Annotated in this window: 174 protein-coding genes and 4 pseudogenes (1 of these 178 only partly in view); 59 read left to right on the forward strand and 119 right to left on the reverse strand. The window is 68.7% G+C overall.

All coding sequences use genetic code 11. The annotated features are described in order from the left end of the window. From KLK06_RS38230 to KLK06_RS38245, 4 genes and pseudogenes are all read right to left on the reverse strand, one after another. Positions 1–232, reverse strand: partial view of an NADH-quinone oxidoreductase subunit M gene (locus tag KLK06_RS38230; protein ID WP_308168636.1) — the 5' end (the start) only. The gene continues 1,376 nt to the left of window position 1, outside the view; the window shows 232 of its 1,608 coding nt (coding positions 1–232); it begins with the start codon at positions 230–232; its stop codon lies off the left edge, out of view. Beyond that, positions 229–2,139 (reverse strand): NADH-quinone oxidoreductase subunit L, encoded by a 1,911-nt coding sequence (locus KLK06_RS38235; protein WP_214640531.1) that lies wholly within the window; start codon positions 2,137–2,139, stop codon positions 229–231. Before KLK06_RS38235 ends, KLK06_RS38230 begins: the two co-directional genes overlap by 4 nt. A gap of 209 nt (positions 2,140–2,348) precedes the next feature. Beyond that, positions 2,349–2,633: pseudogene (gene nuoK, locus KLK06_RS63225) on the reverse strand (NADH-quinone oxidoreductase subunit NuoK); the annotation flags it as partial. Next, a complete protein-coding gene (locus KLK06_RS38245) occupies positions 2,633–3,196 on the reverse strand; it encodes an NADH-quinone oxidoreductase subunit J (RefSeq protein WP_214640532.1) in 564 nt (187 codons plus the stop codon). The pseudogene nuoK (KLK06_RS63225) and the gene KLK06_RS38245, both read right to left, overlap by 1 nt. Before the next feature lie 151 nt (positions 3,197–3,347). On the opposite strand from KLK06_RS38245, the gene KLK06_RS38250 reads away from it, so the two are divergent. Further along, entirely contained in the window at positions 3,348–3,503 is a 156-nt protein-coding gene (locus KLK06_RS38250; RefSeq protein WP_214640712.1) for a hypothetical protein, read from the forward strand. A gap of 655 nt (positions 3,504–4,158) precedes the next feature. Here KLK06_RS38250 and KLK06_RS62630 read toward each other — a convergent pair. Further along, positions 4,159–4,473, reverse strand: a pseudogene (locus KLK06_RS62630) (4Fe-4S ferredoxin); the annotation flags it as partial. A 151-nt stretch (positions 4,474–4,624) separates the two neighbouring features. Here KLK06_RS62630 and KLK06_RS38260 point away from each other — a divergent pair. Beyond that, complete coding sequence (locus KLK06_RS38260; RefSeq protein ID WP_214640533.1) at positions 4,625–5,824, forward strand: serine/threonine-protein kinase; 1,200 nt, start codon at positions 4,625–4,627, stop codon at positions 5,822–5,824. 185 nt (positions 5,825–6,009) lie between these two features. Here the strand turns inward: KLK06_RS38260 and KLK06_RS38265 are convergent, their stop codons facing one another. The 5 genes from KLK06_RS38265 to KLK06_RS38285 form a co-directional block, all read right to left on the reverse strand. Then, positions 6,010–6,978 (reverse strand): hypothetical protein, encoded by a 969-nt coding sequence (locus KLK06_RS38265; RefSeq protein WP_214640534.1) that lies wholly within the window; start codon positions 6,976–6,978, stop codon positions 6,010–6,012. Between the two features lie 75 nt (positions 6,979–7,053). After that, positions 7,054–7,995, reverse strand: a complete 942-nt coding sequence (locus KLK06_RS38270) for a complex I subunit 1 family protein (protein WP_214640535.1) — start codon at positions 7,993–7,995, stop codon at positions 7,054–7,056. Then, positions 7,988–8,521: an NADH-quinone oxidoreductase subunit C gene (locus KLK06_RS38275; RefSeq protein WP_214640536.1), complete on the reverse strand. Its 534-nt coding sequence runs from the start codon at positions 8,519–8,521 to the stop codon at positions 7,988–7,990. The genes KLK06_RS38270 and KLK06_RS38275 overlap by 8 nt, the downstream gene beginning before the upstream one ends. Next, a complete protein-coding gene (locus KLK06_RS38280) occupies positions 8,518–9,027 on the reverse strand; it encodes an NADH-quinone oxidoreductase subunit B (protein ID WP_214640702.1) in 510 nt (169 codons plus the stop codon). The genes KLK06_RS38275 and KLK06_RS38280 overlap by 4 nt, the downstream gene beginning before the upstream one ends. A gap of 89 nt (positions 9,028–9,116) precedes the next feature. Next, a complete protein-coding gene (locus KLK06_RS38285) occupies positions 9,117–9,488 on the reverse strand; it encodes an NADH-quinone oxidoreductase subunit A (RefSeq protein WP_214640537.1) in 372 nt (123 codons plus the stop codon). A gap of 85 nt (positions 9,489–9,573) precedes the next feature. Here KLK06_RS38285 and KLK06_RS38290 point away from each other — a divergent pair, with 85 nt between their 5' ends. The 4 genes from KLK06_RS38290 to KLK06_RS38305 all read left to right on the forward strand — a co-directional run bounded on the left by KLK06_RS38290 (position 9,574) and on the right by KLK06_RS38305 (position 15,335). Continuing rightward, entirely contained in the window at positions 9,574–11,046 is a 1,473-nt protein-coding gene (locus KLK06_RS38290) for a polysaccharide deacetylase family protein (RefSeq protein ID WP_214640538.1), read from the forward strand. 252 nt (positions 11,047–11,298) lie between these two features. Further along, a complete protein-coding gene (locus KLK06_RS38295; RefSeq protein WP_214640539.1) occupies positions 11,299–13,143 on the forward strand; it encodes a 2-oxoacid:acceptor oxidoreductase subunit alpha in 1,845 nt (614 codons plus the stop codon). Further along, entirely contained in the window at positions 13,136–14,182 is a 1,047-nt protein-coding gene (locus KLK06_RS38300; RefSeq protein ID WP_214640540.1) for a 2-oxoacid:ferredoxin oxidoreductase subunit beta, read from the forward strand. Before KLK06_RS38295 ends, KLK06_RS38300 begins: the two co-directional genes overlap by 8 nt. Before the next feature lie 73 nt (positions 14,183–14,255). Further along, positions 14,256–15,335 carry an acyltransferase gene (locus KLK06_RS38305; RefSeq protein WP_214640541.1) on the forward strand — a complete coding sequence of 360 codons (1,080 nt, stop codon included), beginning with the start codon at positions 14,256–14,258 and terminating at the stop codon, positions 15,333–15,335. Here the strand turns inward: KLK06_RS38305 and KLK06_RS38310 are convergent. Genes KLK06_RS38310 through KLK06_RS38330 form a run of 5 tightly spaced genes read right to left on the reverse strand, consistent with a single transcriptional unit; the run spans position 15,332 to position 21,731 of the window. Then, entirely contained in the window at positions 15,332–16,207 is an 876-nt protein-coding gene (locus KLK06_RS38310; protein ID WP_214640542.1) for a Gfo/Idh/MocA family protein, read from the reverse strand. The two genes, KLK06_RS38305 and KLK06_RS38310, sit on opposite strands and share 4 nt — an antisense overlap. Continuing rightward, entirely contained in the window at positions 16,204–17,499 is a 1,296-nt protein-coding gene (locus tag KLK06_RS38315; protein ID WP_214640543.1) for a hypothetical protein, read from the reverse strand. The genes KLK06_RS38310 and KLK06_RS38315 overlap by 4 nt, the downstream gene beginning before the upstream one ends. 11 nt (positions 17,500–17,510) lie before the next feature. Then, positions 17,511–18,815, reverse strand: a complete 1,305-nt coding sequence (locus tag KLK06_RS38320; protein WP_214640544.1) for a hypothetical protein — start codon at positions 18,813–18,815, stop codon at positions 17,511–17,513. Further along, complete coding sequence (locus KLK06_RS38325; RefSeq protein WP_214640545.1) at positions 18,812–20,908, reverse strand: glycosyltransferase; 2,097 nt, start codon at positions 20,906–20,908, stop codon at positions 18,812–18,814. Before KLK06_RS38325 ends, KLK06_RS38320 begins: the two co-directional genes overlap by 4 nt. Positions 20,909–20,930: 22 nt before the next feature. Beyond that, positions 20,931–21,731 (reverse strand): WecB/TagA/CpsF family glycosyltransferase, encoded by an 801-nt coding sequence (locus tag KLK06_RS38330; RefSeq protein WP_214640546.1) that lies wholly within the window; start codon positions 21,729–21,731, stop codon positions 20,931–20,933. A gap of 107 nt (positions 21,732–21,838) precedes the next feature. Here KLK06_RS38330 and KLK06_RS38335 point away from each other — a divergent pair, with 107 nt between their 5' ends. Further along, positions 21,839–22,384 carry a dTDP-4-dehydrorhamnose 3,5-epimerase family protein gene (locus KLK06_RS38335; RefSeq protein WP_214640547.1) on the forward strand — a complete coding sequence of 182 codons (546 nt, stop codon included), beginning with the start codon at positions 21,839–21,841 and terminating at the stop codon, positions 22,382–22,384. Here KLK06_RS38335 and KLK06_RS38340 read toward each other — a convergent pair. Both KLK06_RS38340 and KLK06_RS38345 read right to left on the reverse strand, forming a co-directional pair. Continuing rightward, positions 22,323–23,678 (reverse strand): O-antigen ligase family protein, encoded by a 1,356-nt coding sequence (locus KLK06_RS38340; protein ID WP_308168638.1) that lies wholly within the window; start codon positions 23,676–23,678, stop codon positions 22,323–22,325. The genes KLK06_RS38335 and KLK06_RS38340 overlap by 62 nt on opposite strands. A gap of 2 nt (positions 23,679–23,680) precedes the next feature. Further along, positions 23,681–24,403, reverse strand: a complete 723-nt coding sequence (locus tag KLK06_RS38345) for a hypothetical protein (RefSeq protein ID WP_214640548.1) — start codon at positions 24,401–24,403, stop codon at positions 23,681–23,683. A gap of 109 nt (positions 24,404–24,512) precedes the next feature. Between KLK06_RS38345 and KLK06_RS38350 the strand changes: the two genes are divergently transcribed. Beyond that, positions 24,513–25,409: a DUF6492 family protein gene (locus KLK06_RS38350; protein ID WP_214640549.1), complete on the forward strand. Its 897-nt coding sequence runs from the start codon at positions 24,513–24,515 to the stop codon at positions 25,407–25,409. On the opposite strand, the gene KLK06_RS38355 is transcribed toward KLK06_RS38350, so the two are convergent. Continuing rightward, complete coding sequence (locus tag KLK06_RS38355; RefSeq protein WP_214640550.1) at positions 25,406–26,191, reverse strand: hypothetical protein; 786 nt, start codon at positions 26,189–26,191, stop codon at positions 25,406–25,408. The genes KLK06_RS38350 and KLK06_RS38355 overlap by 4 nt on opposite strands. Before the next feature lie 348 nt (positions 26,192–26,539). Between KLK06_RS38355 and KLK06_RS38360 the strand changes: the two genes are divergently transcribed. After that, positions 26,540–27,508: a glycosyltransferase gene (locus tag KLK06_RS38360; protein WP_214640551.1), complete on the forward strand. Its 969-nt coding sequence runs from the start codon at positions 26,540–26,542 to the stop codon at positions 27,506–27,508. Here the strand turns inward: KLK06_RS38360 and KLK06_RS38365 are convergent. The 8 genes from KLK06_RS38365 to KLK06_RS38400 all read right to left on the reverse strand — a co-directional run bounded on the left by KLK06_RS38365 (position 27,477) and on the right by KLK06_RS38400 (position 35,843). Beyond that, positions 27,477–28,940, reverse strand: a complete 1,464-nt coding sequence (locus KLK06_RS38365; RefSeq protein WP_214640552.1) for an oligosaccharide flippase family protein — start codon at positions 28,938–28,940, stop codon at positions 27,477–27,479. The two genes, KLK06_RS38360 and KLK06_RS38365, sit on opposite strands and share 32 nt — an antisense overlap. Next, positions 28,933–29,904, reverse strand: a complete 972-nt coding sequence (locus KLK06_RS38370; RefSeq protein ID WP_214640553.1) for a hypothetical protein — start codon at positions 29,902–29,904, stop codon at positions 28,933–28,935. Before KLK06_RS38370 ends, KLK06_RS38365 begins: the two co-directional genes overlap by 8 nt. Next, entirely contained in the window at positions 29,901–31,163 is a 1,263-nt protein-coding gene (locus tag KLK06_RS38375) for a DUF4910 domain-containing protein (protein WP_214640554.1), read from the reverse strand. The genes KLK06_RS38370 and KLK06_RS38375 overlap by 4 nt, the downstream gene beginning before the upstream one ends. Before the next feature lie 17 nt (positions 31,164–31,180). Next, a complete protein-coding gene (locus KLK06_RS38380; RefSeq protein ID WP_214640555.1) occupies positions 31,181–32,203 on the reverse strand; it encodes an NAD(P)-dependent oxidoreductase in 1,023 nt (340 codons plus the stop codon). A gap of 6 nt (positions 32,204–32,209) precedes the next feature. Beyond that, positions 32,210–32,860 (reverse strand): PIG-L deacetylase family protein, encoded by a 651-nt coding sequence (locus KLK06_RS38385; RefSeq protein WP_214640556.1) that lies wholly within the window; start codon positions 32,858–32,860, stop codon positions 32,210–32,212. Further along, entirely contained in the window at positions 32,857–33,630 is a 774-nt protein-coding gene (locus KLK06_RS38390; RefSeq protein ID WP_214640557.1) for a glucose-1-phosphate cytidylyltransferase, read from the reverse strand. The genes KLK06_RS38385 and KLK06_RS38390 overlap by 4 nt, the downstream gene beginning before the upstream one ends. Next, entirely contained in the window at positions 33,627–34,844 is a 1,218-nt protein-coding gene (locus KLK06_RS38395; protein WP_214640558.1) for a class I SAM-dependent methyltransferase, read from the reverse strand. The genes KLK06_RS38390 and KLK06_RS38395 overlap by 4 nt, the downstream gene beginning before the upstream one ends. A gap of 69 nt (positions 34,845–34,913) precedes the next feature. Continuing rightward, on the reverse strand, positions 34,914–35,843 hold the full coding sequence (locus KLK06_RS38400) for a hypothetical protein (RefSeq protein ID WP_214640559.1): 930 nt from the start codon (positions 35,841–35,843) through the stop codon (positions 34,914–34,916). 237 nt (positions 35,844–36,080) lie between these two features. Here KLK06_RS38400 and KLK06_RS38405 point away from each other — a divergent pair, with 237 nt between their 5' ends. Next, a complete protein-coding gene (locus KLK06_RS38405; protein ID WP_214640560.1) occupies positions 36,081–36,689 on the forward strand; it encodes a dTDP-4-dehydrorhamnose 3,5-epimerase family protein in 609 nt (202 codons plus the stop codon). On the opposite strand, the gene rfbD is transcribed toward KLK06_RS38405, so the two are convergent. From rfbD to KLK06_RS38465, 12 genes are all read right to left on the reverse strand, one after another. Continuing rightward, positions 36,609–37,505: a dTDP-4-dehydrorhamnose reductase gene (gene rfbD, locus KLK06_RS38410; RefSeq protein WP_214640561.1), complete on the reverse strand. Its 897-nt coding sequence runs from the start codon at positions 37,503–37,505 to the stop codon at positions 36,609–36,611. The genes KLK06_RS38405 and rfbD overlap by 81 nt on opposite strands. Then, positions 37,502–38,431 (reverse strand): endonuclease/exonuclease/phosphatase family protein, encoded by a 930-nt coding sequence (locus KLK06_RS38415; protein ID WP_214640562.1) that lies wholly within the window; start codon positions 38,429–38,431, stop codon positions 37,502–37,504. Before KLK06_RS38415 ends, rfbD begins: the two co-directional genes overlap by 4 nt. Before the next feature lie 18 nt (positions 38,432–38,449). Continuing rightward, entirely contained in the window at positions 38,450–39,382 is a 933-nt protein-coding gene (rfbB, locus tag KLK06_RS38420) for a dTDP-glucose 4,6-dehydratase (protein WP_214640563.1), read from the reverse strand. Then, positions 39,379–40,446, reverse strand: a complete 1,068-nt coding sequence (locus KLK06_RS38425; protein WP_214640564.1) for a glucose-1-phosphate thymidylyltransferase — start codon at positions 40,444–40,446, stop codon at positions 39,379–39,381. Before KLK06_RS38425 ends, rfbB begins: the two co-directional genes overlap by 4 nt. 2 nt (positions 40,447–40,448) lie before the next feature. Further along, positions 40,449–41,795, reverse strand: coding sequence for a sugar transferase (locus tag KLK06_RS38430; protein ID WP_250906660.1), 1,347 nt, complete (start codon positions 41,793–41,795; stop codon positions 40,449–40,451). 378 nt (positions 41,796–42,173) lie between these two features. After that, positions 42,174–42,524: a hypothetical protein gene (locus KLK06_RS38435; protein WP_214640566.1), complete on the reverse strand. Its 351-nt coding sequence runs from the start codon at positions 42,522–42,524 to the stop codon at positions 42,174–42,176. 244 nt (positions 42,525–42,768) lie between these two features. Beyond that, entirely contained in the window at positions 42,769–43,413 is a 645-nt protein-coding gene (locus KLK06_RS38440) for a GntR family transcriptional regulator (RefSeq protein ID WP_214640567.1), read from the reverse strand. A 45-nt stretch (positions 43,414–43,458) separates the two neighbouring features. Next, positions 43,459–44,457, reverse strand: a complete 999-nt coding sequence (locus KLK06_RS38445; RefSeq protein ID WP_214640568.1) for a DMT family transporter — start codon at positions 44,455–44,457, stop codon at positions 43,459–43,461. Positions 44,458–44,476: 19 nt separating this feature from the next. Further along, positions 44,477–44,854, reverse strand: a complete 378-nt coding sequence (locus tag KLK06_RS38450; RefSeq protein WP_214640569.1) for a hypothetical protein — start codon at positions 44,852–44,854, stop codon at positions 44,477–44,479. 145 nt (positions 44,855–44,999) lie between these two features. Beyond that, entirely contained in the window at positions 45,000–45,491 is a 492-nt protein-coding gene (locus KLK06_RS38455) for a GNAT family protein (RefSeq protein WP_308168643.1), read from the reverse strand. A gap of 39 nt (positions 45,492–45,530) precedes the next feature. Then, positions 45,531–45,890, reverse strand: a complete 360-nt coding sequence (locus KLK06_RS38460) for an MmcQ/YjbR family DNA-binding protein (RefSeq protein ID WP_214640570.1) — start codon at positions 45,888–45,890, stop codon at positions 45,531–45,533. Positions 45,891–45,946: 56 nt separating this feature from the next. After that, the gene (locus KLK06_RS38465) at positions 45,947–46,366 is read right to left on the reverse strand and encodes a VOC family protein (protein WP_214640571.1); all 420 of its coding nucleotides are present in this window, start codon (positions 46,364–46,366) and stop codon (positions 45,947–45,949) included. A 139-nt stretch (positions 46,367–46,505) separates the two neighbouring features. On the opposite strand from KLK06_RS38465, the gene KLK06_RS38470 reads away from it, so the two are divergent. Continuing rightward, complete coding sequence (locus KLK06_RS38470; protein ID WP_214640572.1) at positions 46,506–46,742, forward strand: YciI family protein; 237 nt, start codon at positions 46,506–46,508, stop codon at positions 46,740–46,742. Between the two features lie 99 nt (positions 46,743–46,841). Further along, positions 46,842–47,423 carry a TetR/AcrR family transcriptional regulator gene (locus KLK06_RS38475; protein ID WP_214640573.1) on the forward strand — a complete coding sequence of 194 codons (582 nt, stop codon included), beginning with the start codon at positions 46,842–46,844 and terminating at the stop codon, positions 47,421–47,423. On the opposite strand, the gene KLK06_RS38480 is transcribed toward KLK06_RS38475, so the two are convergent. Both KLK06_RS38480 and KLK06_RS38485 read right to left on the reverse strand, forming a co-directional pair. Beyond that, positions 47,420–47,728, reverse strand: coding sequence for a hypothetical protein (locus tag KLK06_RS38480; protein ID WP_214640574.1), 309 nt, complete (start codon positions 47,726–47,728; stop codon positions 47,420–47,422). The genes KLK06_RS38475 and KLK06_RS38480 overlap by 4 nt on opposite strands. Positions 47,729–47,965: 237 nt before the next feature. Next, positions 47,966–48,964, reverse strand: a complete 999-nt coding sequence (locus tag KLK06_RS38485) for a zinc-dependent alcohol dehydrogenase family protein (RefSeq protein ID WP_214640575.1) — start codon at positions 48,962–48,964, stop codon at positions 47,966–47,968. Between the two features lie 92 nt (positions 48,965–49,056). On the opposite strand from KLK06_RS38485, the gene KLK06_RS38490 reads away from it, so the two are divergent. Then, entirely contained in the window at positions 49,057–49,368 is a 312-nt protein-coding gene (locus KLK06_RS38490; RefSeq protein WP_214640576.1) for a helix-turn-helix transcriptional regulator, read from the forward strand. Here the strand turns inward: KLK06_RS38490 and KLK06_RS38495 are convergent. Next, positions 49,346–49,744 (reverse strand): alcohol dehydrogenase catalytic domain-containing protein, encoded by a 399-nt coding sequence (locus KLK06_RS38495; RefSeq protein ID WP_214640577.1) that lies wholly within the window; start codon positions 49,742–49,744, stop codon positions 49,346–49,348. The two genes, KLK06_RS38490 and KLK06_RS38495, sit on opposite strands and share 23 nt — an antisense overlap. Positions 49,745–49,895: 151 nt before the next feature. Here KLK06_RS38495 and KLK06_RS38500 point away from each other — a divergent pair, with 151 nt between their 5' ends. After that, positions 49,896–50,414 (forward strand): TetR/AcrR family transcriptional regulator, encoded by a 519-nt coding sequence (locus tag KLK06_RS38500; RefSeq protein WP_214640578.1) that lies wholly within the window; start codon positions 49,896–49,898, stop codon positions 50,412–50,414. Positions 50,415–50,417: 3 nt separating this feature from the next. Here the strand turns inward: KLK06_RS38500 and KLK06_RS38505 are convergent, their stop codons facing one another. Beyond that, complete coding sequence (locus tag KLK06_RS38505) at positions 50,418–50,999, reverse strand: TetR/AcrR family transcriptional regulator (protein ID WP_214640579.1); 582 nt, start codon at positions 50,997–50,999, stop codon at positions 50,418–50,420. Between the two features lie 142 nt (positions 51,000–51,141). Here KLK06_RS38505 and KLK06_RS38510 point away from each other — a divergent pair, with 142 nt between their 5' ends. The 3 genes from KLK06_RS38510 (at position 51,142) to KLK06_RS38520 (ending at position 55,819) form a co-directional block, all read left to right on the forward strand. Then, on the forward strand, positions 51,142–52,086 hold the full coding sequence (locus KLK06_RS38510; protein WP_214640580.1) for an SDR family NAD(P)-dependent oxidoreductase: 945 nt from the start codon (positions 51,142–51,144) through the stop codon (positions 52,084–52,086). 225 nt (positions 52,087–52,311) lie between these two features. Continuing rightward, positions 52,312–54,378: a prolyl oligopeptidase family serine peptidase gene (locus tag KLK06_RS38515; RefSeq protein WP_214640581.1), complete on the forward strand. Its 2,067-nt coding sequence runs from the start codon at positions 52,312–52,314 to the stop codon at positions 54,376–54,378. A 121-nt stretch (positions 54,379–54,499) separates the two neighbouring features. Continuing rightward, complete coding sequence (locus KLK06_RS38520; RefSeq protein WP_214640582.1) at positions 54,500–55,819, forward strand: glycoside hydrolase family 44 protein; 1,320 nt, start codon at positions 54,500–54,502, stop codon at positions 55,817–55,819. Here KLK06_RS38520 and KLK06_RS61875 read toward each other — a convergent pair. Beyond that, positions 55,795–57,072 carry a S9 family peptidase gene (locus tag KLK06_RS61875; RefSeq protein ID WP_214640583.1) on the reverse strand — a complete coding sequence of 426 codons (1,278 nt, stop codon included), beginning with the start codon at positions 57,070–57,072 and terminating at the stop codon, positions 55,795–55,797. The genes KLK06_RS38520 and KLK06_RS61875 overlap by 25 nt on opposite strands. A 240-nt stretch (positions 57,073–57,312) precedes the next feature. Here KLK06_RS61875 and KLK06_RS38530 point away from each other — a divergent pair, with 240 nt between their 5' ends. Beyond that, the gene (locus tag KLK06_RS38530) at positions 57,313–57,882 is read left to right on the forward strand and encodes a helix-turn-helix transcriptional regulator (RefSeq protein ID WP_214640584.1); all 570 of its coding nucleotides are present in this window, start codon (positions 57,313–57,315) and stop codon (positions 57,880–57,882) included. Between the two features lie 15 nt (positions 57,883–57,897). Here KLK06_RS38530 and KLK06_RS38535 read toward each other — a convergent pair whose 3' ends face one another. The 3 genes from KLK06_RS38535 to KLK06_RS38545 are packed head-to-tail and all read right to left on the reverse strand — an operon-like array spanning position 57,898 to position 60,555. Further along, positions 57,898–58,806 (reverse strand): CDP-alcohol phosphatidyltransferase family protein, encoded by a 909-nt coding sequence (locus KLK06_RS38535; protein WP_214640585.1) that lies wholly within the window; start codon positions 58,804–58,806, stop codon positions 57,898–57,900. After that, on the reverse strand, positions 58,803–59,990 hold the full coding sequence (locus KLK06_RS38540) for a CU044_5270 family protein (protein WP_214640586.1): 1,188 nt from the start codon (positions 59,988–59,990) through the stop codon (positions 58,803–58,805). Before KLK06_RS38540 ends, KLK06_RS38535 begins: the two co-directional genes overlap by 4 nt. Further along, a complete protein-coding gene (locus tag KLK06_RS38545; protein WP_308168645.1) occupies positions 59,983–60,555 on the reverse strand; it encodes an RNA polymerase sigma factor in 573 nt (190 codons plus the stop codon). Before KLK06_RS38545 ends, KLK06_RS38540 begins: the two co-directional genes overlap by 8 nt. Positions 60,556–60,805: 250 nt before the next feature. On the opposite strand from KLK06_RS38545, the gene KLK06_RS38550 reads away from it, so the two are divergent. Further along, a complete protein-coding gene (locus KLK06_RS38550) occupies positions 60,806–61,447 on the forward strand; it encodes a TetR/AcrR family transcriptional regulator (RefSeq protein WP_214640588.1) in 642 nt (213 codons plus the stop codon). 126 nt (positions 61,448–61,573) lie between these two features. Here the strand turns inward: KLK06_RS38550 and KLK06_RS38555 are convergent, their stop codons facing one another. Then, the gene (locus KLK06_RS38555; protein WP_214640589.1) at positions 61,574–62,245 is read right to left on the reverse strand and encodes an NAD(P)-dependent oxidoreductase; all 672 of its coding nucleotides are present in this window, start codon (positions 62,243–62,245) and stop codon (positions 61,574–61,576) included. A 93-nt stretch (positions 62,246–62,338) separates the two neighbouring features. On the opposite strand from KLK06_RS38555, the gene KLK06_RS38560 reads away from it, so the two are divergent. The 5 genes from KLK06_RS38560 (at position 62,339) to KLK06_RS38575 (ending at position 67,844) form a co-directional block, all read left to right on the forward strand. After that, entirely contained in the window at positions 62,339–62,719 is a 381-nt protein-coding gene (locus KLK06_RS38560; protein ID WP_214640590.1) for a helix-turn-helix domain-containing protein, read from the forward strand. Between the two features lie 405 nt (positions 62,720–63,124). After that, positions 63,125–63,517 carry a hypothetical protein gene (locus KLK06_RS38565; RefSeq protein ID WP_214640591.1) on the forward strand — a complete coding sequence of 131 codons (393 nt, stop codon included), beginning with the start codon at positions 63,125–63,127 and terminating at the stop codon, positions 63,515–63,517. A 1-nt stretch (position 63,518) separates the two neighbouring features. Further along, on the forward strand, positions 63,519–65,972 hold the full coding sequence (locus KLK06_RS60445; RefSeq protein WP_250906661.1) for a DUF4132 domain-containing protein: 2,454 nt from the start codon (positions 63,519–63,521) through the stop codon (positions 65,970–65,972). Positions 65,973–66,051: 79 nt separating this feature from the next. Further along, the gene (locus tag KLK06_RS60450) at positions 66,052–67,191 is read left to right on the forward strand and encodes a histidine kinase (protein ID WP_308168647.1); all 1,140 of its coding nucleotides are present in this window, start codon (positions 66,052–66,054) and stop codon (positions 67,189–67,191) included. Continuing rightward, positions 67,188–67,844: a response regulator transcription factor gene (locus KLK06_RS38575; protein WP_214640593.1), complete on the forward strand. Its 657-nt coding sequence runs from the start codon at positions 67,188–67,190 to the stop codon at positions 67,842–67,844. The genes KLK06_RS60450 and KLK06_RS38575 overlap by 4 nt, the downstream gene beginning before the upstream one ends. Here KLK06_RS38575 and KLK06_RS38580 read toward each other — a convergent pair. Then, the gene (locus tag KLK06_RS38580; RefSeq protein WP_308168649.1) at positions 67,834–68,442 is read right to left on the reverse strand and encodes a DUF2306 domain-containing protein; all 609 of its coding nucleotides are present in this window, start codon (positions 68,440–68,442) and stop codon (positions 67,834–67,836) included. The two genes, KLK06_RS38575 and KLK06_RS38580, sit on opposite strands and share 11 nt — an antisense overlap. Before the next feature lie 837 nt (positions 68,443–69,279). On the opposite strand from KLK06_RS38580, the gene KLK06_RS38585 reads away from it, so the two are divergent. Further along, on the forward strand, positions 69,280–69,882 hold the full coding sequence (locus KLK06_RS38585) for a winged helix-turn-helix domain-containing protein (RefSeq protein ID WP_214640595.1): 603 nt from the start codon (positions 69,280–69,282) through the stop codon (positions 69,880–69,882). A 530-nt stretch (positions 69,883–70,412) separates the two neighbouring features. Continuing rightward, a complete protein-coding gene (locus KLK06_RS38590) occupies positions 70,413–71,468 on the forward strand; it encodes a hypothetical protein (protein ID WP_214640596.1) in 1,056 nt (351 codons plus the stop codon). Here KLK06_RS38590 and KLK06_RS61880 read toward each other — a convergent pair. Next, a complete protein-coding gene (locus KLK06_RS61880) occupies positions 71,465–71,599 on the reverse strand; it encodes a hypothetical protein (protein ID WP_284735246.1) in 135 nt (44 codons plus the stop codon). The genes KLK06_RS38590 and KLK06_RS61880 overlap by 4 nt on opposite strands. Positions 71,600–71,790: 191 nt before the next feature. Then, positions 71,791–72,423: a TetR/AcrR family transcriptional regulator C-terminal domain-containing protein gene (locus tag KLK06_RS38595; protein ID WP_214640597.1), complete on the reverse strand. Its 633-nt coding sequence runs from the start codon at positions 72,421–72,423 to the stop codon at positions 71,791–71,793. 81 nt (positions 72,424–72,504) lie between these two features. Here KLK06_RS38595 and KLK06_RS38600 point away from each other — a divergent pair, with 81 nt between their 5' ends. Both KLK06_RS38600 and KLK06_RS38605 read left to right on the forward strand, forming a co-directional pair. Beyond that, positions 72,505–72,753, forward strand: a complete 249-nt coding sequence (locus KLK06_RS38600; RefSeq protein ID WP_214640598.1) for a hypothetical protein — start codon at positions 72,505–72,507, stop codon at positions 72,751–72,753. Then, a complete protein-coding gene (locus tag KLK06_RS38605) occupies positions 72,750–73,709 on the forward strand; it encodes a zinc-binding alcohol dehydrogenase family protein (protein ID WP_214640599.1) in 960 nt (319 codons plus the stop codon). Before KLK06_RS38600 ends, KLK06_RS38605 begins: the two co-directional genes overlap by 4 nt. Positions 73,710–73,853: 144 nt before the next feature. Here the strand turns inward: KLK06_RS38605 and KLK06_RS61885 are convergent, their stop codons facing one another. From KLK06_RS61885 to KLK06_RS38620, 3 genes are all read right to left on the reverse strand, one after another. Further along, a complete protein-coding gene (locus KLK06_RS61885; protein WP_308168650.1) occupies positions 73,854–74,057 on the reverse strand; it encodes a DUF4158 domain-containing protein in 204 nt (67 codons plus the stop codon). Between the two features lie 238 nt (positions 74,058–74,295). Further along, positions 74,296–75,294, reverse strand: a complete 999-nt coding sequence (gene hemC / locus KLK06_RS38615; protein ID WP_214640601.1) for a hydroxymethylbilane synthase — start codon at positions 75,292–75,294, stop codon at positions 74,296–74,298. Positions 75,295–75,585: 291 nt separating this feature from the next. Further along, the gene (locus KLK06_RS38620; protein ID WP_214640602.1) at positions 75,586–76,167 is read right to left on the reverse strand and encodes a hypothetical protein; all 582 of its coding nucleotides are present in this window, start codon (positions 76,165–76,167) and stop codon (positions 75,586–75,588) included. 887 nt (positions 76,168–77,054) lie between these two features. On the opposite strand from KLK06_RS38620, the gene KLK06_RS38625 reads away from it, so the two are divergent. Both KLK06_RS38625 and KLK06_RS38630 read left to right on the forward strand, forming a co-directional pair. After that, the gene (locus KLK06_RS38625; RefSeq protein WP_214640603.1) at positions 77,055–77,876 is read left to right on the forward strand and encodes an SGNH/GDSL hydrolase family protein; all 822 of its coding nucleotides are present in this window, start codon (positions 77,055–77,057) and stop codon (positions 77,874–77,876) included. A gap of 549 nt (positions 77,877–78,425) precedes the next feature. Beyond that, positions 78,426–79,439, forward strand: a complete 1,014-nt coding sequence (locus tag KLK06_RS38630) for a PD40 domain-containing protein (protein WP_214640604.1) — start codon at positions 78,426–78,428, stop codon at positions 79,437–79,439. Between the two features lie 157 nt (positions 79,440–79,596). On the opposite strand, the gene KLK06_RS38635 is transcribed toward KLK06_RS38630, so the two are convergent. Both KLK06_RS38635 and KLK06_RS38640 read right to left on the reverse strand, forming a co-directional pair. Beyond that, on the reverse strand, positions 79,597–79,740 hold the full coding sequence (locus KLK06_RS38635; RefSeq protein WP_214640605.1) for a hypothetical protein: 144 nt from the start codon (positions 79,738–79,740) through the stop codon (positions 79,597–79,599). A 29-nt stretch (positions 79,741–79,769) separates the two neighbouring features. Continuing rightward, a complete protein-coding gene (locus KLK06_RS38640) occupies positions 79,770–81,260 on the reverse strand; it encodes a glycosyltransferase family 39 protein (protein WP_214640606.1) in 1,491 nt (496 codons plus the stop codon). 421 nt (positions 81,261–81,681) lie between these two features. On the opposite strand from KLK06_RS38640, the gene KLK06_RS38645 reads away from it, so the two are divergent. The 5 genes from KLK06_RS38645 to KLK06_RS38665 all read left to right on the forward strand — a co-directional run bounded on the left by KLK06_RS38645 (position 81,682) and on the right by KLK06_RS38665 (position 84,683). Further along, positions 81,682–82,083: a hypothetical protein gene (locus KLK06_RS38645; protein WP_214640607.1), complete on the forward strand. Its 402-nt coding sequence runs from the start codon at positions 81,682–81,684 to the stop codon at positions 82,081–82,083. A 188-nt stretch (positions 82,084–82,271) separates the two neighbouring features. Then, positions 82,272–82,805: a hypothetical protein gene (locus KLK06_RS38650; protein WP_214640608.1), complete on the forward strand. Its 534-nt coding sequence runs from the start codon at positions 82,272–82,274 to the stop codon at positions 82,803–82,805. Continuing rightward, the gene (locus KLK06_RS38655; RefSeq protein ID WP_214640609.1) at positions 82,783–83,640 is read left to right on the forward strand and encodes an ATP-binding cassette domain-containing protein; all 858 of its coding nucleotides are present in this window, start codon (positions 82,783–82,785) and stop codon (positions 83,638–83,640) included. The genes KLK06_RS38650 and KLK06_RS38655 overlap by 23 nt, the downstream gene beginning before the upstream one ends. Continuing rightward, entirely contained in the window at positions 83,640–84,362 is a 723-nt protein-coding gene (locus KLK06_RS38660; RefSeq protein ID WP_214640610.1) for a hypothetical protein, read from the forward strand. The genes KLK06_RS38655 and KLK06_RS38660 overlap by 1 nt, the downstream gene beginning before the upstream one ends. A gap of 162 nt (positions 84,363–84,524) precedes the next feature. Further along, positions 84,525–84,683 (forward strand): hypothetical protein, encoded by a 159-nt coding sequence (locus KLK06_RS38665; protein WP_214640611.1) that lies wholly within the window; start codon positions 84,525–84,527, stop codon positions 84,681–84,683. Here KLK06_RS38665 and KLK06_RS38670 read toward each other — a convergent pair. Then, a complete protein-coding gene (locus KLK06_RS38670; protein WP_214640612.1) occupies positions 84,680–85,705 on the reverse strand; it encodes a lipopolysaccharide assembly protein LapB in 1,026 nt (341 codons plus the stop codon). The genes KLK06_RS38665 and KLK06_RS38670 overlap by 4 nt on opposite strands. Then, entirely contained in the window at positions 85,666–86,295 is a 630-nt protein-coding gene (locus tag KLK06_RS38675; protein ID WP_214640613.1) for an AfsR/SARP family transcriptional regulator, read from the reverse strand. Before KLK06_RS38675 ends, KLK06_RS38670 begins: the two co-directional genes overlap by 40 nt. 890 nt (positions 86,296–87,185) lie before the next feature. Between KLK06_RS38675 and KLK06_RS38680 the strand changes: the two genes are divergently transcribed. From KLK06_RS38680 to KLK06_RS38695, 4 genes are all read left to right on the forward strand, one after another. Then, on the forward strand, positions 87,186–88,577 hold the full coding sequence (locus tag KLK06_RS38680; RefSeq protein ID WP_214640614.1) for a cytochrome b N-terminal domain-containing protein: 1,392 nt from the start codon (positions 87,186–87,188) through the stop codon (positions 88,575–88,577). A 315-nt stretch (positions 88,578–88,892) separates the two neighbouring features. Next, positions 88,893–91,616 (forward strand): DUF5703 domain-containing protein, encoded by a 2,724-nt coding sequence (locus KLK06_RS38685; protein WP_214640615.1) that lies wholly within the window; start codon positions 88,893–88,895, stop codon positions 91,614–91,616. Positions 91,617–91,681: 65 nt separating this feature from the next. Continuing rightward, positions 91,682–93,316, forward strand: a complete 1,635-nt coding sequence (locus tag KLK06_RS38690) for a hypothetical protein (protein WP_214640616.1) — start codon at positions 91,682–91,684, stop codon at positions 93,314–93,316. Between the two features lie 450 nt (positions 93,317–93,766). Further along, the gene (locus tag KLK06_RS38695) at positions 93,767–95,122 is read left to right on the forward strand and encodes a family 43 glycosylhydrolase (protein ID WP_214640617.1); all 1,356 of its coding nucleotides are present in this window, start codon (positions 93,767–93,769) and stop codon (positions 95,120–95,122) included. A 140-nt stretch (positions 95,123–95,262) separates the two neighbouring features. On the opposite strand, the gene KLK06_RS38700 is transcribed toward KLK06_RS38695, so the two are convergent. From KLK06_RS38700 to KLK06_RS38735, 10 genes and pseudogenes are all read right to left on the reverse strand, one after another. Continuing rightward, the gene (locus tag KLK06_RS38700) at positions 95,263–96,195 is read right to left on the reverse strand and encodes a GNAT family N-acetyltransferase (protein WP_214640618.1); all 933 of its coding nucleotides are present in this window, start codon (positions 96,193–96,195) and stop codon (positions 95,263–95,265) included. Positions 96,196–96,451: 256 nt separating this feature from the next. Continuing rightward, positions 96,452–96,895, reverse strand: a complete 444-nt coding sequence (locus tag KLK06_RS61890; protein WP_214640619.1) for an HIT family protein — start codon at positions 96,893–96,895, stop codon at positions 96,452–96,454. 443 nt (positions 96,896–97,338) lie between these two features. Beyond that, a pseudogene (locus KLK06_RS60455) lies at positions 97,339–97,518 on the reverse strand (hypothetical protein); the annotation flags it as partial. A gap of 21 nt (positions 97,519–97,539) precedes the next feature. Beyond that, positions 97,540–98,058, reverse strand: a complete 519-nt coding sequence (locus tag KLK06_RS38710; RefSeq protein ID WP_214640620.1) for a type II toxin-antitoxin system RelE/ParE family toxin — start codon at positions 98,056–98,058, stop codon at positions 97,540–97,542. Positions 98,059–98,061: 3 nt separating this feature from the next. Beyond that, positions 98,062–98,370 (reverse strand): type II toxin-antitoxin system prevent-host-death family antitoxin, encoded by a 309-nt coding sequence (locus KLK06_RS38715; protein WP_214640621.1) that lies wholly within the window; start codon positions 98,368–98,370, stop codon positions 98,062–98,064. Positions 98,371–98,425: 55 nt separating this feature from the next. Next, positions 98,426–98,524, reverse strand: a pseudogene (locus KLK06_RS60460) (peptide-methionine (S)-S-oxide reductase); the annotation flags it as partial. Positions 98,525–98,552: 28 nt separating this feature from the next. Beyond that, positions 98,553–98,906 (reverse strand): hypothetical protein, encoded by a 354-nt coding sequence (locus KLK06_RS38720; RefSeq protein WP_214640622.1) that lies wholly within the window; start codon positions 98,904–98,906, stop codon positions 98,553–98,555. Next, positions 98,903–99,349: a hypothetical protein gene (locus KLK06_RS38725; RefSeq protein WP_308168652.1), complete on the reverse strand. Its 447-nt coding sequence runs from the start codon at positions 99,347–99,349 to the stop codon at positions 98,903–98,905. The genes KLK06_RS38720 and KLK06_RS38725 overlap by 4 nt, the downstream gene beginning before the upstream one ends. Before the next feature lie 538 nt (positions 99,350–99,887). After that, positions 99,888–100,355 carry an NUDIX hydrolase gene (locus tag KLK06_RS38730; protein ID WP_214640624.1) on the reverse strand — a complete coding sequence of 156 codons (468 nt, stop codon included), beginning with the start codon at positions 100,353–100,355 and terminating at the stop codon, positions 99,888–99,890. Between the two features lie 10 nt (positions 100,356–100,365). Further along, positions 100,366–101,034 carry an XRE family transcriptional regulator gene (locus KLK06_RS38735; protein WP_214640625.1) on the reverse strand — a complete coding sequence of 223 codons (669 nt, stop codon included), beginning with the start codon at positions 101,032–101,034 and terminating at the stop codon, positions 100,366–100,368. Between the two features lie 250 nt (positions 101,035–101,284). Between KLK06_RS38735 and KLK06_RS38740 the strand changes: the two genes are divergently transcribed. Together KLK06_RS38740 and KLK06_RS38745 are read left to right on the forward strand one after the other, a co-directional pair. Further along, positions 101,285–101,626, forward strand: a complete 342-nt coding sequence (locus tag KLK06_RS38740; RefSeq protein ID WP_214640626.1) for a hypothetical protein — start codon at positions 101,285–101,287, stop codon at positions 101,624–101,626. Beyond that, positions 101,617–101,829 (forward strand): hypothetical protein, encoded by a 213-nt coding sequence (locus KLK06_RS38745; protein ID WP_214640627.1) that lies wholly within the window; start codon positions 101,617–101,619, stop codon positions 101,827–101,829. Before KLK06_RS38740 ends, KLK06_RS38745 begins: the two co-directional genes overlap by 10 nt. 604 nt (positions 101,830–102,433) lie before the next feature. Here the strand turns inward: KLK06_RS38745 and KLK06_RS38750 are convergent. From KLK06_RS38750 to msrA, 3 genes are all read right to left on the reverse strand, one after another. After that, positions 102,434–102,850, reverse strand: a complete 417-nt coding sequence (locus tag KLK06_RS38750) for a type II toxin-antitoxin system VapC family toxin (RefSeq protein ID WP_214640628.1) — start codon at positions 102,848–102,850, stop codon at positions 102,434–102,436. Further along, positions 102,826–103,137: a hypothetical protein gene (locus tag KLK06_RS38755; RefSeq protein ID WP_214640629.1), complete on the reverse strand. Its 312-nt coding sequence runs from the start codon at positions 103,135–103,137 to the stop codon at positions 102,826–102,828. Before KLK06_RS38755 ends, KLK06_RS38750 begins: the two co-directional genes overlap by 25 nt. Positions 103,138–103,209: 72 nt before the next feature. Then, positions 103,210–103,872 (reverse strand): peptide-methionine (S)-S-oxide reductase MsrA, encoded by a 663-nt coding sequence (gene msrA, locus KLK06_RS38760; RefSeq protein WP_214640630.1) that lies wholly within the window; start codon positions 103,870–103,872, stop codon positions 103,210–103,212. A gap of 115 nt (positions 103,873–103,987) precedes the next feature. Between msrA and rarD the strand changes: the two genes are divergently transcribed. After that, the gene (gene rarD, locus KLK06_RS38765) at positions 103,988–104,908 is read left to right on the forward strand and encodes an EamA family transporter RarD (protein ID WP_214640631.1); all 921 of its coding nucleotides are present in this window, start codon (positions 103,988–103,990) and stop codon (positions 104,906–104,908) included. On the opposite strand, the gene KLK06_RS38770 is transcribed toward rarD, so the two are convergent. From KLK06_RS38770 to KLK06_RS38850, 17 genes are all read right to left on the reverse strand, one after another. Further along, the gene (locus KLK06_RS38770; protein ID WP_214640632.1) at positions 104,876–105,865 is read right to left on the reverse strand and encodes a polyprenyl synthetase family protein; all 990 of its coding nucleotides are present in this window, start codon (positions 105,863–105,865) and stop codon (positions 104,876–104,878) included. The two genes, rarD and KLK06_RS38770, sit on opposite strands and share 33 nt — an antisense overlap. Positions 105,866–105,874: 9 nt before the next feature. Further along, positions 105,875–107,410, reverse strand: a complete 1,536-nt coding sequence (gene nuoN / locus KLK06_RS38775; protein ID WP_250906700.1) for an NADH-quinone oxidoreductase subunit NuoN — start codon at positions 107,408–107,410, stop codon at positions 105,875–105,877. A 47-nt stretch (positions 107,411–107,457) separates the two neighbouring features. Further along, positions 107,458–109,017 (reverse strand): NADH-quinone oxidoreductase subunit M, encoded by a 1,560-nt coding sequence (locus KLK06_RS38780; protein WP_214640634.1) that lies wholly within the window; start codon positions 109,015–109,017, stop codon positions 107,458–107,460. Next, on the reverse strand, positions 109,017–110,894 hold the full coding sequence (gene nuoL, locus KLK06_RS38785) for an NADH-quinone oxidoreductase subunit L (RefSeq protein WP_214640705.1): 1,878 nt from the start codon (positions 110,892–110,894) through the stop codon (positions 109,017–109,019). The genes KLK06_RS38780 and nuoL overlap by 1 nt, the downstream gene beginning before the upstream one ends. A gap of 52 nt (positions 110,895–110,946) precedes the next feature. Next, on the reverse strand, positions 110,947–111,243 hold the full coding sequence (nuoK, locus tag KLK06_RS38790) for an NADH-quinone oxidoreductase subunit NuoK (protein ID WP_214640635.1): 297 nt from the start codon (positions 111,241–111,243) through the stop codon (positions 110,947–110,949). Next, complete coding sequence (locus tag KLK06_RS38795) at positions 111,240–112,031, reverse strand: NADH-quinone oxidoreductase subunit J (protein ID WP_214640636.1); 792 nt, start codon at positions 112,029–112,031, stop codon at positions 111,240–111,242. Before KLK06_RS38795 ends, nuoK (KLK06_RS38790) begins: the two co-directional genes overlap by 4 nt. Next, positions 112,024–112,539, reverse strand: coding sequence for an NADH-quinone oxidoreductase subunit NuoI (gene nuoI, locus KLK06_RS38800; RefSeq protein ID WP_214640637.1), 516 nt, complete (start codon positions 112,537–112,539; stop codon positions 112,024–112,026). The genes KLK06_RS38795 and nuoI overlap by 8 nt, the downstream gene beginning before the upstream one ends. Beyond that, complete coding sequence (gene nuoH / locus KLK06_RS38805; protein WP_214640638.1) at positions 112,526–113,881, reverse strand: NADH-quinone oxidoreductase subunit NuoH; 1,356 nt, start codon at positions 113,879–113,881, stop codon at positions 112,526–112,528. The genes nuoI and nuoH overlap by 14 nt, the downstream gene beginning before the upstream one ends. Further along, positions 113,878–116,265 (reverse strand): NADH-quinone oxidoreductase subunit G, encoded by a 2,388-nt coding sequence (locus KLK06_RS38810; RefSeq protein ID WP_214640639.1) that lies wholly within the window; start codon positions 116,263–116,265, stop codon positions 113,878–113,880. Before KLK06_RS38810 ends, nuoH begins: the two co-directional genes overlap by 4 nt. Then, positions 116,262–117,551: an NADH-quinone oxidoreductase subunit NuoF gene (nuoF, locus tag KLK06_RS38815; protein WP_214640640.1), complete on the reverse strand. Its 1,290-nt coding sequence runs from the start codon at positions 117,549–117,551 to the stop codon at positions 116,262–116,264. The genes KLK06_RS38810 and nuoF overlap by 4 nt, the downstream gene beginning before the upstream one ends. Continuing rightward, positions 117,548–118,204: an NADH-quinone oxidoreductase subunit NuoE gene (gene nuoE, locus KLK06_RS38820; RefSeq protein ID WP_214640641.1), complete on the reverse strand. Its 657-nt coding sequence runs from the start codon at positions 118,202–118,204 to the stop codon at positions 117,548–117,550. Before nuoE ends, nuoF begins: the two co-directional genes overlap by 4 nt. Next, entirely contained in the window at positions 118,201–119,526 is a 1,326-nt protein-coding gene (locus tag KLK06_RS38825) for an NADH-quinone oxidoreductase subunit D (protein ID WP_214640642.1), read from the reverse strand. Before KLK06_RS38825 ends, nuoE begins: the two co-directional genes overlap by 4 nt. Before the next feature lie 40 nt (positions 119,527–119,566). Further along, complete coding sequence (locus KLK06_RS38830) at positions 119,567–120,265, reverse strand: NADH-quinone oxidoreductase subunit C (RefSeq protein WP_214640643.1); 699 nt, start codon at positions 120,263–120,265, stop codon at positions 119,567–119,569. After that, entirely contained in the window at positions 120,262–120,813 is a 552-nt protein-coding gene (locus KLK06_RS38835; protein ID WP_214640644.1) for an NADH-quinone oxidoreductase subunit B family protein, read from the reverse strand. The genes KLK06_RS38830 and KLK06_RS38835 overlap by 4 nt, the downstream gene beginning before the upstream one ends. Positions 120,814–120,815: 2 nt before the next feature. Beyond that, on the reverse strand, positions 120,816–121,211 hold the full coding sequence (locus tag KLK06_RS38840) for an NADH-quinone oxidoreductase subunit A (RefSeq protein WP_214640645.1): 396 nt from the start codon (positions 121,209–121,211) through the stop codon (positions 120,816–120,818). 76 nt (positions 121,212–121,287) lie between these two features. Next, complete coding sequence (locus KLK06_RS38845) at positions 121,288–122,523, reverse strand: geranylgeranyl reductase family protein (RefSeq protein WP_214640706.1); 1,236 nt, start codon at positions 122,521–122,523, stop codon at positions 121,288–121,290. 495 nt (positions 122,524–123,018) lie between these two features. After that, on the reverse strand, positions 123,019–123,735 hold the full coding sequence (locus KLK06_RS38850) for a demethylmenaquinone methyltransferase (protein ID WP_214640646.1): 717 nt from the start codon (positions 123,733–123,735) through the stop codon (positions 123,019–123,021). Positions 123,736–123,812: 77 nt separating this feature from the next. On the opposite strand from KLK06_RS38850, the gene KLK06_RS38855 reads away from it, so the two are divergent. Further along, complete coding sequence (locus tag KLK06_RS38855) at positions 123,813–125,024, forward strand: hypothetical protein (RefSeq protein WP_214640647.1); 1,212 nt, start codon at positions 123,813–123,815, stop codon at positions 125,022–125,024. On the opposite strand, the gene KLK06_RS38860 is transcribed toward KLK06_RS38855, so the two are convergent. After that, positions 125,021–125,239, reverse strand: a complete 219-nt coding sequence (locus KLK06_RS38860) for a DUF4229 domain-containing protein (protein WP_214640648.1) — start codon at positions 125,237–125,239, stop codon at positions 125,021–125,023. The two genes, KLK06_RS38855 and KLK06_RS38860, sit on opposite strands and share 4 nt — an antisense overlap. Positions 125,240–125,495: 256 nt before the next feature. Between KLK06_RS38860 and KLK06_RS38865 the strand changes: the two genes are divergently transcribed. Next, positions 125,496–125,714 carry a BldC family transcriptional regulator gene (locus KLK06_RS38865; RefSeq protein ID WP_214640649.1) on the forward strand — a complete coding sequence of 73 codons (219 nt, stop codon included), beginning with the start codon at positions 125,496–125,498 and terminating at the stop codon, positions 125,712–125,714. Between the two features lie 89 nt (positions 125,715–125,803). On the opposite strand, the gene KLK06_RS38870 is transcribed toward KLK06_RS38865, so the two are convergent. Continuing rightward, on the reverse strand, positions 125,804–126,046 hold the full coding sequence (locus KLK06_RS38870; protein ID WP_214640650.1) for a hypothetical protein: 243 nt from the start codon (positions 126,044–126,046) through the stop codon (positions 125,804–125,806). Between the two features lie 10 nt (positions 126,047–126,056). Continuing rightward, positions 126,057–127,262, reverse strand: a complete 1,206-nt coding sequence (locus KLK06_RS38875; protein ID WP_250906663.1) for a hypothetical protein — start codon at positions 127,260–127,262, stop codon at positions 126,057–126,059. A gap of 178 nt (positions 127,263–127,440) precedes the next feature. On the opposite strand from KLK06_RS38875, the gene KLK06_RS38880 reads away from it, so the two are divergent. Continuing rightward, complete coding sequence (locus KLK06_RS38880; protein ID WP_214640651.1) at positions 127,441–127,746, forward strand: PLDc N-terminal domain-containing protein; 306 nt, start codon at positions 127,441–127,443, stop codon at positions 127,744–127,746. 1 nt (position 127,747) lies between these two features. Here the strand turns inward: KLK06_RS38880 and ccsB are convergent, their stop codons facing one another. The 13 genes from ccsB to KLK06_RS38945 form a co-directional block, all read right to left on the reverse strand. Beyond that, entirely contained in the window at positions 127,748–128,698 is a 951-nt protein-coding gene (gene ccsB / locus KLK06_RS38885; RefSeq protein ID WP_214640652.1) for a c-type cytochrome biogenesis protein CcsB, read from the reverse strand. Next, positions 128,688–130,229 carry a cytochrome c biogenesis protein ResB gene (locus KLK06_RS38890; RefSeq protein ID WP_214640653.1) on the reverse strand — a complete coding sequence of 514 codons (1,542 nt, stop codon included), beginning with the start codon at positions 130,227–130,229 and terminating at the stop codon, positions 128,688–128,690. The genes ccsB and KLK06_RS38890 overlap by 11 nt, the downstream gene beginning before the upstream one ends. Next, positions 130,229–130,951 carry a cytochrome c biogenesis CcdA family protein gene (locus KLK06_RS38895; protein WP_214640654.1) on the reverse strand — a complete coding sequence of 241 codons (723 nt, stop codon included), beginning with the start codon at positions 130,949–130,951 and terminating at the stop codon, positions 130,229–130,231. Before KLK06_RS38895 ends, KLK06_RS38890 begins: the two co-directional genes overlap by 1 nt. Continuing rightward, positions 130,944–131,510, reverse strand: coding sequence for a TlpA disulfide reductase family protein (locus KLK06_RS38900; RefSeq protein WP_214640655.1), 567 nt, complete (start codon positions 131,508–131,510; stop codon positions 130,944–130,946). The genes KLK06_RS38895 and KLK06_RS38900 overlap by 8 nt, the downstream gene beginning before the upstream one ends. Positions 131,511–131,565: 55 nt before the next feature. Continuing rightward, a complete protein-coding gene (locus KLK06_RS38905) occupies positions 131,566–132,204 on the reverse strand; it encodes a histidine phosphatase family protein (protein ID WP_214640656.1) in 639 nt (212 codons plus the stop codon). A 108-nt stretch (positions 132,205–132,312) separates the two neighbouring features. Further along, entirely contained in the window at positions 132,313–133,236 is a 924-nt protein-coding gene (locus KLK06_RS38910; protein ID WP_214640657.1) for a LysR family transcriptional regulator, read from the reverse strand. A 191-nt stretch (positions 133,237–133,427) separates the two neighbouring features. Next, positions 133,428–134,729, reverse strand: a complete 1,302-nt coding sequence (gene hemL / locus KLK06_RS38915; protein WP_308168653.1) for a glutamate-1-semialdehyde 2,1-aminomutase — start codon at positions 134,727–134,729, stop codon at positions 133,428–133,430. A 31-nt stretch (positions 134,730–134,760) separates the two neighbouring features. Beyond that, positions 134,761–135,390, reverse strand: a complete 630-nt coding sequence (locus tag KLK06_RS38920) for a bifunctional DNA primase/polymerase (RefSeq protein WP_214640659.1) — start codon at positions 135,388–135,390, stop codon at positions 134,761–134,763. Between the two features lie 129 nt (positions 135,391–135,519). Beyond that, the gene (gene hemB / locus KLK06_RS38925; protein ID WP_214640660.1) at positions 135,520–136,503 is read right to left on the reverse strand and encodes a porphobilinogen synthase; all 984 of its coding nucleotides are present in this window, start codon (positions 136,501–136,503) and stop codon (positions 135,520–135,522) included. Continuing rightward, positions 136,500–138,056 (reverse strand): bifunctional uroporphyrinogen-III C-methyltransferase/uroporphyrinogen-III synthase, encoded by a 1,557-nt coding sequence (locus tag KLK06_RS38930; protein ID WP_250906664.1) that lies wholly within the window; start codon positions 138,054–138,056, stop codon positions 136,500–136,502. The genes hemB and KLK06_RS38930 overlap by 4 nt, the downstream gene beginning before the upstream one ends. After that, the gene (hemC, locus tag KLK06_RS38935) at positions 138,053–138,958 is read right to left on the reverse strand and encodes a hydroxymethylbilane synthase (RefSeq protein ID WP_308168654.1); all 906 of its coding nucleotides are present in this window, start codon (positions 138,956–138,958) and stop codon (positions 138,053–138,055) included. The genes KLK06_RS38930 and hemC (KLK06_RS38935) overlap by 4 nt, the downstream gene beginning before the upstream one ends. After that, entirely contained in the window at positions 138,955–140,211 is a 1,257-nt protein-coding gene (locus tag KLK06_RS38940; RefSeq protein ID WP_214640661.1) for a glutamyl-tRNA reductase, read from the reverse strand. Before KLK06_RS38940 ends, hemC (KLK06_RS38935) begins: the two co-directional genes overlap by 4 nt. After that, positions 140,208–140,885 (reverse strand): redox-sensing transcriptional repressor Rex, encoded by a 678-nt coding sequence (locus tag KLK06_RS38945; RefSeq protein ID WP_214640662.1) that lies wholly within the window; start codon positions 140,883–140,885, stop codon positions 140,208–140,210. The genes KLK06_RS38940 and KLK06_RS38945 overlap by 4 nt, the downstream gene beginning before the upstream one ends. Before the next feature lie 116 nt (positions 140,886–141,001). Here KLK06_RS38945 and KLK06_RS38950 point away from each other — a divergent pair, with 116 nt between their 5' ends. Next, complete coding sequence (locus KLK06_RS38950) at positions 141,002–141,238, forward strand: glutaredoxin family protein (protein WP_214640663.1); 237 nt, start codon at positions 141,002–141,004, stop codon at positions 141,236–141,238. On the opposite strand, the gene KLK06_RS38955 is transcribed toward KLK06_RS38950, so the two are convergent. After that, on the reverse strand, positions 141,235–142,731 hold the full coding sequence (locus tag KLK06_RS38955; RefSeq protein WP_214640664.1) for a putative quinol monooxygenase: 1,497 nt from the start codon (positions 142,729–142,731) through the stop codon (positions 141,235–141,237). The two genes, KLK06_RS38950 and KLK06_RS38955, sit on opposite strands and share 4 nt — an antisense overlap. 178 nt (positions 142,732–142,909) lie before the next feature. On the opposite strand from KLK06_RS38955, the gene KLK06_RS38960 reads away from it, so the two are divergent. From KLK06_RS38960 to KLK06_RS38970, 3 genes are all read left to right on the forward strand, one after another. Next, positions 142,910–143,548: a sigma-70 family RNA polymerase sigma factor gene (locus KLK06_RS38960; RefSeq protein ID WP_214640665.1), complete on the forward strand. Its 639-nt coding sequence runs from the start codon at positions 142,910–142,912 to the stop codon at positions 143,546–143,548. 71 nt (positions 143,549–143,619) lie between these two features. Next, the gene (locus KLK06_RS38965) at positions 143,620–144,267 is read left to right on the forward strand and encodes a DUF5667 domain-containing protein (protein WP_214640667.1); all 648 of its coding nucleotides are present in this window, start codon (positions 143,620–143,622) and stop codon (positions 144,265–144,267) included. Between the two features lie 14 nt (positions 144,268–144,281). After that, the gene (locus tag KLK06_RS38970) at positions 144,282–145,157 is read left to right on the forward strand and encodes an HAD family phosphatase (RefSeq protein WP_214640669.1); all 876 of its coding nucleotides are present in this window, start codon (positions 144,282–144,284) and stop codon (positions 145,155–145,157) included. On the opposite strand, the gene KLK06_RS38975 is transcribed toward KLK06_RS38970, so the two are convergent. From KLK06_RS38975 to KLK06_RS39020, 10 genes are all read right to left on the reverse strand, one after another. Continuing rightward, positions 145,158–146,144, reverse strand: coding sequence for an LCP family protein (locus tag KLK06_RS38975; RefSeq protein WP_214640670.1), 987 nt, complete (start codon positions 146,142–146,144; stop codon positions 145,158–145,160). It lies immediately after the preceding gene. A gap of 2 nt (positions 146,145–146,146) precedes the next feature. Continuing rightward, a complete protein-coding gene (locus KLK06_RS38980) occupies positions 146,147–146,728 on the reverse strand; it encodes an RNA polymerase sigma factor (RefSeq protein ID WP_214640672.1) in 582 nt (193 codons plus the stop codon). Between the two features lie 70 nt (positions 146,729–146,798). Continuing rightward, the gene (locus tag KLK06_RS38985) at positions 146,799–147,593 is read right to left on the reverse strand and encodes an SDR family NAD(P)-dependent oxidoreductase (RefSeq protein WP_214640673.1); all 795 of its coding nucleotides are present in this window, start codon (positions 147,591–147,593) and stop codon (positions 146,799–146,801) included. Positions 147,594–147,644: 51 nt separating this feature from the next. Beyond that, positions 147,645–148,643: a ThiF family adenylyltransferase gene (locus KLK06_RS38990; RefSeq protein ID WP_214640675.1), complete on the reverse strand. Its 999-nt coding sequence runs from the start codon at positions 148,641–148,643 to the stop codon at positions 147,645–147,647. A 162-nt stretch (positions 148,644–148,805) separates the two neighbouring features. Then, a complete protein-coding gene (locus KLK06_RS38995; protein WP_250906665.1) occupies positions 148,806–149,702 on the reverse strand; it encodes a lysophospholipid acyltransferase family protein in 897 nt (298 codons plus the stop codon). Next, complete coding sequence (locus KLK06_RS39000; RefSeq protein ID WP_214640677.1) at positions 149,699–150,694, reverse strand: NAD-dependent epimerase/dehydratase family protein; 996 nt, start codon at positions 150,692–150,694, stop codon at positions 149,699–149,701. The genes KLK06_RS38995 and KLK06_RS39000 overlap by 4 nt, the downstream gene beginning before the upstream one ends. A 22-nt stretch (positions 150,695–150,716) precedes the next feature. Beyond that, positions 150,717–150,815, reverse strand: a complete 99-nt coding sequence (locus tag KLK06_RS39005; RefSeq protein WP_018654693.1) for a 30S ribosomal protein bS22 — start codon at positions 150,813–150,815, stop codon at positions 150,717–150,719. A gap of 175 nt (positions 150,816–150,990) precedes the next feature. Then, positions 150,991–151,194 (reverse strand): helix-turn-helix domain-containing protein, encoded by a 204-nt coding sequence (locus tag KLK06_RS39010; protein WP_026214222.1) that lies wholly within the window; start codon positions 151,192–151,194, stop codon positions 150,991–150,993. Between the two features lie 312 nt (positions 151,195–151,506). Further along, complete coding sequence (locus tag KLK06_RS39015) at positions 151,507–152,289, reverse strand: phosphatase (protein ID WP_214640679.1); 783 nt, start codon at positions 152,287–152,289, stop codon at positions 151,507–151,509. An 8-nt stretch (positions 152,290–152,297) separates the two neighbouring features. After that, entirely contained in the window at positions 152,298–153,461 is a 1,164-nt protein-coding gene (locus KLK06_RS39020) for an acetoin utilization protein AcuC (protein WP_214640681.1), read from the reverse strand. A gap of 128 nt (positions 153,462–153,589) precedes the next feature. Here KLK06_RS39020 and KLK06_RS60465 point away from each other — a divergent pair, with 128 nt between their 5' ends. From KLK06_RS60465 to KLK06_RS39030, 3 genes are read left to right on the forward strand one after another with little or no spacing between them, the layout of a single operon-like run. Further along, a complete protein-coding gene (locus KLK06_RS60465) occupies positions 153,590–154,129 on the forward strand; it encodes a hypothetical protein (protein WP_250906666.1) in 540 nt (179 codons plus the stop codon). After that, positions 154,093–154,305, forward strand: coding sequence for a hypothetical protein (locus KLK06_RS60470; protein ID WP_250906667.1), 213 nt, complete (start codon positions 154,093–154,095; stop codon positions 154,303–154,305). Before KLK06_RS60465 ends, KLK06_RS60470 begins: the two co-directional genes overlap by 37 nt. Next, entirely contained in the window at positions 154,302–155,042 is a 741-nt protein-coding gene (locus tag KLK06_RS39030; RefSeq protein ID WP_214640683.1) for an ABC transporter permease subunit, read from the forward strand. Before KLK06_RS60470 ends, KLK06_RS39030 begins: the two co-directional genes overlap by 4 nt. Here the strand turns inward: KLK06_RS39030 and KLK06_RS39035 are convergent, their stop codons facing one another. From KLK06_RS39035 to KLK06_RS39055, 5 genes are all read right to left on the reverse strand, one after another. Then, on the reverse strand, positions 155,043–156,227 hold the full coding sequence (locus KLK06_RS39035) for an ABC transporter permease (protein WP_214640685.1): 1,185 nt from the start codon (positions 156,225–156,227) through the stop codon (positions 155,043–155,045). Further along, the gene (locus KLK06_RS39040; protein ID WP_214640686.1) at positions 156,224–156,922 is read right to left on the reverse strand and encodes an ABC transporter ATP-binding protein; all 699 of its coding nucleotides are present in this window, start codon (positions 156,920–156,922) and stop codon (positions 156,224–156,226) included. The genes KLK06_RS39035 and KLK06_RS39040 overlap by 4 nt, the downstream gene beginning before the upstream one ends. Then, positions 156,919–158,286 (reverse strand): efflux RND transporter periplasmic adaptor subunit, encoded by a 1,368-nt coding sequence (locus tag KLK06_RS39045; protein ID WP_214640687.1) that lies wholly within the window; start codon positions 158,284–158,286, stop codon positions 156,919–156,921. Before KLK06_RS39045 ends, KLK06_RS39040 begins: the two co-directional genes overlap by 4 nt. A 76-nt stretch (positions 158,287–158,362) precedes the next feature. Continuing rightward, positions 158,363–159,157, reverse strand: coding sequence for a pyrroline-5-carboxylate reductase (gene proC / locus KLK06_RS39050; RefSeq protein ID WP_214640688.1), 795 nt, complete (start codon positions 159,155–159,157; stop codon positions 158,363–158,365). 17 nt (positions 159,158–159,174) lie between these two features. Further along, entirely contained in the window at positions 159,175–160,056 is an 882-nt protein-coding gene (locus tag KLK06_RS39055; RefSeq protein WP_214640689.1) for a proline dehydrogenase family protein, read from the reverse strand. 92 nt (positions 160,057–160,148) lie between these two features. On the opposite strand from KLK06_RS39055, the gene KLK06_RS39060 reads away from it, so the two are divergent. The 7 genes from KLK06_RS39060 (at position 160,149) to KLK06_RS39090 (ending at position 168,522) form a co-directional block, all read left to right on the forward strand. Further along, complete coding sequence (locus KLK06_RS39060) at positions 160,149–160,607, forward strand: hypothetical protein (RefSeq protein ID WP_250906669.1); 459 nt, start codon at positions 160,149–160,151, stop codon at positions 160,605–160,607. 177 nt (positions 160,608–160,784) lie between these two features. Then, entirely contained in the window at positions 160,785–162,656 is a 1,872-nt protein-coding gene (gene dnaK / locus KLK06_RS39065; protein WP_214640690.1) for a molecular chaperone DnaK, read from the forward strand. Further along, positions 162,656–163,252, forward strand: coding sequence for a nucleotide exchange factor GrpE (gene grpE / locus KLK06_RS39070; protein WP_214640691.1), 597 nt, complete (start codon positions 162,656–162,658; stop codon positions 163,250–163,252). Before dnaK ends, grpE begins: the two co-directional genes overlap by 1 nt. 23 nt (positions 163,253–163,275) lie before the next feature. Further along, positions 163,276–164,460, forward strand: a complete 1,185-nt coding sequence (dnaJ, locus tag KLK06_RS39075) for a molecular chaperone DnaJ (protein WP_214640692.1) — start codon at positions 163,276–163,278, stop codon at positions 164,458–164,460. Between the two features lie 3 nt (positions 164,461–164,463). After that, positions 164,464–164,814 (forward strand): heat shock protein transcriptional repressor HspR, encoded by a 351-nt coding sequence (locus KLK06_RS39080; protein ID WP_113703558.1) that lies wholly within the window; start codon positions 164,464–164,466, stop codon positions 164,812–164,814. A 5-nt stretch (positions 164,815–164,819) separates the two neighbouring features. Beyond that, positions 164,820–167,390 (forward strand): ATP-dependent chaperone ClpB, encoded by a 2,571-nt coding sequence (clpB, locus tag KLK06_RS39085; protein WP_214640693.1) that lies wholly within the window; start codon positions 164,820–164,822, stop codon positions 167,388–167,390. A gap of 190 nt (positions 167,391–167,580) precedes the next feature. Continuing rightward, positions 167,581–168,522, forward strand: a complete 942-nt coding sequence (locus KLK06_RS39090) for a hypothetical protein (protein ID WP_214640694.1) — start codon at positions 167,581–167,583, stop codon at positions 168,520–168,522. The last annotated feature ends 13 nt before the right edge of the window (positions 168,523–168,535 follow it).

A 168,535-nucleotide genomic window follows, 5' to 3' on the forward strand; every position in this document is an offset into this window, starting at 1 on the left:
GGAAGTGGAGCCCCAGCCCAGAGATCCACTCCCGGTCGACGGCGAACTGCGGCCGCGCCGCCTGGCCGTAGTCGAATGTCGCCACCATCACCACGGCGAGCACCAGCGCGACACCCGACACGACCAGCCCGTAGACCCGCAGCCACGGGCGCAACGCGGTCGGCGCCACCAGGAGCAGCAGCGCCCCGAGCAGGGGCACGGCCAGCAACGCGACAGGAAGCAAGCTCGTCACGTGAACACCACCGCCCCCACCACGATCAAGAGGACCCCGGCGAGCACGCCGCTCACGTAGAGCTGGACGTTGCCGTTCTGGGCGAGCCGCAGCAGCCCGGACAACCCTCGCGCGGACCGTCCCGAGCCGCGTACCGCCCCGTCCACGACCACGTCGTCCGTCCTGACCACAAGCCTGGCCAGCGCCAGTACCGGCCGGACGAACAGGGCGGAGTAGACGCCGTCCACGTAGAACGCCTGCTCACAGGGCACACGCAGAGGGCCGAGCAGGCGGGCCGGGTCGGCGAGGGGGTCACTGCGCCAGAACGCGTACACCACCCCGGCGCCGAGCAGCGCGAGCACGACGCCGATGGCCGCCACCCCCAGGTCCACGTGGAGCCCGCCGGCGAGTCCGAGCAGCAGGGCGGGAACCGTGAGGAGCACGATGGGCACGAGCATCGTCCGCGGCGCCTCGCGGACGTCGATCACGTGGGCCGTGCCGGGCTCAGGCTCGGGGAGCGCGACGACTCTCGCCGCACCGAAGAAGGTACGGAGCCAGGCCCTTGTCGCGTACGCCCCGGTGACGGCGACGGTCGCGAGCGCGCAGCCGTACAGCAGCAGGGCGGCGGCGTCCGTCAGACCGCCACCCGACAGTGCGTGGTCCATGGCCAGCAGGAGTTCGTCCTTGCTGAAGAAGCCGCTCGCCGGAGGCAGCCCCGCGAGGGCGGCGAATCCAACCGTCATCGTGACGAACGTGACCGGCAGCTCCCGTCGCAGGCCGCCCATCTGGGTCATCAGGTTCGAGCCGACGTGGTGGATGACCGCGCCCGCGCACAGGAAGAGCAGCGCCTTGAACGCGCCGTGCGTGAGGAGGTGGAAGATCGCCGCGCTGTCGGAGCCCGCCGCCAGCCCGCCGGCCATGTAGGAGAGCTGGCTGATCGTCGAGTACGCGAGCACGCGTTTCAGGTCGTCCTGGGCGAGCGCGGCCAGGGCGGCGCCCAGCATGCCGAGGGCGGCCAGGACGGCCAGCACGTCGAGTGTGGGGCGAGCGCCTTGGAACGCGGGGAAGAGCCGCGCCACGATGAAGATCCCGGCGGCCACCATGGTGGCGGCGTGGATCAGCGCGCTGATGGGCGTCGGGCCCGCCATCGCGTCGGGCAGCCAGGTGTGCAGCGGCACCTGCGCGCTCTTGCCCGCCACCCCGGCGAGCAGCAGCATCGTGGCGGCCACCAGCGTGCCTGTGGACATCTCGGGCACCTTCGCCAGCACATCCGCTATCCGGAAGCTGCCCGCGGCGGCGCCGAGCACGAAGATGCCGAACAGGAAGCCGACGTCGCCGAGCCGGGTGACCAGGAACGCCTTGATGGCGGCTCGCGAGTTGCCCTTGTCCTCCCACCAGTGGCCGATGAGCAGGTATGAGCACAGGCCCATGATCTCCCAGCCCACATAGAGGACGAGGAGGTCGCCCGCGTAGACCACCAGCAGCATCGCGCTGGTGAACAGGCTGATGAAAGCGCTGTAGGAGGGATAGCGAGGGTCGTCGTGGAGGTATCCGACCGAGTAGACCTGTACGGCCAGCGCCACAAGGGTCACCAGGACGCCGAGGATGGCGGACAGGTCGTCGGCCTGGAGGGTCAGTGAGATCGGGATGGCGCCGGTGCCGATGGTGCCGTAGGTGCGGCCGACCGCCGGGCCCGGTCTGGCACCTTCGAGAAAGGCGAAACCGGGCTCCCAGGCCAGCCAGAGCGCCAGGACCGCGGCAGCCGCCGTCGGCACCACCGCGATCCACGCCGCCCGCGCATTGGCCCCCGAGCCCGTTACCGGTCCCGCTGTGCTCGCCGGGCGTCGGTGCGGCCAGCGCGACAACAGCAGACCGGCGAAGGCCGCGACGAAGGGCAGAGCTATGGCCAGGAGCGGGAAGATCGTCACAGTGCTCCCCCTCGTCTGACGGGCTGGGCTGTCGCAGCCGAGTCGCCCGCCACCGCAGGCTCGCCCAGCCGACGTGCCGGCGGGCTTGCCGGGTCATCCGACGTGCTGGGATCTGCCGGGTCGCCCGATGTGCCGAGATCTGCCGGGCCACCCGACGCCGCGGGCTCTGCCGGGTCGCCCGACGTATCGGATTCGGCCAGGTCGCGGAGTTGGTCGATGTCGACCGTACGGCGGTTGCGGTAGAGGGCCAGGACGATCGCGAGCCCCAGCCCGACCTCGGCGGCGGCGATCACGATGATGAACAGCGTGAGCACCTGGCCGCTGTGCAGCCGATCCCCCAGCCACACGTCGAACGCGACCAGGTTGAGGTTGACGGCGTTGAGCATCAGCTCGACCGACATCAGCACGAGAATCGTGTTGCGCCGGGCGAGCACCCCGTAGATGCCGACGGAGAAGAGGAGCGCGGAGACGACCGCCGGGTAGACGATGTGCACTAAGAACCCCCGGTCTGCTCGGGTGGCGAACCCCCGGGAATGTCCGTGCGGGACAGCACGATGGCGCCGATCAACGCGGCCAGCAGCAGAACGGAGAGCGCCTCGAAAGGCAGCACCCAGGTGCTGAACACGCTGGCGCCGAGCTCCTTGGCGGCGCCGGAGCCGGGTCTCAACGGTGTGTACGCCGTGCGGAAGCCGTCGATCACCATCGTGACCAGGACGGCCGCCGTCGCCGCCGCCACCACGGCCGCCACCCACCGGTTGCCGCTGTCAAGATCGGCGGAACGGCCGATCGGGGCACGGGTCAGCATGATGCCGAACAGCAGCAGGACCACCACCGCGCCCACGTAGATGAGCACCTGCACCCAGGCCACGAACTCGGCGGTCAGCACCAGGTAGCCGCCGGCCAGCGCGCCGAAGGAGACGACCAGCCAGAGGGCGGCGTGGACCAGTTGCCTGGTCGTGACGACGAGCAGCGCGGATCCGACCGCCACCGCGCCCAGCAGCAAGAAGACGATCTCTTGCCCGGTGGGTGACAGGTAGGAGGGCACCGCCTCGGTCACGACTCCTCCTCGGACTCCCTTGTCTCACCAGGGTCGAGCCGCCCGGGCGGGCGGATGGATCGGGGATCGGCCATCCTGCGCCCGCGCCGGCTCGCGCCAGAATTCTGCTCCCCCGCGCCGGGTGGCGACGACGGTTCGCCCGAGCCTGTGGATGACGCTTCGGCAGACGGCCGGCCTGTGGATGACGGGCCACCTGAAGCAGACGCCGACGGGCCGGAAGCGGGTGCCGACGAGCCAGAAGCAGGTGCCGACGGGGCGGAAGCAGGTGCTGGCCGACCGGATGTCGGTGTCGGCGGACCGGATGTAGGCGCGGGCGGAACGGATGTCGGTGTCGGCGAGCCAGAAGCAGGCGCCGACCGACCGGATGTAGGCGCGGGCGGCCCGGAAGCAGGTGCCGATGGCCCGGACGCGGGACCTGGCCTGCCGGGGCGGTCAACGGTACCGGTCCGGTCGGCGGCCGAGCCGGTGGCGCCGGAAGGGTCAGCGGCGGAGTCTGCGGCACCGCGACGGTCGGCAGCCGAACCTGCGACGCCAGAACGGTCAGCGGAACCGGTCCGGTCGGCGACCGAGCCTGCGGCGCCGGAACGGTCAGCGGACGGACCTGCGGCGTCGCGACGGTCAGCGGTCGAGCTTGCGGCACCGCGACGGTCAGCCGCCGGACCTGCGACGCCAGAACGGTCGGCAGCCGGGCCTGCGGTGTCGGGGCGGTTGGCGCCGGTGCGGTCGGAGGTTGGGCGGGCGGTGGCCGGGGCTGTGGTGCCAGGGCGGTCGGTGGCTGGGCGGCGGGGGGCGGCTGTGAGTTCTTTCGGGGGCGCGGCGCCGGGGTCGTGGGCGGGGGGCGGGGGGACCGTGGGGGTCCAGGCTGCGAGCCGGTCCTTTTCATGCAGGAGGTTGCGGATGTCGCCCTCGGCATACTCGAACTCGGGCGACCAGAACAACGCGTCGAACGGGCACACCTCGATGCAGATCCCGCAGTACATGCACAGGGCGAAGTCGATGGCGAACCGGTCGAGAACGTTCCGCTGGCGGGCACGCCCACCCTCAGGGGCCGGAAGGGTCTCCTTGTGCGAGTCGATATAGATGCACCAGTCGGGGCACTCGCGCGCGCAGAGCATGCAGGAGGTGCAGTTCTCCTCGACCAGGGCGATGACGCCGCGGCTGCGGGGCGGGAGGGCGGGCTTGACCTCGGGATACTGCTGCGTTACGGATTTGCGCAGCATGTGACGAAGAGTCACCGATAGACCCTTCGCGAGGCCGACTCCCGGTATCCGCGCCATATCAACATCATGTCGCACTTGACCGTGCAGGTGAATGATCCAGGCCCGTTGTCCCCAAGTTTTCCACAGTCATCCACAGGCTGACCGAAGGTTATCCACAAGATGTGTCCACAGCCGATATGTGAAAGTCCTGCGCGATAGTCTTCCCGCCATGTCGTACAGCCAGCCTGCCCGTCCCACTAGCGGCGCGTGGGCGGCGGCCATCGTGTGGGCGGCGCTGCCCCTGATGACGTGTGGGCTGGCGACACCGTTCACGATCGGGTTCGCGGCCTACTGGCTGCGGAGCACGTTGCACGTTGTGGCGGCGGGCATCTACGCCATCAGCATCGGCTCTTTCGTGATGGCGGCCTTGGCCTACGACCAGTTCGAGGACATCCCGACCCCGCTGTCGGGGGTGGTCTCGCTCGGACTGGTCATCAGCTGGCTGGGTGGGGTCATCCACTCGGGCATCCTGGTCCCCACGATGGTCAGGGCGCGCCGCAACAGACCCGTCTATCAGCCTCCCCACCAGCACCGGAGCGCTCCGCCGCCTTTCGATCTGCACCAGCGCACCACCGCCCCGAGTCCCCAGCGCCGGCCGCACGAGCCCGAGTGGATCGGGCACTACCGGGTGCTCCAGCCGCTCGGGCGGGGCGGGCAGGGCGCGGTCTATCTCGCGATGGCGCCCAACGGCGTACGCGTCGCCGTCAAGGTTCTGCACGACCTCGTGGACGACGTGGCGCGGGCCAGGTTCGCCAGGGAGGTCGACGCGGCTCGGCGGGTGGCGACGTTCTCCACGGCCCGGGTGCTCGACGTCAGCATCACGGGTCAGCACGCCTACATCGTCAGCGAATACGTCGAAGGTCCGTCACTCGAACATCTCGTACGAAAGTACGGCCCGCGCGACGAGGACAGCCTGACGCGGCTGGCGTTATCCACAGCCGGAGCGCTCGCCGCCATCCACAAGGCGGGGATCGTCCACCGCGACTTCAAGCCGAGCAACGTGCTCATCGGGCCGGACGGGCCGCGCGTGATCGACTTCGGGATCGCGCGGGCGCTCGACCAGATGACGGTGACCTCGGGCAAGATGGTCGGCACCCCGCCTTACATGTCGCCCGAGCAACTGACCGGGGCGCCGGTGGGGCCGGCGTCCGACGTGTTCAGCTGGGCTGTGACGATGATGTTCGCGGCGACGGGGCGGCCGGCGTTCGGGGAGGATACGGTGCCGGCGGTGTTCAATCGGGTGCTCACCTTCCACCCGGACCTGTCGCCGCTACCGCCTGCCCTCCGCGGCACTGTGGGCTCCTGCCTGCACAAGAGCCCCGACGACCGCCCGTCCGCGTCTGACGTGATGCTGGCCATCGTCCAATGATCCGGCCATAGTCCACCGATCCGAGAAGAAACGGCGTCAGACCGTCCCGTCCCGGGAGCTCCGGGTGAGACCGTCGCGTCCCGAGAACTGCGGGTCAGTGACAGATACTCGTCCCAGGAATCGCGGGTCAGACCGTCCCGTCCCGGGAATCGCGGAACGGACCGGCCCGTCCAGAGAAGTGCGGGTCAGACCGTCGCGTCCCGAGAGCCGCGGGTCAGTGACAGATACTCGTCCCGGGAGATCGAGTGCACCGCCAGCCCCAGCCCGTGGCGGTCCGCGAAACGGTGGGCGGCGTCCGGGGTCCATCCGCCGGGCAGGTGGTGCAGGGGGCCGCCGTTCCCGTCGAGGATGAACAGCCCGGCCAGATCGTCATAGCGGTAGAGCAACAGGGACACGGCCATCCCCCGGCCCACGCCGATCTTGATGTACGGTGACTGTTCCTTGCCCCGGTTCACGTGCAACTTCTCGCCAGAGAGCACCGAGAGATACGGCCCCCCGGCGGAGCCGAGGATCTGGCCGCGGTCCGCGCGCCAGCGGTGGACGCGGGCGGACACCGGGCGCAGCACAAGGAGCACGGGGCTGAAGCCGATGGCCAGCCACTTGACCTCCAGGAGGTCCAGGAGCGACCTGCCCACCATGGAGATCCCGCGCCAGGCCGCCCACATACCGGTCGACGCCAGGTAGACCATCACCGCCAGCCCGGCGACACCGACCCCGATGCTCACCGGCCCGCGATACCTGGCCAGGAACGGTGGCGGCAGGCCCCGGAAGCGGCGCCAGCCTGGGGCGCGGCCGGCGAGCACCGCCCGCACCCGGTTCGAGGCGTGTCCGCGGGCGTCGACGATCGGCAGGCCCGTGTACCCCCCGAACGCGGCCACATGCGGGACGTACCACTCGCCCGGCAGGTCGAGCAGCACCAGGCCGTCGCCGTCGAGCGCGGCCAGGCCCTGGACCGAGAGGGTCTTGGCCTTCCTCCTCGACACAAGGACCCGCTGGTCGTAGCGGTAGTGGTAGAGCGTCGCGGGCGTCAGCCGCACGGATTGGCCGGACGCGTCGTCGGAGACGGCCAACGCCGAGCCGTCCCATAACACGTCCGTCCGGGGACAGGGAGTCCCCGCCACCGCCCCCGCGACCGGCCGAAGCCGAATGTCCATGAAGATCACCCTCCATAGCCCCCTATCCACATAAGACGGATAAGCCGGAGGTAAAGTGCCGACAAACCAGCAGAACTACGTAAGCACCTTCACGACGCCCGTGAGCGCCAACTGGACCAGCGCCAACGGCACCAGCCCCACCCACGCCAGCTTCTGCAACTGGTCCTCACGCATCCGGGGAAAGCTCACCCGCAGCCAGATCACCACAAAAGCCAGCGCGAACACCTTGACCAGCGTCCACACCCATCCGGCCAGCAACGGCCCATGCCACCCGCCCAGAAACAGCACGGTGGTCAGGAACGACAGCACGACGATCCCGACGTACTCCGAGAGCATGAACAGGGCGAACCGCATCCCGGTGTATTCGGTCATCGGCCCCATGATGATCTCGGACTCGGCGATCGGCATGTCGAACGGCGGCCGGCGCAGCTCGGCCAGCCCGGCCAGGAAGAACACCACGCCGCCGATGGCCTGCCACGGCAGCCACCACCACTGCCACGCCGAGACGATCGCCGGGATGGACAGCGTGCCCGCCGCCATCGCGACGGAGGAGGCGGCCAGCACCAGCGGCAGCTCGTACGACATGAGCTGGGCGGCCGACCGCATGCCGCCGAGCACCGAGTATTTGTTGGCCGACGCCCACCCCGCCATGATCGAGCCGAGCACGCCGATGCCCATCACCGCGAGCACGAAGAACAGCCCGAGGTCGAGGTCCACGCCGACCAGCCCCTGGTCGACGGGGATGGCGATCAGCACGAGCAGGTAGGGCACCAGCGCGACGCCCGGTGCGATCATGAAGACGCGCCGGTCGGCGGCGGCCGGGATGACGTCCTCCTTCTGCGCGAACTTCACCCCGTCGGCGATGAGCTGCGCCCAGCCGTGGAAGCCGCCCGCGTACATCGGCCCGAGGCGCGACTGCATGTGCGCCATGACCTTGTGCTCGGTCTGCCCGACGATCAACGGCAGCACGAGGAACACGATGAGGATGGCGACGAAGCGCAGCACCACGTCAAGCATCGGGTGTCCCCCAGTCGGCGGGTACGCCGGGCGGCAGCGTCCTGCGGCGGCTCGGCGAGCCGTGCCCGGATTCGCCCGGCTCCTTGGCTCCCGGCCAGGGCTTGGCCACCCGGGCGGCGAGGATGAAGTCCTTGCGCAGCGGATGCCCCTCGAACCCGTCGGGCAGCAGCAGCGGCACCAGGTAGGGGTGGCCGTCGAAGAGCACCCCGAACATCTCGTACGTCTCGCGCTCGTGCCAGTTGGCGCCCCGGTAGACGCCCACGGCGGTGGGCAGCCGCGGATCGGCGCGCGGCACCCGGGTGCGGACGAGCACCCGCTCGCACGAGTCGGGGTCGTAGACGTGGGCGACCACGAAGAACCCGTCGGGCGGATCGTCGACCCCGGTCAGCCAGTCGAAGAAGGTGTGGCCGGAGTCCCTGAGGAAGGTCAGGACCTCGATCCAGTCGGCCGGGCCGACGTCGACGGTGGACTCGCCGAAGGAGGTGGAGACGGAGACCCGCTCACCGAAGCGCTCCTCGAGCGTCACGACACATCCCCGTGCGAGCGGGACCAGACGTAGCGGTCGCTGAGCTTCTCGGCGGCGATCTTCTCCTGGAGCTTCATGATCCCGTGGAGCAGCGCCTCAGGTCTGGGCGGGCAGCCGGGCACATAGACATCGACCGGAATGATCTGGTCGACGCCGTTGGTGACGCAGTAGGAGTCCCAGTAGGGGCCGCCGGTGTTGGAGCAGGCGCCGAACGAGATCACGTACTTCGGATCGGGCATCTGCTCGTAGAGGCGCTTGACGGCGGGGGCCATCTTGTCGGTGACGGTGCCCGAGACGATCATCAGGTCGGCCTGGCGCGGCCCGTTGGCGAACGGGATCACCCCGAACCGGATGAAATCGTGGCGGCTCATGGAGGTCGCGATGAACTCGATCGCGCAGCAGGCGAGCCCGAAGTTGAACACCCACAGCGAATAACGCCGCCCCCAGTTGAGCACGAAGCGCATCGGCTTGGGTGCCAAGCGCGAGATCGGCCCCACTGTGGGCATCGGGAGATCCGTGGCTGCCATACCGCCCATTGTCCCGCGTGATCTCCCTAAGGAGTAGAGGGACGGCGGTTGATCGACCGAAAAACAACCTAAGTCCAGCCGAGTACGCGCTTTCGCCAGGCGTAGAGGATGCCGAGCGCGATGAACCCCAGGAAGACGAACATCTCCACGAGCGTCGTCAGCCCGAATCCCGGCGCGTCGAAGACCGTGGCCCACGGGAAGAGGAACACGGCGTCCACGGCGAAGACCACGTACAGGTACGTGAAGACGTAGTAGCGCACCTGCGACTGGGCCCAGCCGTCGCCGACAGGGTCGACGCCGCACTCGTAGGTGGTCAGCTTCTCGGCCGTCGGCCTGGTCGGGCGCAGGAGACGGTTGACCAGGAGGGCCCCGGCCACGATGGCCACGCCGATGGCAAGCAGCGCGGCGACCAGCACATAGGACCCGAAGTAGCCGTCCATGTCCTGATCGTAACTCAGTCAAGCCTCGTCCCCCATAGTCCCAAAACGGGGCAAACCGCAAGATCAGCCCCTTAACCTGACCTTCATGCACAAAAAGGGACTCATTGGAGGAATCGCCCTGCTGGCCCTTTCCGCCGTGGGTGGTGGGCTGGCCACCGCGTCCCCTGAGCGGGACGTCCTGGTCCCCGCGGAGCCGACCATGATCGACTTTGTCGACCCCGCGACCGTGGGCGGTCTGGTCGCCAGAACCCTGAGCGACGACGTCCGCGGGCACGCGAGTCGCCTTGTGCATATCACCTACCCCGAACTGCCGGACGCGCCCCGCCTCAACAAGGCCCTGCGTGACGAGACCGAGCGGACGCTGCGCCGCTTCCGCTCGCTCACCAGGTTCGACACCCCACGGCCCCGCCCCGAGCTGAACGTGGACTGGCAGCTCACCGCCGCCTCCGGCGACATCGTCGGCGTACGACTGCGCACCGGCGAGTCCCTCGGCACCGGCTGGGGCAACTCCACCCGAACCCTCTGGTACGACCGGCGGACCGGCAAGGCGACCGGCTCGGCCGGCCTGCTCTCCGGCCAGGCCGCGCTGCGCGATCTCACGCGACTGGTCAGAGACCAGCTCGTGAAGCGCGGATCCCCGACCGACCCCAGCAGGCTGACGGGCGACCGGCTCGACTCGATGGCCTTCAACCAGGGCGGGGACCTGGTGGTGGAGTTCGACGACTGCCAGGTCGGGCCGTGCGCCCTCGGCCGCCTGGCCGTGGCCGTACCCGCCCGGCAGGCCGATCCCCTGCTGTCGCCGACGGGACGGCGCGCGCAGGAGGTCGTCCGGGAGGCCGCCAGGCAGGCGGCGCCGACCGTGCCGAGGACGGCCCCGTCATCCAGCCCCGAGGCCGTCAGCAACCGGGCGGGATCGGTCGACTGCACCAAGGCCAAGTGCGTCGCGCTGACCTTCGACGACGGGCCGGGACCGGACACGCCCAGGCTGCTCGACATGCTGCACCAGGCCGGGGCGCGGGCCACCTTCTTCACCGTCGGCACCAGTGCCGCGGCCCGGCCGGATCTGCTGTTCAGGATGAGCGTCGAGGGGCATCTGGTGGCCAACCACTCCTGGGCGCACCTGGACCTGTCGAAGTTGACGACCAGCAAGATCGCCGATTCGCTCCGCCGTACCCAGGACACCATCACAGCGGCCATCGGCGAGCGGCCCACGCTGATGCGCGCGCCATACGGAGCGGTGAACAAGAACGTGACGGACGTGGCGGAGGACATGGGCCTCGCCATCGTCGGCCGGAACGTCGACGCAGGTGACAAGGACACGAACGACCCCAAGGCGATCGCCGACCGGGTGACGAAGCAGGCGCGCGTCGGGGCCATCGTGCTCATGCACGGCGTCAACCCGGCGACCGTTGACGCGGTTCCGGACATCCTCAAAAAGCTGCAGGGGAAGGGTTACACGCTCGTCACTGTTCCAGAGTTGTATGGAACGGCTGGTATGCAGGCCGGACACCTTTACCGATCGGGGTCGGAGATCGCGCGTCATCGCCCCCTGACGTAAGCCACGCCTGGGGGGGACGTATAGTTGGCGCTCGTGACCCGAACAGTCCTCTTCGCACGCCTGCACGTCGACCTGTGCAGAATCGCCGCCGGCCTGTGTCACCCCTAGTGGTTCTCCGGTATCCCCTGATTGCCCCCGCGTTTACCCGCATTCTGTAGCGAGGAAACGTGTTGAACCTCGCGAGGATCTAGCATGGAAACTGAGAACGCGCCACAAACGACCGCGCCTCGGCGCGTCGGGGAGGACTGAGCTGTGACGAAGCAGGTCCAGCAACTTGACCGCGTGATCATTAGATTCGCCGGAGACTCCGGCGACGGCATGCAGCTCACCGGCGACCGCTTCACCGCGGGCACCGCGGAGTTCGGCAACGACTTGTCGACGCTGCCCAACTTCCCCGCCGAGATCCGTGCCCCCGCAGGCACGCTCCCCGGCGTCTCCAGCTTTCAGCTGCACTTCGCCGACCATGACATCCTGACGCCGGGTGACGCTCCCAACGTGCTCGTCGCGATGAACCCGGCGGCCCTCAAGGCCAACCTGGGCGACCTGCCCCGCGGCGCCGACATCATCGCCAACATCGACGAGTTCACCAAGCGCAACCTGCAGAAGGTCGGCTACGCGGCCAACCCGCTGGAGGACGACTCGCTCAGCGAGTGGCGCGTCCACGCGGTGGCGCTGACCTCGCTGACGGTCAAGGCGCTCGAAGGCTTCGACCTGTCCAAGAAGGACGCCGAGCGTTCGAAGAACATGTTCGCGCTGGGCCTGCTCTCCTGGCTGTACCACCGGCCGACCGAGCACACGATCAAGTTCTTGGAGCAGAAATTCGCCAAGAAGCCGGAGATCGCCAAGGCCAACATCGCGGCCTTCCAGGCGGGCTGGAACTACGGCGAGACCACTGAGGCGTTCTCGGTCTCCTACGAGGTGAAGCCCGCCCAACTGGCGCCCGGCGTCTACCGCAACATCTCCGGCAACCAGGCCCTGGCCTACGGCCTGATCGCGGCCTCGGTGCAGTCGAAGCTGCCGCTGTTCCTCGGGTCTTACCCGATCACGCCGGCCAGCGACATCCTGCACGAGCTGTCCAAGCACAAGCGGTTCGGCGTCCGCACCTTCCAGGCGGAGGACGAGATCGCCGGCGTCGGCGCGGCGCTGGGCGCGGCGTTCGGCGGCGCGCTGGGCGTGACCACGACGTCGGGGCCCGGTGTGGCGCTGAAGGCCGAGACCGTCGGCCTGGCGGTCACCACCGAGCTGCCGCTGCTCATCGTGGACGTGCAGCGGGCGGGGCCGAGCACCGGCATGCCGACCAAGACCGAGCAGACCGACCTGCTGATGGCCATGTTCGGCCGCAACGGCGAGTCTCCGGTGCCGATCGTGGCGCCGATGTCGCCGAGCGACTGCTTCGCCGCGGCCATCGAGGCGGCGCGGATCGCGGTCAAGTACCGCACCCCGGTCATGCTGCTGTCGGACGGCTACCTGGCCAACGGCTCCGAGCCGTGGCGCCTGCCGGAAGTTGCTGATCTGCCGGACATCTCCCAGGAGTTCACCACGGAGCCCAACGGCGCCGACGGAGAGTTCCTGCCGTTCAAGCGGGACACCGACACGCTCGCCCGCCCGTGGGCCGTCCCCGGCACACCGGGCCTGGAGCACCGCATCGGCGGCATCGAGAAGGCCGACGGCACGGGCAACATCAGCTACGACCCGGACAACCACGACCTTATGGTCAGGACCCGGGCGGCCAAGATCGCCGGGATCGACGTACCCGACCTCGAGGTCGACGACGCCGACGGTGACGCCAGGGTGCTGGTGCTCGGCTGGGGTTCGACCTACGGCCCGATCGCGGCGGCCGTGCGCCGCATCAGGAGGGCCGGTGGCAAGGTCGCGCAGGCGCACCTACGTCACCTCAACCCCCTGCCCGCCAACACCGGCGAGATCCTCAAGAGCTACGACAAGGTGCTGCTGCCCGAGATCAACCTGGGCCAGCTCGCCCTGCTGCTGCGGGCGCGCTACCTCGTCGACATCATCAGCTACAACCGTGTGCGCGGGCTTCCGTTCAAAGCCGAGGAGCTGGCCGGAGTCATCCAGGACGTGATCGACAGTGACTGAGCTGGTAAATGGGCGGGGCCTCTCGCTCGTCCCCAAGACAGACGCCAAGCAGACCCTGAAGGACTTCAAGTCCGACCAGGAGGTCCGCTGGTGCCCCGGTTGCGGTGACTACGCGATCCTGGCCGCCGTGCAGAGCTTCCTGCCGGAGCTGGGGCTGAAGCGCGAGAACATCGTGTTCGTCTCCGGCATCGGCTGCTCGTCCCGCTTCCCGTACTACCTCAACACCTACGGCTTCCACTCGATCCACGGCCGCGCGCCGGCGATCGCGACCGGGCTCGCCGCGAGCAGGCCCGACCTGTCGGTGTGGGTGATCACGGGTGACGGTGACGCGCTGTCGATCGGCGGCAACCACCTGATCCACGCGCTGCGCCGCAACGTCAACCTGAACATCCTGCTGTTCAACAACAGGATCTACGGTCTGACCAAGGGCCAGTACTCACCCACCTCCGAGGTCGGCAAGATCACCAAGTCGACGCCGATGGGCTCGCTGGACAAGCCGTTCAACCCGATCTCGCTGGCCATCGGCGCCGAGGCGTCGTTCGTGGCCAGGACGATCGACTCCGACCGCAAGCACCTGCAGTCGGTGCTGCGTGAGGCCACCGCCCACCGCGGCACCTCGCTGGTGGAGATCTACCAGAACTGCAACATCTTCAACGACAACGCCTTCGAGCAGCTCAAGGATCCGGAGATCCGCGACGACATCACGCTGCGGCTGGAGCACGGCCAGCCGATCGTGTCGACGTCGAAGGCGGTCGTCAGGGCCGCCAACGGCGGCATCGAGGTGGCCGACCGGGCCACGGTGAGCGCGGACCAGATCTTGGTGCACGACGCGCACAACCCGGACCCGTCGCTGGCCTTCGCGCTGTCGCGGCTCGACGAGCCCGCGTTCGAGCACGTGCCGATCGGCGTGTTCCGCTCGGTCGACCGGCCGGCGTACGACGTGCTGATGGCCGAGCAGATGGAGGAGGCCGTGGCCCAGAAGGGACCCGGCGACCTCAGCGACCTGCTTCTGGGTGGCGACACCTGGCGTATCAGCTAAAACCACTGGGTAACGCAGCTTCTTCGCGAACCGATACACATCAAATGCATCGGACTCGCGGGGGAGCTGCGCAGTGGCCGAAGCGCCAAAAGGGGCTGAACCCAGCCGATCCCGGCTGAACGCCTTCAACCTGCTGCGCCTCCTGGGAGCGCTCGCGGTCATCGTCGAGCACAGCTGGGTGCTGACCGGGCACGGCTCACCACTGACACCGGCCAGCGGGATCGGCGTCGGCGGCATAGGCGTCGGCGTCTTCTTCCTCATCAGCGGCTACCTGATCAGCACGAGCTGGCTGTCGGACCCGTCCGCACGCCGCTACACGGTACGCAGGGCGCTGCGCATCTATCCCGCGTACGCGCTGGTCGTCATCGTCACGGCCCTGCTGCTCGGCCCCTTGGTGAGCACGCTGCCCGCCGCCTCCTACTTCTCCGGCACCGGCGCCTGGAGCTACATCGCCAGAGGGCTGCTCATCCAGCCGGTGAGCTACTCGCTGCCCGGCGTCTTCCAGGGACTCCCCTATCCGGACGCGGTCAACGGGTCGCTCTGGACGATCTGGGTGGAGGTGCTCTGCTACATCGGCGTGGCCGTCATGGGCCTGCTGGGCCTGCTACGGCGCCGGGCGGTCCTGGTGGGGCTGGTGCTGCTCGCGCTGGCCGCCGCCTCGGCCGTGCATCTCACCGGTTACTCCGGTCCGCTCATCCCGCTGGTCGTGTCGGCCTACGCCGCGCAGCCCGTGGCGTTCTTCGCGCTCGGCATGCTGATCCGCGAGGTCCGCTGGGTCCCGCCGCTCTGGCTGACGGTCCTCGTGGTCATCGCGTGGCGGCTGCTGTGGGGCACGCCGGTGGCCAATCTGGCGGCGATCGCGGCGGTCACCTGCCTGACGTTCCTCATCGCCTTCCGCGCGCCGACGTGGCTGCACCGTCCCACCGGGTCCTACGACCTGTCGTACGGCACCTACCTGCTGGCCTTCCCCACCCAGCAGGTCCTGGTCCAGTCCGGGCTCCGGGCGCCCGTGCTCGTGCTGCTGGCCACGGTCGCCATCGTGCTGCCGCTGGCCGCCCTGAGCTGGCGGCTGCTCGAACAGCCCGCGCTGCGCCTGAGGTATCGCAAACCCGCCCCGGTCCCGGCTGCCGCGCCGGTCCCGGAGACCCCTTAACGCGGCTCGGCCTGCGCCAGGAGACGCTGCAGGTGCAGGCCCCGGTGCACGTCGATCTCGTGTGAGCGCCCTGTCCGTACGGCGGTGGCGAACTCCGAGCGCAGGGTCGCCCTGGTCTCTATCGAGTCCTCCGGCAGCAGCTCGGAGTCCAGCACCAGCGTGCCCTCCGGGCCGTACAGCTCATAGCGGGTCTTGCGGCGCGGCGGGACCCGGCCGCTGATCGTGAGCTGGCTGATCACGTCGTTCTCGTGCAGGCAGGTCAGCGCCAGGAAGCCGGCCCGGTTGCCGACCGGCCTGATCTCCGTGATGCGGCCCAGCGCCGCGTCGAGCAAATCCAGGCCGTGCGGGGCGGTGTTGTAGAGCACCCCCGCGCGGGAGCGCCACGGGCTGTCGGCGAAGGTGTCGTCGAGGAACTCGCCGGTGAGCTGGCAAGCGCGGCCGCCGATGGCCGGGAAGTCGCGGGCCTGCTTCAGGAACTCACGGACCACGGGACGGTAGCGATTGGTGAGCACGAGTTGCGTGGCCACGCCCGTGGCGTCCACCGCGTCGGCGAGCGCCTTCGCGTCGCGTACGGTCAGCGCGATCGGCTTCTCCAGCAGCAGCGCCCGGCCCTTCCACGCCGCCTGGACGGCCATGACCGCCTGGACGTCGGGCGGGACTGCGAAGACCACGGCCTCGCTGCGCTCCAGCAGCCGCTCGTACGAGGTGAAGGCGGGCACGCCGAAACGCTCGGCCAGCGCCTGCGCGGCCGGGGCCCGCCTGCTCCAGACGCCCGCCAGCCGGGTCTCGGGCCCGGCGGCGAACATGGGCGCGTGGAAGTCCCGCGCCCAGGGACCCGCGCCGACCAGGCCCACTTCCACCGGCCCGCTCATGGCGTGACCTTGTAGACGTGGTAGGTGTTCTCCCGCTCGAAGGAGTCGGTGAAGCCGCCGTCCTTCACCGGAAGGGTCCGGTTCTCGAACAGCACCTCCACGCTGGAGGCCGAGGCCAGGGCTTCGGGCAGCCGCAGCGTCTGCTGCCCCGGCTGGACGCCCGCCCTGGGCATGGCGAACACGTAAGAGGAGCCGTCGAGGTCCTTGAGCATGGTCTCGAGTCCCGGCGCGAAGGTGTGGACGTAGGACTGGGTGTTCAGTACGGGCGCGAGCGTGCGGATCCGCCGGTTCAGCTCCGTCGCGACCGTCCTGATCCCCTGGGCGCACGGCTCACGCAGCACGTGCTGGGTCGGGCAGGGGCCGGCGAAGCTGTGGTTGAAGTAGATGATGCCGCGCGCCTCGTGGATGAGGGAGTTCATCACCGCGCCGGCCAGCTCGTCGCCGGTGATCGAGCGCAGGCCGTTGGTGCCCGGCCAGCCGAGCTCCACGAACGCGTAGATCGGTTGTCGCTTGCCGTCGAGGGCGTCGAGCTGCCTGCCCCGGTCGACGACCTGGCCGTAGTTGGCGGCCCGTGGGCACCGCTCGCGCGGCAGCTTGAGGAAGTTCTCGGCCTCCTCGCAGATGCCGGTGTCGGTGTACCAGTAGACGTCGGTGGACATGATGTCGGTGTAGCCGTTGACGAACTTCGTCGCCTCGCCGTCGTTCTCCCACATGGCGATGCCCTTGCCGTAGTTGGCGTAGTGCAGGCGGCCGTCGTTCTTGGGCAGTTTGTCCTTGAGTGTGCGCATCGCGGTGTAACCGCAGGGCGGCTTGTCGGGCAGGCACACCTGCCCTTCCCCGCCGTACTTGCCGCTCCAGACGCCGTCGCCGGGCCCGGCGAACATGTCGGCCTCATCGGCGATCATCCAGCCGACCGTCTCGCTGCCCGACCCCGCCAGGGGCTTGCTGGTGATCGCCGACATCCCGTTACCGCGGATCAGGCCCATGTCGCTGTTGGCCGTCAGCTCCACGTAGGTGTTGAGCCCGGCCTCCTTGTCCATCCGCACGTCGCGTTCCTCGACCACGGACTCGAACCACACCCCGATGGGGAAGAACGACGGATCTGTCCAACCCGCGGCGGCCGGCGCGCCGAACCGGGCGTAATAGGCCGGGCCGCCATCCCAGGGGACGCGCGGCAGACCCAGATCGTCGCGGGTCGACTTCGCCTGCGCGATGACCCAGCCCACGGCGACCACCAGCACGACGGTGATCGCGATCAGCAGGATCCGTCTGTTCGTCGTTCGAGAAGTCATAGCCCTCCCAGCTACGGGACGATCCGGTAGACGTGATAGCTGTGCTCCGCGTCGAAGGTCTCGGTGAAGTGTCCCGCCTTGTCGGCCTGGATGGACCGCTTCTCGAAGACCTCCTCGACGCGGCCTGACGCCGACAGATCGCCGGGTACGGTCAGCACGCGCTGCCCCGGAGCCTGGCCGCGGCCGAGCATCGCGAACAGGTAGAAGGCTCCGTCGTGGCGCTTCAGCATGGTGTCCAGCTCGGGTGCGAAGTCGTAGGCGTACGACTGGGTGTTGAGCACCGGCGCGAGCCGCTCGATCCGGCGGTCGAGTTCGGCGACCCCGTGTCTGACCGCCTTCCCGCAGGCGCGCCGGAGCACGTTGTCCACCTTGCAGCGCGGGTCCGTGCCGTGCGCGTCGTAGACGATTCCCCTGGCGCCGTGGATCAGGGCGCTCATCGCCGCGCCGCCCACCTGCTCGGGGGTGAGGCCGGAGAGCGAGATGATCGCGTAGACCGGCTGCCTGCGGCCGTCGGCGGCGTCCAGGGCGCGCAGCCGCTCGACGGTGGCGCCGTAGTTGGCGGCCAGGCGGCACTGGGCCGCCGGGAGCTGCAGCCACCGGGTGGCCTCCGCGCAGACGTTGGCGTCGCCGTACCAGGAGACGTCGGCCGCGACCACGTCGGTGTAGCCGTTGACGAACTTGGCGGCCTGCGCCTCGTCCTCCCAGTAGGCCACGCCCTTGCCGAAGGAGGCGTAACGCAGCCGGTCGCCCTTGGGCAGGCGCTCGGCGAGCGTACGCATCGCGGTGTAGCCGCACGCGGTGAGCACGGGGGTGCAGACGGGCCGGGTGAAGCCCCGGGCGCCCGTCCAGTGCCCGTTACCGGGCCCCGCCCACACGTCCGCCTTGTCGGCGATCAGCCAGCCCACGGTCTCCGCGCCCGCGCCGGGCAGCGGGCGGCTGGTCAGCGCGGTCATGCCGGACGCCCTGAGCAGCGCGGGGCGGCTGCCGTCGGTCAGCTCGACGTAGGTGTTGATCCCGGCCGCCCGGTCCAGCGCGACCTCCCTGGCGGTACGCGCCGAGGCGAACCACAGCCCCACGGGGAAGAAACCGGGACGGGTCCAGCCCGCCTTCACGGCCGCCGCCGAACCCGCGTAGGCGGCCGGGCCGCCTTCCCACGGCACCGCTCTCAAGGCCATCGTCAGCGCGGGCAGCGTGCTCGCGACGGGCTTCGGCGGGACGGACCGCAGCCACAGCCAGCCTCCGACGGCCACCGCCGCGGCCGTCAGGAGCGCCGCCCACTGCGCGATCGTCGTCAGCCGCACGCCGGCCCTCTTCATCGCCGCACGTCGGACGACTGCTCGGCCAGCGCCATGAGGTCGGCCGCCCGCGCCGACCAGGAGGCGTCGCCCAGCGAGCCGCGCAGCGTCTCCGGCGGCTGCGGGCCGCCTTCGGCCAGGCAGACGCGGATGGCCTCGATGAACTGCTCCGGGGTGGTCGCGGTCCTGACCCGGCCGGTGTAGTGGGCCAGCTCGTCGAACTCGGTGCTGACCACCGGCAGGCCGAGCGCCAGGAACTCCTTCAGCTTGATCGGGTTCGCGTGCTTGATCCACTCGTTGTCCAGCCACGGCATGATCGCCACGTCGAAGCCCGAGCCGTAGGCGGGGATCACCGAATAGGGGCGTAACCCCAGCCAGTGCACGTTGGGATGCTTCGTGAGCCGCTCGATCTGCCCGTTCGCGTCGCCGACGAGCACGAGCGACGCCTCGGGCAGGCCGATCGCGACCCGTTCCAGCAGGTCGAAGTCCACCACGAAGTCGTCCAAAGCGCCGAAGAAGCCGATCCGCGGTCCAGGGACGGCCCGCAGGTCGGCGGGCTGCCGGTCGGCCGGGACGCGGCTGAAGTGCTCCAAATCGACGCCGTGGTCGAGGAAGCGCGCCCGCGCGCCGGCGAGCGGGCGTTCCTCGGCCATGAGCCCGCGGCTGGCGTAGACCACGTGGTCGGCACGTTCCAGCAGGTCGCGTTCGAGCGTCTCGATCGTGTCCGTGTCGGACTCGGGGAAGGCGGAGTGGCGGTCCGAGCGGTTGAAGATCAGCGCGCGGCGGCGCATCGGGCGTACCACGTCCCAGGCGGTGGGGATGGTCACCACGATCACCGGCACCTTCAGGCCCAGTGCCCGGCAGACCGCGCGTACCTGCGTCCTGACCAGCCAGGCGTTCAGCCCGCGGCCCAGGCGCGAGCCGTACAAGGGGAGCGGGAGCGGCGACATCACCCACAGATCGGGCTCCACCCGCCTGACGAACTTGGCCACGCTGCGCAGCTTCCTGGCGATGCGCCGGAGCACGAAGGTGGAGCGGCCGGGCAGCGGCATCCGCATGCCGATGCTGTTGACGATCAGCACCTTGCGCGATCCCGCGAGGTGCCGCATGAGCTGGAAGTCGGAGTGCGCCCTGTTGTGGTACCACCAGTCCTGGGCGGCGAAGCAGACGTAGGCCGGCGGGGATAAGGGGCCGCCCGGCGGCGTCGGCCACTCGGCCATCGTCGCGAGCTCGCGCAAGGCCGCCCGGTGCCGCTCCCCCGCCCGCCGGCCGCGGGTGACGGCGCGGAGCGCCTCGTTCAGGGCGACCGCCAGGCGCATGAGCACCGCGCGGGGCCTGCCGTACCGCTGCCGGTGCAGTCGCACCCGGTTGGCGGCGGCGAGCGTCCACAGCGGGCTGGAGTTGGCCTGCTCGCCGCCGAGGTGGACGGCCACGGCCTCGGGCTCGTAGCGGACCGTGAAGCCGAGGTCGCGGATCCGCAGCATGTACTCGGTCTCCTCCGAGTACAGGAAGTAGCGTTCGTCGAGCGGTCCGGCCGCGTCCAGGCAGGCGCGCGAGATCAGCCAGGCGGCGCCCGTCGCCCAGTCGGGCGTGCCCGGCCGCTCGTACTCCCGCGGGTCGACGACCAGCTCGCCCAGCGGCGCGTGGCGACCCGCCCTGAGCCCGCCGAGCAGGGCCTCCCCCACTGCCCGCAGTACGGTGGGCCGCCTGCGCTGGGAGAGCTGGAGCTCGCCGTCGGCGCCCAGCAGCCGGGGCACCGCGATGCCCGTGCCGGGCACGGCCAGCGCCTCGCGCAGCCGGCGCACCGAGCCGGGTCTGAGCCGGATGTCGGCGTTGAGCACGAGGACGTCGCAGCCGGAGGCGGCGGCGATGCCCGCGTTGACGCCGGCGGAGAACCCGCCGTTGCGGCCCGTCCTGATCAGCTCGACGTGCGGCCCCGCCGCGAGCACCCGCTCCACCGTGTCGTCGGGGGAGTCGTTGTCCACGACGATGATCCGGGCCGGCTCCCCCTCACGCAGCACGGTGTCCAGAGAACGCAGGCATTCCTCGATGACCTGACCGCTCTGGTAGGTGACGATCACGATGGCAAGCGGCGGCCGCTCGGGAACAGTCATCAGGCAGACCCATCTGTCGGAATCAGGAGCGCCGGCCCGCGGCCAGCCGGTGCCACGCGGCCCCGGCCAGCAGCCTGAGCGCGAAGGGCAGATCGTCACGGAGGTAGCGGCGTACCAGGCGGCGGGGTTCGAGGGCGAGCCTGAACAGCCATTCGCCGCCCACCCGCTGCATCCCGTCCGGGGCGCGCCGGAACCGCCCGGCGGCCATCGGGATGGCGGCGCCGCAGCCGAGGTACCAGGCACGCGGGAGTTCGGGGCGGAGCGTGGTGATGACGTGTTCCTGCTTGGGAAAGCCCAAGCCCACGAAGACGAGGTCGGGCGCGGCCGCGCGGACCTTCTCCACGATCTCCCCCATCCCCCCGGCGAGCTTCTCGAAGCCGAAGGGCGGCGCGTACACGCCGGCCACCCGCAGCCCCGGGTAACGCTGTGCCAGCACGTCGCCGGCGGTCTCGGCCACCCCCGGCTCGCCGCCGAGCAGGAACACCGAGCGTCCCTCGCGGGCGGCGACCTCGCTGAGGGTGAACACCAGGGAGGCCCCGGTGACGCGGTCGGGCACGCGCAGCCCGCTGAGCCGGGCCGCCCACACCACCGGCATGCCGTCGGCGACCACGAGCTCGGCGCCCGCCACGAGCTCGGCGAGCTCAGGGGCACGGGTGGCGGCGCGGACGATGTCCACGTTGGCGGTCACGATCATGCCGCCCCGGCCGTCGCGCCAGGCCCGAGCGAGATGCTCGGCGACCTCCGGCTCGGTGATCGCGTCGATCCCGAGGGCGCCTACCCGGGCGCGGTTCTTTGGACCGTTCTCATATGAAGAGTGGCCCATCGGAATGCCGCACCCCCCGTCTGACGACTCACCCTTTTGACATCGGTATTGGGCTATATCCGTTACACGCTGGCGGCCGACAAAGGACCGGGCCAGGATGTGTGTCCATGAGAGTGGAGCAAGGGGCACTCGCGGGCACGCTGCTGTTCATCCCGAGCCCGCACAGCGACGAGCGCGGCCTGTTCACCAGGACGTTCGACGCCGGGATCGCGGCCGAGCACGGCCTGGACGGCGCGGCGTTCGTCCAGGACAGCCAGTCCCGTACGGTCAAGGGCGCGATCAGGGCCATGCACGGCCGCTCGGGCCGGGGCGAGGCCAAGCTCGTCAGGTGCGCCCGCGGCGCGGTGTTCGACGTGCTCGTGGACGCCAGGCCCGGCTCGGCCACCTTCGGTGAGCGGATGTCGGTGGTCCTCGACGACGAGACTTTCACCCACCTGTACGTCCCGCCGGGTCTGCTCCACGGTTACCAGGCGCTGAGCGACGCCGACGTCTGCTACCGGATCGACCGGCCGCACGACCCGGCCGAGGACATCTCCGTGCGCTACGACGACCCCGACCTGGCGATCGACTGGCCGCTCCCGGTCTCGGCGATCAGCGCGCGGGATCTGGCGGCCGGCTCGTGGAAACAGGCACGGCGGCGCCTGGAAGGCTGACCTCGCGGCGCGCGGCCCGCATCAGCGCCCCGGCCATGCCGATGAGCAGGAACGACAGCGCGGTGGCCGTGCTGAAGGAGTTGAGGTCGAACGTGGCCGACCCCACCATCGGCACGATCAGGCAGGCGGCCAGCGTCAGCCCGAGGTCGCGGGTCTGGTCGTCCGCACTCAGCCGCCTGGCGCGCAGGGCCGACCACATCCCGACGACGAAGAGGCCGACGAACGCCAGCACACCGATCGCCCCGCCCTGCACGGCCGTCAGCAGGTACTGGTTGTCGAAGACGGGGTGGTGCGGCGGGAACCAGGTGCCGTTGCCCCTGCCCAGCAGGGGATGCTGCGAGAACTCCGCGATCGCCGTGGTGTAGTCGTTGGTCCGCCAGCGCAGGCTCTCGTCGTTGTCGAGGTTGGTGAACAGCCCGGCGATCGCGCCGATCAAGCCGGGGACGAGCAGCTTCATGACGACCAGGAACCCGGCCAGCGCGGCGGCCGCCCTGACGCGCCGGGCGTTGGGCCAGCCGAGGAACAGCACCGCCCCGGAGGCGGCCAGGCCCAGGACCGTCGAGCGCGAGGCGGAGAAGGCCATCCCGCAGGCGATCAGCGTCACCAGGAGCCACCAGCGGCGCTGCGGCTCACCGCGTTCGCGCGCGCCGAAGGCGTAGTGGAGGGCGACCGGCAGCACCATCGCGGACACGACACCGAACTCGATGGGGTGCCCCGCGGTCGAGGCCACCCGGTTGAGCCCGTTGCGCTCCAGGATCGTCACTTCCACCGCCCGTACGCGGCTGCCGGGAATCTGCATGTACTGGGTCAGGTCGAACGACAGCACGAACTGGACCGCGCCGATCACCCCCATGATGGCCCCGGCCACCACCAGCGTCTTCAGCACCAGGTCGATCCGCTCGCGGCTCGGCACCCCGTCCACGCCGATCAGCGAGATGCCCACCATCGCGACCGCGATGACGAGCACGTGGTCGGACAGGTCCAGCTCGTACGAGGGCAGGAACCCGGCCGTCGCGTAGGCGTAGGTCGCCAGGAAGGCGAGCGCGTAGAAGTAGATCGCGTACCGCACCGCCGCCGGTCCCTTGGCCGCGCCGAGCGTACTGGTGAGGTGCGCGCAGAACCACCACACGGCGGCGAACAGCCCGATGGCCTCCGCGTAGGTGAGGTCGAACGGCAGGCCGCCGATCACCTGGCGGGCGGGCACCAGCATGAGGACCACGGTGAAGATCGCGCACAGGGTGGCGGCGTCGGCCCGGTTGGGCACCGGCCGGGCGATGGATCGCTCTATTGCCACGTTCAACGCTGCAACACCGCTTCCTCGGTGCGGACACCGGTCTCGGGCGCCGATTCCGGCTCGCCCTCCTCCCGCCTGCGTCGCAGCCCGGCCATGACGCTCTCGGTGCAGAAGGAGGCGCCCAACGCGGCGGCCACGCCCAGTGCGAACACGGCCGCGGCGCTGCGGATCTTCCCGCCGCGCTGCGGCTGCGGCTCGGTCGGGGCGACCATCTCGTTCAGGTTGATGTACGTCTCCGGCGGGGCTTTCAGCATCTCCTGGCGCCGTTTCAGCTCGACCTTGGCCCGCTCGGCGACCCTGACCACGATCGCCCGCGCGTCCTGGGGCGCCCGGCTCGTGCCCTCGATGACCACGAAGGGCGCGCTGATGAGCAGCTCGGGGTTGGGGTGCCCGTTGTTGACCTTGTACGTGGTGTCGCCGTCCGCCCGGACGCCCATCTGGTCGGCCACCTCCTTGGTGTTGAGGATCTGCACCAGGATGGAGGCCGACATGTTCAGCCCGCCGTCGAAGTTCAGCAGCGGGTTGATCAGCGGGTTGGGATTCTTGGGGTTCGGCGGCCGGTACGAGCCGTTCGGCGGCACCGTGAGCACCATGAGCGTCGTCGAGGTGTACTGGACGGGGATCTGCGTGTAGACACCGTAGGCGGCGGTGAGCGTCAGCAGGAACGCGGGAGCCGCGACATACCAGCGACGCAGGAGGACGGTGATCGCTCTCCAGAAGTCCAACACAGCCCCCCAGGCTTCTAACACCCGTACGACAAGCCATCGCCGAGGCTGCGACCAGCGTTACTTATCGCATGTAACGTGCCAAAGCCTCCTCCCGATAGAGGGTGACGTGACCAAGCCCCTGAACTCGCTGGCCGTCGTCACTCCCAGCTATGGGCCCGACGCGGATCAGTTCGCCGATCTGCACCGCTCCGTGCTGGAGTACACGCCGGAGGACACCGTCCACCACGTCTTCGTGCCGCGTGCCGACCGGCCGCTGTTCGCCGCGCACGAAGGGCCCCGTTGCCGGGTGAGGACCGTGGGCGAGCTGCTGCCGAAGCGCTACGTCAAGGTGCCCCGGCTGGGGATGTGGGTCAACGTCCTGCGGCCCTGGCCGCCCGTACGCGGCTGGGTGATGCAGCAGATCGTCAAGCTGGCGGCCACGGCGGCGATGGACGCGGACGTGGTCCTGGTGGCCGACTCCGACGTGGTGCTCGTCCGGCCGACGACGGCCCAGCGCGCCCTGGTCAACGGCAGGCCGCTGCTGCACCGGCTGGAGGACGGGGTGCACCCGCTCATGACGCGGCACGTGCTGTGGCACCGTGTCGCCCGCGAGCTGCTCCGGCTGCCGCCCCCGCCCGAGCCCCCGCTGCCCGACTACATGAGCCCGCTCACCTTCTGGGACCCCGCCATCGTGCGGGGGCTCCAGCGACGGCTCACCGAGAACATGGGGCGGCAGTGGGCCGACGTCTTCGGATCCAGGCTGCACGTGTCGGAGTTCATGCTCTACGGCCTCTTCGTGGACGAGGTGCTCAGCGCGCCGGGCGGGCGCCCGCCGTCGGACACCTCCCTGTGCCACAAGACCCCGGACGAGTCGCCGATGGACCTGCCGACCGCCCTGGCCTTCGCCGACCGCCTCGAACCCGGGGCGATCGGCATGATGGTCTCCGCCAAGTCGGGGACCCCGCGAGAGGTACGGCAGGCGGCCATCAGGCGCTGTGCCGAGGTCGCCAACCGGGTCTCCTAGCCCGCGTGGCCGTCCCGGTCGGACTTGCGCGGGTCGGTGACGGCGCCCAGCAGCTCGCTCGTGATCCGGGCGAACTCCTCCGTCGGCGGGTCGTCGTTCTCCCGGTCCGCGGCCGAGCCGTCACCGGATGCTCCGGACGGGCCGTCGTCCGATCCGCCGGGTGCGGGCGTGGCAGTACCGCTCGCCGACGCGGCGGAGGGTGATCGGCCGTTGAGCGCGGGCCCGTTCACCACGTCCGGTACGGCGACAGGGACGGCCGCGGCGACGTCCGCCTCGCTCTCGGCCGTTCCCGCCGGAGCGGGCCGGCCGCGAAGGCGGCGGACCGACATCAGGTAGGCGCCGCCGAAGCCGAGCAGCAGGGCCACGACCAGCACTTCCACGGCCAACTGGATCTTGCCCGTGCCATCGTACTCGACCGGGATCAGCGCCACGTTGTTGACCGCGATGAACGTGCTCTTCGGCGCGCCGAGCGAGCCCTGGTAGCTGGTCAGCTCCTCACGCAGGCGCCGCTCCGCCCGCTCCAGGATGGCCTTGGCGGTCGCCGCCGTCGGGTCCTCGACCGCGATGTGGATGAACGGCCCCTGCGTCACGACGCCGAGCAGGTCGGCGTTCGACCGGCCGTCGTCGATGACGATCTCGGTGCTGCCGTTCTCCGCGATCCCGAGCTTGCGCAGCTCGTCCTTGCTGTTGAGGGCCAGGATGAGGATGCCCGCGACCGTCCGCAGCCCGTCGTTGTACTGCAACAGCGGATTGGTCAGGCCGACCGGCTTGGCCGGGTCCATCGACAGGGTGCCACCGGACGGCGGCGCGGTGAGGATAAGTGACGACTCCGTCTTATAACGCGGCGAACCCAGGAAAAACGCCGCTGTCGCGAAGATCAGGGCGAGGGCGATGATGGGAGGTCCAACGCGCTTGTTTCGGATAAGGCCGAACAGATCGTTCCAAAAAGCCATATTTACCCGCCCAAGCCCCCGCAGTATGAGCCATGCCTGGCCAAAAAAAATGGTACAGATTGCTTATCGTGACCGCTCGGTGCGATGTTACGAATCGCTGCTCTTGGTTGCCGTTCGCCCTACTTCGCGAGACCATCGCCCCGACCGTACCTCAGCCTCCGCAGAAAGGCTGGCCGGATGACGTCCAGATCACCGCACGTACGCTCTTCCGCCCCACTCGTCGGTCGCGCCGCGCCGCCCATCGGGGTCGGCATGCCGGTCTACAACGGCGAGCCGTACCTGGAGGGCGCCCTGCGATCGGTGCTCTCCCAGAAGGGCGTCGACTTCGAGCTGGTGATCGCCGACAACTGCTCGACGGACGGCACCGAGGAGCTCTGCCGCGAGCTGGCCAGGACCGACCCACGCGTCCGCTACCTGCGGCGCGAGCGCAACGTCGGCATCACGGCCAACCACAACAAGGTCGTCCACGAGACCCGCGGCGAGTTCTTCTCCTACGCCACGTCCGACGACGAGTACCGCGAGGACCGCCTGGCGCTGCTCTCGGCGGCGCTGCGTCGGCATCCGACGGCCGCCGCCGCCGTCTCGGGCGTCGAGGAGATCGACGAGGCGGGGCGGACGATCGGCACCTGGCGCGACACCGCCCCCACCGACCAGCCCGATCCGGTGGCGCGCCTACGCCACCGGCTGGACAACTACGACGAGACCATGCACTTCTACGGCCTCATGCGCCGGGAGACGCTGCTGCGCGCCCGGCCCCTGGAGCCCATCCTGCCCGCCGACCGGGTGATGATCTCGGGCCTGGCGCTGCTCGGGCCGCTGGTCGTGGTGGACGAGCTGCTGCTGCGGCACCGCAACCACTCGGGCAGCAACAGCCAGGTCAACCACGCGCGGGCCTTCCGCGCCCGCGAGCTGCCCGGAGACCAGCGCTTCTTCCTGCCCAACGTGGAGGAGGGCCGCGCGCTGCTCCGGGTCATCAGGAACGCTCCACTCAGCCCCGGCCAGCGGCTGCGCGCCTACGCGGCGCTGCGCCCCTGGCTGCGGCGCAACGCCGTGCCCATGGCCCGCAACGTCGCCCACTCCGGCATCGACGTGGCCCGCGGCTGGCGGGGCCGGCTCAGCTCATCACCACCTCGCGAATCTTCCTGATCCGCTCCCGCGAGAGCCCCGTCATCACGTACACGATCACTCCGGCTCCGCCCGCGGCGCAGAGCCGGACGAAGTCGATGGCCCCCTCGGTCCACCTGGACACCAGCCAGGCGGCGAGGCCGGCCAGCAGGCCGCCGAGCAGCAGCCGGAGTATCCCGGGAAGGACCGGCCCGAGCACGACCCCCGAGCGGCGCAGTTGCAGCGCCGTCACGGGAAGGGCGATCAGGAGCGCGACGGCCGCGTGCGCGATCGCCACACCCCGGATGCCGTCCAGACGCGCGCCCGCGTAGAGCGCGGGCAGCAGCGCCACGGCCCAGCTCAGGTTCATCCACACGACGAGCCTGGTCGCGCCGAGCGAGGTCAGGATGTCGAAGGCCAGCGCGGTGAGCATCCGCACCACCATCAGCGCCATGAGGAAGGACAGCGCCTGGGCGGCGGGCAGCCACCTCTCGCCGTACAGGAAGGGCACGACCAGGGGCGCCAGCACGCCGAAGAGGACAGCGACAGGCAGCACCAGTGTGATCAGCATCGGCACGATCTGCTGGACGCGCGCGGAGAACGCCTCGGGGCGCTCCTCGGCGACCCGCGAGAAGCCGGGCAGCGTGACATGGCGCAGGGCCTCGCCGACCAGGCCGGGCACCCAGCTCGACACGTTCAGCGCGATCATGTAGAAGCCGAGCGTGGTGGCGCCCAGCAGCCGGCCGATGATGATCGCGTCGGCGTTGAGCACCAGCGCCTCGATGGCCAGGCTGACCGCCAGGGGCACGCCGAAGCCGAGCAGCTTGCGGGCGATGGCGCGGTCGAAGCCCAGCCGGAGGGGCATCCTGGCCCAGTAGAACACCAGGATGCCGCTCACCAGGGAGTTGGCCACCGCGCCGATGACGAAGCTGTAGACGCCCGCGCCCGTGGCCGCCAGCGTGATCGCCACCGGCACCTGGACGGCGATGCCCGCCATGTTCGCCTTGGCTATCTTGTCCTGCTGGAAGCCACGCAGCATGACCGCGCTGCGTACGTTGACGAACCCGTCGATCACGATGATCACGGTGAGCAGCCGCACCACGGGCGTGGCGGAGACGTTGCCCGCCAGGCCGGTGAACCAGGGCGCCGCCACCCAGAACACGGCGTAGATGGCCACGCTGAGGGTGATGACCACGGTGGTCGCGGTGACCACCATGTCCTCCAGCTTGCCGCGCCACTGCACGACGGCCGCGACGATGCCGGCGTCGTTGACGTAGAAGAGGAACTGGTTGGCGGCCAGCGCGACCGCGTACAACCCGAAGTCGGCCGGGGCGAGCAGGCGGGCGAGCACGAGGCTCAGGGTGAAGGTGGCCAGCTTCGACCCGCCCCTGGCCAGCAGCCCCCACCGCAGTCCCCTGCTCGCCGACCCGGCCCGGTGATCGCTGACGGGTTCGTTGGCTACCGGCTCACTCACCGTCCGCGACCCGTTCCAGCCAGATCTCACGCCAGAAGGGGAAGAACTCCCGCGGGCAGTTCAGCGAGTGGACGCCCTCGCACACCACGCCCTCCAGCACGATGCAGGGCGTCTTCATCTCCAGCATCCGCCCGCTGGGCTCGTCGATGCAGCGGTCCACCCGGGCGCGCACCCGCGCGGTGCGGCCGCAGTGGCGGGCCAGTTCGGCGTCGAAGTTCATGCCGCGGTTGGAGAGGTCCTCGTTGACGGTGTCCAGGATCTCCTGCTTGGACCGCACGCGGACCAGCTCGCCCGGCTGGAGGTCCAGCGTCTGGACCGGCGTACGGCCCCTGACGTTGCCCTTCATCTGGCCCCACGGCCGGCCGCCCTTGATCCGTAACGCGCGGGGGAGCTTCCTTCTGGTCAGGTGCTGGAACCGGTTGTACAGCCCGATCCCGGTGGCCTGCAGGGTTCTGAGCACACCGACGTTGCGCGTCCGCACATCCGCCACGAACTGCCCCAGATCGGCCATCGGCAGCGGCACCGGAGCCGCTCTGAGCAGCTCGGTAGCCTGGCAGGAGTAGCGTTCCGCGCCGTCCTCGGCCGGCGGCTTGCGGCTGTTGATCTCCAGCAGCGGCAGCAGCCGGGAGTCGGGCACGGCGTGCGAGGGCAGCTCGTCGGCCGCGACCCGCTTGATCCACGCCTGTTTCCAGTACATGGAGCAGGCCGTCTGGCAGCCGCCGTGCGCCGAGCCGTCACACCGCGCGCCGAGCAGGTGCACGGCGCTGTCCATCCGCCGCAGGCCCGTCTTCGTCAGCGTGTCGCACAGCTTGTGCGCCACCTTGTGCACGGTCAGGCGCTGGCCGCAGAACTTCAGCATCTCCGGCATGAACGGCAGGCCGTCCAGCTCGCCACGCTCGTCCAGCGTGGCCAGGATCTCGGCCTCGCTGCGGATCTCCACCAGGTCTCCGACCCGCAAGCTCATGGTTTCCATTCCCTCACCAATCCCGCGTCTTCCAGGCTCTGCGCGGCCTCGGCCACCGCCCCGAACGGGAGGCCGGCCCGTTCGGCGACGTCAAGCAGCGTGTGCGTGCCGTCCGAGAGGTTCAGCACCCAGAGCATGGCCATCTGGGCCTGCTTGGTGTCGCTCCTGCCGCCCAGCGCCCCGTACAGGCCGCGCCGGCCGAGCTGCGGCTCGCCGTAGGGGCTGAGGTTGACCAGGCGCCGGTCGTCCTCCAGCACCCGCGTCACCTCCCAGCAGGTCTCCAGGGTGTCCTCCAGCGACTCGGGCAGCACGAACGCCGGGTTGTCCCCCGATGTGTGGTACTCCGGGTAGCCGGCGTACGTCGACCTGGTCAGGCAGCCGACGGGCAGGTCGAACCCGGGCGAGCAGTACTGCCGCTCGTCGTAGCCGTACGGGGAGAAGTCGAGCGTGCGGTGCGGACGCCCGGAGGTGCGCAGCACGTGTCCCACCGCCCGGTCGATCTCCGTGTCGCCGCGCCTGCTCCGTTTGTACGTGAGCGCGCCGCCGTCTCCGGCGCACGCGAGCACCAGCCCGTGCCTGACCCGCTCGACCGCGTCCCTGTTGCGGGCGAGCCAGGTGATCGACCCGATCGTGCCGGGCGCGAACAGGAAGCGGTAGGTGTAGCGCGGCGACGTGGCCGCCAGCCGCCGGGCGAGCTGGGTGGCCACCGCGATGCCCGCCAGGTTGTCGTTGGCCAGCGACGGGTGGCAGGTGTGGCAGGAGATCAGCACCTCCTCACTCGTCCGGCCGGGCACGACGTGCTCGGCGTAGGTCAGGTGGCCGTCCGCCAGCGTGGAGTCCACCACGACCTCGTAGTCGCCGTCCCGGAGGCTCTCCAGCGTCTCGTGGCGCAGGCAGAACCCCCAGTCCTCGGCGTAATAGCTGGTCCGGTACGGGATGAGCCCCGGCTGGTCGGGCAGCGTGTGCAGGTGGCCGCGGAGCTCCTCCAGCGGCATCCGGGCCGACACCGGCACGCTGTAGCCGACCACGTGCAGGTTGGACTCGGCGAAGTCGACGACCTTGGCGCCCGTGGGGTCCTTGACGTAGGCGTCGCGGATGTTCCACTCCTGGGGCACGTTCCAGTCGAGCACCTGCGTGCCGGTGGGCACCTCGTGCACGTCCAGCGGGACGAGCTCGCCGATGATCTCCAAGGTGCGGCGGACGCCGTCTCCCGTGATGCTCCGGCACAGCGGGTAGAGCCGCTCGACGAGCTCGTGCATCTCCTTTCCGAGGCCGGTCACGACGGCATCAGCCGATCGTCGACGGTGCCCGCGGCCTGCCGGTCCGACAGCCGGGCCAGGCGGGTGAAACGGCGCTCGAAGCCCTCCCTGGTCAGCCCGTGGCGCCGGTAGGCGTCGATGAGTTCGAGCGCGCCCTCCTTCACCGAGCGGCGCGCCTCGTAGCCGGGCAGCGCGGCGCGGATCTTCGAGAAGTCGACCCGGTACGAGCGCGGATCGGCCCCCGTCTCCCCCGTGATGGCCAGCGTGGCGCCGGGCACCGCCTCCACCACGGTCGCGGCGATCCCGGCCACGGTGACGTTGTTCTGCTCGGTGCCCACGTTGAACGCCTCGCCGTGCACGGCCTCGCGCGGCGCGGTCAGAACGGCGGCGAACGCCTCCGCGATGTCCAGCGCGTGCACCAGGGGCCGCCACGGCGTGCCGTCGGACAGCACGCGTACCTCGCCGGACAGGTGCGCGTGCCCCACCAGGTTGTTGAGCACGATGTCCGCGCGCAGCCGGGGCGAGAAGCCGAAGGCCGTGGCGTTGCGCAGGAAGACCGGCGAGAAGGCGGCGTCGGCCAGCTTCAGCACCTCGTCCTCCACCCGCACCTTGGATTCGGCGTAGGGGGTCACGGGACGCAGGGGCGCCTCCTCGGTGACCAGGTCGTCCCCGCCCGCGGCTCCGTAGACCGAGCAGGTGGAGGCGTACAGGAAGCGCCGCACGCCCGCGTCGCGGGCCAGCCGGGCCAGCCGTACGGACGCGTGGTAGTTGATGTCGTAGGTCAGCTCGGGCGCCAGCGAGCCGAGCGGGTCGTTGGAGAGGGCGGCCAGGTGTACGACCGCGTCGAACCCCGCCAGCGCCTCGGCCGGGACCTCGCGCAGGTCCACGGCGAGCCCCTCCGGGTCGTCCGGCGGGGGCCCCAGGACGCAGTCGGCGAACAGCCCCGAGTCGAGGCCGATCACCTCGTGCCCCGCCCCGGCGAGTACGGGGGACATGACAGTGCCCAGGTAGCCCTGGTGTCCGGTCAGCAGTACACGCATATCCGGCTAGCCTCCTGCGAGGTCGAGAGTCAGTTTGCGGGTGTGGAAGGCTTCGGCGTACCTGTCGCCGCACTCGATGCCGCGGATGCGGGCGAGGCCGAGAAAGGCCTCGTCGTCGAACCAGGAGCGCCGGCGTTGCGAGGGGTAGTGCTGCCGCAGCAGGGCGACCTTCTCCGCCGCCACCTCCGGCCGCAGCGGCTGGTAGGCGGAGGGGCGGCCGAGGTCGCCGTCCCACTTGACGATCTCGTAGCCGAGCGTCAGGTGGTCGCGGAAGGCCGTGGGTACGAGCTCGGCCAGGCCCCGGTGGTCCTGGTGGGCGTCTCCCGGGTGCGGGCCGAGGATCAGGTCGGGGTCGGTCCTGGCCCGGAGCAGTTCCAGCGCCTCCTTGGCCTGCTCCCAGTGCGCGGGCAGCCGGCCGTCGGGCAGCTTGAGCACGGTCAGCCGCAGGTCGGCGCCGGGGCAGAAGGCGGTGAGCGCCGCGTGCTCCTCGTCCTCCCGCTCGGTCCCCCCGCCGGACAGGACCAGCGCGTCGATCTGTAGTCCGGGACGGCCCGCGCAGAGGGTGAGCAGCGTGCCGCCCGCCCCGATGGCGATGTCGTCGCAGTGCGCGCCCAGCGCGACGATCCGGTCCATCCGCGGAGCCGTCAGCCGGATCATGCCTCCCACAGCGCCCAGGGCCTGTCGCCGCGCGAGTACGCCTCGTCCAGCTCGATCCGCTGGTTGACGGTGTCGGTCGGCCGCCAGTATCCGCGGTGCCGGTACGTCAGAAGCCGGCCGCGCTTGGTCAGCTCCATGCAGCCATCCCCCACCAGATCCCCGTTTTCAGGGATGTGATCGAAAATTTCCTGACGGAGCACGAAATATCCGCCGTTGACCCACATGGGGAGCTGGGTGACCGGCGCGATGTCCCTCGCCAGCCCGTCGTCGTCGACGTCGACGCAGTGGAAGGTGCCGGGCGGCGGCACGACCATCATGGACGCGCCCACGTCGGCGGCGGTGAAGCGATCGATGATCTCCGGCAGCGGCGCGTCGGTGAGCACGTCGGCGTAGTTGGCCAGGAACACCTCATCGCCATCCAGATGATCGCGGACCCGGCGTAACCGCTCGCCGATCGGCGACTGGATGCCGGTCTGCACGAAGGAGATCGACCAGTCGGAGATGTCCTGCGACAGCAGCTCCACCCGGCTGCCGTGCAGCCGGAAGTCGTTGGAGACGGTCTCCCTGTAGTCGAGGAAGAACTCCGTGATGTGCTGCGCGCCGTACCCCAGGCACAGGATGAACTCGGTGTGCCCGAAGTGCGCGTAATAGCGCATCACATGCCAGATGAGCGGCCGGGGACCGACGAGCTGCATGGGCTTGGGGACCTCGCCCGGAGCGCCGGTACGCATCCGCGTGCCGTACCCGCCGCAGAAGAGCACGACCTTCATGGCACGATCTCCAGACTCGGGATGGGAAAGACCAGTTGCCCGCCCCACTCGCGGACGTAGGAGAGCTGTTCGGTGAGCTCCTCTCGCAGGTTCCACGGGAGCACCAGCACGTAGTCCGGCCGGTCCTCGGCGAGCCGCTCGGGCGGCAGGATGGGGATGCGGGTGCCCGGGGTGAACCTGCCGTGCTTGTACGGGTTGCGGTCCACCGTGTACGCCAGCAGGTCCTCGCGGATGCCGCAGTGGTTGAGCAGCGTGTTGCCCTTCCCCGGAGCGCCGTAGCCGGCCACGGTCTTGCCCGCCTCGGCCGCGTCGATGAGGAAGCGGAGCAGGTCACGCCGGACCTTGGCCACCCGCGCGGCGAACTCCGCGTACCCGGCCAGCTCGTCGAGCCCGGCCCCCTTCTCCCTGGCCAGCACGTCGGCCACCCGCTCGGTGGGCTCACCGCCCGCCTCCTCGGGCCGGGCCCAGAGCCGGATCGAGCCGCCGTGCGTCGGCAGCAGCTCCACGTCGACCAGCGCCAGGCCGCCCGTGGCCAGCGCCCGCCGCGCGGCGGCGACCGTGTAGTACTGGAAGTGCTCGTGGTAGATCGTGTCGTACTGGTTCAGCTCCACGAGCGTGAGCAGGTGCTGCACCTCGATGGAGACCCACCCGTCGTCGGCGACGAGCGCGCGCAGCCCCTGGGTGAAGCCGACGACGTCGGGGATGTGCGCGTACACGTTGTTGGCCACGACCAGATCGGCCGGACCGTGCTCGGCGCGGACCGCCGCGCCGGTCTCCGGGTCGAGGAACGCGGTACGGGTGGGAATGCCCTTGTCCCTGGCCGCCTGGCCCACGTTGGCCGACGGCTCGATGCCCAGGCAGCGCACTCCCCGGCCGGCCACGTGCTGCAGCAGGTACCCGTCGTTGCTGGCGACCTCGACCACGAAGCCGGGCGCGAACCGGTCCACGGCCGCCTCCACGAACTCCCGGGCGTGCTCCACCCAGGAGGTGGAGAAGGAGGAGAAGTACGCGTACTCCGTGAACGTCTCCTCCGGCTGGATCAGCGGCGGGAGCTGGGCGAGCCAGCAGCTCGTGCAGACCCGCAGGTGCAGGGGGTAGGTGAGTTCGGGCTCGTCGAGCCGCTCCCGGGTGAGGAACAGCTCGCAGGGCGGCGTGGCGCCGAGGTCGACCACGCTCGCCAGTTCGGCCGAGCCGCAGAGCCGGCAACGGGTCACCGGCTTCGACCTCTTCCGCGCTCATTCCGACGAGACATGATCCCCTCCCGATTAGTGAAACGACCCTGATCAGTGCGAAATATCAGCTTTTGCGCCGTTGGCTCGCTCCAAGTGAGCCTTGGCCTCCCTCTCGTACTCCGCCGACAGCTCCTCCGGGATGCGGGCCAGGTCCTTGGCCCGCATGAAGTCGCGCAGGGTGGTGCCCAGGCACGTCGCGTCCACGTTGGGCGCGCCCTTGCGTGAGGTGACGTCGTCGATGTGGACGGTGCGGAAGTCGATGCTGAAGCGCGTCACGCCCGACGTGTTGCGCACGGTCGAGTGCAGTTGGGCGCCCGAGAAGAGGAGCACCCCGCCCGGCTCCGTGACGATTCTGAGCTCGCCGGACAGGTCGAGGTCCTCTTCCGGCTTCGGCTGCTCGCGCGTGTCGCTGTAGATGTGCTGGGCCGCCGACGGGCGCTCCGTCCTGACCCACGACGCGTAGTCGTAGCGGCCGCTGCCGTTGCGCACGGCCCGGTCGAAGTACTCCGGGTGCAGGGCGAACACGTTCTCCGGCACCACGTCGTAGACGGGGATCCACCAGTTCACCTGGTTGAACGGCGCCGCGTACCAGCAGTCGCGATGCGCGTGGTAGGCGTAGGAGATGCCCGAGTCGAGGTAGCCGTCGGAGGTCGAGGTCCGCAGGCGCGGCACGTCGAAGTAGGTCTCGCCCGGCGCGAACCCCAGCTCGTCCAGCAGGACGGCGATGATCTCCTTGCACCTCGGATGGTGGATGAAGCGCGGCTTGACATCGGCCAGCAGCGCGGCGAAGCGTTCGACCGGCAGGCTGTGCTGGGCGGTGGTGGGGTTCATGCCGCCGAACGTCTCGGCGACCAGTTCGCGGGCGAAGGACACGAGCTCGCGGGACGCGGGCGAGGCCGCGTAGACGAAGACGTCGCCCTGGAAGATCCTCTCGCGTCGTGCCTCGTCGTTCATCGTGCTGCCGGTGAATACCGTGGTCATCTGGTCTTGCCCCCTACACGTGCATGGTGCGAGTCGAACCGATCTCCCCTCGTAGGTCTTGCGAGGACGTGCGTGGGGCGGGATGGGTTGCTGGCTCCCGGAAACGTACTGATGGGGACGATGTCGACCCTGACCCCGCTCAGGATCACATGCCTCAATCAACTGGCATTTCGCGACTGCCATCTCACGCGTTACACACTCTGGTAGGAACGTTCCCGCTATGTCAGGATCCGCTCCATGGATCCCCTCGGTTTCGACGGCGCCTGGCTGTTCAGCCCACGTATCCATACGGATCGGCGTGGGGCGTTCCTCGAATGGTTCAGGAACGACGAGCTCGACCGCCCGCTGGAGCTCGCCCAGGCCAACTGCTCGGTCTCGACCAGAGGCGTGCTGCGCGGCGTGCACTACGCGGACGTGCCTCCCGGCCAGGCCAAGTACGTCACGTGCGTCTCCGGAAGCGTGCTCGACGTCGCGGTGGACCTCAGAACCGGCTCGCCCACCTTCGGCCGCTGGGCGGCGGCACGGCTGGACGACGTCTCGCGGCAGGCGGTCTACCTGGCCGAAGGGCTCGGCCACGCGTTCTTCACGCTCAGCGAATCGGCCACCGTGGTCTATCTCTGCTCCACCTCGTACGCCCCCCAGCGCGAACACGGCATCCACCCGCTGGACCCGGCACTCGGCATCGTCTGGCCGGAGGGCATCGAGCCGATCCTCGCGGACAAGGACGCCGCGGCGCCCACGCTGGCGGAAGCCGTCGAACACGGTCTACTCCCCTCCTACGCCGACTGCCTGGCTCACTACGCGAGCGCTCCAGGAGGTCAGCAGAGCCGGCCAGGCCTCGTGTAAGGCGGTGGACCAGTCGCGCATCGGCGGCAGCCCGGCGGCCCGCCAGTTCCCGTGCCCCAGCAGGCTGTTGGCGGGGCGGGGGGCGGGCCGGCACAGGGCTGTGCTCGGCATGGGCTCGACCCTGCCGGGATCGGCCCCGAGCAGGGTGAAGATCTCTCGCGCGTAGTCGTACCAGGTCGTCCGTCCCGCGCTCGTCCCGTGATAGACGCCGGGCGGGGCGTCCGCCCGGCCGAGCCGGACGATCCGCTCGGCCAGGTCGCCGGTCCAGGTGGGCTGGCCGAACTGGTCGTCGACCACGGAAACGGTCTGCCGGGCGCTTTCGAGGCCGACCATCGTGCGGGCGAAGCTGCGGCCGTGGGCGCCGTAGAGCCAGGCCGTACGCACCACGTGATGGCCGTGTTCCAGAGCCGCGCGCTCGCCCGCGAGCTTGGTCCGCCCGTAGGCGTTGATGGGGCCCGTCAGCGCGGTCTCCCGGTACGGGTCGTGCCCGGAGCCGTCGAAGACGTAGTCGGTGGAGAGCTGGATCAGCCGGGCGCCCAGCTCGGCGGCGACCCGGGCGAGGACGGACACGGCCGTCCCGTTGATCGCCAGCGCCTCCTGCTCGCGCGTCTCGGCCTGGTCGACGTCCGTCCACGCGCCGCAGTTGACCACCACGTCGGGCCTGGCCGCGCGTACCGCCCAGGCCACCGCGTCGGCATCGCGCAGATCCAGCTCGGACCGGGCGAACGGGACGACCCACATCCCGGGCGTCACCCGGAGCAACTCCGTCAGGTCGGTGCCGAGCATGCCGCCCGCACCGGTGATCATCCACCTCATGCGCCCCGCCTCAGCACCAGGTCCGTGACCGTCGCGCGATGGTCGGTACGCGGGAGGGCGAGCGTCTCGAACGCGCGCACCGCCACCCCCTCGGACGCAAGCACGTGGTCGATGGCCACTTTGGGGATGAGGACGGACCGCCCGTTGTACGGCCAGGTCATGGCGAGCCCCTTTCCGGTGACGGACGCGGCGTCCTGATAGCCGGTGGCGATCAGCTCCCGCAGCACCGCGTGGTCGAGCGTGGAGTTGAAATCACCGGCCAGGACACGCGGCCGCTTCGCCGGCCTCGCGGGTGGCAGGACCTGGATGCTCTGCGCCCAGCACCCCGCCAGCCAGCCGGCGGAGGGCGCGCAGGCGTGCACGCCGACGATGTCCACCTCCGAACCGTCCGGCAGGGTGAGCACGCCGCCGACGTGCTGCCACTGGTCCGCGTCGAAGCCGATTCCCGGACGCAGCGGCAGGCGCGAGTAGATGGCCGTGCCGAGCTGTTCCAGGTGATAGGGCAGCAGGGTGCCGAGACCGGCCTCCTCCAGCCGCGCCGCCAGGTACGGGGTGAACTCCTGCAGGGTGAGCACGTCGGGACGGTTCCGTTCGACCGCGCCGATCAGGGCCTCGGCGGGCACCGAGCCCCGGAGCACGTTCGCGGTCATCACGCGGAGCGGCTGCCCGTCCGTCTCGGGGACGCCCTGCGGCACCGCGCGGGGCAGCACGACCGAGGCCAGCATCCCGCCCACCACCAGCGCGGCCAACGTGGCGGGCCGGTTGCGCACCGCCAGGGCGAACGCCAGCGGCACCAGCGAGCCCGCGGCGGCGTACGGGGTGAACGACACGAGCTGGGACCACCTGAACTTGGGCTCCCAGCCGGTCACGCGGAGCACCGCCCAGCCGGCGAACGGCGACAGCAACGCCCAGAGTGCGGGGGTCACCCAGGTGTTCTGCTTCAACTACCGGCTCGCCCCCCACCACGCCGTGTTGTTCGTGTACCAGCTGACCGTGTCCTTCAGCCCCTGCTCGAACGCGATCTCCGGGCGGTAGCCCAGCCCGCGCAGCTTGCTGTCGTCGAGCGAGTAGCGGCGGTCGTGGCCCTTGCGGTCCGCGACGGGCTCGACCATGCTCCAGTCCCGGCCGCACGCCTCCAGCAGCCGGGCGGTCAGCTCCTTGTTGGTCAGCTCGGCTGTGCCCGCGATGTGGTAGACCTCGCCCGGCTCGCCCTTCTCGGCCACCAGGCGGATGCCCGCGCAGTGGTCGCGGACGTGGATCCAGTCGCGGACGTTCCCGCCGTCGCCGTAGAGCGGCACCCGCTCGCCGCGCAGCAGGTTCGTGATGAACAGCGGGATGACCTTCTCCGGGTACTGCCTGGGCCCGTAGTTGTTGCCGCACCGGGTGATCGACACGTCGAGGCCGTACGTGATCGCGTACGCGCGGGCGACCAGGTCACCGCCCGCTTTGGCCGCGGCGTACGGCGAGCGCGGCTGGACCGGCGCGGACTCGTCCCACGAGCCGCGGTCGATGGACCCGTAGACCTCGTCGGTCGACACGTGCACCACCTTCGGGACACCGGCGTCCAGGCACGCCTGCATGAGCGTCTGGGTGCCGAGCACGTTGGTGCGCACGAACTCCGCCGGGCCCTCGATCGACCGGTCGACGTGCGACTCCGCGGCGAAGTTGACCACCAGGTCGTGGCCGGGCACCACCTCGCCGAGCAGCCCGGCGTCGCAGATGTCGCCGTGGACGAACGTGTGCGGCGCCCCTTCGAGGTTGGCCCGGTTGCCCGCGTACGTGAGCTTGTCGAGCACGGTCACATCCGCGTCGGCCAACCCGTGGACGAAGTGCGAGCCGATGAAGCCCGCCCCGCCTGTCACCAGGATCCTTCTCATGAACTGATCTGCACCTTGCTGTGATCGCCCAGCACTAGACGGTGGGCTTTGGGGGTGTCTGGGGCAGGGGTGACCTCGACGTCGTGGCCGATCAGCGACGACTCGATCCGGCCGACCCCCTGGATGGAGGCCCTGGGCAGCACGATCGAGTACTCGATCTCGCTGCGGACGATCGCGCAGTCGGCTCCGATCGAGGTGAACGGGCCCACGTAGCTGTCCTGGATGCGCGCGCCGGGGCCGATGATCACCGGGCCGACGACGCGCGAGCGCTCGACCACGGCCCCCGGCTCCACCACGACCCGCCCGATCAGCTCGCTGGCCTGGTCCACCAGGCCGCTCACCCGGCGGTCTAGCGACTCCAGCACGAGCCGGTTCACCTCGAGCATGTCGGTGACGTTGCCGGTGTCCTTCCAGTAACCGGAGATCACCGACGACTCGACGCGTAGGTTCGCCTCGATCAGCCACTGGATCGCGTCGGTGATCTCCAGCTCGCCCCGCCACGACGGCTTGAGCTCGGCCACGGCGGCGTGAATGGCCTGGCTGAAGAGGTAGACGCCGACCAGCGCGAGGTCGCTCTTGGGCCGGACGGGCTTCTCCTCCAGGCCGACCACCCGGCCGGCCGCGTCGAGCTCGGCGACCCCGAACTGGCGCGGATCGCCGACCTTGGTGAGCATGATCTGGGCGGTGGGCCGCTCCCTGACGAACCTGTCCACAAGGCCGCTGATGCCGCCCACGATGAAGTTGTCGCCCAGGTACATGACGAAGTCGTCGTCACCGAGGAAGTCACGGGCGATCAGCACGCCGTGGGCCAGGCCCAGCGGCGCCTCCTGGCGCAGGTAGGTCACCTGCAGGCCGAACGCGGAACCGTCGCCGACGGCCGCCTCGATCTCGGCGTGCGTGTCGCCGACGACCAGGCCGAGCTCCCTGATCCCCGCCTCGGCGATCGCCTCCAGGCCGTAGAACAGCACCGGTTTGTTGGCGACGGGGACGAGCTGCTTGGCCGAGGTGTGGGTGATGGGCCGTAGCCGAGTGCCCGACCCTCCGGCGAGCACGAGTGCTTTCACCGCTAGTAAGCCCCTTCTCCACGGGTGACGACGGACCAGGTCTTCCACAGGATCTGCAGGTCGAGGATGAGGGACCAGTTCTCCACGTAGCGCAGGTCGAGGCGTACGGACTCCTCCCAGGTCAGGTTCGAGCGGCCGCTGACCTGCCAGAGTCCGGTCATGCCCGGTTTGACGACCAGGCGGCGGCGTACGTCGCTGCCGTACTTGGCGACCTCCTCCGGCAGCGGCGGCCGGGGACCGACCAGCGACATGTCACCGCGCATCACGTTGAACAACTGAGGGAGCTCGTCCAGCGAGTATTTACGGAGGAAAGCGCCTACCGGGGTGATTCTTGGATCGTTCCTAATCTTGAAGAGCACCCCGTCGAGTTCGTTGGCATCGAGGAGGGTGTCTTTGAGCTTCTCGGCGTCCTTCACCATGGTCCGAAATTTCAGGACACGGAATTCTCTGCCGCGTTTGCCGACCCTGGTCTGGGTGAACAGCGCGGGGCCATGGCTGGTCAGGCGGATCAGCAGCACGATCGCCAGCAGCGGCACGGACATGAGCAGCAACGCGGCCCCCGCTACGAGCCGGTCGAAGACGGTCTTGACGAGCTGCTTGGTGCCGTCGAACTCGGGATGCCCCACGTGCAGCAGCGGCATCCCCGCCACCGGCCTGATGCTGATCCGCGGGCCCGCGACCTCCATGAGCGCCGGCGCGACGAACAAGTCGGTGCGCGCGGTCTCCAGGCTCCAGGCCAGCCGCCGCAGCGCCGACCCGTCGAACTCCGGGCAGGCGGTGACGGCGACCGCGTCGGCTCGCGTCCGCTCCACCACCTCGGCGACGTCGCCGAACGAGCCCAGCACGGGGACGCCGTCGAGATCGGCGTCCATTCGGTCCGGCGGCAGGCAGGCGCCGACGACCATCATCCCGTGGTACGGCTGACGGCGGAACTGCATGATCAGGTCAAGGATGGATTCGCGATGGCCGACGGCGATGACCTGGCGCATGTACTCGCCGACGACTCTCCGGCTGTGCAGCCGTTTTCGCATCTTGTAGCGAAAGTACAACGTGGACAGGAGCGCCAGCGGCAGCATCGCCATCACGAAGCTGCGCGCGACGACGGTCTGCGTGGCGTAGGCGCCGATCGCGACGGCGGCCATCAACCCGACGCCACCGTTGAAGACGGCCCTGAACTCCTCAGTGCCCTCGCCGTGCGCGCGCTGACGGTATGCGCCTCCCATCGTCAGCGCCAGGGGCCAGCCGATGATCAGGCAGACCCCCAGAAGGAACTCGGCCAGCGGAACGTACGCGCCGGACGAGAGACGGATACTCAGCACGCAGACGCACGCGATCAGCGCGCACGCCATGTCGCCTCCCCAAAGAAGCCGTAAATACGCCCGCGTCCAGATGCTCGACGCATGGCGTGATACGGCTTCGAGGAGCACAACGTCGGACTCCCCGGTCCCCACCCTCATAGCACCACCCTGAAGACTCTGTGCACCGCAGTAACATGACGTTCCTTGAACCTCATGGGTTGACAAGTCCCCCATGCACCTTCAAGGGCGGCGGCCCCCACTAAAGAGTAAAGATCCACTCCAGCCTGGGAAATACCGTCAAATGTCCACAACCGGACGGATCTAGGGATGGCCGAGGGGTTGACGGAACGATCCAAAAGTGCCAACCGGCGAGTCGGCAAACGTGAAGTTTATGGCCGGATTTCAGCGGGTTTCTGGAATATGAAGTGGCTAGTCATATTCCAGATCCGGCAAAGCGGACGGCGGGTCGGGGCTCCGCCAGACGACCACGACCCCGTCATGCGCCGACTCGGCGGCGAGGTTCAGGCGGTCAAGATCGAAGTCGGGTAGGTAGCGGAGGCGGGCGAGAAACGTGGCGTCGGTGGCCGACCTGGGCACTACGCAGCCCTCGCCGTCGCGGTCGAGCAGGATGTAGAGGACGTCCTCTCCCGACTCGGTCACCACACGGACCTCGACCACGTCCTCCCACGCAAGGGCTTCGACGCTCCCGTCCGCATAGTGACGGGTTACGCCCTCTTCCGTGACATACACGTAGGAGTCCGGCATCGCGTTGCCGTGCATGGCCGCGATTCTTGCGAGTTCTGGGGTTCCCCCGCAAGGGTTCGCGATTATGGGTGCGGATCTCCCTCGCGAAAGTCGCTCAGCAGGAGGTCAGGACAGGCCCGGACGCGACCTCGCGAGAGACTCGGGAACGGCCTTCAAGGGGGGCTCGGGCAGCGCCCGGGAAGGGGTCAGGAGCGGCCTTCTGGGGGTTGGGCAGCGCCAGGAGCGGCCTTCTGGGGGTTGGGCCGCGCCCGGGGAGGGCTCAGGAGCGGCCGTCAAGAGAGGTGCCGTCGCCCCATGAGTGGCTCAGGTGGGCGGCTACCGCGGCCTGTGCCGTATCGGCGGGACCGGTGGCGATCGCGTCGAGCAGGGCCCGGTGTTCGTGCACGAGCACGTCCCTGTCCGCGTAGACCTCGCGCAGGCGGACCAGGCCGAGCCGGGTCTCGGCGGCGAGCGCGCCGTAGAGCCGTTCGAGCCGCGGGCTACCCACGGCCTCGATCAGCGCCTGGTGCAGCGCCATGTGCTCGGCCACCGACTCCGACCACGGCGCGTCGGCGGGCAACGCGCCCATGCGGGCGAGCGCCGCCTCCGCCTCCGGCACCCGCCGTCCCGCCACCGCCGTGGCCATGAGGCCCTCCAGCGGTCTGCGTACGTACATGAGATCGTCGAGGTCCGCGATCGTCACCTCGGGGACATAAGCACTGCGATTACGTTCACGCCTGAGCAGCCCTTCGTGCACCAGCACGGCCAGCGCCTCGCGGACCGTCGGCCTGGCCACACCGTAGGCGGCGGCAAGCTCCTGCTCGGGCAGCGCCGTGCCCGGCCCGATCTCGCCGGAGAGCACCCTGCGGCGCAGCGCGTCGGCGAGCGCGCCGACCGTGGAGACGGGTCTGAGCGGCAACGTCACGGCTGCGACTCTAACGCCTCGTCGCGGACACACCCTTTTCGCCCACTACCGCCCCGGCCCCGCCCCCTCCGACCCCGGCCCCTCCGGCAGCGGCACTTCTGCCAACGGCCTTTCAGCCAGCGGCCTCGCAGACAACGGCGTCTCTGCGAGCAACCCCTCGGACACCGCCCTCTCGGACGCCGGTCGTTCCCGACGTGCCTTTTCCGGTACGGCCACCGCGACCAGGCTGATCGCCAGCAGGACGAGACCGGCGATCGACACCGGAGTCAGGCGCTCACCGAGGACCAGCAGCCCGAGCAGCGCGGCGACGGCCGGCTCGGTCAGGGCGAGCGTGGCGGCCGTGGCCACTGGAGTGGTGCGCAGGCCCCGGCCGTACAGGAAATAGGACAGAGCAGTGGCCCCGACACCGAGATACAGGGCGGCGAGCAGCCCGCGCGGCTCGGCCAGCCACTCGGTGCCCCGCCAGAGCAGGACCGGCAGCATGATGACGGCGGCGCCACCGAACAGCACCCCCATGACCGCGTTCGAGGGCACGCCCGCGCTGATCGCCCGAGCGGCGGTGACGGCGTAGAACGCGTACAGCAACCCACCGAGCAGCGCGAACGCCACCCCGGACACCATCTGCCCACCCGCCTGCGCCCCACCGCCGACGATCAGCGCGGCGCACCCGCCGACCGCGGCGGCGGTCGCCATGGCCCACCGCCTGCTAGGCCGCTGTCCGTGCAGCAGCCAGGAGAGCAGCCCCGTGAAGACGGGCCCGCTGCCGATCGCGACAACCGTACCGATGGCCACCCCGGTACGGGCGACCGCGGCGAAGAAGCACAGTTGGTACGCGGCCACGGCGACGGCGGCCAGCAGCAACCCGGGAGTGATCAGCGGCCCGCGCCTGACTCCCGTCCAGGCGAACAGGGCGAGCGCCGCACCGCCGATGACCAGCCGGGCGGCGGCCAAGGCAATGGAGTCGGCCGAGACGAGCAGTCCCGCCGTGCCGGCCGTCCCCCAGAGCACGGAGGCACCGACGACGGCGAAAGGTCCGTTCTTCATGCCCATCATTGTCTGACAATTAGACAATTTCGTCCAATTGCTGGTCGATGAACCGCCCGGCCGGGGCGGCCAGCTCGCCCGCGTAGTCGTCGAGCATCGCGAGCCCGTCGTGGATGCTGGACGTGGTCTTGCGAGGCAGCGCCAGCAACACGTCGCCCTCGACGGAGACCACCCCATCGACGTGGAACGCGCCGTCGACGGCCGCGATGGAGACGGTGAAGCTGAGCTCACGGCCGTCGGGGAGGGTGAACATGGTCCCGGTCCGGACACCAGCGGGCGGGAAGAAATAGGAGAAGGGCTCGTTCCTGACGAACGGGTGGTGTAACTCGGCGAGGATCTCCGCCGCCCGGCTCAACGCCGCCAGCAGGCCGGCCGCGGCCAGACTCTCGCTGTCCACCCCCCGAGGGTAGATCAGCCCGCCCACCCATGACCAGGCGCAAGGCACTTGGGGGCGGACACCCCACCCCACAGCCCCGGCCGTCGCGCGGCCGGGCCGGTCGGTCGCGGGCCGGTTGGTGGTGGGGCAACCGGTTGGTGGCGGGTCAGTCGGTGGCGAGGCGGGCGTGGCGTTCGACGTCGTAGCGGCGGCCGTCGTAGCGGAGTTTCTGGCGTTCGATGCCCTCCGGGCGGAAGCCTGCCTTCGTCGCCACTCGGCATGAGGCCGGGTTGTTCGTACGGTGTCCCAGCTCCAGCCGATACAGGCCACGTTCGCGGAAGGCCCAGCGGGTCAGCTCGACCATGGCCGCCACCGCGACACCCCGGCCCCTGGCCTCGGGCACCGTCCAGTAGGAGACCCAGCCGTTGCCGTGGCCGTCGATGCCCGTCACCGCGACGTTGCCCACGACCTGCCCGGAGAGCGTGACGGCGAACGCGTGCCCGGCGCCGGCCCAGCCCGCGATCCACCCCGCCGCGTCCTTGAGCGACACGATCGGCCAAGACGCCTGGCTGACCATGTCGGGCGCCTGGAACGCGCGCAGCACCGCAGGAGCGTCGTCCGCACACCACTCGCGCAGCTCGATGTCCAAACCTGTCACGCTGCCCGAGACTAACGCCTCCCCTGCCACCTTTACGCCCTATTGCCCGATTTTGTGAGCAGCCTCGAAGGGCTCGACCAGCTCCTTGGGCGCCGTCAAGCACCACGCCTCGGCGACCAGCTCGAACAGCTCGTCGGCATCAATCCGCTTGAGATGCACCACGACCCACCCGAACCGGCCGGCGGTGAACTGGATCTCGAACACCTCGGGCCGCTCGGCGACCAGCGCCATCTGCTCCTCGATCGTCGCCTTGAGCCCGACGGTCTCGGTCTCTTCCCACAGATAACCGAAGCCCTTGTCGCGCACCTTGAGGCTGACCCAGGTGCCACCGTGATCGCCCAGGCGCGCCTCGGGCAACTCGTCCAGCAGCTTGAGGAACTCGTCGACGCTCACACCCATGGTGTCTTGTGTAGCAAACCGCCCCGACACTTTCCCCCGGCCGCGGCAACTGGGCCTCACTCGTAGTAGCGGGCCTCGATCACGTTCCCGTCGAGGTCGGAGAAGTAGATCACGTCCGGCGCGATGCCTCTGGCGCCGAACGAGTTCGAGCCGGTGCCGGTGACCTCGACGCCGTGCCGGGCGAGCCTGGCTTCGAGCGCGTCGAAGTCCGCGCGGCCGAGCGCCAGGCAGAAGTGGTTCACCGGGTGACCGGCGCTGCCGCTGACGCCGGTGCCCTCGTCGATGCGGTTCGCCGCGCTCTCGGGCATCAGATCGATGATCGTGTCACTGGAGACCCGCACGCTGGGGAATGGCGCCTTGCCATCCTTGAACTCCTCTGCACGTACCCCGGGCAGGCCGATGACCTGCTCGTAGAAGTCGAGCGCGCGAAGCTGGTCCGAGACCCAGCAGACGAGATGATCCAGACGCACGTCCATACAGACCTCCGGCATGAGGGTGTCGACCTCGTCCAATATGTGATGCCCGACTTATCCCTGTCCACCTGTCGGATTGTGAGAGGGCCGTCTGTCGTAGGGGTAAGCGAAGAGAAAGAGGAAGTACCTCCCACTGATCTGTGTGGACCCCTCCGTCGAGGTGAGCGCGGACGAGAGCTGCGCCGAAGAGTGGGTCGAGGAGATGCACCGGCGCCGGGTCCACCTGGAGGGGCACGCGCTGCGGCCCGCTTCGGAGGCGCGGGCCGTACGCGTGCGCGATGGGCGGGTGCTGGTCGGCGATGGGCCGTTCGTGGAGACGAAGGAGCAGGTCGGCGACACACGTTCGTCCATGCTTTCGGAGACACCGGATTGCGGCTGACCTGCGGGCGAACATGACCAAGATCATCAGGGCGATGACCAAAACTGAGGCCATTTAGCGTCCAGAAAGCCTTCAGCCTGTCCCTATACTCTCGACGGCATGGGACGACCGCCTCGCCACGACGTTGACCGATTGCTTGACGCGGCCGCCGAACTGGTGGCCGCGAGCGGCCCGAGCACCGTCACCGTGGCGGCGGTCGCCCGCGCGGCCCGCGCGCCGAGCGGCTCGATCTACCACCGCTTCCCCAGCCGCTCCTCAATGCTCGCCACCCTGTGGCTGCGTACCGTCGACCGCTTCCAGGACGGCTTCCTGTCCGCACTCAACACCGAGCCCGCCGCCCGGGCCGCCCCCGCCGCCGCGCGCCACGTCGTCACCTGGAGCAGGGCACACCCGCACGAAGCCCACATCCTGCTGTACGGCCCGGCGGACTTCGACGAACCCAACTGGCCGCAGGATGCCCGCGACCGCCTGGAACGCAGCGACCGCCGGGTCCGCAACGCCGTACGCGCTCTGGCCGAACGGCTGGACAGACGCGAGCCACGGGAGGTCGAGCAGCTTTTCCTGGCCACGGTCGACCTGCCGTACGCCACGGTGCGCCGCCACCAGAGCTTGGGCCGCCCGATCCCCGCCTATGCGGAGGACCTCGTCACCAGTTGCGCCGCCACGCTCATGGGGTCCTAGTTCTGGCGAGCTGAGCTGCTGGAGATGGGGTCATCCGGGCTGATGATGAAGACGGTGTGATCCCGTCCTGACGGGAAACACTTCGGTGGGCGAGTGCCGGCGGGCCAGACAGGTATCGTACTGGGGCCGCTATGGAAGTTCAGTTTCAGGCATTTACTCTGTGAATCGTAGGCCAAGGTGGCATCCAGCCGCATTTGCATACCGTATGAGAAATCATGCACGATGATTACCGGATCAGGGCCCATGATTTGAACGGCGCTGTCGGCTACGCAGGCCGCGACGGCGACGACCAGCCCTGTCAGCACCAGGAGGACTCTGATCCGGGGAAGACTTCGTCATACATTTGCCTCCCTCCGCTTGCGATCACCGGTGATATGTCCACGCCAAGGGCGGCGGAAACAAGATACGCGGGGCAAAGCAGCGGTTCTGCCCTGGAGGCAGTTGGCCTATAAAACTCTCTGGCTGAATTCGCGATTATGGGGAATGCCGGTTGATAGGTCAGTAATAAGCTTGAAGGATATCGGCGCCGTCCCGCGCGGTTGTCAGTGGGTCACGGTGACCACGATCTTGCCGAATTGGGTGTTGGACTCCATGTGCTGGTGAGCCCGCACGATCTCCTCCAGCGGAAACAGGCGATCCACCACCGGCCGGAAGGCTCCGGCGCGAAGGCCCGAGGCGACGAACGCCTCGGCGCGACGTAGCCGCCGTGGGTCCTTCGTGGTCTCCAACACCGTGTACGTCCGCACGTTCAGCGCGGGCATGCCCAGGTCGAACCCCGGATAAGGGGTCGGCTGCCCGCTCAGCGCCCCGTACAGGAAGAGCGTGCCGCCGGGGGCCACCGCCCGCGCCAGGTCGGTCACGCCCGGCCCGGCGACGGCGTCGAAGACGTACTCGACTCCCTTGCCGCCGGTCAGGGCCAGCAGCCTGGCCGGCACGTCCTCCTCGTCGGAGACGATCACGTCGGCCGCGCCCTCGTCGAGCAGCCGTTTCTTCTTCTCGCGGGTGCGGGTGACGGCGATCGGCGTGGCCCCCACCCGGTTCGCCGTGTGGATCGCGGCCAGGCCGACGCTGCTGGAGGCGGCGGTCAGCGCCACCACGTCGCCCGCTCGCATTCCTCCCACTTCCACCAACGCGCCATATGCGGTGAGGTAGGGCATCCACACCGCGGCACCGGACACCGCGTCCACCCCGTCGGGCCGGTGCAGGAGCGCGGCCGCGGGGACGATCGCCTGCGCGGCGTAGACGCCGTAGTCGTTCTGCGAGAAGGCCGGCACGGTGCTGACCGTCTGCCCCTCCTCGAACCCCGTCACGTCCGGGCCGACGGCCTCGACCACTCCGGCCGCCTCGGAGCCGAGCCTGCCCGGCAACTGCTTCACCGGCTCGATGTACCAATCGCGCCGGAACAGCGCCTCGGCCCTGTTGATCCCGATCGCGTCCACCCGGATCCGCACCTCGCCCGACCCCGGCTCGCCCGCCTCCAGGTCCTCCAGCCGCATCACCTCGGGCCCGCCGATCTCGTGGAACCGCACCGTCTTCGCCATGCCACCGTCCTTCGCTCGCCGTGAACGCGATCTACTGTGGTGCAGAAGTACGATGACTGTCAAACTTTGATAGGTGTCGTACTATGGGGCCCATGGGACGTACGCCGCCGCACCCAGAGGTGTCGCAGTTCGACCTCCAGCAGGTGCTGGAGGCCCTCGTCGATCCGGTGCGCCGGAGCATCGTCACGCAGCTCGGCGCCGCCGACGAGGACCTCAAGTGCGGCGCTTTCGACATCTCGGTCACCAAGTCCACCGCCACCCACCACTTCAAGGTGCTGCGCGAGGCGGGCCTGATCCGCCAGTACTACGTCGGGACCTCACGGATGAACGCCCTCCGCCGGGCCGAGCTGGACGAGGCGTTCCCCGGCCTGCTCGACGCCCTCACCACGCGCCGTAAGCAGTGAGGGTGATCTTCCCCTGCCTGGGTCCTCGCGCGGCGGACGCGTGCGCTTCGGCCGCCTCGGTCATGGCGAATTCAGCGCTCGCGCCGCCCAGCCGTGAGACGTCGACCGTACCGAAGACCTCGTCCCCGACCGCGAACCCAGTGACGTCCGTACCGACTTCATCAATCACCCCGGCCGCGTCGACACCCGGAACGTGGGGCAAGGGGATCCGTTCGCCCGACGGCGACAGGCCGGCCCGCAGCGCGACATCGACCGGTGAGACCCCAGCCGTTTTGACGATGATGCGAACCTCGTCGGGACCCGCGTGCGGCTCGGGGTAGAGACCAACAGTGAGGACATCAGGAGGACCGAATCGGTCGAACTGCACCGCGAACATGATCGCCTTCCCGGCTTGGCGGACAAACACCGCGCACTACGGTAGGTGGAGAAACGGAGCGGGTGTTTCGGATCTCGGGGAAGTGAGAGGCGCGGCGACGACATTGACTCGGAAACCTCGGATGGACGCCGAACACAATCGGCAGCACATCGTGACGGTCGCACGTGCCGCGTTCGCCGCGGACGGGCTGGAACTGCCCATGCGGGAGATCGCCCGGCGCGCCGGTCTGGGCGTCGCGACGGTCTATCGGCATTTCCCGTCGCGGTCGGATCTCATCGGCGCCGTGCTCGTCGACCAGGTGGCCGCCTGCGACGCGGAGATGCGGGCCGCCCTGGACGACCCCGATCCCTGGCATGCGTTGTGCGGCACTATTCGCCGATACTCGGAACGCCAGATCCTGGACCGGGGATTGAACGAAGCCCTGCTCGGCTCCCACGCGGCGGGACTCGCGTTCGCCGAACAGCGCCGCGCTCACGCCAGAGGGCTTGAGCAGCTCGTCGAGCGCGCTCGGAGCACGGGTGTCGTCCGTCGGGATGTGTCGGTCGAGGACGTGCGGATCGGCCTGATGGCCATCGCGTCATTCCGGGCCCTTCCCCCCGAGAGAGCGGACACAGCGGTTCGCCGCCTGGCGAACCTGCTGCTCGCCGGCCTGTCGCAACGGGGCCAGTGAGCGTCAGGGCTGGGCGTCGCCGCGGTAGCGCAGGCCGTCCATCAGCAGGTTGAGCATGCGGCCCGTCCTGTCCCGCTGCCCGTGCTCGGCGGCGACCAGCGCCACGCCGCCCAGGCTCGACAGCACGTCCTCCGGCTCGACGTCCGCCCGCGTGGCCCCCGTGGCGGCCCCGGCCGCCAGCAGCGACCCGATGGCGCCGACCAGCCGGTCGCGGCTCTCCGCGAACGGATTGCCGCCGGAGGCGATGACCGCGCGCAGCGCGTCGGCCATGCCGCGCTTGGTCGTCATGTAGTCGACGAAGCGGTCCATCCAGGCGCGTGTGGCCTGGTCGGGCGGCATGGTGCGCAGGAGGTTGGCCGCGGCCTCGCACAACCTGGTGAGCTCGTTGCGGTACGCGGCCTCGACGAGCGCCTCGCGGGTGGGGAAATGCCGGTAAAGCGTACCGATGCCGACGCCCGCGTCCTTGGCGATCGCGTCGAGCGTCACCTCGGGGCCGTCTTGGGAGAAGGCGCGTACGGCGGCGTCGAGCAGCCGATCGCGGTTGCGGCGCGCGTCGGCGCGCAGCGGTCGGGACCCGGCCTGCACGGCGTCTCCTGTCGAGTTCGGGGGGCGAGACTTGCTAAACGGAGGAAGCTCCGAATAAAGTGAAGCTTAGTGGAGGCTCCTCCGCTTCACATCGTACCGTCCGGAGCTCTCCCACCGCATCCCTGACAAGAACTGGGACATCATGACTGAGAACACCCGCATCACCACCCCGTTCACCGCCCGATCCACCGCGGCCGAGGTGCTGGCCGGCGTCGATCTCACCGGCCGGCGGGCCATCGTCACCGGCGGGGCGTCCGGCATCGGCGTCGAGACCGCCCGCGCGCTCGCCGGGGCGGGCGCGGAGGTGACCCTCGCCGTCCGCAACCTCGACGCGGGCACGGCGACCGCCGAGGACATCATCGCGACCACCGGCAACAAGCAGATCCACGTCGCCCCGCTGGACCTGGCCGACCGGAGTACGGTCACGTCGTTCGTGGCCGCCTGGGAAGGCCCCCTGCACATCCTGGTCAACAACGCCGGCGTGATGGCCTGCCCCGAGGCGCACACGCCCGACGGCTGGGAGCTCCAGTTCGCCACGAACCATCTCGGCCACTTCGCCCTGGCCACCGGCCTGCACGCCGCCCTCGCGGCGGCCGGCGGCGCCCGCGTGGTCTCGGTCAGCTCCACCGCGCACCTCCGTTCGCCGGTCGTCTTCGAGGACATCAACTTCCGGGACCGCGCCTATGAGCCGTGGTCGGCGTACGGGCAGTCCAAGACGGCGAACGTGCTGTTCGCGGTGGAGGCGGCGCGGCGCTGGGCGGACGACGGGATCACGGTCAACGCGCTGATGCCGGGCGGCATCCGCACCAACCTGCAGCGTCACGTCAGCCAGGAGGAACTCGACCGGCTGCGCGCCGCCGCCGCCTCCTCCGGCGAGGACTTCACGTGGAAGACGACCGAGCAGGGGGCGGCCACGTCGGTGCTCGCCGCCGCGTCGCCGCTGCTCGACGGCGTCACCGGCCGCTACTTCGAAGACTGCAACGAGGCCCTCCCGAGCGACAAGCCCATGAGCCGCCACGGCGTCGCCGCCTACGCGCTCGACCCGGCGTCAGCCGCGCGTCTGTGGGAGCTGTCCGTCAAAGTCTGAAATTACGGCCGGCATGGGGCACCCCCACCCGCCGTCCATGGCCAGGGACTGTCCAGGGGAACGGTCCTCCGGTGGGCGGGGTCGGGCGCCGTTACGTGCGCCTGCTTGGCCGGTTCCCGCCTGTTAAGATATCTATTGGATCAGTCGATCCCAGCCGCCGGTGAGTCTCCCCGCGTGCTTCACTCTTCCCCATCGTTTCTGGTAATCCGCTGCAGAGTTCCCTTTATGGACACCAAAGGATTTCCAGGTCAATTCGCCCGTACCCAGCGGTTCTCGCTCGGGGTGCCCCGCGCCTTCACCCTGTCGCCCGATGGGCGTCGGGTGGTCTTTCTCCGGACTCGTGGGGGTGCGGAGCGGGAGAGCTGTTTGTGGGTCGCCGATGAGATGGGCGAGCGGCTGGTCGTAGCGCCGGAGTCGACCGGGTCCGTGCCGGAGGCGGAGCGGGTTCGGCGGGAGCGGGCTCGGGAGCGGGCGACCGGTGTGGTGGCCTATGCGGCCGATGCCGCGGTACATACCGTCGCCTTCGCCGTCGACGGGCGGCTGTGGGCGGTGCGCATCGACGGCGGTGAAGCACGGCCCGTCCCCACCGCCGGGCCGGTGGTCGATCCCCGGCCCGACCCCACCGGGAGCCGGGTCGCCTACGTGAGCGGCGGCGCGCTGCAGGTCGTCGAGCTGGCCGACGGGCATGACCGGCGGCTTGCCGTACCCGATGACCCGGAGATCGTCTGGGGGCTGGCCGAGCATGTGGCGGCGGAGTCCATGAACCGGACGCGCGGCCACTGGTGGTCGCCCGACGGCACCCGGCTGCTGGCCGCCAGGGTCGACAACCGGCTCGTGGAGCGCTGGTGGATCGCCGATCCCGCCAACCCGTCCCGGCCGCCGCGCGAGATCGCCTACCCGGCGGCCGGGACGGCCAACGCCGAGGTCACGCTGCATGTCTTCGACCTCGACGGCGGCTCCGTGGAGCTGCGGTGGGACCGGGCCGCGTACGAGTACGTGACCGCCGTCAGCTGGGACGCGCACGGTCCGCTGATCAGCGTGCAGAGCCGGGACCAGCGCACGCTGCGCGTGCTGGCCGCCGATCCGGACACCGGTGGGACGGAGCTCCTGCACGAGCAGCGCGATCCCGCCTGGGTACAGCTCGTCGCGGGCACGCCCGCGCGAACCGCGTCCGGCGCGCTGGTGCACACCGGCGACCTGAACGGCACCCGGCGGCTGCTCGTGGACGGCCGTCCGGTCACCCCCGAAGGGCTGCAGATCCGCTCGATCACGGACGTCTCCGGCGAATCCCTGCTCTTCACCGCGAGTGACGAGCCCACCGAGCAGCACCTGTGGACATACGACCCCGAACGCGGTCCCGTACGGCTGAGCGACGGGCCCGGACTGCACACCGGCCTGCGGGCGGGCGGCACGCTGCTGATCGCCTCGCACACCGAGGCCGGGCACTCGTTCCGCGTGGTCCGCGACGGACGGCCCGACACGGAGATCGCCTCGCTCCAGGCGGAGCCGCTGCTCGTCCCGCGTGTCACGTGGCTGCGCGCGGGCGAGCGGGAGATCCGTACCGCGTTGCTGCTGCCGTCCTGGCACCGGCCGGGCTCCGGTCCGCTGCCGGTACTGATGGCCCCGTACGCGGGACCGGCGATGCAGCTCGTGACCCGGGCTCGGCACTGGTGGCTGGCCGAGGCGCAGTGGTTCGCCGAGCACGGGTTCGCGGTGGTGACGGCGGACGGCCGCGGCACCCCGGGACGCGGCCCCGCCTGGGAGAAGACGGTCCTTGGAGACACGCTCACCGCGCCGCTGGAAGACCAGGTCGTGGCGCTGCGGGCAGCCGCCGGCCACTGCCCCGACCTCGACCTGGGCCGGGTGGGCATCCGCGGCTGGAGCTACGGCGGCACGCTCGCGGCGGCCGCGGTGCTGCGCATGCCGGAGGTGTTCCATGCCGCGATCTCCGGGGCGGCGCCGAGCGACCAGCGGCTGTACGACACCCACTGGCGGGAGCGGTTCCTTGGCCACCCGGACGAGCAGCCGGAGAACTACGAGCGCTCCTCACCCATCGGCGACGCGGCCCGGCTGCGCCGCCCGTTGCTGCTGGTGCACGGCCTGGCGGACGACAACGTGGTGGCCGCCCACACCCTGCGGATGTCAGCCGCGCTGCTGGCGGCGGGCCGGCCGCACCAGGTGCTGCCGCTGTCGGGGAGCACGCACATGCCGACCGCCGAGGCGGCTGTGGAGGGGCTGCTGCGACACCAGTTGGAGTTCCTGCGTACGGCGTTGAACGTCGCTTCCGGCTGACCCCGCGCGGGTGCGGGGATCGGCCTTGGCCGGTCCAACAGCGGCCTGACAGCGCGATAGCAGCGGACTGCCAGCGTGCGGCGCCATCGTGGGCGGACAAACTCCTCCGAAGGGACAGCTCATGACCTCGAAAGACGGCATCCGGTTGGGCGTGGTCCGCGGCATCCAGTACGGTCTGGTCGCCAAGCCCGACACGTTCGCCCCCCAGGCCCGCGACCTGGGCGCCGGGCTGCTGCGGATGTTCTTCTACTGGTCTCAGCTCGAACCCGAGCCGGGCCAATACGACTGGACGTCGGTGGACGCGGTCCTGGACCAGGTCGACGACGGCACCGAGCTGTGGTTCACCCTCAGCGCGGCCTCGATGTGGGGCTCGACCAGGCCGACCGACCTGCTCCCCGGATCACCGCCTGCCGACCCGGCGGCGTACGAGGCGATGCTGCGGGCCCTGGTCACGCACTGCGCGGGCCGCGTGCGCTACTGGCAGTGCGAGAACGAACCGTGCATCCCCCTGTTCTGGGGCGGCACCGCCACCGAGTACCTCGACCTGCTGACCCTCTTCCATCGGGCGATCAAGGCCGCCGACCCGCGGGCCGGCGTCGTGCTCGGCGGCTGCCCGCCCGGCGTCTTCCCCGCCCCCGAGAACCCCGACGGCGAGCGGGGCTTCTTCCTGCGGCTCATGGCCGAGGGCGCCTATGACGTGTTCGACATCCACCTGTACGGCGACCCGTACCGGATTCCGGCCACCATCGACGACATCCGCGCCGTGATGCGCTCGCACGGGCACGAGAAGCCCATCCTGGCGGGCGAGTACAACGGCCCGCTCCTCCTCGACTACCCGGAGGCGCTGGAACAGCTGGCCGACGTCATGAGCTCCGGCGCCATGACCCCGTGGCACACGCTCACGATCGAGGACTTCAGGAAGGGCAGGCTGTCCGCCGCACCCGCCCGGGAGGCCATACTGCGGCTGTACGCGCGGATGAGCGAGCTGCCGCCGACCCTGCAGATGTTCATGACGGGCTGCCCGCCGGAGCTGGAGGACGAGCGGCACCGGATCAACGCGCGCGACCTCGTGGTGCGCAACCTCCTGGCGCTGTCCTGCGGCCTCCGGCGTACGGTCTGCTGGCAGCTCGGCCCGGACACCCCGGAGCCCGTCGACCATCTCGAGCTGCTGCAGTTGATGTTCTCGAAGTTCGCGCTGCTGGCCTACGACGGCGAGAGGCTCGGCGTCCGTCACCCGTGCGCGGACGCCTTCGCCGAGCTGGCCGCGCGCCTCGACGGCGCCGAGAGCGTCCACCGGGTCGAACTGCCCGACCGCCCGGACACCTACCTGTTCGAGGTGATCCGCCCGGGTCATCCGCCGCGCCACGCGACCTGGGTACGCGGTGCCGAACAGGCCATCGAGTGGACGTTCGCTCCTCAAGGAAGCAGCAGCCCCCAGTAAAGGGCCCATGGGACGAACACCGCCCCACCGGCGAGCAGGAGACCGATCCGTACCCGCTCCCCTCCCGGCACGGACGCGCGGAGCCGGCGCCAGGCCAGCGCCGTGCGGATGGTGGCGACCACGCAGGCCACCGCGAGGAGCTGCAACGCCACCCAGATCACCGGGTGACCCGCCACCATGGGCCCGGGAGCGGACAGCTTGCCACCGGTCATGACCACGTAGAACAGGTATCCGAACGCCCCGAGCACCACCCCGAACCCACCCGCGCTCACCAGCCGGGCGGCCCTGGACACCGGCGCCAGGGAAGCGCGGCGAAGTCGCCGTACCAGCGCGACCACCGGATACGCCCCGAACGCGACCAGGAGCACCAGCAACGCCACCACCTGCATCCCCGCCGCCTCCCACCAGGCCGGAGGATCCATCGGCACGGTGAGCGACGCCTGCACGGGGGCCGGTCCGTTCGTCTGAGCCGTAGGCAGCTTGCCGTCCGTCACGTCCTTCACCCAGGACCCGACCAGATCGGCGTAGCCGGGGGCGAGCGTCTTCAGCCGGGTGACGCCACCGTCAGGGGTCTGGTGGGCGGCGTGGTCGGCGCCCGGGAAGAACTGGAAGGTGTAGTGCCGATTCCCGCCCGCTTCGAGCGCCTTGGCGAACACCGGAGGGCTCTCCTTGGGCGGGGTCAGCAGGTCGTTCCCGCCCCAGATGCCGAGAACGGGCTGGCGTACCGCGGCGATGGTCGGCGCGGGATCGTAGTAGGGCTCGGGGAACATCCCGCCGTCGGCGATCGCCGTGTACAGCTTGGGCTCGGCCCGTTCGACGAGCGACCCCGACACCCCCGCCTTACGCAGTCCGGCGGCCACGGCCCAGGTCTGCTGCCGCAACGGCGCCAGCCCGTTGGCCCCCACGAGCACGATGAACGCGACCTCCTTCGAGCGGGCCGCCGCGATCGGCACCACCCAGCCGCCCTCGCTGAGCCCCCAGAGGCCGACCTTCGCCGGATCTATCCCGGGCTGCGTCCGCAGCGTGCCCACGGCACCGAGGGCGTCATCGGCCAGTTGCGAGTAGGACCGGTTGAAGAGCGAGTACCCCTCGGATCGTTTGTCGTAGATCAGCACGGACAGCCCCCTGCGGGCGAACTCCACCGCCTCACCGAGTAACTGCGTGCGAGGCGTTCCGGTGCCCGCGCCGTGCACCAGAACGATCCCCGGCCGTCCGGGCTTCGCCCCGGGCTGAGCGAGGACCGTGCCATGCATGGCCAGCCCCCCACTACCCCGAAAGCTCACCTCGGTCGCCCTCAGATCAGCCGGCACGACGAGTGGTTCAGGGGCTGCGGCGGCCGCGGCTGCGGCGACCGGTGTCACGAGCAGGCACAGGGCAAGAGCCACTGCCGCTCGGGCAAGAATCTGTCTCATATGCCGAACCTACTCTGCAGAGATGTCTCGGCAAAGACTTGTCTGCAGATATCGTTCTGCAGGAGGACTAGGCTGCTCCTCATGAAGGATGACGAGGCGTTCCTGCTCGACGACCCGGAGAGGCTCAAGGCCCTCGCCCACCCCATGCGACGGCTCATGCTGCGCCACCTCAACGTGCACGGCCCCGCCACCTCGACAACCCTCGGCGAGCTGCTGGGCGCCAAGACCGGCACGACCAGCTACCACCTGCGCCAGCTCGAGAAGTACGGCTTCATCGAGGAGATCCCCGAACGCTCGACCGGCCGGGAACGCTGGTGGCGCCGCGCCGACGTCCCCAGAGACATGCGCCTCCCCACCCCGGACCAGCTCGCCCCCGAGGACCGCCCCGTACTCGCCGAATTCCACCGCATCGGCATGGACGAGGACCGCGAACTGTTCGAACGCTTCCCCGCCGCCTACAGCCGCGACCCCGACTGGGCCAAGGGATCACGCGGCATGGGCCGCATGACCAAGGAGGAGTTCGCCCAGTTCTATGAGGAGTACATCGCCCTGCTGCTGAGATACAGCCACCGCGCCGAGGACGCGCCCCCAGGCGCCCGCCCCCTGTACATCCGTCTGTTCGCCCTCCCCGCCGACGAGGATTTCGCTTGAGGCCCCGCGCAGCCGCTAACCCTGTGGCTGAGCCACCGGAGGCCGCTTGGGGGTCGAGCGAATCTTCGCCAGCGCCCGGGTGAGGTCCCGGGAGGACAGATAGAGCTTGAACATGATCGCGGCCTCGAAGACCAGCAGGAGGGCCGCCGTACCGACGGTCACCGGCACGATCCACCCGGTGAGCGGGCCGACGATGAACACCGCCATCTGGAACTCGATGCCGCTGATCAGATGAGCTCGGACGCGGTGGTCGCGCAGCCAGTCGCGAATGCGGATGTACCAGGCGAAGTGCGCACGGAAGTTCTGCTGCAAGTCCACCGAGTCGGCGGAGCGGATCTCGCCTGATTCGAGACCCGCGTCTTCCAGGGCCGGCCTTTCCAACGAGACGGCCGGGACGCCGGTGACCTCCTCGATCGCCTCGTCCAGTTTGCGGCGCATCTGGCGGCGTACCTTCGCGACCTGGAGCGCGTCAACGTAGCGGAGCATGTCGAGGAAGACGACGAGAATGGCGAGGACGAGGTAGAACTCCTCACCGGTGCTCTCGAAGCGCCCCCACATGAGCGCGAGGGCGCAGGTGAGCACCCGAATGCGGTCGAAGACGTAGTCGAGCCAGCCGCCCAGCACGGTGCCGGTGCCCTTGAGCCGGGCGATCTTGCCGTCCACGCAGTCCAGCACGAAGCTCAGGTGATAAAGGACGGCGCCGGCGACCAGCCACGCCCAACCGTCGGCCATCAGGAAGCAGCCCGCCGAGCCGAACCCGAGTAAGAAGGCGCCCCAGGTGATCTGGTTCGGCGTGATGGAGGTACGGTTCGCCAGACCGACCACCAGCCGACCGGCGAGCGGATCGACCAGGAACACCGTCCACCAGGCGTCCCGCGCCTTGTAGGTCAGCGTGCGCACGTCGTCCAAGGTGAATGTTGTCACTGTGCAGGCCCTTCGTCCGTCCATCCGATTCGCTGATATGCGATGAAAGAGCCAATTTCGACGTCCCGCCCGTCAGCCACCCGGCTGACGGTCCTCGTCTCCGTGGCCAGCGGCAGCCCGCTCTCCGCGTCGATGACGAGCCGCTCGTCGCTGAGCCGGTCGTCCCTCATCACCTGGTAGCTCAGGGCCTGGCCGGCCCGGCCGAGCGGGTCGGTGACCGCGCCCTCCGGCTTCATGCCGGGCATCGAGGCCAGGATCTGGTACGCCGAGGAGCGCACCTCGGGCGAGACCGGCAGCCCGGTGATGATCTCCAGGCAGCTCTCGCGCAGCTCGGCCTCCATCTTGCGCCCGACATATGCGCCGTTCTCCCGGGCGATGTGGGTCACGAGGAAGGCGCGTAGCGCCGTGGGGTCGCTCGGGATCGTACTCAGGGCCTGCCAGCTGACCAGCTGCTTGGTCAGGATGCCGTCCGCGTTCCGCCATCCGACGCGATGCGGTCCACCCTGCGGCGGACCGGGCGCCGACTCCACCAGCGCCTCCGGGGAGACGCGCCCCAAACCGGTCACGTCCGCCGGGTACTGCCAGTGACCCGGCGACCCGGCGGTTCGCCACGCGGCCTCGTCCTGGGGTGTCGCCGGTCGCGCGCCGAGGTACCGGCCGGTCCAACGATCTCGCTGACCGTCCTTCCTGGTGAGCCACGTCTCACGAGCGGACTGGCGCTTGATGACGTACTGGCGGTCGGGAGAGAGGATCAGCTGCCCGGTCACGACGCGGGTGCGCCAGTAGGCGCCGTCGGACGGCGCCGTGGCCATCGCGACCGCCGCGGCGAGCAGGATCTGCCTGGCGGTCGGCGGGGCGGAGGCGGACACGGCGGGATCAGGCGAGAGGTCGATCAGCGAGTTCGAGGGCACGGCCACGGCGAGCGCCAGCGCGGCCGCCGACGCCGCCCCGATCAACCCGTTGCGGACCGGCGCCCACCACGGCGACCGCCCCCTTCGCGAAGCGGCTCGAACCGGTACGCGTTGAGGGGCTTCCGGTGCGCGTTGAGGGGCTTGAGGTGGCGCGGCCAGCGCCGCCAGCAGCCTGGCCCGGCCGGAGTCGACGACCTCGGATGAAGGACCGGGCATCGAGAGGAGATCGCGTACGGCGGCCAGCTCCTCCGGGCGATCGTTCAGCTCATCCATCGAACCCTCCGATCATCGGATTGACGCCGCCCAGGGCTCTGCGAAGCTTCTTACGCACCCGGTTGAGCCGGGAGCCGACAGTCCCGAACGGAATGTCGAGCGTCTGCGCGACCTCCTCATAGGTGAGGTCGGCGAGCGCGACGAGGAGGAGCACGTCGCGATCGCCGGTGGAGAGACGTCCAAGCGCTGTCGCGAGCCGCCCCTGTGCGTTCGCGGCGGCCACTCTCGCCGTCACCCTGTCCTCGTGCCCGTCATCCGCCACTTCGCCGGCAGGTGCCCGCTGAAAAGCCTCCAGCCTGCGCGTTTCGCTCCTTCGATGCTGAGCGAGCAGGTTGGTGGCGATCCCGTACAGCCAAGGCCGTACGGCCCCGCGGGCGGAGTCGAACGTCTGCCGTTTCCTGAACGCCACCAGGAACGTCTCGGCGGCCAGATCATCCGCGATCTGCATGCCGAGCCGTCCGGAGACGTACCGATGTATCTCGTCGAAGTAGCGGTCGTAGAGCACGCCGAACGCTTCCGGGTGGTGCCATGACCGCTCGATGAGCGCGGCGTCATCGTCTGTCACTGGCACGTCCGGGGGAGCGGCCATTCGCATGGTGTCCCTTCTGTGGGGTACACCTCTATTCCGCCGAAGCCCCGACTCCTCTTCACACTTCTTTCAAAATCAGCACGAAGTTTCCCGAAATATCCCCGATTGTCCCCTTAAATGCCCGCATGGCGGGCGCCCGCTTCGCAGCTCGGACAGAAGCTACTTTTACCCGCGCTTGCCGATCGAGGAGTAGGCCGGGCGACATCGCGGTCCTATGGTCGCGTCCATGGCCTCTCCAGAAGACAACGAGCGGGAGTTGATCCTGCAGGTGGCGACCAGGCTGTTCGCCGCGCTCGGCCACGACGGAGTCTCCATCGGTCAAATCGGTGAGGCCGCCGGGCTGAACACGGCCACCATCACCCCGCATTTCCCCACCAAACGCCACCTCTACCTGGCGGTCATGGAACGCGCCCAAGAGGCTCTCACATCCGTCATCGACAACAGAGCCGGCGACCTGAAAGCCGCCTCACCCGAGGAGAGGCCGGCCGCACTCCACCGGTTCATCGACGGTTACATCGACCTGTGCGTCGAGCATCCCGAGGTTCCCGCGCTATGGATGCACCGATGGCTCTCCGATGCCAGCGACATCGAAGAGCTGGAGTCACTCAGCGCTCAGCCGCTGGCCCAGTACTCCATCGACACCATCGCCGCCCTGGCGGAGCCCGCACACGCCGACGCGCTGTTCACCACATACACGATGGTCTGGTGCATCCAGGGGTTCTCAGTGAGCGGGGTCCTCGACACGACAGGACAGCGCCGCCGCCCCAGCGACCCCGACGCACTGCGGCGATTCCGCGCTCACATGCACCAACTCCTCGAGCGCCTTCTCAACCTCACCCCCTCCGCCGAACCCCCGTCCGACAACTGATCGGGCCGAGCAGGCGCCTGCGCGGATGCGGCCCCTCCTTGACCCACGCGCGAACGGTCTTCTCATCAACGCCGAGAATCTTCGATGCGATCGTCGCTCGCACTGGCTCGGCGAGCGGTAGCAGGCTCAGTTGAAGATGGAGACGCGGGTGCGGTGGTGCCGTGGCGTGTCGATTTCGTCGATCACCGCCACCGCAAGGTCCGCATAGGACAGATGCGCCGATGTCGACTGCGGCACGGTCTCCCCTCCGATCCGGTAGCGGCCGGTCCTGGGACCTCCCTGTTCCAGCAGCGCAGGCGGGGTCAGCATGAGCCAGTCGATCGCCGCGTCCTCCGCCGCCCGCAGCCTGTCCAGCCCAGCCGTGTGCGCAACGGCGAACGGCCGGATCTCGGCCGGGAAGGCCGCCGGATCGTCCATCACCAGAAGCCCGCGAGCGTCCTTGAGATTCGCGAACAGGCCGACCAGAACGAGCCTGGGCACGCGCACTTCCGCCAGACCATGAAGCAGAGCATCGGCCGCCTTGACGTAGAACTCAGGGTCGAGATCGGCGAACCCCTGCTCCGGGCCGGAGAACGGGCTCACCGCGTGAACCACGGCATCATGACCGGACACGATCGACGCGATCGCCTGTACGTCGGTGACATCGCCCCGCACCAGGCGGACGCCATCCTCCTCGATGTCCCGGTATTTGCGTGGATCCCGAACCACGGCCGTGACCTCGTGTCCGCGCTCCCGCGCCTCAGCCGTAACCGCTCGCCCTGCCCGGCCGCCCGCCCCAAATATGACAATGCTCCTCATGTGGCTCCAATCTGGCCCCGTACGTCATCACCAGAAAGGACGGTATCCACGAGATACCGATTACCGCAAAGGTACTGGGATAGCCTCTTGCGCATGACCGAGCCCTTGGACCCGCAGATGTTCGATCCGGTGTGCCCCTCCAGCGCCATGCCGATCCAGATCGGCGACAAGTGGACCGCCATGGTCGTGCTCTGTCTCGAAGGCGGCCGACGGCGGTTCAACGAGCTCCGGGAGCCACTGCGCGGCATCACACCGAAAGTGCTGACCCAGACCCTGCGGGCGATGCAGCGCGACGGTTTGGTCACACGCACTGCGTACGACGAGAACCCGCCCCGGGTCGAGTACGAACTGACTCCCTTGGGGCGCAGCCTGCTGACGCTGATCGCGGCCGCACGCGCCTGGAGCAAGGACCATCTCCCCGCGCTACTCGAAGCCCGCAACGCACACGAGTCTTCATCGAGCTCATCGCGCTGAGATACCCGGCACCCTTGGCCAGGTCGGCCCGTACATCGTCAGCACTGAAGCTTGGCGAGCCAAGACGCGGATACTCCGCTTCGTTCCGCCGTCGGCGCATCCGGTCAAAAGGGCGCAGGCTCTGACCCAGCGGAGGATCGAGCTACTGGCGATCTCTAACCTCTCGCCAGCTCTCCTGCTCGCTCATAACATCCGAGATCCGGCTCAATGTCATCCAGCATGTGCAGGATGAGCTGTGCCCCGCATACTCAATCCTTCACACCAAAGGAGCACGAGGAACAGCTTCTCTGACATCACCGAACGCCGCGTGACAAGCACCCTCGCCCTCCAAAGCAATGCGTTTCTGTCGCACCTCGCTGCTATAGCTGTCACCATCACCGACATTCCACAGCAACGGGACATCTAATGGCTTCAGTCATTTTTCGCGACGAGACCGCAACGGGTAAAGCGCTCGAGGAGTTCACGCTGCCCGATCTGCCCGAGCGGATCTCCGCTCGTGAGCTGATACGGCTACGCGTGCGAGAGGAGGTGGCCAAGTACAACGCGGCCCCGTCGCACCACTTCCGCGGTCTGGTCAGACCCGACGACGCCGAGATCGAACTGAACGGCTACCGGATGCGCACCGCCCGCCGCATCGATTGGGAGAGGCAGGCCGACATCGCCGAGAAGTCGTTCGCCCGCAACGGTTTCATCCTGCTGGCCGGCGACCGGCAGATCGACGACCTCGGTGAGGAGATCGACCTGACCGCCGACCCGGTGGTGTCCTTCATCAAGCTCATCCCCCTGGTCGGAGGCTGACATGGGCATCGTCGACGAGCTCCCCGCCGAGCACCGCGCCTGGCTGGACGGCCTGGATCAAGCCGCCTTCGATGTCTTCGCGCAACTGGACGCGGTTTACGAGTACCGCTACGTAAGTCCGCAGCCCACGCTGGCCGAAACTCCCATGGGGAAACTGGCCCAGGAATGGGGCGACGCCGAATGGCGGGCCATGGGAATGTGGGCACAACTACGCATGCACATCCTCTGGCAGAGCCAGAACGGACCCGGATACTGCTGGATCCTGATGACCGTCCCGCCGGGGGTCGCCCGCCGCAGACTCAACTGGACTCCGGCGGAGATCGACCTGCTGTGGCGGACGGCCGTCACTCCTCCAGGCAACGGGCAGCAGCGCGAGGAACTGTTCAAGGTCCCGGTCGCCGCCCTAAAGCGGCTGTCCCCCGCCGAGCGTGAGCCATTTCTGGAGCACCTCCGCCAGGCACATGCCTATCTGAGCAAGCACGAATGGATGGCGAAATGGTCCGCCAAGCGCTTCCTCGACAATGTGCTGATCGAGCATTCGGCCGACGACTCCGTCACTGCGGCGAAGAGCCTGCTCACCACGTACGACGAATTCGCCGTGCTGCTGCGTGAGGAGTACGCCGAACGACTCGGCGCCGCGGACGTGCTCCCCCTGCTGCGGCACTGGACCACCGCCACCTCTGCCAGGCCGAGCGCCACCTGGCTCAAGCGGGCCGCCGCCCTGCTGACGCCGGCGGCCACCACCCTGGTCAGGGAGATACTCGGCCGTATCCGGGCCCACCGCGAGCGCGTCATCCGACACCGACGCGACGATTACGCGTGGACCGAGGTCGTCTACCTGCACGAACGCACCGCCGTACCACTAAGAGGCATGGTGTGGACCTGCGAACTGATCGATGAGCCGTGGGTGACGGCGCTGCTGGGCGACACCGCGGTGGCGACCGGAACCGGCATCGGCGGTTCCGGTGCCAACGCCCGCAGCGAGCTGCTCGCCAACGCCGCCGTCGGCGTACTGTCGCGGCGCGGCGGCCTGGAGGTGGTCGCCCAGCTCGCCCGAGTGCAGGCCAAGGTACGCAAGAAGAGCATCCTCGCGGGCGTGACACGCACCCTTGAGACGGTGGCCGTACAGACCGGGCTCTCCCCTGAGCAGTTGCTGGAGCGGACCGTGCCCACGTTCGGCATGGGTCCGGACGGCACCCGCACCCAGCACGGTCTCCGGCTGGCGGTGGACGGCACGCTCGGCTTCGTCGACGCCTCCGGCAAGATCCGCAAGACGATCCCCAAGGCGGTCCGCGACGAGCACCGCGAGCTACTGGCCGAGCTCAAGGCCACGGCCAAGGAACTGAAGAAGGCGCTGCCGGCCGAGCGGTTCAGGATCGAGCGGGCCCTGGGCACCGAGCGGATCTGGCGCTGGCGCGACGTCTGCGAGTTCTACCTCGACCACCCGATCACCGGCCAGTACGGCAGAGCCCTGATATGGGAGATCCTCCAGGGCCCCGCCGGGCTCCCGGTCAGGACCACCGGCGGCTGGGAACTGCGTGACCTCACCGAGCGGCGCATCCAGCCCACCCCGGACACCCCGGTCAAGCTCTGGCACCCCATCCTCGCCACCGCTGAAGGGGTACGCGCCTGGCGCGACCACATCATGGAGGCCGGTCTGCGTCAGCCGTTCAAGCAGGCCTTCCGTGAGGTCTACCTGCTTACTCCCGCCGAGGAGGAGACCCGCGACTATTCGCGGCGCTTCGCCGGGCACGTGCTGCGGTACGGCCAAGCCAAGGCGCTGCTCACCGAGCGCGGATGGACCGGCATGTCGCTCGGGCACTGGGACTGGGAGTGCGGCTCGAACCAAGCCGAAGCGACCAAGGACTTCCCAGGCCTTACCGCCTCCTGGGGTTTCCACCTGGACTGGGAGGCGGCGCAGCGAGACCACTACGGCACCGCGTCGTTCTGCGTCAGCGACGACATCCGTTTCACCGACGGCCAAGGCGGGGCGGTGTCCCTCGCCGACGTACCACCGCTGATCCTGTCGGAGGCGCTGCGCGACGCCGATCTCGCCGCCGCCGTCACCTCCACCGGCCTCGATCCGGAAGGACATGGCGAATACTGGCAGTCCTACGGCTTCGGAGAACTGCCCGAGACCGCCCGTGTCCGCCGCGACGCCCTGGCCCGGCTGCTGCCCAGGCTGGCCATCTCCGACCGGGCCGAGCTCGCCGACCGTTTCCTGCGTGTCCGCGGCGACCTGCGAACCTACAGAATCCATCTCGGCTCGGGCAACATCCTCATGGAGCCCAACGACGCCTACCTGTGCATCGTCCCGCGAGGCGCAGCCGACCAGGTCTTCCTTCCCTTCGAGGAGGACGGTGGCATGCTGTCGGTCATCTTGTCCAAGGCGTTCCTGCTGGCCGCCGACACCCGCATCACCGACGAGTCCATCACCCGGCAGATCCGTCCCTGACCGGACCGGCGTCTCGCGGCATGTGCTTCTCGTACTTCGGGCTGATCCGGAGCCGCACCGGCTCTCGTACCATGAGTTCGTGCACCCCCTCATCCGCTCGGTGTGGGACGAGCCCCGTCCCCCCAACCCGCCGCCGCGGGTGTGGCGGGACTGGGCACTCGTCGGGGTGCTGGTGCCGCTCGCGCTGCTCGAAGGAGTGCTGCGGCCGGATCTTCCGTGGCGGGCCATCTCGGTGATCGTCACGGCCGGGCTGGTGCCCACGTTGTTGTGGCGCCGGAGCAGACCGCTGCTGATGGTCGCGATCGCCTTCGGCACCCTGGCCCTGGCTCCCTTACTGACGGGCGGCCATTCTCCAGAGACCTACACCATGGTCTATCTGCTGTTCCTGGCCTACTCGTTGTTCCGGTGGGGGTCCGGACGCGAGGCTGTGATCGGCTTGGCGATCATCCTCGTCAAGGCCGGCTTTTCGGTGGCCTCCGACTACCCCGGCCTCGCCGATGCCATCGGCGCATTCGCCGTGGTGTTCCTGGTCGTCGTCCTGGGCCTGGCGTTCCGGTATCGGGCCAAGGCGCGGATCCGCGAGCTCGATCAGGTCAAGCTGCGCGAACGCGAGCAGTTGGCCCGCGACCTGCACGACACCGTCGCGCATCACGTCTCGGCGATGGCGATCCGCGCCCAGGCGGGCCTGGCCACAGCGGCGTCGCGACCGGACGCCGCCACCGACGCGCTGCGGGTGATCGAGGCCGAGGCCGCGCATGCCCTCACCGAGATGAGCGCCATGGTCCGCATCCTGCGCCATGACCAACCAGCGGACCTCGCGCCCGGCCGCCGCATCGCCGACCTCCGGCAACTCGCCGGCCAAGACCGCACCGGCCCGGCCGTCAGCCTGGAGATCTCGGGCGACCTCGATGACCTCTCCCCGTCGGTCGAGGCCGCGATCTACCGCCTCGCGCAAGAGTCGGTCACCAACGCCCGACGACATGCGCGTCACGCCACCCGCGTCGAGATCCGCGTCACCGCCGACGACACCTCGGTCCACCTACGCGTGAGCGACGACGGTGACGGCAGCCTCAAACGGCCGGCCAGGTCGCAGGGGTATGGGCTCATCGGCATGATCGAACGCGCCGACCTGCTCGGCGGCACCTGCGTAGCCGGCCCCGACCCCGATCGAGGCTGGACCGTGACCGCCACACTGCCCCGCACCGGATCGGCCACATGAGCATCCGAGTGATCGTCGCCGACGACCAGGAGATCGTCCGCACCGGGCTCACGATGATCCTCGACGCCCAGCCGGACATCGAGGTCATCGGAGAGGCCGCCGACGGGCGGCGAGCCGTCGAGCTCGCGCGGCGCCTACGCCCCGACGTGTGTCTGTTCGACATTCGCATGCCCGGCCTCGACGGCATCGAAGCCACCCGCTCCCTCGCCGGACCGACCGTCGACGACCCCCTCGCCGTCGTCGTCATCACCACGTTCGACCTCGACGAGTACGTCTACGCCGCCTTGAGAGCCGGCGCCCGAGGCTTTCTGCTCAAGAACGCCGGCGCCGACCTGCTCTCCCAGGCCGTCCACGCCGCCGCCAACGGCGACGCGCTCATCGCCCCGAGCATCACCGCCCGCCTGCTCGGGACCTTCGCCCGCACCGGGCCCGCCGCACCGCCGGTGCAACCCATCGAGGCGCTGACGGACCGAGAAGAACAGATCCTGGCCACCGTGGCACGTGGCCGAACCAACAGCGAGATCGCCGACGAGCTGCACATCTCTCTCAGCACCGTCAAGTCCCACCTCACCAGCCTGATGGCCAAGCTCGGGGCCCGTAACCGCGTCGAGATCGCCATGTGGGCGTACGAGACCAACCGCGTCAAGAGCTGAGCCTGGGCGGCCGCCTACGGATGAGCCATTCGGCCACGGCGAGGTTGATCATCCACGCGGCGGCCATGAGTAGCGCCCTGGGGAACTCACCAGGTTTGCCGACGAGCAGAATCCACGGCAGTTGGGTCAACGCCTGCGTGCCCGCCCCCAACCCGATCGCATAGCCGCGCATCATCCAAGCCCGATGCCGGGCGATGTCCCGCCGCCGGACCGCCGCCAGGCCGAGGACAATCGACAGGAACATAGCCGTACCGAACACCAGCCGAATCCCGGCGAGCAGCTCCCCATCCCCCTCCGGCCGGGGATAGAACATCGTCATCCACAGACCCGACAGCGCCGCGACAAGCCCACAGAAGACCAGCAGCCGCCCGGCGACGCGATGCCAGCCCAGCCTCCGGCGACGAAACCCGGAGGCGAACTGGAAGGCCCCCAGAAAGCTGTACACACTTACGCAAATGATGTGCAGCACCACGGGCAGCGGCGTCGCGAAGAACCGCGCGTTGTCCGGAGTGATCGCCGCGCCGCCGGTCAGCTCGGTCAGTCGAACGGCACCGGCGATCACGGGAATGGCGCTGAGCGCGATCAGGGCGGCAGGCACGCGCCACCCTCCCCTCCTGGAGGAGGCAGCGGCGAGGGGCGCCGCTCCGCTTCGGTCCTCCATCAGGGTGCCGCCTCGCGACGGCTGCGGGAGTGGGGGGCGTTCCGTCGTACTCTCGTCGGTCATGACCTGAGTGTGCTGGCTGAGGCGATGCCGGCTCATCGAGAGAAAGGCCGGTTCTGACCTGGCCGATCGTCCGGCAATCGGGCGTACTTTCGGCCAGGTCTGCTGCCGTGAACACACGCCGGGGTGGGGGGGGGGGGCGCGCCGCCCCCCCCCAACCACCCCGCGCCCGACGGGGGGCACCCCCGTCGGTAATGGACACGATCGAAGCAGTCTGGAACCTCTTGTGGCCCTTCCCATCGGACTTGACCACCGCCGTGTACTTCTTGGTGGTCCAGCCGAGGCTGTACTTGATGTTCAGTTTGCGCTTGTTGTGGCACCGGTTGTGCCAGTACACCGTCACTGAGAAGTTGCCGTCTCCCCACGACCAGGAGAAGCAGCCGCTCACACCGCGGTGGACGTCCGCCGCCGCCGGAGCGGCGCCAAGGCCCACGCCGAGACCGGTGGCGACGACGGATGCGGTGGCGACGACCGCGATTCGGGTGCGCAGGCTCGCCATACGCGAGTGATGACCGACGCGCAGGGCCGGGAGCTGTTCCCGCTCAAGCGCCCGGTGTTTCTGGATATCCAGGTAGGCGCGCCCGGACCTGCGGGTTCGTTGTCACGGAGCCCACCCACCACCGCCCTTGCGGGAACCCCGGACTCTGCCACAATGAGCGATGGATCCACTGCGTTCAGTGGACGATTCGATACTCACGAAGATATATTCGGAACATGCGAAGTGTTCTGCCCGCGCTTCCCATCTTCCGTACCGAGACCCAAGCAAGACTCCTAGCAGCCCTATACCTTCGCCCCGACCATAGCTGGACACTGGCAGCCCTCGCCCGCGAGCTGGGCATCGGAGCGTCGACCCTGCACCCGGAAGTCCGCCGCCTGGAAGAAGCCGGGCTCTTGACCGCTACGACAATCGGCCGATCACGAGTGCTGAGCATCGATCAGAGTCACCCCGTCGCGAGACCATTGACGGAAATCCTGAACTACCTCTACGGCCCACACGTCATCATCGCTGAAGAATTCACCTCCATCCCGAAGACCGAACTGTTGCTCATCTTCGGTTCCTGGGCGGCCCGCCACCATGGGCAGACAGGGCCTCCGCCACATGACATCGACGTACTGGTGGTCGGTGATGCGGATCGAGCCGAGGTCTACGCCGCAGCGGACCGAGCCCAAGAGCGCGTCGGCATGCCGATCAACCCGGTCCTGGCGTCCACCAGGCGCTGGGAGGAGGCATCCGACGCGTTGATCCGTCAAATCAAGGCGAGTCCCACCATTGACCTCACCCCGCCCAGGGCAGATCGAGAGAAGCATGATCAATGATGCGGTGGACGCGCGGCGAAGCAGATATCGAGCGCATGCTCACACAAAGGAACTTCAGCGCATCCAAGGTGACGCCGCCGACGGGGCGGGGTGGTTGGAAAAGACCAAGCTTTGACCGCCGCCGAATCCATCATCGATGCGGCCTACAGGATGATCGACCATTTGGGCCTCTTCTGAACATCCGAAACGACTCGATCTCGCTGATCAAACTCGACGGTGATCCTGCCCCACTTGTATGCGACTGGCGACGTCAGGCCCATCGGGCGTCTTCGCAACCTGACTTCCCCGTGGCGTTCCGCCAAGCCGGACAGACGGAAGAGCCACGCTCGTCCCGCCAGCCCGCAGTACCCGTTCGGAACCGCCGCTCGACCGGATGGAAGACACCCATCACACTCGGGGAGCGCACTCCAACACGGAACACGGTTACGAGGCCCGCGCCTCGTGGTGGCGGGCTGACGAGGAGGAGCAGCATGCCAAGCCGCCACATTCATCTCGTCGGAAGCCATCCGGCGGCCGATACGCGCCAGGCCATGACGATCGTGGCAGGCGTGGCGGGGCCGTATCTCAGGACCCTGGCGGACGGGGAGGTCGGCGCCCGACACCGCTGGATCACGCACATCATCGACGGCCTCCGCGAGCATCCGGACGTCGAGCTGCGGACGGACGGAGACTGGTCCGGCTACGACAACCGCCCGGTCTTCAAGGTGCGGCGCGGCCACCGGCTCGCCCCCAACTCCCTGAACCTCGGCCACGCGGCCGCCGCCGGGGAAAGCTACGAGGTGTTCAAGGAGATCCGCCAGGAACACCGTCTGGACGGTGTGTCGTTCCAGGTCGGAATCCCCGGTGACCTGGACCTCGCACTCTTCGCCTTCGGATCGGCGAGATCGTTCAGCCGCCGCAGACCTTTCCGGGACGCGCTCGCCCGGGAGATCGAGGAGATCGCCGGGTGGGGCGGCCAGGACGTGCTGTTCCAGCTTGAGGTGCCCGTCGAGCTGGTCATGGTGGCCCGCGCCCCCAAGTCACTGCGGACGGCGGCCGCGCGCTTGCTGGTCCACGGCATGGTCAAGCAGGTCGCCGCCGCGCCACCGGGCACTCGCTTCGGTGTCCACCTGTGCGTCGGCGACCTCAACAACAAGGCGCTGAAGCGATTAAGCACCGTCGCCCCTGTGGTGTCCATGGTCAACCGCGCTGCTGCGGGCCTGGCCGCAAGGGCGTTCGCTGGAGTACGTCCACGTTCCGCTGGCGGCGGGCGACCAGCCGCCACCGCTGGAACCGGACTTCTACCGAGATCTGGCATCCCTGGCCGCGTTACCCCGGGACGCCAGGTTCGCCGCCGGCCTGGTCCACGAGGCTCAAGAACCGGGCGACCAGCGGAAGATCCTCCGCACCGTGGAGAGTGTCCTCTCTCGTACGGTGGACGTATCCCCCGCCTGTGGCCTCGGCAGGCGTTCGCCGCAGGACGCCCGGCGTGCCCTGGAAAGAGCGGTCGCCCTGGCCGAATCATGATTGCGGGCCTCAGCGTAGTACGCAGGATCGGCCTTGATCCGCGGGTGACGTCGGCTTCCCGACCGGGCCGGTCAGGCTAGATCGGCTTGAGCGCCCAGAAGTGGGCGGCGACCTTGCCCTTGCCGGTGCGGCAGGGGGAGCCGGCCGGGGCGGCGCAGGAGGACATGGGGCAGTCGTGGGCCTCCACGCGGACGAAGTCGTCGTCGTGCACTCCGAGATCGTTTCATGGGTGCGTTTCACCCGCCCAGGGTGCTATGAAACAGCGGAAGTCCAGCATGTTCCCGGCCGGGGTGGCTGTTTCACAGGCGAGGGCCTATGAAACAGCGACGATATCGGCTTGCTGTGTTGAGCGACTCGGGGTGTTCGTGCCAGGGCTCACTCGCCTGCGGAGCGGCTGACTGGTCAGGACGTGGGGCCGGAGTGCGCGGCAGGACCATGGATGATCTGTTCCAGGCAGTCGCGGAACAGATCGTCGACGGTGCGGCCAGCCTGGAAGTACTCTGTCACGCCGGCCATCACGGTGGGGTACGCCCTGGCGTAGGCGGCCATGTCGAAGCCGTCCAGGGCGTCCGCGTCGGGGCGGCCGACCTGTTCCTCCAGGACGTAGCCGACGGTGAAGCGCAACACCGTCAACACGATCAGGCGAGCCTGCCGCAGGGGAATGCCCCGCCCGACCAGTGTGCTCATCGCCAGTTCGGAGATGGCGGCCATCTTGAGGGACAGTTGGGAGGCCGCGATGATCCGGGCTCCGTCCGGGTGGGCCAGCAGCGCGCGGCGCAGCCGCCCTGCCAGGCCGATCAGCCAGTCCTGCCAGCGCTCCTCCGGCGCGGGCGACGCCAGCTCGGGGAACTGCTGCTCAAGAATCGCCTCGGCGATCGCGGTGACCAGCGCCGCCTTGTTCGGGATGTGCCAGTAAAGGGTCGGCGACTGTACGCCAAGCCGGGCGGCCAGTTTGCGCGTGGTCACGCCGTCGAGACCCTCGGCGTCCAGTAGCGCGACGGCCTCGGTGACGATCCGCTGCTTGTCCAAAGCCAATTCCGGCACCTCCCTTCCGGAGTCTATCAGTGATAGAGTCCTCTATCAGTGATAGAGACTCACGCGCCAGAGGAGGCAACGATGAGACACCCGCACTCGCTTCGCGACCTGCTGCACTGGGCGACCCATCGCATTCCGGGGGTTCCCGCGCACATCGAGCGGCCGACCGGGCACCAGGGCCAGGCCCGCCACGGCCATGGGTGGCGGCGCTCGCTCACGCACCACCGTTCGCACCACCACGGGTTCAACCACTCGCCGGCCCGTCCGCCTCGCGTCCTGGTGGCGTGGCAGACGCGGATCGCCCGCTTGTTCGGTCAGGAGCTGGGATGAAGGCAGCGGTGCTCCACGAGGCCGGCGGCATCCCGCGCTATGAGGACTTCCCCGATCCGGTGGCCGGCGACGGCGAGGTGATCATCGATGTCAAGGCGGTCGCCGTCGAGAACGTCGACAAGGCGATCGCGGCCGGTACGCACTACGCCAGCGAGAAGTACATCGGTCAGCTTCCGGTGATCCCTGTCTTCGACGGCATCGGCGCCCTCCCGGACGGCACGCTCGTCGGGTTCGGCAACATCCGCCTGCCCTACGGCGCGCTCGCCGAGAAGGCCGTGGTGCCCCAGGGCTCCTACATGCCGATCCCCGACGGCATCGACCCGGCCGTGGTAGCGGTGATGGCCTCGGCCGTCACCGCGATGTCGATGAAGACGGCCGCGGGGTTCGTTGCCGGGGAGACGGTGCTGGTGCAGGGCGCCACCGGGGTCGCCGGGCGGCTCGCGGTCAAGGTGGCCCGGCTGCTGGGCGCCGGCCGGATCGTGGCCACCGGCCGCGACGACAACCAGTTGCGCGAGGTGCAGGCCATCGGAGCCGACACGGTGATCAACACCGCGGTCTCCGACGAGGCGCTGGCGCAGGCGTATCTCGACGCCAGGGGGGACGGCTACGACGTCGTCGTGGACTACCTGTGGGGCAGGCCCAGCGAGATCCTGCTGCGCGCCCTGGTGCCGCGGTCGTTCGCGTTCGGCAAGCCGACCCGGGTGGTCCAGATCGGCGAGTCGGTCGGCACCGAGGTCGCCATCGCCGGGTCGAGCCTGCGCACCTCCGGCGTGGAGATCTACGGCGCGGCCAAGGGCCTCGACCCGCAGACCATGGACGAGGCGTACCAGCAGGTCGTGACGTGGACGCGGTCCGGCGAGCTCACCTTCGACGTGGAGAAGGTCCCGCTGAGCGACATCGCGACCGCCTGGCAGCGAACCGACCTCAAAGGCAGGCGACTCGTCGTGATGCCATGACCGGCCCGCGCCGACGACATACCAGCGATGATCACCGGTCAGCGTTCCGTCGCCGTCCCCACCCACGACGTCGACGGAACCGTCTCCGAGCGGCGGTGCCTAGCCCCAGCGGCCGCGGCCACGATCCGGGGCCCCACGAGGCGATCACATAGCGGCCCTGGGCAGCTGAGATGGGGCGTGCCCGAGCCACGGCAGCGTGCACAGCTGGACCAGCATGCCCAGCCGGTCGACCGGGCCCCACCCCTTGCCCGGATCGACGAACGCCATGTCAGCCGACGTCGGCGTGAAATACCGGGCTGCTCCAACTGCTCCTCGGAGAACATCTTCTCTGACAACGCACCACCCCACGTGCCGTACCGGACGAAACCGGAACGAACGTAGCGGCAGTGATCACCAACCCGTCAAACGCGTCCATTTCCGCAGGTCAGACAGCACTTCGTTGGAAATTTCTTCATTGCTACTGGGACCCCCTGTGAGGTAACGGTCGGCGGGGATCCAGCCGACGGGCTCGCTCACGACCCAGGGGCTGTGATGGCGCAGCCGTAGGGCTGGTCGCCCGGCACGGGTTCGGCGACCAGCCCGCTGCTCATTTCCGAGTCGCGGTGATCAGATGGCGGGCGCCCTGGTGGAGCAGGTCCGAGGCGACGCGGGAGCCGAGGGTGGCCGGGTCGCCCGGATCGCCCCACAGGTGGGCGCGGACGAACTGGGAGCCGTCGCGGTCGAACACCATCCCGTACAGCGACATCTGCCCGTCCGACGTGGTGGAGGCGTATCCGGCGATGGGGCTGTTGCAGTGGCCGCGCAACATGTGCAGCATCGTGCGCTCGGCCAGGATGTGCGCGGCCGTGGCGGGGTGGTTGAGCTCGTCGAGCAGCCGCGTGACGGCGTCGTCGGCGGTACGAGCCTGGATGCCGATCACTCCTGCGCCGACGGCGGGGACCATGGAGACGATCCCGCTGTCCGCCGGGTGGAACTCCGGCGGCAGAACCTCGTAGTGCCGATCCAGGGCGTCGATCCGGCCGAGGCCGGCGCGGGCGAGGATGAGCGCGGCGTACTTGGTGTCCTCGTCCAGCTTGGCCAGGCGGCTGTTGACGTTGCCTCGGATGCGTTCGGTCCGCAGGTCGGGCCGGTACATGTGGAGTTGAGCACGGCGGCGGACGGAACTCGTGCCGATGATGGAGCCCTGGGGGAGTTCTGCAAGGGGCGTGCCGTCGCGGGTGACGACGACATCGTGGACGTCCTCGCGTTCGAGGTAGGCGCCGAACGCGGTCCCTTGGGGAAGGGGGACGTCGCCGGGGACGTCCTTCATGCAGTGCACGGCGATATCGACCTGAGCCGACGTCAGGGAGCGGTCGATCTCCTTGGTGAAGTTGCCCTTCCCTCCCAGCTCGGTCAGGTCGCCGGGCCACAGGTCGGCGCTGGTGGTCATCGGCACCACCTCGACGGCTAGGCCCGGTACCCGCTTGTGGATCCGGTCGCGGACGTCGTTGGCTTGGTACAGGGCCATGGGTGAGCTACGTGTGCCGACCCGCAGCGGCCGGTCGGGGAACGTATCGCTCAGCAAGTTGATCAAGGCGTCGGTCATGATGGTCTTCCGGTCAGTCGAGGTAGATGGCGAGCCTACGACCCTGGGAGAGGGGAAGGGCGACGAATGGGAGTGAGGCTCGCGAGCCGCCTCACGGCCTGTTCACCCCTGCTTCGGGTCTGGACGCCCCGGCCTGGTCTTCTTGTTGCCGTCGCACCGGATGGCCCGCCGAAGCCGCCGCGACCGCAGCTCGGCGCATAACGGCCGCTGGACCTCCAGTCGGCCGGGACCCGTTTGCGCGTTCAGAGACGATGCCGCAGTAGCCATTCGGTAGCACAATCGTCGACGAGATCAACTGAACGTAGGAATCGTGACGGGTGCATCTAGCGGCAGGCCGAAAACCCATCGTGCTTCTTCACGCACTGCCTCCGATGTTTCCCGCCCGTCGCCGGACAGTTCCAGAGCCCGAGGCGCGCCGTCGGGAGAGAACATCTTGCGTATCGAGGAGGAATACAAGGCACCATCCTCACTCTCTTGCACATGCACCACGCTGAAGCGCCCATCGGCGGGCTGCACTGTCAAAAGCAGCGGAAGGATAGCGCCTCCACCCTCGATGAGCACGTTCCCGGAACGGGCAAGTTCCTCGCACCCGGCCACGAGTCCGAGCAGCAACTGATGATCTCTCCGGCGGACCTCTATGAGTTCTTCGTGGCAGAACATCTTGGGGTTCAACTCTGGTCTTTCGGAGGCAAGAACAACTCCGACGCGGTCACTATCTTTCTCCAGGTAGCGGTCAGCAACCTCCAGGAGGGTCGCACGCATCCCCGGGTTGACGGAAATCACCTCCTCTGGAGCGGTGCCGGCAACATCCGACGCGAACAGCCGCGGCACCACCCAAACCGTGCCCGCGATCGCAAGCACGACAGCGATCATCGCCCATAACACCGGCCGTCGACTTGACAACGTCATTTGCATCCCAGGCGGTTGTGACGAGGCAGGAAAGTGGGCATCTTATCCGTTTCCAAGACACGTAGCGGCGCCCATGTACCTCAGCCAAGCGAACGGACCGTGCTTCGCCGGTGATCAGGCCCACGGGGAGGTGACGCCGGGACCACCGAGCCCGCGGTACCCGTTCGGAACATTGCTTATTCCCATTCACGCGACCCCACGGCATGACGGCACATTTCTTCCCAGCCTCTGACCGCATCGCTGGTGCCACGGATCTCCGCGTTTCGGGCTCAAATCGAAACCTCTAGCGGCCCGAAGTCGCCACTCGTGGCCGTGCGAGCCTCGGCGTAGTGTGCGGGGTCGGCCTTGATCCGCGCGGTCGCCCTCCAGCTCGCGATGACCTCCTGATTGGTGGCATCGACATCCAACTCGGCCGCGGTGGGATCATGCTTGATCAAGGCAAGGAACAGCCGGGACGCGGTGGCCAGCCCGGGTAGTGATCATCCAGTAGAGGCTCAGACAGCACTACAAGATCTTCCGGCGGTTCATACGTCGCGATCTCTTGGCGACGAGTTCACTCGCCGGCAGGCGCGATGCCCACTGGACAGGAGACCCCGGCACCGCAGATGCCGCAGTACCCGTTTGGAACCTTGAATGCGTCGGCCCAGAGTCGGGCAGACACAAAGCGGGAAAAGGGACATACAAAATGCGAAATCTGCTCAGTCACAACGCATTCGATATTGCCACCATACGATGTCGACATGAAATCATTACTAGCGGCCCTAACCGTCGGCACGGTGAGTGTCTTATCCACTACGGTCGCCGCTTCAGCCGACTCCACTGCATTCACCACATCACTGAACGTGGTGGCGATGGGCGACTCCTACGGATCCGGCACCGGCGCCGGTGACTACGAACCGGGCACCACAGGAAGCTGCTTTCGCAGCGCCAACTCCTACTCCTCGGTCATCGTCGACGAACTTCGCCAGCGCGGCAAACGAGTAAAATTCACGAACGTCACCTGCAGCGGCTCGGCCATCAGAACCCTACGGGAATCGTTCAAGGGCGAGCCCCCTCAGTTCGACGCGCTGAAGCGTGACACCAAAGTGGTGATGCTGAGCATCGGCACCGGCGATATCGACTTCGCCGGATTCGGCGGACTGTGCATCCAGGCCGACTGCTCGGGCGCGCCTGCCACGGCGATCAAAGGACTACTACCTGGCATGGGCGAGAACCTGAAGACCCTCCTGATCGACATCAAGGCCCGCAGCCCCCGCGCCAAGATCGTGCTCACCGGGTACGGCCAGCAGGTCACCCCGAGCGAGAACGCCGAGGGCGTGCCACTGGACCCGATCTGCGACAGCCAGGTGTTCAGCGCGCAGGAACGGGTGGACGGCAACCAGGTCGCGAGAGAACTCGACGCTACCCTGCGGAATGCCGCGAAGGCTGCCAAGGCACGCGGGGTTAACGTCCTGTTCGCCAGCCCGTATGTGAACTCGGTGGATCTCCGGCCCGAGTTCGAGGGCCATTCCCTGTGCCAGTCCGAGCCGCCCTTCTACCGAGGATTCGACGCGCTCGCTCCAGGCCAGGAGGGCATCGACGCGGTCCTGCACCTGAACCAGCAGGGGCAGGCGGCCATGGCCGACCTCATCCAACGTAGGATCCCCGTCCTCGCCACCCCGGCAAGCCTCTGAGGGCTCCAAGTCCGATCCTTCTCGGAACCGAAGATCTGCGTTGGCCCCGGACCTCCAAGGGCTCCGAGGCCGTCACGTGGAGATTTTGTTCGAGCCTCCAGCTTGGTCAAGTCTGATGTACGCCTCGCTGGACGTCAGTCCGACCGGGCAGGCCACGCCCGCAGTTCGTTTCAACCAGTAGAGGTGTGTGACCTACCGCTGCTTCGACCGGAACTCAGCCCACAAGTCGACCGCCTCCTCGAGATCAAGAGCGGCGAGGTCCTCGCGGGAATTCCGACCGCGTAGATCAACCGGTCCGCGAGCCCGTCGGGAACCGGTTCCCGACGGGGCGCACCCTCAGCGTCGGCTCGCTCACCGACGGCCCACACCTCACAGATCCACCGCCCGAGGGCCTGAAGACACGCGGCGGTCAAAGGAGCACCGCATAAATGCCTGGCACTGATTGAGTCGCCATGGCCGGCACGGGGCGCCCCTATTCTGATCTTGGTAAGGCTTCTCTTTCCGACAATCAGGAGAGATCACATGCTCGGCCGTTTAGCATCCAGCCTGGTGAGCGTACTCGTGCTCACCACCGCCACAGCCACGGCCACCGCCTCGGCTGCCGTGCCCATACCCCAGCCGACCAGAGGCCCATTACCCGGTGCAACGGAACGGACAGGAAACGGCCAGGCCGCGGTCATCGCCGACCTGAACGGCCGCCCCATCCAGCTCACGTCCTACGGCATCCTCGACGTACACCCCCAGGGGGACCCGTTCGCGCTGTGGGCATGGCAGCCGGGCCGGCGGCGGTTCATCAAGACCAACGGGGAAGTCGCGGTCTCTCCAGACGGACGCTGGTCGGTCGCGCACCCGGGGTCGCCAAGAGAACCAGGCAAGGAGCGCCTGCGGATCCTCGACCGGACCACCGGCAAGAGCCGGGACGTCGCCATCGACCTCACCGAATACACTCCCGCCAGCACCGAGAACGGCGGCACTCAGTACCCCCAGATGCGCTGGCCCAAGTGGTCGCCGGACGGCCAGAAGCTGCTGTTCACCGTCAGCTTGGCCCGCCAGGGCGACCGCTCGGCAGGAGTTCTGATCCTCGGTCTGCCCGACTTCACGCCCCGCTTCATCAAAATCCACAAGGCGCTGGTCACCGTCGGCGGCTTCGAGTGGAACCACGACGGCACCCGCTTCCTGGTCAGGCACGGCAGGCTCGGCGGCACGACCGTGCGCCTGTACGACCTCCAGGGCAAGGCCACCAGGGAATACCAGGTGCGAGGCAGGCCGGGCGGTGACGGGCGCGGCGTCTTCTCCCCCTCCGGCAAGCGGTTCGTCACCGCCTGCCTGCCGCTGGAAAAGGCCGCCTGTGTGTGGGACGCGGTGACCGGCAAGGCCGTGACGCGACTTCCCATCGCCCCGAGCGGGCGACCCACCACCCTCGGCTGGTACGACGAGAAGCACCTGCTCATCTCCACCGCAGCCGGCATCGGTATCGTCGACCTGAAGGGCCGGGTTACCGAGACGTTGCTCAAGCTCGGCAAGAAGACCCAGATCTACCCGCACTTCAGCGCGTTGAAATGATCAACCGGGACGCCGAGATGGTCCCGCGTGTCGCCAACGACGCGGGTGGCGGGCACCCTGGTGAAGCAGGTCAAGGCGCAGTTCGGGCCGTTGCGCACCTTCGTGATGACCAACTTCGACCATCCCACCACACTGTGCATACCCGCAAACTCCAGGCCTACCTCCGCTGGCGCAACGCCAACGCCACCCCGAGGTCCTGGCCGCCCAACGCCGCATCCGCCCCCGCATCCGCATCCGCATCCGCATCCGCATCGAGAAACACGCCGCTGGGGACGACCGGCCACTCGAGCAGCATGATCACTCGGCCCGGCCAACGTTAGTGGTCACCCACTAGCTGATGGTCCGGAGCCCGGGCCACATCGTGGTCCACGACGCCCGCAGGCCGGTGCAGACCGAGACGGCCTTGCCCTGCTCCCCGTTCGGGATGCCCAGCCCGTTGTCGATCTGGGCCACGTCGTGGCAGCCGACGAAGAAGCTGCTCCAGTCGGTCGGCCGCCAGTCGCCGACGTGCACGACGACTGTACGGTGGGCCGATGGCGGGCCCCATGCCCAGTACGCGTTGTGGCCGGAATAGATGGGTGGCAGTCCTGATCCGAGCAGGACGAGTGCGCTTGCCTCACTGTAACTGTTGGTCAGGATCACCGTTCGGGCGCGCTCGGGCGCGGGCAGGGCGGCCACCACGCCTTCGACCGTGGAGACAAATGCCGGCCAGCCAACCTGGTTCGCGGTGTCCGGAACCGCGGATGGAAGCGAGCTGGCGGCATACGCGGCGACGGGCAGAATCGGCAGGGTCAGGTACGCGAGGAACGCGCCCGAGACCGCCGCCGCGACGGTGAAGCTCGCCCCCTTGAGAAGGGCATGGCCGTGCGCGAGCCAGCGGTCAACGGCGATCGAACCGGCGGCCATGAACACGGCCACGCTGCCAATCGCGTAGTAGGCCTTGCCGCCGGTCACCACGACGAGGCCGAGCGCGACCGGGCCCGCGATGCCGGTCGCCCGCCACGGCGCCGCGTCCCTCGCACGAAGGACCCAGACCACGCCGGCGACGGTCACGGGAAAGAGGAGCGGCCCGGTGAAGAGCCAGAGCAGCGGCACGATCTGGGCGCGGTTGTCCGCCGCGTACCCGGCGATGCGCGACGCCATGGTGAGCTGGGGCCAGCCGTTCGTTGCCTGCCAGGCGAGGTTCGGCGCCCAGAGCAGCAGAGCGATCCCGACCGCTGCCCAGACCCACCCCGAGCGGACGATGTCCCAGCGTCGGGCGAGGACAAGCCCAACCGCCAGCCCCGCACCCAGGAACAACAGCGTGTCCTTGTTCTCGAGCCCTATCCCAGCAGCCAGGCCCACGACCAGCCACAGGCGTCGGTCGGCACCGGCGAGAAGCCGCACGATCAGCCACAGGATGAACGCCCAGGCCAGCAGGTCGAACTCGGTAGTGGTGTCGAGGTGGCCGGCAGCGAGATATCCGGAGACGGCGGCCGTCACTGCCGCCAGGAACTGCGACCGTCGGGATCCGCCGAGGTCACGCGAGATGAGCGCGACCAGGACAACGACGAGCGTCATCTCCACGGCCGGCAGCACGCGGACCGCGGTCGGCGATACGCCCAGTACGCCCACCGAGGCGGCGGACAGGAGCGGGGTCAGCGGCGGCTGGTCGACGTAGCCGAAGGCAGGATGCCGACCCGCCACGACGTAGTACATCTCGTCGCCATGGAAGCCGTAGGCGCCCGAGAACGCCAGCAGCAGAGCGACCATCAGACCGGCCACCAGGACCACCGGCCAGGGAACGGCAAAAGACCAGGTTCGCTGGGTGGTGTCCGACATCATCACATTGTGATCGCCGCACCGCCGCGGTGCTAGTACGGCAAACCACTAACGTTCGCCGGGGCCGCCCACAGCCCAAACCCTGACCAAAACCGGAGTGGCGCAGGGTCCGTTCGGATACGCCGACCAATGCCCAGCTCAATATGCGGTTCAAAGCCCTGCGGAACGTCAGTCGGTGCCCGTGGAGGATCGGTGGGATCGTCGCCTCGGCGCTCGTGTTGTTCCACCACGAGAAGGGCCGGCTCCTGTCAGCCGGCCAGAAGATCACATAAAGCTACCGGTCGCTTCTGACAAGATCTTATTGGCTCAGATGTCCTTCACAGAATTCAGGGTTGATGTATAAGCCATATACGGAGCATATACCGGCACCTGCGCACTCTTATTCCGTACGGCAATTCGTCCCGTAGACAGGAGAAAAACCATGCAAGTACGAGCCGCAGCCCGCGGTGTCGCGGCCGCCGCCGTTCTCGGCGTCGTGTTCGGTATGGCTCCGACGGCGATGGCGTGGGGATCGACGGGTTATACCTCTGCGTCCTGCTGGCGGCCCTGGCTCTCCAGCACCGCCACTTTCGGCGGCAACGGGGCCAACTACACATCGCTCCCAGGTGGCGGCCGCATCGACTTCTACATCAAGGTCGACGCTTATCTCAAGCACAAGGACGTCGATACCGATTCCGTTCGGGGAGAGGGCACCGGCCAGACCAGCCCTCGAAAGGATCACGGTGGGGTCGTCGGCGATGGCAGTTGGGTGGTGTGGGCGTATGGCTGGGACAACCCCAGCAGCCCCGCCAACCAGAAGATCAACTCCTGCGTGATCACGTGACGCAGGCAGATCTCGGGAGTGCAGGGCGCTGGGTGCGGAGCTTCCGCTTTAGCGCCCTTGCGCTTCCCGTGGGCGCGCTTCCGCTCGCCGCCGGCTGGGGGTCCGGAAGCTATGGCCGACCCCCTTTCGGGGTCGGCACGGTCGCCCTGGGCGTGCACTGGATCATGGATTGGCTCGTCCCTGTGTGCGTGGCCGCCGTACTGGCCTTCGGGACCGCCGGCACCGGCCTGGATCGGCGCATCGCCGCGAGTGGCGCATCCGATCTCCGGATCCTGTGGTGGCGGACCCATTGGACGGCGATTCTCGGAAGCATCGTGGCGTGCGGCTCCTGCGCGTACTCGCTGGCGGGGATGTCAGGCGAGCCGTTTCCGGACCTGCTGGCACCCGGCCTGGCCGGGGTATTGTTCGCTCTTCTTGTGGCGAACGTGGTGGTATCCCGTTTCGCCGCCGGTCCCGGCGTCGCGCTCGCCGCAGCGACAAGCATTACGGGAACCGTGGCGATAGGTCCTTACCTGACCCCGTTCACGGATGTGCCGGCCATCGACCCGACTTTGAGTAACTGGATGCGGGGCGTTCCCGACAGGGGTTCAATCCTTTCTTCCGGCTCGATTGCCTGGATCGGCGCCGGGGTGATCGCGGTCGTTCTCGCCAGAATGTGCCCCCGGGATATCGCCTGGTTACCGTGGACCGCTGTGGAGGATGCGTCCGATGATTCGATTTGACAAGGTCGACAAATCATTCCGGTCGCATTCGGCCCTTCGTGAGGTCGATTTCGAGCTAGCTACGGGAATTGTGGCCCTGCTGGGCCGAAACGGCGCGGGAAAGTCGACTCTCCTGTCCATTCTGGCCGGGCTCGCCGCCGAGTCGGCTGGAACCATATGGCTTGACGGCACAGAACTGCGCCGCAGCCGACGCGTTCTGCGTGCGGCCACGACGCTGCTGCCGCAGGACCTTCGGGTCGATCCGAAGGTGACGGGGCGGGCCTTGGTGCACTACCTGCTCAAGCTGCGCCGTCGCCCCTTCGGCGACCTGGACGAGTTGTTCGCCCTGTTCGGGCTGACCGGCGTTTGCGATCGGCCGTTGGGGTCGCTGAGTGGCGGCACTCGGCAACGGGTGGGCCTGGTGTACGTCTTCGCGGCCGACACACCGGTGCTGCTGCTCGACGAACCCACCCAAGGCCTCGACCCGTGGGAGCGCCTGCGCTTCACCGAGTATCTCGCGCGGGTGGCCGCCGACCGGCTCGTCGTCTACTCCACTCACGTGGTCGCGGATGTCGAAGCCATCGCCGAACGTGTTCTCGTGCTCGACCAGGGCGGCTTGGTCCATGATGGCTCGCCGCAGGATCTCCTGGCCCGGACGCCACCTGTGTGGGTCGCCGAAGGAGATCAGGAGGTCGCTTCATCGCTGGGTTCCCGTGTCCTCGTCACGGCGATGAAGCGGATCGGCGATGACTCGTATCGGCTGCGCTGGCTCGGCGAACGTGTCTACGGTCACGCCAGACCGGCGGAGCCGTCCTTGTCGGACGCCTACATCGCGGTCACCGGGGAGCGAGCCTGATGTTCGCCTATCATCTGCACCGCGTCCGCATTCCAAGGCTGTTGGTCATTGGAGCCGGGCTTGCGTGCGTCGTTTGGATCGGCTTTCGGGCCGGGGGCACCGAGGTCGGCGAGGGATTCGGCCTGTGGGGGATGGGCCGCTATTGGGCGGTGATCACCCCGTGCCTGCTGTTCTTCCTCGTTCCGATGCTCGATCGTCTGTGGCACAAGAACAGCCTCATGCTGGGCTGGCGGCTTGGTCAGGTCGGGGGAGCCCGGGCCGGAATCGACGGCTTGCTGAACTTCCTGGCCGGCTATCTCGTGTACGCGACCTTCGTCGTGGTCCTCGGCATCTTTCCCGCGATACGCATGAGCGATGCCGAATCGAGCGTGGTGCTCGTCACGGTCGCCGGGCCGCTGATCGGGGGCTACATGGTGCTGATGGCCGGGCACATCATGGCCTATTGGATGAATCTGCAGATCATGCGATTTCTCACGGTGATGTTGCTCGCCATCCTGGACGCGATCAACGAGCTTCCCACGGTCGTGTGGTCACTGTCCGGTACGTCGCATCTTGTCAGGCAGGCAGGGGTTTGGCACTCATCGCTGCTGGGAGGCGACCCGATGACGGCAGTCACCGTCGACCCGGCCTTCCTCGTCTCGCGAGCCGCCGTCTGCGGAATCCTCACGTCCGTGTTCGTCGTCGCGGCCGGTCGGGCCGGTCGCTCGAGCCGACGAGTGTGACACACGGCCGGTCATCAGCGATCAGGCGGTAGGCCGCCGGGCGATGCCCTGGCGGTGGAGATCGATCTAGCCGGATGGTCGACCACTGTCCGCCGGCCCGCACACCCGTATACGGGCGTTATACGGGCGCGTGCCAGGCTTTCTGATGAAAGGGGGGAAGCGATGCGCAGAAGACTCCTGCTTCTCGTGGTGGCGGTGCTCGCGGCCTTGGCCGCACTCACTTCGACGGCCGCCCCGCCGCAGGCGGTCGCGGCTCCTGAGTCCTGCAACATGCACTGGGGAAACGCGCGGCCACCTGGTTGCGGCGGTGAGGGCACCTAGACCGACGGGGGAAGGACGGTGAGGTGCGCGGTGATCTCCTCTCTCTCGAGGAGGTTCGAGCCCGGGAGTTGTGCGAGCGCCTGTTCCCACAGCTCCCGGGCAGCGGCGAGATCGCCTTGTTTCTGCCGGGTGAGGGCGAGCACGTTGATCGCCCTGGCCTGCCATGGCGCGTTACCCATGGCGGCGAACAGCTCGATGGCCCTCGTCAGCTGGGGCTCGGCCTTGGCGAGTTCCCCGGTCGACTCGTAGAGTGAGCCCAGCCCGAGGGAGGCACTTGCCTCGGCGAACTGCTCGCCGACCCGCTGGGCGAGGCGCAGCGCCGCGGTCATGCTCAGCTCGGCCTCGTCATGCAGGCCCTGGGCCGACTGCGCCTGACCGAGGCCGCGCAGCAGGTACGCCTCGCCGACCAGATCGCCAAGACGGCGCACCAGCGGCAGCGCGTCCTCGAACGCGTGCTGGGCGTCCTCGGCCTTCTTCTGCCGCAGACACGCCTCGCCGATCCGGAAGAGGACCTGAGCTCGGCCGCGCCGGTTGCCGATCTCGCGGAAGGTGCGCAGCGACTCCGCGAGCAGTTCCTCCGCGAGAGGGAACTGCCCCTGGTCGAGGTGGATCTGGGCGAGGCCGATGAGCACGTGGGCTTCGACGGCCCGGTCACCGTGCCGGACGAGCAGGGCGCGCGCCTCCTCGTAGTGAGCGTAGGCCAGGTCGAGACGGCCCGTCGTACGGTGCAGCAGGGCGAGGTTGCGCAGCGCCAGCGCGCGGCCGTGCTCCTCGCCGAGGGTGCCGAACAGGTCGCATGCGCCACCGAGCAGTTCGGCGGCCGACGCGTAGTCCTGCCGGTACAGTGCGAGGCTGCCGAGGCCGTACCGCATGGCCGCCTCGCCCCGCGAGTCACCCGCTCGGCGAGCGGCCGCGAGCGCCTTCTCGTGCGTGGCCCGCCAGTCGTCGAACAGGCTGTGCGCCTCGAAGAGCGTCACGCAACTCATGGCGAGATCCCAGGCCAGGTCGCGCGGTGCAGGCACAGCATGAGCTGGCTCCTGAACCTCTCGAGGGTCGGATGCTGGGAAACGAGGGCGGTCAGCTCACCGATCAGGCCGTCGTGCCGGCCGAGCGCGAGGTCGGCCTGGATGCGAAGCTCGGTGGCGCGCAGCCGGGACTCCTCCAGCCATCCCGCGGCGGCCAGTACCGCGGGATGGTCGGCGAGATTCCCGTACGCGGGTCCGCGCCACAGGGAGAGCGCGCGGGTCAGCAGTTGGCTCGCGGTGCCCGCGTCCCCCGCGGCCAAGGTCTGGGCGCCCTGGGCGACCAACTCCTCGAACAGGCCGGCGTCCAGCTCTCCGGGTCTGATCGTCAGCATGTAGCCCGATGGATGGCGGACGACACGGTCACCGTCCTCCAGCGCACGACGCAGGTGGTAAACGTACAGCCGCAGGTTCTCCTGTGCCGAGGGCGGCGGGTCGTCCCACAGGGCGTCGATCAGCCGCTGGCTGGCGACGGGGGCGTTGGCAGCGCTGATCAGAACGGCCAGCAGAACCCGTTGCTTGGCCGAGCGTAAGGGGACGGCCCGGCCATCGATCGTGATGTCGAGCGGTCCGAGGACGCGCAGCTGCATGGACAGCCTTCTTCAGCTGTAGGCGACTTGATCCGTTGACCGCAAGCACTGTACTCGGCATACCCCCGCATAGGCAGATATTAGGTGACGCATCTGACGTTTCACACGCTTCGCGACCAACGCTGATGGCGGTCGGCGGTTCGACTCCCCCGCGGTGGGACCGGCCTTGAGGTTGTCGCGCATATAAAGGATTTTCTCGAGTGCGTTGGCCGCAGCGTCAAGGCCCAAGTCGCCGCCTGTGGCCACGCCGCTGCTTATCACGAAACCCGGAACGAGCAGCTCTCGGCATTCACGAGGCGACCGTTCCAACACCACGGATCCCCCAACGAAGGCAGCCACTCCATGCGATGGCGCGGGGCGCAGGGGCAAAGCCCCTGGCCTCGGGGGTTGGGGCGGAAGCTCCGATGAGCCCCTGACTGCGTCGCTGGCCGGCAGTCTCCTCAGCAACCTGGTCAAATGCGCCCGTGGCCGCGTCGAGCATCTGGTGGGAGCATCTCCTATTGGCGTAACCAGCTTGGGACGGTGGGGCGAGCGAGATTCAAGTCTCGTTCCATCCGCCCACCCCCGTGGGCCCCGATGCCGAGCGCTGGCCTGCGGGCCTACCGGGCAGACGTACATGCGGAGATCGCCTTCAAGGCTGGGAAGCCGCGGGCGTCAGATCACTCACCGGCAGGCGCGACGCCCACCGGACACGAGATCCCAGTGCCGTCGATGCCGGAACCCTCGCGTCGCCAGCTGTGACCCGGGCGGCCACGTAGGCAGGCATGGTCACGTCAGCCCCTACAAAGGACCCGATGGTAGTGACGCGAATCACCGTCACCGCCGCCTCATTGGCGTCACACTCCCGGGCCCGATTCCGTCATATGAGTAGGCAAGGTTAGGGGGCCCAAATGCATTCGCCATTGGCCAAGAACCGCTCGTTTCAGTTCTCTCACTGGTCGTTCATGTTCGCGGAAATCGCCGTCTGGTCGTTCGTCGTTCTGGCGGTGACCGGGGCGGTGCTGATGGTGTTCTACGACCCCAGCATGTCCCAGGTGACCTATGACGGCTCTTACGGCCCTCTGCGCGGACTCTTCGTCAGCAAAGCCTTCGACTCGACCATGCATCTGAGCCTGGACGTGCGCGGCGGCCTGCTCATCCGCCAGGTCCACCACTGGGCGGCGCTCGTCTTCGTGGCGGCCGTCGTGGTGCAGCTGCTGCGCATGTTCCTCACCGGCGCCTTCCGTCGCCCGCGCACCGGGCAGTGGCTGATCTGGGTGACGCTGCTGGCGCTGGGCATGGCCGCGGGCGAGACCGGCAACGCCCTGCCTGACGACATGCTGTCGGGTGGGAGCCTGTGGCTGATCGTGTCGGTAGTGCAGTCCATCCCCGTGGTGGGAACCTGGGCGCTGTCGCTGCTGTTCGGCCCGGGCTTTCCCGGTGACAGGGTCATTCCGGTCATGTACGGGGGGCACCTGCTGATCACGGTCGTCATGGCCGCGCTGCTGATCGCCCGCAACCTGCTGGTGCGGCGGCACGGCCACTCCCGTTTCATCGACTCGCTGCCGACGCGGCGGAGCGCACGCCCGTTGATGGCGCTCGCGACGATCGGCATGCTGATCATTCTCGGGTTCGGGTTCCAGATCGCCCCTATCTGGCTGTACGGCCCTGCCAAGCCGACGCAGATCTCGGCGGGCTCGGTTCCCGACTGGTACATGGGGTTCCTCGACGGCGCCCTCCGGATCATGCCCGGGTGGGAACTCACCGTCGGGGACTACACACTCAGCCTCGCGGTCCTCGTCCCCACACTGGTGATACCCGGGGCCTTCTTCACCGCTCTGGCCGCCTATCCGATGGCCGAGCGCTTCCTCGTCTCGCGACGCAGCCGCCGTGACGCGTTGGGCCGGCCCAAGACCACGAGCCGCATGGCTCACGAGACGCTCGCGCATGACCTGCTCGATCGCCCACGTGAGACGCCGGTGAAGACAGCCATCGCGGTCGCCGGCGTCACGTTCTACGGCCTGCTGTGGGCAGCCGCGGCCAACGACCAGATCGCCCAGCAGTTCCAGATGAACGTCGAGGCTGTGACGATCTTCTTCAGGTTCGCCGTGCTCATCGGCCCCGTCATCGCCTTCGTCATCACCCGGTGGATCTGCCTCGCACTTCAGCAGACGGATCACCACGTGGCCGAGCACGGAGTGGAGACCGGGATCATCACGCGATCCCCCGACGGCGGATTCCACGAACAGCTGGCGCCGGCGCAGCAAGAGCGCCGGGAGCCGGCGATCGCCTCAGGGAGATGACAGGCCTCACCAGGCCCGGCAAGATCATCCTGATGAGCGGGCATTGGTGATCGCAGCCATCGGCACCGAGTCAGACCTCCGATCAATGAGTCGCTGCCATGCTTCGCTTATGTCAGGACATATTCTGAGCGCGCATTCGAAAACGGTGCTGCTAGCAGGGCATACATGGTGAATCTTGATGGATTTTGTAGGTTTCTTATCTATTAATCGCCTCTTGACGATTAGAAACACCCAATGTTAACTGCGCGTGACATGCCACTTCCTAACCCCCCAAAGGTGAGCATGGTGAAGAGGTTGTTACGTTCCCTCCCCCTGATGGCGCTCCTCAGCGCGTTGCTGTCCGGGACGCCCGCGCTGGCCTCGCCGGCCGACGCCGCGTTCGACCAGTCCGCGGGAGCGCTGGACGTGGACTACGCGGGCTACCTGTCCAAGCACGACATCGTCTACAACAGGCCCAACACCAACCCGTTGTACGGCATGACCGTGGGCAACGGCCGTGCCGGAGCGATGGTCTGGAGTCAGAACGGGCTGACGATGCAGACCTCGGGGGTGGACCTGTCCCAGCAGTCGGCGTTCGCGGCGGGGCTGGTCAACCTGGCCACCAGCCCGGGCATGGACACCGGATACACGACCTTTCAGCAGCGGCTGTCTCTGTACGACGGCACCCTCACCACCAAGTACGACGCCAACCGCACCGTCACCGTCATGGGGTCGCCGAACTCCGAGGTGATGGGCATCCACGTGGACGACAGCCGCAGCGGTGTCTCCAACGTGGCCCTGACCCTGAGCATGTGGGACACGGCGAACCTCCAGAACAGCGGCGACGTGCCCGACCTGAACACCTGGAAGACCGTCTCGACCTTCGCCGACGCGAGCGCCGCCGGCCTGAGCCGGGGGCAGAGCGACGCCAACGGGTTCGGCTACACGCTGGCCGCCACGGTCGAGGGCGCGAGCTACTCCACTCAGGTCGTCGACTCCCGCACGGTACGGCTCACCATCACGCCCGCCTCCAGTTACACCATCTGGTTCACCACGGCCAGCCGGGTCAACGCCCCCAACCGCGACTCGGTGGCGCAGGCCCACAACCAGCTCGCCGCCGTGAAGTCCACCGGGTACGCGACCACGTTCACCGGCTACCGCAACTGGTGGCACTCCTTCTGGGCCAAGTCGTTCGTCCAGTACGCGGGTCTGTCCGGCGACGCGGACTACCTGGAGAACGTCTACTACCTGTCCACCTACATGATCGCCGCGGGCGGCTACGGCAACTACCCGTCCCACTTCATCAACGGCGTCTTCAGAGCGACCCAGGACAACACGAAGTGGAGCAACGCCTACTGGTACTGGAACCAGCGTGACGTCTACCTGTCCTTCCTCGCCTCCAACCATCCCGACCTCATCGACCGGCACAACAACCTGTACGCCAGGAACTACAACGCCCTGAAGTCCTACACCCAGACCCGGTACAACGTCGACGGCCTGTGGGTGCCGGAGACCATGGGCTGGGACGGCAACGCGCGCGGCACGGTCAACAGCGACTACACCAAGAACATCCTGTCGACCGGCTACGAGGCCGCCTACAGCATGTACCTGCGCTACCGGTACACCGACGACGCGACCTACCTGCGCGACGTGGCCTACCCGTTCATGCGGGAGACGGCGAAGTTCTACTCGGCCATGCTCTCCCACGACGCGGCCACGAACACGTACTACATGGCCAACTCCAACTCGCACGAGACGTACTGGAACGTCCGCGACGCGATCACCGACCTGGCCGCCGTGCGCAGCATCTTCCCCCTGACGATCGAGGTCAGCCGGCAACTCGGGGTGGACACGGGGCTACGGTCCACGTGGCAGAACGTACTCGACCACCTGACGCCCTACGTGGTCTCCAACGGCGCCTACCAGCCGCACCAGCCGCCGATCTCACAGACCAGGAACAACGAGAACGTCTCCGCCGAGCTGATCTGGCCCTACGACGTGACCGGGATCGGCTCCCCCGACTACCAGACCGCCCTCAGCACCTGGAACCAACGGCCCTTCCCCTACGGCAACGTGTGGTCCAACGACGCCGTGCAGGCCGCCCGGCTGGGCCTCGGCGACCAGGCGTACAACGGCATGAAGACCATGCTGCAGAAGTACCAGAACTACCCGAACGGCATGACGAACAACACCAACGGCGTCTTCGAGTACCTCGGCGTGCACCTCACGGCGCTCAACGAGTCGCTCATGCAGAGCTACAACGGCAAGATCCGGGTCTTCCCCGCCGTGCCGGCCGACTCCTCCTTCGCCGGCAAGTTCACCCTGCTGGCCAAGGACGGCTTCCTGGTCAGCTCCGAACGGGAGGCCGGCGAGGTCAAGTACGTCGGGCTGAAGAGCGTGTACGGCAAGCAGGCCACCGTGATCAACCCATGGGGCACCCAGCAGGTCCGCGTCCGCCGTACCTCCGACAACGCGATCATCACGACGAGCTCGAACGCGGAGATCGGCTTCGCCGCCACCGCCGGGTCCGTCTACGTGGTGGAGCGCACCACCAAGCCGCTCAGCTCCTACACCACCACCCGGCTCACCGGCTCCGCCAACCAGGGCGTGAAGTCCCTGAGCGGCACCGCCTCCACCCTGGGCCTCCCGGCCGGGTCAGCGCCGTCCGGCACGATCAGCCTGCGCTCACGCGCCAACAACCTGTACGTGACCGCGGAGAACGCCGGCGCCCAACCCCTGATCGCCAACCGCACGGCCATCGGCGGCTGGGAACAGTTCGACCGCGTGGACCTCGGCAACGGCAACATCGCCCTCAAGGCCAGGGCCAACGGCAAATACGTCACCGCCGAAAGCGCCGGAGCGCAACCGCTCATCGCCAACCGCGACGCCATCGGCCCCTGGGAGACCTTCCAGCAGGTCAACAACCCCGACGGCACCGTCAGCCTCAAAGCCCAGGCCAACGGCAAATACGTCTGCGCCGACAACGCGGGCGCCGCACCACTCATCGCCAACCGCGACGCCATCGGACCCTGGGAATCGTTCGACCTCATCACCAACTGACGCTGTGGGCCGCCTCCGGCCGCTGCCGAGGCGGCCCACAGCGCAAATCGATTTGGGAGCATCGCATGCACCTTTCACGCCGCACCTTCATCACCTCCGCGGTCGCCGGATCCGCGCTGGCCGCCATCGGGGCCAAGCCCGCCGCTGCGGCCAGCCCGCCCGGCGACGTGGTCGGCAAGATCACGGTGGGCTATCAGGGCTGGTTCGCCTGCATCGGCGACGGCGCCCCCATCAACGCCTGGTGGCACTGGAGCCAGAACAACTCCCAGCCGCCCTCGCCGACCAACACCACCATCGTGGCCTGGCCCGACATGCGGGAGTACACCCGCACCTACAGGACCGCCTACGGCAACCTCGGCAACGGGCAGTTCGCGACCCTGTTCTCCTCCTATGACCAGCAGACCGTCGACACGCACTTCCGCTGGATGCGGGAGAACAACATCGACACCGCCGCGCTCCAGCGCTTCAACCCGAACGGCGGGGAAGGCGCGACCCGCGACGCGATGGCGACCAAGGTCCGCAGCGCCGCCGAGGCCAACGGCCGCAAGTTCTACATCATGTACGACGTGTCCGGCTGGACGAACTTCCAGCCCGAGATCAAGACCGACTGGACCGCCAAGATGTCCGCCCTGACCGCATCCCCGATGTACGCCAAGCAGAACGGCAAGCCCGTCGTGTGCGTCTGGGGATTCGGCTTCACCGAGGACAAGCATCCATCCGACGCGGCGGCCTGCCTCGACGTGGTCAACTGGTTCAAGGCCCAGGGCTGCTACGTGATAGGCGGCGTGCCCACCTACTGGCGCCAGGGCATCAACGACTGCCGGCCGGGCTTCATCAACGTCTTCAACGCCCTGAACATGCTCTCGCCCTGGATGGTCGGCAGGATCGGCAAGATCGCCGACACGGACTCGTTCTACACCAACCTCAACACCCCCGACCAGGCGTACTGCAACTCCCACGGCATCGACTACCAGCCCTGTGTGCTGCCGGGCGACGTCAAGGGACGACAGCGAGCGCACGGCGACTTCATGTGGCGGCAGTTCTACAACATGGTCCGCGTGGGCGCCCAGGGCATTTACATCTCGATGTTCGACGAGTTCAACGAGGGCAACCAGATCGCCAAGACCGCGGAGAACGCCTCGATGATCCCGGCCGGCTCCGGCCTGCTCGGCCTGGACGAGGACGGCACGGTCTGCTCGTCGGACTACTACCTGCGGCTCACCGGCGACGGCGGCCGGATGCTCAAGGGCCAGATCGCGCTCACCTCCGTACGCCCGACCCAGCCCGTTGTCGGCACCCCTCCCTCCACCGCGATCAGCCTGCGCTCGCGCGCGAACAACATGTACGTGACCGCGGAGAACGCCGGCGCCCAGCCCTTGATCGCCAACCGCACGACGATCGGCGGCTGGGAACAGTTCGACCGCACCGACCTCGGCAACGGCAACATCGCCCTCAAGGCCAGGGACAACGGCAAATACGTGTGCGCCGACAACGCCGGAGCCTCACCACTCATCGCCAACCGAGACGCCATCGGAGGCTGGGAGACCTTCCAGCTCATCAGCAACTCCGACGGCACCATCAGCCTCAAAGCCCAGGCCAACGGCAAGTACGTCTGCGCCGACAACGCAGGTGCCGCGGCGCTCATCGCCAACCGCGACGCCATCGCCCCCTGGGAATCGTTCGACCTGATCACCAACTGATGGCGTGGTCGAGCAGGCGTGCGCCGTGCCACAGGTCGGTCGCCACCACTGTGCCGTCACCGAATCCGACGACACCTTTCGTCGGCTTGAAGCGCTCCCAGCCTGAGCCCGAGTTGAACGTGCCGTGACGAGTTGGACCGTACGATCGCCCTCGCCACCCAGGGTCGGCGCCAGGGCAGCCCCTGCCCCCGTGCGCGGACGGCGATTGACCGGGTCGGCGGGGCGATTCGACAAGCGCGTAACGCGAACGTCGCAGGCGGGCCCACCCGGTTTTGGTCCACAACGGTGTCGCCTGCCGTTTTTTACCCTGCGATCTACCTGCACGATCGTCGGCTAATTTTACCGGGTTATTGACGAAATATTAATGGCTGGGCACAGTCGCCACGAGCTGCGCGCCAGACCGCTCAACAGCAGCGAGCGCGGCAGGCACTGACGTGGAGGACGTAACTGATGGCTGATTCCAACAACGGGTTGAATGTCGATCGACGGTCCCTGCTGGCGGGCGCCGCCGGCCTTCTGGGAGCGGCGGCACTGCCCGCGTCCGCCGCGCAGGCGACGCCGAAGGAACCCGCGTCGATGAACGCTGCTATGAAGCGATACCCCACGAACTGGCCTGAGCTCCAGCCCTACGGCCTCGCCGACACCCGGCTCGACCTGTGGCCGCGCGAGGACAACTCCTACATCCTCCCGCTGGAGCTCCGCCCCCGTGACAAGGAGCTCGGGCGGGTCTGGATGCGGGACACCTACGTCAACTGCTTCGTCGTCAAGGGCCGTCCGATCTACGTCGCCACCGGCACCACCCGGGCGCCCGGGCTCGAAGCGGCCGCCCCATGGAACGACGGCCTGTTCATGTGGGTGTCCCCGTCCCTGCGGGGGCCGTGGAGGCTGGTCGACACCACCGGCATCCGGCCCGGCGCCGAGAAGGGCAAGGTCTGGTCACCCGAGTTCGTCGACGAGAACCGGCCCGGCCGCATGGTCGTCGCTCCGTGGCAGGAGTACTGGCAAGACGACCAGTTCGGCAAGCGCGGCAATGTCTGGGCCCCGGAGGTGCACTACTTCCGCGGCAAGTGGTACATCGTCGCGTGCATGGGCGACCACTCCCAGAAAGTCGGCTCGTTCATGCTCGTGAGCGAGGGCGGGCCTGAAGGCCCGTACCGGCTCGTCCAGGGCAACCACGAGAAGCCCTTCGGCGACTCTTTCATCGGAGGACCCGACTTCATCCTGCCCGGTGCCTACCACCACATCGACGGCAGCCTCTACACCGAGGGCGACGACGCCTGGCTGGTGCTGCACAACCACCTGTATGCCAAGTTCCGGGACGACATGGAAGACATCGTCCCGACGACCGACCTCCCGCAGTTCCAGCAGACGCCCTACTCGCCCGAGCCGTATCTCGAAGGCGCGTACGTGTTCAAGTACGGCGGCAAGTACTACCTCCTCCAGGCCGCCTGGAACCGATCCTCGACCAATGCCGACGGCAGCACCCGGTACGCCTACGACCCGCCCGGCGCCGGTCGCGCGCAGTACCACTACGACGCGGTCGTCGCCGTCGCGGACAACTTCGAGGGACCGTATTCCAGGCGGTGGACCGCGGGTGTCGGCGCCGGCCACAACAATTTCTTCGTGGATGGTAGCGGCCACCTGTGGGCGACGTTCTTCCGCAACCCCAGATTCGGCTACTGGTCCGACCCGTCGCGCATCGGCGACACGGCCGTGCCCGGGATCGTGCGGGTGGAATGGACGGGGCCGAATGGCAACCGTCTGTACGTCCAGCGCCGGAACCATGCGCACACGATCAACGACTGACAGAGACGACCGCGACGGGGACCGCTCCCCGATCTCCTGCATGTCGGCGTGTACCCAGGCCGCGAAGCCTGCCGCCTCGCTCAGACCAGCCCTGGCTCAAGATCGACACCGGACATGCCGGGCGACAAAGGGCCAGGTCCTTAGGATTGGAGGTCGTTGGAGAGGTTGATCCGGATTTCCGTGTTGCGGTATCCGGCGCGCAGGAACGCGGCCGCCATCGGCGCGTTGCCCACGTCGGTGGTGGCGGTGACGCGCGACTCTCCGTTGGCCGCGTGCATGCGGGTGATCTCGGCGAGCACCTCGTCCACGTATCCGCGCCCCCGAAACTCCGGAACCACCCCGAGATACCCCACGTTCACGCTGTACGGGGTCGCCGAGGGGATCGCCATACCCGCCACCTCGCCCTCGTGCGTATAGGCGATCCGCCACCACTCCCGCTTACCCGGCGCTCCGAGATAGAAGTCCATCTCTTCGCGCGCGGTCGCGTCCACGCCCTTGGCCGCCACGCTCGTTCGGGTCTGGAAGTCCAGGCTGCCCTCAGCGATTCTCGCGAACACCGCGAGGAACTCCTCATCGGACGCTTCGACGAACCGCAGCGCCCCGGCCACCGGGGGCACCCCGTCGCCCGGCGCCCACTCGAACTGCAGCCGCTCCACCTCCCGGGTGAGGCCGGCCGCGTGTGCTGCCGCTCGCCGCCATTCCACGGCCGCCGAAGTGGCCGGGTCGTCACGCCAGCCGCCGGCCGCCCTGATCGCGTACTGCACCGGCCGCGGGAACACTGCCAGCGCGGCCCTGATCAGTTCGGCGGCGACGGCGATGCGCTCACCCACCGCGGGATCCACGTCGAGGCAGTCGAGCGCGACCGGGTACGCGCCATCCCTCGGCCCCCACCACAGCGCCCGTCCCACGACCCGGTCGCCGACCTCGGCGATCCACGTCCACTCCGGCCGGTACATGTTCTCGGCCAGTTCTGTGAGGTAACGGTCGGCGGGGATCCAGCCGACGGGCTCGGTCACGACCCACGCGGTCACACGGTCGAGCTCTGCAGGGACGATCGCACGGTAGGAAATCACCTAAGGAGGTTAGCGAACCTTTCGTCCCACCAGTGGGCCAAATGTCCGATGCCAGCAGAGCCGACGCCACACCTTCCCTGCGGCCGAGATCGTCGAACTCGTACAGGGGCAAGCGACGCGAGGACCTCGCAGAAGACCCTCACTGGCCCGCCAGGCGGCGCACGATCCTAGCCGTAGTGGACCGGGCCATGGACCCGGCAACGAGATCGGATCCGAGGCTTAGGACGTATGGACCATCTGCCCGCGCGCCTGCTGGCTAGGGGTTGAGTGCGGCGCGCAGCCGCTCCGCGTAGGCGCGGCGGCGGTCGGCGGGGAGCCAGTCGGGCTGCGGGGGCGTGCCGTAGAGGTCGTCGCCGGGGTAGCGGGGGAAGAGGTGCTGGTGGAAGTGCCAGACATCTTGGTTCCCGGCGGGCTCGTTGTGCTGGCGGGTGGAGACGCCCGCGCAGTCGTAGGCGGTGCGCATGGCGCGGGCGAGTATGCGGGTGGCGTCGAAGATCGCGTGGCCGTCGGCGGTGGGGAGGTCGTAGAGGTTCTCGTGATGGGCGACGGGGATGATCAGCAGATGTCCCGCGTTCCGCGGCCACCAGCGGGGGCAGATCATCGCGAAGACGCGCTCGTCGCGGTAGACCACGTCGGCTTCCCGGTCCGGGGTGAGGTGGCAGAACGGGCAGTGGTAGTCGGCGGGTTCGTGGTTGTGCACCGGGCGCCTCCCTGGTTGGTTGTCGGCGTCCGTGGAGTCTAGTTTCGGCGAGGCTCGCTGCGGTTGGCGCCCTGAAGGGGTCCGGGGGACTTCGCGGGTGGCCGGCCACGAACCGCAGCCGACAGGATCTCGACCTCGCCAAAGGCTCCGCTCACTCGCCGTCCCACCGATCCCGCAGTACCCGTTCGGCACCATGAACAAATACTGCCGGTGGTCGTGCTTCACTTCAGGCAAGAGACATGCGACCTATTGAGGCTCGGACCGGTAATCAAGAGCAGCAACATCCGCATGCTGCCTGCGCAGATACCGCCGGCCCAGGACCCCGTACCAGATCATGACGGGCATGTGGAGCGCATACCCGGGCTGTTCCAGTGCCCCCGTAGGTCCGTCGGTCCAGGTCGTCCACGGAAGCACGACCGCGGCCAGGCCCATAAGTGCGGCGATCATGCCGGTGACACGAAGCCCGGCGGGCATCGGGATACCCACTGCACTGGCGGCGGTGGCAGCGACCCACAGTTCGCCTCACCGGACGTCAGCCCGACCGGGCAGGAGACCCCAGTCCCGCCGATCCCGCAGTATCCGTTCGGGTTCTTGAACAAGTACTGCTGGTGGTAGCGCTTCGCTTCAAGCGATAGATGTGCGACCTAATGAGGCCTAGACCGGTACTCCGCCCACAGGTCGACAGCCTCTTGAAGATCAAGAGCAGCAACGTCCTCGCGGGCCATCCCGGCCGTGTAAATCAACCGGTCCGCCAGCCAATCCGGCACCGGTTCTCTAGGGGGTGCTTCCTCAATCCGAAGATGATCGGCTAGCGTGCCGAGACGCTCGATCACCTGGCCGAGCTGGACAAGCTCAGGACGGGCAGCACCCGCCTCGCGAACCCTCGCTGTCGCCTCCGCGTACACTTCCGCGTCGGCACGCTCACCGACAGCCCACACCTCGCAGATCTCCACCGACTTGTCCTCGGTGATCCGGTAGACGACACGCCAGGTGTTACGGCCGACCACCAGCTTCCGAAAACCGGTCAGTTCCCCACCGAGCGGGTAACCGGCCTCAGGATTATCCAGCAGGAGAAGGATCTTCTTGAGTACCTTGGGCACCGCATCTGGGCCAATGCGTCGGAGGTCGTCGACCGCCGGCGCCGTAAAGACGACGTCGGACACGACTCACTCATCGTCCGGGATGGCGGCCAGCGACTCGCGGGTTTGCCCGAAAGCGGCAAGCACGTCATCGAGCGAGACCCGCTCCCCCGTGTCCGTGACCGACCGAGCGAGCACAAGCGCAAGATCACGCAGATCAGCCGCTGCCTCCTCCAACTCCTTGAGTCGGCGAATGCTCACCACGGCCGCCACCGGCTGATGTCTGCGGGTGACCACCAGGTCGGTCCCCTGCTCCGCATCAGCCACCAGGCGGGCCACTCCTCGCTGGGCCGCTTCTGTGACGCTCAGCTCAGTAGCGTCGCGCAGAACAGTCATACATGAACTGTATATCTTTCTGCACAGAACCGTGATCCTTGGATCCACATGAGACTCACGCCTCTCCGGAGGTCAGGCCCACCGGACAGGCCACACCAGTTCCACCGATGCCGCAGTACCCGTTCGGCACTTTAAAAAGATATCGCTGGTGGTAGCACCCGGCCTCGCGCACCAATAGCCGTCTACTCCGTGTCCTTAGGGTGTCGAGGTGATGCGTAGATCACCCAGACGGTACGGGTGTCGTCATCAATGACGTAGCGCACGCGTCCGCCGCTGGTGACCTCGAACTCCCACTGCTCCAAGTCCTTGCCGTTGTGACGATGGGTCGCGAGGTCGCCACGTAGACGATGTTGCCGATCATGACCCGCGCCCATGCGAGGATCAAGCCGCAGGATCTCGAAGCATCGACGTGTATTGGCCAAGGCGTGGCGGCACAGCTCTTCCCAACCCCGGACAGCCTCGCTGGTACCGAACCGAACATCCCATTCGTCATCAGGGGGCGGCACCGTCACCCGGTCTCCGCGCTTCGGGCTCATGCGGAGACCTGCACCGGCCCGAAATCACCGCTCGTGGCCTTACGAGCCTCGGCGTAGTGAGCAGGATCCGCCTTGATCCTGGCAGTGGCCCGCCAGCCCGCTATGACCTCTTGGGTAGTGGCATCGACATCTAGCTCGGCCGCATCGGAGAGCGCCTCAACCAATTCCAGCGTGAAGGCACGCAGCTCAGTCGGAGACAGATGGCGAACCCAAGGGAAGACCTCTGGCATGGCAATGACCAGGGCGCGCACTGTGGGATCATGCTTGATCAACGCAAGGAGCAGACGGGACGCGGTGGCCAGCGTCCGTTCGCGCTCTTCTTCGCGATCCGCTGCGGTCAGGTAGAAGTCTGGAGCGTCTCGGTGCGTGACACGCACCCGTCCAAGGCGTGCCGCACGCTCGGCGACAGCTCGCGGATTTCTCGACAGATCAGAGAAGGTCACTGCGTCGGCATGACTAGAGCTCACTCCTGTAGCCTATATCAGAACACAATCTGATGTGAGCCGTCGCACCTGATACTTCGATCGCCTGCAGGACCTTCCGGCGATCCATAGGGTGAAGGACCGCCGGAAGATGGCATCAGGCGCAGAGCATGTCACCCTGCAGCGAGACGCCTGTAGCCCATGATCAGGGTTCACACGCAGATATCAACAACGGACCTATCCCGCCGAGATTCACCAGGAGAGGCGCGACCTTCTCCTCGGGGAGCCGGTCCACCAAGTGAGGAAGTTCCTCGCGCATCACGCTCATGGCACTCAGCGTATAGACAAGGCGCCCCCGCAGCCGGGACACCTTATCCCCGGTTCTAAGGAGCGCCGGCATCCCCGCCGGCTCACGCCTCCCCGGATGTCAGTCCGACCGGGCAGCAGACCCCGGTGCCGCCGATCCCGCAGTCCCCATCGGGCACTTTGTGCAGGTACTGCCGATTGCAAGACTTAACTCTATGAAACAGTTCATGTGAGGAGGGTTACATGGGCAATGTCAGTCAACGTGGGGGTAGGCACGTTCTAGGTAGTCGTTGATCTGCCGCCATTGCGTGGGATGGATGTCCAGCGATTGAAGGTCGCCCGGGGCCACCCAGCGGACATCGCTGGCCTCGTCGTTGGCCCCCGGCCGACCGCCGACCGGGCGGGCGATCAGCATCACCTCGTACTCCTGCCGGATCTCGCCGTCGGTGTAGGCCACGATGTGGCCGGGGTCGGAGTAGATGCCCAGGATGCCCACCGGCTCCACACGAACGCCGGTCTCCTCCTCGGTCTCCCGCACCGCGCACTGTGACGGCGTCTCCCCGATCTCCATCTTGCCCATGGGCAGCGCCCACTGACCGGTGTCGCGTCGGCACTGCATCAGGATGCGCCCCTCGTCGTCCACCGTGACCGTGCCGCAGGCGGGTACCAGGCTGTTCGCCTTCGGTGCGTCCGGGTCGTTCCAGTACTCGACTCGTCCCATGAGCTGCCTTTCAGATCTCCGCACCGGACCACGGCACTGCCCCGGCCCAGACGCGCTCGAACGATGACATGTAGTGGTCCGCAATCGCCCCGCCGTCCAGGCGGCGGAAGTGGAAGGTCGGGTTGGCCGACGCCGGTTCACCGTACGCGTGCGGGTTGACCAGGACGTCATCGTCGTAGCGGAACAGTGAGGCGTAGAGCGTGGTGGAATGTAGCCGCATCTCGCAACCGTCGAGATCGGGCAGTGCCCGGTAGTACGTCAGGGAAGATCGGACCTTGGCCGTCAGAGTGCCACCAAGTCCCTCCTCACGGTCGCGTGTCAGGACGGCCTGAGCGTTCGGGTCGCCGAAGCACAGTCTGATCGAGACACCGCGTTGCGCTGTCTCAGTCAGCAACCGTGCGATCTTGGGCTGCGTCTGGGCGTAGAACGTCCCCGAAAAGACGAGCACGTCAACCTTCTCCTGGGCATCGCTGAGGAGCCGGAGCCACAGCTCACGGGGAACGCTGGCACGATCCGAGAAGACCTCCACCAGTTCCGACCGGTTCGCCCGGCCCCGACGTTCCTGACTGCTTTCCAGCACGTCAGGCCACAGGTACGTCTCATCAGCGGTCAGCAGCTTCGCCGCCGCCCATCGATGTCGGCGGTGCGGGACCCGACCCGTATTGATCCAGCGTTCCACCGTCTTGGGCTCGACGCCGCATGTCCTGGCCAGGTCCTCCAGTGCCACGCCATGCCGGAGCATCGCTGTGCGTAGGCGCTCGTTCACAGTTCTCAGTGGACTCGAACGTCCCCGGACGTTTCAAGACCCTCAAGGGACGTTTCTTGGTGGCTCAACACGTCCTGACGACGGTCTTCGGCGAAGTTCAAAGGTCCTGCCCGCCTGGCTTCACTTGGACTCACTGGTTCCGCCGTCGCAGGGAGGTAGGTGGATGAACCCACAGCGCACGTTGGCCGGCCCCGAGCCCGTCGCGTCGCTCGAAGCGGCCGAGCAGTTGCGGCAGGAGTTAAGCCACCTGGGTATCGCCAGCGACGTACACGGCGGTTATGGGCTCGCCCTGGTCTCGGTGTGGGTCGGGCTCGTGGTCTGGTGCCGCCATGACGGGTTCTGGTGGCGTACGGGCTGGGACGCGGACCGGAAGCGCGCCGTCTACGCCCGGCACCCGCTCCATGAGCCTGAGCGATCAGCACGCCGCGTCGCCTATCGCTATGCGGAAGTACGCAGGTCGTATCCACCCCCGGCACTGATCGACGGAGCCCAGCAGTGTCCCTGACCTTGGACCATGCACTCACCAGCTTTCCTGGATGGCAGATCACCGACATGGCCGGGGGCTGGATAGCCATCAGGTCGAACCTCGTGCCCAAGAACAGCGGTCTCTCCAACGTGCGCTGCGGAGTGACCTTGGAAGAGCTGACCGCGAATCTCCGCGCCGAGATGAGGCTGCAGAAGCCAGGAACACCTGCGGTACGCAAGTAACTCGATGGCAACCCGACCCGGAGCACAGGGCCTCCAGGCGCGACACCGGAAGCGGGTCGGCAGTCTCTTAAACGCATATCGTCGCGGGGCCGCCCACCCGCGTGCGGTGGCGGGCGCGAACGGCCCCCAGGCCGCACGCGCAAGCCCGCCAGACCGCTGAGCGGGCGGGCCCGCAACGAGCGAAGCGAGCCCTTGAAAACCCTGTAGAGAAAGTTGTCGCCGTGATTACCGGCCGTGCCCGTCTGGTGCCGTGCTTTCGAGTACCAGGTCGGCCATACGTAGCAGGCGATCGACGTAGGCGCGTCCTTCGACGGTGCGAATCCGCCGCCTGATCGCGCGAACATCGTGAACGCTGCGGCTGAGCCGGCTTCGCCGATGCGAGCTGATAGGGCCACCTTGCTGCTTGACATACGAATCCACGATCCCTGCGACGCACATGTCCGCCACCACAAGGTCTCCGAACAGGTCCCCATCTTGGAGACTGGGGAACGGAACCTTGCGGTGCTCAGCCCACAGGACCTCGACCTCGCCAAAGGCTCCGCTCACTCGCCGTCCCACCGATCCCGCGGTACCCGTTCGGCACCATGAACAAATACTGGCGGCCTCATACAGGGACCACCTGCACTGCCTTCCCGCACAGTTTGCTCATGTCGTCCTCGTCAGACGTCAGAACGATGGCAGGGCGCACTGAGCGCAGTGCGGTGGCCGCGACCACAGCGTCGATGGCGTACTTGTGACCGTGCAGGCGGGCGTCTCGAAGAAGCTCGATCGCTCGCGACGAGATGTCCTCAGTCACCGGCTCGATCTTCAGCCGGGACAGATACCACCTGAGACGATCGCTTTTGACGCGGACGTCTTGTGCCTCGATCGGCGTCATGGCGCTGACCACAACCCGAAAGTCGTTGTCCTGCGCCTCCCGCACAAACGCTGTCACCCGCTGGCCGGCCTCGCACCACTTCACGAGCCCCCCGCAATCGAGGACGACGGTGCCCGCGCTCAACCGGCTTCGGGCGCGCGCCATCCATCCTCCTCCTGGAGTTCGGGCGCGGACTTGACGCGGCGGAACAACTCCGCCGCCTCATCACGCAAAGACTGTGGGATCGGCCCAGAAGCGGCCTCGTTCGCCTGCAGGGCCTCCTCCAAGAGATCCCGCTCGATCTGGCGCTCCACAGCGGCATCAACGTAGGCGGAAAACCCGCGGGCCCCGACTCGCTCTCGGACAGCGCGAATGTTGCCCGTTCTCAGAGACACGCTGACCTTGGCGGCCGGGCCGTCTCCCGGGGCGTAATCTCGCTCTGGCATGCTCATAGGATCAGTTTACTACTTCAAGTAGCAAAATGCCGGTCCTCGCTCTGCGCAAGGACCGGCCGCTACGTATGCCTACGCGTCGCCAGACGTCAGCCCGACTGGGCAGGAGACCCCGGTACCACCGATGCCGCAGTACCCATTAGGCACTTTGTACAGATATTGCTGGTGATACTCCTCCGCGAAGAAGAACGGCCCCGCCGGAGCCAACTCCGTGGTGATCTCGCCGTAGCCTGCGGCCTTCAGGACCTCCTGGTACGCGTCCCGCGACGCCTCCGCCGCCTTCTGCTGCTCCGGGGAGTGCCAGTAGATCGCCGAGCGGTACTGGGTGCCGGCGTCGTTGCCCTGGCGCATGCCCTGTGTCGGGTCGTGGGCCTCCCAGAAGACGCGTAGCAGCTCCTCGTACGACACCTTCGACGGGTCGTACACCACCCGGACCGCCTCGGTGTGTCCGGTGAGGCCGCTGCAGACCTCCTCGTACGTCGGGTTGGGCGTGTAGCCGCCCTGGTAGCCGACCGCGGTCGTGACGACCCCTGGGGTCTGCCAGAATTTGCGCTCGGCGCCCCAGAAGCAGCCCATGCCGAAGTCGGCGATCTCCGTGCCCGGGGGGTACGGCGGGGCCAGGGGCGCGTCCAGGACCGCGTGTCGCGCCGGGACCGGCATCTCCGCGGAACGCCCGGTCAGAGCGTCCTCGGGACGGACCATCGATGTCTTGTTGCCGCCGAACAGCCAACCCATCGTGCCACCTCCTACAAGCTACGATACAGAAGCCGCAACGTTTAGAGGTCCTACATAATTCCATGCAGCATCGCGCATTTGTGTTTAAAGGTGGTAATGCCCGAAAATGGGCTACATGCCTGACCTGAGGCGCGGCGTGCTGTTCGGGGCTGCCGCCTACACGATGTGGGGATTGTTCCCCCTGTACTGGCCGTTGCTCAAGCCGTCCGGAGCCATCGAGATCCTCGCCCACCGCATGGCCTGGTCGCTGGTCGCCGTCCTCGCGGTGCTGGCCGTGCGGCGCCACTGGTCCTGGGCGAGAGGGCTGCTCAAGGAGCCCAGGAAGCTCGGGCTGCTGACGCTGGCGGCCGTGATCGTCACCGTCAACTGGGGCGTGTACATCTACGCCGTCAACTCCGATCACGTGGTCGAGAGCTCCCTGGGGTATTTCATCAACCCGTTGATCAGCGTGCTGTTCGGGGTCGTGCTGCTCAAGGAGCGGTTGCGGCCGCTGCAGTGGGTGGCGGTGGGCTTCGGGACGCTGGCCGTGCTGGTGCTGACCATCGACTACGGCCGGCCGCCGTGGATCGCGATGGCGCTGGCCGTCAGCTTCGGGGTGTATGGACTGGTGAAGAAGCAGGCGAATGTGGGCGCGGCCGAGAGTCTCACCGTCGAGACCCTGGTGCTGCTCGCCCCCGCGCTGGCCTACATCCTCTTTCTCGGGCAGAGCGGGCAGTCCACGTTCGGGAGTGAGGGTCTCGGTCATGCGCTGCTCTTGGCCGGCGCAGGGGTGATCACGGCGGTGCCGCTGCTGTGCTTCACCGCCGCCGCGATCAGGGTGCCGCTCAGCACGATCGGCCTGCTTCAGTACATCGCGCCGGTCCTGCAGTTCCTGTGCGGGGTGCTGGTCGCGAAGGAGACCATGCCGGCCAGCCGCTGGATCGGGTTCTCGATCGTGTGGCTGGCCTTGGCCATCTTCACCTACGACAGCATCCGTACGGCCCACGCCGCCCGAATCAGGAAATCACCCAGAACGCTCAGCAACGTAATCACATAGCGCCAAAAATGCGTTCTTGGCGGGGATGTCTGGGAGGCCGGAAATGTCGGTACGAGCCCGGTCCACCCAGGCATCCAGCTCCGCCCGTGCCTGCCTCATCGCCGGGTGCGCCCGCAGCAGCGTCAGAGCCTCTTCCAGGTCCGACTCCGCCACCGGCCCGGACAGCAGCTCGGCCAGCCGCGACGACGGCGCCGAGGCCAGCGCGTAGAGCACCGGCAGCGTACGGATGCCCTCCCGCAGATCGGTCCCCGGCGTCTTGCCCGACTCCGTCGAGGTGGAGGCGACGTCGAGTAGATCGTCCCCGAGCTGCCAGGCCACCCCGATCGCCTCACAGGCCCGGCTGAGCCGCTCCTCGACATCGGTGGGCGCCCCCGACAGCAGCGCCCCGAACCGGCCGGAGGCCGCGATCAGGGACCCGGTCTTGTCCGCCAGCACGCTGATGTAGTGCGCCACCGGGTCCTCGTCGCCGCGCGGTCCGACGGTCTCCCGGATCTGACCCTGTACGAGGCGGGAGAAGGTCTGGGCCTGGATGCGGATGAGATCCGGCCCGAGGTCCGCCAGGAGGTCGGACGCCTGGGCGAACAGGTAGTCGCCGGTGAGGATGGCCACGGTGTTGTCCCACCGGGCGTTGGCCGACGGGGAGCCCCGGCGTACCGGAGCCTCGTCCATGACGTCGTCGTGGTAGAGCGACCCGAGATGGGTCAGCTCGATGACCACGGCGCCGGGCACGACGCCCGGCGCCGACGGATCCCCGAACTGGGCCGCGAGCAGCAGCATCAGCGTGCGGAAGCGCTTGCCGCCCGCCTCGATGAGGTGCTTGGACGCCTCCGTGACGAAGGCGTCCTCACTCTCCACCGACGAGCGCAGCAGCTTCTCGACCGCGGCCAGTCCGTTGGCCACGTCCTGCGCCAACCGTTCGTCCTCAATGGGAAGGTCAACCACGGGAGGCGCGGACATACAGATCCCCTATCTGATGAACAGGCCGGATGCAGCCTGGTTGGCGAGGTCGAGCATGGGCTGCGGGAAGAGCCCCACTCCTACCGTAACCAGCAGCGAGATCGCGATGACGGCCACGGTCCCGGTACTGGGCACCGCGATCGAGGGGCCGTCGGCAGCCGGTTCGCTGAAGAACATCAGGACGATGACGCGCACGTAGAAGAACGCGGCGATCGCGGAGGCGATGACGCCCACCACGACCAGCCCGGTCATCCAGCCCCCGAGCGAGTCACCTGCCTCGGAGCCGCTGGCCAGCGCGGCGGCGAACACGGCGTACTTGCCGAAGAAGCCGCTCGTCAGCGGGATGCCGGCGAAGGCCAGCAGGAAGAACGCGAAGATCCCGGCCAGGATCGGCGCGCGCTTGCCCAGCCCGGCCCAGCGTGACAGGTGCCCCGCCTCGCCGCCGGGGTCGCGGACCATCGTGACCACCGCGAACGCGCCGACCGTGGCGAGGCTGTAGACCAGCAGGTAGAACAGGATCGCCGACAGCGACTTGGAGTTCTGTGCGGTCTTGTCGAACGTGGCCATGACGCCGATCAGCAGGAAGCCCGCGTGCGCGATCGAGGAGTAGGCCAGCATCCGCTTGATGTCGGTCTGCGTGATCGCCAGGATCGCGCCGACCACCATCGTCAGGGCCGCGACGGCCCACATGACCGGCCGCCAGTCCCAGTCCATGTTGCCCAGCGCCACCCAGAACACCCGCAACAGCGCGCCCACGGCCGCGACCAGCGTGCCGGAGGCCATGAGCGCGGTGATGGGCGTGGGAGCACCCTGGTAGACGTCCGGCTTCCAGGCCTGGAACGGCGCCGCGCCGATCTTGAACAGCAGGCCGACACCGAGCAGCGACAGCCCGAGCAGCAGGATCGGGTCGAGCAGCGAGCCGGTGGCCAGGGCCTTGTTGATACCGGTGAACGACACGGTCCCGGCGTAGCCGTAGATCATGGCCGTGCCGTACAGGAAGAACGCCGAGGAGAACGCGCCCAGCAGGAAGTACTTCATCGACGCCTCCTGCGACAGCAGGCGGCGTCGGCGGGCCAGGCCGCACAGCAGGTACAGCGGCAGCGACATGACCTCGAGGCCGACGAACATGGTCAGCAGATCATGAGAGGCCGGGAAGAGCAGCATGCCGCCGACCGCGAACAGCACCAGCGGGTAGACCTCGGTGTGCGAGCCACCGGCGGCCTCGGCCTCCTCCTCGTCGGCACTGCCGGGCACGGCCGCCGCCGAGGCGACGAAGTGACCCTCGTCGTTGATCATCAGCACGCAGACGAACGACAGGACGAGGATGACGCCCCAGATGAACAGCGAGGGCCCGTCGACCGCGACCGCGCCCATGGCGACCGGCGCCGTCGGCACGGCGCCCTTGACCACCTGCAGGATGACCAGCGCGAACGCGCCGGCCAGCGACAGCAGGGTGAGGGGCACGTGGATCGACTTACGCAGGTAGCGCGGCGCGAACGCCTCTACGAGCACGCCGACGACGGCCGCGCCGAAGACCAGCAGCATCGGCGCCAGCGTGCCGTATTCGATGGTCGGCGCCACGACAGCGTCGTTCACTGGCCGGCCCCCTTCTCAGCGATAGCCGGGTTGTCCACTTTCACGTTGACCAGCGTCTGGGTGACCGTGGGGTTGATCACGTCGAGCAGCGGCTTGGGGAAGAAGCCGAAGCCGATGATCAGCGCGACGAGCGGCGCGAGCACGACGATCTCGCGCACGTTCAGGTCCTTGAACGCCTTGACCGACTCGGCGGTCGGCCCGTTCATCGTCCGCTGCACCATCCACAGGATGTAGACGGCGGCCAGGATCACGGCGAGCGCGGAGACGATCGCCGCGACCGCGAGCGCACCGGACCCGAAGGCGGTGCTGGTGTAGGTGCCGATCATCACCATGAACTCGCTGACGAAAGACGACAGTCCCGGCAGCGACAGCCCGGCCAGACCGGCGATCAGGAAGAAGCCGGCCAGCAGCGGGGTGACCTTCTGCACGCCTCCGTAGTCGGCGATGTGCGGCGAGCCGCGCCGGGCGATGAGGAACCCGGCGGCCAGGAACAGCGCGCCGGTGGCGAAGCCGTGGTTGACCATGTAGAGCGCGGCTCCGGACTGCGACACCTGCGACATGGCGAACACGCCCATCACGATGAAGCCGAAGTGCGAGATCGACGTGTAGGCGATGAGCCGCTTCATGTCGGTCTGCCCGATGGCCACGATCGCGCCGTAGATGATGCTGATGACCGCGAGCACCACGATCGGCATCGTGAACGCCTTGGCCGCGTCGGGGAACAGCTCCAGGCAGAACCGGAGCATCCCGAACGTACCCACCTTGTCGAGCACGCCCACGAGCAGCACGGCGGCACCGGCCGGAGCCTGCGCGGCCGCGTCGGGCAGCCAGGTGTGCACCGGCCAGAGCGGCGCCTTGATCGCGAAAGCGATGAAGAACCCGGCGAACAGCCACTTCTGCGTCGCGGGGTCCTGGATGGCGCCGACGAGCTCGGGGAACATGAAGGTGTTCTTGCCCGCGACCACGTACAGCGCGATGACCGCGACCAGCATGAGCAGGCCGCCGAACAGCGAGTACAGCAGGAACTTGACGGCCGCGTACGACCGCTGCGCGCCACCGTACGACCCGATCATGAAGTACATCGGGATCAGCATGGCTTCGAAGAAGACGTAGAACAGGAAGATGTCGGTCGCCGCGAAGACGCCGATCATCATCGCTTCCAGCACCAGCAGCAGCGAGAAGTACGTCTTGACCGACCGCTTCGGGGTGATCAGTGTGCCGTCGGCACTCTGTGTGCCGTCGGCGTCGTGCCAGGAGGCGAGGATCACGATCGGCACCAGCACCGCCGACAGCGCGATCAGGACGAGCGCGATGCCGTCGACGCCGACCCCGAACTTCACGCCGAAGCTCGGGATCCAGTCGTAGACCGCCTGGAACTGGAACCTGGGGCCGCCCGTCTTGAACTGGACCGCCACCACGAGCGTCAGCACCAGCACGACCAGGGACACCAGCAGCGTGACCTGCTTGGCCAGCTTGTCACTGCCCTTGGGGAGCAGAGCCACCACGATGGCGCCCAGGACGGGCACCGCCATGAGTATCGGGAGCCAGGGTGACATCAGATGTTCCCAACGAGGAGCAGGGCGCCTGCCAGGAGGGCAGCACCGAACAGGATGGACAGCGCGTAGGTTCTGGCGAAGCCCGTCTGGATCCGCCTGAGACGCCCCGAGGTCCCGCCGATGCCCGCCGCCAGGCCGTTGACCAGCCCGTCGACGCCGCGGTTGTCGAAGTACACCGCGAAGCGGGTCAGCCACTGGCCGGGACGCATGAACAGGGACTCGTTGAGCGCGTCGCCGAAAAGGTCGCGGCGGGCGAACGTGGTGAGGAACGAGCCGCGCGGCGCCACGGCGGGCACCTCGGCCCGGCCGTACCTGACCCAGGCGAAGCCCGCCCCGACGGCGACCAGCGCCAGCGTGGCGAGACCGGCCGTGCTGAACGGGTCGAACTCCGGCCTCTCCGACAGCGGGGGCGCACCGACCGCCGGCGCCAGGAAGTCCATCAGCCGGTTGCTGAGGATCAGGTAGCCACCCAGGAAGACCGCGCCGATCGACAGGAGGATCAGCGGCCACGTCATGACCGCGGGCGACTCGTGCGGGTGCGCGTCCTTCTCCCACCGCTTCTCGCCGAAGAAGGTCATGAAGACCATCCGCGACATGTAGAAGCCGGTGATGCCCGCACCCAGCACGGCCAGCCAGCCGAGGATCGGCTGGTGGTGGACCGCGGTCTCGATAATGCCGTCCTTCGTGAAATATCCGGACAGCAGGGGGAACCCGATGATCGCCAGGTAGCCGACGAAGAACGTCACGAAGGTAAGCGGCATGAACTTACGCAGCCCGCCGTACTTCCGCATGTCCACTTCGTCGTTCATGGCATGCATGACAGAACCGGCGCCAAGGAACATGTCGGCCTTGAAGAAGCCGTGCGTGATCAAGTGCCCGATCGCGAAGGCGTAACCCACCGGGCCAAGGCCCGCGCCGAGCATCATGTAGCCGATCTGCGACATCGTCGAGCCGGCCAGGCCCTTCTTGATGTCGTCCTTCGCGCAACCGATGATGGCACCGGCCAGCAGCGTGGCCGCGCCGACGATCGAGACGGCCAGCGCCTGCGCCGAGTCCGGCGGGAAGAAGAACGCGCCGGAGCGGACCACCAGGTAGACCCCGGCGGTGACCATGGTTGCGGCGTGGATGAGGGCGGAGACCGGGGTCGGGCCCTCCATCGCGTCGAGCAACCACGACTGCAGCGGAAGCTGTGCCGACTTGCCGCACGCGCCGAGGAGCAGCAGCAGGCCGATCGCGGTGATCGCGCCGCCGGACGGCGGGCTCTTGGCGATCTGCGCGCCCAGGTCGCTGAAGGTCAGCGTGTGGAACGTGGCCAGGATGATGAACATCCCGACCAGCAGCCCGAAGTCACCGACCCGGTTGACGATGAACGCCTTCTTGGCCGCCACCGCCGCCGAGGGCTTGAACTGCCAGAACCCGATGAGCAGGTACGACGCCAGGCCCACGCCCTCCCAGCCGATGAACAGCCCCACGTAGTTGTGGGCCAGCACCAGCAGGAGCATCGCGGCGACGAAGAGGTTCAGATAGGAGAAGAACCGGCGCCGCTCGGGGTCGTGCGCCATGTAGCCGATCGAGTAGATGTGGATCAGCGATCCGACACCCGTGATCAGCAGCGCGAAGCTGATCGACAGCGGGTCGATCAGCAACCCCATGTCGACCATGCCGGGAATGAACTCGTACAGACGTACGGCCTGGCGGCGCTGATCAGCCGGCAGACCGATGAGCTCCAGGAAGGTCAGCACCGCCACGACGAACGAGGCGAGGGACATGGCCACGCCCAGCAGATGGCCCCACCGGTTCGTCATGCGTCCGAGGATCAGCAGGATCGCCGCACCCAGCAACGGGAAGGCGATCATCAGCCAAGAGGCCCCGATCATGCCGCCGGCGGTGTGCTGGACGATCTCAGCAGGAGATTCCACCAGTCACCTCTTAGTACTTCAGCAGGTTGGCGTCGTCTACCGACGCGGACCTGCGGGTTCGGAAGATCGTCACAATGATGGCCAGGCCGACCACAACCTCGGCCGCGGCCACCACCATCACGAAGAACGCGATGATCTGGCCCTCGAGGTTGCCGTTCTGCCGGGCGAAGGCGACGAAAGCGAGGTTGCACGCGTTGAGCATGAGCTCGACGCACATGAACACCACGATCGCGTTGCGCCGGATGAGCACGCCCATCGCGCCGATGGCGAACAGCAGGCCCGACAGGACGAGGTAATGGGTGGTCACTTGGACTCCTCCTCAACCGACTCAGCCGACTCAGCCGACTCGACGGCGGCCCTGTGCTTGATGGCCTCGGCGAGCTTCGGGTCCTCAGGGAGATGACCCTGCTCGACGTCGTACCGCGCGATGTAGCGGTTGACCGAGCCCTCCGCGACCGAGCCGTCGGGCAGCAGCGCCGGCATGTCGATGGCGTTGTTCCTGGCGTAGGTGCCGGGTCCGGGCAGCGGCGACGGGCGGCCGCCGAGGAACCGGGCGCGGGCCAGGTCCTTCTGCGTCGGCCGTACGGTCAGGCGCTCGCGGTGTGCCAGCACCATCGCGCCGAGCGCGGCGGTGATCAGCAGCGCCGAGGTGATCTCGAAGGCGAAGACGTACTTCGTGAACAGCAGCAGCGCCAGCGCGCGGATGTAGCCGGCCTGCCCGATGGCCGAGGCCAGCCCCGCCTCCTTGGCGAAGACCGCGTTGCCGATGGCCAGGATGACCAGCGCGGCGAACCCGACGGCGGCGAGCGCGGCCCAGACGCGCTGGCCCTTCAGCGTCTCCACGAGCGAGTCGGACGAGTCGACGCCGACCAGCATGAGCACGAACAGGAAGAGCATCATGACGGCGCCGGTGTAGACGATGATCTGCACCGCGGCCAGGAAGGGCGCGTCCTGCACGGCGTACAGGACCGCGAGGCAGAGCATCACGGTGCCGAGCATCAGCGCCGAGTAGACGGCCTTCCGGTTGAACACCATGCCGAGCGCCGCGCCGACGGATACGACGGCGAGCACCCAGAACGTAATGGTCTCACCCATTGGTCCGTCCCAGCCGGTAGTAGTCCTCTTCGGTCTCCCCGAGCCGCATGGGATGCGGAGGCTGCTCCATCCCCTGGGTCAGAGGCGCGAGCAGCATCTCCTTGGTGAAGATGAGGCTCTCGCGGTTGGTGTCGGCCAGCTCGTACTCGTTGGTCATCGTGAGGGCCCGGGTCGGGCACGCCTCGATGCACAGGCCGCAGAGAATGCACCGCAGATAGTTGATCTGGTAGGTGCGGCCGTAACGTTCACCCGGCGAGAAGCGCTCCGCGTCGGTGTTGTCGGCGCCTTCCACGTAGATGGCGTCGGCCGGGCACGCCCACGCGCACAGCTCGCAGCCGACGCACTTCTCCAGCCCGTCGGGCCAGCGGTTGAGCTGGTGCCGCCCGTGGAAGCGAGGCGCTGTAGGCCTCTTCTCCTCCGGGTAGTTGACCGTGACAGGCTTCTTGAACATGGTGTGGAAGGTGACCCCGAAGCCTTTGACGGGGTTCAGCCAATCAGTTAGTCCCACTGGGAATCTCCTTGTGCTGCACCCCGTGGTAGTGCGGCAGGTCGAGCGGCGGCACAGGGAAGCCACCGGCCGTTGGCTCGTCGGACAGCTCCTCGAACTCCGCCTCGACCTCCGCCTTCCTAGCTTCCTTGCGGCGCTGGTTCACGGTGTCGAACCGGGCCCAGATGCCGAGCGCACCGACGATGACGATCACCGCGACCACCATGACGGGTGCCAGGCTGCCCTGGAAGCCGGCTTCGCCGTTCTTGACGTACATGACGGTCCGGATCGTGGCGACCAGCATGATCCACGCCAGGTTGACCGGGATGAGGACCTTCCACCCCAGCGACATGAGCTGGTCGTAGCGGACGCGCGGCAGCGAGGCCCGCACCCACACCACGAAGCAGAAGACCAGCACGAACTTGACGAAGAACCAGAGCAGCGGCCACCAGCCCTCGTTCGCCCCGGCCCAGAAGAACGTGATCGGGAACGGCGCCCGCCACCCGCCGAGGAACAGCGTGATGGCCATCGCCGAGGCGACGAACGTGTGCAGGTATTCGCCCATCATGATCAGCGCGAACTTCAGCGACGAGGAGTACTCGGTCTGGAAGCCGCCGACCAGCTCGCCCTCGCCCTCGGGCAGGTCGAACGGGATACGGGCGGCCTCACCGAAAGCGCAGAACACGTAGATCAGGAACGACGGCAGCAGCAGGACGACGTACCAGGAGGGCATCGACATGCCCCACAGCTCGCCGCCGGACGCCTGCGACTTGACGATCTCCGACGTCGACAGCGTCCCCGCGAACAGGAACACGCCGACGAACGACAGACCCATCGCGATCTCGTACGAGACCACCTGCGCCGCCGACCTCAGCCCGCCCAGCAGCGCGTACGGCGAGCGCGACGACCAGCCGGCCAGCACCACGCCGTAGACCGAGATCGCGCCCATGGCCAGCATGAACAGCACGGCCACCGGCAGGTCGACCAACTGCAACGGCGTCCGCACGCCGAACAGGTTGACCATCGGCCCGAACGGGGTGATCGAGAAGGCCAGGAAGGCCGGGATCACCATGATGACCGGGGCCATCAGGTAGAGCACCTTGTCGACGGTCCGCGGGAAGAGGTCTTCCTTCAGGCCCATCTTGATGCCGTCGGCCACCGACTGGAGCAGGCCGAACTTGCCGGCCCGGTTGGGGCCGATGCGGTTCTGCATCCTGGAGATCAGCTTCCGTTCGAACCAGACGCCGAACAGGATGCAGAGCATCAGGAAGGCGAACAGCATCACGGCTTTGATGATCGTGATCCAGAGCGGATCCTTGCCGAAGTCGGCAAGGGTCGGATCAGTCGCGAGAACAGGGATCATGAGGCGCTCCCGATCGTGACGATGTCGCCGGTCGACGCGCCGAGATCGCGCGTGACCGAGCAGCCGCCGGAGTTCGCCGGCACCCAGACCACCCGGTCCGGAAGGTCGGCGACGCGTACCGGCAGCGTGACAGCGTTGGGTCCTTGGCCGCCGACGACCAGCTTGTCGCCGTCGACGACGCCGATCTCCGCCGCCGTGCCCTCCGAGACCAGCGCTTCCGCGGCATGGGCGGTGCCCGCGAGGTACGGCTCGCCGTCCTGCAGGCGGCCTTCGTCGAGCAGCAGGTGCCAGGTCGCCAGCACCGCCTCGCCCGTCCGCGGCGCGGGCTGCGAGCGGGTGGCGGTGTTGGGTGCGGCGACGCGGGTGCCGCGCCAGGCGCCGATCGCGCTCAGCTCGCGCCGGGCGGCCGCGGCGTCGGGCAGGCCCAGGTGGACGTCCATCCGGTCGGCCAGGCTGCCGATCACGGCCAGGTCGCTCTGCAGGCCGGGCACCCGGAGCGGGGCCTCGAACGAGCGGCCCCTGCCCTCCCAGTTGACGAACGTGCCGCCCTTCTCCTGCACCGCGGCGACCGGCAGGACCACGTCGGCCCGGTCGGTGACCGCGCTGGCGCGGATCTCCAGGCTGACGATGAACGGGGTGTTCTCCAGCGCGGCCAGCGCGGCGCCCGGGTCGGCCAGGTCGTAGGGGTCGACACCGGCCACGACCAGCGCGTCCAGCTCCCCCTCCAGGGCCGCGAGCAGCATGCCCGTGGTGTCACGTCCTGGCGCGTCGGGCAGTGCGCCCACGTTCCACGCCCTGGCGATCTCCGCCCTGGCGCTCTCGTCGCCGACCGGGCGGCCGATGGGCAGCAGGTTGGGCAGCGCACCGGCCTCGACCGCGCCCCGCTCGCCGGCCCTGCGCGGGATCCAGGCGAGCTTGGCGCCCGAGGCGGCGCTGAGCCGTACCAGTGCGGACAGCGCGCCGGGGACCGCGGCGAGCCGCTCGCCGGCGAGCACGATCGTGCCCTCGGCGAGCGAGCCGACCAGGTCGCCGATCGCGTCGGCCTCCGCGCCCGGCGCGGTGCGGATGAGCGTGCCGCCCATCTTGGCCAGGCCGTTGGTGGCGAACGGGGCGATCGAGGTGACCTTGAGCCCTCGCTTCATCCACGCCTTGCGCAGGCGCAGGAAGACGATCGGCGACTCGTCCTCGGGCTCGAACCCGACGAGCAGCACGGCAGGGGCGTTCTCGAGGTCACTGTAGGAGACCTCGATGCCCTTGCCGGCCACCGCGTGCGCCAGGAACTGCGTCTCCTCGGCGGAGTGCGGCCTGGCGCGGAAGTCGATGTCGTTGCTGCCGAGGGCGAGCCGGGCGAACTTGGCGTACGCGTAGGCGTCCTCGACCGTCACCCGGCCGCCGACCAGCACACCGGCCTTGCCGCGCGCGGCGGCCAGGCCCTGGGCCGCGACGGCGAGCGCCTCCGGCCACGAGGTGGGCTCGAGCACGCCCTCCTCGTTGCGGACCAGCGGCAGCTTCAGGCGATCGGGCTCCGTGGCGTAGGAGAACGCCCAGCGGCCCTTGTCGCAGTTCCACTCCTCGTTGACCTGCGGGTCGTTGCCCGCCAGGCGGCGGGTGACCCGGCCGCGCCGGTGGTCGGTGCGCAGGCTGCAGCCGGACGCGCAGTGCTCGCACGCGCTCGGCGTGGAGACCAGGTCGAACGGCCTGGCCCGGAACCGGTAGGCGGCGCCGGTCAGCGCGCCGACCGGGCAGATCTGCACCGTGTTGCCGGAGAAGTAGGAGTCGAACGGCTTGCCGTCGGCGACGCCCACCTGCTCCTTGGCCCCGCGCTCGAAGAAGTCGATGAACGGGTCGCCGGCGATCTGGTCGGAGAAGCGGATGCAGCGCGCGCACTGGACGCAGCGCTCGCGGTCGAGCAGCACCTGGGTGGACAGCGGCAGCGGCTTGGGGAAGGTCCGCTTCTGCTCCTGGAACCTGGACTCGCCCTGTCCGTTGGACATCGCCTGGTTCTGCAGGGGGCACTCGCCGCCCTTGTCGCAGACCGGGCAGTCGAGCGGGTGGTTCATGAGCAGCAGCTCCATGGCCCCGCGCTGCGCCTTCTCGGCGACCGGCGAGGTGAGCTGGGTCTGCACCACCATGCCCTCGGCGACGTCGATCGCGCAGGACGGCTGCGGCTTGGGGAAGCCGCGGCCGTTGCCGGCGTCGGGGATGTCGACCAGGCACTGGCGGCAGTTGGCCGCCGGGTCGAGCAGCGGGTGGTCGCAGAAGCGCGGGATCTGGATGCCCAGGAGTTCGGCCGCCCTGATGATCAGGGTGCCCTTCGGGACGCTGACCTGGAACCCGTCGATGGTGAGGGTCACCAGGTTGGTCTCTACGGCGGTTGTGGTCACTGGTCACCCCAGAGAGTGGACTTCTTCGCGTCGAACGGGCAGCCGCCGACCTCGAAGTGCTTGAGGTACTCGTCGCGGAAGTACTTCACCGAGGAGTGGATCGGGCTCGTCGCGCCGTCACCGAGCGCGCAGAACGAGCGGCCCAGGATGTTGTCCGCGATGTCGGTGATCGTGGACAGGTCCTCCTCGGTGCCCTGGCCCTTCTCCAGGCGCTTGAGCACCTGCTTGAGCCAGTAGGTGCCCTCGCGGCACGGCGTGCACTTGCCGCACGACTCGTGGGCGTAGAACTCCGTCCAGCGCAGCACCGTACGGACCACGCAGGTCGTCTCGTCGAAGATCTGCAGCGCCCGGGTGCCGAGCATGGAGCCCTTGGCGCCGACGGACTCGAAGTCCAGCGGCACGTCCAGGTGCTCATTGGTGAAGATCGGCGTGGACGAACCGCCCGGGGTCCAGAACTTGATCTCGTGCCCCTCGCGGATCCCGCCCGCCATGTCGAGCAGCTCGCGCAGCGTGATGCCGAGCGGTGCCTCGTACTGGCCGGGCCTGGTCACGTGGCCGCTCAGCGAGAAGATGCCGAAGCCCTTGGACTTCTCGGTGCCCATCCCGGCGAACCAGTCGGCCCCGTTGGTCACGATTGAGGGAACACTGGCCACAGACTCCACGTTGTTCACAACAGTAGGCGAGGCATAAAGGCCCGCCACGGCCGGGAACGGGGGCTTGAGCCGCGGTTGACCTCTGAAGCCTTCGAGCGAGTCGAGCAGTGCCGTCTCCTCGCCGCAGATGTACGCCCCCGCGCCGCTGTGCACGACGAGTTCGAGGTCGTAGCCGGAGCCGAGGATGTCGGTGCCGAGGTAGCCCTTCTCGTACGCCTCGCGCACGGCCGCGTGCAGCCGGCGGATCACGTGCAGCACCTCGCCCCGCACGTAGATGAAGGCGTGGTTGGCCCGGATCGCGTACGCGGTGATGATGACGCCCTCGACCAGCGAGTGCGGGTTGGCCATCATCAGCGGGATGTCCTTGCAGGTGCCCGGCTCCGACTCGTCGGCGTTGACGACGAGGTAGTGCGGCTTGCCGTCACCCTGCGGGATGAAGCCCCACTTCATGCCGGTCGGGAAGCCCGCGCCGCCGCGGCCGCGCAGTCCCGAGTCCTTGACGGCCTGGATGACCGCGTCGGGGTCCATCCCCAGCGCCTTCTTGGCCGCCTCATACTCGCCGTAACCGGCGAGGGTGAAGGAGTTGGCCTGGTCCCAGTTCGCGGTCAGGACCGGGGTGAGAGTCGTGCTCATGCCTCTGGGGCCTTCCATCCGTTGGCCTTGGCGACCTTGAGGCCCTCCAGCGAGGGGCCCGCCGCCGACGGGCCGTCGCCCGCCAGGTCGTCGGGCAGGCCCGCGAGCACTCGCGAGGCCTCCTTGAAGGTACAGAGCTTCTTCGGCCCCCTGGTCGGCCGTACGTCCTTGCCGTCACGCAGGTCGTCGACGAGCTGCTTGGCCGTCTCGGGCGTCTGGTTGTCGAAGAACTCCCAGTTGACCATCATGACCGGGGCGAAGTCGCAGGCCGCGTTGCACTCGAGGCGTTCGAGCGAGACCTTGCCGTCGCCGGTCGTCTCCTCGTGGCCGATGCCGACGTGCTCCGACAGCTCTTCCCAGATCTGGTCGCCGCCCATGACGGCGCACAGCGCGTTGATGCAGACGCCGACGTGGTAGTCGCCGGCGGGCTTGCGCTTGTACATGGTGTAGAACGTCGAGACTCCGACGACCTCGGCCTTGCTGAGGCCCAGCATCTCCGCGCAGAACTCCTGGCCGTTGTCGGAGACGTGACCGTCTTCGGACTGCACCAGGTGGAGCAGCGGCAGCAGCGCCGACCGCGTCTTCGGGTAGCGCCCGATGATCTCCTTGGCGTCTCGTTCGAGACGCTCTCGGACCTCCGGTGAATAAGTCACCGGTCCACACCTCCCATGACGGGGTCGATAGATGCCACCGCGGCGATGACGTCGGCGACCTGGCCGCCCTCCGCCATCGCGGGGAAGCCCTGCAGGTTGCAGAAGGACGGCTCGCGGAAGTGAACGCGGTAAGGGCGGGTGCCGCCGTCGCTCACCACGTGCGCGCCGAGCTCGCCCTTGGGCGACTCGATCGACGCGTACGCCTGTCCGGCCGGCACCCGGAATCCCTCGGTCACCAGCTTGAAGTGGTGAATGAGGGCCTCCATGGAGCTGCCCATGATGTGCGCGATGTGGTCGGGCGAGTTGCCGAAGCCGTCCGGGCCCAGCGCGAGCTGCGCGGGCCAGCCGATCTTCTTGTCCTCGATCATCACGGGGTCGCCCTTGAGCGGCCCGGCGATGCGGTCGAGAGCCTGCTCGACGATCTTGAGCGACTCCTCCATCTCCCGCATCCGGACCAGGTAGCGGGAGAACACGTCGCAGCCGCGCTCGGTCGCCACCTCGAACTCGTAGGTCTCGTAACCGCAGTAGGGCTGCGACTTGCGCAGGTCCCACGGCAGGCCCGCGGAGCGCAGGATCGGCCCGGTGATGCCCAGGGCCATGCAGCCGGTCAGGTCGAGGTAGCCCACGTCCTTGGTACGGCGCAGGTAGACGGGGTTCTCGTCGAGCAGCTTGCGGATGTCCTTGATCCGCTGTGGCATGATCTTGAGGAACTCGCCGATCTTGTCGACCGCACCCGCGGGCAGGTCCACGCTCACGCCGCCGGGGCGGACGTAGGCGTGGTTCATGCGCAGCCCGGTGATGTACTCGAACAGGTCCATGATCAGCTCGCGGTCGCGGTAGCCGAACAGGAACGGCGTGGTCGCGCCCAGCTCCATGCCGAACGTGCCCATCGCCACCAGGTGCGAGGAGATCCGGTTGAGCTCCATCATCATCACGCGGATGGCCTGGGCCCGATCGGGGATCCGGTCCTCGATGCCGAGCAGCTTCTCGACGCCCAGGCAGTAGGCGGTCTCGTTGAAGATCGGCGAGAGGTAGTCCATGCGCGTGACGAACGTGGTGCCCTGGGTCCAGGTCCGGAACTCCAGGTTCTTCTCGATGCCGGTGTGCAGGTAGCCGATGACGCTGCGCGCCTCGGTGACCGTCTCACCGTCGAGGGTCAGCACCAGCCGCAGCACGCCGTGCGTGGACGGGTGCTGCGGGCCCATGTTGATGACCAGCCGCTCGTCCTCGGAGTCGCGGACCCCGCTGACGACCTCGTCCCAGTCCGCGCCGGTGACCGAGTAGACCTTGCCCTCGGTCGCCTCGTCATATCCGGTGCTCACGAGTGAACCTCACTTCGTCGCTCAACGCTCAGCTCGATGCTCACGCGTACGACCTCCTCTGGTCGGGCGCGGGGATCGTGGCGCCGCGGTATTCGACCGGGATGCCGCCGAGCGGGTAGTCCTTGCGCTGCGGGTGGCCGTCCCAGTCGTCCGGCATCATGATGCGGGTCAGGCCGGGGTGGCCGTCGAAGATGATCCCGAAGAAGTCCCACGTCTCGCGCTCGTGCCAGTCGTGGCCCGGGTAGACGCCGACGGTCGAGGGGATGTGCGGGTCCTCGTCGGGGGCGCTCGCCTCGACGCGGACGCGCCGGTTGTGGGTGATCGAGCAGAGGTGGATGACCGCGTGCAGCTCCTCGCCCTTCAGGTGCGGGTAGTGCACACCGGAGACGCCGAGCGAGAGCTCGAAGCGCAGGGCGGGTTCGTCGCGGAGCTTCTGGCACACCTCGACGAGCCGCTCCCGCTTCACGTGCAGGGTCAGCTCGCCCCGGTCGACGACCACCCGGTCGATGGCGTCGTCCATGGCCAGCGTGTCGACCAGCTCGTCGAAGTAGCCGCCGTACGGGCGGGGCGTGGCGAGCTGGGGTGCCCGCCGTACGACGAGGCCGCCGTAACCGGAGGTGTCACCCGTGTCGGTCGTGCCGAACATGCCGCGCCGGGCGACGGGCGGCTCGGGAACCGCCGGAACCTCGGGGACCTCGGCGTTGGTCGGGACCTCGGGCAGGTTGTCGGGCGAGGTCACTTCGCGGCCCCCTGGTCGATCAGCGGCAGCGTACGCAGCGCCTGCAGTTCGAGCTCGTCGATCTGCTTGGCGCGGTGGGCGCCGAACTTCGTGTTCTGGATCTTGTCGTGCAGCTTCACGATCGCGTCGATCAGCATCTCCGGCCGCGGCGGACAGCCGGGCAGGTAGATGTCGACCGGGACGATGTGGTCCACGCCCTGCACGATGGCGTAGTTGTTGAACATGCCGCCGCTCGAGGCGCACACGCCCATCGAGATGACCCACTTGGGCTCGGCCATCTGGTCGTAGATCTGCCGCAGGACGGGAGCCATCTTCTGTGACACGCGTCCGGCGACGATCATCAGGTCGGCCTGGCGAGGAGACGCCGAAGCGCGCTCCATGCCGAAGCGCGCCAGGTCGTAGTGGGGGCCACCGGTGGCCATCAGCTCGATGGCGCAACAGGCGAGGCCGAACGTGGCCGGCCATACGGAGTTCTTGCGCGCCCAGCCCGCGGCCTGTTCGACCGTGCTGAGGATGAACCCGCTGGGGAGTTTCTCTTCAAGTCCCATTTCTAGTCCCAGTCCAGACCCTTGCGGCGCCACACGTACGCGTAGGCCACGAGCACGGTGACGATGAACAGCAGCATCTCGACAAGCGCGAACACCCCGAGGCCCGAGGAGAGCACGCTGCCCGCGTCGTTCTTCAGCGGCGCGAAGGAGACTGCCCAGGGGTAAAGGAAAATGATCTCGATGTCGAACACGATGAAGAGCATCGCGGTGATCATGTATTTGAGCGGGAACCGTCCGCCACCGACCGGCTGGGGCGTCGGCTCGATGCCGCATTCGTATGCGTCAAGCTTGGCGCGGTTCCAGCGCTTGGGACCGGTGAAGGGAGCGATGGCGACCGAGAAGATCGCGAAGCCCCCCGCGAGAACGGCGAGCACCAGGATGGGCACGTAAAGGTCCATCGCTACGCCTCCTCTGGAGTCGCCACGCGCGCGGGCGCGCAGCCTGATCTATGACTTTGCCGGGTGAGTCTGAGGTTCATGCTGGTGGCGCGACCTTCGAGAGTGCGTTTATGATCTTGTCCGACGCATCGCCTCGCCGGTCGGTGAGATTACCAAGGAGTTTGAGCGCGAAGCGCATCAGCCTCGGGTGTGGCAACCCGTGCCGCGTCCCGAAGCTCATCACCCCCGGCTTCCCGATCGCCTGGACGAACATCCTGCCAAGCGTGAAATATCCGCCGTAGGCGTCCTTCAACACTTGAGGATAGGTGCGCAGGATCCGTTCCTGCTGCGCGGGGGTCGTTCCGCGCAGAGCCTTGACGATGGTCTCGGCGGCGATCTCGCCGGTCTCCATGGCGTACGCGATGCCCTCGCCGTTGAACGGGTTGATCGCCCCGCCGGAATCGCCGACGAGCACGAGACCGCGGGTGTAGTGGGGCTGGCGGTTGAAGGCCATCGGGAGCGCGGCGCCGCGGATCGGGCCCGTCATGTTCTCCTCGGTGAAGCCCCACTCGGCGGGCATCGCCTTGCACCACCGCTTGAGCAGATCGCGGTAGTCGATGCTCTTGAACTGGTCGCTGGTGTTGAGCAGGCCCAGCCCCACGTTCGCGGTGCCGTCGCCGACGCCGAACACCCAGCCGTAGCCGGGCAGCAGCGTGTCGCCGTCCCACAGCTCCAGCCACGTCTCCAGGTAGTCGTCGTCGTGGCGCGGGCTCTCGAAATAGGTCCGTACGGCCACGCCCATCGGGCGGTCCTCGCGTTTGTGCAGCCCCATGCCCAGGGCCAGCCGGGTGCTGTTGCCGTCGGCGGCCACCACCAGACGGCCGCGGTAGGTCACCCCGTCCTTGGTCGTCACCCCGACCACATGACCGCTGCGGTCGTCAAGCACGGGCCCGGTGACGTTCACACCCTCCATCAGCCGCACCCCCGCCTTGACGGCGTTGGCGGCGAGGATCTGGTCGAAGTCCTGGCGGGTGCGCACGAGGCCGAAGTCGGGGAAGCGCTCCAGCTTCGGCCAGTCGAGCTCGAAGCGGTGCCCGCCACCCACCACCCGCAGGCCCTTGTTCCTGATCCAGCCGGGCGCGTCGATGTCGACACCCATGTTGAGCAGTTGCTTGACCGCTCTGGGGGTCAGCCCGTCGCCGCAGACCTTCTCGCGGGGGAACTTCGTCTTCTCCAGGAGCAGCACGTCGAACCCGGCGAGAGCGAGGTAAAAGGCGGTTGCGGAACCGGCGGGACCGGCGCCGACGACGATGACGTCGGCGTCAGCCTGCATGGCTGCTGGCACGGTCACTGGACTGTCCTGTCCTACACGCTCGAAGGCCTCGGGGTGTGGCGCCTTCGTTCTCTTGTGAACCCCTTCACAAACTTGTCGGCCCGCAGTCTAACGCTTTTCCTGGACAAAGTGTCAGCCGGGGGGCGGTCTTCGCACGAACGAAAACCCTCCGTCGGAGACGAAGGGCCCTGGGTGGTCGCCACGGGGAGATCAGACCTCGAACTCGCGGACGTGCACCGGGCAGACTCCTTCTTGTCACGGATATATCGGAGCCTATCGTGCGGAATGTGACGCCCGTTACAACGGCGACAGCGAATCCGGTCACGCTCCGTAAGCAGAACGCTACACCAGCACGCCCATGAATTCCCGGGAACCATCCCCACCCGAAGCCGCGTCGCCGAGGTGAAGCCCGAACAACGGCTAATTCTCGCGATAAACGCTATCTCTCCCGGCGGTGATATCCGCAGGGCCGGGCCGAGAAGCATTAATGGCGACTCAAGCGGGCTTGAACCCCCGGTGCACCGCGACGATGCCCATGGTGAGGTTGCGCCATGCCACCCGCTCCCAGCCGGCCTCCTGAATGGTGCGCGCGAGCGTCGGCTGATCGGGCCAGTCCCTGATCGACTCGGCCAGATAGGCATAGGAGTCGTCGTTCGATCCGAAGACCGTGGCCACCCTCGGCAGTAGCTTCATCAGATATTCGCGGTAGACCAGGTCGAAGGCGCCGACCCTCACGTGTGAGAACTCCAGGATCACCAGCCGGCCGCCCGGCCTCGTCACGCGCAGCATCTCCCGCAGCGCCTGCGGGGTGTCGTGCACGTTGCGCAGCGCCACCGAGATCGTCACCGCGTCGAAGGCGTCGTCGGCGAACGGCAGCCGCAGCGCGTCACCCGCGATGAACGGGACCCCCGCGCCGCTCAGCGCGTTGCCACCGTGCCGGCGCACCCCCGTGCGCAGCATGCCGAGGGAGAAGTCCGAGGCGATCGCGCGGGCGCCGAGCGTGGTGAACGCGTCGGTGGACGTGCCGGTGCCGGCCCCCAGGTCGAGCACGATCTCGCCGGGCCCGGCGTCGACGGCGGCGGCCACCGCCTTGCGCCAGAAGCGCACCTGCCCCAGGGAGATCACATCATTGACCAGGTCGTAGCGCCGGGCCGTGCGATCGAACATCGCGGCGACCTCATCCGGCTGCTTGTCCAGCTGAGCACGCGTCATGGCCCAAGCCTATGACCATCACGACAATCGACGGAAAGTAGCCGCATGATTACTCACCGTCTGCTAGAAATTGGCGAATGCTTGTACGTGTCGCCCTCGCGGCGATCATCGCCACGGCCCCCGTCGCGCACCCGCGCGTCGTGTCGGCCGACCCGGTCGACACCACCCCGCACGTGCTCGACGGGATCGTCAACTCCATCACCCTGGTCGGCGGCACCGTCGTCGTGGGCGGCTCGTTCAGCGAGGTCGCCGACGCGTCACGGACCCACACCTACACCCGCGACAACGTCTTCGCCTACAGCCTCGCCACGGGACACATCCTGCGCTACTTCGCGCCGCAGGTCGGCGGGACCGTCTACAGCCTGGCCCCCGGCGACGGCGGCACGGTCTACGCCGGCGGCGACTTCCCCTCGGTCAACGGGACGCAGGCCACGGCGCTGGCCAGGCTCAACCTGTACGACGGATCGGTCGTACGCGACTTCACGCCCGGCGTCTCCGGCGGGACGGTGACCACGCTGGCCAGGCGCGGCTCGCAGCTCTACGCGGGCGGCGACTTCACCCGGCCGCGCACGGCCCTGGCCAGGCTCGACGCGTCGACCGGCGCGGCCGACCCGAAGTTCACGATCACGCCGGGGACACCGTTGACGCCCAAGGTGAAGGTCTACGCGCTCGCCGTGACCGCCGAACGGCTCGCGGTCGACGGCACCTTCACCACGCTCGACGGGCTGTCGAGACCGCAGCTCGGGCTGATCGACGTACGCGGCGGAGGGGCCAAGGTGGCCGACTGGCGGACCGAGGCCTACGTCCCCAAGTGCATGGAGGCCTTCCCCTCCTACGTGCGCGGCCTGGATTTCGCGCCCGACGGCAGCTATTTCGCCGTCGTCACCACGGGCGGCCCGATAGGCGGGAAGCGGTTGTGCGACAGCACGGCCAGATTCGAGACGTACGGCAGCGGCGAACGAATCACACCCACCTGGGTCAACAAGACCGGCGGCGACTCGCTCTACGCGGTGGCGGTGACCGGTGCGGCGATCTACGTCGGCGGCCACCAGCGGTGGCTGAACAATCCACTGGGCCACGACTCAGCCGGGCCGGGAGCCGTGCCCCGCGAGGGCATCGGCGCCATTCATCCGCGCACCGGAATGGCGCTGACTTGGAATCCCGGCAGGGAGCGCGGGATCGGGGTCAAGGCATTTCTGGCGCACAGCGGTGGACTACTCGTTGGTAGTGACACAACTCGACTCGGACGGGAGTACCATGCCCGGATTGGCATGTTCCCCCTGCCCTAGTCGCTCTGTGGCTTGGGTCGGTCGATCTTGTCGCTGATGCGTGTGCTAAGAGCGTCACGCTGCTTCGACAGCAAGACGTAGCTGGCTATCCCACTGATCAAGAAAGTCACGATGATCAGTGCCAGTGGGTTTTGCAGGCCAAGCAGGCGCAGGACACCTAGCGTCACGACAAACAGACCGATCCGCGACGCGGTGTAAACGAGAACGGGATGCACAGATCGAGGTTACTCGCCCTGTGTGGACGGTCGCTCTTCGCATCGGGCGCGGGCACTGCTAGTGTTCCCAGTTAGGGTGTTTCGTAAAGAAACACCCACGAGAGCCCCAAAGAGGCTCTATCATATAACAATCGGGCAGTCAGCTGATAACAACCCGTGATCTTTGTCGAAAACCACGGATAAATCAGGCTTCGCTCGACACACTGGTTACCTGTCCGCCCGCTGGCAGGAAGCGGGATGCGAGGGGGAGAGATTGGTGGAGAGTAGCAGCGAGCGTCTGCTGACCCCAGGAGAGGTTGCCGCCCTCTTCCGGGTAGACCCAAAGACGGTTACACGCTGGGCCGCGGCAGGCCGCATCAGTAGTATCCGCACCCCCGGAGGGCATCGGCGGTTCCGCGAGTCGGAAGTGCACGCCCTTCTTCGAGGCGAGGACGTTCTAACGGCCGACAGGTCGGCCGAGTCCCCGCGTTTTTGACGTTCCATCAGACGGTGGTCCTGCACGCAGGATCGCCGTCTCCCCCTGCCCAAGGAACGCCGACTCGGCGTCTGCGCACGGGGTCGGCCTCAGGCGTCTTCCTGTTCCGCCTTGAAGGCCAGGAACTCCCGCTCCAGCTCGTCGTTGTCCGTCAGCCAGCGCCCCCGGCGTTCTGCCGCCTCCTCCTCCGTCAGGGACTCCGGTAGCCACGTGTCGTAGTCGGGATCGCCGGGTTCGAGTTCCACGTACGCGTTGCCGATCAGACGCCCGTCTTCGCTGGTCAGGCTCTGCGGCACGCGCAGGGTCCCGTCAGCGAGCCGGATGACGTACATGGCTGATCACCTAGATTCCGTAGCGCCGGTTGAAGAACAGCATGACGTTGAGCGCGGTGCGGGTGTCGCCGCCCAGCATGTCGACGAGTGCCGGTCGCTGGCGCGAGGCGATCGCGGCGAACGCGTCGGCGAAGAACTCCTTGCGCCCCAGCCCGCCCCCCTGGCGATGGAAGGCGGAGACCAGGAGCGGCGTGATCTCCTCGTACAGCGTCGCGAACTCCCGGGAGTCGGACACCCAATCCCCGTGAGCCGAGTCGACGTCGTCGATGGCGTGCCCGACCTCGTGCATCATCACGTCGGGCGTGGGTGAGGGGCGATCGCCCACCACGATCTTCCCGTCGCCGTAGGCTCCGGCGCAGATGTCCCACGAGGCCCGGCCGGACGGCAGCGGGGCGCCGCGCAGGTAGCCCATGTCGTCCAGGTCCGGCACGCCGCCCGGGCCGACATAGATGCCTTCGAGGCCGTCGGCGAGCTTCTGCTTCAGCAGGTCGGGCAGCCTGGCCAGGCTCTCCACGGCCCGTATGACCTCCCGCGACGGCGGGCCCTCCCGGGCGTCCCACTGGCGGTGCAGGATGGTCTCCAGCTTGCCGCAGTGCCGCAGGCCGTCGCCGAACGAGGGCGCGTCGGGGTGGTTGGGCTGCGCTCTGGGCGCCACGTCGTCGAGCTCGAAGTCCTGCCAGGTGTACTGCGGGCGGTCGACCACGGCCGCCGACAACCGCTCCCCCGCCTCCCATCGCCGCGGCTCCCCGGCTTCGGCGGCGTCCCACTGCTGGAACTCCCCGCCCTCCTGCCGCCGGCGTCGATCGCGCCCGCCCCAGGACCACCTGTCGGACTCGTCTCGCCGCTCGCGGCCCACCCAGCCGAACAGCGCGAAACTCCCCTCACTCCCGATGGAGTCCCGCCCGGCGGGCTCTCGTCCCGGCCACCCGCGGCCCAGGCGCCCGTACCGTTCGGACACCGGATGGCCGTTGGCCGTGTCTTTGGCACCGGCCCGCCATGGCCACACCCGCCGCCCGGAGCCGTCCTCACGTGCCCGGTCCCGCCCGCTGTCCGGCCGTCCGGTCCCCCTGAGCCTGCCGGGGAACGCATGCCGGTCGTTCGTCCAGAAGGATCGGTCCGCGTCGGGGGGCGCCTCACCGCGACGGGAGAAGAGATATGAGCCGCGCCGCCACCAACGACCCCGCCGATGGCGGCCCTTGTCGTTAGAAAAGGCCATCGCACCCCTCAACGCCGTGGAGCGCCCGCGCGCGAGGCACCCGGCCGCCGGGATCGGCGGTCCCAGCGGGCGGACGCCGCTGAATCGTGTCCACCGTACGACGTAGGTCTCTCTGGAGTCATCCGAAATGGGACAACGGAAAAACACGATCACGACGCGAATGGCTTACAGTTCGGACATGGTAGGTGTCGTTATCGGCCTGGCCCTGTTGGCCTTCTGGCTCTACTCGTTGTTCGACGTCATCACCACGCCGGAGGAAGAGGTCAGGAACGTACCAAAGCCGCTCTGGGTGCTCGTCGTCGCGGTGGTGCCCCTGGTGGGCGGGGCCGTCTGGATGCTCCGTGGCCGTCCCCAGCACGACCGTGAGGCCTGGCCGGTGCCCCCGCAACCGGGCACCCGCCGGCGGTCGGCCCCCAAGGGCCCGGACGACGACCCTGAGTTCCTGCGTGACCTCGACCGCCGCATGCGCGGCGAGGACGGTTAGCTCACAGCCCCGAGTAGCTGTGCAGGCCGGAGATGAACATGTTGACGCCCACCAGGTTGAACAGCAGGCAGCCGAACGCCACCAGTTGCACGATCGTCGCCGCGCGGCCGCGCCATCCCGCGGTGACCCGGGCGTGGAGGTAGGCCGCGTAGGCCACCCACGTGATGAAGGCCCAGACCTCCTTGGGGTCCCAGCCCCAGTAGCGGCCCCATGCCCGGTCGGCCCAGAGGGCGCCGGCGATGACGGCGAAGGTCCATACCGGAAAGGCGAAGACGATCGCGCGGTGGGCCACCCGCTCCAGGTCGGCTCGCGACGGCAGCCGTGACGGCCCGTCGCCGCGAATCAGGTAGAGGATGCCCGAGACCCCGCCCAGGACGAACAGGCCGCTCGCCAGGATCGCCGCCGTCACGTGGATGGCGACCCAGTACGAGTTGAGCGCCGGCACGACCGGGCCCGCCGCCGTGTAGAGGACCTTGACCGCGAAGCCGAGGCCCAGCGCGGCCGTCACCATGACGAAGGCGCCGAGGAAGCGGACGTTCTGCCGGAGCTGGGTGCCGAGGAAGGCGGTGACCGCGGCGAAGCAGATGGCCACCACGAACTCGTACATGTTGCCCCACGGCCACCTGTCCACGGCCAGGCCGCGGGTGACGATGGCGAACAGGTTCGCGGTCCAGCCGAGCCAGCCGAACGCCATGGCCAGCCACCCGGCCTTGGGCGCCCAGTGCGGCGGCTCGACGGCCACCGGCCCGCCACCGGGCTCCGCGGCGGCGTCCACGGGGCCGCCCGACGAGCCGACTCCCACGGGCTGCCTGGCGCGGACGGCGGGCGCTTCGGCGCTGGAGCGCCCGAAGGCCAGCTCCAGCGCGAACCCGATCATGGCGGCCAGGTAGAGCAGGACGGCGGCGACGACGAAGAGGTCGCTCACCCCGGCCAGTTGCTGTTCAGCGGGCATCCTTGCCTCCGGCTGATAGGACCTTGACGATGTCGGCGAACTCCTCGGTGAAGCCCGCCGCGGACCCTTCGGTACGGGTCAGGCCGCCTACTTCGGCCACGCCGTCCTTGACCCGCACCCACACCCGGCGGCGGCGGATCGTCAGCGAGCACACGATGCCGGCGACGGCAGCGGCCGCGGCGATCAGGGCGGGCAGCCGCCCCGGGTCGTAGGTGATCTGGAGTGTGATCCACTCCTTCGCCCCGGTGAACTCCAGCTTCCCCGCGCCCTTGGGCAGCTCAAGGGATCCCCCGACCGCGAGGGGCGCGTGGCCGGTGCCCATGACCAGCGGCGTGAGCTTCCGCATCACCTCTGGCGGCGCGAGCTCGTAGACGGACTGCGGCCGGCCGGAGCGTACGCCCAGGTCGCCGGAGAAGGCCCCGAGGAGCTGGACCTGGGGGTTGAGCGCGCCGGGGAAGAGCGAGGCCCCGGCGCCGTCGCTCGTGGGCAGGAAGCGCAGCAGGAAGCCGAGCTGCGACGGCTGGGCGTCGGGCACCTTGACCACGCAGCCCGAGGTGAGCGAGGGCTTGTCCTCGATCAGGCACGGCACGGGCCCTTCGAAGGCCACCTGCCCCTTGCCGTCGGTGACCTTGAAGACAGGCGCGTAGCCGTGGCCGATGAGGTAGGTCTGGGTGCCGTTGATCTCCAGCGGCTCGTTGACCTTGAGCGTGTAGTCGCGCGCGGGTGACCCGGGCGAGTCGTTGACGCTCAGGAAGGCGGAGTAGTCGAGCTCCTGCCCCCTCTTGTCGCCTTCGACCTGGTAGCTCGCCTGGAAGTCCTTGAGCGTGAACGAGAACGGCTCCAGCGACTCCGCCGACACCTGCGTGCCCGGGATGAACCGGTCGTAGGCGGCGACCGTGTTGGCGAAGCCGTCGCCCTCGGCCACCAGCACGTTGCCGCGGTAGCCGTACAGGGAACCGAACCCGACCGCGACGAGCAGCCCGAGCAGGGAGACGTGGAAGAGCAGGTTGCCCGTCTCGCGCAGGTAGCCCTTCTCCGCGGCCACCCAGCCGTCGCCGACGTCGACGCGGAAGCGGAGCCGGCGCAGCCGGCGGGCGGCCTCCTCGACGGTCAGCGGGTCGTCCAGCCGCGAGAAGTACGGCAGGCGCGACAGGTTGCGCGGCGCGGCGGGTGGGCGGCGGCGCAGCTCGCGCACGTAGGTGGCGGTGCGCGGCAGGACGCAGCCGATCAGCGAGGTGAACAGCAGCAGGTAGATCGCGGCGAACCAGGCCGAGGTGAAGACGTCGAAGAGCTGGAAGCGGTCGTACCACTCGGCGAGCGTGGGGTTGTTCTGGAAGAGCTGGGCCACTTTGTCGGGCTCGACGCTGCGCTGCGGCACCAGCGAGCCGGGCACGGACGCCAGCGCGAACAGGAAGAGCAGGATCAGCGCCGTCTTCATCGCGGTGAGCGTGCGCCAGGTCCACCGCAGCCAGCCCACGGGCCCCATGCCGGCGGGTCGCTGCTGCTCCTTTTCGAGCTCGTCGACGGTCATCAGATCACCGGCCGGAAAGCGCCGATCAGACCCTGCATGGTGGCGATCATCTCACCCCAGAGGCCGGTCACCAGCAGGATGCCGACGGCCACCATCATGCCGCCGCCGATCCTGGTGATCAGCCGCGAGTGCTTGCGGATGGCGCGGAAGGTACGCAGCGCCTTGCTGTAGGCGAGGGCGGCGGCCACGAAGGGCAGCCCGAGCCCCAGCGCGTACGCCACGGCGAGCAGCGCGCCGCGCGCGGCGCTGCCCTCGTTCAGCCCGAGCGCGAGCACGACGGCCAGCGTGGGCCCGATGCAGGGCGTCCAGCCCAGCCCGAACACCACGCCCAGCAGCGGCGCCCCGGCCAGCCCCGCCGCGGGCAGCTTGTGGATGCGCACATCGCGCATCAGGCCGGGCAGCACGCCCAGGAAGGCCAGGCCGAGCAGGATCGTCAGCACGCCGAGCACCCGCGTGATCTTCTCCGCGTTGCCCAGCATGACCGAGCCGAGCCCGCCGAACAGGGCGCCGCTGAGCACGAACACCAGCCCGAACCCGGCCACGAACAGCACCGTGCCGAGCACCAGCCGCCCCCGCTTGGGGTCCTCGCTCATGCCCGTCACGTACGACAGGTAGCCCGGGACGAGCGGCAGCACACACGGCGACAGGAAGGAGACCAAACCGGCCAGCACCGCGATGGGCACGGCCAGGAGCAGCGAGCCCGAGGCGACGACGTCATTCATCGCGCACCTTGGTCACCGCGTTCATCAGGTCGGTGTACTTGACCGCGCCAAGCGCCCTGGCGGCGATCTTGCCCTGCGCGTCGATGATCAGCGTGGACGGGATGGCCGCGGGCGGCACCGTGCCCTGGAAGGCCAGCGCGACCTTGCCGGGCTGGTCGAAGATGCTCGGGTAGCCGGTCTGCTCGGTGCGTTCGAACGCCTGCGCGTCGGCCTTGCGGTCCTTGAAGTCGACGCCGAGGAACTCCACGCCGCCCTTGGTCTTGGCGGCGACCTCCTTCAGCATCGGCGCCTCCGCCCGGCACGGCCCGCACCACGACGCCCAGAAGTTGAGCACCACGACCTTGCCCTTGTGCGCGGCGAGCGTCGCGGTCGCGCCGTCAAGGGTCTCCCCGCCGATCGCGGGAGCGGCCTTGCGGTCGGCCACGCCGAACACCTGCATCTTCCCGTCGCCCGCGACGAAACGGGTGTCGCCGGCCTGCGGCTGGCCCGACTGGTTGGTGCCCGCGCAGCCCGCGACCAGCAAGGCCAACAGGACGAGGGTGGTGGACTTGGCGCGCACGGAGGAAGATCTCCTTGTACTACAACCGGTAGAGCTTGCAACTCTACCGGCGAGGTCAGGCGCCCGGCACCGTGGGGCCCGTCGCCAGTGATCCGGCGGGCTCGCTGTAGCCGACACTGACCAGGCGGTCGCCGTCGAAGGTGAGCGTGGTGACGCTGGCCAGCCCGCACTGCCTGCGCCGTGGATCGTGCCAGAGCCGGCGGCCCTCGGCCGCCATCCTGATCGACCAGATCGGCAACTGGTGGCTGACCAGGAGCGCCTCGTGCCCGCGTGCCTCGGCCCTGGCCTCCTCGATGATCGAGCGCATCCGCTTGACGATCACCGGGTACGGCTCGCCCCAGGAGGGGCGCAGCGGGTTCCAGAAGTAGCGGTAGTTCTTCGGGTCGCGCAGGATCGCCAGGCCCTGGCCGACCTTGCGGCCCTGGAGCATGTTGGCGGCCTCGATCAGCCGGTCGTCGGTGCGTACCGGCAGCTCCAGCAGCGCGGCCAGGGGGGCGACGGTCTCCTGGGCGCGTTCGAGCGGTGAGCTGTAGAGGGTGACGATGTCACGGCCCGCCACCGACTTGGCGACCGTCTCGGCCATCAACCGGCCATTCTCGGACAGGTGGTAGCCGGGCAGCCGGCCGTACAGGACGCCTTCGGGGTTGTGCACCTCACCGTGGCGCATCAGGTGAACTACGGTGGTTTCAGCCATGGTGTGGCACAGCCTATCCGCTCCGCCCGCTCCGAGATCTAAGGCGGGTCGTCAGGAGCCCGCGTTCCCCGGGTTTCCGCTGGTCACCGGCTCTGACGGTCTTGACGGCTAGGCGAGCGCCCAGGCGTTCTCCTGGGTACGGCTGGCGTCGGCGAGTGCCTCGACCGCGGCCCTGATCGCGGGGCGGCGGGCCGCGTCGGTCCGCCAGATCACATAGATGCGGCGTGACTGCCGGGGCCTGAGCGGCACCACGGCCACCCCGTCGGGCACGCAGTCGCGCCCCAGCCGGGGGATGATCGCGCAGCCGAGACCGGCGGCCACCAGCGCCATCTGGGTTGGGTATTCGTCGGCCATGCAGGAGATCTCGGGCTCCAGTTGCGCGCTGCGCAGCGTGTAGACGAGCCAGTCGTGGCAGACGGTGCCGGGCGAGGAGCTGATCCACCGCTCGTTGGCGGGCAGCGCGGACAGCGCGATCTCCCTGCTGCCGGCCAGCGGATGGTCCGCGGGGAGCACGACGTCGGCGATGTCGTCGAGCAGCGTCGTCCTGGACAGCCCCTCGGGCAGGGCCATCGGCCGGTTCAGCCAGTCCTGGATGACGCCCAGGTCGAGCTCGCCCCTGGCCACGTCGCGCACGATGCGCTCCGGCTCGCGCTCGGCGAGCTGGATGTGCAGGTCGGGATGGCGCTGCTTGAGCGCGGTCAGAGCGGCGGGCATCAGCCCGCGGGTCGCCGTCGGGAACGAGGACATGTTCAGCCGCCCCACGACCTCGCCGCGCAGCGCCTCGAAGTCCGCCTCCGCGGTCTCCACCAGCGCCAGGATCCGCTCGGCGTGGTCGGCGAGCAGCCCGGCCGCGTCGGTCAGCCGCACGCCGCGCCCGTTGCGCTCCATGAGCCGGGCGCCGGTCTCACGCTCCAGCTTGGCGATCTGCTGCGACACGGCCGACGGCGTGACCATCAGCGCGTCGGCCGCGGCGCCCACCGAACCGTAGATGTGCACAGCGTGAAGGGCCTTGAGGCGGTTCAAGTCCAACATGTAAGCCAGTCTAAAGGGTTTAGCGTAGAAAGTCTCGCTTGTGCTTGACTCTGTAGCAGGAGAAAATATATGCATGAGAAACAACAAGGCGCAGAAGCAGCAGCAGACCAGCATCTCCTACCTCAAGACCCTCGCCGAGCAGGCTCGTGACCTGCGCGTCCGCTACCAGAAGCCGGCCGCCAAGTAAGCAGCTAGAGGACCGCCGCGGCAGCCTTGGCGGCTGCCGGCAGCGCGTCGGCGACCCGGTCGAGTGACTCGTCGTCGTGAGAGGCCGACAGGAACCAGGCCTCGTACGCGGAGGGCGGCAGGTAGACCCCCCGATCCAGCATCGCGTGGAAGAAGGCGGTGAAGGCCGATGTGTTCTGGGCCCGAGCGTCGTCGAAGTTCGTCACCGGCGCATCCGTGAAGAACACCGAGAACAGGCTCCCCGCCCGCTGCAGCCGGTGCGGCACGCCTGCCGCGGTCAGCGCGTCGGAGGCGGCCTGGCCGACCGCCAGCGCTGCCGCGTCCACCCTGGCGTAGGAGCCGGCGTCGAGCGCGCGCAGCGTGGCCAGACCCGCGGCGCAGGCGAGCGGGTTTCCCGACAGCGTGCCCGCCTGGTAGACCGGTCCTTCCGGTGCCAGGCAGGACATCACGTCGGCCCGCCCGCCGAAGGCCGCCGTCGGCAACCCACCGCCCATGACCTTGCCGAACGTCATCAGGTCGGCGTCGACCGGGTCGAGGCCGTACCAGCCCGCGGCTGAGACGCGGAACCCGGTCAGCACCTCATCCATGATCAGCAGCGCGCCGTTGGCCGTGCAGAGCTCGCGCAGGCGGGCGTTGAAGCCGTCGAGCGGCGGCACCACACCCATGTTGGCCGGGCAGGCCTCGGTGATGACACAGGCGATCCGCCCATCGTTCTCGGCCGACGCGAACGCCTGCTCCACCGCGCCGATGTCGTTGTACGGCAGCACGATGGTGTCGGCCGCCGACGCCCCCGTCACGCCCGGCGTGTCGGGCAGCCCGAACGTGACCACGCCCGACCCCGCCGAGGCCAGCAGCGCGTCGACATGACCGTGGTAGCACCCGGCGAACTTGACCACCTTGGAGCGCCCGGTGAACCCGCGGGCCAGCCGCACCGCGCTCATCGTCGCCTCGGTGCCCGAGCTGACCAGGCGCACCTTCTCCACGGGCGCCACCCTGGCGACGATCTCCTCGGCCAGCTCGACCTCGCCCGGCGTGGCGGTGCCGTAGGAGAGGCTGTGGGACAGCGCCGACGAGACGGCGTCGATGACGGCGGGATGGCGGTGGCCCAGGATCATCGGGCCCCACGAGCAGACCAGGTCGACGTAGCGGTTGCCGTCGACGTCAGTGAGGTAGGGGCCCTGCCCTGAGGCCATGAAACGGGGCGTGCCACCGACCGCGCCGAACGCGCGGACCGGGGAGTTGACGCCACCCGGGATGATGGCGCGGGCGCGGGCGAACAGGTCCTCGGAGTTCTGTGTACGGCTCACGCGAACCAGGTTAGTCCTGGACCACGACGGCCTAGTCGGCGAGCCAGTCGAGGATGCGCAGCGGGTCGGGCAGCGGGCGGCCGTCGGGCGGGCGCAGCCAGGAGACGGGCTGACCGGTGGGGAGCGTGGAGGGCGGCGCCAGGACATAGCTGTCGCGGCAGTGCCAGCGCAGGCCCGGATTGTCCTCGATGGTGCCGGGGTCACAGTCGAGCTGGCAGGACCACCACTCGTCCTCGTCGTCGGGATTGCCGCGAGTGGCCACATAAAACAGAACCCGGTCGCCGTTGGCGGCGACCGGGCCTGAATGCGCTGCGGCGCCGTCGATCCGGGTGAGGGCCGACAGGCCGGTGTCGAGCGGTACGTCGAAGACATCGAACACGCGCCCGGTCGGCAGAATCACGTTGGCCTCGGGATCGGCCTGCCACCAGCGCGTGAGCTGGGTGGCGTCCGTCGTGGCCTGCACGTTCCAGGCGGGCGACAAGGGGTGCGCGCCCGGGTCGGGACACCCGAGGCGGTCACAGGAGCAGGAGCGGGCGCCTTGGCGCAGCGGGTGGGCACCCGGCACGCTCGGCCATCCGAGAGCGGCATAGCCCAGCACGGAGTCGATCCGTGTCGGGCGCGACCGTTTTCTGGTACGCCGAGCGAGTGGTACCCCCACCATGGTGTCTCCCGTCGAGTCCAAGTGCCTGAAGAGGTCCCGGCTCCTGGCTGCTAGCACACGCGGGACACACCAGCACTTGTTATCTCAGTCTAACGCACAGGTCCCAGGCACGACGGGAAACCCTCTGGTTCACAGACGTCGCGCCACCTCAGTGGCCCAGTAGGTGAGGATCAGGTCGGCGCCCGCGCGCTTGATCGAGACCAGCGACTCCATGATCATCCGGTCGCGGTCGATCCAGCCGTTGGCCGCCGCGGCCTCGATCATCGCGTACTCGCCGCTCACCTGGTAGGCCGCCACCGGCACGTCGACCTCGTCGCGGAACTGCTTGATGACGTCCAGGTAGGCCAGCGCCGGCTTGACCATCACGATGTCGGCGCCCTCGGCGAGGTCGAGTCGCACCTCGCGCAGCGCCTCCTCCAGCGGCCCGGCCGGGTCCTGCTGATGGGTGCTGCGGTCGCCGAACTGCGGCGCGCACTCGGCGGCGTCACGGAACGGGCCGAAGAAGGCGGAGGCGTACTTGGCGGTGTAGGCGAGGATCGGCACGTCATGGAAGCCGTCGGCGTCGAGCGCCGCCCTGATGGCCCCGACCTGGCCGTCCATCATGCCGCTCGGCGCGATCATCTGGGATCCCGCCCTGGCCTGGGCGACCGCGATCGACGCGTAGCGCTCCAGCGTCGCGTCGTTGTCGACGTCGCCGGCCGCGGTCAGCACGCCACAGTGACCGTGGTCGGTGAACTCGTCGAGGCAGGTGTCGGCCATGACCACCACCGCGTCACCCACCTCCTCGGACACCTCGCGCAGCGCGACCTGCAAGATGCCCTCAGGGTCGTCGGCCGCCGAGCCGCGCGCGTCCTTCACGGCGGGGATGCCGAACAGGATCAGCCCCGACACCCCGGCGTCAGCCGCCTCGTGGGCGGCCTTGCGCAGTGAGTCGCGGGTGTGCTGGAACACACCGGGCATCGAGGCGACCGGCTGCGGCTGGTCGATGCCCTCCTTGACGAACATCGGCAGGATCAGGTCCGCGGGATGCAGCCTGGTGCCCGCCACCATGCGCCGGAACGCGGGACTGCGGCGGAGCCTGCGCGGGCGGGCGGCAGGGTACTCGGCACTCACTTTGCCCTCCTTCTGGCGCCTCTGCGGTTCTGCGACGGCCGGCGCGGGCTGTCGCCCGCGGCGAGGGCCGCCTGGCGCTGCTTGGCGCCGTACGCGGCCACCGCGGCGGCCAGGGCGGACGCCGACGGCCTGTCGGCCATGACGTCGACCCGCAGCCCGAACTCCTCGGCGGTCTTCGCGGTCTGCGGCCCGATGACCGCGATCACGGTGACGTTGTGCGGCTTGCCGGCGATGCCGACAAGGTTGCGCACGGTCGAGGAGGAGGTGAAGAGCACCGCGTCGAACCCGCCGCCCTTGATCGCCTCGCGGGTCGCGGCGGGGGGCGGTGCGGCTCGTACGGTGCGGTAGGCCGTGACGTCGTCGCACTCCCAGCCTAGCTCCGTGAGCCCGGCGACGAGGGTGTCTGTGGAAATGTCGGCCCGCGGCAGGAGCACCCGGTTGATCGGGTCGAGCATCGAGTCGTACGGCGGCCACTCGGCCACCAGGCCCTCCGACGACTGCTCGCCCGAGGGCAGCAGGTCGGGCTTGACGCCGAACTCGACCAGGGCCCGCGCGGTGGCGTCGCCCACGGCGGCCACCTTCAGCCCGGCGAAGGCGCGGGCGTCGAGGCCGTACTCCTCGAACTTCTCACGCACCGCCTTGACCGCGTTGGAGCTGGTGAACGCCACCCACTCGTAGCGTCCGGTGACCAGGCCCTTGATCGCGCGGTCCATCTGCTGCGGCGTGCGCGGCGGCTCGACCGAGATGGTCGGCACCTCCTCCGGCACGGCGCCGTAGGAGGCGAGCTGCTCGGACAGGCTCTTGGACTGCTCCTTGGTGCGCGGCACCAGCACCCGCCAGCCGAACAGCGGCTTGGTCTCGAACCACGACAGCTTGTCGCGCTGCCCGACCGCGTCGCCGACGACGATCAGCGCGGGCTCGGTGAAGCCCGCGTGCTTGAGGTCGGCCTGCAGCCTGGCCAGCGTCGAGACGACGGTGTACTGCTCGGTCGTGGTGCCGCTGCTGCTGACCGCGACGGGCGTGCTGTCGGGCTTGCCACCCGCCACCAGCGCCTTGCCGATCGAGACGGCCCCGGCGATGCCGTTGTAGATGACCAGCGTGCCCTTGCAGGCGGCGTGGGCGGCCCAGTCCTGCTCGTGCGCGGCGTCGACGATCCGGAACTCCGGCGTATCCGCCGCCGCGGGGATGCCCGCGTAAGTGAGTACGGCGGTCGCGGGTGGCACGCCGGGCACGATCTCGAAGTCCACCTCCGCCGCGGCGGCGGCCGCGACCTCCTCGGTGATCGAGCGAGCGATCGAGGAGAACAGCATCGGGTCGCCCTCGCACAGGCGTACGACGAACTGCCCGGCCTTGGCGCGCTTGACGAGGTCGCCGGTCGCGACCTCCACGCCTTCGCGGCAATGGCGCAGGAACGAGCCGAACAGCTCCTCGTCGAGCGCGACCGCGTCGGCCTTGGCGAGCAGTTCGGCGCCGCGGAGCGTGAGGAGGTTCGGATCGCCGGGGCCCGCGCCCACGAACGCGAGGAAACCGGAGGTTGGACTATCGGAGCTCAACGGGATTGCTCCCCCATCAATCTGTCGGCCCCTTCGGAGATCATCTCGGCAGCGAGGAGCTGGCCGAGATTCACAGACTCGGAAGGAGAGCCGGCGGCGGACTTGCGCACCGCCTGCTGGCCGTCCAGAGAGACGACCACGGCGGTGAGGTTCAGGGTCTGCCCGTCATCGACGGCGAAAGCACCCACGGGGGCCGAGCAGCCGGCCTCGAGAGCGGACAGGACGGTGCGCTCGGCCGTCACCGCGGAGCGCGTCCGCGGGTCGTCGAGCACACCGAGGAAGGAGATCAGGTCGGCGCGGTCGGAGAGGCACTCCACGGCCAGGGCGCCCTGGCCCGGCGCGGGCAGCAGCTCCTCGACCTCGAAGATCTGCGCGATCTCCGCGTCCCTGCCGATCCTGGTCAGGCCCGCCGAGGCGAGCACGACCGCGTCGAGCTCGCCGGCGGTGACCTTGCCGATCCGGGTGTCGGCGTTGCCGCGGATCGGGACGTACTCGAGATCGGGCCGCAGCGCCCTGAGCATGGCGATCCGGCGCGGCGACCCGGTGCCGACCCTGGCCCCGGCGGGCAGGTCGGCAAACTTGGCATGGCCGACCAGCGCGTCGCGGTGGTCGTGCCGGGCCGGGATGGCGGCCAGCGTCACCTGCGGGTCCTGCTTGGTCGGCAGGTCCTTCAGCGAGTGGACGGCGAAGTCGATCTCACCCTCGATCAGCTTGTCCCGCAGGGCACTGACGAACACACCCGTGCCGCCGAGCTGCGCGAGCTGAGCCTTGGTCACGTCACCGAACGTGGTGACGCCGACCAGCTCGACCGCGCGCCCGGTGCGTTCGGTGTAGGAGTCGGCGACCATCTGCGACTGCGTGGTCGCCATCAGGCTGCGCCGGGTGCCCAAGCGCAGTGTCACAACTCCACCTCCCTGACGGCATCGGGCATCTTCGGATCGAGGTCGAACAGCTCACGCAGCGCTTCGGCATAATGATCGCCTCCCGGGCTGGTGGCGAGCTGTTTGACACGCACAGTGGGCTCATGAAGCAGCTTGTCGACCACCCGCTGCACGGTCTGCGCCACCTCGTCCCTGGCCTTGCGGTCGAGGTGGGGCATGCGCATCAGGAGCCTGCCCAGCTCGGCCTCGACCACGGTCGCCGCCTTGCTGCGCAGCGCCACCACGGTCGGGGTGACCTTGGCGGCCCGCTCAGCGGTGAGGAACGCGGCCAGCTCCTCGGTGACGAGCCTGCGCACCGAGTCGACCGTGTCGCCCTCCCGCCAGCCTATGCCCGATTCCTGGATGGTCTCCAAGTCGACCAGCGTGACTCCGGGCACCTCGCGCACGGCGGGGTCGATGTCGTGCGGCAGCGCCAGGTCCAGCAAGAACGTGCCCGTGGGGACTATGTCGGGGGTGATGACGTGCCGCCCGCCGCCCGTGCAGGTGATGACGATGTCGGCCGCCGCCAGCTCTCGGGGAACCGCGGAGAACTCCACCGCCCGGCCGCCGACCGAGGCCGCCAGCCGTACACCGCGCTCGAAGGTGCGGTTGGCCACCACGATGTCGGTCACGCCCGCGCGGGCCAGCGTGGTGGCGGCCAGCGAGCTCATCGAGCCCGCGCCGACCACCAGCGCCCGGCGCCCGGCGAGGTCGCCCGCCAGCGCCAGGCCGGCCGTGACGAGCGAGGCGCCCGCCTGGTCGATGTCCGTGTCGGCGTGGGCGCGCTTGCCGACCCGCAGCGCCTGCTGCACCAGCTCGTTGAGGGTGGCGCCGACCGTGCCCTGCTTCTGCGCCAGCGTGAGCGCCCTGCGGACCTGGCCGAGGATCTGGCCCTCGCCGACGACCATGGAGTCGAGGCCGCAGGCCATCGAGAACAGGTGCTCGATGGCCTGGTCTTCGTAGTGGACGTACAGGTGCGGTGTCAGCTCCTCCACGGGAACGCCCGAGTGGACGCTCAGCAGCCGGCTGATCCCGGTGAGGGCGCCGTGGAAGCGGTCGACGGCCGCGTAGATCTCGACCCTGTTGCAGGTCGAGACCACCATCGCCTCAGAGACGCACACGTCCTGCTGAACGTCGTGCAGAAGCTTGACGAGCGCCTCGCCGGATACGGATACGCGCTCGAGCATGGACACCGGAGCTGTCCGGTGGCTGATTCCGACGGTCAGAACACTCATTGACTGTCCACGGCCATAAGTGGCCCCCCTGCTTTGCGCTGCTCATGGAACGCAAGGATCTGCAGTTCTATTGATAGGTCAACTTTACGGACATCCACGCCATCTGGTACAGAAAGCACTACGGGTGCGAAGTTCAGGATGCTGGTCACTCCGGCCGCCACCACACGATCGCAGACTTCCTGCGCCGCCATCGCGGGTGTCGCCAGAACCACGATCGAGACTCCACGCCGTTCGATGACGGATTCAAGGACGTCTATGTGCTCAACATTCAACCCCGCTATGTCGTCGCCCACGACTTCGGGGTCGGCGTCGAGCAGCCCGGCGACGCGGAAGCCCCGGGACACGAAACCGCCGTAGTTGGCCAGCGCCCGGCCCAGGTTGCCGACTCCGACGATGGCGACCGCCCAGTCCTGGGTCAGGCCCAGCTCGCGGGAGATCTGGTAGACGAGGTACTCGACGTCGTAGCCGACGCCGCGCGTGCCGTACGACCCGAGGTGGGACAGGTCTTTACGGAGCTTGGCGGAGTTGACTCCGGCGGCCATGGCCAGATCCTCGGAGCTGACGGTCGCGACACCGCGTTCGGCCATCCCGTTCAACGCCCGCAGGTACAACGGGAGCCGGGCGACCGTTGCCTCGGGGATCCCGCGGTCACGGGATTGGGACGGGCTCTTCACGTGCCGGAGCTCCAGGGGACGAGCGGCCTCCCGGCCGCGTGAATGGGATCGAACCGCCTTTCAGGTTAATCCCTTTGTGAAGCGATGCACAAAGTCGGAGCGATACGGTTGGGTGCATGCACCGCATCACGCTGCTCGGCAGGCCGGGTTGCCACCTCTGCGACGACGCGCGTGAGGTCATCTCCCGCGTGGCGGGAGACCTGAGTGTGCCGTGGGAGGAGGTCGACATCGACTCCTCCGAGGAGTTGCGGGAGAAATACTGGGAGATGATCCCGGTCACACTGGTCGACGGGGTCCAGCACGACTTCTGGCGGGTCTCCGAAGACCGGCTGCGCGCCGCGCTGAGCGGCTAGTACATCGCGGTCGGGAGCGGCACGACCTTGGCGGCGTTGACGTTCAGCTCGATGATGTTGGTGGCCAGCACCATGGCCTGCCGCTCGTTGACGAACCGCTCGACGTGCGGCTGGCGCTGGTGGTCGCGGTAGGCCACCTCGTCGCGATAGAGCTCGTAGACGATGCGCTGGAGCGGGGCCGACTTGACCGCGTGGCAGGCGTAGATGAGCGTGTCCGGCTCGCCCCGGCGTACGGCCTCGACGGTGAGCTCGGCCAGCCGGTCGAACGCCTCGCCCGAGCCGTCCATGAGCGTGAAGACCGTCAGCATGCCGTAGATGCTGGGTGAGGGTCTGCTGGAGGCTGGCTGCTGCTGGGGCTGAAGCTGCGGCTGCGGCGCCTGAGGGGGCTGCTGGGCCTGTGGAGGCTGCTGGGGGGCGCGGGAGCCGGGGGCGAACATCTCGGCGCCCGGGTAGACCGCGCCGGTGGCCGGCATCCCGAAGTCCTGCGGGCCGGTCTGCGGTCCGGCGCCGTGCCTGCCGTTCATGATGTAGCCGGTCGAGGGGCCCTGGTCGGGCGGCGCCATCCGGGCGGCGTAGTCGACCGGCTGGTCGCCCGCCCGGTATTCGGCCACCAGATCGCCCAGACCCGACCTGCGGGGCTGGCCGGGGGGCAGCGGCTGCTGCTGCTGGGGCGGCGGCTGCATCGGCAGCTCGGCGACGGGCTGAGGGAAGGGGTCCTGCTCCCGCATGGCCCGGCGGCCATGGGCGGACCGTTCGGTGGGCTGCTCGGCGGACCGCTCGCCGCGGTGGCTCTCGGGCGCGTCGTCCTCGTCGTCGTCCTCGTACGGCGCGAGCGGGCGGAGCACCGCGTACCAGATGCCCGCGGCGGCCACCACGAACAGCGCGGTGGCGAAGATGCCCGGCACCGCGAACCGCATCGCGCCGATGATCGCGATGCCCGAGGGCGCGATGACCATGACGGCGTGCAGGTTGTCGGTGTCGAGTTCGTCACCGTTGCGCCAGCGCAGCCCCGCGATCACCACGGCCGCCAGCATGATCAGCCCGGCGATGGAGTGCGCGCCGACCAGCAGGTAGCGAGGGATGACGTCCCAGTGCCCCTCGGCCACCGGGAGCACCTTGCCCATCTCGTCGGCCTTGCTCACCGGGTCGAAGATGAGCACCACCGTGGAGACGATGGTGAACGCGATCCCGAACAGCCAGGCGGCGAATTTCGGCGGCACCTTCTCCGACAGGAGTTGGACCAGCCCGATGCCCAGCCAGAAAGGCGCGAGGAGGGATCCGGTCAATTGGTAGAGCTTGAAGGTGACGTCCCCGAACCCCATCAGGTAGCCGACACCGATCACACCGAGCGTCAGGCAGAGCGCGACGGCTGAAACGGTCCAGGCGATCAACCACCCCTCCACCTCCTCGCGCAACCGGCGGACCAGGGCGCCTGTGGCGATCGCGGCGAGGAGGGCACCGACAAAGGCTAGGACAGCAACGAGGATCTCCATGGTGACTCCAATGCTGCCGGACTATGCCTCCCAGCCGGTAGCCGAAGAGGGAACGGGTCGGTCCACACGGTATCGGCCGATTACGGCTAGTCATGCCTTCGGGAAGCGGATTGTGGAATTTCCGGTTGATTTCTAGAGTGTTCGAGCACGCCGCACCCCTTACCCCTAGGGATACCGGATGCCTGACTCGTGGCCGTTCGCCGGGCTACTCACACCAGCGGTCGCTGGCCCCGCCCGGACGAGCGAGCTTGCCGTGCGCGAAGAGATTCCCGATGACCTCCGTATGCTCGTGTTACACGCCAAGACCGGAGACACGGATGCCTTTGGCACGCTCTATGACCGCTATGTGGATCTCGTCTATCGCTACATCTACTTCCGCGTCGGCTCCCACCCGCTGGCCGAGGATCTCACCAGCGAGACCTTCTTACGCGCGCTTCGCCGGATCACCGACTTCACTTGGCAGGGCCGTGACTTCGGCGCCTGGCTGGTGACCATCGCCAGGAACCTGGTCGCCGATCACTTCAAGTCCGGCCGCTATCGCCTGGAGATTCCGACCGGGGAGGTGATCGACGTCCCGCTCGACGGGCCGCACATTCCGGAGAACGCCGTCGTCACGGCCATCATCAACGACCGGATGCTGCGCGCCGTCCAGGATCTGAATCCCGAGCAGCAGGAATGCGTGGTTCTCCGGTTCCTGCACGGCCTGTCGCTCGCCGAGACCGCGTTGATCATGGGGAAGAAGAGTGGAGCGATCAAAGCGCTGCAATTCCGCGCGATCCGCGCATTGGCCAGGGCACTCAAACACGACCTGGCGTAACCTCCACCAGCTACGCGTCGTTAGGCAGGTGTCACGACCGGGTCATTTCTCGGGGGCGTCAGGGAGCTGTCATGGGTAGGGGGCGCAGATCGCGCGAGCGCGTGCTCGGTCACCTCACGGAGCTGCGCCGGCTCCCGCTCGGCGGGGGTCCGGCCGCCGCCTTCCGCGAACGTCTCCGCGCCGAGCTCCTGTCCGCACACCCCGCCCTCCTCTCCGCCGATCCCGTACGGCGGCCGGCCCGCCGCTCCCGTCGCCGCCCGGCGCGGCGGCTCTCCTGGCTCTCCCAGGTCGCCACGTTCGGCCTGACGGCGGCCATGATGCTGTCGGCGTTCGCCACCTACCAGGCACTCCCCGGCGACACGCTCTACCCCCTCAAGCGCGCCGCGGAGAGCACCCTGGTCCGGCTCAGCACCGACGACGTGCAGCGGGCCGAGCGCGAGCTGATCTCGGCCAAGACCCGGGCGTCCGAGGTCGACCGGCTGCTCGGCTCGTCCGGGGACGGGCCGCTGGTCACCAAGACGCTCACCGAGATGGAGGAGTCGACCCGTTCGGGCATCAGCAGGCTGGAGCGGGCCGAACCGCGCTCGCCGAAGATCAACCGGTTCGCGCGCGACCAGAAGAACATGGTCGAGCCGATGCTCGAACGAATGGACGGCGACCAGCAGGACAAGGCCACCGGATACCTCGACTACATCGACGGGCTCGTGGCACCGAGATAGGTAAGCTGAGGCCCATGTGGCGGCTAATGCGACGACGGCACCAGGTGGAGGCGGAGATCGCCGGCGAGGCCGCAGCGGCGGCCGCGGTGGCGGTGACCCCTACGGAGCCCGACCAGCAGTCGGCCGCCTTCTTCGATGTCGACAACACGATGATGCGCGGCGCCTCCATCTACCACTTCGCCAGGGGCCTGGCGACCCGTGGCCTGTTCACCACCTCCGACCTGTTCAAGTTCGCCGTGGGCCAGGCGGTGTTCCGGCTGCGCGGCAACGAGAACCCCGAGCACATCGCGGTGGCCCGCGAGACCGCGCTGGCGTTCGTGGCGGGCGCGAAGGTCGACGACGTGATCCGGCTGGGCGAGGAGATCTACGACGAGGTCATGTCCGACCGCATCTGGGGCGGCACCAGGGCGCTCGCGCAGAGCCACCTCGACCGCGGCCAGCGGGTCTGGCTGGTCACGGCCACCCCCGTCGAGCTCGCCAGGGTCATCGCCCAGCGCCTCGGCCTGACCGGCGCGCTCGGCACCGTGGCCGAGACCACCAACGGCATCTACACCGGGCGGCTGGTCGGCGACCTGCTGCACGGCCCGGCCAAGGCCGAGGCGATGCGGGCACTGGCCCGCAGGGAGGGCCTCGACCTCACCCGGTGCACCGCCTACAGCGACTCGGCCAACGACCTGCCCATGCTGTCGCTGGTCGGGCAGCCGGTGGCCATCAACCCCGACAGCGAGCTGCGCGAGTACGCCAGGAAGCACAACTGGCCGATCAAGGACTTCCGCACCGGCAGGAAGGCGACGCTGACCGCCCTGCCGATCGCCGCGGGCGTCGGAGCGGTGGCCGGCGGCATCGCCGCCGGCATCGCCCTGCGCAGGCACTACCGCTCGACGCAGTAGCTAGCGCAGGGCGGCGAAGAGCTGATCCGCATCCGGCTGCTTCCACACGAGCCGGTTCTGGTCGTTCGGATCGGGCTTCCAGGGCACCATGACGAAGCGCACCTTGCTCTTGTCCAGCGTGCCGGCGATGCCGAGCATGGTGTCGAGGTCGAACTCCGCGTCTGTCTTGATCGACTTGCTGGCCGTGGTGAGGAAGACCCGCAGGGCCGCCGGATCCTTCAGCCGCTGCTGGGCCTTCTTCAGCATCGACGTCATGAGCACCTGCTGGCGTTTGATGCGCTGGATGTCGGACCCGTCGCCGTAGTGACGCAGCCGTAGGTAAGCCAGCGCCTGCTTGCCGTTGAGCACCTGCTTGCCCGCGGAGAGCTTCAGCTTCGCGCTCTTGTCGTCCACCGCCTCCGGCAGCGTGACCTCGACGCCGCCGAGAGCGTCCACGACGTCCTCGACCCCCGAGAACCCGAGCTCCATCATGTGGTCGACGCGCACCTTCGTCAGGGACTCGACCGTCTTCACCGAACAGGCGAGACCGCCCATGCTGAACGCCGAGTTGATCATATCCTTCCTGGCCGGCTGCGAGCCGCACGCGGGGATCCGCACCATCGAGTCTCTGGGGAAGGCGACCACCGTGACGTTCTTCCTGTCGGCCGGCAGGTGCAGCAGCATGAGGGTGTCGGAGCGGGCTCCGTTGCCGAGCCGCCCCGTGCCCGCCCGGCTGTCGCTGCCGACCAGGAGCACGTTCACCACTCCGCTCACGTTGGCCGGGCGGGCGCCCGTCGGCGGAGAGACGGTCTGGCGGCCGCTCAGCAGCAGCGTGGGCACGGCGACCGCGGCCATCGTGGCCACCGCGACGAGCCCCGTCATCAGCCACGTCACGCGCCTGCGCCTCGGTCTGGCCTGGAGCAGGCGCTGCCGTTGGCGCATCAGTGTCGCCGGAGGCTGGTGTTCGAGCTCCCGGCCGAGGTCCTGGAGCATCTTCAGGTCGTCCATCGTCACTCCTCCTCCAGCATCGGGTTGGTGTCGCCGAGCGACGCGCGTACCTTCCGCCTGCCCCTGTTGAGGCGGGAGCGCACAGTGCCGATCGGGATGCCGAGCGCCCGCGCGACCTCGCCGTACGTCAGATCGCCCCACGCGATCAGCAGGAGCACGTCGCGGTCCTTGGCGGGCAGGGCGGCCAGCGCGCTGGCCAGTTCGGGGCGCGACGCCTGCGCGGTCACCCCGGCGGCCACCCGGTCGGCCGGAGATTCCACGTCGGCGTCGACAGGGGCGCGCTGCAGGGCGCGATAGCGGGCCGCCTCGGTGCGGTGGTGGCGGGAGAGGAGTTTGGTCAGGATGCCGAAGAGCCACGGCCTGGCGTCTGGGTAGCTCGGGTCGTAGCTCCTCCTGCGGGAGAAGGCGACCAGGAACGTCTCGCCGACGATGTCCTCGGCCGGTTCGGGACCGAGGCGCTTGGAGACGTACCTGTAGAGCATGGCGGAGTAGCGGTCGAAGAGCTCGGCGAACGCTTCAGGATCGGTTAAGGAAGCGCTCACCAGCTCGGCATCCGCACCCCTGGTGGCGGGTTGCGTGATCATCTCCGCCCTTCTGCGGGGAAGTCGGTCACGGATGTATCACCACAACCCGCCAATCAAGTTCACAGCGGAATTACAGCTCCTTGAGGCAGCCTCCGTCGATCACCAGGTCGGCGCCCGCCGTGCTGCCGGAGCGCGGCGAGACGAGCAGCGCGATCGCGTCGGCGACCTCCTGCGGGGCGACCAGACGGCCGGTCGTCAGCTTCATCATCTCAGGGGCCACCTGGGTGATCACGCTGTCCCGGTCGGAGCCGACCATGCCCGCGAAGACGTCCGCCGCGCCGCCCTCGTCGGTCCACCAGGGGGTGAGCACGGGCCCGGGAGAGACCGTGTTCACCCGGATGCCCTGCGGGCCGTACTCCTCGTCGACCGCCTTGCTGACGTAGGTCAGCGCCGACTTGGCCGCGCCGTAGTCCATGTTCATCGCCGACGGCTGCCTGGCGCTGACCGAGGAGACGTTGACGATCGAGCCGCCACCGCCCTCCAGCATGACCGGTACGGCCGAACGGATCATACGGATGGCGGAGAACAGGTTGAACTCGAACATCGCCTGCCAGGTGGCGTCGTCCGAGTTCATGAAGCCGGCGTGCGGCAGCGTCACGCCGGGCGGCGGCCCACCGGCGTTGTTGACCAGGATGTCGAGCCGCCCGAACTCCTCGACCGCGCGGGCCACCACCTCGGCGGGCGCCTGCGGGTCCATCAGGTCGACCGGAACGTGCACCGCCTTCTGGGGCAGTTCGGGGGTGCGGGTCCTGGAGGCCGCGACGACGTGGACGCCTTCCTCGATCAGAGTGGTGGTCACGGCCAGGCCGATGCCCTTGGACGCCCCGGTGACGATGGCGACGCGGCCGGCGAGTTGCAGATCCATGGTGTTCCTTCGGTTCCGGTGTTCTTACGCCGGGAGAACACCGCGAGCGCGCTACCGGTTGCAGGAGCAGCGGGGACCGTCGAGGAAGTGCAGCTCGCCGTGGGCGAAGTCGAGGTGGGCGCGGCGGTTGAGCGTGGGGCACTCGGACGTGGCGACGTACTGGACGATGTCGTGCACCGCCCAGGCCGCGATGACCGTGTTGGTGGCGCCGAACGACCACGGCGTGGGGCCGTGGCCGCCCTCCAGCAGCCTCTCCCGCGACAGCCCGGCCTCACGGGCCTGTTCGAAGCAGACGTGGCAGTGCCCGTCGCGGGGGGACAGCAGCGGGCCCCAGTAGCCGTGTTCGTGGCCGACCGCCGCCCGGCTCATGGCCACGCCCCGCTCGCGGCACCATCGCCAGACCATGTCGGCCAGTTCGGCGGGCTCGTCGGCGCCGATGAGGACGAGGTCCACGTGCGGCAGGCCGTCGAGGTCGGCGCCACCGGCGACGCGCCGCCGTACGGGCACCACCTCGGTCTCGGGCGCGAAGTCGCGCAGCCGCGCGCTGAGCGCCTCGACCTTGGGCGCGCCCACGTCTCTCGTCGTGTACGGCAGTTGCCTGTTGAGGTTGTGCAGCTCGACCACGTCGGGATCGACGGCCACGATGCGCCCGACCCCGGCGGCGCCGAGGTGCTGGGCGGCGACCGCGCCGATGCCGCCCACGCCGAGGAGCATGATCGAGCAGGCGGCGATCCGCGACTGGAGCTCGCGCGCGTCGGGGGCGAAGAGCGTCAGGTAGCCGTGCTGGCGGGCGAGCCGGCCGGTGGATTCGGCCGGCGACTGCGGCGGCTCCGAGGTGAGCCAGCCCATGTGCGTCAGCGCCGCCACCAGGTCGGCCAGCAGCCGGTCGGCGTTGATCTCGCTGTCGTCGACGCCGCTGCGGAGCAGCGTCACCGCCTGCTCGACGCGGTCGAGGTCGCCCCGCAGCGACAAACCGTCACGCGAGCCGGTCGACAGGATGACCTGGTCGCCGGCGTTCGTGACGAGCACGGAGTCGACGAGCCGTCTCATGCGCGCTCCCTAGGTGTCGAACCCATGGGTATCCAGCGATTTCGCGACGGAGCGGTCCATCGGGACGGCCACGTCCGAGCCGGCGGTCTTGCGCCGCCGTCGTGCCTTACTCGGTTTCCCCATCCTTGATGGGCTGACCGATCATGTCAAGATCTGTTGAGTTCAGAAGAAAGGCGGGAATGCCGGGCCGCGGCGCAGTCTCAGCTCGTTCAGCAGCTGCTGGATGACCTCGCGGACATGATCCGTGAGGTTGAACACCAGCACCGGGTCGTCGGCGTCCGACGCGTCGTACTCGTCGGTGCGAATGGGCTCCCCGAACTGGATCATCCACTTCGACGGCAGCGGCACCAGGCCGAGCGGGCCGAGCAGCGGGAAGAGCGGCGTGATCGGCAGGTAAGGGAGGCCGAGCAGCCTGGCCAGCGAGGGCAGATCGCCGATCTTGGGGTAGATCTCCTCGGCGCCCACGATGGCGGTGGGCAGGATCGGCACCCCGGCGCGGATCGCCGACGCGACGAACCCGCCGCGGCCGAAGCGCTGCAGCTTGTAGCGCTCGGAGAACGGCTTGCCGACGCCCTTGAAGCCCTCGGGGAACACCCCGACCAGCTCGCCCTTGCGCAGCAGCCGGTCGGCGTCCTCGCGGCAGGCCAGCGTGTGGCCGGTCTTGCGCGACAGGTGGGCGAGCATCGGGAGCTGGTAGACCAGGTCGGCGCCGAGCAGCCGCAGCGGCCGCTCCGCCTCGTCGTGCAGGGCCACCTGCATCATCAGCGCGTCGACCGGCAGCGTGCCCGAGTGGTTGGCCACGACCAGCGCGCCACCCTCGTCGGGAACGTTCTTCAGGTCGACGGTCTCCACCCTGAACCAGCGGTGGTAGAGGGGCCGGATCAGCTCCAGCAGCACCTTGTCCGTCAGCTCGGCGTCATAGCCGAACTCGTCGACCTCGTAGTCGCCGGTGATGCGCCTGCGGATGAAGGCCAGCAGCTTGGCGAGGGGCTCCGGCTCCTCGAAGGACGGTGCCGCGCTGATGGGAATCACGCGGGCCTCGTCGTCTGGGACGGTCAATGCCGCACACCTCCGAGCGGGTGCAGCCCCCGCGAGAGCAGAAAGTCGTCGTACGCCGCTCCGGTGGTGAACTTCGGCTTCCAGCCCAGCTCGGCCTCCAGCCTGGAGCAGTCGACCACCCGGCCGTAGCTCATCAACCGGACCTGCTCGGGCGAGTAGTCGACCAGGCCGGCCCGGCGCGCGGAATCGCCCAGCAGCCGGAAGGCGGGCGAGAACAGCGGCAGCGTCGGCCGCCCCGCCCGGCGCGCGCACTGCGACAGCAGCAACACGCCTGCCCCGGCCACGTTGAACGTGCCGGGGTGATCTTCGGTCGCCATCCGGCGCAGCACCTCGACGGCGTCGTCCTCATGGACGAACTGCAGCCTCGGGTCGAAGCCGAACACGGTCGGCAGCACCGGCTGGGTGAAGTAACGGGTCAGCGGCGAGTCGACACCCGGACCCATGAAGTTGGCGAAACGCAGCAGCGACACCGCCATGTCGGGCCGACGGCGCGCGAAACCCCGCACATAGCCCTCGACCTCGACCGCGTCCTTGGCGTAACCGTGGCTGGGGCCCTCGTGCGACTCCAGGTCCTCGGTGAACACCGCCGGATCCCGTGGCGACGAACCGTAGACGGCGGTGGTCGAACGGACCACCACACGCCGCACGGTCGTCGACCGCTGGCAGGCACCGAGCAACTGCATGGTGCCGATGACGTTGTGCTCCTTCATCACGGCCCTGCCCGCGCTCCTCGACGGAGCGCTGACCAGGCTCATGTGCACAACGGTGTCGATGTCGGCAGCCGCGATCACCTGGGCGATGTCGGGGCTGCGCAGATCGACCCGGACGAACTCCGTCCGGCCGAGGGAGATGCCGCCATCTCGCGTCAGCGAGGGCGGCGGCACGGTGTCTACTCCGATGACGCGGCTGATGTCCGGGTCTGCGGCGAGAACGCTCGCCAGCCGGGCGCCCACGTGGCGCGAGACCCCGGTGACGAGCACGGTGTGGGTCATCAGCGCCTCGCAGCTGCGTCTGTTACTTCTTGTTACGCCGCTGGATGCGCGTCTTCTTGAGCAGCTTGCGGTGCTTCTTCTTGGCCATCCGCTTGCGGCGCTTCTTGATCACAGAGCCCACGGGACCCCCAGGTACTGATAGCAAGTCTGATCGATGCGCGAGCGCACACCGGCTCACAGACTACCGGCGATCGCCTGTGGATCGCGCCCTGGGGGGTGAGCCCGGCCGCTCAGCGGCGGCCGGGCGTCGCCCACGACGGCATTCACGGCGTGTGGCATACGCCGCTACCTCAGTTCTAGCCTGCCTCGATGTAGGCCTCCCGCAGATAGTCGTGGACCGCCTGCTCGGGCACCCTGAACGACCGGCCGACACGGATGGCCGGCAGCTCGCCAGAGTGCACCAGGCGGTACACCGTCATCTTGGACACCCGCATGACCGTGGCCACTTCCGCCACGGTCAGGAACTTCACCTCGCTGAGAGGTCTTTCGCCTGCACCCATCGGACGCCTCTTCCGCACGTGTTTACGGGTTATCCCCACTGGTGCCATTGCTCACGCACGTGTACTGCCGTCAGCGTAAGTCGGGACTCCGATAGCGCAAACCCCCTATTTTCTCAGTTGACGGAGCCACCTGTCAGCCAAACCAGCAAAGATGCTGGTTAACCACTGGCTTGAGCACCTCGCCTAGACGTTGGAACTGTCCAACTTGTCACACATAAGAGTCGCCCAGGCCGCCTCAAAAGTTGGCAAAGGGACAGCGAGCCTCTTGGAATGCAGGCGCGAAAAGACCGTATGGGGATGACCGAATTGAACTCAAGGGGTCTGTGAGGCTCGTGTGACCAGGTGCGCGGTCAACGGTCCGTAGTGGCGCGGTAGCACATTGTCGTCCAACGGGACGACAACGTCGATCTTTCCCTCCGCCTCGCCCAGGAAGAGTCCGGGGTCGTTGCTGTCGGCGAACGCCACCGTCGGCACACCCGCCTCTCCGGCCGCCCCCGCCCACCCGTGGTCGGCGATGACGAGGTCCGGCGACGCGTCTCCCAGCACGGTGAGCATCCGCTCCATCGGGGCCGAGTCGTGGGTGTGCACGAACCCGCCCTTGTCATCGAGCATCGCGATGTCCTGGAGATAGCGGATCTTGCGCGCGCGTCCGAAGCCCGACCCGGAGTAGGTCCATCCCTCGGCCGGCGTCAGCAGCGTCGCCCCGCGCTCGACGGCGAACCGGGCGAGCGGCAGGTGGACGGCGAGCAGGCCCGTGGGGTGCCCGGTGGCGAACAGCAGCCGCGGGTTCTCCCGCGACAGCACGCCGGCGATCCGGTCGGCCATGGCGTCGAGCGCGTCGATCGTCAGGTCGGGGTCGATGGTGTCCTGGCCCCGGCGGTGTCCAGGATCGGCTTTCACCCCCGCGGACTTGGCCATCTGCGCGAGGACGTCCCGGAACGACCACGGCTGTTCGAGGGTCAGTCCCAGCAGGTAGTACGGGTCGCGGTTGGCCGCCGAACTGTAGTGGTCGAGGTTGTTCTCGCGCGAAGTCGCGACCTCGCCGGCGATCCTGGTCCGGATCAGGTGTTCACGGAGTTGGTCGCGGCTGAGCACAGCTCTCCCTAAGGCATCGGGTCGAGGCCGTGCAGGGGGAAGACCGCCTGTCGGGTCGCCATGACCGCACGGTCGATGGGGTCTGCTGGGTCATAACCACCCGACAGGTCACGAAATTCCGGACGTCTACCATCCGTCATGGTCAGCGGGGCCGCCTCCCCCGTCCGCTCCCGGACGAAAGCCCGCCACGCCGGGGGTGTCTGGGTGGCCGGATCGAGCGGATGCCCGGACAGCTCGGCGATCAGGTGCGTCCAGGCCCGCGGCACCACCTGGACCAGTTCGTAGCCGCCGCCGCCCGTCGCGATCCACCGGCCGCCGGCCGTCTCGTGGGCCAGCCGGTGCAGGTAGGCGTAGGCGGTGCGCTGCCCGTCGACGCTGAGCATCAGGTTGGCGAGCGGGTCGAGCGCGTGGCTGTCGCAGCCGTGCTGGGTCACCAGGATGTCCGGCCGGAACTCACGCAGCAGCGGCGGCACGATCGAGTCGAAGGCCCGCAGCCAGCCCGCGTCTCCGCAGCCCGCGGGCAGCGCCACGTTGACCGCCGAGCCCTCGGCGCCGGTCTCCCCGGGGAACCCGGTGCCGGGGAACAGCGTGCGCGGGCTCTCGTGCAGGCTGATCGTCAGCACCCGGGGGTCGTCGTAGAACAGCGCCTGCACGCCGTCGCCGTGGTGCACGTCGACGTCCACGTAGGCGATGCGGCCGACCCCCTGCGCGAGCAGCCAGGCGATGGCCAGCGCCGGATCGTTGTAGACGCAGAAGCCGCTGGCGCAGCCGGCCATCGCGTGGTGCAGGCCGCCGGCGATGTTGACCGCGTGCTCGGCCGTGCCCTCCCAGACCGCGCGGGCGGCGGCCAGGCTGGCGCCCGCGATCAGCGCGGAGGCGTCGTGCACGCCCTTGAAAGCGGGATTGTCGGGCGTGCCGAGCCCCACGGACAGGTCGGGGCCGCCCGAGGCCGAGACGCGCTTGACCGCCTCGATGTAGTCACGCTTGTGCACCATGGCCAGCTCGTCGTCGGTGGCGGGCACGCAGCCGGCCACCTCGATCTTGTCGAGCACGCCGAGCTCGCGGGCCAGCGCCATCGTCAGCTCCACCCTGACGGGCGCCAGCGGATGGCCCGGCCCGAAGTCATAGGAGGTGAGAGCATCGTCCCAGATGGCCCGTGCCGTCGAACTCATGCCCGCTCCCGTCGCCTCGCCCCTTGAGGCGACGTTACCGCAGCGTCAGCGGAGCACGTCCATACGGTGACGTCGGCTGTTCCGGCGAAATATCATCACTTTTTCCCACCTGAACATAAGGTTGGATCATGCGCTTCATGCGTCGGATCACGGCCGCATGGCGTTTCTTCCAGCGTCCACGCGTCTTCGACAGCACGCTGGTGGCCGTGCTCGCCATCGGCGCCAGCATCGGCCTGTACTCCACCTGGCGCGACGGCTACCCGGACGTCGCCAAGGGCGCCGGTCTCTTCCTCCTCTGCACGTTCCCGCTGCTGTTACGGCGGAGCAGGCCGATCGCCGTCGCCGCGATCGATACGGTCGCCGACGCGCTCGGCATGGCCACCGACGTCCTGATCCGGAGATCCTGCTCTTCGACGAGCCCGTCAAACGGGCTGGACCCGGACGGCATCCTGTGGATCCGCACCTTCATGCGGAAGCTGGCGGCCGAGGGGCGCACGGTGTTCGTCTCCAGCCACCTGATGAGCGAGATGGCGCAGACGGCCGACCACCTGGTGGTGATCGGCAAGGGCGCGCTGACGCCGACACGAGCGTGTCGGAGTTCATCGGGCGCAGCTCGCAGGCGTACGTACGGGTGCGCTCGCCGCGGCTGGCCGAGGTGGCCGAGCTGATCAGGGTCGGCGAGCCGCACGGCGACCACCTGCGGGTGACCGGGGTGACGCCGCTGGAGATCGGCACGATCACCGCGCGGGCCGGGTTGCCGCTGGAGGAGCTGACGCTCGTCCAGCCCTCGCTCGAAGCGGCCTACATGGAGCTCACCAAGGACAGCTTGGAGTTCACGTCATGATGGACATCCTCAGGTCCGAGTGGACCAAGATCCGATCCGTCCGATCCACCGTGTGGACGCTGGCCGTCACCGCCGCGCTGATGCTGGGCTTCGCCGCCCTCATCGGCGCCGCGGCCAAGAGCACGGCCGACGGGCCGATCCCGGGCGATCAGGCGGTCACGATGAGCCTGGGCGGTTCGATGCTCGCCGCGCTGTCCATGGCCACCCTGGGCGTTCTGGTGATCTCCAGCGAGTACCGCACGGGGGGCATCCGCACCTCGTTCATGGCCGTGCCCCAGCGCATGCGCCTGCTGACCGGCAAGATCGTGGTGTTCGTCGCGATCTCGCTGGTCGTCTGCCTGGTCGCGTCGGCCGGCGCGATCGGCGTCGGCGTGGCGATCTTCCAGCCGCCGTCGATCGAGCTGGGCGACGTGGTGCGCTCCTCGCTCGGGTCCGGTCTCTACCTCACCGCGTGCGGGCTGTTCGGGCTGGGTCTGGGCACGCTGGTCAGGCACACGCCGGGCGCGATCGTGTCGGCCATCGCGCTGATCCTGGTGCTGCCCATGATGGCGAACCAGCTCCCGGGCGAGTGGGGCAAGACCGTGGCCGAATACTTCACCACGAACGCCGGCTTGCTGGTCGTGTCCGGCCAGACCAACGGCTCCCTGGGCCCGTGGAGCGGGTTCGCGGTCTACCTCGCCTGGGTGGCCGTCGCCGTGCTCGCGGGCGGCGTGCTGATGCGGCGGCGCGACGCGTGATCACTCGGCGCGGAGGGCGATGACCGGGTCCAACCGGCCCGCCCTCCGCGCGGGGGCGACGCCGAAGAACACGCCCACCGCCGCCGACACCCCGAACGCGAGCGCGACCGACCACCAGGTGACCGAGGCGGGCACCGGCGTGAGCGCCTGGATGGTGAGCGCGCCGCCCACGCCGAGCAGGATCCCGATGACGCCGCCGATCGTCGTCAGCAGCACCGCCTCGATCAGGAACTGGGCCAGCACGTCCCGCTGCCTGGCCCCGAGCGCCTTGCGCAGCCCGATCTCGCGGGTCCGCTCCCGGACGCTGACCAGCATGATGTTCGACACGCCCACGCCGCCCACCAGCAGCGAGATGCCGGCGATCGCGGCCAGCACGCCGGTGAGCATGCCGAGCACGCTGCCGATCGTGCCGAGCAACTGGGTCTGCGTGACGGCCGAGAACTTCTCGCCCGGATACCTGTCGGTCAGCGCCGCCACGACCCGCTCCTGGAGCGGCTCGATCTCGTCGGGCCCCGAGGCGCCCACCGCGATGCCGTTGACCCTGGCGATGCCGAGCAGCCGCTGGGCCGTCGTCACCGGGATGTGCACCTCCTGGTCGCGAGACACCCCGAAGGTCTGGCCGATCTTGGCGTAGACGCCGACGACCCGGAACCGCGCCCCGGAGATGGTGAGCTGCCGCCCGATCGGGTCGAGGTCGCCGAACAGCTTGTCGGCCACCTCGGAGCCGAGCACCGCGATCCTGCGCCGGGTGTCGACGTCGGTCTCGCTCAGGTGGCGGCCCTTGTCGAGCGGGCGCTCGAAGATGTTGGTGAGGTTCTGGTCGGTGCCGACGATCGTGACGAACGCCTCGGTCCCGCCGACCCGCACGGTCTCCCCCGACTGCAGCGACACCGTCACCTTGGCCGGGTCGCCGACCACGCGCCGCACGTACGCGACGTCGGCCAGGTTGAGCTTGCTCTGGGTCGGCGCCGCGCCCACGCTGAGCCGGCCCGGGACGACCAGGATGATGTTCGTGCCCAAGCCGGAGATCTCCTTCTCCACCGCGTCCTTCGCGCCGGTGCCGACCGCCACCAGGATCACCACGGCGAGCACGCCGATGATGACGCCGAGCATGGTCAGCACGCTGCGCAGCCGGTTGACCCGCAGCGCCTCCAGCGCCATCCCGAACGCCTCTCGCCCCCTCACTCTGGGTTACGGTCCGCGGTGTCGAGCTCGATGAGCCCATCGCGTACGTGGATCTGCCGCCGGGCGTGCTCCGCGACCTCCGGCTCGTGCGTGACCAGCACCACGGCCACCCCGCTGTCGCTGTTGAGCCGGTCGAGTATGGCCATGACCTCGGCGCCGTTGCGGGTGTCGAGGTTGCCCGTCGGCTCGTCGGCCAGCAGCACCTTGGGTTCGCCGACCAGCGCCCTGGCGATCGCCACGCGCTGCTGCTCGCCGCCGGACATCTGCGAGGGCCGGTGCTCCATCCGGTGCCCGAGCCCCACCGACTCCAGCGCCGCCCGCGCCCTGGACCGGCGCTCGGCCTTGCCGAGGCCCCGGTAGACCAGCGGCAGCGCCACGTTCTCCAGCGCCGTGGTCCTGGCCAGCAGGTGGAACGACTGGAACACGAACCCGATGGTCTTGTTACGCAGCTCGGCCAGCTCGGTGTCGGACAGCTGCGACATCTCCACCCCGTTCACCCGGAGCCGCCCGGAAGTGGGCCGGTCGAGGCAGCCGAGCAGGTGCATCAGCGTGGACTTGCCGGACCCGGACGGCCCGATGATGGCCACGAACTCGCCGCGGCCGATGCGGAGCGACACACCGCGCAACGCCTCCACGGCGACGCCGTCGAGCTGGTAGCGCCTGGTGAGATCCAGGGCCTCTAAGGCGGCGGTCATGGCAGCCGCTGCCCTTGCCGTACCGAGTCCGCGCCCTTGACCACGATCCGGTCACCCACCGACAGTCCGTTCAGCACTTCGACCACCGCCTCTCCCTGTGCGCCGAGCTTGACCACGCGGCGCTCCGCCGTACCGTTCCTGACCACCCAGACCACGCTCTCGCGCCCGCTGGAGACGATCGCCGAGGCCGGGGCCGCGATGGCGGCCGGAGACTCGCGGACCGTCAGCCGCGTCACCGCGCTCATACCCGGTTTGGGGGTGGGCGCCTTCGCGCCGTCGTCGAACCTGCCCGCGCCGAGCGTGAGCTGCACCGGGTAGCTGACGCCGCCCGTCGTGCCCGCCATCGGCGTCACGCCGACGCCCGTCACCCGCGCCGTGTAGCCCGCGCCGGGGACCGCGTCGAGCTCGACCGTCGCCTCCGTGCCCTTCTTGACCAGCAGCACGTCGGTCTCGTCGATGTCGGCGGAGAGAGTGAGCTCCGAGACGTCCGTGACGGTGACGATCGGGTCGCCCGCCGACACGGGGACGCCCACGGCCACCGGTGTGCCGCCGCTCGCGGAGCCGCCCGAGGTGTCTGCGGGAAGCTGCTGGCCGCCGGTGGGCAACTGGCTGAGCAGGCCGTTCAGGCTGCTCGCCGCGCCGCCGCCGGTGGGCCGGCCGAGCGTGACCACCCCGCCGAACGGCGCCTTGACGGTGAGCGACTTCACCGTGCTCTCCGCCGCCTTGACCGCGGCCTTCGCCTGGGACTTGGAGGCCGCCTGCAACGACGCCATCGACGACGTCAGCCCGCCGAACCCGCTGGTGACGCCGGCCAGCACGCTGTTGATCGACCGGTTGAGCTGGGCGGTGATCGACTTCAGCGCCCTGGTCTGCGCCTTGTGCTGGGCCTCGGCCAGGCCGATGGCGCTGAGCAGCTGCCTGCGGGCCTGGGCGTCGTCGATCTTCTTGGCTTCCCTGCGTGCCCTGGCGAAGTGCCTGGCCACGTTGCGGTCGAACGCGCCGGTGTCGAAGGAGGCGAGCCGGACGTTCGGGCGGCCCAGATTCGGGGTGGCGGGCGAGGCCGACTTCGACGCCTGCCGGGCCTGTTTGAGCTGGTCCTGGGCCTGTGGTGAACGGATCTTGGCCACGATCTGGCCCTTGCGCACGTGGTCGCCCTCGCGTACGTAGAGCTTGGCGATCGTGCCTTGAGCGGGCGAGCGGAGGGTGGCCGTGGCGCGGGCGCCGATCGTGGCGGGCGCCTCGACGACCTCGGTGACGGGGGCGCGCTTGACGTCGGCCAGTTGTACGGCGGCCGGTTCCTCGGTCGAGCAGCCGGTCAGCGCGAGCAGGACGAGCAGCGGGGGGATGCCGCGACGGATCGTCACCCGACCCATCGTAGGAGCAGGGCGGCCCGGGTGACTTTGGGCCTCCCGGGCTCAGCCCGCGAACCCGGTTCTGGGCTCAGCCGGAGGCGAGCTCGCGGCTCCGGTCGCGGGCGGCCTCGATGGCGGCCAGGAAGGCGGCGCGGACGCTGTGCCGTTCGAGCTCGGCGATCGCCGCGATCGTGGTGCCGCCGGGAGAGGTGACCGCCTCGCGCAGGATCACCGGGTGCTCGCCCGAGTCGCGCAGCATCACGGCGGCACCCACGATCGACTGGGTGACCATGTCGAGCGCCGCAGCCCTGGGCATGCCGAGCAGGATCCCCGCGTCGACCATGGCCTCGACCAGGTAGAAGAAGTAGGCGGGCCCGCTGCCCGACAGGGCGGTGGCCGCGTCCTGCTGCGACTCGGGCATGCGCAGCACCTTGCCGACCGGCTTGAGCAGGTCCTCGGTGTGCTTGAGGTGCTCCTCGCCGGCGTGGGCGCCCGCCGAGATCACGCTCATCGCCTCGTCGAAGCGGATCGGCGTGTTGGACATCACCCTGACCACCGGCACCTCGACGCCGAGCCGCTGCTCGACGAAGGCGGTGGTAATGCCCGCCGCAGCGGTGATCACCAGGCGGTCGGCGGGGACGTAGGGGCCGATCTCGGCCAGCAGAGTCGCCATGTCCTGCGGCTTGACCGCCAGGATGAGCGTCTCCGCCGCCTTGGCGGCCTCGGCGTTGGTGACGGTCCGCACGCCGTACGCCTCACGCAGCGCCTGCGCTCGCTCAGGTCTGCGGGCCGTCGCCATGATGTCGCCCGAACTGAACCCTGCCCGAAGTAGCCCGGACAGGAGGGCTTCGCCCATCTTGCCCGTGCCCAGAATCGCAATCACGCCGGTAGCCTACCTAGCTAGTGCCTGCTGACCAGCGACCGGGCGAAGAAGGCCAGGTTGCGCGGGCGCTCGGCGAGGCGGCGCATGAGGTAGGCGTACCAGTCGGTGCCGTAGGGCACATAGACGCGCACCTGGGCGCCGAGCCCGGCCAGGCGGGCCTGCTCGGCGGGCCGCACGCCGTACAGCATCTGATGCTCGAAGCCCGTCGCGTCCCGCCCGGTCAGTACGGCCAGCGCCGACGCGATCTCCACCAGCCGAGGGTCGTGCGTGGCGACCATGGGATAGCCGGTGCCGTTCATCAGCACCTTGAGGCAGCGCACGAACGAGCGGTCGATGTCGGCCGGGGCGGTATAGGCGCCGGGCGCGGTGTAGGCGCCCTTGCACAGCCGCACCCTGGCCCCCTCGAGCTTCTCGCAGCGCTCGCGGGCGTCCGGCAGGTACGCCTGCACCACGACGCCCACGTCGGGATGCTCCTTGCGCAGCGTGGCGTGCACGGAGTGAAGCCCGGGGATCGTGTCGTGCTCCTCGGCGTCGAGGGTGATCGTCACTCCCTTGGCCGCGGCGGCCTCGCAGACGGTGGCCGCGTTGTCCAGCGCGAGCTGCTCGGAGAGGCGCAGCCCCAGCGCGGTCAGCTTGATCGACACGTCGGCGTCCCGGGGCAGCCGGCCGAGCAGCGCCAGGTAGTCCTGGACGGAGTGTTCGGCCTGCGCGCGGTCGGTGACGTCCTCGCCCAGGTGGTCGACGGTGACCAGCAGCCCGTCGCGGGTCAGCCGGGCGATGACCGCGCCGACGTCGTCGGCGACGTAGCGCCTGACCACGTCCCTGGTCAGCGGCGATGTGGTGAGGACCCGCTCGGCGAGGTCGCTCCTGGAGACGGCCATCAGGGCCTGACGCAGCACGTACTCAACCCTAACTTCACCGGGGCGATATCCGCCGGATCCTCGCGGCTGAACCTCCGAGGCATCCCATTCGTCCTAGAAGTATGCGCACAATGACAGCGACTCTTCTGGCCGGATGTCTGGTGCTTGCGACGAGCTGCGGGGCCTCGGCGCCTGCCAAGCAGGCCCCCGCCCCCGCCCCCCAGGTGCCGGTCACCACTGACCCCGTGGCGAGCGGTCCCGCCGAGACGACTCCCACGAAGTCCCCGAAACCGGTCAAGCCCACGGGCGACACGATCAACACGCACAAGGTCCGCTGGACCAAGGCGCAGCCGACGTCCCACGGCCGCAAGCTCAAGCTGACCTGGTGGTCGGGCGTGGCCCCGTGCAGCGTCCTGGACCGGGTCAAGGTCAAGGAGACGGGCAAGCGCGTCACGGTCACGCTCTACGAGGGCACCGCCCCGAAGGCCAAGGACGTCGCCTGCATCATGATCGCGGTGGAGAAGACGACGACGGTCAAGCTCAAGTCGCCACTCGGCAAGCGCAAGGTCGTGGACGGCGCCAAGTCCTGAACCTCCCGATGAGCCCCCGGCACACGACCCCTGTTGTGTCGGGGGTTTCGCTTTTGAGGGGGGAATGCGGGTGCTCGGTGCGGGGTTGAGTCGAGTAGGCTCAAGCTGTTTGACAAACACCCCCGGCATTCGTACGTTGAGTCTGACCGACTCAACTTTAACTACAGGGACGTACTCATGGCACGTGCGGTAGGTATCGACCTTGGGACGACCAACTCCGTCGTCTCGATCCTCGAGGGCGGTGAGCCCACCGTCATCGCCAACGCGCAGGGCTCGCGGACCACGCCGTCCGTGGTCGCCTTCGCGAAGAACGGCGAAGTCCTGGTCGGCGAGGTCGCCAAGCGACAGGCCGTCACCAACGTGGACCGGACCATCCGCTCCGTCAAGCGCGAGATGGGCACCAACTGGTCCCAGGAGATCGACGGCAAGAAGTTCTCCCCCCAGCAGATCAGCGCCTTCGTGCTGCAGAAGCTGAAGCAGGACGCTGAGGCCTACCTGGGCGAGAAGATCACCGACGCGGTGGTCACCGTCCCGGCCTACTTCAACGACGCGCAGCGCCAGGCCACCAAGGAGGCCGGCACGGTCGCGGGCCTCAACGTGCTCCGCATCATCAACGAGCCCACCGCGGCGGCGCTCGCGTACGGGCTCGACAAGGAGCAGGACCAGACGATCCTGGTCTTCGACCTCGGCGGCGGCACCTTCGACGTGTCCCTGCTCGACGTCGGCCAGGAGGACGGCCACGGCTTCGTCGAGGTCAAGGCGACCTCCGGCGACAACCACCTCGGTGGTGACGACTGGGACCAGCGGGTCGTCGACGAGCTGGCCAACCGGTTCAAGAACGCTCACGGCGTCGACCTGTCCAAGGACAAGATGGCCCTCCAGCGCCTGCGTGAGGCGGCGGAGAAGGCCAAGATCGAGCTGTCCAGCCAGGCCGAGACCAACATCAACCTGCCCTACATCACCGCTTCGTCCGAGGGCCCGCTGCACCTCGACGAGAAGCTGACCAGGGCCGAGTTCCAGCGGCTGACCGCCGACCTGCTCGAGCGGACCAAGGGCCCGTTCCACCAGGTCATCAAGGACGCCGGCATCAAGATCTCCGACATCGCCCACGTGGTGCTCGTCGGCGGCTCGACCCGCATGCCCGCCGTGTCCGAGCTCGTCAAGGAGCTGACCGGCGGCAAGGAGCCCAACAAGGGCGTCAACCCGGACGAGGTCGTCGCCATCGGCGCTGCCCTGCAGGCCGGCGTACTCAAGGGTGAGGTCAAGGACGTCCTGCTGCTCGACGTGACCCCGCTGTCGCTGGGCATCGAGACCAAGGGCGGCATCTTCACCAAGATCATCGAGCGCAACACGACGATCCCGACCAAGCGCTCCGAGGTCTTCACCACGGCCGAGGACAACCAGCCGTCGGTGCAGATCCAGGTCTACCAGGGCGAGCGCGAGATCGCCTCGTACAACAAGAAGCTGGCCACGTTCGAGCTGACCGGCATCGCCCCGGCGCCGCGCGGCATCCCGCAGATCGAGGTCACTTTCGACATCGACGCCAACGGCATCGTCAACGTCTCCGCCAAGGACCTGGGCACGGGCAAGGAGCAGACGATGACGATCACCGGCGGCTCCGCGCTGCCGAAGGACGACATCGCGCGGATGATGCGCGAGGCCGAGTCCTACGCCGAGGAGGACAAGAAGCGCCGCGAGGAGGCCGAGGTCCGCAACAACGCGGACGGGCTCGCCTACCAGACGGAGAAGTTCCTCCGCGAGAACGACGACAAGGTCCCCGGCGAGATCAAGACCGAGGTCAACGACGCGCTCGCCGAGCTGAAGAAGGCTCTTGAGGGCACCGACACCGACGTCATCCGCAACTCGGCCGAGAAGCTCGCGACCGTCAGCCAGAAGATGGGCTCGGCGATCTACGCGCAGAGCCAGGGCCAGCAGGCCGGCGACGAGGGCGCTCCGCAGGACGCCGCGGCCGGTGAGCAGCAGAAGGCCGACGAGGACGTGGTCGAGGCCGAGATCGTCGATGAAGACCAGCCGAAGAAGGACAAGTGATGCCGACGCGTGACAACGGGCACGACGAGCCGGTGATCCGCGACAACCGTAAGATCGACCCGGAGACGGGCCAGGTGCGCGAACGTCCGCAGGACCAGGAGACCCCCGTTCCCCCCGCCCCCACCGAGGTGGCGGCGAAGGACGGGGACCTGCTGGCGCAGCTCTCCGAGCGGACGTCCGACCTGCAGCGCCTCCAGGCGGAGTACACCAACTACCGCAGGCGGGTCGAGCGTGACCGGGTCGCGGTTCGCGAGCAGGCCGTCGCGAGCGCCCTCCAGGAGCTCCTGCCCGTGCTCGACGACATCGGGCGGGCACGTGATCACGGCGAGCTCACCGGTGGCTTCTCGAAGGTGGCAGAGTCACTGGAAGCGGCGGTCACCAAGCTCGGCCTCAACTCCTTCGGGCAGAAGGGCGACCCGTTCGACCCGACCGTTCACGAGGCGCTGATGCACAGCTACTCGCCGGACGTCACCGAGCCGACCGCGGTCGAGGTGCTACAGCCCGGTTACCGGATGGGTGACCGGGTGCTCCGCCCGGCGCGGGTGGCCGTGGCGGAGCCGGAAGACGCCCCTGCGGCGTCCGACGACGACAACTGACGAAGAAGAACGAAGGGCGATAGATGAGCACCAAGGACTACCTGGAGAAGGACTACTACGCCGTCCTTGGTGTGCCCAAGTCAGCCACCGCCGAAGAGATCAAGAAGGCCTACCGCAAGCTGGCCCGGCAATACCACCCCGACACCAATCAGGGCGACGTGGCCAAGGAGACCAAGTTCAAGGAGGTCTCCGAGGCCTACGACGTCCTGTCCGACGGCAAGCGCCGCAAAGAGTACGACGAGGCGCGCACGCTGTTCGGGTCGGGGGTGGGCGGCCAGCGTCCCGGCAGTGGCGGCTTCCCGTTCGACTTCGGCGACCTGTTCGGCGGCACCGCCAGCCAGCAGCAGCAGGGCCACGGTGCGGGTGAGCGGCTCGGCGACCTGTTCGGCGGGCTGTTCAACCGCGGCGGCGGTGGCTCGGCCCGTACGACCAGCACCACCAGGCCGCGGCGTGGGCAGGACATCGAGTCCGAGGTCACGCTCACGTTCACCGAAGCGGTCGAAGGCTCCACGGTGTCGCTCCGGCTGACCAGCTCGGCCGCCTGCACGGCGTGCAGCGGCACCGGGGCCAAAGCCGGCACCACCCCGCGGGTCTGCCCGACCTGCGAGGGCACCGGGGCGGCCAGCCGCAACCTGGGCAACTTCGCCTTCTCCGAGCCCTGCCGCGACTGCAAGGGCCGTGGCCTGCTCGTGGACGACCCCTGCCCCGTGTGCGAGGGCAGCGGCCGGGCCAAGAGCACCCGCAACATCCAGGCGCGCATCCCCGCGGGGGTGGCCGACGGCCAGCGGGTCAAGCTCAAGGCCAAGGGCGCCCCGGGCGAGAACGGCGGCCCGGCCGGCGACCTCTACATCCTCGCGCACGTCAAGCCGCATGCCGTGTTCGGCAGGACGGGCGACAACCTGACGATCACCGTGCCGGTGACGTTCTCCGAGGCCGCGCTCGGCGCCGAGATCAAGGTGCCGATACTCAAGGGCCTGCCGGTCACGTTGCGCATCCCGACGGGCACACCCAACGGCCGCACGTTCCGGGTTCGCGGCAGGGGTGTCGCCCGCAAGGACGGCACCAAGGGCGACCTGCTCGCCACTGTCGAGGTGGTCGTCCCCAAGACGCTGGACGACAAGTCCCGCGAACTCCTCACGGAGTTCAACACCGCGACCGCGGGCGAGGACCCGCGGGCTGATCTCATACAGAGAGCCAGAAGCGAGTAGCCGATGGACGCCAACTATTTCGACCTGTCAGACGAAACGCCGGTCTATGTGATCTCGGTGGCCGCGCAACTGTCGGGTCTTCACCCACAGACGCTGCGGCAGTACGACCGGCTCGGACTGGTCTGTCCAGGCCGTACGGCGGGGCGCGGCCGCCTCTACTCCACCCGCGACATCATCCAGCTCCGCGAGGTCCAGCGGCTCTCCCAGGAGGAGGGCATCAACCTCGCGGGCATCAAGCGGATTCTCGAGCTCGAGAACGAGGCTCTGCGGCTGCGTGAGGAGGTTCACCGCCTCCGCGCCGAGATGCAGATGGTCAGGGCGCTGATCCGCTACGAGCTGCCACCGGGGGCCTAGAACACATGGACTACAAGCTCACCCAGAAGAGCCAGGAAGCTCTCTCCGGGGCCATGCGGCGTGCCGCCGCGGAGGGCAATCCGGAGATCGCGCCCGCGCACCTGCTGACCACACTGCTCGCCCAGACGGGCGGCACCGCCATCCCGCTGCTCGAAGTCGTCGGCGCCGACTGGAAGACGCTGCGCGCCAAGGCCGAGGAGCAGCTCGCCGCGCTGCCGAAGGCGCAGGGCTCCACCGTGAGCGCGCCGTCGAGCTCCCGCCAGTTGCTGACCGTGATCAACACCGCCGCGCAGCGGGCCAAGCGGCTCGAGGACGAGTACGTCTCCACCGAGCACCTGCTCGTCGGCCTGGCCACCGACGGCGGCCAGATGGCCGAGCTGCTGAAGTCCCAGGGGGCGACCCCGCAGGCGCTGCTCGACGCCTTCGAGAAGGTACGCGGCCACGCCCGCGTCACCAGTGAGACCCCCGAGGACACCTACCAGGCGCTGGAGAAGTACGGCGTCGACCTGACCGAGCGGGCCCGCAGCGGCAAGCTCGACCCGGTCATCGGCCGCGACTCCGAGATCCGCCGCGTCGTGCAGGTCCTGTCCCGGCGCACCAAGAACAACCCGGTGCTGATCGGCGAGCCCGGCGTCGGCAAGACGGCCGTCGTCGAGGGCCTGGCCCAGCGCATCGTGGCCGGCGACGTGCCCGAGTCGCTGCGCAACAAGCGGCTCATCTCGCTCGACCTGGGCGCGATGGTCGCGGGCGCGAAGTACCGCGGCGAGTTCGAGGAGCGGCTCAAGGCCGTGCTCTCCGAGATCAAGGAGAGCGACGGGCAGATCGTCACGTTCATCGACGAACTGCACACGGTCGTCGGGGCGGGCGCCGCCGAGGGCGCGATGGACGCGGGCAACATGCTCAAGCCCATGCTGGCCCGCGGCGAGCTCCGCATGATCGGCGCCACGACCCTCGACGAGTACCGCGAGCGCATCGAGAAGGACCCCGCGCTGGAGCGCCGCTTCCAGCAGGTCTACGTCGGCGAGCCCACGGTCGAGGACACGATCGCGATCCTGCGCGGGCTCAAGGGCCGCTACGAGGCCCACCACCAGGTCCAGATCGCCGACAGCGCGCTGGTCGCCGCCGCCGCGCTCTCCGACCGCTACATCACCAACCGCTTCCTCCCCGACAAGGCCATCGACCTGGTCGACGAGTCCGCCTCCCGGCTGCGCATGGAGATCGACTCACGGCCCGTCGAGATCGACCAGCTCCAGCGCAACGTCGACCGGATGAAGATGGAGGAGCTGGCCCTGTCCAAGGAGACCGACGAGGCCTCCATCCAGCGGCTCGAACGCCTCCGCAAGGAGCTGGCCGACCGCCAGGAGGAGCTCAACGCCCTCGTCGGCCGCTGGGAGACCGAGAAGGCCGGCCTGAACAAGGTCGGCGAGCTCAAGAAGCAGCTCGACGAGGCCAGGAGCAGCGCCGAGCGGGCGCAGCGCGACGGCGACTTCGAGGCCGCCTCCCGGCTCATGTACGCCGAGGTGCCGCGCCTGGAGCAAGCCCTGCGGGCCGCCTCCGAGGCCGCCACCCCCGACAACGCCATGGTCAAGGAGGAGGTCGGCCCCGACGACATCGCCGAGGTCATCTCGTCCTGGACGGGCATCCCGGCGGGCCGCCTGCTGGAGGCTGAGACGGCCAAACTGCTGCGGATGGAGGAGGAGCTGGGGCAGCGCCTCATCGGGCAGCAGCAGGCCGTACAGGCCGTCTCCGACGCCGTACGGCGGAGCCGGGCCGGGATCTCCGACCCCGACAGGCCCACGGGCTCGTTCCTGTTCCTCGGCCCGACGGGTGTCGGCAAGACCGAGCTGGCCAAGGCGCTGGCGGAGTTCCTGTTCGACGACGAGCGGGCGATGACCCGCATCGACATGAGCGAATACTCCGAGAAGCACAGCGTCGCCCGGCTCGTCGGCGCGCCTCCCGGCTACGTCGGCTACGAGGAGGGTGGCCAGCTCACCGAGGCCGTCAGGCGGCGGCCCTACACGGTCGTGCTGCTCGACGAGGTGGAGAAGGCCCACCCCGAGGTCTTCGACATCCTGCTGCAGGTGCTCGACGACGGCCGCCTGACCGACGGCCAGGGCCGTACCGTCGACTTCCGCAACACGATCCTGATCCTCACCTCCAACATCGGCTCGCAGTTCCTGGTCGACCCCAAACTGGCCAACGGCGCCAAGCGCGAGGCCGTCATGGGCGCGGTGCGCAACGCGTTCAAGCCGGAGTTCCTCAACCGGCTCGACGACGTGATCCTGTTCGACGCGCTCGGCTCGGAAGAGCTGACGCGCATCGTCGACCTCCAGGTCGAGCGCCTGGCCCGGCGACTGGCCGACCGCCGACTCAGGCTGGAGGTCACCGACGCGGCCCGCGAGTGGCTGGCGCTCACCGGCTACGACCCGATGTACGGGGCGCGCCCGCTGCGCCGCCTGGTGCAGTCGGCGATCGGCGACAAGCTGGCCAAGGCCGTGCTGTCGGGCGAGGTCGTGGACGGCGACCGCGTCCTGGTGGACCTGGGCGACGACGAGCTCACCATCGCCCGCGGCTGACCCCCCGCGCTCGCGCGACGCCCGGAAACCGGCTGGTTTCCGGGCGTCGGCGTTTCATGGCACGGTCAACGGCGGCCCTCCGTCGTCAAGTGTTGCGCCACCCTTCTGGCAAGCCGACACGCGGCGGACCCGGTCGTGGCTAGCTTCGGCTTTCGTCGCATCACCGAAAGCCGAAGCAGGAGGACGTGCAGTGTCATCTCGGAAGTTCCGCGGCATCCTCACGGTGGCCATGCTGACCGTGGCAGTGGGTTGGATGGCGGCGGGCCCCGCGGCCGCCCGCACCGCCTTCGACGCCACGGATGCCTGTACCGGCCCGTCGGCGGATGTGACGTCGCCCGCGTCCACGGTCCGTGTCTGCGACGCCAGCACGGATCTGGTGGTACTGGACGGGTCATGGAGCGGCAAGCCGGTCCAGTCGGCCGCCGACCACCTGACCACCGACCTGTCCGACCGCCGAACCGACCACCTGACCACCGACCTGTCCGACCGCCGAACCGACCGCCTGACCACCGACCTGTCCGACCGCCGAACCGACCGCCTGGCCGCCGACCTGTCCGACCGCCGAACCGACCGCCTGGCCGTCGACCTGTCCGACCGCCTGTCTATGGCCGCCGTGCGATTGGCCGACCGGCTCGGCGTGGCCGGCCTGGCGACGGGCCATTCGGTGATGAACATCGCCGACCAAGGCGGGATGGCCGCCACCGCGGGCGCCGCGACGCTCCCCGGCGGCATCCCCGGCACGGCGGGCCTGGCAGACGTGTCGAGGCTGGCGGAGGCACCCGACCTCCCCACACTGCGCCGCCTGCCACGCACCGACAAGCTGCCCGTGGACATGCCCGCAGCCGGCTCGCGCATAGTGGGCACCGTGACCGAGTCGCCCGTCGACCCGCTCCAGCCCGTCAACGCGCTCCCGCCCGTCGACCAGGTGAAGCGCGAGACCGTCGCCCCCGTACTGCCGGAGGTGCCTGAGCACGCCCCCGCCATCGACGACGCCAACGGCCTGATCCAGAGACTCCCCGTCAGCTTCTCGGCCGTAAACGACCGAGCTTGCAGCTCCTCACCGTCGCTGGCTTCGGCGGCGAGGTCCGCGTCAGGCAGCGTGACTCACTGCCCAGTCCGCCACACCGCGTGAGGCGATGTTGCGG

It is taken from the genome of Nonomuraea sp. NEAU-A123 (assembly GCF_018603905.1).
Lineage (GTDB): Bacteria > Actinomycetota > Actinomycetes > Streptosporangiales > Streptosporangiaceae > Nonomuraea.

Coding starts and splice junctions, on each gene's coding strand:
- KLK06_RS38250 (WP_214640712.1), top strand. CDS start 3,348: ATGACGCTTCGGCAGACGGCCGGCCTGTGGATGACGGGCCACCTGAAG.
- KLK06_RS38260 (WP_214640533.1), top strand. CDS start 4,625: ATGTCGTACAGCCAGCCTGCCCGTCCCACTAGCGGCGCGTGGGCGGCG.
- KLK06_RS38265 (WP_214640534.1), bottom strand. CDS start 6,978: ATGGACATTCGGCTTCGGCCGGTCGCGGGGGCGGTGGCGGGGACTCCC.
- KLK06_RS38270 (WP_214640535.1), bottom strand. CDS start 7,995: ATGCTTGACGTGGTGCTGCGCTTCGTCGCCATCCTCATCGTGTTCCTC.
- KLK06_RS38280 (WP_214640702.1), bottom strand. CDS start 9,027: ATGCCCACAGTGGGGCCGATCTCGCGCTTGGCACCCAAGCCGATGCGC.
- KLK06_RS38285 (WP_214640537.1), bottom strand. CDS start 9,488: ATGGACGGCTACTTCGGGTCCTATGTGCTGGTCGCCGCGCTGCTTGCC.
- KLK06_RS38290 (WP_214640538.1), top strand. CDS start 9,574: ATGCACAAAAAGGGACTCATTGGAGGAATCGCCCTGCTGGCCCTTTCC.
- KLK06_RS38310 (WP_214640542.1), bottom strand. CDS start 16,207: ATGAGCGGGCCGGTGGAAGTGGGCCTGGTCGGCGCGGGTCCCTGGGCG.
- KLK06_RS38315 (WP_214640543.1), bottom strand. CDS start 17,499: ATGACTTCTCGAACGACGAACAGACGGATCCTGCTGATCGCGATCACC.
- KLK06_RS38320 (WP_214640544.1), bottom strand. CDS start 18,815: ATGAAGAGGGCCGGCGTGCGGCTGACGACGATCGCGCAGTGGGCGGCG.
- KLK06_RS38325 (WP_214640545.1), bottom strand. CDS start 20,908: ATGACTGTTCCCGAGCGGCCGCCGCTTGCCATCGTGATCGTCACCTAC.
- KLK06_RS38330 (WP_214640546.1), bottom strand. CDS start 21,731: ATGGGCCACTCTTCATATGAGAACGGTCCAAAGAACCGCGCCCGGGTA.
- KLK06_RS38335 (WP_214640547.1), top strand. CDS start 21,839: ATGAGAGTGGAGCAAGGGGCACTCGCGGGCACGCTGCTGTTCATCCCG.
- KLK06_RS38355 (WP_214640550.1), bottom strand. CDS start 26,191: ATGGACCCGGCCAAGCCGGTCGGCCTGACCAATCCGCTGTTGCAGTAC.
- KLK06_RS38360 (WP_214640551.1), top strand. CDS start 26,540: ATGACGTCCAGATCACCGCACGTACGCTCTTCCGCCCCACTCGTCGGT.
- KLK06_RS38370 (WP_214640553.1), bottom strand. CDS start 29,904: ATGAGCTTGCGGGTCGGAGACCTGGTGGAGATCCGCAGCGAGGCCGAG.
- KLK06_RS38375 (WP_214640554.1), bottom strand. CDS start 31,163: ATGCACGAGCTCGTCGAGCGGCTCTACCCGCTGTGCCGGAGCATCACG.
- KLK06_RS38380 (WP_214640555.1), bottom strand. CDS start 32,203: ATGCGTGTACTGCTGACCGGACACCAGGGCTACCTGGGCACTGTCATG.
- KLK06_RS38385 (WP_214640556.1), bottom strand. CDS start 32,860: ATGATCCGGCTGACGGCTCCGCGGATGGACCGGATCGTCGCGCTGGGC.
- KLK06_RS38390 (WP_214640557.1), bottom strand. CDS start 33,630: ATGAAGGTCGTGCTCTTCTGCGGCGGGTACGGCACGCGGATGCGTACC.
- KLK06_RS38400 (WP_214640559.1), bottom strand. CDS start 35,843: ATGACCACGGTATTCACCGGCAGCACGATGAACGACGAGGCACGACGC.
- KLK06_RS38405 (WP_214640560.1), top strand. CDS start 36,081: ATGGATCCCCTCGGTTTCGACGGCGCCTGGCTGTTCAGCCCACGTATC.
- rfbD (WP_214640561.1), bottom strand. CDS start 37,505: ATGAGGTGGATGATCACCGGTGCGGGCGGCATGCTCGGCACCGACCTG.
- rfbB (WP_214640563.1), bottom strand. CDS start 39,382: ATGAGAAGGATCCTGGTGACAGGCGGGGCGGGCTTCATCGGCTCGCAC.
- KLK06_RS38430 (WP_250906660.1), bottom strand. CDS start 41,795: ATGGCGTGCGCGCTGATCGCGTGCGTCTGCGTGCTGAGTATCCGTCTC.
- KLK06_RS38435 (WP_214640566.1), bottom strand. CDS start 42,524: ATGCACGGCAACGCGATGCCGGACTCCTACGTGTATGTCACGGAAGAG.
- KLK06_RS38445 (WP_214640568.1), bottom strand. CDS start 44,457: ATGAAGAACGGACCTTTCGCCGTCGTCGGTGCCTCCGTGCTCTGGGGG.
- KLK06_RS38460 (WP_214640570.1), bottom strand. CDS start 45,890: ATGGGTGTGAGCGTCGACGAGTTCCTCAAGCTGCTGGACGAGTTGCCC.
- KLK06_RS38465 (WP_214640571.1), bottom strand. CDS start 46,366: ATGGACGTGCGTCTGGATCATCTCGTCTGCTGGGTCTCGGACCAGCTT.
- KLK06_RS38475 (WP_214640573.1), top strand. CDS start 46,842: ATGGGACGACCGCCTCGCCACGACGTTGACCGATTGCTTGACGCGGCC.
- KLK06_RS38485 (WP_214640575.1), bottom strand. CDS start 48,964: ATGGCGAAGACGGTGCGGTTCCACGAGATCGGCGGGCCCGAGGTGATG.
- KLK06_RS38490 (WP_214640576.1), top strand. CDS start 49,057: ATGGGACGTACGCCGCCGCACCCAGAGGTGTCGCAGTTCGACCTCCAG.
- KLK06_RS38495 (WP_214640577.1), bottom strand. CDS start 49,744: ATGTTCGCGGTGCAGTTCGACCGATTCGGTCCTCCTGATGTCCTCACT.
- KLK06_RS38510 (WP_214640580.1), top strand. CDS start 51,142: ATGACTGAGAACACCCGCATCACCACCCCGTTCACCGCCCGATCCACC.
- KLK06_RS38515 (WP_214640581.1), top strand. CDS start 52,312: ATGGACACCAAAGGATTTCCAGGTCAATTCGCCCGTACCCAGCGGTTC.
- KLK06_RS38520 (WP_214640582.1), top strand. CDS start 54,500: ATGACCTCGAAAGACGGCATCCGGTTGGGCGTGGTCCGCGGCATCCAG.
- KLK06_RS61875 (WP_214640583.1), bottom strand. CDS start 57,072: ATGCATGGCACGGTCCTCGCTCAGCCCGGGGCGAAGCCCGGACGGCCG.
- KLK06_RS38530 (WP_214640584.1), top strand. CDS start 57,313: ATGAAGGATGACGAGGCGTTCCTGCTCGACGACCCGGAGAGGCTCAAG.
- KLK06_RS38540 (WP_214640586.1), bottom strand. CDS start 59,990: ATGGATGAGCTGAACGATCGCCCGGAGGAGCTGGCCGCCGTACGCGAT.
- KLK06_RS38550 (WP_214640588.1), top strand. CDS start 60,806: ATGGCCTCTCCAGAAGACAACGAGCGGGAGTTGATCCTGCAGGTGGCG.
- KLK06_RS38555 (WP_214640589.1), bottom strand. CDS start 62,245: ATGAGGAGCATTGTCATATTTGGGGCGGGCGGCCGGGCAGGGCGAGCG.
- KLK06_RS38560 (WP_214640590.1), top strand. CDS start 62,339: ATGACCGAGCCCTTGGACCCGCAGATGTTCGATCCGGTGTGCCCCTCC.
- KLK06_RS38565 (WP_214640591.1), top strand. CDS start 63,125: ATGGCTTCAGTCATTTTTCGCGACGAGACCGCAACGGGTAAAGCGCTC.
- KLK06_RS60445 (WP_250906661.1), top strand. CDS start 63,519: ATGGGCATCGTCGACGAGCTCCCCGCCGAGCACCGCGCCTGGCTGGAC.
- KLK06_RS38575 (WP_214640593.1), top strand. CDS start 67,188: ATGAGCATCCGAGTGATCGTCGCCGACGACCAGGAGATCGTCCGCACC.
- KLK06_RS38585 (WP_214640595.1), top strand. CDS start 69,280: ATGCGAAGTGTTCTGCCCGCGCTTCCCATCTTCCGTACCGAGACCCAA.
- KLK06_RS38590 (WP_214640596.1), top strand. CDS start 70,413: ATGACGATCGTGGCAGGCGTGGCGGGGCCGTATCTCAGGACCCTGGCG.
- KLK06_RS38600 (WP_214640598.1), top strand. CDS start 72,505: ATGAGACACCCGCACTCGCTTCGCGACCTGCTGCACTGGGCGACCCAT.
- KLK06_RS38605 (WP_214640599.1), top strand. CDS start 72,750: ATGAAGGCAGCGGTGCTCCACGAGGCCGGCGGCATCCCGCGCTATGAG.
- hemC (WP_214640601.1), bottom strand. CDS start 75,294: ATGACCGACGCCTTGATCAACTTGCTGAGCGATACGTTCCCCGACCGG.
- KLK06_RS38620 (WP_214640602.1), bottom strand. CDS start 76,167: ATGATCGCTGTCGTGCTTGCGATCGCGGGCACGGTTTGGGTGGTGCCG.
- KLK06_RS38625 (WP_214640603.1), top strand. CDS start 77,055: ATGGGCGACTCCTACGGATCCGGCACCGGCGCCGGTGACTACGAACCG.
- KLK06_RS38640 (WP_214640606.1), bottom strand. CDS start 81,260: ATGTCGGACACCACCCAGCGAACCTGGTCTTTTGCCGTTCCCTGGCCG.
- KLK06_RS38645 (WP_214640607.1), top strand. CDS start 81,682: ATGCAAGTACGAGCCGCAGCCCGCGGTGTCGCGGCCGCCGCCGTTCTC.
- KLK06_RS38655 (WP_214640609.1), top strand. CDS start 82,783: ATGCGTCCGATGATTCGATTTGACAAGGTCGACAAATCATTCCGGTCG.
- KLK06_RS38660 (WP_214640610.1), top strand. CDS start 83,640: ATGTTCGCCTATCATCTGCACCGCGTCCGCATTCCAAGGCTGTTGGTC.
- KLK06_RS38665 (WP_214640611.1), top strand. CDS start 84,525: ATGCGCAGAAGACTCCTGCTTCTCGTGGTGGCGGTGCTCGCGGCCTTG.
- KLK06_RS38675 (WP_214640613.1), bottom strand. CDS start 86,295: ATGCAGCTGCGCGTCCTCGGACCGCTCGACATCACGATCGATGGCCGG.
- KLK06_RS38680 (WP_214640614.1), top strand. CDS start 87,186: ATGCATTCGCCATTGGCCAAGAACCGCTCGTTTCAGTTCTCTCACTGG.
- KLK06_RS38685 (WP_214640615.1), top strand. CDS start 88,893: ATGGCGCTCCTCAGCGCGTTGCTGTCCGGGACGCCCGCGCTGGCCTCG.
- KLK06_RS38690 (WP_214640616.1), top strand. CDS start 91,682: ATGCACCTTTCACGCCGCACCTTCATCACCTCCGCGGTCGCCGGATCC.
- KLK06_RS38695 (WP_214640617.1), top strand. CDS start 93,767: ATGGCTGATTCCAACAACGGGTTGAATGTCGATCGACGGTCCCTGCTG.
- KLK06_RS38715 (WP_214640621.1), bottom strand. CDS start 98,370: ATGACTGTTCTGCGCGACGCTACTGAGCTGAGCGTCACAGAAGCGGCC.
- KLK06_RS38720 (WP_214640622.1), bottom strand. CDS start 98,906: ATGAGCCCGAAGCGCGGAGACCGGGTGACGGTGCCGCCCCCTGATGAC.
- KLK06_RS38730 (WP_214640624.1), bottom strand. CDS start 100,355: ATGGGACGAGTCGAGTACTGGAACGACCCGGACGCACCGAAGGCGAAC.
- KLK06_RS38740 (WP_214640626.1), top strand. CDS start 101,285: ATGAACCCACAGCGCACGTTGGCCGGCCCCGAGCCCGTCGCGTCGCTC.
- KLK06_RS38750 (WP_214640628.1), bottom strand. CDS start 102,850: ATGGCGCGCGCCCGAAGCCGGTTGAGCGCGGGCACCGTCGTCCTCGAT.
- KLK06_RS38755 (WP_214640629.1), bottom strand. CDS start 103,137: ATGAGCATGCCAGAGCGAGATTACGCCCCGGGAGACGGCCCGGCCGCC.
- msrA (WP_214640630.1), bottom strand. CDS start 103,872: ATGGGTTGGCTGTTCGGCGGCAACAAGACATCGATGGTCCGTCCCGAG.
- rarD (WP_214640631.1), top strand. CDS start 103,988: ATGCCTGACCTGAGGCGCGGCGTGCTGTTCGGGGCTGCCGCCTACACG.
- KLK06_RS38770 (WP_214640632.1), bottom strand. CDS start 105,865: ATGTCCGCGCCTCCCGTGGTTGACCTTCCCATTGAGGACGAACGGTTG.
- nuoN (WP_250906700.1), bottom strand. CDS start 107,410: ATGCTGCTGGTCTTCGGCGCGGCCGTCGTCGGCGTGCTCGTAGAGGCG.
- KLK06_RS38780 (WP_214640634.1), bottom strand. CDS start 109,017: ATGTCACCCTGGCTCCCGATACTCATGGCGGTGCCCGTCCTGGGCGCC.
- nuoL (WP_214640705.1), bottom strand. CDS start 110,894: ATGATCGGGGCCTCTTGGCTGATGATCGCCTTCCCGTTGCTGGGTGCG.
- KLK06_RS38795 (WP_214640636.1), bottom strand. CDS start 112,031: ATGGGTGAGACCATTACGTTCTGGGTGCTCGCCGTCGTATCCGTCGGC.
- nuoH (WP_214640638.1), bottom strand. CDS start 113,881: ATGATCCCTGTTCTCGCGACTGATCCGACCCTTGCCGACTTCGGCAAG.
- nuoF (WP_214640640.1), bottom strand. CDS start 117,551: ATGAGCACGACTCTCACCCCGGTCCTGACCGCGAACTGGGACCAGGCC.
- KLK06_RS38835 (WP_214640644.1), bottom strand. CDS start 120,813: ATGGGACTTGAAGAGAAACTCCCCAGCGGGTTCATCCTCAGCACGGTC.
- KLK06_RS38840 (WP_214640645.1), bottom strand. CDS start 121,211: ATGGACCTTTACGTGCCCATCCTGGTGCTCGCCGTTCTCGCGGGGGGC.
- KLK06_RS38845 (WP_214640706.1), bottom strand. CDS start 122,523: ATGCAGGCTGACGCCGACGTCATCGTCGTCGGCGCCGGTCCCGCCGGT.
- KLK06_RS38850 (WP_214640646.1), bottom strand. CDS start 123,735: ATGACGCGTGCTCAGCTGGACAAGCAGCCGGATGAGGTCGCCGCGATG.
- KLK06_RS38855 (WP_214640647.1), top strand. CDS start 123,813: ATGCTTGTACGTGTCGCCCTCGCGGCGATCATCGCCACGGCCCCCGTC.
- KLK06_RS38870 (WP_214640650.1), bottom strand. CDS start 126,046: ATGTACGTCATCCGGCTCGCTGACGGGACCCTGCGCGTGCCGCAGAGC.
- KLK06_RS38875 (WP_250906663.1), bottom strand. CDS start 127,262: ATGGCCTTTTCTAACGACAAGGGCCGCCATCGGCGGGGTCGTTGGTGG.
- KLK06_RS38880 (WP_214640651.1), top strand. CDS start 127,441: ATGGTAGGTGTCGTTATCGGCCTGGCCCTGTTGGCCTTCTGGCTCTAC.
- ccsB (WP_214640652.1), bottom strand. CDS start 128,698: ATGCCCGCTGAACAGCAACTGGCCGGGGTGAGCGACCTCTTCGTCGTC.
- KLK06_RS38890 (WP_214640653.1), bottom strand. CDS start 130,229: ATGACCGTCGACGAGCTCGAAAAGGAGCAGCAGCGACCCGCCGGCATG.
- KLK06_RS38895 (WP_214640654.1), bottom strand. CDS start 130,951: ATGAATGACGTCGTCGCCTCGGGCTCGCTGCTCCTGGCCGTGCCCATC.
- KLK06_RS38905 (WP_214640656.1), bottom strand. CDS start 132,204: ATGGCTGAAACCACCGTAGTTCACCTGATGCGCCACGGTGAGGTGCAC.
- KLK06_RS38910 (WP_214640657.1), bottom strand. CDS start 133,236: ATGTTGGACTTGAACCGCCTCAAGGCCCTTCACGCTGTGCACATCTAC.
- KLK06_RS38920 (WP_214640659.1), bottom strand. CDS start 135,390: ATGGTGGGGGTACCACTCGCTCGGCGTACCAGAAAACGGTCGCGCCCG.
- KLK06_RS38940 (WP_214640661.1), bottom strand. CDS start 140,211: ATGAGTGTTCTGACCGTCGGAATCAGCCACCGGACAGCTCCGGTGTCC.
- KLK06_RS38950 (WP_214640663.1), top strand. CDS start 141,002: ATGCACCGCATCACGCTGCTCGGCAGGCCGGGTTGCCACCTCTGCGAC.
- KLK06_RS38955 (WP_214640664.1), bottom strand. CDS start 142,731: ATGGAGATCCTCGTTGCTGTCCTAGCCTTTGTCGGTGCCCTCCTCGCC.
- KLK06_RS38960 (WP_214640665.1), top strand. CDS start 142,910: ATGCCTGACTCGTGGCCGTTCGCCGGGCTACTCACACCAGCGGTCGCT.
- KLK06_RS38965 (WP_214640667.1), top strand. CDS start 143,620: ATGGGTAGGGGGCGCAGATCGCGCGAGCGCGTGCTCGGTCACCTCACG.
- KLK06_RS38970 (WP_214640669.1), top strand. CDS start 144,282: ATGTGGCGGCTAATGCGACGACGGCACCAGGTGGAGGCGGAGATCGCC.
- KLK06_RS38975 (WP_214640670.1), bottom strand. CDS start 146,144: ATGGACGACCTGAAGATGCTCCAGGACCTCGGCCGGGAGCTCGAACAC.
- KLK06_RS38980 (WP_214640672.1), bottom strand. CDS start 146,728: ATGATCACGCAACCCGCCACCAGGGGTGCGGATGCCGAGCTGGTGAGC.
- KLK06_RS38985 (WP_214640673.1), bottom strand. CDS start 147,593: ATGGATCTGCAACTCGCCGGCCGCGTCGCCATCGTCACCGGGGCGTCC.
- KLK06_RS38990 (WP_214640675.1), bottom strand. CDS start 148,643: ATGAGACGGCTCGTCGACTCCGTGCTCGTCACGAACGCCGGCGACCAG.
- KLK06_RS39000 (WP_214640677.1), bottom strand. CDS start 150,694: ATGACCCACACCGTGCTCGTCACCGGGGTCTCGCGCCACGTGGGCGCC.
- KLK06_RS39010 (WP_026214222.1), bottom strand. CDS start 151,194: ATGGGTGCAGGCGAAAGACCTCTCAGCGAGGTGAAGTTCCTGACCGTG.
- KLK06_RS39020 (WP_214640681.1), bottom strand. CDS start 153,461: ATGAGTTCGACGGCACGGGCCATCTGGGACGATGCTCTCACCTCCTAT.
- KLK06_RS60465 (WP_250906666.1), top strand. CDS start 153,590: ATGCGCTTCATGCGTCGGATCACGGCCGCATGGCGTTTCTTCCAGCGT.
- KLK06_RS39030 (WP_214640683.1), top strand. CDS start 154,302: ATGATGGACATCCTCAGGTCCGAGTGGACCAAGATCCGATCCGTCCGA.
- KLK06_RS39040 (WP_214640686.1), bottom strand. CDS start 156,922: ATGACCGCCGCCTTAGAGGCCCTGGATCTCACCAGGCGCTACCAGCTC.
- KLK06_RS39060 (WP_250906669.1), top strand. CDS start 160,149: ATGACAGCGACTCTTCTGGCCGGATGTCTGGTGCTTGCGACGAGCTGC.
- dnaK (WP_214640690.1), top strand. CDS start 160,785: ATGGCACGTGCGGTAGGTATCGACCTTGGGACGACCAACTCCGTCGTC.
- grpE (WP_214640691.1), top strand. CDS start 162,656: ATGCCGACGCGTGACAACGGGCACGACGAGCCGGTGATCCGCGACAAC.
- dnaJ (WP_214640692.1), top strand. CDS start 163,276: ATGAGCACCAAGGACTACCTGGAGAAGGACTACTACGCCGTCCTTGGT.
- KLK06_RS39080 (WP_113703558.1), top strand. CDS start 164,464: ATGGACGCCAACTATTTCGACCTGTCAGACGAAACGCCGGTCTATGTG.
- clpB (WP_214640693.1), top strand. CDS start 164,820: ATGGACTACAAGCTCACCCAGAAGAGCCAGGAAGCTCTCTCCGGGGCC.